Below are 230,686 nucleotides of genomic sequence, written 5' to 3' on the forward strand. Positions count from 1 at the left end.
GTTCCACAAACCGGTCGTGGGAACCTGTGACGTACATTTCATGGATCCGGAAGATGAGGTATACCGCCGGATCATCATGGCAGGAAAAGGATTTGGAGATGCCGATAAGCAGGCACCACTATACCTTCGTACAACGGAGGAAATGCTGGATGAATTTGCCTACCTTGGTTCGGAAAAAGCGTATGAAGTTGTGATCAGGAACACCAATCTGATCGCGGATATGATCGAGAAGATTTCTCCGGTCCGCCCGGATAAGTGTCCTCCGGTTATTGAGAATTCCGACCAGATGCTGCGAGATATCTGTTATAATAAAGCCCATTCTATGTACGGGGATCCCCTTCCGGAGATTGTACATGAACGACTGGAAAGAGAACTGAATTCCATCATTTCCAATGGATTTGCGGTTATGTATATCATTGCGCAGAAGCTGGTATGGAAATCCAACGAGGATGGTTACCTGGTAGGATCCCGTGGTTCGGTAGGATCTTCATTCGTTGCAACTATGGCAGGAATCACGGAGGTCAATCCTCTGGTTCCACATTACTATTGCAGCAATTGTCACTATAGTGATTTTGATTCGGAAGAAGTGAAAAAATATGTGGGTGGCTGTGGACACGATATGCCGGATAAGAACTGTCCGGTCTGTGGACAGAAGCTGGTCAAAGACGGATTTGATATTCCATTTGAGACTTTCCTTGGATTCAAGGGAAACAAAGAGCCGGATATCGACCTGAACTTCTCCGGAGATTACCAGAGTAAAGCGCATAAGTATACGGAGGTTATTTTCGGAAAAGGTCAGACCTTCCGTGCCGGAACCATTGCCGCACTTGCAGAAAAGACGGCTTATGGATATGTGAAGAACTATTATGAGGAGCGTGGTGACCGTAAGCGAAACTGCGAGATCGATCGTATCGTAGCTGGCTGTACCGGAATCCGCCGAAGTACCGGACAGCATCCGGGGGGAATCGTAGTTCTTCCGCATGGAGAGGACATTAACTCTTTCACTCCAATCCAGCATCCGGCAAATGATATGACGACCGATATTATCACCACTCATTTTGATTATCATTCCATCGACCACAACCTTTTGAAACTGGATATTCTCGGACACGATGATCCGACCATGATCAAAACGCTGGAAGAGCTGATCAATTCCGATGCGATGGACAATAAATACGATGGAGTGAATAATGTATTTAAAGCGACTGATATTCCATTGGATGATCCAGGTGTAATGGGACTTTTTGCAGGAACAGAGGTGCTCGGTATCACACCGGAGGACATTGACGGATGTCCGCTTGGTTGTCTGGGAGTTCCGGAGTTTGGTACAGATTTTGTTATCCAGATGGTAATTGATACCAAGCCAAAGACACTTTCGGACTTGATCCGTATTTCAGGTCTGTCTCATGGAACAGATGTGTGGCTGAACAATGCACAGACCCTGATTGAAGAAGGAAAGGCAACCATTTCCACGGCAATCTGTACCCGTGATGATATCATGACTTATCTGATCAACAAAGGTGTTGAAAGTGAAGAATCCTTCACAATCATGGAACGTGTGCGTAAAGGAACCGTTGCAAAAGGAAAATGTAAAGAGTGGTCACAGTTTAAAAAAGATATGCTGGAGCATGACGTGCCGGAATGGTATATCTGGTCCTGTGAGCGGATCAAATACATGTTCCCGAAAGCCCATGCTGCAGCTTATGTCATGATGGCATACCGGATTGCCTACTGCAAGATCAATTATCCGCTTGCCTATTATGCGGCATACTTCGGAATCCGTGCATCTGCATTCTCTTACGAACTGATGGGACAGGGAAAAGAAAAACTTCTCTACCATATGAAAGAATATAAAAGAAGAGCAGAACTCAATCAGCTCAGTAAAAAAGATCAGGATACCTTAAAAGATATGAAAAATGTACTGGAAATGTATGCCAGAGGATTTGATTTTTTACCGATCGATATCTACAAATCCAAAGCATCCAAGTTCCAGATCGTCGGCGACAAGCTCCTTCCACCGTTCAACACCATTGACGGCATGGGCGATAAAGCCGCCGAGGCCATGGAAATTGCCGCTAAAGACGGACCATACCTCTCTAAAGACGATTTCCGTCAGAGAACAAAAGTCAGCAAGACATTGGTTGACTTGATGGCAGATATGGGTTTGCTGGGCGACCTCCCGGAGACCAATCAGTTATCCCTGTTTGATTTTGCCTAAATAAAAAGTCAAAGTACTTAAAGATAAGTTATCATTCGATATAACTTAAAAAAGTGCTTTGGCTTTTTTGCATATAAGAGAAAAGTATAAATTTGCATTTGGTTAGGTTAAACAAAGCCTTTTGCTGCATTTTGCCAGTAACGTAGAAGCCAGAGTTCCGTTCCGACTATATCCATTTCCAATTCCGTTGAGTGCAATGGAGATGAAACACAAGTCGGAACTTTGGCACCACCGATTCCACACCCATAAAAATGCACAAAATCATCCTTATTTTTTTGGTAGTTATTTATGGCTGAAAATGATTGACTTTGACTGAAAAAGGCGATATATTAAAACTAAAGATGAATGAAAAAGAAAATAAATGATTGAAAATGACTGAAACATAAAATACAATTGAATAAATCAGTCATAACCAGTCGAAATGGAGGTGAGATAAGTGCTTGCAGAAGAAAGATTCAGTGAAATTCTGAAATTAGTGAATGAACACAAGACAATCACTGTTCAGGAACTGACCGAGCTTCTGGATATGTCAGAGTCAACGATACGAAGAGATCTGACAACACTTCATAAAAAAGGAAAGCTGATCAAGGTACATGGTGGTGCAACCGCAGTCAATATGGCGCAGTACACCAGAGATGAATCTGTTGCAGTCAGACAGGATCTGAACATTGATGAAAAGGTGCAGATCGGAAAGTATGCATCATCTCTGATTGAAAAAGATGATTTCGTCTATATCGATGCAGGAACAACCACTGATTTTCTGATTGATTTCCTGACAGAGCAGGACGCTGTGTATGTGACAAACGGAATCATGCATGCGAAGAAGCTGACACAGAAAGGATGTATAGTTTATCTGATCGGTGGGGAATTAAAAGAAGCAACGCTGGCACTGGTCGGAGAGGAAGCAATGAAAACCCTGGGAAGATACCATTTCACAAAAGGATTCTTCGGAACCAATGGGATTCATATAGAGAGTGGATGCACCACACCAGATATCCGGGAGGCTGCGATCAAAGAGATGGCGATCTTAAGAAGCGCAAAGGCTTACATCCTTGCAGATTCAACCAAATTCGGTCAGGTAGCACCGGTAACATTTTCAGAACTGGATGCAGTGGACATCATTACAACAAAGCTTAAGGATGCTACATTTAACAAATATAAAAATATTGTGGAGGTTGCAAAATAATGATTTACACAGTGACATTTAACCCGTCTTTGGACTATGTGGTACAGGCAGATCAGCTGATCCCGGGAGAGATCAACCGGACAACAAGCGAACATATCTATCCGGGAGGAAAAGGAAACAACGTATCTGTGATCCTTTCCAATCTGGGACTTAAGAGCAAAGCGCTTGGATTCAAGGCAGGATTTACCGGAGATGTACTGGAAAAGATGCTGGAAGAGTTCGGATGTGAGACAGATTTTATCCCGTTAAAAGAAGGTAATAGCCGAATCAATGTAAAGATCAATGCAGGAACTGAGACTGAGATCAACGGACAGGGACCGGTTATCACAGAAGAAGCAATCCAGGCATTATATGAAAAGCTGGATAAGCTGGAAGAAGGCGATGTACTGATCCTTGCAGGAAGTATTCCGAATACTCTGCCAGAAGATATTTATGAGAGAATCCTGGAGAGACTTTCCGGAAAAGAAATCCGTTTTGTAGTGGATGCAACCAAGGATCTTCTTTTAAAAGTTATGAAATATCATCCGTTCCTGATCAAACCGAACAACCATGAGTTAGGTGAGATGTTTAACGTAGAACTGAAGAGAAAAGAAGACATCATCATTCATGCGAAGAAATTACAGGCACTTGGAGCACAGCATGTACTGGTATCCATGGCAGGTGACGGAGCGATCCTTGTGACAAAGGATGGAAAAGTCTATGAAACCATGCCTCCGAAAGGAAAGGTTGTCAATTCTGTTGGCGCAGGTGATTCTATGGTGGCAGGATTTATTACCGGATATCTGAATACAAAAGATATGGAAAAAGCATTCCGTCTGGGTGTGGCGGCAGGAAGCGCTTCGGCATTCTGTTCGTGGCTCGCTACAAGAGATGAGATTGTTGCACTTCTTGGAGAACCGGCAGAAGTGTACCATATATAAAATCAAATGGGAGGAATGACAAGATGAAGATTACAGACTTACTCAAAAAGCAAAGTATTTGCCTCGATGGCAAGGCAGACTCCAAAGAGCAGGTCATCCGTGAAATGGTCGATCTGATGGCAGAAGGCGGGAACATCAATGACATTGACACCTATCGTGAAACCGTATTCAAACGAGAAGAAGAAGGAACTACAGGAATTGGTGAAGGCATTGCAATCCCGCATGGCAAGACTGAAGCGGTAAGCGCACCGGGACTTGCGGCCATGGTACTTCCGGAGGGTGTAGATTATGATTCTCTGGACGGAGAACCGGCATACCTTATTTTCCTGATCGCAGCACCGAATACAGAGGACAATGTACATCTGGAAGTACTCAGTCGTCTGTCCATGCTTCTGATGGATGAGGATTTCAGAAACAAGCTGCTTCATGCAAAGGATGTTGATGAATTTCTTGCTTATGTTGATGCAGCCGAGAAAGAAAAATTCCCGGAAGAAGCAGAAGAAAAAGCAGAAGCTCCGGCGGATGCATCTGCAAAACCGTATCAGATCCTCGCAGTTACCGCATGCCCGACCGGTATCGCCCATACTTACATGGCGGCGGAAGGTCTGGAAAAGAAAGCGAAAGAAATGGGAGTTACCATCAAGGTAGAAACAAACGGATCTGGTGGTGCCAAGAACGTACTGACACCGGAAGAAATCGCTGCCTGTGACTGTATCATCATTGCAGCCGACAAGGATGTCGCAATGGCAAGATTTGACGGCAAGCCGCTGATCAGTACAAAGGTATCTGACGGAATCAACAAAGCACAGGAGCTGATCGAACGTGCCTTGAGTGGAAATGCTCCAGTTTATCACAGCAAGGGTGGAGCAACAGAAGAGGGTGGTGCGTCATCTGACGGAGATACCATCGGACGCAAGATTTATAAGAGCCTGATGAATGGAGTATCCCATATGCTTCCGTTCGTAATCGGCGGTGGAATCCTGATCGCACTTTCTTTTCTGGTTGACGGTGCAAGTGCAGGTACAGCAGCATTTGGTAGTGGAACTCCACTTGCAAAATTCTTCAACACCGTTGGAAATACAGCGTTTGGGATGATGTTCCCGATCCTTGCCGGTTATATTGCAATGGCAATTGGTGACAGACCGGCATTGATGCCTGGTATTGTAGGCGGACTTCTTGCAAAAGCCGGAACTTCTGTATTCCTTGCAGAAGACGCATGGATTTCATCCGGATTCTTCGGTGCACTGATCGCCGGATTTGCAGCAGGGTACCTGATGATCGGATTGAAGAAATTGTTTGACAAGCTTCCGAAAACTCTGGAAGGGACAAAACCGGTTCTTCTGTATCCATTCTTTGGGATCCTGATCATGGCAGCATTTATGATCTTTATCGTAAACCCACCGGTTGGAGCATTTAACACCTGGCTGAATAATGTCCTTTCCGGAATGGGAGAATCCAGCAAGATGCTTCTGGGAGCGGTTCTTGCAGGTATGATGTCCATTGATTTTGGCGGACCGTTCAACAAAGCGGCATATGTATTTGGAACGGCATCCATCGCAAGTGGACAGTTTGATATTATGGCATCTGTTATGATCGGAGGTATGGTTCCACCGATCGCAATCGCACTTGCCACCACATTTTTTAAAAACCGTTTCACAAAGAGTGAACAGCAGACAAGTATCACAAACTACATCATGGGACTTTCTTTTATCACAGAAGGAGCCATTCCATTTGCAGCATCTGATCCGCTTCGAATCATTCCGCCATGTGTGGTTGGTTCTGCAATAGCAGGCGCATTATCCATGATGTTTGGATGCGGATCAAGAGCTCCGCATGGAGGAATTTTTGTCATCGGAATTATTGACAATCCATTGATGTTTTTGATAGCATTGGTTGTAGGAGCTGTCGTAGCAATGGCGGGAATTGTATTACTCAAAAAGCCATTGAAAGCAGAGTAGTAACTTATTAATTTTCTAAATATTTTTTAAAGAACAGGAGTGTTGAATCATGAAAGAATTTAAGTATGTAGTAACAGATGCACAGGGAATCCACGCAAGACCGGCAGGAATTCTGGTAAAAGCAATTGCGAAAAAAACTTCAGATATTAAGATCAAAAAAGCAGGAGATACACGTGAAGTCAATGCAAAGAGCATTATGGCAGTTATGAGTCTTGGCGTAAAAAAGGGAAATGAGGTTATCATTACAGCTGAAGGCGAAGACGAAGAAGAAGCAATCGCGGAAATCCAGAAAGTATTAGAGGAGAATCTGTAGGATTATGATTACACTAAGTGGTAAAAGTGTTTTTGGTGGCGTAGCCATCGGGAAGATTGCTTTCTATAAAAGACAGGAAAAGCAGGTAAGACGGTATCATGTAGAGGATACCAAAGCAGAGGCGGCACGTTTTGAGGATGCCCAGGAGACTGCGATCGCACAGCTCGGTGAGTTGTATGACAAGGCAATGGAAGATGTAGGAGAAGCTAATGCGGCAATTTTTGAAGTACATCAGATGATGCTGATGGATCTGGATTATGTGGATTCGATTAAGAATATTATTACCACCCAGGAAGTTAACGCAGAGTATGCTGTTGCGACGACAGGAGATAACTTCTCCCGGATGTTTGCATCTATGGATGATGCTTACATGCAGGGACGTGCGGCCGATGTAAAAGATGTATCGGACCGACTTCTCGGTATCCTTTCGGATGCCGGAGAAAGCGGTGTTGTGGCAGATGAACCGGTGATCGTGGCAGCAGATGATCTGGTACCGAGTGAGACTGTTCAGCTCGACAAGTCCAAAGTGCTTGCATTTGCAACCATGTACGGATCAGCAAATTCCCATACGGCAATCCTTGCAAGGACCATGAACATCCCGGCCGTTATTGGTCTGGGAGAAGGGCTTGCAAAAGAATATGACGGACATATGGCAGCCATCGACGGCTTTACCGGGACCATCTACATTGATCCAGATGAAGAAACCATGAAGGCTATGACCGAAAAGCGTGAAGAAGACCGCAGACAGAAAACACTTCTGGAAGAACTGAAGGGCAAAGAGAATGTCACCCTTTCCGGACAGAAGATCAATGTCTATGCGAATATCGGTAATCTTTCCGATGTGGGCGCCGTACTTAAAAATGATGCAGGAGGGATCGGACTTTTCCGAAGTGAGTTCCTGTATCTGGAAAGCGAAGATTTCCCGACTGAAGAACAGCAGTTCCAGGTATACAAACAGGTTGCAGAAAATATGGCAGGCAAAAAGGTCATTATCCGTACCCTGGATATCGGAGCAGACAAGCAGGTGGATTACTTTGGACTTGACAAAGAAGAGAACCCGGCACTGGGATACCGGGCAATCCGTATCTGCCTGACAAGACCGGAGATCTTCAAGACCCAGCTTCGTGCCCTGTACCGGGCATCTGCTTATGGACAGATCGCCATTATGTTCCCGATGATCATTTCGGTAAAAGAAGTGAAGCAGATCAAGGTGATCATTGAGGAGGTCAAAGAAGAGCTTCGTGAGGCACAGATCCCGTTCCGTGAGGATGTGGAACTGGGAATCATGATTGAGACACCGGCTGCCGTTATGATGAGCCGTGAGCTTGCAAAAGAAGTGGATTTCTTCAGTGTAGGGACCAATGATCTGACCCAGTACACGCTGGCAATCGACCGTCAGAACCAGAAGCTGGATGCCTTCTACGATCCGCACCACCCGGCAGTCCTTGCAATGATCCGCATGGCAGCCGAAAATGCCCACGCAGAAGGCAAATGGATCGGAATCTGCGGCGAACTCGGAGCAGACCTCGAACTGACCGAAGAATTCTTAAGCATGGGATTAGACGAATTATCCGTATCCCCTGCAATGGTACTTCCGCTCAGAAAGAAGATCAGAGAGAGCAAATAGTTGCGGTATACAGCTACTATGAACAGTAATAGCGAATAAGAGTTAGAAATCAGAGAGAAAGTAATGTGTTTACTTTCTCTCTTTTTTTTGCTAAAATATTCTCTGCTACAAGAAAATTGTACGAGGATATTTTAAGGAGTGAGAGGGAATATCCGAGACAGACAGCAGGAGGAAAACAATATGTTGGAAAAGGTGTTTAAGCTTAAAGAAAATCACACCGATGTCAAAACTGAGATTCTTGCAGGTATTACGACATTTATGACGATGGCGTATATCCTGGCGGTAAATCCAAGCATTCTTTCCGCAGCGGGTATGGATCAGGGGGCAGTCTTTACTGCAACAGCACTTGCATCACTGATCGGTACGCTGTGTATGGCAGCATTTGCAAATTATCCATTTGCACTTGCACCTGGTATGGGACTGAATGCTTACTTTGCTTATACTGTAGTAATTGGTATGGGCTACTCATGGCAGACTGCACTGACTGCAGTATTTGCAGAGGGTATTATTTTCATTATTCTTTCCCTGACGAATGTCAGAGAAGCGATCTTCAATGCGATCCCAGCTTGTCTTAAGACAGCAGTCAGCGTTGGTATAGGATTATTTATTGCATTTCTTGGACTTCAGAATGCCAATATCGTTGTCGGAGGATCTACTCTGGTACAGCTCTTCTCCGTAGATGCATATAATCAGGCAAATGGAGTGGAAGCAAGCTTCAATAACGTTGGAATTACTGTACTTCTTGCAATCATAGGTGTGCTGATCACAGCAATCATGGTGATTAAGAACATCAAAGGAAATATCCTTTGGGGTATCTTGATCACATGGATACTTGGAATCATCTGCCAGATAGCAGGTCTTTATGTACCGAATCCGGAGATCGGATTCTACAGTCTGCTTCCGGATTTCAGTTCCGGACTTGCAATTCCAAGCCTTGCACCGGTATTTGGAAAGCTTGATTTTAAGAATGTATTTTCACTGGAATTCGTTGTTGTAGTATTTGCATTCCTTTTCGTAGATCTTTTTGATACACTCGGAACTCTGATCGGTGTATCTACAAAGGCAGGCATGCTTGACAAAGACGGAAAGCTTCCGAGAATCAAAGGAGCACTGATGGCAGATGCGGTTGCAACTACAGTTGGAGCAGTACTTGGAACTTCTACAACAACAACATTCGTAGAGAGTGCTTCTGGTGTAACAGAAGGAGGACGTACAGGTTTAACATCCCTGACAACAGCGATCCTGTTTGGAATTTCCCTTTTCTTATCACCAATCTTTCTTGCAATTCCGTCCTTTGCGACAGCTCCGGCACTGATCATCGTCGGTTTCTATATGCTGAGCAATGTGGCAGGAATTAACTTCAGTGATTACAGCGAAGGAATTCCGTGCTTTATCTGTATCGCGGCAATGCCATTCTGCTACAGTATTTCAGAAGGTATTTCCATGGGAGTGATTTCTTATGTAGTAATCAACGTACTTACAGGAAAAGCAAAAGAAAAGAAGATCAGTGTACTGATGTATGTACTGGTGATACTGTTTATCCTGAAATATATTTTCTTATAAGATGAGGATTGCGGGAATTGTTTAGCAATGGAGCAATCTGATTACACCAGTGAGCGGCAAAATATATTTTTGACACTCACATCATAAGATAAAAAGAATATGGGGATATGTGAAAGCACAGGGACTGTCCGGTAACGGATAGGATTCTGTGCTTTTTGCGTGTCAGAATCGGTGCCGGGTGAGATACTTTGGATTGACTAGCACCCGTACAAATTGCTATAATGGAAAAAGACAAAACAGAGAATCACAGGGGAAAATATATGAATTTACTGACAATGGAACATGTATCCAAAGCCTATACGGATCGTGTGCTTCTGGATGATGTGGGATTTGGAATCAATAAAAATGAAAAAATCGGTGTGATCGGAGTCAACGGAATGGGTAAATCCACTTTGCTGAAAATCGTTGCCGGAATCGAAGAAAGTGATGCCGGAACGATCAGCATGGGGAATCAGGTGAAGATCTGCTATCTTCCGCAGACGCCGGTATTTGAAGCAGGAACAACAATTCTTCGCGCGGCAACAGAAGGAAATTATGATGAGCTGAACCGCTGGACGATCGAGGCAGAAGCAAAGTCTATGCTGAATCAGCTTGGATTTACCGATTATGATGAAAAGATTGAGCATATGTCCGGCGGACAGAAGAAAAGGGTTGCACTTGTCCGGGCACTTTTAACACCGGCAGACATTCTGGTCCTTGACGAACCGACGAACCATTTGGATAATGAGATGTCCGAATGGCTGGAAGAATATCTGATCCAGTTCCGGGGAGCGATCCTGATGGTTACGCATGACCGTTATTTCCTGGACCGTGTGGTAAATCGTATCGTGGAAGTTGATCATGGGAAATTATATAACTATCCAGGCAATTATTCCGAGTTTGTGCGTCTGAAAGCCGAGCGTCAGAACATGGAGCTTGCCACAGAACGTAAGAGAAAAAGCCTTTTGCGTACGGAGCTGGAATGGCTACACCGCGGCGCAAGGGCGAGAAGTACCAAACAGAAAGCGCATATTGACCGGATTCATGCTATGCAGGAAATGAAAGATATTCAGGAAGAAAAGCGAGTAATGCTGGATTCTGTGGCTTCCCGTATGGGGAATAAAACAATCGAACTTTCCGGAATCTGCAAATCTTATGGAGAAAAGAAGCTGATCGAAGATTTCTCTTATATTTTTCTGAAGAAAGACCGAATCGGAATTATTGGACATAATGGATGTGGAAAATCGACGCTGCTCAAGATTATCAATGGGATCATAAAACCGGATGTCGGAACTATTGAAATTGGACAGACAATCAAGATTGGCTATTTCTCGCAGGAGAATGAATATATGGATGAATCCGAGCGTGTCATTGATTATGTAAAAGAAGCAGGTGAGTACATTGCAACTTCTGACGGGAAGATTACCGCGTCCCAGATGCTGGAACGATTTCTTTTTGACGGGGCAATGCAGTGGTCGAGGATCGAAAAGTTATCCGGAGGCGAGAAACGGAGACTTTATCTACTACGTGTTTTGATGGAAGCACCAAATGTACTGATCTTGGATGAGCCAACCAATGATCTGGATATCCAGACGCTGACAATCCTGGAGGATTATCTGGATCATTTTGATGGTATTATTCTGATTGTATCCCATGACCGGTACTTCCTGGATCGTACGGTCAGTCGTATTTTTGCATTTAATGGAGGTGGGAAAATCCGCCAGTCGGAAGGTGGATACTCCGATTATCTAATCCGTGTGGAGCTTGAAAAACCGAAAGACGGACAGACAATTGCAGAAAATATGTCAGATGCAGCTTCTGCACAGACCGGTGAGTCTGACAGCAAAAAGACCTGGAAGCAGCGGGAGAAAAAGCTGAAATTTTCTTATAAAGAACAGCGGGAATACGAGACGATCGATGAGGATATCGCAAAGCTGGAAGAGAAGATCGAAAAGCTGGATCGGGAAATGGTTAAGAATGCCACCAATTCCGTGAAGTTGTCCGAACTTATGAAAGAGAAGGAAGAAATAGAGACAACACTGGAAGAAAAGATGGACAGATGGGTGTACTTGAATGATCTTGCTGAGCAGATAGAAAATCAGTAAAGTGATTGACAGATTTACAGATGATAAAGTATAGGTAGTGAGAATCATATCAATGTATTCGAAGGAGGAGAGGTATATGATGTGGAATAGAGCAGAACTTAAAATGAGAGGTAATATGGCATTTAAGAAGAATTATGTGTCAGCCGTTGTAGTTGCGCTTCTGATGGGAATCTTTGGCACAGTCTCTGGCGAATCCAGTGCAAGACGGGTAAGTGAGAATTCAGATATATATAGTGGAAATTTATTTAATGTGGGAATGATTACCGGATTGCTTGCAGGAATCGCAACGGTAGTAATACTGATTGTCCTTGTGGCAAAAGTATTTGTAGGTAATCTCCTGAAAATGGGTGGATACCGGTTCTTTATCCTGAACCAGACTGCACAGCCGGGAATCGGAACATTGCTTGACGGTTTCCGTTCCGGACATTATGTTAATATTGTTCTTACCATGTTTTTAAGAGATTTATTTACTGCACTTTGGAGTCTGCTTTTGGTGGTACCTGGAATCGTTAAGCATTATGAATATCTGATGGTACCATATATTATTGCTGAGAATCCGGCAATGGATTACAAAGAAGCATTCCAGATCAGTAAACAGATGATGGATGGAGAAAAAATGGAAGCATTTATCATGGATTTGTCATTCCTTGGATGGTATCTGCTGAGTGCGGTTACCTGTGGACTTCTTGCGATTTTTTATGTAAATCCGTATGTACAGGCATCCTTTGCGGAGATGTACACATTCAATAAGCAGAAGGCTTATCAGGAGGGATATATCCAGTAAGAGTTTCAGAAGGATAAATTTTAAAATGTAAGAATAGAGCGCAGACGCTGGCTTAAAATGAAGCGTCTGCGCTTTTATTTAGTGGGCGGCCTTCTCCGCAAAGGTAGTCGTAACTAGTTCTTCATAAGGAACACGCTCTTTCAGCTCACCGGAGTTTTCCAGAATATCCTGCAGCAGATTGAAGCTTTCTTCGTTGAAGATCAGATCCGATTTCCAGGTGTCTTGTTCGTAGTAACGGCTGACAATGGTTGTAATTGTAGCGAGATCGGTTTCCTTGAACTGTGGTGCAATGACTTTTGCAATCTCTTCCGGAGTATGGGACTGAACGAAATCCATTCCTTTTTGCAGGGCATTGGTGAATTTCTGGATGATGTTCGGATTAGCATTCAGATAACTTGTTTTGGCACTATAGGCGGTGTATGGGACATAGCCGGAATCAACGCCGAGAGAAGCAACGACATAACCGGAATTTTCCGCTTCAAGGGCAGTAGCGCTCGGTTCAAATTCGATGGTATAGTCTGCTTGCCCACCGGAAAATGCAGCAGCGGTTGAACCGAAATCAATACTCTGGTTGATAGAAAGATCCTTCTGTGGATTAATTCCGTTTTTTTTCAAAATGTATTCAAAGACCATTTCCGGCATGCCACCTTTTCTTCCGCCAAGAACGTCTTTTCCTTTCAGATCATCCCATGAAAAATCCGGCATTTCTTCACGTGCGACCAGAAAGTTTCCGGCGCGCTGCGTAAGCTGCGCGAAGTTTTTGATGACATCATTTGCACCCTCCTGGTAAGTATAAATCGAAGATTCACTTCCCATAAAGCCAATATCTGCCTCACCGGAGAGGACGGCGGTCATAACTTTATCCGCCCCAAAACCAGTAACAAGAGTCAAATTAATTCCTTCATCCGCAAAATACCCATTTTCAATCGCAACGTATTGCGGGGCATAGAAGATAGAATGGGCGACTTCGTTCAGTGTCACAGAGACAGAAGAAGAATTGGTGTCATGATTGGCTTGGGAAGTGACGGTTTCAGCTTTAGGATTCGTAGCATTATCATCGGCAGGTGCAGAGCTGCAGGCTGATAAAAGGCCGACAGTTATAGCAGAAACAAAAAGTAAGGATATAAAATTTTTTTTCATAAGTCCTCCTGGGTGGTATAACATTCTCATTTAAGATATGCAAAAAATGTGAAATTGGTGTTTTTATCTGATAGCTAATCGCTCTCCGCTGAAGATTTTGAAACTCCAGAACAACCTGCAACTAAAAATCCCTTATTTTATCATATAATTTATCCGAGTAATATGGCAGATAAATAATAGCAAAAGTATAAGCCATATGTTTCGCTTCGGTTAAGTCATTTGTCCTTTTTTCACCATAATATTTGCTCATAAGTGGCTGACTTCCATCACCTACGCTCTGCAATATCAGGTTGATGATCACCAGTGAAATATTAGGAGTCAGAGCAAGTCCGAAAGGAGCGAGTCCTGCCTTAAAAATTGATTTGTATAGAGAACCGAATTCACCAGCATTTGCACAAATTTCCAGTTTTTTTTTACCACAAAATGCACAAGAACCGAAAACGGTTTGTTGATTAATTTGTCCTAAGAGAGTAAACTGAAACATAAGACATTTGGGGTGTGTGTATCTGAGAAAAACTGAAAAAAGATAAAATAATGGAGGTGCGGTTATGGGATTCTGGATTTTTATGCTTATAATGGATTTACTGATTCCGTTTACAATGATCGGCTTCGGAAAAATGTTTTTGAAAAAAGCACCGGATCAGATCAATTATGTGTTTGGTTACAGAACATCAATGTCAATGAAGAATCAGGACACCTGGGTATTTGCACATCATTATTGCGGAAAGCTCTGGTATATCTGTGGACTTATTCTTTTGGTGGTATCTTTAATTGTGTTACTTCTGGTTATGGGAAAGTCTAATGATGCCATAGGAAATGTCGGGGGAATTCTGTGTGTATTTCAGATGATTCCACTGGTGGGTTCGATCATACCGACGGAGATTGCACTCAGGAAAAATTTTGATAAATATGGAAATAAAAGATAAATCAGGAGGATGCCATGAAAATAGCAGTATTTTTCCCAGGCATTGGTTATCATTGTGATAAGCCACTTTTGTACTATGCAAGAAAACTGGTTCAGGAATATGGATATGAAAAGACAGTCATGCAGGAGTATTCCTATAATGGCAAAAATATACGCGGCGATAAAAAGAAAATGCAAGAGGCATTTGAGTGCTTGTATGCGCAGGCAGAAAAGGAGCTTGAAGAAATCGCATTTGACGAGTACAGTGAAGTTTTATTTATTTCCAAAAGCGTAGGAACCATTATTGCATCCGCTTATGCTGAGAAATATAAGATAAAATGCTGCCAGATTTTGTATACCCCGCTTGAACAGACTTTTATGTTTGAACATGATGATGCAATTGCATTTATTGGAACTGCGGATCCGTGGAGCGATGTAAAAAAAGTAATTGCATGTTCAAAGAATCAGGCAGTTCCGATTTATGTGTATGAGGATGCCAATCATTCATTGGAAAAAGAAAATATTTTACAAAACATTGATATCCTGAAAAACGTAATGGAAAAGACACAGAAGTATTTGCGGTAGCTATTCCAGGAAAGCGAACCCATTTGCACTGGAGGTGTCGAATAAATCCCGTGCAATCCGGATAACGTCGTGTGCATAGGATGGAAGATATCCTCCATGACGGTGTGCCATTGGGAAGGGGAGTTAAATAGGAAAAGCCTATTTTTTACCAGAAAGATCAGAAAAAAACTGATAGAGTAAAAAAATCAGGTTGTGGAGGAGAAGATGAGATTAAGGAATATCCTGATTGTCGTAAAAGACATTGAAAAATCAAAGAAATTCTATCATGATCTGTTTGGTCTGGATATCATTCTGGACAATGATGGAAACGTTATTCTGACAGAAGGACTTGTTTTACAGGACGAAAAAGTCTGGAAGGATGTTACAGGAAAAGAAGTTGTCCCGGAGAATAATTCCTGTGAACTTTATTTTGAAGAGCGGAATATTGAAGCATTTACTGAAAAATTAGAAAAACTGTATCCGGAAACCAAATATGTCACCAGGCTGATGACGTACAGCTGGGGACAGAAAGTGATCCGTTTTTATGATCTGGACGGCAATCTGATTGAAGTCAGGACACCGATGCGGGGATAAAGAGAAAATAACATACATCAGGAGGACAACAAAATGGCAGCGGTACTTTTACGTGCAGCATCTCTGGCGTTTGTCATGGTTCTTGGAATTTTATTGAAAAAGACGGGAATCGTCGGCAATCCGGCAAGGGTACTCCGAAAGGTTGAAAAATAGAAAATTTACGAGGTGAGAGAAGATGGAGATAAAATCAGTTGCAGTTTTAGGTGCGGGAGCAGTAGGCTCTTATGTGATCTGGGGTCTTTCTGAAAAATCAGATATCCGGCTTGGAGTGATCGCTGAAGGAGAAAGAGCAGAACGTCTGAAAAAGAACGGATGTGCGATCAATGGCAAGACTTACCATCCGGAAGTGTGGACTCCAGATGAGGCACATGACGTGGATCTGATGGTGGTTGCTTTGAAATACGGTTCACTGGAAGGTGCTTTGGAGAGTATACAAAAAGCAACAGGCGAGCATACGGTGATCATGAGTCTGATGAACGGTGTTGACAGCGAAGAGATCATTGGCAGAACAGTGGGAATGGAGCATGTGTTACCGGCACTGATCAAAGTGGCTTCACATAAAGAGGAAGACGGTTATCATTTTGATCCACCGACCACACTTGGAATCATTTTCGGAGAACCGTCCGCGCCGTTCGACAGCGAGCGGGTGAAAGCAGTGGAAGAGTTATTTGCAGATACCGGGATTCATTTCCGCTCCACAGAGTATATTCAGGAAGAGATCTGGTGCAAGTTTTGCCTGAATGTGTGCAGCAATCTGCCGCAGGCGATTCTGGGAGCAGGCGTTGGATGTTACCGTGACAGCGTGCACATGAAAGCAATCAGTGACGGATTAAAAAGAGAGCTGGAAGCAGTCGCACAGGCAAAAGGAATTGATATGAGCAAGACCGAAAGCTCGTCCGGACGTGGAAGTGCGGTCCCACCGTCAGCCAGATATTCCACCTTGCAGGATCTGGATGCCGGATGCCACACGGAAATCGATATGTTCTCCGGCGAGCTTGTGCGGATGGGAAAAGAGCTCGGAATCCCGATGCCGTATAATGAATACACCTATCATATGATCAAGGCGCTGGAAGAGAAAAACGATGGTAAATTTGATTATACCGGGAAGGAAGAACTGACCTGGTCAAAGTAGAAAATATAGAGCGGGTATGTTATGCTGAAATCAGCATAAATTAAAATGTGCGATTTCGGGACGAGATGTAAGATCAGATTCTCGTAAAAAGAACAACATAAAATGAAGAAAAGAAAGAGAGAGAAAGCATGAACGAATTATATGAAGCAATTGAAAAGAAAATCAAATCATCCGGATATCCGAGACTGATTTCCGGAGAGGATGTATACGATGATATCTGTGATCAGATTGAAGGAAAGGAAAATGGAGAATATATTTTACTTTCCAAATTTGATGATGATGTCGTGTTTGAATATCATATCACGATTCAGGATGATGATTTTAATCTTGGAATCCTGACCATGAAGACACCGGAAGGCGTATTTGAAGTAGATTTTGATGAGGAATAGAAGATGAAGATTACCGTTTATCTTGGTGCAAATGAAGGAAATGTTTTCTGAACGTCTGGAATTTCTCCAGAATAATTTTTATTCTTATGGCGAATATGCCCTGGTTGGAACAAAGGGCTATTGCTATGAAGGAAAAGATACGATCGAACATTTTGAAAAGCTGCGCAGACGGGAAATCGAGCGCCTGCGGGTTTCTTTGGAGATGGCGAAAAAGGCAGGATACCAGAAATTTACCGGGATGATTTTTGTAGAAAATGAGACAAAGGATGTTCTATGCTTTTTCATGTTATAGTAGTAGTTACCAGCGTAAATATAAGGAACGGTTTCGGACAAAAAGAGCGAAACCGTTCCTTATTTGGTCGATAGAAGTCACTCACATTTCTCCGGATCAATTTTCGGCGGCCGATAATGATAGACTTCTTCGTAGGATTCCAGCTCTTCTCTGTTTGTGGGACCGACAGGGATCAGACCGGTGCAGTCCTGCGCAGATGCTGCATTAGACAGATAATCGTAGGAATCGATGATCTTCTGATTGGATTTTTTGCGGGATGAAATATCAGAATGTTTTTCTTTTTTCATGGGGACCTCCTTATCTGATATGGCACAGGCAGAAAAAAGTGAAAATCTTAAAAACTGCCGGCAGGATAAGATAAGTATGTGCTGATAGGTAGAAAATATGTATGAAAAAAACGGTTTCTGCCTCATTTGGGTTTGAAAATTATGTGAGATAGAAAGAAAGCCGTCTGTTAAACGCATCAGGGCAAAAAAATACTTGCATTCTGAGTTTAAGAAGACCATAATAGCAAAGGGATTTTTTTGAAATTATTTGAAATCAGGAATGAAGTAAGAGAGAAGCAGAGGAAAAAGGGAGTTAAAAGAAAATGGAACAAAAGCATATGTTCACAAATAAAATGATTGCAGATCTTCTGATACCGGTCGTTCTGGAACAGCTTCTGAACTCCATCATGGGAACAGCGGACACAATGATGGTAAGCAATGTGGGATCTGCGGCGATTTCAGCAGTATCGCTGGTGGATTCGATCAATGTGCTGGTGATCCAGGCGTTTTCTGCGCTGGCGGCAGGAGGTGCGATCGTCTGTGCACAGTATATCGGACAGAAGAATGTGAAGCGGGCAAATGAATCCGCAAGGCAGGTGCTGTTTATTATTACGGCAATTTCGGTTGTGATCAGCCTGATCTGTCTTGTTTTCCAAAAGCCGATGCTGCGTCTGATCTTTGGATCAGTGGAGGCGGAGGTCATGCGTGCGTCGGAAATTTATTTCTTCTATACGGCACTGTCCTTTCCGTTTATCGCAGCTTATGATTCGGCAGCATCGATTTTCAGGGCACAGGATAATACGAAAGGTCCGATGCTCATTTCCATGATATCCAATGTGATGAACATTGCAGGAAATGCAATGCTGATCTGGGGATTTCATATGGGTGTTGCAGGGGCAGCACTTGCAACTCTGATTTCACGTGTTTTCTGTGCAGTTGTAGTTCTGGCCCAGCTGCGTCAGGACAGGCAGCCGATCGTGGTGCGTGATTATCTGAAAATCCGTCCAGACTTCCGGATGATCCGGAGAATTCTAAGTATCGGTATCCCTTCAGGGGTAGAGAACAGTATGTTCCAGCTTGGAAAGCTTGCGATTCAGTCCTCCGTATCAACGCTCGGCACAGTGGCAATCGCGGCACAGGCAATGACGAGTATTCTGGAAAATCTGAATGGAATTGCAGCAATCGGAGTTGGCGTTGGGTTGATGACGATTGTTGGACAGTGTATTGGGGCTGGCAGAAAAGATGAAGCGGTTTACTATATCAAAAAGCTTTGTATGATTGCGGAAGTGATTCTGATCATCAGCTGTTTGAGTGTATTTGTACTGACAAAACCGATCACGATCCTTGGTGGTATGGAAAAAGAAAGTGCGGATATGTGTATCCATATGACGATGTGGATCACGATTGTAAAGCCATTGGTATGGATTATGGCATTTATCCCGGGCTATGGTATGCGCGCAGCCGGGGATGTGAAATTTTCAATGCTCACATCTTGCACGACGATGTGGCTGTGCCGTTTTTGCCTCAGCGTATTTATGATCCGGATAGTTGGTGTCGGAGCGATGGGCGTGTGGATCGGAATGTTTTCAGACTGGACACTCCGTGGGATTATTTTTTCGTGGAGATTCCACAGCAGAAAGTGGCTGAAGCATCAGGTGATTTAAAATTCTTACATAGATTTTACATGGCAGATCCTTTGGATTTTACATACCTTTGTTAAGATTCTGTTAAAGGTAAGGAATTTGGAAAGGAAGATGTAAAATGAGAAAGCTGTGGGATTTCTGGAAGAATAAAAAATATGGAAAAAAGAGTATGACAGGATGGTTTCTGCTGACGAATGCATTATTGTGTGGGGTTATAGGTGCAGCACTTTGGGGAGTTGTCAGTCTGGTGGCGTTAAAAGGAATATCCTGGCTGATCATATTTGCAGGCTATGCGATTGTTTTCCCGGGATTCCTCGGAGGTGTACTTTTTGCAATGAATGCGGAAACAACGATGGATGAATTAGAGATAAAATAAACAGACAGAGAAGCGGAAATATCAGAAATGGTATTTCCGCTTTTTTCGATACAAAATACAAATTTACAATTTTTACAGATTGTATAGAAAGAAAATACGGAAAAGACTGGTTATTATAGAGCTGATTTGGTAAAATAAAGACAATAATAAGAAGCAGGTGATGAAATATGGACAGTCAGAAGAAAGATCCGCTCTATAAGAGTTTTGGATACGCATTTGAAGGAATTGGTACCTGTATCAAAAAAGAGCGGAATATGAAGATTCACTGTGCGACAGCGGTGTTGGTAGTGATTGCCGGAGTGATATTGAAGATCTCATTGCTGGAATGGTGCATCTGCCTGACGCTTTTTGGGCTTATCATGGCGCTGGAGCTGGTCAATACCGCAGTAGAAGCGGTGGTCGATCTGGTGACGGAAGAGCGGAAGCCACTTGCAAAGATTGCAAAAGATACAGCAGCAGGTGCGGTTCTGATTGCAGCAATTATGGCAGCGATCGCCGGGATTATTATTTTTCTACCAAAGGGGCTTACATTCCTTGGACTTTAAAGCAGATTGAAATTGTGAAAGGAGATAGACGTTATGGGAAGCTTAGGAGATGGAGTTAAGAAAGTATTACTTGCAGGGATTGGTACAGCAGCAGTAACTGCAGAAAAGTCAAAAGAAGTTCTGGATAAGATGGCAGAACGTGGAGAAGCAGCTGTAGAACAGGGAAAAGTTCTGAATCAGGAACTTCGCCACAATATCAAGAAGACTGTAAAAGAAAATGTCAATGTTTCTGTTAAGACATCTTCACCGGAAGAACTGGACGAGCTGCTTGATAAGATGACACCGGAGCAGATTGAACAGCTCAAAGAAAGAATTTATGAGCGTGAAGCAGCAGTTTCTGAAGAAGAAACAGAAAAAGTAGAAGAAGCTGTAGAACAGGCAGGAGAGACGGCTGAAACTGTTGAAACAGAGACGGCAAAGGAAGCAGCAAAAGAAGTTGAAGCAATCGAATCTGGCAACGAGGACATGAATGAGTAACAAAAACCAGCCAAAAGAGTCAAATAAATATGGTTCCAGACTGCGGGAGATGACAGCAGTCCTCAGAAAACATGGGATTACCGGTGGACTTACCCCGGAAAAGCTCCGGCTGATCCTGGAGGATCTGGGGCCGACTTATATTAAGCTTGGTCAGATCATGTCACTGCATTCCGACATTCTTCCGAAAAGCTATTGTGAAGAACTGATGCGGCTTCATTCCGAGGTGACACCGATGCCATTTGAACAGGTAGCAGAAGTGATCCGCAAGTCCTACGGTTATGAGTGGAACGAAGTGTTCCAGAGCATTGATGTGCATCCACTGGGATCGGCATCGATCGCACAGGTCCACCGGGCGGTTCTGAAGACTGGGGAAGATGTTGTCGTCAAAGTTCAGAGGCAGGGGATCTATAAGGTAATGTCCAGAGATATCAGTCTGCTCCACAAAGCGGCAAAGCTGGTCCCGCCAGGTACGATCAAGGACATGGTGGATATTAACATGGTTCTGGACGAGCTCTGGACTGTCACCCAGCAGGAGATGAATTTTCTTCTGGAGGCAGCCAGTATGGAAGAATTTGCCCAGCGCAATCAGGATGTGGCTTTTGTTACAACGCCTCGGCTCTATCGCGAATATACGACCAACCATGTGCTGGTGATGGAATATATTGATGGATTTGCAATCAACGATAAAGAAAATCTGCTGGCAAATGGCTATGATCTGAATGAGATTGGAACAAAGCTTGTAGATAATTACATTCGCCAGGTTATGGAGGATGGTTTTTTTCATGCTGATCCGCATCCGGGCAATGTGCGTATCCGTGATGGAAAGATTGTCTGGATCGATATGGGAATGATGGGAAGACTTACCGAGCGTGACCGGGAACAGATCAGTAATGCAGTCAAAGGTGTGGCAGAGAATGACATCGGTCTGATCCAGGAAGCGGTGATGGCACTTGGCGAGTTCCGCGGAAAGCCGGATCAGAGCAAGCTGTATGAAGATATCAATAATCTGATGGCAAAATATGGAACGATTGATATAGGTGATATTGATATTGCGGAAGTTATGCAGGATCTGATGGAAGTGATGAAGGAAAATAAAATTTCCATGCCTCATGGACTTACTATGCTTGCAAGAGGACTCGCCAATATGGAAGGTGTGCTTGCCGAGATCAGTCCGCAGATCAACATGGTTGAGATTGCGGCGGCACGGATGAAGGAGAGCTTTCTGACGAAGGAACAGTGGAAAAAAGAGATAAAGAATGATGCAAAAAGACTGTATCGTTCTCTTCACAAGGCAATGGATATTCCTTCCCTTGCAGCAGACATCCTGCAGGGTCACATGAAAGGACAAACCAGAGTCAATCTGGATCTTCATACTTCGGATGAGCTTTCCGGGTTGCTAAGGAGGTTGGTGCGGAATATTGTAATGGGGCTGTGGGTGATGGCACTTCTGATCAGTTCCAGCATTATCTGTACAACCAATATGCAGCCAAGGTTGTGGGGGATTCCGGCAATCGGTGCGTTTGGATATCTGATGGCATTTGCTATTGTAATGTATGTTTTTATCAAACATATCTTTTCAAAAAAATAAATAAACAGGGGGAAAAGAGATGCGGAAGGAGTTTTATACAGGGCATCTTTTTGATGTATATCGTTATTTTGGAGCGCATAAAGAGGGTGAAAATTTTATTTTCCGTGTGTTTGCGCCATCGGCAAAAGGAGTGTGCGTATTTGGAGAGTTCAGTAACTGGACAGAGATCCCGATGTATCAGGAGGAACAGAGCGGTGTATATGTGTCAGAGCCGATTCCGGCGAAGACTGGTCAGCTGTATAAGTACTGCATTTACACAGCAAATGGCGGAAGGGTAGAGCACTGTGATCCATATGGCTTCCAGATGGAATTAAGACCAGGAGATTGCTCAATCTTAACGGATCTTTATAGTTATAAATTTAAGGATGAAAAATGGATGAAGAACCGGACAGTCGGATTTGACAGTCCGGTCAATATCTATGAGATCCATGCAGGATCCTGGAGAAAAAAAGGAGAAGGGAAGACCGACTGGTATACTTATATTGAGCTTGCAAAGCTTCTGATTCCTTATGTAAAAAAGAATCATTATACTCATATTGAGATGATGCCGCTTTCCGAGCATCCTTTTGACGGATCCTGGGGATATCAGAATACCGGATTTTTTGCGCCGACCGCACGTTATGGAACACCGGATGAGCTGAAAAAATTTGTGGATGAGTGTCACCAGGCAGGAATTGGTGTGATCATGGATTTTGTTCCGGTACATTTTGCAGTCGATTATTATGGACTGAAAGAATTTGACGGAACCTGTCTGTATGAATATCCAAATGCGGCAGTAGGTGAAAGCGAATGGGGAAGCTGTAATTTCATGCATTCCAGAGGGGAAGTACGATGTTTCTTACAGTCGGCAGCAAATTACTGGCTGAGTGAGTTCCATTTTGACGGAATCCGTATGGATGCAGTCAGCCGTCTGATCTACTGGCAGGGTGACGAGGCCAGGGGTGTTAACGGAACGACACTGGATTTTCTGAAGGTGATGAACCAGGGACTAAAGTCCCTTCATCCGACAGCCATGCTGATCGCAGAAGATTCCACCAATTTTCCAGGTGTTACCAAACCGGTTGACCAGGGAGGACTTGGTTTTGATTACAAGTGGGATCTTGGTTTCATGCACGATACACTGGAATATTTCCAGAGTGCACCAGAATACAGAAGCAGAGATTATCATAAGCTGACATTTTCGATGATGTATTATTATAATGAGCGTTTTTTGCTGGAATACTGTCATGACGAAGTGGTACATGGAAAGGCAACGATTCTCCAGAAGATGAACGGAGAATATGAGGATAAGTTCCCGCAGGCAAGAGCTATGTATCTGTATATGATGGCGCATCCTGGTAAGAAGCTGAATTTCATGGGAAATGAATTCGGTCAGCTTCGCGAGTGGGATGAAAGCCGCGAGCAGGACTGGGATATCCTAAAATATCCGCTCCATGATGCATTTCACCGTTATATGATCGAACTGAACCGTATCGGTCAGGAAAATGATGCATTCTGGCATGATTATGATCCGGAGAATTTCAAATGGCTGGACTGCCATCAGGAAGAACGCTGTATCTATGCGATCAAAAGAAAAGGAAAAAATAAGAACTTTATCGCGATATTCAACTTCTCAGACGAAGAACAGGAAGATTACGAACTGGATACCGAAGAAGAAGGAAAACTCAGTGTGATACTGGATACGGACTGGGACGAATATGGAGGAAATACAAAAAAGAAAAAGACATTGCCGGCAAAAGCAAAAAAAGGGACGCATGTGACGCTGGACTTGCCGCCGTTTTCGGGGATTTTGCTGATGAGTTAGGTGATGGGAAAGGGACGCCCGGGGCAGAACGATATTTCTGCTTTCGGGCGCGCTTTCGCTTCGCAAAAAACGCAGCGGTACTAAGTTCGGTGATACCGCAAGCGTTATCCCCTCACTAAGTGCCGGCGTTTTTTGAGGGCCCGCCAGCAGAATTATCGTTCTGCCCCGGGCTGTGCTATGACACCAGAACCGCATCGGCGAAGGGGGGAAGACAGCACCATACTAAGCGCACAAAAAACTAATACCAGGGGGGACGGCATCCGCTGCGCATCGCCTGGATGTGACGTCTGACGAGAAGTGATGGCAATGGATTTGCAGAAGTACTGGAGGTATATTGATAAGGTATAAAGTTTACGTTCCTGAGCAACCTATCCCACTGAAATTAAAATAGTATTTTCCCAGTGTGGCAGCGAAGCGCCTCTGCACAACTTGTACTGGAGCGACAAACGCAAGCACCCATGCATTCGGAATGAACCCCATCGGAAACGTCGGTACTTAGTGAGAGGATGTCGTCAGACATCATCGAACTTAGTATCCGCTACGTTTGCGGACTAAGCGCGAGCGGGGGTGAATCCGAATCCATGGGTGCGTAACTTTGTCAACCACCTACAACTTACAAACCTCCCTGTCGTAAGTCATCAGCCCGTTTATTTCATCTTCGATGTCGGAGAGTTGTGTATATACTGCTCCGCACAATCCCTGTTCTTTGAGGGGGTCGATTTCTTCAGATATAAGTTTATGATAGGCTGCCTGGAATTCTTCCTGTGAAGAGCAGATTTTATATCCGTATGTCTTGCCGGAGCAGGTATGTCCTTTGACCTGGCAGGTGTAGCCTCCGTATTCGGAAATGACGAAAGCGCGGTCAGATGGAGTTACGAACTGCTTTGCAAAGTAGTTATGTTCACTTTTGAAATCTCCCTGCCGTCTGTCAAACCATCCGCTGGCGGAATCGATGAGCCGGGTGTCATCCAGTTCGCGGAATAAGGCAGTGAGCTTTTTTGAATCAAACTGTCCCCAGCCTTCATTGAAGATTACCCAGGTGCTGATGCATGGGAATGCTTTTAGGGCAGTGACAGTTTCTTTGCATTCACGGATGAATTCTTCTCTGCCATGTACATTTTTCCTGCCGAAGAGAGGATGAATCCGGTCACTGGTGTGAAGCTTGAATTTTGGAAAGAGTGCAGGCAGCCAGGTCATGAACGGAGCATTGTAGGTGCCACCGTTTACCATGTCCTGCCAGACGATCATTCCAAGGCGGTCGCAATGATAATACCATCTTGCAGTCTCGACTTTTACATGTTTACGGATCATGTTGAAGCCGAGATTTTTCATGGTTTGGATATCATAGATCAGCGCTTCATCAGATGGCGCAGTGTAAAGCCCGTCCGGCCAGTATCCCTGATCCAGGACTCCATTCAGAAAAAGTGGTTCATGGTTCAGGCAGAAGCGGGGAAGTCCTTTTTTATCCGGTTCGATGGTAAAGGTACGCATTGCAAAATAGCCGGTGACTTTATCTTCGCCTGCCTGTATCTCAATTGTATAAAGATAAGGATCATCAGGATTCCAGGGATGCATATTGTTGACGTCACAGTAGCAGGAGTAACAGCAAAGAGAGTCAGACTGATTGGTGCAGATCCCTTTGGAAATCAGGCGACCGTCCATGTCTCTGACGTGACAGACAACCGCTTCGGCATCGCTGCATCCGGAAATCGGATGATTTAAAAGAAGGGATACGTGTACCGTCTCTTTTTCATATAAAGGGGTGAGTTCCAGTTTTTTGACATAGACAGCCGGAACCCATTCCATCCATACTGTCTGCCAGATTCCACTCTGGGCGGTGTAGAACATTCCGCCACGCTTTAATTTCTGTTTTCCAACACTGTGATAAGAAGTGTCGGAACGGTCTTCAATGTGTACAGTCAGAGTGTTGCAACCCACCTGCAGAGCATCTGTGATATCAGCAGAAAATGGAAGATATCCGCCGATATGTGAGACAACTACTTTTCCATTTACCAGAACTTTCGCATACTGATCGACTGCACCAAAATGCAAGATGCACCGGGATCCGTCGGAAGGAAGGCGCTTGACCGACAGCAGGCGCTCACAGAGCATTTTTTCGCGTGGCTTTAACTGGAAACCGGCACCGGAAAGAGGGGCTTCCGGAGAAAAAGGAACGAAAAGAGTTCCTTCTTTGGTTATGGTATTTTTTTCTGAAAGAACTGTGTAATTCCATTCTCCATTCAGGTTGATATATTGATCGCGGATCATTTGCGGACGTGGATATTCTTCCAGTATGTGCTGCGGATCAAGAGCTTTTCCCCAACGGGTAGTCAGTGTCTGATGGGAAGCTTTTCTGGGAAAGATCCGTACACTTGCAAGTGCTGCTAAAAGATTCATAAAAAAACCTCTTTCGTTAAATATTCTTATAGTCTATTGTACCATGTGACAACAAAAACACCGCACATTTTATAGAAATTTTAGAAATGAAAACAGTGGGGAAAAACGGATTGTAAAAAAGAAAGAATCAGTTTATCATAAGAATATAAGAAAAGATGAGCTGTGAGAACACAGACAAAGAGCAGGCAGGAGGAAATACCGATGAAAATAGTTTTAGATACACATGCACATACCATTGTCAGCGGACATGCATACAATACGATACGTGAGATGGCACAGATGGCGAAAGAGAAAGGACTGGAGGCATTTGCATTGACTGAACATGCACCGCAGATGCCGGGAACCTGTCATGAGTTCTATTTCCAGAATCTGCATATCGTACCGCGTGAAATGTACGGCGTGAGACTGTTCATGGGTGTGGAACTGAATATTATGAATGAAAAGGGAGAGGTTGACCTTCCGGAGAGCACACTTTGTCAGATGGATATTGCAATTGCAAGTATTCATGGACCTTGTTATAAAGGCGAGCGGACGGAAGAGGCAATCACGGCGGCATACCTTGCGGCAATGGAGAATCCGCTGATTCACATTATTGGACATCCGGATGACGGAAGATATCCGGTGGATTATGAACAGCTGGCCAAAAAAGCAAAAGAGACAGGAACCGTTCTGGAGGTAAATAACGGTTCGTTAAGACCTGGCGGATTCCGCGTGGATACCAGGAAAAATGATTTAAAAATGCTGGAATACTGTAAGAAATACGAAGTTCCGGTTACGATGGGAAGCGACGCACATATGGATGTAGATCTTGCAGATTACAGTTATGCGCTTCCGGTGATCGAGGAGAGTCATTTTCCGGAAGAACTGATCGTTAATACTTCTGCAGAGCTTCTGAAATCATGTATTCAGTATAAACGGAATATGTGGAAACAGAAAAAAGTGAATTGTTAATACGTCATTTACGTTAAAAAAGTCTGTATGAAAGATAGAGAAAAGACTTGATATCTAGTTTTTAATACTATATAATATCTATATTGAGGTGAAAAAGAATGACGATAAATACGGAAGATTTATTAAACAGTATCCTGGAAAGTGTCGGCAGAATTGATTATATTCATCCGGTAGATATTCCGAATATAGATTTATATATGGATCAGGTAACAACTTTTATGGAGGAACAGCTCAGTTCGACGAAGCGTTATGAGGATGATAAGATCCTGACGAAAACGATGATCAATAATTATGCGAAAAACAATCTGCTTCCGCCTCCGAATAAGAAAAAGTATTCCAAAGAGCACCTTCTGGTTTTAATTTTTGTCTATTATTTTAAGAACCTGCTCTCAATCAAAGATATTGAGATTTTGTTAAAGCCACTGACAGACAAATATTTTGCTGTGGATTCGGAATTTGACATGGAAAGTATCTATGAAGAAGTCTGTAAGATGGAAAAAAGCAGGATCGGAGAGTTGCAGGATAGTATTCGTAAGGCGTATGAGACTGCTGAGCATTCTTTTGTATGTGTGGATGATGAAGAAAGAGAACAGCTTCAGAAGTTTGCCTTTATCTGTAATCTCAGTTTTGATGTGTATGTGAAAAAGCAACTGATTGAAAAAATGGTGGACGAACTTCCAAAGCCGGATAAGAAAAAATAAAAGCGTTAGCTTTTTTAAGAAGAATAAAAAAAGGAACGGATTTCAGATTTTGAAATTCGTTCCTTTTTGCTATTATGTGTTTGGCAATAGCTGTTACTACCAACTCCTGCCGGTGTCTGTAAAATTAAGATTCGGATTCTTCAGCCCCTGCCTGAAGTCTCTCAAATACCATATCGTATCCATCATTACCATAATTAAGAGAGCGGTTTACGCGGCTGATTGTTGCTGTGGAAGCACCAGTCTTTTCTGCAATCTCCAGGTATGTTTTCTGATCACGTAGCATCTTAGCTACTTCAAAACGCTGTGAAAGCGATAAAAGCTCATTGATCGTGCAGACATCTTCAAAGAATGTGTAGCATTCTTCTCTGCTTTTCAGACTGAGAACGGCATCAAATAAAGAATCGACCGCTTCTGTTCTGATTTTTCTACTCATTATATTATCCCTCCATGACAAATAATCAATAAGAGTGTGACATAAACTGCCCCACTCATTCATACAATGACATATTAGCACATTAAAATTTTAAAGTCCAGATATTTTGCAAAATTTTACAGATAAGAAAAAAGGAGCTGGATTTTTCTATTTTTACGACGAAAAATAGGGACGAGAGATTCTTTGACACCCCACTTTTTTTATAATATAATGATGCAATAGAGCCTCGAGAGAGGAGAAGAAAGAGGAACAAAAATATGAGTATTTATGATACATTAAATGACAGACAGCAGGAGGCCGTTTTCTATACAGAGGGCCCGCTTCTGATCCTTGCCGGAGCAGGATCCGGTAAGACACGTGTCCTTACACACAGGATTGCCTGGTTGATCGATCAGATAGGTGTGAACCCATGGAATATCTTGGCGATCACATTTACGAACAAGGCAGCCGGGGAGATGCGTGAGAGAGTGGATCAGATTGTTGGATTCGGTTCGGAGAGTATCTGGGTGAGCACCTTCCATTCAATGTGTGTGCGGATCCTGCGCAGATATATTGACCGGCTTGGGTATGATACAAATTTTACGATTTATGATGCAGATGATCAGAAGACACTGATCAAGGATGTGTGTAAATATTTGCAGATTGATACGAAAATGTTTAAGGAACGGTCGCTTCTTAGTGCGATTTCTTCTGCAAAAGATGAGCTTGTCACACCGGAAGAGATGACACTTCGTGCGGAAGGGGATTGGGCGAAAAAGAAGATTGCACAGGTTTATACCGAGTATGAAAAGCAGCTGAAAGCTAACAATGCACTCGATTTTGACGATCTGCTTTTAAAGACAGTACAGCTTCTTCAGACACAGCCGGACGTGTTGGAGTATTATCAGGAAAGATTCCGTTATATCATGGTGGATGAGTATCAGGATACGAATACGGTACAGTTTAAGCTGGTAAGCCTTCTTGCCGGTAAGTATCAGAATCTGTGTGTAGTTGGTGATGACGACCAGTCGATCTACAAATTCAGGGGTGCGAATATCATGAATATCCTGAATTTTGAAAAAGAATATCCGAATGCGAAAGTGATCAAGCTGGAACAGAATTACCGTTCCACATCCACAATCCTGAACGCCGCAAATGAAGTGATCCGTCACAATACAGGACGAAAAGAGAAGTCGCTCTGGACCGAGAATGGTGAGGGTGAGAAGATTCAGTTCCGTCAGTTTGATTCTGCTTACGATGAGGCGGATTATATTGTCAGTGATATCAAAGACAAGGTGAACAGTGGAAAAAGAGAATATAAGGATTTCGCTATTTTATACAGAACCAATGCGCAGTCACGTATATTCGAGGAAAAGATGGTGGTATCCAATGTTCCGTATAAGATCGTTGGTGGAGTAAACTTCTATGCAAGACGCGAAATAAAGGATCTGCTGGCATATTTAAAAACAGTAGATAATGGAAAAGATGATCTGGCAGTACGGAGGATCATCAATGTACCGAAGAGGGGAATCGGACTGACAACCATCGGAAGGGTGCAGGATTATGCAACGGAACGGGAGATCAGTTTCTATGAAGCAATCCTGGCTGCAGGATCGGTTCCGGGAATCGGACGTGCGCTTGGCAAAATCGAATCCTTTGCAGCCCTGATTGAACATTTTAAAGCCGAAGGCGAACGCATGAGTGTAGCGGAATTGATGGATGAGATTATCGATGCAACTGGATATGTAGAAGAACTGCAGGCAGATTCTGATGAAGAAGCAGAAAGCCGTCTGGAAAATATTGAAGAGCTCCGGAATAAAATTGTTGCATACGAGGAGTCCTGTGAAGCAGAAGATGAAAAATCGACACTTTCCGGTTTTTTAGAGCAAGTGGCATTGGTTGCAGATATCGACAGTCTTGATGAGGAGACGGACTATGTGGTGCTGATGACTTTACATAGTGCGAAAGGCCTGGAATTTCCACACGTCTATCTCGCCGGCCTGGAAGATGGGATTTTCCCAAGCTATATGACGATCACGGCAGATGATCCGGCAGAGCTGGAAGAAGAGAGAAGACTCTGCTATGTGGGAATTACCCGTGCAAAGGAGAATCTGACGCTGACCTGTGCAAGACGACGGATGGTACACGGTGAGACACAGTATAATAAGATGTCCAGATTCTTAAAAGAGATTCCGCTGAGTCTGCTTTCTACCGGTGCCCTGTTTAAAAAAGAGCAGACAGAGGAGGAACCAAAGGTATCTGCTTACCGTCAGGCAAAGCAGGCATTTGCGACAAAAGCGTTCGCAGCGACAAAGCCTGCACAGCAGTTTACTGTGACCAAGGGAAAAGGTCCGGGATATGATGTGGGGGACAGAGTGCGTCATATTAAGTTTGGAGAAGGTCTGGTGACACAGATCACAGAAGGCGGACGAGACTACGAAGTGACTGTGGACTTTGATACGGCGGGCACGAAGAAGATGTTTGCCATGTTTGCAAAACTGCAGAAAATTGACTAAAATTGCACTATGTGCCTGAGAAACACATTCTTTTTCGGAAAATCTGTGCAATATGGTGGAAATTATGCATGGATTTGTGGTATACTAGCTATAAACAATGAGTGAGCCGAAACAGAGAGTGACGGCAGAAAGGGCGTGTATGGAGATGAACAGAATCGAAGAATTACTTGCAACAACGAAACTCAACGATATGATGCATAAGAAAGATGATGATCAGAAGACAACTGTTCTCTGGATTCTTGCAATTATCGGTGCGGTAGCAGCAGTTGCAGCAATTGCATATGCAGTATATTGTTTCTTTACTCCGGATTATCTGGAAGACTTTGAAGAAGATTTTGACGATGATTTCGACAATGATTTCTTCAGTGATGAAGATGAAGTACAGTAATATTAAGAAAGCAGCGAAGGCAGGAATTGTCAAAGATTCCTGCCTTTTCTATGTGAGGGTATATAGATAGATGAAAAAAGGACAGATATTAGAAGGATATATAGAAAGGGTAGATTTCCCGAATAAAGGATTTGCCGTGGTAGAGGACGAAGAAAAAAAAGTGATCGTGAAGAATACCGTTCCGGAACAAAAGGTGCGTTTCGCGGTGAATAAGATACGAAAAGGTCAGGCAGAGGGACGACTTCTGGAAATTCTGGAGCATTCACCGGAAGAATGTCAGCCGGCATGTCCGCATTTTGGAGTCTGTGGCGGATGCACTTATCAGAATCTGCCGTATGAAAAGCAGGTGGAGATGAAGGAAGCGCAGATCCATGCAATGATGGATGCGGCGGTTGATGGTGATTATATCTGGGAGGGTGTTAAAGAAAGCCCGGTCAGAGAGGCATATCGCAATAAAATGGAATTTTCTTTTGGAGACGAATATAAGGACGGACCTCTTGCACTTGGCATGCATAAAAGAGGCAGCTTTCACGATATTGTAAATGTTACAGAATGCAAGATTGTGGAAGAGGATTTCAGACGAATTATAAAGGCTGTTCTGGAGTTTGCGACAGATACAGGTCTTCCGTATTATCACAGAATGCGCCATACTGGATTTTTCCGTCATCTTCTTGTGAGAAAGGCAGTTCGCACCGGAGAAATTCTGATTGATCTGGTAACAACATCGGAGGCACAGCTAGATGAAGCCAGACTGGTGGAAAAGCTTACCGGTCTTTCTTATGATGGGAAGCTTGCCGGAATTCTTCATACAACCAACAACAGCCTTGCGGATGTGGTAAAAGATGAAGGAACCAAAATTTTATATGGACAGGATTATTTCTATGAGGAACTTCTGGGACTGAAGTTCAAGATCACACCATTTTCTTTCTTCCAGACTAATTCCCTTGGCGCGGAAGTGCTTTATGAGGCAGCAAGATCTTATATCGGTGAGACGAAAGATAAGGTAATCTTTGATCTCTACAGTGGAACCGGAACGATTGCACAGATCCTTGCACCAGTGGCAAAAAAAGTAGTAGGTGTGGAGATCGTTGAAGAGGCTGTAGAGGCTGCAAAAGAAAATGCTGCTTTAAATGGACTCGATAACTGTACCTTCTGGGCTGGAGATGTGTTGAAAGTAATCGATGATCTGGGTGAAGTACCGGATCTGATCGTATTGGATCCACCAAGAGACGGTGTGCATCCGAAAGCACTGGAAAAGATCATTGATTTTGGTGTGGAAAGAATGGTTTATATTGCCTGCAAGCCGACCAGCCTGGCAAGAGATCTGGAGCTTCTGCAGGGAAGAGGATATCAGGTAGAACGGATTGGGTGTGTGGATCTTTTTCCGAGCACTTATCATATAGAAACTTGTGTTTTATTGTCCAAACTAGGATAAAAGCTGGCTGATTGGTAAATGGTATTCGTAATATTGCAGAAGAGATTGTGTTAAAAGAATTGGTGTATATATAAAGCGTGGAAAGCTCCTTCTGGAGTTTTTGGCTGTTTATAAGATAAATTCTGTCGGAGATTTATTATAAAACATTACTTTACAAGAAGGATAAAAAAGCATATAATTCTTTTATAATATATTTAATAAAAGAGGGTAAGAAAACGGAAAATAAAGATAAAAAAAATATAACAAGAAAAAAAATAATTAATTATGTGCTAAACAATCATGTTACATCCAAGGCGGGAATCGCAAAAGAGTTAAACTTGAGTATGCCGACTGTGTTAGCAAATGTGAATGACTTGTTAGAAAAAAGGGTGTTGGAAGAAACTGGGGAATATGCCTCAACCGGTGGAAGGAAAGCAAAAAGTATAGGGATTAATAAGTCATACTGTCATGCAATGGGAATTTTGATTACAGCGAATCATATAGAAATGGTATTAGTAAATCTTGGAGATGAGATTATAAAAAAAGATCGCATCCGTTTAAAATTTACGGCTGAATTATCTTATTGTACAGAGGTGGCACAAAAGGTCAAAACTTTTCTTGAAGGCGAAGCAGCGAAGGACACGCTACTTGGGATTGGAGTGGCGATTCCAGGAATTATTGATCAGAAAGAACGGATTGTTTTAAAATCCCATGCTTTAGGTATAGAGAATTATAGTCTGCGCTTTTTAGAGCAGGCGCTGGAAATTCCAGTATATTTTGAAAACGATGCTAATGCTGCAATGCTTGCAGAAAAAAAACAAAAGTATCCAAATGCGATATATCTGTCTTTGAACCACACCTTAGGAGGTGCATTCTGCATAGATGGAAAGCTGTTTCGAGGGCAAAACCAGAAAGCAGGGGAGTTTGGTCACATGATACTCGTTCCCGGTGGAAGAAAGTGTTATTGTGGTAAATCAGGATGTGCAGATGCATATTGTGCTGCAAGTGTACTGACACAAGATAACAGGCAGTCACTGGATGCATTTATGGAAAAAATTGAAAGTGGTGATGAAAAAAATTTGCAGACATGGAATGAGTATCTGGATCATCTTGCTGTTTTGATATCAAATCTGCGGATGGCATATGATATGGATATCATACTAGGAGGTGATGTGGGAGGTGTATTGTCAGATTATATGATACCACTGGGAGAAAAAGTGATGGCATATAATGGCTTTGAGCATGATGTTTCATATTTGAAAAATTGTTCGTATAAGAAAGAAGCGTCGGCTGTTGGAGTCGCGAAATACTTTTTTACAAAACATATGGTAGAATTGTAAATTTTTTGAACGAAGATAAGCAGTACACCGCATTTGGTGCGTAGGGTAAGGGGATGTTTAGTCTGTTGGAGTTAAAAGCTCCCACTGACAGGTTGCAAAGCGAATCCGGATGTCCGCTTTATATGTGTGAAAAACGAGAAGTTGTGTAAAATTAAAAAAAGATATTATAGTAAAAAACGGAAAGAAAACAGTAACTACGGTTTTCTTTCCGTTTTTTTTTGCGTGTTAATTGTGAAAAATATACAAAAAATGTGTTTTGAAATTATGAAATATATAAAAATATGAAAAAACATATTGACAAATTGTGTTTACATTGTAATAATATAATTACTTTAATAAAACATTTTATAAAACATAAAACAAAACAACATGAAAGGGAGGAAACAATTATGTTACAGCAGGTAATGACAAATCCAGGAGAAATTATTTTCAGAGAGGTTCCGGTTCCGGAGGTAAAGGAAAATCAGGTGTTGGTAAAGATTATGAATATTGGTGTTTGTGGATCAGATATTCATGTTTATCATGGAAAACATCCGTTTACAAAATATCCGGTAACACAGGGACATGAGGTTTCCGGTGAGATTACAGAACTTGGAAAAAATGTCACAGAGTTTCATGTGGGACAGAAGGTGACGATAGAGCCTCAGGTATATTGTGGACATTGCTATCCATGTCGTCATGGAAAGTATAATCTCTGTGAGGAATTAAAAGTAATGGGATTTCAGACGACAGGAACAGCATCTGAGTATTTTGCAGTGGATGCATCTAAAGTAACACCGATTCCAGAAGATATGTCCTATGAAGAAGGAGCTATGATCGAACCTCTTGCCGTGGCAGTTCATGGTGTAAAACAGATGGGCGATGTGGCTGGCATGAATATTGCAGTCCTTGGCGCAGGACCGATCGGAAATCTCGTGGCACAGGCAGCAAAAGGAATGGGGGCAGCGAAAGTGATGATCACAGATATCAGTGATCTTAGACTGGCAAAGGCAAAAGAATGTGGAATTGATGTGTGTGTGAATACCAAAAATAAAGACTTCGGTGCGGCAATGCTCGAAGCATTTGGACCGGACAAGGCGGATGTGATCTACGACTGTGCCGGAAACAATATCACAATGGGACAGGCAATTAAATATGCAAGAAAAGGAAGCACGATTGTACTGGTGGCTGTTTTTGCAGGAATGGCAGAAGTAGATCTTGCAGTGGCAAATGACCACGAACTTGACATTAAGAGCACGATGATGTACCGCCATGATGATTACATAGATGGAATCAGACTGGTAAATGAGGGCAAAGTTCATTTGAAACCGCTCATCTCAAAGACATTTGCTTTTAAAGATTATCTGAAAGCATACCAGTATATTGATGATAACCGCGAGACAACGATGAAAGTAATTATCAACGTCAGTGAAAAGTAAGGAGTTCGTATGGAAAATAAATATGGAATTGTCGGAGTTGCCCATGTCGGGCTTCCGACAAACGATTTACAGAAAACAGTTGAGTTTTATAAGAGTCTTGGATTTGAAGTGATTATGCAGTCTTATAATGAAAAAGCAGGGGAAAAAGTGGCATTTTTACAGATAAAAAATTACTGTATAGAGACTTTTGAAAATGGGCAGGCGGCAATGTCAGACGGTGCATACCAACATGTTGCACTTGATGTGGAAGACATTGAAAGCATGTATCAGAAAATCTGCAATGAAAAATACACAATTATTACAGACGGAATCGAAGAACTACCATTTTGGGAAAATGGTGTGAAGTTTTTTATGATTAAAGGACCAAATGAGGAAAGAATAGAGTTCTGTCAGAAACTCTGATAAAAATAGGAGGAACATATGGGAAGCGAAAACAAAAATGGAAAAGTACCGCTGATCAGTAAGATTGCATATGGGTTTGGTGATGTTGGATGTAATTTCAGCTGGATGTTTGTCAGTAATTTTCTGATGATATTTTATACAGACGTGTTCGGAATCAGTATGGCGGCTGTGTCAGCACTTATGCTTTTTTCAAGATTCTGGGATGCAATCAATGATCCAATCGTCGGGGGACTTACGGATAAAACAAAATCGAGATGGGGACGGTACCGTCCATGGCTGTTAGTAGCGGCACCAATTACAGCGATTCTTCTTGTTATGACATTCTGGGCAAGACCCGACTGGCCGCAGAATGGAAAGATCATTTATATGGTAATTACATATTGTCTGCTGGTTTTGGGGTATACCTGTGTGAATATTCCATATGGAACCTTGTGTGGTGCTATGACACAGGATATTGATGAACGTGCAAAAATAAATACATCCCGTTCGGTTGCAGCGATGATTGCAATTGGTGTGTTAAATATTATCACAGTTCCACTGCTCAGCAAATTCGGCAGTCATAGTGCAAAGACAGGATATCTGACGGTTGCGGTCATATATGGATGTATTTTTACAGCCTGTCATTTCTTCTGCTTTGCGAAGACGAAAGAGGCAGTGATCACTCCGGAAAAAGAAAAAATTTCTGTAAAGGTTCAGTTGAAAGCAGTCATGCAGAATAGACCATATCTTCTTGCATTGGTAGGACAGATATTATTTGGATTTACATTATATGGTAGAAACGCAGATATTCTGTATTACTTTACATATGTGGAAGGGAATGCCTCCTACTACACAACTTATTCGATGTGCATCATTATTCCTTCTATCATCGGGGCAGCCTGTTTTCAACCATTATTCCGCAAGTTGAATAACAAAGGAAGAACAGCATCTCTCTTTGCTTTATTTACAGGAATTTCCATGTTGTCTATGTTTTTCTTCAATGCCAAAGAATCACCGGCTATTTTTTATGCATTATCTGGTCTCACACAGTTTTTTTTCTCTGGATTTAATACCGCAATCTATGCAATTATTCCAGACTGTGTGGAATATGGGGAGTGGAAAACCGGACTTAGAAATGATGGTTTTCAGTATGCATTTATTTCACTTGGAAATAAAATCGGAATGGCAGTTGGAACAGCACTTTTAGCAGGATTACTTGGAAAATATGGTTATATTGCAAATCAGACACAAAATGCAATTGTACTTTCAATTATGAAACATGCATTTACGACGATTCCAGGTGTACTGTGGATTGTGACTGCGGTTGTATTATTTTTCTACCGGTTAAATAAAAAGCGTTATAACGAGATTGTGGAGGAACTGAAAAATGGAAGAAAAAGTTGATATCGTGGCATTGGGTGAATTGTTGATTGATTTTACGGAAGCAGGACACAGTCAGGATGGGAGAAAATTGTTCGAACAGAATCCCGGCGGTGCTCCGGCAAATCTTCTAACTGTTGCAAGCCACTTTGGGTATCGCACATCTTTTATTGGAAAAGTTGGAAACGATATGCATGGTAAATTTTTAAAGAAGACATTGCAAAAGGAAGGAATCAATACAGATGCTATTGTTGAAGACTCGGGTTATTTTACAACGTTGGCATTTGTGGAAATCGGTGAAAATGGAGAACGGAATTTTTTTTTGCAAGAAAACCGGGTGCAGATACACAGTTAAAAAAAGAAGAACTGGATCAGACATTAATTTCAGGTTGTAGAATTTTTCATTTTGGATCATTATCGCTGACAGATGAACCGGCAGAAAGTACAACGATTGAAGCGGTAAAAATGGCAAAAGCAGCGGGTGCACTTATTTCCTATGATCCAAATTATCGCCCGTCTCTTTGGAAGAGCAAAGAGCATGCAGTGAAAAAAATGAGATCTGTCATAGAATTGGTAGATGTCATGAAGGTATCGGATGAAGAGAGTACTCTGTTGACAGAGGCGAAAAGTTATGAGCAGGCTGCAGATCAACTCCTTGCCATGGGACCAAAGCTGGTTGCCATTACATTGGGAGAACAGGGCGTTCTTATGGCAACAAAAAGCAGAAAAGAAATCATCAAAGCATTTCAGATACATGCGGTCGACACGACTGGGGCAGGTGATTCATTTTGGGGAGGCGTATTATGCAGTCTCCTTTCTATGAATAAGAATGTTGAAAAAATGGAATGGGAAGAAATCAAAAAGTGTGCTGTTTTGGGAAATGCAGTTGCTGGATTGTGTGTGCAAAAGAGAGGTGGAATCCCTGCGATTCCGACGAAAGAGGCAGTGTTTGAATTTATGTTCAAAAAGCTTATCAGATGTTTGTAGACAATCTGAAGAAAAGTGCAACAACAAGAGCGTGCATATTTGCAAGCTTTTTTGAAAACTGTCGTTTGGTAAAATCTATTCTATTTTTAAAAGCTTTGCGATAAAATATGTTCTGTGAATCATTCACAGTATTGTATTTTGAGGAGGCTTCATTCATGGTGAGTGAAGTCTCTTTTATTTTGCACTGTATAATGGAAAAAGTTTTGGTTGAACAGCAGTTGGAATAGTGAACGCATGCGTTCACATTTTATAACTAAGAAGTAATGGATTGGAAAGAAAATAATCAAGAACTTATTGTAGTATTATTAACCTTTGATACAGACGAAAAAGGTGGAGATGGTGAGGTCAATCCTAATGCTACATATACCAACTGGCAGTGGCATTTAGTGAAAACAAAAGATAAAAAGAATTGGGAAATAATCAGTTGGGGTTATTAATTGATTCCGGTTTGATGAATTCATGTGGCTTTTGAAATGGTAAAGTGATTTTATTTTACTTATTCCGGAGCGTGGTATATACTAATAGGTAGAGTAAGTAATGCACAGATGTGACAAAATTGTCTTTTTAAATATAGACAGCTTTGTCAGGGGAACGCTGTACGGTTAGGATACTGCATAAAAAGCAGGAAAGAATAACGAAAAACGGAGGAATTAAAATGAAATTTCAAAAGCTTGGCAACACGGACATCGATGTTTCTGTGGTTGCATTAGGTACTTGGGGGCTTGGCGGAGGAAGTGTCTGGACAGACGGAGATTCTACAGTTGAGGACGCGAAGCGCCTGCTTGATATTTGTCATGAACATGGCGTGAATTACATCGATACCGCACCGGTGTATGGCACAGGAGTAAGTGAGGAATTGCTTGGTAAGGCACTGAAAGGCAGAAGAAATGATTTTGTTTTGCAGACCAAATGCTCACTGAACTGGAGAAATGAGGGTGGTAATTTCCATTACGAACGAGACGGTTATACCGTTAACAATGACACCCGCGCATCAGCAGTGAAAAAGGACGTGGAAGACTCTCTGCGCAGAATGGGAACCGATTATCTGGATTCTGTTATCGTACATTATGTCTGCGGCAGCTTTCCGGTGGAAGAAACGGTTGGAGCTTTGGAAAATCTGGTTCGTGAAGGAAAAATCCGCACCTATGGACTTTCTAACAGTCAGCCGGCAGATCTGTCTGCATATCAGGAAGCCGGCGGAAACGTATCTGTTGTACAGGAATTTTTCAGTATTCTCTCTCCTTTCCATGGCAGAGATTATTTTGAACTGTGTAAAAAGTATAACACGGTATTTCAGACCTATGGTGTGCTGGAAGAAGGATTTTTAACATCTCCTGCCTTTATGGACCGTGAATTTGCAAAAACCGATATCCGATCCAGAATACCTTGGACAGATCCGGAGAAAAAAGAAGGACTTCGCAAGGCTTTTGAAATCTGGAAACCGCTTTGTGAGGAATATCATTGCAGTTTTGCAACGCTGGTAGAAGCCTGGGCACTATCTCAGTATGACCGAATGAGTCTTCTGGTTGGAATGCGAAAAGCTTCCAGTGTGGAAGATACTGTAAAGTGTCTGGATATTAAGTTGCGTGCCGAGGACATCAAATGTATGGAGGAAGCAGTAAAGACAATTCAGGTTGCGGTTTTGGACAAATAGAAAACTGAAAAGGTGGAAAGGATCGGGAGCGTGTATCCGATCCTTTCTTTATCCGAGAATAGATAGCATGAAAGGAAAATAAGTATGAAAGAACCTATGATGGCAGACAGCCATGAAATCACAGTTAGAAACTATAAGCAACCGATGCGAAATCGTCTGATCATGATGCTGATCTGCATTGGGATTGCTCTTATATCATTTTTTGTTGTTTCCAAATGGGCAACTTCTGTCGAATCGTACCGTTGGGTTATCAAAACACTGAATGGATTGCAGAAAAAAGCACTTGGGCTTTCCGGAACAGCAACCGCTCTTGCAACAGGTGCTGCAGCAATACCGGGAGAAGCCGCAACTCCGATCGCGAATAAGCTGGCAGATGTCGCAGGCTATATGGTGATCGTTTATGCAGTGATCATTGTTGAAAAATATTTACTGACTATCACCGGGTATATTGCATTTAAAATCTTATTTCCTATCGGATGCGTGCTTCTGGCAGCAGGCAACTTTTTGAAAAACGGATGGAAAGAATTTATTTACAGAATCGGAATCAAGAGTATCATTCTGGGTGTTCTTTTGTGGGGACTGGTTCCTACCAGTGCATGGGTGACGAATATGGTAAATGAAACCTATGCAAAGTCCTATGAAGCTGATTTTACACTGGAAGATACGGAAGAATTATTAGATGAGGGAGATACCTCTGCAAACGCAGACAAGAAGGATGAAGCACAAGAAACGAAAGATAAAAAGTTTTCTCTCAGTGAATTCCTTAATAATGCGAAGGATAAGGTTGATGATGCGATTGATGCGGTAGGTGAAGTCGCTACAGAAAAACTCTCTGCTTTTGAGGATGGATTAAACAGAATTATAGAGGGCGTGGCAGTGCTGCTTGTGACAACCTGTGCCATTCCGGTTCTGGTCATGTTATCATTTACCTGGATTCTGAAGGGAATAATGTGTTTAAAAATTCCATCTATTACTCTTCAGTCAGTGCCAAGGGTTTCTGAAAGGAAAAGAAAGAAAACGGAAGAGAATTAATTTTAAATTTTACCGAAGGAGAGGAATGAGATGACAAAAGATCTGACAACCGGGAAAATCATGCCGATTCTTGTGAATTTCACTGTGCCGCTTGTTTTGGGAAATCTGTTTCAGCTGACTTATAATGCGGTGGACAGCATCATCGTAGGGCATTTTGTGGGGAAAGAAGCGCTGGCGGCAGTTGGTATCTGTAATCCGATCAGTACGCTTATGATACTGTTTTTAAATGGATTATGTATGGGGGCAAGTATCCTCATGGGAATTCAGTATGGGGCAAAGGATTATAAGACTTTGCACAGGCAGATCAGTACAACCATGTTGTCGGGAGTAGTTTTTTCATTTTTTCTGACTTTACTTTGCGTGGTATTTGCTGTACCGATCCTGCATCTGCTGCAGGTAGATGCATCGATTATGGAGATGACGCGGCAGTATTTACGGATTATTTTTCTGGGACTAATGTTCACCTTTTTGTATAACTTTTTTTCCAGTACCTTAAGAGCTTTGGGAGACAGTGCATCGCCTTTGTATTTCCTAATTATCAGTGCAGTCCTGAATATATTCGGAGATCTGTTTTTTGTCATTGTACTAAAGGCAGGAAGCAATGGATGTGCCATTTCAACAGTGCTTAGTGAGGCACTGTGCTGCCTGTTCTGTATTATTTATATACAGAAAAAAGTACCGATTCTTCGTCTGGGTAAGAAATGGCTGGTATTCGACTCACGTTTGCTGAAGAAAACAATTGCTTACGGATGGGCATCCGCCATGCAGCAGGCCACCGTGCAAATGGGAAAAATTGCGATCCAGGCGCTGGTTAATACGATGGGAGTTTCCGTGGCTGCAGCTTTTGCGGTGGTCAATCGGATTGATGATTTTGCAATTACACCGGAACAGAATATTGCCCATGCCATGACGGCACTTATGGCGCAGAATAAGGGAGCCGGAAAAAATGACCGCATGCGGGAGGGATTTCGTTGTGGGATGATTCTGGAAATTGTTTATGGAGCAGCTGTTATGGTGATCTGCCAGGTATTTGCCGGAGAACTAATGGCACTTTTCGTAAAAGATGAGGAAGTAATAGGACATGGTGTCATTTATCTGCATCTGATTGCTGTGATGTATATTCTTCCGGCCGTTACGAATGCAATTCAAGGATTCTTCCGTGGAATCGGAGACCTGAAGGTGACACTGATGAGCAGTTTTACCAATATGGCAGTCCGAGTCATTGCAGCAGCACCTATGATTTTGTTGTGGAACTTTGGAATTGAAGCGTTGCCATATTCCTATCTGGCAGGCTGGGTTGCCATGCTTTTGGTAGAAACGCCTTTGATGATTCGGATTTATCGTAAAAAATAACAGGATTTAAAGAAAATATAAAATCGCTCAGGGAATGAGATTATACAGAATCCAGTTCTAATCTTTTTATAAAAGCCAGCGGTGTCATATGGTATTTTGCTTTGAATGCTCTGTAAAAATAAGAAAGATTATGAAAGCCAACAGATAAAGACACCTCTAATATGGAGGTGTTACCGTGTTCAAATAATTCTACCGCTTTTTCCAGTCTGATATTGTTAATATACTGAATGCAGGTCATATTCATGTGTTTTTTGAAAAAGCGCATAAAATGATACTCGCTGAAATAACATAGCTTTGCAAGTTCAGAAACCGACAGAGCTTCTGCATAATGCAGATCAATATGATCAAGTACAATTTTTAATTTGTCGGAAGAGTCTGATTCCGTGGAGAATCTTGTGCTACTGTACTGGAGCAGAAGAAAAAGTGTCTGCAGCAGATAAGATTTTATGGCGAGTTCATATCCAAACATTCGGGTATCGTAAAGGGAGGCAAGCTGTGCAAAAGACTTGCAAAGAGAATCATATGCAGGATGATCCGCGGTAATGAGACAGGGTAAAGATAATTCGTGGTTTACCAGGGGCGTAAGGTAGCGGGTAGAACAGATGTCTGCAGTATTTCCTCCCAAAAGCTTCATATGGAATACATAGGTTTCCGAACAGAAGTCCTGACTGCTTTTCAGGATAATGGAATGCAGCAGCAGGGGAGGAATAAACAGGATATCCCCGGTACTTGCCTCATATTCAACTAAATCGATCTGGTAGACACAGGAACCTTTTGTTATAAGAGTAAGCTCTGCTTCCTCGTGCCAGTGCATTGTTATGACAGGTGCTTCTTTTGTCAGCTTTGTAATATACTTCTGGATTGGAAAATAAACTTCTCCATGTTTGATATTTTCTTTTTGCTCCGGTATAAGTGAATGTGGCGTTTTCATTTTTTGCCCTCTCTATAATAGCAGTATTGTGTTATATAATGAAAAAATAATGCAAGATTTGTCAAGAATAAGATCTTATAATAGCAGTATAATACAGCTAAAGCAATAACGCAATGGCGAACAAATACTATGATTATATATGAAAGAGGTTAATAAAAATGGGAAAAAAGTGGTGGCATGACAAAGTAGCGTATCAGATTTACCCAAAGAGTTTTCTGGATACAAATGGAGATGGAATCGGAGATCTGAGAGGAATTATTTCTAAACTGGATTATCTGAAAAAATTAGGAATCGATATTATTTGGTTATCACCTATTTATAAATCACCATTTGTAGACCAGGGATATGATATTGCGGATTACTATGCAATTGCAGAAGAATTCGGAACAATGGAAGAATTTGATGAACTGCTGGCAGAAGCAAAAAAACGAGACATGCATATTATTATGGATCTGGTTATTAATCATTGCTCCGATAAACATGAGTGGTTTCAGAAAGCACTTGCTGATCCAGATGGAGCGTTTGCGGATTATTTTTATTTCCGCAAGGGAAAAAACGGCAATCCACCGAGCAATTACCGTTCCTATTTTGGAGGAAGCTGTTGGGAAAAGGTACCGGGAACGGACAAATATTATTTTCACATGTTTGCAAAGGAACAGCCGGATCTGAATTGGGAAAATCCGAAGTTACGGCAGGAACTGTACAAAATGATCAACTGGTGGCTGGAAAAGGGTCTCTCCGGTTTTCGAATCGATGCGATCATAAACATTAAGAAGGATCTGAACTTTCCTGATTTTGCACCGGATGGGAAAGATGGTCTGGCAAGCTGCTGGAAGATGGTTGAAAGTGTAGACGGAGTAGGGGAGCTGTTGGAAGATCTGAAAAAATCAACTTTTGAAAAGTATGATGCCTTTACAGTCGGAGAAGTATTTAACATGAAACCGGATGAATTACCGGAATTTATTGGAGAAACCGGTCATTTTTCAACGATATTTGATTTTAGCGCCCATACACTCACTGATGGAGAACATGGATGGTATGATGCTCCGAAGCTGGAATTTGCGAAATGGAGAGCTGCGATCATTCAGGCACAATTAGAAACACAGAAGTATGGCTTTAAGGCGAATATCATTGAAAATCACGATGAGCCAAGAGGGGCATCCAGATTTTTGCCATCTTATGCTCAGACACCGGACGGAATCAAGATGCTTGGTACCATAAGCCTTCTCCTCAGAGGAATTCCTTTCATTTACCAGGGGCAGGAAATCGGTATGAGAAATGCCAAATGGAACAGCATGGAGGAATTTGATGATATCAGTACAAAAGACCAGTATCATACTGCCCGTGAAGCGGGATTATCGGATCAGGAAGCCTTGGAAGTATGTAGCCGTATGAGCCGTGACAATGCAAGAACACCAATGCAATGGACGAGCGGGGAAAATGGCGGTTTTACAAAAGGAACTCCATGGTTAAAGGTAAATCCTTTATTTAAAGACGTGAATGTGGAAGCTCAGGAACAGGATCCGGATTCAGTTTTGAATTATTATCGCAAACTGGTTGCACTGCGTAAATCGGATGAACTGAAAGAAGTATTTACCTATGGAGAATTTCTTCCGGAATATGAAAATGTGGACGGAGTCATGGCATTTTACCGTAAAGATGAATCCAAGTGCATTCTTGTGGCTGCTAATTTCGGAAAGGATGCTGCAACAATCAAACTGAAGAGCGAAATCGAAAAAGTATGGTTATCGAACCGTATAGATGGAACGGTAGATTGTGAAAAGGATTCATTGAATTTACGGAGCTGTGAAGTGGTTGTTCTGGAGCTGGAAAACCACAAGTAACTAACTATATAACTCCCGGATCTCTTTTTGAATCAGACGTCTTTTGCGAAGCACTCTTACCTCTGCTGCAGTATCCTTGATGGCAGCATGTTCTTCGTAAGCAGATCCGAAAGGAGCATTTGATGTCGGATATTTGATTTTTGATTTGATTGCCGCTATCATTATCTCCTTTGGATGCTACACTCCGGTAACACTATTCAGTAAAACAAAACCAAAAGTCAGATTATTGATGATTCTGAAGACATGTGCGTATATGTGGATCATTGCTATGGGGCTTCAGCTTTTATTTTAGAAATATGATAAATCAGGGATTGACCTTGCTGGATTATATGCAGCAGATCAATCCCTGCTTCTATTTAACAAAACGGTATCCAATCCAGCCAGATTCTGCTATACTGTATAAGAAAATCAAATAGAAAGGGTGGAACGTATGATCACATTAAATGACTATTTATATTCAGGTGATACGATTTTTCGGATTTTAAGAAATTATACAGTGGATCTGAAGAAAGAAGCAAAGAAGAATCACAATGAAATAGATCTCATCCATTCCAATTTCCTGATCCAGTTCAGGGAACTGCTTGAACACAATGATTTCCTTACTGCACAGTCGCAGAAAATCAGGGATTTTTATAAATACATGGTACAGGAATATCCTCTGCTTGCTTTTACTTTTAAAGGAAGGATCAAGTCCCTGATCCGCGCAGAGGAAAAATTCAACGGGTATATTGTAGAATATATTTATGATTATTATGAAAAACATCATACCTATCCGCCGGTGCCTGACCTAAGGGAAAAACTGAGCTGCTTTCGGGATATTATCGCATACCGTCTGGTAATTTCTCTTCCAAAATGCCATATCAGGGATGACAAACTGCGAGAAGAAGAGGAAATCAAGTATTTATACAGGATCGCGAATGTTCTTCCGGGGTTTCTGGAGGAAAGAGGATTTACGGCAGAACCTGCAAAAGGGGTGCTTGAAAGTACATCTCCTTTTATGGATGAGGCGGTGAAACCTTATTATCGGGATTATATTTCCAATGGAAGCGGAGGCAGCTATCAATCACTCCACATCACGTTTTATGATAACTGTTCGAGAAGTTACATGGAAGTACAACTGCGGACAAAGAAGATGGATGATATAGCGGAGATTGGAGCGGCAAATCACCAGGCCTACGAGAAGGAACAGGAAAGAGTCAGGGCAAGAAGAGAAGCTATTCCGGAAGGAGAATGCATTTATTTTGATGAGGCATACGAAAGAGGAATGCGGCTTCTGGGGTTGGAACTGAAGGATCTGGAAGTCAATATGTTTGCTGCGGCAAATAATAGTCTCATCAATGACGGATGCGGATTATACAGGGGGAGACTGATCCTGCCGTATGAACATTTATCAAGATTCCAGACGGATCTGAATGATTAAAAGGATTATAATAAGAATGAATACATCAGATACAAAAAAAGCATATTACCATCTCCAGGTCAGAGAAGAGTTGTATCTGGATAATATGCCGGATCTCTTTTGAGAAAAGAATAAAAAAAGAAGAGAGGTAAAAAATGGAAGAAAAGAAAAAACAGACAGAACCGGAAGCCTGTAAAGTGGCAAAAAAATGCGGAGGATGCCAGTATCAAGGAGTGCCATATAAGGAGCAGCTGAAAAAGAAGCAGAAAATGGTGAACGCTCTGTTGTCAAAATACGGAAAAGTAGAACCGATCATCGGAATGGAGAATCCGTATTATTACAGAAATAAAGTACACGCCGTATTCGACAGAGACCGAAAGGGAAATATCGTATCCGGAACCTATGAAGCGAAGACACACTGGGTCGTTCCTGTTGAAAACTGTCTGATCGAAGACAAAAAGAGTCAGGAGATCATCCGGACGATCCGGGGACTTTTGAAATCTTTTAAGATCAAAACCTACGATGAAGATACAGGATATGGCTTGTTCCGTCATGTGCTGATCAGAAGAGGGTTTAAAAGCGGAGAGATTATGGTGGTTCTGGTGCTTGGATCACCAATCCTTCCATCGTCTAATAATTTCGTAAAAGCACTCAGAAAAGAGCATCCGGAGATTACAACGCTTGTCCTTAATATCAACGACAGAAAGACCAGTATGATCCTTGGGGAGAGAGAAAAAGTGTTATATGGGAAAGGATTTATCCGGGATGAACTCTGCGGGTGTACTTTCCGGATTTCACCAAAGTCCTTCTATCAAGTAAATCCGGTGCAGACGGAGATCCTTTATCAGAAAGCGATTGAATTTGCACATCTGACAGGGAAAGAAAGCGTGATCGATGCCTATTGCGGAATCGGAACGATCGGTCTGATCGCATCGGGACATGCAAAAGAAGTAGTCGGTGTGGAACTTAATAAGGATGCCGTGAAGGATGCAATATTAAATGCAAAAGAGAATCAGATCCGGAATGTGAGATTTTTCCAGGGAGATGCCGGGGAGTTTATGGAGGCGATGGCAGCAGAGGGAAATAGTATGGATGTGCTGTTTATGGATCCGCCGAGAGCCGGAAGTGATGAAAAATTTATGGCATCTGCAGTGAAGATGGGACCGGAGAAGATCGTGTACATTTCCTGCAATCCGGAGACACTGGCAAGAGATCTGAAGTATCTGACAAAAAAAGGATATCAGGTAAAAAAGATACAGCCGGTGGAAATGTTTGCGTTTACGGAGCACGTTGAGACGGTTGTTCTTTTGTCCCAACAAAAGCCGGATGACACGATAGAGATCGACTTAGACTTGGACGAGCTGGATGCTACCAGTGCCGAGTTGAAAGCAACCTATCAGGAAATCAAAGATTATGTGCTGAAAGAATTTGGCTTGAAGGTTTCAAGTTTATATATTTCTCAGGTAAAACGCAAATGTGGAATTGAAGTGGGGGAAAACTATAATCTTCCAAAATCAGAAAATGCAAGAGTTCCACAATGCCCGAAAGAGAAAGAAGATGCTATCAAGGCTGCCCTGAAATATTTTGCGATGATCTAAGGACATCGCTGATTTCAAGGAGGAATAGCACATGAAAAGCACATTTGAAAAAATGGGTGGAACCTACACACTTGGCGCAGACGGAATTTTCTATCCGAATCTTGTCAGTACAGATGAAGAACCGCATTATGGGAAATATGGAATGATGCGGAAAACGTATCTGAAAGAGCATCGTCCGGCAATGTATTCACTGTATATGCTGGAAGACAGACTGACAGAACATCTGAATACTGTGGACGATGAAGCACAGGAGAGAATGGATATTCTGGTGAGTCAGATGATGGAGAAGCAGGGCATTACGGAAGAATTGAAAGCTCGTGACCAGATGGAATGGGTTAGAGCGGTAAATAATGTCCGGAATTCTGCAGAAGAGATTGTGCGTCATGAAATAATTTATAAATAATAGCTGAGGGACTGTTGGACAGTCCCTTTGTTATTTCTTGGTAGCTAAAACTGGTGACAGGTGTTAATGACATAATTCGCGTTAAATACATATATTTTATTTGATTTTTATTGAAATTAGCTATGGTAAAGTTGAAAATCGTAAAAAAATACGAAAATATAAAATAACTATTGACAGATTGGATGGGGGAAGGTATAATCCAAGATGTAGAAAGGTATGGTGTAATTATGTTTGTTTCATTTTCAGTAGGAAATACAGGTCCATTCAAGGAGATAACTGGAATCACAACCCTTGCGGAGAATTTGAAAAAAGAGTTCTTAGAGGAAAATACATTTGAAGTCTCTGGACAGAACTATAATAAAATTTCATACATTTATGGAGCAAATGGTTCTGGAAAAACAAATTATTTGGCAGCACTTACGAAAATGCAGAAGATGATAATAATGTCTACTGTGTTGGGAGCTAATAATAATAAGCTATTAGAAGTTCCTGCAATTAAGAAAGAACTAGCAGCACCAATCGAAACTTTTAAGTTTGATATTGATTGTAAAAGTAAAGAGACGTATTTTGAGATTCAGGTGATTATCGAGGAAATTTTATACACTTATTCATTTGCAATTCAGGATGGAAAAATTCAAAAAGAGCTTTTGACCAAAAAGAAGAAACGGACAGAAGTACTTATTAAGAGGACTTCTCCAAAATATGAAGACATAGTACTTCGCTCCGGATTGTCTAGTTTCAAGAATATGGTATCTGTTGTTAGAGAAGACGCATTATGCTTGGCAATGGCGGCTATGTTAAACAATCCTTTAGCAAGTATGATTCTGAATGAAATAATGAATTATCGTGTGATAAATATGGCTTCGGTTGGAAATGCACCGGATTTTGATGAAGAAAATACTAATGAGGAAGCAATAGAAAGATATCTCAAGTATTTAAAAATAGCTGATCCCACATTGACAAATTTAAAGGTTGATTTGGAATCAAAAATGGATAAACATGTATTGAGTGAAGACGATTTAGAGAACAAAGAGCTGGTCATCAAAAACATACATGTAAGTGTTCAATCACTTCATGCTACTTACAAAGATCATAAACAAGTTGGGGAGATAGAACTTCCATTTTTGAAGTATGAATCAAATGGAACTATTCGAATGCTGAGAGTTTTACCTGCTATTTTTGAGGCATTAGATGCTGGAAGTACGTTATTTATTGATGAAATAGAGAATGGTTTACATCCTAATTTAGTAAAGCTTTTAGCTGGTTTGTTTAATTCTAATGAATCTAATCCGCATCATGCACAGTTAATATGTACAACACATGACACACTGCTACTCGATGGAGTACGGAGAGATCAGGTATGGTTTACAGATAAGAACCAGTATGGAGAAACAAGCATGTGCAGATTAAGCGATTATCCAAATGTGAGAAGCAATGATAATATTGCTGCGAAATACTTACAAGGAGTATTTGGAGCGATTCCCAATACTCAGAATTTGTAATAAAAAAAGAACCAAAGCGCCAACTTTGGTTCAGGTGGTAGATATCTACCAAATGTAGTAACCATGGACGAAATGACCATGGCGCAATATAAAATAATCCAAACCAATAATACCATGGTTACTACAAACTTTCAATAAAAATTTAATACAGGAGAGATAAAATATATGACGGAATTGTAGTAATATGGTAGCTATTGCGCCATTAAATTTATAAGTACTTTGGTCATTTCTCCTTTTCATATAGATATATTTTTTATATAAAATGGAGGAAATAATTTGATTATTAAAAAGAAAAGAATTAATAGTTTATCATGTTTGAACCATGTTGAAGAGGGAAAGAATCTGATGATGGTACTACGTGATGCAGCGAGATTTAAAGGGATATTAGTGAAACTGGGATTTTCGGAGGATTTAATTGAAGGCGAGAGAGTTTTACCATCCATGTTAAATCCGACGCTGAAGAGAAATGCAGAGCCTTTTTATATTAAGGATAAAACAAAACCGAAAGAACAGTATACACAAACTTTATGGTGGACGCGACATGAGTGGGCAGGCCGTGGAGAGACAAGAGAGGTGACGGATTTTGTTACCATTCCTCGTGAAAGATATGCAAGAATAAAATTCGAGCCATACAGTGTGGAATTGTTCTTGAAATATGATGAACAAGGCCAGTTGATGGTAATGACGGATTTCATTTCATATTGTCATGATAATGAAAAGTTGCTGATAAATACGATTAATATTTTTCTTACTAATTTTGAAGAGTGTGAAATATTAACTGAGAATTTTGAAAATGTGATGCCTACCCGAACTATAAAGCTGAATTGGGAAGTGTTACCAAGTGGAGATTATCCGTGGAAAAGGATGCAAGATGATTTACAAAAAATATCTGCTAAAAGTAGTAAGACTGCGAAAAAATTGCTAATTGATAAATGTGAGTTTATAAATTCTTTTCAGCCTGATTTTAGAGCATATGGGAAATCTGGATTTCATGGGTATGTGATTTTTGGATTCATGCATAGGAACAAATATGTTTTGGAAAGCGTTTATCCGAACAATGCCACATATGTTTTTGGAAAAAATTGGGAAGAACTTTCAAAACTTACTAAAGCCGAAATTTTAAAAGAGAATTTGCAAGATGTACGAATAATTCATAATAATAATTGGCAACAAGAAATACGTGATTTGTTGGAGGTAGCATAAATGGGAAAAAATCAACATGTAACGCCACATAAAGAAGGTGGCTGGCAAGTTAAGGGTGAGAACAATACAAGAGCAACAGTTAGAACTGATACACAGGCTAAAGCTATACAGAGAGCACGAGAAATAGCTAGGAACCAAGAATCTGAACTGTTTATTCATGGAAAAAATGGGAGAATTAGAGAAAGAGATTCATATGGAAATGATCCGTTTCCGCCGAGAGGATAAACTATAATAAGTAAACAAAGAGCTGAACAGATAGGACGAAAACTCCTATTTGTTCAGCTCTTGTGTTTATAAGAGGTCAAAGAAGAACCAAATTATAATTCCATATCATACGACCTTTTCTTAGTCCGAGCAGGCTGATTTCGCCGTATTTCCTGTTTCCTTTGATATTCAAGTTCCCATGCACGATGGGAGAAAACATCAGGATCCTCCACATTGAGATAATCCACCTCATTGGCTGCAATATCACGACGGTGATAATCGTAATATTTACCGAAAGTACCTTTGAGTTGTTCAATCAGCTTATCCCGAAAATCAGGACGTATCTTGATTCTGGTATCCAGCAATTCCGTGTATTGTTCTGGTTCAGGACGAAATTTTTCTTCCCGGAAAGCGGCGGCATCTTTTTCAAGCTGTTTTTTGAGCGAGATGTCCTGAGAATCCAGGATATCCAGATTTTTATTCATCTGGTCATATTTTTTGGATAGATTCGCCATATCTTTATCGGTAGAGCATTCTACCTGGAAGATTAGCTGCTCTTTCCTTGATTTCAGTTCTTCGATTTCTTCGGTAATAGTGGTAAGCTGCTGATTTAATTTTATATGCCGGATGGGATTCAAAATACTGGTTTTATCCTTTTGCACATTCAGTTCTTTCCGTTCCGTAACTTTAGCTTTGAGTTCCTTTTTAACTGTGTTGTATTTATTCAGTATTGGATTAAAATGATTCATCCAGTCATGGATCACTTCTTTTTGCATCTTATTATGAAGTAAATGATACTGTGTAAAAATCATATGATTGCGGATCGCTTCTAACGTTTCAGCTATTATTGGAATAGACTTTTCTACAGCTTCAGCCAGTTTTGCTACCTTTGCTTTTAATTCTCGGAGCATTTTGTTATCCGCACGAATCTGACGGTTGATTTCACAGCGGTCTGCTATCATGCCTTTCTTTTCCATATTCTGGGCAATGTAGCCTTCATGGATGGTTGGCTGTTCGGTGATTCCCTGATCTGCAAAGCTGCGGTGATTAATGGTAGCATTTATCTGATTACGTGCAAGCATTTTATTTACGGCATCTGCCCAGTTTGCCCGCCAGATGCAAAGTTGTTCATCACTGTTCCATTGTTCGGAAATAGGATTCTGTCTGCCATATCGGCTGCTCTTGGGGTGTTTATCATTCCGTTCATATCCTTTTTCCTGTGCAACAGAGGAAGTCAGATATTCTTTCTTTTTCCCAACTTTATAGCGATATTGCTTTTCCCATCCCTGTTTCTGAGCAGTTTTAAATTCAGAAGCAGTAAATCCTTTTTCTTCTCCATCTTTGATACAGAGATATTCTTTTTCGGTTTTATACTGCCATGTTCCATTTTCATTTAGTGGTCGGACAGTAAGAAGAATGTGTGCATGGGGATTGTGACCATCTGTATTGTGAATGGCAAAATCAGCACACATCCCCATATCTACAAAATTCTTTTTAATAAAATCTTGAAGAAGAGAAATATTGCTGTCTTTATCCAACTCAACGGGGAGTGCGACAACAAATTCTCTTGCAAGTCGGCTGTCTTTGGTCTTTTCGTTTTCTTCCACAGCATTCCAGAGTTGTTCCCGGTCATTCCATTCCAATGGAGCCATTGGAGGAAGCATCACCTCCTGATAGATCAGCCCCTGCTTTCTGGTATAGTCATGCTGGATGCCGTCATAATCATTGTACATGCGGCTACAGCTCATATAAGCAGAAGCAGCAACAGCAGATCGACCGGAACCACGGCTGACGACTTTGGCTTGCATATGATAAATTGCCATATCTGGCACCTCCTTTCGATGTTGCTTGCAACAGCGGATAAAGCCCTCGGCAGAGCGCACGAGCCCCGAAGGGGATACCACTGCCTGATTTATCAGGTGGTGAGTAAGTGCGCCCTTCGGGAGTAGAACTTGTGCGTTTACATTCCCCGTAGCCGGATCATCAGCTCCCGTTTCAGGGAATCTAAATCCATTTCTTTAATATGGGGAACAATACTTTCCAGAATTGCTCCTTCCTGGACTAACCTGTGTGTTCTGGCATCACGTTCTTTTTTGCGATTTCTTGCTTCGGCTTCTTCCTGGCGGTGTTTTGCCTGTAAAAGTGCTTTTTCTTCCGGTGTCATGATTTTTTTATCTGCCATATCTGGCACCTCCTTTTTATGCCCGTATCCGGGCAGTTTTGGTTTTAAAATCTTTTGGTTTGGTACTATGGTTTTAGATAACTGACAGTGACATATTTCCGGTAATAAATGAGGAAAGAAAGTAGTACCACTGTCAGTGAAAAGTAATCATTGTGTTATACTTTTTCGAGTCAATTCTGGTTCGGAGCATGATTGTTCAACAGGATTTTTTTTGCCTGTTTTAAATTAGCTGTTGCATTGTCCTGACGGATATTCCGGTTATTGATACGGACAGGAATACATCTCTCCAGAATACGGTCATAAATTCGTTTGTGTGCGATATCAGCGGCGTTATTCAGCTCTGATAAAGTGAGATTAGTCGTTATGATCAGGGGCTTTTTACTGCGGTAACGACTGTCTATCACATTGAATACCTGTTCCAGTGCAAAGTCAGAGTTCCGCTCAATTCCGAGATCATCAATAATCAGAAGACTGTAGCGGTTTAAGCTGTTGATGAACTGGTTTCTGTCTTCAAAATGCATTCCGGTAAGGGTATTCAGAATCCGGGAAAAGTTGGTCATCAGTACAGGAACGCCTTTTTCCAGAAGGGCATTGGCAATGCAGCCTGCAAAAAAAGATTTTCCAGTACCGACATCACCCCAGATGAGAAGTCCGGAAGCGTTTGCTTTCATCTCTTCCCAGTTGCTTACATAATTGTGTGCCAGTTTTATTTCCGGATTGATGCCGTTATCCCTGGCAAAAGTGTAGTCATAGAGTGCTTTGTCCTGTAAGCCGCTGGTTTTAAGATGCTCTATTTCCATTTGTTTTTCATGAAGTTTTCTCTGGGCTTCTTCCTGCTCAAAGATTTCCTGCTGGCATTTACAGCGGATGGAAGGAATAAGAACCTTTCCCTGTAATTTATGCCTGCATTGCCTTGGCGTATTGCATTTAGAACAGTAGATCAGGTGGTCTGTTTCGTTAAAATATTCATCAGACTGAAGCTCTCTGTTTGGGGTTATAGCTGTTGGTTTTTCTATAAATTTTGTCATAATGTTTCGTATTCCTCACTTTCGTAATTTCGTTGCCGGGAAGCAGGATGATCCTGTCTTGCCCAACTGATGATGGTAGCTGCGTGGTTCTGATATTGCTTTCCGGTAGAAGCCATATAACCGGATAAGCGTTCAATATAATCCTTCCAGTCAGGGATTGTCTGCCGGATATCTTCCAGCTCTTTCTCTGACAGAAAAACATTTTGAAATTTTCCATAGGGTGAGAGTGGCTCCTTACTCCCTCTTATTGCTAAATTGTTCTTTTTTATCTCTTTCTTATTACCAGACAGTTTTCTGTCTGTATCAGGGAAAGAATCTTGTCTGTCAATAGGACAGTTTTCTGTCTGTCTTAGGGAAAGAAATCTGTCTGTATAGTGGATGGTTTCTTTTGGGAGTTTTACATAAATCCGATTGGGCTGTCCGGGACCCTGCCGTTTTCGGAAGATAAGCTCCTGTTTTTCCAGTACTGCCAGAGCAGTTTTAACCGTCATCTGGCTTTTGTGGAGAACTTCTGCCAGTGCTTCAATCGTAAAGTAAATGAACACATGACCGTCTGTATCTGACCAGCCCTCATTTTTCTGGGAAAGCCTTGCCCGGTCGAGCAGGATAATATAAAGCATTTTGGCAGTTTCGTTTATTTCCATGTCCAGAAGGAAACGGGGAAACATCATATAAGATGGCAGGTTGGTGTCTGCTGTCAGAAAGTCAGTCATGTGTTCACCTCCAATCAAAAGGGTTTATTCTCCAAGAAAATCCCAGTCTACATCACTATCTGGCTGTGAATTTTCAGGTGCTGGAAAGGACGCCCTGATTTGGGGCTCCCTTTGCACCATGCCTGCAGTCAGTCCGGAAAGAAAAAGTGGCAATGACTGTTTCAGGCTGTATTCCACTGCATCTACAATTTGTTTCACAAAAAGTTCTTCCCGCTCTCTTGTTTCCAGATAAGGATCAGCCTGTGTGCGGTAGTAGCGGTCAAAATAATCTACCAGTGCAAGAGAGATTACCTGACTGTAAGATTTAAAATCCTGCCTGTCCATCGTCTGTAAATATTCCCAGGCTCTCCGCTGCTGTTCTTTGTCCAGATTAAAGCGTAGGTTTGTGTTGCGGATATTGTTCTGCATGGTTTATCCCCTCCTTTTATCGTATTGATTGATTCAGCAGGTTGTACCGGTGTGGTACTGCTTTGCTGTGAGATAAGCATACGAAAATCAGAGGAAAAAGACATTGAGGGGAAATTGAGTTGGAATTGAGAAAAAGATGCAATATTTTTTGAGTTGAAGTATAATATCAAGTGTTAAGCCAATAGAAATAAAAAACGTTATTGCTAACGTGTATATAAGAACAAAGGAGTGAATTACATGATGTATAATCCACAACTTGATACATTTATCTGCGTTGTAGAAGCTGGAAGTTTTAGTAAAGCGGCAGAAGAATTATATATAAGTGCACCTGCGGTTATTAAACAGATAAATTCTTTGGAAAACAGCTTAAATTTGCAATTATTTGAAAGAACACACAGAGGTCTTATTATTACGGAAGCTGGTAAATCGCTCTATCAGGATGCAAAATATCTGATTCAATATTCAAAAGAATCGTTGATACGGGCGCAGGAAGCAATGAATCATAATGAAGAAATCATTCGTGTTGGAATATCTCCGATGACGCCACCGGAAGTTTTTGTGGAACTTTGGCCTAAGATACAGAAAATATATCCGGCGATGAAGTTTAAATTGATTACATTTGAAAATACACCAGAGAATGCAAGAGAGATACTGGCTAATATGGGAAAGAATATTGATGTGATAGCTGGAATCTTTGATGAAACAATGCTTGAACTCAGAGGCTGTGATGGCACTGAGATTTCAAGAGAACCATTTTGTGTGGCGGTATCAATTCATCACAGGCTGGCAAAAAAAGAAAAAATTACACTTGATGATCTGGCTGGAGAAAATCTTATGCTCATGCGAAGAGGATGGAGTTATTATGGCGATATGCTAAGGGATGATATGATGAAAAATCATCCTGAAATCAATATTGTAGACTTTAATCTGTACAATGTAGAAGCATTTAACCGATGCGAAAACAATAATGAGGTATTACTGGCATTCAAGAGCTGGGAAAGTGTTCATCCACTGATCAGAATCATTCCAGTAGAGTGGGATTATACTATGCCGTTTGGAATTCTTCATTCGAAAAAACCGTCCATTAAGGTTAAGCGGCTGATAAATGCTATTAACAAGGTAAAATAAAAATTGAATACATGCGAGTAGAAACCTAAAGGTTAATACTGAATAACAAAACGAGACTTCTAATGGAGTCTCGTTTTGTTATACTTTAGCTGAAGTGAAAATGGAGGATACTATATGCAGATAAAGAGGATAGCTCTTGGAGGAATCATCATGACTGTTATCATGTTCACGCCAACCTATGCCTGTGTCGGAACAAGTGACGGAATTGCATCATACAGAAGTATGGAAAAATATATTTCCCAGATACAACAAAATGGCCCAAATACAAAAATAGAAGTATTTAAAGGCCTTTCTCATGGATTTGGATTGGGAGAGGGGACTGTAGCAGAAGGATGGATTGATCGTGCAATATCTTTCTGGGAAGACAATATGAATGCTTTAGATAAGAGGTAGGATATGAAAAATAAACGATTTACAGCAAAAATATTGATAGATATAGGAATGACGATATGTTTGCTTCTTCTTATGCCATATAGTCTGCTCAGCGAGACTGCACATGAGTGGATTGGTATGGCGATGCTTGTGCTTTTTATTTCACATCACATACTGAATCATAAATGGGTGACCTCTGTAAGGAAAGGAAAATATAATGCGTTCAGAGTGATACAGACAGTACTGGTTATCATCATGCTTATTCTTATAATGGGTTCCATGATAAGTGGAATATTATTGTCAAATCACATATTTAAATGGATAAAGATTTCCGGAACATATATGACAGCCAGACAGATACATATGTTTTGCGCATACTGGGGACTGGTGGTGATGTCATTACATCTCGGATTTCATTGGAATATAGCGGTAGCAATGGCAGGACGATTATGGGAACATCCATCCGTCATCAGAACATGGGCAGCAAGATCTGTCGCAACCACAATTGCAGGTTATGGTTTATATGCATTTTACAGGAGACAGATAGGAGATTATCTGATTATGAGGATGCATTTTGTATTTTATGATTATGAAAAGGGGATCTTTCCTTTTCTGCTGGATTATCTGGCAGTAATGATATTGATTGCATTTATTGGATATTATAGTGGAGTGTTTCTAAAGAAAACAGGTAAGAGAAAACGAAAAGGTTCATACTGAAAGAAGGTGGTGTATTTATGGAAAAGCGGAAATTAGTACTTACAATTATTGGAGTTGTTATTTTAGCAATGGTAATCATGGTATATATCTACTTTTCAAAACCTGGCAAGGATGAAAAGAAGAATCAACAAACAATAAACCAGGTACAGACCGTACAGCAGAAGACAAATGAGAAAAAAGAAAATACAGAAAAAAATACATCCGGAGATGAATTGGAAAATGTTACGCCGGGAAGCGAAGAATACCGGGGCTTCCTCCTGGATAATGTTCTTCATTCTCCAAATGAAGGGGACATTCATTACAATGTATATATTCCGGATGCATATGACGGGACAAAGGAATATGCACTATATGTAACATTACCCGGATATCAGGGATTATATTTTCAGGGCGTGGGAGAAAATATCCGGACAGAAGATTTTGGATTTGAAGCACAGAAGTATATTACCGATATGATTATTGTAGCTCCACAGTTAAATGACTGGGGACAGACATCAGCAGATCAGACAATTGAACTGACACAGTATTTTCTGACGCATTATATTATTAATCCATCGAAAGTATATATTAATGGTTATTCCGGAGGAGGAGAAACCCTGTCACTGGTATTGGCAAAGCAGCCGGAATTATATACAGCGGCACTTATGTGCAGCTCTCAGTGGGATGGTGCATATGAGCCGGTTGTGGAGATAAAAACGCCGGTATATTTTGTGATTGGCGAAAGCGACGAATACTATGGATCAGAACCTTTTAAAGAGGCATACCAGCAGATACATGAGCTTTACAAAGAACAGGGATTATCGGAATCAGAGATTGATAAACTGGTGGTACTGGATGTAAAAGATAAAGATTACTTTGAAGGAACACCGGTCACTTATCAGCATGGCGGTGGCTATCTGTTTTGTCGTGACAAAGAAATTATGGGATGGCTGTTCAATCAGTAAGAACCAGAATAAACCGAAAGGTTAAGACTGAAAAACTTATCGAAACTTCTCAAAGGAATCTATCAGTATTATAGTATGAATGTAAGATGAATGAAAGAAAACAAGGAGGATACGACAATGGAATATATTTCATTAAATAATGGTGTAAAAATGCCAATACTGGGATATGGCGTATATCAGGTAACAAAAGAGGAATGTGAAAGATGTGTGCTTGATGCTTTAAAAGTTGGATACCGGGCGATTGATACAGCACAGAGTTATTTTAATGAGGAAGAGGTTGGGAATGCAATCCAAAAGTCAGGCATTCCAAGAGAAGAAATCTTCCTTACAACAAAGGTGTGGGTTGAACATTATGGATATGAAGAAGCAAAGAAATCAGTTCTTGAATCCATGAAAAAGTTAAAGACAGATTATCTGGATCTGGTATTGCTTCACCAGCCATTTTCAGATGCTTACGGTGCTTACCATGCATTGGAAGATCTGTACGATGAGGGAAAAATCAGAGCAATCGGAATTTCCAACTTTTATGTAGACAGAATGGTTGATTTTGCATCCTTCAACCGCATTAAACCTATGGTAAATCAGGTGGAAACCCACATCTTCAATCAGCAGAAAGAGATGAAGGAATGGGCAGACAAATATGACATCCGGTTAGAAGCATGGGCACCATTCGGTGAGGGCAGAGGAGGCACCTTTGAGAATCCTATCATCGCAGAGATTGCAGAAAAATATCAGAAGACTCCGGCACAGGTTATGCTTCGCTGGCATATTCAGAGAGGGGTAGTGGTTATTCCGAAATCAACACACATTGAGAGAATGGAAGAAAACTTTAATGTTTTTGATTTCACACTTTCTGATGAAGATATGAAGACTATTGCAGAACTGGATAAGAAGACAAGCTCCTTCTTCTCGCATCAGGATCCGAATATGGTGGAATGGTTCGTGAAAATGGTTGAGGAAAGAAAAAAGAATAATGACAGTTCAAAAGAAAAAAAGAACTGGTAAGCATAAGAGGAAAAATCAATGAAAGTATTACTTGTCAATGGCAGTCCACACAAAAATGGCTGTACTTATACAGCTCTTTGTGAAGTATCCAGTGCATTAAATGAAAATGGCATAAGTACAGATATTTTTTGGATTGGAAACAAGCCGATTTCAGGATGTATTGCCTGCAGAAAATGTCAGGAAAAAAATAAATGCATCCTGGATGATATCGTGAATGAATTTCTGGAAATAGCAGGAGATTATGACGGATTCGTATTTGGAACTCCGGTACACTGGGGTGGTGCAGGCGGTGCAATCACATCCTTTATGGACAGAGTCTTTTATGCCGATTTAAACGGTGGCGGCGACAGATTCCGCCTGAAACCTGCCGCTGTGGTAATTTCAGCAAGAAGGGCCGGAACAACGGCCACATGGGATCAGGTAAATAAATATTTTGGTCTGATGCAGATGCCGATTATCACATCGAGATATTGGAATATGGTACATGGGACGAATCTGGATGAAGTAAAACAGGATCTCGAAGGAATGCAGGTTATGCAGATCCTTGGAAACAATATGGCATATTTCATTAACTGTAAAAATGTTGCGACAAAAATGGGAATTGAAATGCCAAAGGCACCGGATTTTGTATTTACCAATTTCATCCGATAGAAATTAGCGTGACAAACATTTTATACGACAGGAGGTGACCTTAGAATGAAAACAAAGAAAATAGCAGCAGTACTCTTAACATGCATCGTGGCAATCGGTTTGATGGCAGGATGTGGAGCAAGCAATACCAACCAGTCTGCTTCTAATAATGACAGCCAGTCTACAAGTACAAACCAGTCTGGGAATGAAGAAGCGGATACAAATTCCGAAAACACTACAGATACAACAGAAAATACATCAACAGGAAATGGAAAAACATTGGTTGTATATTATTCAGCTTCAGGAAATACAAAAGATGTTGCTGAAAAGATAGCAAAAATTACAGAGGCAGATCTGTTTGAAGTAGAGCCTGTGGAGCCATATACAGATGATGACCTTGACTGGACAGATGATGACAGCCGGGTGTCAAGAGAACATGATGATGAGAGCTTAAGAGATGTGGAACTGGTATCTACAACAGTTGATAACTGGGATTCATATGATACGGTATACATTGGCTATCCTAAAATGGAGTACAGTTTATAGTAGTGTATAGCGTGTACCAAGTTATAATTATGGGGTTGAAAATAACAGTATACACAGATAATGTGGAAAAATGTGTATGACGTTTATATAGAAAATAACATTGAAAAAGAAATTCAAGAATGGGTAAATTCATTAAATTTAAAATAGAATAATAATTACATGAGTGACAGAAGATAAGAATCTGAATTCCCTGTCACTTTTATATTATTTGATAAGAAAAAAGAACTGGTTTATATCCGATAAGAATATAGACTGGTTCTTATTTTTAATATGCTATTATATACACAGGGAGTCGGGGAATGTCGAACTATAGCAAGCCGGAAAAGAAAGCATTGATATCGGTATGAAAGAGTTTTGCAAGTGCAACTAATTCAGATGCCTTAATGTTCATGCGATTTGTTTCCAGTTTGGCATAGGTACTTTTGGTGATGGAGATACCCATAAGATTTAATTTTGCAACTACTTGGTCTTGAGTCATATTGTTTTTATATCGAATTGCTTGGATATTTTTACCAATATCCATATCTGGTCTAATCTTTTGCATAATGATGAACTCCCCTTATAAAATAAAAAGATTCGTAATACAGAAATATATATATTGATTCTAAAGAATTTAAATTTTATAATGTTTCGTAATAAGGAATTATTTTTAACAGGAAGAGGTAAAAGTATAATGGATGTGGAGATGGAAAAGAGAAAATTTTTAAATCTATGTGGCAAAAGAGATCGAGCATTATTGTCAGGTGAAAAAAGAATGACATTGGGGGATATGGAACGATTGACATATCTGACAGAATTTTTTGAACTGGAGAACTATGGAATCGCCTTATGGAAAGAATTTGGTGATGATGTAAAAGAGCCATTTGAAGCGATGATGAAAATGTTAGATGAGCCGGAGTGCATAGAAGATCGATGGCTTGATGACGAAGCAAAAGGGGAAAAGTGGTTGTTAGAATTTCAGGAACTGGCATTAACGGAAGAATACAGGGAATGGATTCGAAATTATATCGATAAAAAATATGAAGAAAGAGGATTACCATATCCGACAGGAGCAGACTTCGATTAAGAGGTCTGCTTTTTTCTGGTCTTTTGGGAGGTGATAAGAGGTGGAAGTAAGTATTTATGAACTCTTGGCGGCAGCAAGAGAATCGGCTAAATCTGATTATATAAAAGGGGACAGCATTTTGTGTGAGAAGAGATTTCATCCAGATACCCATTACATGGTAGAAATAGAACTGCTGAAAAATGATAACAAGCTGGGAAAAAAGGGCAATTATATACGGAAGTTTTTGACAGAACCGGAGTATCTTCCCATTTTACAAAAGCAGGAAAAACATCTCATAAAAATAAAAAGACAGGCAATTGTTCAAAAAGGAAACTTGCGATATATCCCTCCCCCGGACAGGCTGGACCGCCGCCGGGAGAGGGATCTTTTATAACCGGCTGGGAAGGAACAGTAGTGTTCCTCTGGCGATAGTGGTATAAAAAAACCAGATTTTCCGCAGGTTTTGGGACGCTGGAACATAGAAAAGTGTTCACGAATGGCACTTTTGCAACGATCCGTTGCAGCAGTGACAACATTTTTGACCTTACGTTAAACAGAAAAAATGAAAGGATGTGATTGCGATAATCATAGGAATTGATCATGGCTATTATGCCATTAAAACAAGACAAGTGTCTTTCCCAAGTGGAATTATTGGGTATGATTACGAGCCGTATACCATGCAGAATGTTCTGCAATATCAAGGAAAGTATTATGTCTGCGGTACGGGAAGACAGACGCTGGTAAAAAATAAAACGTCCAATGATAATTATTATCTGCTGACGTTGGCAGCCATTGCAGAAGAAATCAAGCATCGGAAAGCGGAACGAAAGACAGAGGTAATTCTGGCTGTTGGACTTCCGCTTTCAAGTTTTGGAAGAGAGAAACAGGGATTCAGGGAGTATCTGTTGCGGAAAGAGCAGCCAGTGCGATTTTTATATGAAAGTGAGTTATATGAGATAACAATAAAAGATGTGAAACTGTTCCCACAGGGATACTCTGCGCTTGCTCTGCATCCAGAGTATCTGAAGAATGAACCGTCTGTTCTGCTTGTTGATATTGGTGGCTGGACCGTTGACCTTATGAGGCTGGACAATGCTGTTCCGAATGCAGCAACGTGCAGAAGTCTGGAACTTGGAGTAATCCGATGTATTGATGAGACAGCAGAACAAGTGCGTAGAAATACCGGACTGTCTGTGACAGAAACTCAAATTGAGCGTGTGCTTCGGAGGGAATCTTGCAGTATGGCAGAGGAGGCCAGACGGATCATACAGGAAAACGGACGGAAATATATAGAAAGAATACTGTCTGCGGTGACAGAATCCGGGTTTGATCTCCGGGCAGTACCCACCGTATTTATGGGGGGGGGCTCCGCAATTTTAAAACGCCACGTGACCGCACAGGACGCGATTTGCCGCCCCGTTTTTATAGAGGACGTCCATGCCAACGCAACAGGGTATGAACGGATTGTAGAGCAGATGTGGACGAGATGACACGCCCGGTATATTCGTTCCGCCCGAACCTGAAAAATCCAGAACACCAGAGGGCATGGGAGAAATTTCAAAGTGTTCCAGAAGGGCAGAAAAGCCAGTATCTGGTTCAGGCAATTCTGGAAAAAGAGGATCGGAAATGGATGGAAGAAGTCATTCAAAAGACGATAAAAGAAAGTGTTCGGGAATTAGGAATATGTGGCACTACGGAACAATTGAAAACGAAACCATCATCGGAAGAAATACCAGATCAGATGATGGATTTTCTATCTCAAATGGAAAATTTGTAAAGGGGGTGAGGCCTATGATTGCACGATACATACATTGTTGGATCTGCTAGGGGTAAGGCAAGAAATGCATCGATATCTTTGGTGGGTATTGTGAATAGCTTTCCATGCGGCTTTGGAGTATGTTGTGTGTAGCAAAAGTGAAAGGAGAAAGGTTATGGCAGAGATGAAAAATATCTGCGGAAAGATCCCGATGGACTTACATGAGAAAGTAAGAGAAGAGATTGAACTCACAGAAAGCAGCACACAAAAATTTTTACAACAGGTCATTGAAGAACATTTCAACAGAGTGGAAGGAAAAGGAGAAATAAGCATGGGAGCAGTAAGAACAGTAGCAGTACAGGTATCAGAGGAATTATTCCAGAGATTAAAAGTAGTCATCGGAAAGAAACACATGAAACAGAAAGACTTCTTAATTCAGATTATAGAAGAAGCACTGGAAAAGGTAGAGGTCGAATGGCAAAGCAAAGAGCAGCCTGAAGAATCCGAACAGACAACTGGAGAATTGGGAACAGAAGAAACTCAACCGGAAGAAAGAACTGAGCCGGAAAGGGAAAGTGAACCAGAAGAGGAAGCCGAACCGGATGGAGAAAGTGAACCGAAAGAGGAAAACAAACCAGAAGGGGAAAGTGAACCGGAAGAGGAAACTGAACCAGAAGGAGAGACTGATCCGGAAGAATCCAAAGCAGAAGAACCAACAGAATGGTAACCAATTGATACAGAATAACGAAGGGCGGTATGAGAGATCATGCCGCCTGTTTTTATCAGCAAAAAGGAGGTTGATAGCCGCAACCATTCAATTTTTTGATCTCTTTAGCGGAATCGGGGGATTCCGTGAAGGCTTAAGACGGGCAGGAAACTTTGTCTGTGTCGGACATTGTGAGGTGGATACTTATGCGGATAAGAACTACCGATTGCTGTTTGATACGGAAGGGGAGTGGTATTGTAATGACGCAAGAACAATCGAACCAGAACGAATGCCAGATTTTGATTTACTCTGTGCAGGATTTCCTTGCCAGGCATTCTCTATCGCCGGAAAGCGAGAAGGATTTGCAGATGCAAGAGGAACTCTCTTTTTTGAAATTGCCCGGATTCTTGAAGCTAAAAGACCCTCGTATTTTATCCTTGAAAATGTTCCCGGTTTGTTATCGCATGACAAAGGCCGGACGTTTTGGACCATCCTCAGTACGCTTTCTGAACTGGGGTACCATGTCGAATGGAAAGTGCTTAACAGCAAGGATTTCGGAGTCCCCCAAGCAAGAAAACGGGTGTATATTGTCGGATATTTTGATTTCCGATGTGCCGGAAAAGTATTACCTGAACCAGAAACAAATGGAGCAGCTCTTGTTCAAGTCCGGGCAGGAAGTCAGGGGAAAAGAGTCTACAGTCCCAAAGGACTAAGCTGTACCCTGACATCACAGGCAGGTGGAATGGGCGGCAAGACAGGATTATATGATGTAGGTGTTCCAATCAAAGAGAATACAAAGCTCGGCTACAAACTTGCAAGAGAAGGGGACAGCATCGATCTGGGTTATGCGAATCTCAACAGCAGGAGAGGAAGAGTCGGACACCAGATCGCACATACCCTGACAACAGGTGCTCAACAGGGAACGCTGCACTTTGTCGATCTTTCACCTCCGCCGGTGGTAACGGAAGAATGCAGAAGCCTGAATACCAGACAATGCGGTGTCCACAAATACAAAGGAGAATGTTCTGGTGTATTAGCAGAGGATGGAGCAAGAGCAGTCTTAACACCAGCAAAAGAGAATGTTCGTCAGAACGGCAGACGTATGAAAGAACCCGAAGAACCGATGTTTACAATTACTGCAACCGATCGTCATGGCATCTTGTATCACGGCAGAATAAGAAGGTTAGTTCCGAGGGAATGTCTGCGACTGCAGGGTTATTACGACTGGCAGATTGATAAGATCATAGACAGCACTTCTGACGCACAGCTTTATAAACAGGCTGGAAACGGAGTAACTGTCAATGTTATCGAGGCAATTGGCAGATTGTTACAAAAGGCAGACTCCGAACTTAACACACAGAAAGTGTCTGAGAAAGGAATCCATTAGGCATGATCGGAATAAAAGACCAATACTTTGGCACAGAAATCGAAATGACAGGGATTACCAGACAACGTGCTGCAGAAGTTGTTGCTGAAATGTTTGGAACAGAAGCATATTATGACGGCACTACTTATGGAGTCTGGTCAGTGATAGATCTGGAAGGAAAAAAGTGGAAATTTATGTCTGATGGGAGCATTTATACACAACGGAAAGTATACGGTCGAATTGTAGACGCAGGTGGAGAATATTCAACAGAAATGGTATCACCGAAATTATCCTATGATGAAATGGGAAAGTTACAGGAAGTAGTACGATGTCTGCGACAGCATGGAGGTTTTGTAAATGAGTCCTGTGGTCAGCATGTTCATGTAGATGCATCGAATCATACACCGCAGAGTCTGAAAAATGCACTGACAATTATGTATGCAAAGGAAGATATCCTGTTCAAAGCACTGAAAGTGCAGGAGAGAAGAGCAAATAGTTATTGTCAGAGGGTGCGACCGGAGGTATTGGAGAAAATCCGAAAAATACCAAATAAATCAATCACAATGGACCGAGTAAGAAATGTCTGGTATGGAGGCAGGGATGGAAGTCATACCCATTATGATCATACCCGTTATTATGCTCTGAATCTTCATGCTGTGTTTTCCAAGGGAACTTTGGAATGGCGTTGTTTTGAAAGCACACTACATGCAGGAAAGGTGAGAGCAAATATTACACTGGCATTAGCCATTTCCGCACAGGCAATCAATCAGAGATCGACACAGATGAAAAAGACACTGATATCAGAAAACCCGGCATTTACATTTCGTACATTTTTATTGAGACTTGGGTTAATTGGAGACGAATATAAAAATGTTCGAAAACATCTGCTGGCAAATCTGGATGGTGATCTTGCGTGGAGATATGATAAAAGCACGTATGAGTGTCTGAAGAAAAATCAAAGGACAGAAGGAGTCAGATAGAGGTGAGAAAAAATGAAAGATAGATATTACTTCGCTTATGGCAGCAACATGAATCTGGAGCAGATGAAGTACAGGTGTCCGGCTGCGGAAGTTGTGGAAAACGTCCGGCTTGAAAATTATCGGCTGGCATTTCGGGGAAGGGCTCCGGGCAATGGGGTAGCAACGGTTCTGCCGGAAAAAGGAAGCTATGTCGAAGGAGTCTTATGGAAAATCACAGAAGCGTGTGAGAAGAGTCTGGATTTTTATGAAGGATTCCCAAGTTTTTATGGGAAAGAATCGATTCGGGTAAAAAATCAGGATGGTGTGGAGAAAGAAGTGTTTGTATATATGATGAACGCTCCGCACAAAGATGTTCCGGCAAAGCCATCGAAATTTTATCTGGATGGAATTCTGGAAGGATGTAAGGATAACCAGATTCCAACGGAGTCTGTCATGGAAGCGGTAAAACGTACCAGACAGGAAGTAAAAAAAGAAAAAAATCGATATGCAAGATAAAACGTACCGCAGAGGAAACATCTTCTGCGGTATTTTACTGAAAAAATCTATTTATAATAGGAAGGAAAAGCACATGAAGGTTAGAAAATTAAAGACCAGAATTGCTGCTTTTGGACTGGCTGTCCTGATGGGCATCAGTACCTTGAGCAGTGCGAATGCGTTTGCGGCCGAACAGACAGGCTCGGAACAGCAGACGGAAGTACAGGCATCTGAACAGGCGGTAACAAGCCAGAAAGATACATCAGTTACAGCAGATGATATCACAAAAGCAGTTTCAGATGATACATTTGCAGTGGAAACCAGTATGGAAGGAATCCATTATGATGCAGAAAAAGAAGATGTTACGCTTGTAAGTATCAAAGATGAGAATGGTGGAGAGTATCATTCAGACAAAGCAGGAACATATATTGCCACTTATATGGTCGTTCCAAAAGATAAGAGTGACAGCTATACCATCACCCGTAAAGTGACTCTGACGGATACCGAAGGACAGGCACATTCCGAAGAAAATGGTGGAGAGAAACAGAAGTCAGATACAGAATCTGAAGATGATTCGGATTCGCCTGTGCAGAACTACACAGATGTAGAAATTGAAACATCCGAAGAAGATGCATCTGCACAGGCAATCAAAGAACTGAAAGAGGACATCGAAGAGGGAAATGTGATGGTATTGTCTGCGGCTGAAAGAGCTACAAGCAGCGGTTCCACAGTTACATTGACAAAGGGGAGAACTATTTATTATCCAAGTTATATTGGAAATTATCTTACTTGCCTGTTTACAGTCAATGGAAAAATTGCATACTGCCTTCAGTCCCAGAAAGCATCCCCACCGAGTGGAAGTTATGTAGCACAGGTACTGGACAGCAATAAAAATCTGCAGAAAGTCCTTTATTATGGTTATGGCGGGGCAGGAGATCTGACAGGAAGTTATCTGTCTGGAAAAACGGAAGATGAAAAGTATGTGTATACACACATTGCAGCCAGCTATGCTTATGCAGGAGAAGCCGGATTTACAGGGTGTAATTATAATGACCTTGTAAATGCAGGGGTTATCGCATATATCAATTATCTGTTTGGACAGGAAGAACCGCCAAAAGGTGAACTGAGCCTTTCAAGCACAAAGCTGAATGCAGTACGGGATGGAAACATCCAGAAAACACCAAATATCACACTGTCTGGAGATCACAGAAACTATGTGACACTGAGTGTACCAGAAAATGTGACAGCACATAATCTTTCCAAAGGAACAAGTGTTACAAATGGAAAAATCCAGATTTATGGTGGAGATACATTCTATCTGTCCGCAGATTTATTACTGACAGGCAGTTATGCTTCCGGCAACTTATATGGTTCTGTCGGAAAGACATGGAGAACACTGGTGTTGACAACCGGAGATTCCAAGCAGGATATCGGTGTATTTGAAAGCGAAACAGCAGCGCCGGTAAGCTTCAGTGTACAGTGGCTGAATATGACACGCATTGAACTTATGAAGAAAGATGTCAATACACAGAATCCACTGTCAGGAGCAGTTTATGGTATTTATACTGATAAGAAGTGTGAAAATCTGCTGATGACAATGTCAGCAACCGGAACAGACGGAAAAGCAGTCAGCGATTATTTTGATTCTGCACTGAAAACAGTGTACGTGAAAGAGATCACTGCTCCGACAGGATACAAACTGAATACAGAAGTATATAAAGTGGCTGTTACTGCCGGAAAGACAATGACTGTAACAGCAACAGATGAGAGAGTCACCGGAAAGGTGAAAATCGCAAAGATCGATAAAGAAACACTTGCATTTAAAGCGCAGGGGGACAGTGTTCTTCGTGGTGCTGTGTATGGTCTGTATGCAAAAGAGGACATCGTGCATCCGGATGGCACAACAGGGGTTCTGTATAAACAGGACAGCCTGATTGCACAGGGAGTCATCGGAGATGACGGAACACTGGAATTTTCAGAATTATACCTTGGAGAAATGTATGTAAAAGAGATCACTCCACCGGAAGGATATACACTGGATACTACCAAATACGAGGTATCAGTAACTTATGAAGGTCAGGATGTTGCCGAAGTGACAAGAGACCTTACGGTAAAAGAGCAGGTAAAGAAACAGGCATTCCAGTTAATCAAAATCAGTGAAGATGGAGAGCAGACAGAAACAGACCTGGTTGCAGGAGCAGGATTTAAGGTATATCTGATCAGCGACCTGACACAGGTAAAAAATGGAAAACTGAAGCCAGCCAATGGAGAAAGCTATACAGCAAGCGATTTCAAAAATTATGACTTCAGCAAAGAGCAGGTTGCAGTTACTTACGAGAATGGAACAGCCGTACCAGTACCAGAACTGATCACTGATACAAAAGGATATGCAGTCAGCCCGGAACTGCCGTATGGAAGTTATGTTGTAGTGGAAAGTACTACCCCTGAGAATTTGAAAACCATTGATCCATTTGTTGTAAATGTGGAAAATGACAGCAGAGAGCCAATGCAGTGGAGAGTATTTGATGACCGCCCGTTTGAATTTTTGCTGAAAATTGTAAAGAAGGATGCACAGACTGGAAATACTGTTTTAAAGGCTGGTGCTTCTTATAAGATTTACGATGTGACAAATAAGAAATATGTGGAACAGGTTGTTCAGTATCCGAAGAAAGAAAAGATCAGTGTATTCGAAACAAACGAGGAAGGATATCTGATCACACCGCAGGAACTGAAGTGCTCTACCTACCGAATCGAAGAAGTGAAAGCACCGGAAGGATTTGTAAGACAGGGAAGCGAGGAGTCCCTGTATGATGGAACAACGATTATTTCACCATTAGAACAGACTACAAAAGGAACATATAAAGAAAATCCACAGAGTGGTATTGTAATTACAGTATCCTCAAACACTGCACATCAGATTGATCCAGATACAGGAGCTGCGATTGTAGAGGTAGAACAGAAAAACGATGAACAGGTAGGAAGCCTGCTCCTGACGAAAAAGGGAGAACAGCTTACCGAAGTAACCGGAGATTCTGTTCTGGCAAAAGTAAAAGCACTGGTTTCAAAAGTAAGAAATGCCGTATCTGGAAAAGAAGAAACAGGTATTTATAAAGGCTTTAAATATGAAGAAACCGGAGTAGAAGGCGCTGAATTCGAAATATATGCCAAAGATACCATCTATTCACCGGACGGAGCAAAGGACGAAGCAGGAAATCCAGTTGTCCGATATGAGAAAGATGACCTGGTAGCCAAACTGACTACAGATGAAAATGGAACAGCAGTTATCAACAATCTGCCACTGGGAACGTATTATCTGAAAGAAGTTGTAGCAGGAGAGAATTTTGTCCTAAATACAGAACAGAAAGAATTTACCCTGACAGCAGAGGATGATACACAGGCAGTTGTTTATGAAGGCGTTACCTATAAAAATGAAAGACAGAAAGTTTTCGTATCAGTAGAAAAGAAAGATTCTGTCACAGGCGAAAAGCTGGAAGGTGTTATTTTTGGACTGTATGCTGCAGAAGATATTCTTTCTAATCAGGGAGAGGTTCTCGTAGAGAAAGATACCTTGCTGGAAAAGAAAGCAACGGATGCAAAGGGAACACTTACTTTCGACAGTGATCTTCCACATGGAAAATACTATGTCAAAGAGGAAGTCAGAAAAGCTGGATATCTTCCAAATGAGGAAGTATGGAATGTAGATGCAACTTACGAAAATCAGAATCTTGCAAAGATTGAACTGAACAAAGAAGTTGAGAATCAGCCGACAGAAACACGCATTACAAAAACAGATGCAACTACCGGAAATGAGCTGGAAGGAGCCAAACTGCAGGTCATTGATAAAGACGGAAATGTTGTGGAAGAATGGGTAAGCAGTAAGGAAGAACATGTCATTTACGGACTGCCGGAAGGAAGTTATACCTTACATGAGGAACTGGCTCCTTATGAAGATGGCTATGTGTCTGCCAGCGATGTGATGTTTGAAGTCAAAGAAGATGGCAGTGTGACAAAGGTTGAGATGAAAGATGAATATTCCAAAGTGGAAATTTCAAAAACAGACCTTACAACCGGAAAAGAACTGGAAGGGGCAAAGCTTCAGATTATCCGCAAAGACGGAACTGTTCTGGAAGAGTGGATTACAGATGGAAAACCACATTCCGTTGAAAAACTCCCAGTCAATGAAGAACTTACTCTGCGTGAGATCACAGCACCGGATGGTTACGAGATTGCGGAAGATGTCACATTTACATTGAAAGATACAATGGAAGTCCAGAAAGTAGAAATGAAAGATGCCAGAACACCGGAGAAAACAACAGAAAAAACAAATGCACCAAAAACAGGTGATAACCAGAAAATATGGGCGTTTGTTCTGCTTGCACTGGCATCTGCTGGAACAGCTACAGGAGTGACTGTATACCGCAGAAAGAAGTCAAAAATGACAGACAACAAAAAAGAAACAGAAGAAAAATAAAATAAGAATTACAGGATAAACCAATCTGACAGGGCAGGAGATGTGCATAAAGCAGCTTCTGCCCTGTCTGTATATAAGGAGAAGAATGATGAGACGTTTTTATACAGCAGAATCAGTAACAGAAGGACACCCAGACAAAGTATGCGATCAGATAGCAGATGCAATCTTAGATGAATGTCTGCGTTACGATCCATCTTCGAGAGTGGCGTGTGAAGTCCTTGCTACAAGAGGAAATGTGTTTGTAGCAGGAGAAATCACCAGCGGATATGAACCACCAGTGTTTGATGTGATCCGAAAAGTTTTAGAAGAGTGTGGATATTGTACAGATGGGATAGAAATGGATACGTTTGTACACCAGCAGAGTCCAGATATTGCGAAAGCAGTGAGTGTGTCGAAAGAATTTCGGTATAATATCGGCGCAAAATTAAGAGATAGAAGCAGGGGAGCTGGAGATCAGGGTGTTATGGTCGGATATGCGTGTGATGATACTTCGCAGCTTATGCCAATGCCGACTGTTCTGGCACACCGGATCACACGTGAACTTTCGGCTTGCAGAAGAAGCGGATATATCAAAGATATCTTTTCGGATGGAAAAGCACAGGTAACCGTAGAATATGAAGATGGAAAGCCAGTGAGACTGGAAAGTGTTGTTGTTTCCTGCCAGCATGGTGCAGAAAAGAGCCTGAAGAAGTTAGATGCCGAAATCAGAGAGAAAGTGCTTCGCTCAGCACTCAGATTACTGCCGCCGGATGAGGATACGAAGATTCTGATCAATCCGTCAGGAAAATTTGTGTGTGGAGGGTTTGATGCAGATACCGGACTGACCGGAAGAAAGCTGATGGTGGATACTTATGGAAGTATGGTTCCGCATGGCGGCGGTGCATTTTCAGGAAAGGACTGTTCGAAAGTAGACCGTTCGGCAGCTTATATGGCAAGGTATATCGCAAAAAATATAGTAGCTGCTGAGTTTGCAAGCAAGTGTCAGGTGTCTCTGGCTTATGCAATCGGAGTAGCAGAGCCGGTTATGATTGAGGTGGATACCTTTGATACAGGGAAAGTGTGTGCGGATGATTGTCTGGCGGCAGCAATCCCACTGGTGTTTGGAGTGACACCTGTTCAGATCATGGAATCCCTTCGACTGAACCGTCCGATTTTCCGGCAGACGGCAGTTTTTGGTCATTTTGGAAGAAAGGAGTTTCCTTGGGAGCGGACGGATAAGGTACTGGATCTTCAGGATGCAATTCTGTAATGCCCTGGGTAACGGAAGAAGAGATTCAGGCAGCAAAAAATATGACTGCGTATGAGTATTTGCGGACGCATCAGGCACAGCGGTTGCAAAAGACAAGAACCAGAAATGAATGGCAGTTGACGGACCATGACAGTTTTAAAATCAATGAACTGTCCAGCAAATGGCATTGGAAATCCAGAGATATCGGTGGCGTGTCCGCACTGCGGTTCCTGATTGAAGTAGATGGAATGAAATTTACAGATGCCGTAAAACTGTTGTGCGAAGAGAGTCCGTCTTTTATTCCGACACAGGCTGTGGAAAGGGAAAAACTGCCATTTAAGTTGCCGGAGAGGTATTGTAATTGCAGACGAATCAGGGCTTATTTAAACCACAGAGGAATCAGCGATGAAGTGATCACATATTGTATTTCACATGAAATCCTTTATGAAAGTGTCCCGTACCATAACGCTGTTTTTGTTGGGAAAGATGAATCCAGAAAAGCAAGATATGCATTCCTGCGAGGAATCTATGAAAAAAACGGGAAGGGATTCAAGATGGAGCAGACCGGGAGTGAAAAAAAGTACAGCTTTTGCATTCCACCTGAAAGAGAAACAAAGCGAGTTGCCGTATATGAAGCGTGTATTGATGCATTGGCACACATGACACTGGAAGAGGGAAATAGGGATAAATATCGTCTTTCCCTTGGGGGAATCGCTGCTCCGAAAGAAAACGCACAGATACAGAGTGAACGTTTTAAAAAGCCGCCGGACGCACTGGAAGAATTTCTGAAGAATCATCCGGAAATCAAAGAAATTGAAATCTGTACCGATAATGACTTTGCAGGGAGATGGGCGAAAGAACAGATGAAAAAGCATTACGAGGGAACGTATCAGATTATTTGCAATCTGCCGGAAAAAGAAGGGGCAGATTATGCAGACCTTGCGAAAGAAAAAAAGCAGGCAAATAAATGCAGGGACAGACCATTAGAAAGAAGGTGATAGAGAATGGAAGAAAAAGGAACGATACACATACATCTGTTGACAGAGCTGATTGGAAATCTTTATTCAGAAGAATCCGAATGGGAAGAAGATTGGTCGGAGAGTGATGAATATGGAATGCCGTTAGATGGAACAGAACTTGCCGATTATGAAGAAGTCATCCGAGAAGAACTGAAACGCTATGGGGAAGATGATCTCATGCAGTATTTTGATGGAAGTGAGTCCATTCAGGGAAAGATACAAAGTGCAGTTGTTACGATAGAAAACAAAGACGGAATCCTGTACGGATGTACCAAACTGGAATTAAATGAACTTTTAAGTCAGGAAGAACTACAGGAATTCACTGAATACATTACAGGACAGTACAGTGACGGTTGGGGTGAAGGATTTGAGCAGAGGGATATCAAGGTAGATGGAGGAACGCTGAATGTGCATTTTTGGCATCCTGATATAGAACAGCCGAAAATGTATGAGAAGAAAACAGAGCAGATTCCGACAAAGCCTGAGAAACAACGTCCCAAGTTACAGCTCCTTGGACATAATGGGAATATTTTTTCCATTATGGGCGATGCCTCAACTATTTTGAAAAAGAATAAACAGACAGCAGAAGCAAAAGAAATGTGTAAAAGGGTATTGGAAAGTGGGGACTATTACAAAGCACTTTTGATTATCAGTGAATATGTGGAAACCGAGTTGAGTCCACCACCAAAAGAAAATAAAAAGACAAAGAAGAAAAATCAGCCGGAACGCTGAGAAAAGAAAGGATGATGCCTATGACAAATGGCCTGAGTTTGGAAGAACTTATGAAAGAGGGAACATACCCAGAGGAATATGCCGAAGGGGAAAACTGGAGAATATTACATGGAGATACATTAAAACTGGTCAAAGCATTCCAGCCGGGAATCTTTGATGCAGTCATTACCGATCCACCGTATGCGTCCGGTGGAACAAAGCAGAATGAAAGAAATCGTACTACAAACCAGAAATACAGCAGTATGAGTGCTGCAAATGCACTTCCGGATTTTGATGGGGACAATAAAGATCAGAGATCATGGACTCACTGGATGGCCGAGTGGCTTTACGATGTGCGGAAAGCCTGCAAGAAAGGAGCTCCGATCTGTCTGTTCATTGACTGGCGTCAGTATCCATCGATTACCGATGCATTGCAGTGGGCAGGATGGATTTGGCGAGGAACAGCGGTGTGGGATAAGGGAAACTCCCGTCCACAGAAAGGCCGTTTCCGCCAGCAGGCTGAATACATTGTGTGGGGCAGTAACGGACCGATGCCAATCAACCGTCCAGTATCTTGTCTGCCGGGCGTCTTCCGATATGGAAATCCGCAGAACCGGATTCATGTGACAGAGAAGCCGTTGCAGCTTATGAAAGATGTCATCCAGATTTGTGAACCGGGAGGTCTGATCCTGGACCCGTTTGCCGGAGCAGGAACAACTGTCCTTGCAGCGGTTATGACAGGTTATCGTGCAGTGGGAATTGAGGTAACAGATGCCTACTACAAACTGGGAAGTGACAGAGTGAGAATTGCATTAGAAGCAGAGCAGAAAGAGGATGAAAAGTAGCCGGGATGTCCAATTGGACATCTTGTTTTTTATAGAGAAAATGCATGGCATCCAACTGGATGCAGGAAGGAGATGGAGCGTATGGAACAGGCGCTGGCTTATGTGTGCTGTTCAGCAGAAGAAAGCCGGGTAAAAGTGCAGAAATATTGCAGAAAAATCTATGAACTTGGGTATGTACCAATCTGTCCGAGATTTGTATTCTCACCATTCTTGGAAGAATCCGATGCAGAAGATATGCAGGGATATGGAAGAATGTCCCATATTCTTTTGCGGAGATGCCGGATGGTAGTCGTATGTGGGAAAGAAGTGACAGGAACAATGAATACCGAAATCAGTATGGCAGACAGACTCCATATCATTTGTACGACACTTGATGGACTGGTACAGATCAAAGAATCGAAATAAATCAGAGGCGGGTATGCCGGGTGATACAGAAACTGGCGGTACTCGTTTTGCAAGCATAGCGTTTGGATATCCAAACGCACTTTGGGGAGAACCCCAATCCCCCGAATACAAAATGAACATGGAAAGGAAGGATAAGCTATGTTAAGAGACGGAGTCATGATTATGATCGCATTGATGTGTGGAGGTTGTTTCGGAGTCGTGGTGACCTGTTGCATGGTGACTGCGAAACGGTCGGATCAGGAGCTTGGCGATATGATGAAAGAGAAGGGACGGTGATGCAATGCGAAAACGAAACCATGTGATCCCGGTGCGGTTAAATGCAAGGGAACTCAGGGAATTGGAGGAACAGGTGGAAAAAAGCGGACTGAGTCGGGAAGAGTTTATGCGTTCGCTGATCTTAGGAGCACAGGTACACGCAAAACCCTGTGAGCATCACCCGGAACTGCTTAGGAAGATAGCGGGTCTGTGCAATAATGCGAACCAGCTTGCCCATGTTGCGAATGCTTCGGGAATGGCAAGTGAGCAGAGTGTGCAGGAAATGCTCCGGCTTACCAAAGAGACATGGCATTTGGTAAAGGAAGAGTGGTAATGACAGATGGCTTATACAAGTGTTATCCCCGTCCACCGCCTGGACCGTTCTATCGAATATGTGAAAGACAAAGAAAAAACCACACAGAAAGCAGACTCTCTGGAGGCTGCCATTGATTATGCCATGAACCGGACAAAGACGGAACAAGCGGTCTTCGAAGATACCATCGGATGCACCAATGAAAATGCGTATGAAGATATGCTGACAACGAAAAAGAGATTCCATAAGATGGGCGGTGTGGAAGGATACCATCTGGTACAGAGTTTTGCAGAAGGTGAGGTGACACCGGAACTGGCACATCTCATCGGGCAGGAACTGGCAGACCGGCTCTTAAAAGGACAGTTTGAAGTAGTCATAACAACACATCTTAATACCAGACACTATCATAATCATATTGTCTGGAATTCTGTAAGCATGGTGGACGGACATAAGTACCATAGTAATGCTAAGAGTTATTATACGGAGATCCGTAAGATTTCCGATGACCTGTGCAGAAAATATGGTCTGTCTATCATTGAATCCAATCAGAAAAAATCAATCCCTTATGTACAGTGGAAAGCAGAACAGGAAGGAAAACCGACATGGAGAATGGCGATCCGTTTGGATATCAGGGAATCGGTACAGGAAAGCTACTCCTGGTTACAATTCCTAAAAGAGATGGAAAAGCGGGGTTATACATGGAAACTGAACAGGAAATACATTTCTTTAAAAGCTCCGGGAATGGAGCGGTATATCCGTCTGCGTTCTCTCGGAAAAAACTATTCCGAAGAGGAAATACGTGGGCAGATACTACAGCCAAAGGTGAAACGAGTCTATCAAAAGGCAGTACAGATTCATCCCAAAAAGAAACTGACCGGGATTCAGGCACTGTATTATTCCTATTTATATCAAATGGGGGTACTGCCAAAAAGACCGAAAAGGAGTCCATACGCTGTCAGAGAGGATATCCGGAAACTGGACCGCAGGATTGAACAGATTGAATTTCTACTGAAACATGACATCATAACCAGAGAGCAGCTTGCCGCGTACCGAGAGCCATTGCAAAAGCAGATTGCGGAACTTATGAAAGAACGCAGAAGATTGTATCGGAATGGGGGCAGGGAGACTGGGGAAGAACGATTGTCCGAAATCAATGAGGAATTGAAGCGACTCCGTAAGGAAGTTCGTATGACCGTTCAGATTGAGAAACATTCCTTGGAAATCGAAGCGAGACTTCAGGAAGCGGAAGAACAGAGCCAGAATGAAAAACGTGTGGAAGATAAAGAAAGAATGCAGAAAAGTCAGGAGGTGAGATAAGTATGAATTACGGAGCAGAACCGGCAGATCAGGTGGTACGGTACAGTCTGGAAGGGATGGAGTATTCGCTGAAGATCACCGGGAATGTAGCAAAGCATGTGGCAGTCTTTATTGCTGCCGCCTTGAAGGACCAGAAAAAGACAAGAGGGAAAACAAGACTTACCAGAATGTTAAAGGAACAGCGCCCGATGAAATTTTTTACCGTTCCGGGTGACCGTTTAAAAGAATTTGCAAAAGAAGCCAAGGCGAGAGGTATCTTATATGTAGTCATCAAAGATAAGGTGAATCCGGACCAGACAGAGGTCATGGTATTTGCAGATGATGCAGCGAAGATGAATCGGGTATTAGACCGGATGAATCTGGATTTTGTAAAAGCAGAATCAGGCTCTATGGTTACGGAAGCAGTGGAAAAAGAGACTGCACCGGAAAAGGCAGAAAACCAGATGGAAAAAGAAACCGGGGAGAATGTACGGACAGAGACCGTTGTCCTGCCGGAAGGCAAGATAGAATTTGAACTGGACGATGCGGAAGAAATGTTCCAGATTGGGGATGAGGCTTTCCCGGAAGGAAATTTTACACAGGCGCAGGAGGGGGAAGAAAAGAATCCATCCGAACCTTTCTCGCGCAACAGAAATACTTCTTCCGATCGGGAAATTAGCTGGAAAGAAAAGAATGAAAAACCATCTGTGCGGAAAGAACTCGGAGATATCCGCAAGGAACAGGAAGAGAAACGTAAGAGGCCGGACAGACGGAAAAATGCCAGAGAGAGCCGGAAGAAACGTAAGAATATGAAAACGAAAGGCAGGTAATGTATATGGATTTAACAGATATGATTTCAGGGGGAACGGAAGAACAGCAGGTTCCTGAACAGAAATTGACGAAAGAAGAATATGCAGCCAAAAAACAGCAGGAAAGAGAAGAGGTATGGGCTGAAGTAGATTCACAGGCACAGGGAGTTTTTCAGGATGGAGAAAAACTGAAAGGCTTTCTGGACTTTATGGCAGAGTGTAATACCCAGAGAACACCGAATCTGCTTTTGATTTACGGACAGCATCCAGATTTTAAGGTGGTAAGGTCTTATGAACGCTGGAGAGAAGAACACCGTTCGGTCAAAGTCGGGGAACATGGCATTACTTATATGATTTCCACTGAATACGAAAAAGACGGAGAAATGCGGAGAGGGTATACGATTGGAAAAGGATTTGACATCAGTCAGATGTCTGGAAAGCCATTGGAAGAACGCCCTCAGCGAAGTCTGACAGAACTGATAGGAACTGTCTTAAAAGACCAGTCGGTACGTGTGCAGATTGAGGATGATCTGCCAGACAAAGTGCAGGCCCAGTACAATCCGAGATACCGTACCATTTATATCCGCAACGGAATGAGTGAAGTAACGACATTCCATGCACTGAACAGAGAACTGGCGTGTGCAGCACTGGACCAGCATACCGGAACCTACAGCCGACAGAAAGTCAGTGCACAGGCTTATTGTGCAGCCTATGTGATTGCGAAACGTTATGGTGTGGATGTTACCGGATTCAATCTGGAGTATATTGCACAGAGAAATGAATGTGGAAAGAAAGATCCACAGGAACTGAGAGACTTTTTAAATGATGTCCGTCAGGCTTCCTATAGTATCCGAAACCATATCGAACGGAATTTTGGTGCAAAGGAACAGGAGTATGTAACCGATGAGTTCGCAATCGGAGACCCTGTAAAAACACCGGAAACCAAGGATGAAAAAGCATCTGGAAAAGAGAAAAAAGCAAAGAACCAGCCGGAACGATAAAAGTGAAAAAGTTGGACGGTTGGAGTAGCTATTACGGAGGTCTTGTGATATGGTTGGTGTAACAAAAAAGGAGGTCAGCCAGATGACAAAATACTATTTGAAGATGGATAACATTATGAAAAATATGTTCGTGGTGGCACTGAATGATGAGCTACAGGCGCAGAGTGAGCAGGATGAATGTTTGGAAGAAACGAAAGCTCTTCTGAAAAAAGTAAGTGAATACGACCTCGCTCAGAAACGACTGCAGATTACAGCCGGGGAACAAAGGCAGATCCGTAAGGCACTGAACAGACTCAGAAGTAAATATCTTGCAGCCGGAAGATACAGTGATGGAATAGATAAAGTTATTATTCAGGTTGCAAAACCGAATACTAGCAGACACATGTTCTGGTAGAGAAAGGAGTGGTTGATTGGTCATTTATTCAAGAGAAAAAGTGGCAAGACTTAGAGAACAGTATCCGGCAGGAACAAGAATCTGTCTGAATTCGATGGATGGAGAAGCGGGTATGCCGCAGGGACTGGAAGGAACTGTGCAGTATGTGGATGATGCAGGCCAGCTTGGTGTTAAGTGGGACAACGGCAGAAGTCTCTCACTGATACCGGGAGTGGATTCCTTTCATAAGAAAGAAGGACAGGGACATCCAGAAGAAAAGCCACGCAAGAAAAGAGAATCTGACTTGCAGAGATAAGTACAAAAAAGCAGGACTGGGTTCTGTATCTTGTCTTTCTGCCATTTGTCTGGTGGGCGGCAGCGATTACCGCTTGTGCCATTACACCGGATAAGAATTTTATTCAAATCTTAGAAACGCTGAGCGAAAAACTCGAACAGCCGTTTTTTATCACGTATACACCGTATACGTTCAAATGTATTCTGATATTCACAGCAGCCTATTTCTTAGGCATTGGTATTTATGAATCCCAAAAAAGAAATTATAGAAGAGGCGTGGAACATGGTTCCGCAAAATGGGGCAACGTGTCCGAAATCTGCAGACGTTACTGCGAAAAGCAGTACACGAATAATCTGCTTCTGACACAGCATTTCCGCATGGGACTGGATGGATATAAGCATAAACGAAATTTAAATGTGCTGGTAGTCGGAGGTTCCGGGGCAGGAAAGAGCCGGACCTATGCGATTCCGAACATCATGCAGTGCAACTGCTCGATGGTGATCACAGATCCGAAAGCGGGTGCGAGACGTTCCAGTCTGAAAAGGACTGGCACATCTCAACTGAATCATTGTTTATTGTAATGAAATTAGTTCGAGTTGGAGAACTGAATGCGTGAATAGTCGAATGAAGGGGTAACGCCCTGAAAGGCTACTCTAATACTCCGGCTGGCATGGAAATGAGTAAACATTGAAATGTCAGAAGCCCGGTGAAGTCGGCAGAGAGATACCGTAACAATAGTAGTTGACGAAAGCTGTCTAGAGGTGGATGGTGTATCCTATATGCCGGGAGTCTATAAAATACCTATGGTTAGAATGGTGGATGTTAAATAATCCACTGACGAACCCTCGAATGTACGGGTCTATATCGGGACTAAGTAGAAATGCTTAGTAACACAACTAGTGTTGCTACTGCGGGTGAGTAAGACTTCTGCCTTTATGAAAATCCGTGCAATGTTACAGGCATTGATGTGGTAGCAGGCTCAGAGATGGGAACCTACGGGTATATATGAACAGATAACGCATTCGGAACGTCGTAAGCTGACAGCGTGGAGATTTTACTGTCTATGAAACGTATCGAACGGGAAAATCATCGTGAGATTAGCGATGATATAAGGGAGATAATGTCAGTGAAAGCGGTGGCATAGTACCGATGAAACCGTGATAACAAGCGGTGGAGGGATAGCCACTAGTCATACATTAGAGTAAATAAGTCACAAATGGTATGGGTTCGAGTAAGACTAAGAGATGTAATAACTCCCAGATAGGAGGTTACAGACCATACAAAAGAAAGCTAAGCTCCGGTACAACGAATATTACGATATGCAGAAAGCATTCGATGAGTTGTATCAGCAGAGCAAAAATGGTAACAACTTTTATAAGTTATTAGAAATTATCGGTTCAGAGCAGAATATTTGCCTGGCATACCGAAACCTAAAAACCAATAGCGGAAGTAAAACCGCTGGTACAGATGGTAAAACAATCGAGGATATCAAAGGTCTATCGGACAGGGAAGTAATTGAAACTGTCAGAAAACAATTAGCAGATTATCATCCGCAATCAGTCAGGAGGGTCTTTATTCCTAAGCCCGGAAGCGATAAAAAGCGTCCGTTAGGGATTCCATGTATCTGGGATAGACTGATACAACAGTGTATCTTACAGGTGTTAGAGCCGATTTGTGAACCTAAGTTTCATAATCACTCCTATGGATTCCGGCAAAATAGAGATGCCCACCATGCGGTCAGCAGAGTTGTAAGCATGGTAAATATGTATAAACATTATTATTGTGTGGATGTGGACATCAAGGGCTTCTTTGATAATGTAAACCACGGGAAGCTGCTAAAACAGATATGGACATTAGGTATACGAGATAAACGATTGCTATGTATCATTAGCAAAATATTAAAATCAGAAATTGAAGGAGAAGGAATACCGGACAAGGGTACACCGCAAGGTGGGCTGATTAGTCCGCTACTTTCGCTCATTGTGCTGAATGAACTTGATTGGTGGGTAAGTAGCCAGTGGGAGACTTTTACACCAAATGGAGTGAAGAAAGGCAACATGAAAGGAAGTAAGGGCTGGTTGAGTTATGCACGAAAATATACAAATCTAAAAGATGGGTATGTAGTGCGTTACGCTGATGATTTTAAAATTATGTGCAGAAATTATACGGATGCACAAAGATATTATCATGCGACAATAGACTTTTTAAAGTCAAGATTAAAACTCGACATTAGTCCGGAGAAGTCCAAAGTTGTTAATCTCCGAAAGAACTCTTCTGATTTTCTTGGATTCAAAATTAAAGTCCTGCCAAAAGGCAAGACCAGATATGGATACATTGCTAAAACTGATATGAGCGATAAAGCCATCAAAAAGGTTACTGCTGAATTAAAGGCAAAAGTGATTAATATAAGGAAACACACAACTGTTGGTAGAATCAATGCCTATAACATGGCAGTGATAGGGATACAGAATTATTACTGTATTGCTACCAACATATATAACAATCTAACGGATGTTAATTACGCTCTCTTACCAACCTTTAGAACCAGATTATCATGTATTGGAAGTACAATTCCGTTTGCGGAAACGCCCTATGAATTTCAACAGAAAACTGTAGGAATCAAGAAAGAAACCAAAATTATAACAGTAGGCAAAATGCCACTACTGCCACTTACAGGAGTCCATCACAAACATCCTATAAATTTCTCACAAGATATTACCAGCTATACAGCAAAAGGAAGAGAAAAGATTCATAAATCTGTCCAATGTGTAAAAACACAGGAATTACGAAATGTGATGAAGTATAGGAATCCTAATGAAAGCATTGAATTTAATGATAATAGTATTTCTGCATACCTCGTGCAACAGGGGAATTGCTATGTCATGGGAAATAGGCTGAATGTACATCAAATGAAATGTATAAGGAAAATTCCAGTAGGTGAAGGTGGTACAGATAAGCATACCAATATCGCATTTATTTCAGAGGAAATATGGCGAGCTGTTATGACAGAGGATATTTCAGAAACTATCAAAATAATGAAGAAATTCAATATGGACGATAAGCAAAGAAGGAGATTCAACCGATTGCGTGAAAATTATGGATTACTACCAATTAAGAAAAGATAACTTATAAATTTACTTGAGTATGATGGCACGCCGTATGATGCGAAAGCATCATGTACGGTGTAGAGCGGGGGAAAAGGTGGAGATTACTTCAAAGCCTTACCTATCGCTATAACTTCTGCGCAAAACAGGAGGTGTTCTGGAACGGAATGGATATGAAGTCCGGGTTTTTGATTTGATCAATCCGGAGACTTCCTGGTGTTATAATCCGTTTGCGTATGTCCGGGATGACAAGGATGTGCTGAAACTAATTAACAACCTGATCCGCAACACGACACCGAAAGGTGCACAAAGCTCGGACCCGTTCTGGGAAAAGTCAGAGACTGCACTTTTACAGGCACTTATGCTGTATTTACTGCATGAAGCTCCACCGGAAGAACAGAACTTCCCGATGATTATGGAAATGCTTGGAAGCGCACAGGTCAAAGAAGATGATGAGGATTACCAGTCACCATTGGACATTTTGTTTGAAAGACTGGAAATGCGGGACCCAGAGAGTATTGCGGTCAAGCAGTATGCCATTTATAAGCAGGCGGCCGGTGTAGTAAGTTTGAAGAGACTTCTTAATCAATCAAATTTAAAGAGTTGGAGCTCCAAAATGATTAAAAAGTCTCTTGAGGCTTATTTTTTTACCTTAAAGAACAAAATTGTATTTTGTAAAAAACAATTTCAAAACATGTCCGTATTTTGTTTCGTCAGTACAGAGATTGTGTAAGGAACTTTAAAAAGATGACACGAAATCAAAAAAGATGCAGTAAGGGGGCTGTAAAAAGACCTCTGAGCATTTCGTTTAGTGTAAGAATCTTTTTTACTTCTTACACGAACCTTGAAAACGAAACAGCCTGCCCGTAGTGATACCAGAACTGAATAGGCATTCAGCGTGTCTTTTTTGGTTAATACGTCCCGGAAACATCAGAACCCGGTACAGGAACGGATATGGGATGAGAACAGGCAATTAATAAACAAAGGAAGGAGGACATCTGACTATGACAGAGAAACAGGGATTCATGACAGCGTTGTATGAACGTCTTAGTCGTGATGATGAATTAAACGGGGAATCCAACAGTATTTCAAACCAGAAGAAACTGCTGGAACAATATGCAAAAGAACATGGATTTACCAATCTTGTTCATTTTACTGATGATGGTATCTCCGGTACAAGATTTGATCGCCCAGGCTTTCTTGCCATGATGAAAGAAGTAGAGTCGGGGAAAGTCGGAACGATTCTGATTAAAGATATGAGCCGAATGGGAAGAGATTATCTGAAAGTCGGACAATATATGGAATTGCTGCGACAGAAGAATGTCCGCCTGATTGCAGTCAACGAGAATGTAGACAGCTTCCGGGAGGACGATGATTTTACTCCATTCCGAAATATCATGAATGAATGGTATGCAAGGGATACCAGTAAAAAGATAAAATCCACTTTCAAGGCGAAAGGAAAATCCGGCAAGCATGTGGCAAGTACAACACCATATGGGTATCTGAAAGACAAGGATGACCCGAATGTATGGATTGTTGATGAAGAAGCAGCTGTAGTTGTACGGAGAATCTTTCACATGACAATGGATGGGTACGGACCATATCAGATTGCCAAGGCACTGAAAGAGGATAAGGTTGAGATACCAGCGGTTCATATGGCAAAGAAAGATGCCGGATTATGGAAAGGCAGAGTAGAAGAAATCAAAGATCCTTATGGCTGGGGCTCTTCTACTGTTGCAGGCATTCTGAAGAAAAGAGAGTATCTTGGTCATACAGTGAACTTCAAGACCAGAAAACATTTCAAGGATAAGAAAAGCCATTACGTATCTGAAGATAATTGGACGGTGTTTGAGAACACGCAGGAAGCCATTATAGATCAGGAAACTTTTGACAATGTACAGAGAATCCGAAGCAATGTGAGAAGATATCCAGATGGATGGGGAGAAGCCCACCCCTTGACAGGTCTGATGTATTGTGCAGACTGTGGTTCCAAAATGTATGTCCATCGAGTAAATAATGGCAAGCGAGTACCACAATATACTTGTTCTGCATATTCTAAAGTTCCGGTTGGAACACTCTGCCAGACACAGCACAGAATTAATGCTGATGTGGTTATGGAGCTGATTAAGGAACTTTTAAAGGCTGTTGCGGAGTATTCACAGTTGAATCGTGAAGAATTTTTGGAGACAGTAAAAAAGGCACAGACTTCACAGCAGTCCAGTGAGATCACAAGATTGAAAAGCAGATTGGCAGAGGCAAAAAAGCGTGTGCAGGAACTGGAAAAACTGATCTGCAGAATTTATGAGGACAATATTCTTGGCAAGCTGCCAGATGAACGCTATGCGATTCTTGATGGACAGTATTCTAAAGAACAGAAAGATTTGTCGGCAGAAATTGCAGATATGGAAGCTGAATTATCAGGCTATGAAGAAGGTCGCAGATCAGCGGAGAAGTTTATTGCTCTGGTTGATAAATACCAAAATTTTGAGGAATTGACCACTTACATGCTGAATGAATTTGTAGAAAAGATTGTGGTGCATGAGCGTGACCGGAAAGGAAGCGTTGAGACGACACAGGAAGTGGAAATCTATTTTAACTTCATCGGCAGATATTTACCGCCACATTTCGGTGAGGTGAAAATGACACCGGAAGAAATTGAAGAAATGGAAAAACGGGAAGCCAGAAAAGACAGGCTTCACCAGAATTACCTGAGAAGAAAAGCAAATGGAAAGCAGCAGGAATACTATGAACGGACAAAGGCAAAAAAGAAAGCCGAACTGGATGCAAAAAAAGAAGAGATCCGGCAGGAAGATATTGCAAAAGGTGTGTTCATTCCGCTATCACTGCTTCCCCCAGCAGAACCGAAGAAAGGAGTTGCATCAGCATGAGCAAATTAGAAAGAATCATTCACGATAACAGTAATGGTCTGGATTATATCCTTGTCGGGGAAATCTATCTGCCACTGATCGCAGTACCCGAAGAGAAAAGAGAGATTGGTTTTTATGGAAGTCTTCACAGAAACTATCTGAAAGATTACAAGAGTGGCTTGTATTCCTATCTGACATTGAGTGGTAAGCTCTGGACGTATCTCGCAGATCTGAATGAGCAGTGTTTGGAACGCAGGGATTTCCTCATGGAACAGATTATGGAGCAGGAAGGCATTACGGAAGAATTGAAAAGCAGAGATCAGATGGAATGGGTTCGCCGGGCAAACAATGCAAGAAGCCGGGTAGATGAAATTATTTTAAATGAACTGGTGTATGTGTAGGAGGGACTTATGAGATACTGGATTGAATATGCAGACGGAAGATGTTGTAATTTTGCAAACAGCAGAAAAGATTTACTGGACTGGCTGAAACTTTTGAAAGATGAAAAAATCGTTGATATCCGAAAGATTTACAAAAGCGGTGTGACAGATTCTGTGATAGACAGCTATCGTAGTTATCTGAAACAGTGAAAGGGGTGGACAGTCATGGTTGTTGTAAGAATTATTGTGAAAATCGTATTACTGCCAGTGCGTATATGCCTGACAATGATACAACTGGTGGTTATGTTCTTCACATGGCTGTCGGCAACGGTATTTCATATCCTGTCGGGGATCATCTGCATTACAGCAGTTTTAGGGTATGGATTCGGACAGGAGACAGGCACAGAAGCGGTCAGGATGCTTGTGGCAGGTTTTATACTTTATATCCTGCTGTGCTTTCTGGCTGGGCAGTGGTGTGGCTGGAAACAATCAAAATCAGATTGATGAAGTAGACCACTGGAGAAAGGAATAGGATTCTTAAATGAAGATTACAAAAGAGATTGAAGAATTTATCAACCTGACCATAACGGAGCATATGGGAAAAGAGTATGCAGACTGGAAACTGAGCCAGCCGTCTGTGACAGAACCAGATGAAGTTGAGGAAGAATATAAAAAAGTGATTGCCACACTTCCACAGAAACAGGAAGAGGCCATTACAAAATATTGCGACCAGATATTTAACAGTGGAGCAGAGACAGAAGAATTTTTCTACCGGTTGGGACTGAGGGACGGAATGAAACTTAGGAAGAATGTTAAAATGGTTCTGAAGCAATTATCAGAATGATACATACAGGAATTATCTGAAAAGTGAATGAGTAAAGGAAAGGGCATTAACCGTAAAAAGTTAGTGCCCTTTGTTTTACCCATTTTTATATTTTCACAAAATCCGATGCAGAGGATTTTTGAAAAACAGACGGAACGGAGATCCTGCTGAAGGGACAGCGGCAGGAGTTACGTTTTGTCTGCTGGGAGTACAGAGGGCTGGAAGTCCTTTGTGCCCAGATTGCAAAGAGCGGCAGCATCTTGCTGGGGTTAAGGGGCAAAGCCCTTAGCAGGTTAAGGGCGGCAGCCATTGCCCAGTGATATGGCGTTTCGCCATATGGTACTGGGTACTGTCTGTAACGGGGACAGAGACTTTTGGAAGCTTCGCTGCAATCCCCTCCGGGGAAACAACTTGAAAAAAGGAGAGATGTGAATTGAAAGGCACAAGGCATAACGGCAGATCTGGGAAAGACGGTGTTTACAATCCGCTTCACAATGACCGGAGATTTGACCCGGAACACAGTGAGCATATTGACAATGAACGTGTCCGTCAGAATATTTACTGGGACTGCTATCAGGGATATACCACAATGGCAGACCGGGGAAAAGAGGATAATTTTTCTTTTAACCAGATTGAGATGGCATACTATGTGGATCATTACAGCGATTATGTGATTAACCAGAATAAACGTCATGAGAAAGCAAGACACCCCGACAGATGTAAAGGGGTGGAAGATGTTCTGAAAAATAAAAAGACCTGTCCGGAAGAAAGTATCTATCAGCTTGGGACGATAGATGAACACGCTTCTGTGGAAACGCTGGTTTTGGTTTTTGATGAATTCAAGAAAGAGTTCGATGAGCGGTTTGGTTCTAATGTGCATATCATTGACTGGTCACTGCACATGGACGAAGCGACTCCGCATATTCATGAGCGTCATGTATTCGATGCTACGAACCGGTATGGGGAGATTGAACCGAAACAGGAAGCGGCACTGGAAGAACTTGGCTTTGAACTTCCGAATCCGGAAAAGAAAAGATCAAAGACAAATAACCGTAAGGTTGTTTTTGATTCTGCCTGCCGGACAATGTTCCTGGATATCTGTAAACGTCATGGACTGGAAATTGACGAAGAACCGTCCTATGGAGGAAGGCAGTATCTGGAGAAACAGGACTATATCCGAATGAAGCAGAAAGAAGAGATTGCGGTTCAGCAGGAAATGCTCAATCAGCAGAGGGATAAGGTCAATGCGAATCATCTGGAACTTGCAAGGCAGTCAAACCATGTCAGGGCAAATGAAAAGGTTATCCAGTCACAGAAAGAAAAAATAGAACAGCAGGAAAAAGAATTTAAAGAAAATTTCATTTCCAATTCTGACCGGATTCTAAGTCAGGGCGAGCTGATTGAAGAACAGAGAGAGGAACTGCAACAGCTTACCCTCCGTATTGAAGATGTGGAAACCTTGCTTGACGAAGTATCCAGTGAAGCCTATGACAAGGCTGTGGATAAAGTCGCAGAGGAAACAATGCGGGCTACCAGAAAAGATGACATTCGTCTTGCGGAAGATTCTAAGAGATGGATTCAGAGTCCGGAACGTAAGGCATCACGAAAAGAAAAGGAATATGCGATAAACAGGCTGGACGGTCTGATTAAAAAAATCGAATATGCGATGGAAAAAGCTGTTGTGAGGGTTGTCCGTCAGTTAAAACAGCCAGAGAAGAAAAAAGCCGTTGTAGAAGAAATCAAAAAAGAAGTGAAGCCGTCAATCAGAGAAAAACTTGCATTGAACGTAGCAAAGATTCAAAGAGAAGAGGCAGAGAGAAAACAACTGAATAAAGGAAGATCACATTCCAGTGATCTGGAACTATAAGGGCATTTTGTTGATTCCGTAAGGACAGGACAAAGTGCTTTTTTGTTTTTTGTGAAAACTTGCTTCCCAGATTTGGGAAGCAGATTTAAGAAAGAGAGGAAACGAATTGGGATTATTTGATGAAGTAAAACAGAATGTGACCGTCCGGCAGGCTGCGGAGAGGTATGGGTTAAAGCCCAACAGGAGCGGACTGATCCGCTGCATTTTCCATAATGACAAATCACCCAGCATGAAAGTTGACCGGAGATATTATTGTTTCGGGTGTGGCTGTACAGGAGATGCCATTGATTTTACGGCACAACTGTTTGACATTGGATTGAAAGATGCAGCCATGAAGCTGGCAGATGATTTTGGGATTCCTTATTCCGGCAGGGACAGGGGATCACCGCAGAACAGGAGAAGCGTTTCAGCAAAAAAGCCAGAGCCGACACCAGAAGAACTTTGGCAGAAAAAACATCTGAGATGCCTGAGAGCCTATCTGGATTATCTGAGCCTGCTTCTGGAATGGAAAGAACAGTATGCACCAAAAACACGGACAGAAGAATGGCATGAAAAGTTTATGACTGCTCTCAGGGAGTTGTCAGTTGTTGAGTATTATCTGGATATCCTGCTCTTTGGGGACAGGGCAGATAAGGAAGCACTTGTAAAAGAAAAATGGAAGGAGGTGGAGCGGATTGAGCAATGCGAAAGAGAAGATAAAGGAGATCGCCACAAAAGAACAGAAAGATGCCATGAAAGAAATGTTCCGGATGGTAGATAAAAGCAAAGTCGATGAAGTGAAACAGATGCTGGAATATACACAGAAAGGAACTGCGAAAGCAACGGTTGGAAATTATATGGTTGTGCTGAGAAATGATCCGCTTGTGCGTGAGAGTATGAAATACAACAAGCTGACAGGCAGGATTGATATTGTAAAAAAACTCTGGTGGAATGAGGAAGTCTGCAAGCTGGATGATGATGGCAGGACTTATTTCTACTATTTCTTTGAACGCTATTACAAACTCACAAGTGAAAAATGTATGGATAAGGCACTTCGCATAGAAGCCAACAGCCGGGCATACCACCCGATCTGTGAGTATCTGGAACAACTGGAGTGGGACGGGCAGGAGAGAATCCGTTATGTTCTGCAACGGTATATGGGGGCAGATGCTTCGGATTTTGTCTATGAGGTTGTGAAGCACTTCCTGATGGAAGCATTAAGCAGAATCTACCGCCCCGGTTGTAAAGCAGATGAAATGCTTTGTCTGGTAGGTCAGCAGGGAGCCGGAAAATCCACATTTTTCCGTTTTCTTGCATTGAACGATGACTGGTTTTCTGATGATCTGAAGCAGTTGAATGACAGTAAGATATACGAGCATCTCCGGGGACACTGGATTATGGAAATGTCGGAGATGATTGCTGCAATCAGTGCAAAGAGCAATGAGGAAATCAAGTCATTCCTGACCAGACAGAAAGACACTTACCGGAACCCTTATGATAAATATGAGGAAGACCGGAAGCGTCAGTGTATCTTTGCAGGTTCAACGAACACAAGGCAGTTCATTCCTTTTGACCGTACCGGGGCAAGACGGTTCCTGCCGATTGCTATAGACAGCAGTAAGGCAGAGAAGCATATCCTCGATGATGAAAAAGAAGCCAGATCCTATTTTGACCAGTTGTGGGCAGAAGTAATGGAAATCTACTGGTCAACGGAGAATAAGAGCAGCCTGTTGAAGTTCTCAAAGGAAATGGAGCAGGAGATCAGTGAATACCGAAAACAGTTCACACAGGAAGATACGATGGCAGGAATGATACAAGGCTGGCTGGACGCTTATAAAGGTAGTCATGTATGTTCCGTCCAGATCTGGAAAGAAGCCTTTGACCATTTTGACCGGGAGCCGAAAAAATTCGAGACAAATGAGATCTGTTCCATTATGGATACGCAGATCACTGGCTGGAAGAGAGCCGGAGTCCACAGATTTTCAAAGGAAGGATATGGCAGACAGAGAAGCTGGATCAGGGAAGGAGCAGAAGAAGAGGGTGGCAACGAACCGGATAAAGATGGATTTACAAAGCTGACGAAAGCAGAACAGTTGGAGCTGCCATTTGATCTGCCCGACAGAGAGAAAGGCTGATTTTGATGCCGAAAGGCTACTGATTACCCGGAAATTTACTGCTTGTTGACATTTTTGTTGACACCAAAATCCTTTGTATTTACCGGTGTTTCAGCTACTTTTTAACAGGTGTCAACAAGAACATTCAAAAAACTTTTCAATAGTATTTTGGAAAACAGAAATAACTACCCGAAAAAAGTTTCAAACCCTATGTTGACACTTGCGTTGTCAGCGTGCCGATAAACTCCCGGCAGGGACAGAAGCAAACCTCTCTCTGTCGGGCACAGGAAAGAAAGGAAATAGATGATTATGGAAAAAATGATGAATAAAAAAACAGAGGGAAACACATTTACAAAGAAAATCGGGCAGACAGTATATGTTGTCCGCTATCATTTCAATGAAGATGCAAAGGAAACCATGCAAGAAAAGATTAACCGGATGCTGGTTACAGAAGCAAGCCGAAAGGCAATGCAATAGATGGGGGCAGAGACAATTGGAATTGAGATATGTTTGAAAATGTGATATGATTTGAGCAACAAATTAGAAGTTATAAAGGAGAAACACTATGGGATTATTTGGTAAAAGCAAAAAAGAGCGAGAAAAAGAGTATATGAACAGATTAGATGTTCCATTATGTTTAAAAGAAGACTTTGAATTGATTATTGATGATGTATTTACAATTATGGGGGGTGGAACAGTTGTCACAGGAAACATATCAACAGGAATGTGTAGAGAAGGAGAAAATGCGTGTGTTTATAAAACAAATGGAGGTGTATTAGAGACTATAATTACTAACATCGATATACATACAAAAGAACGAAAATCAAATGGTTGTGGATATAAAACAGAACATGTTGGACTTGGGTTAAGAGGAGTTTCTAAGGAACAATTAGAAAAAGGAGATAGAGTGATTGTAAAGAATGCCAATATGTATGGAATGTAATTACAAATTCAAGTTTGCAGAATCAAGAAAACTGGAATTTGAGGTGATGAAACTATGACAGAAATACAAATTGCATGGTTAGAATTGATGACAGTTGGAGGTCTTGGTGTAATATTGGTTTTACTAGGAGTTACTTTCAATATCATTGTAAAAAGACAGAATCAATTGTGTACAAAGCAGACAGACGGTATTGTTAAACAATATGGGTTTCCGGGAAATGGAAGGGTGTATCCAATCGTGGAGTACTTTGTGAATGGAACTTGTTATAAAACAAAGAAAATATTTTGTGGAATTAAAACAACGCAAATATCTGGAGTACCCGTACCGGTGAAATCAGAAGTCTATGAAGATGAAAAAGGCTGGCTACATGTAAAAACTGGATCCATTGCAAATTTGCGTCAACTTGCAGAGCAGTTGTGGCCTATCAACAGTAAGATGACAGTTTATTATAATCCAAACAATCCTAAAAAGTGCTATGTTGATAGACCAATTTCAAAAAGTTTTACTTCCATGATGTTTATCATAATGGGAATAGTAACGATACTCTTGAGTGTATTGGTATTCTTTTTGATGCAGCTATAAATTACAAAAGATAATTGGTAATCAGACAAAATTCAAGTTTGTAGAATTATAAAGGAATAATATTATTTTAAATGAGCTGTTCGGATTAAATGCGTTGCCCTCTAACGGGTCAAGGATGAACCATGATACAATCAAACTTGAGTATGGTATTAAACATCAAAATATTCGTAATTTCCTTTTAGTTAAGAAACAAATATAGTAAGAGCAAAATATCGCTCTTTTTTCATTCAAAAATAAGTTATACTAGAAACAGAGGTGATATCCATGATTAACAATAAAGAGAAAAAAATGATTCAAAGATATTGTATATATCCAAAGATTGCAGTGGTTGCACTCATCTTTTCATTTGTACAATGTGCATTAATAGTACCATTAGAGATGATAGATGATTTAGTATTCCAAAACAAAGGTTTTCAGCCTACAGGGATGTTTACTGCATTAGGATTTGTCATTATATATGTTATTATATTCTGTTTCTGTGCACTTGCCCCTAAGTTTGGAATGAACGGTAAGAAATGGAAATCTCTTATAGGTAGATTAAATGTGAAACAGTCAGAAACAGATTATTCTAAAGAGGTATCTGCTGCTTTGGCGTCACAAGCTGTTGGTCGATTCCTTAAAGAAAGTGATAATGATACTGCAAAGAATATAGGAAGTGCTATGCAGGTGGCTGGTGCAGTAAGTACAGTCTCTACATCTATAGATATGTTATCTGAAGCAGGAAGTAATGCCGAGAACATGGCACATGCTTATAGAATCCCTATTCCTGATATAAAAAAACAACTCATTGCCTTTGCAGTTATCCCAATACTTATTGTAGTCGGTACTTATATACCTCAATATATAAAAGGAAAGCAGGCAATGGATCAAAGAATTGCAGCTTCTGCAAAACAAGTAGAAATAGTAAAAAAGGCATTAGAACCTGTATGTGTAAGAGTACATGCAGACAATCCAAATGAATCACGTAGTAGATCAAGTTATACTGTTATGGGATATTTAAGAGATTCAGGTGCTACTGATTGTTATGTTCATGTTCAAGTCAATAATAGTGGTACTATCATCAATATCTCATATGTAGAAGGTGTGGATATTAATAAGAGTTTAGAAGAGAATTTAATGCAGACAGAAAAAGATTTTGCGACATTACAAAAGTCTTTTGAGAATTTAAATGTATCCGTATCTAATCCTGAGATATTATCTTATCAGGCTATTCCACAACAATTTAAAGATGAATTTCTAAATGGGACATTTTATAAGAGTTTCCGTTTCTATGATCAGGATGCGCCTATCAGTTTGTCTTGTTCATTTGATACAGAGACAGAAGATCAGTTTGATGAATATACAAGACCTAAAATTCATTTCTTCTTAGGATCAAAATAGACACCTTATGAATAATAAATTTGATGAACAAAATGATACAGTCAAATTTCAGTTGTTAAACTTATTAATATTTTATCACAGGCACACCTGAAATTCTATTTAAATTCATTTGCTTTGAGGATGCAGAATGATTTAAATATCCCAACATAGGCATACTTCTTATTGGACACGGAATCTTTCTTGTAAGAAAATTGGCAGTTGTATATAATAGTTACAGACCACAGAAAAAGTGGAATAAGCAGAGGAAAATGGATGATTATGAATTACGAAGGTATTTTAGAGTTTAAAGGAACATGGAGAAGGTATCAGGCAAGGGTTTTGGAACACGCAGACAGGTACATGGCAGATGGAAAAATACATATTGTAGCGGCACCCGGATCCGGGAAAACGACATTGGGAATTGAACTGATCCGCAGGATGAACGGAAAAGCACTGATTTTGGCACCATCCATTACGATCCGGGAGCAGTGGATCGCAAGGATTGAGGAAGCTTTTTTATGTGAGGGCATACAGGGGGAAGATTATCTTTCACAGAATTTAAAACAGCCAAAGGCGATCACGGTTGCAACCTATCAGGCATTACACAGTGCCATGACAAGATTTCAGGGAATACAGGAAGATGCAGGTGAGGATAGTGGCACAGGCACAGACGAGTGCCCGGCGAAAACAGAGACAAAGGAAGTAGATTACAGCGGTTTTGATCTGGTTGGGACGATGAAAGAGGCTGGGATCGAAGTACTCTGTCTGGATGAATGCCACCACTTGCGAAGTGAATGGTGGAAAGCATTAGAAGAATTCAAAAAACAGGTGAATAACCTTAAAATCATCGCTTTGACAGCAACACCACCATATGATTCCACACCGGCTATGTGGACGCGGTACATGAATATGTGTGGAGAGATCGATGAAGAGATTACGATACCGGAGCTCGTAAAAGAGGGAAGCCTCTGTCCGCATCAGGATTATGTTTACTTCAACTATCCAACAAAAGAAGAAGAGAAGGAAGTCAGACGTTTTGAAGAACGCAGTAAAGCAATGACAGAAAAAATCATGCGGGATACTCAGTTCCTTACGTACGTAAGAAGCCATAAGGGGTTCAGTGGACAGCTCTCAGATGATCTGCTTCTGGATAATCCGGCATATCTGGCATCACTGTTGATTTATTTACAGAGCAAAAATATTGCAATTCCGTCCAGATTACAGAGGCTTTTGGGGGCAAAAAAATTACCGGACATGAATGTGCAATGGATGGAGCGTCTGTTACAGGGATTCTTGTATGATGATGTGGATTCATACCTGTGTGACAAGACATATCGTGAATTGCTAATTGCTGATTTAAAATCCGACGGTCTGATAGAAAAGAAAAAAGTCGTCATGACGAAAAGTGCGGCAGTGGAAAAAATGCTCACAAATTCCCTTGGAAAATGTAACAGCATCCGTGATATTGTGTTCCATGAATATGAGGCATCCGGTCAGGATTTGAGGCTGCTTGTTTTGACAGATTACATCCGGAAAGAATATGAAAAAGCAATTGGAAATACAGAATATGATGTTAACTCACTTGGAGTGCTTCCGTTTTTTGAGATGCTCCGTCGTGACAATGAAAAGAAAAACGAACAAATCCGTTTTGGGGTGCTTTGTGGAACGATTGTGATCATTCCGGCAGAGGCAAGAGAAGCATTAGAGCAGGCGATCGGAATGAGCGGAAAAGTTACATTCAGCAGGATCGGAAATCTTTCTGAAACAGATTATCTTAAAGTGACAGCGGTTGGAAATGCACATTTTCTCACAGGGGCGGTAACAGATATTTTCTCAAAAGGCTATATGCAGGTGCTGATCGGTACAAAATCGCTGTTAGGGGAAGGATGGGATTCTCCTTGTATCAATTCCCTGATCCTTGCAAGCTTTGTAGGCTCATTTATGTTAAGCAACCAGATGAGAGGGCGTGCCATCCGTGTGATGAAAGAACATCCGGAAAAAACAAGTAACATCTGGCATTTAGTCTGTTTAAGACCGTGGAACGAAGTGCTAAAGGCAGATGACAATCAGATCAGTGAAGATTACAGTATGCTGGAGCGAAGGATGGAACATTTTCTCGGTCTGCATTATACAGAAAATACGATTGAAAATGGAATGAAACGGTTGTCAGTTATTAAAACGCCATTTAATAAAACGAATATTGACAGGATTAACAGACAAATGCTGAAAATGTCGGGGCAGCGCGATACGTTAAAAGAACGTTGGAACAGTGCACTTGCAGTCTATGACAAAATGGATATTGTGGATGAGACAGAAGTAAAAGACAAATTTGTCACAAGTGTTGTTTTCTGGGATGCGATTCTTACAATGATCCTGTCAGGAATTCTGTGTCTGATCGGGGCAATTGGGGCAGGTATTGTTGCTGCAGCGTCCCAAAATGGTATCCTGGCCGGAACCTGTTACTTCTTCATTGCTGCCGGACTGGCTGGAATTATGATACGTTTCCCGAAAATTTTCATGTTGGGAAGTCCGCTAAAAAGATTAAAGGCATTTGGAAATGGAATCCGCAAAGCATTAGAGGAGCAACAGCTTCTGGAAGAAACACACTGTAAAGTTGAGACAGAATCAAACGGACCGGATAACCATATTATTTATCTGTCCGGTGGAAGCGGCAGGGATAAAGCGTTGTTCGCACAGTGTGTCAATGAATTTTTTGATGTGATCGACAACCAGCGTTACATACTTGTGAAAAAGAAGGGACACAAAGGACTGAATGGTTTCTATGCCATTCCAAATTGTTTTTCGAAAAAGAAGGAGGATGCGGAACGTTTTGCAAAATGCATGCATCCGTATATCGGAAATTATGACTGTGTGTATACAAGAAATGAAAAAGGAAGGGAACTTCTGTTAGAAGGCAGGGTGAAGGCACTTGCCAATCGGGAGGAGCGGTGCATTTCCCACAAAAAAGTAAAAGGGGCGTTAGAGTAGAAAACATATTGACAACGAAATATAAAAAATTTGTAGAATTCAAAATTTAATATGAAATGTGAGATAGAGCGTATGGAAATAAACTATACGTTCTATTTTTTTGCCTTTTTGAGAAAAATGATTAAAAAACTATTGACATTTTGTTACTGGAAAGACCGCAAAGTCTATTTTGATATCGGTTGGTGTCCGTCTGGCAGCGTTCAATCTGAAACAAATCGCCAACCTGACCTGTACGGACGAACTGGACTTATACAGTATTGGGGAGAAAAAAGTAGCACTGTTTTGCTGTATTCCGGATGCAGACACCAGCATGAATTATCTGGTCGGCATGATTTACAGTAATCTGTTTCAGACACTGTATTATGTGGCAGATCGGAAGTACGGAGGAAGGCTTCCGATTCCGGTACACTGCATTATGGATGAATGGCCAAACGTAGCCTTGCCGGATGATTTTGACAAGATTCTGGCAACCATGCGTTCCAGAGGGATTTCCTGCAGTATCATCATCCAGAACATTGCACAGATGAAAGCCTTATTTAAAGACTCGTATGAGAGTCTGATCGGCAACTGCGATGAATTTTTATATCTGGGTGGAAATGAAAAAGAAGGACATAAGTATGTCTCGGAATTATTGGGAAAAGAGACATTGGATACCAATACCTACGGACAGACAAAAGGGCGTAGCGGCAGCTATTCGGTGAATTATCAGCAGACAGGAAGGGAACTTTTAACACCGGATGAAATACGGCTTTTAGATAACCGCAAAGCGATTTTGTTTATTCGTGGGGAGCGTCCGATCATGGACGATAAATATGATTTAAAAAAGCATGTGAATTTCAGATACACAGAGGACGGTGGTGCATCGCCTTATGATTATGCGAAAACACCACTGGCTCACGACGACCTAAAGATTGACATTAACAGATTAGACGATTACGAACTGCTGTCTACCGAGGACATCCTTGGTGAATAGCAGTTTTTTGATGGATTGGAGTGATGTGTATTGAAGAAACTTCTCACAGGAGAAAAAAATAGAACAAAAAAGAATACAACTGAAAAAATGATAACCCCGATGCCGATGGGGAGAAAACAGAAAAAGTGGATGAGCCTTTATATGGCACTGGTACTGACCGTAACGGTTGGAGCAACGACCGCATTCGCAGCCGGAGATCCGTTGTCCGTTATCAATAACCTGTCTACCTTTATTTTTTCTCTGATTCGTGCGATCGGTTTGATTTTGCTTGGATTTGGTGTTGTGCAGGTTGGTCTGTCTTTAAAAAGCCATGATCCAAGCCAGAGGGCAAATGGATTTCTGACACTGGCCGGAGGGGTAATTATTACGTTCGCCAAAGAAATCCTCGATTTGATTATGGCGTAAGCCTCTTTGAAAAAATATATCAGGAAACAGCAGGAGTGCCGGAAGGTACTCCTGTATTCAAAAATATGTTTAAGGAGGTGAGAGTTTTTGAGTGATAACTGGATTGTACAGAATCTAAACTCAGCACTATCCACATGGAGTGAAAAGATGGCAGAACTGTGGACTCTGCTGACCGAAAATCCGGCAACTTTTAAGGGCGGCGGCATCTGGCGGATTATGGTAAATATTAATGATGCACTGACAGCCATTGCTTATGGATTACTGGTATTATTTTTCGCAGCCGGAATCATTAAAACGTGTGGCAGTTTTACAGATCTGAAAAAGCCGGAACATGTGCTAAAAGCATTTATCCGGTTTGCACTTGCTCAGGGAGCAATTACATACGGGATGGAACTTATGCAGGCACTGTTTTCCATTGTGCAGGGAATCGTGACAACCGTAATGAGTGGCTCCAGTATGGCAGGAAGCGTGACGGAACTGCCAACGGAGATTGTAGATAAGATTGAGAGCGTGGGAATGCTGGAATCCATTCCGTTGTGGATTGTTACACTGCTTGGCAGTCTGCTGATCACTGTATTGTCATTTGTAATGATCCTGACAGTGTATGGCAGAATGTTCAAAATCTATATGTATACGGCAATCGCCCCGATTCCGATTTCCTCATTTGCAGGAGAACCCACGCAGTCCATTGGAAAGAACTTTATCCGTTCTTATGTAGGCGTATGTCTGGAAGGGGCAATTATTGCACTGGCATGTATTATCTTTTCTGCTTATGCAGCAAGCCCTCCGGCTGTCGGAGATACGGAGTTGAGTGCAGTTACAATCGTGTGGAACTATGTCGGAGAACTGGTATTTAATTTACTGGTGCTGGTTGGAGCAATTAAGGCATCTGACCGTATTGTCAGAGAAATGATGGGACTTGGAGGTTAAAAATATGGATATAAAGAAAACATTAAGATATAACTGGGAATTTGGACGTGAGACAGTAGCAATACGAGTGAGCTCTTATCGGAACAATGGAAATTTATATGTAGGACTCTGCCATAAGGAAGGGAGAGAATGGGAAGATTTTGGAGATGTAACCATTAATCTGCCCTATCAGTTCTTAGAGCCAAATGAGGCTTTTATAACAGGAGATTTTACCAAGGATATGCTTCATTTTATCAAGGAACATAAACTAGGAAAAGTGTTGAATGAAACAGGAAGATCAGGATATGCAACCTATCAGAAGGTAGCGTTTGATCTAGCAAGACTTGCGGAATTTGATCCGGAAGGCGTTGCAGAACACTGTAGATTTGCCGGGATAGAAGTACCGAAAGAAAAACCACAGAAAACGAAGAAACAAAGCAGAGGAAAGGAGCGATAAGTTATGGAAGTCAAGATGAATAAAGAAATCCGGGACTATCAGGAATCCATGTTTATGGGACTGGACCTGAGACAATGTGTGTGTTCTGTTCTTGCGATTCTTACAGCAATCGGAATTTACTTTGGAATGCGTGAAATTACCGGACAGGAAATAACCGGATGGCTGTGTGTGCTTGGTGCTACTCCATTTGCTGCCTGTGGCTTTTTCAAATATCATGGTATGACAGCCGAACAGTTTTTATGGGCAGTGATCAAATCCGAATTGCTGTATCCGAAGAAACTGGTGTTTCAGTCGGAAGATATCCACTACTCCTGCATGCAGGAGACCATCTCGCTGGGAGAAAAGAATCAAAAGGATGGAGCGGAAATCATAAAAGAGCGGGAGCAAAGAGCAGAAGCAAAACAGAGAAAGAAACGCAAGGGAAGGAGTGATGCCTTTGATTAAAACCTTAAGTCAGGCACTTCGGATGGATAAGGAACGCTTCAAAGTTCCGAAATCAGTCCAACAGGCAATTCCCATCCAGCGAATCTGGCCGGATGGAATTTTTCAACAGGGAACGAAATTCTCAAAAACATATCGTTTTACAGATATCAACTATTATATTGCGAGTAAGGACAATAAGACAGAAATGTTTCTGGATTATTCCGAACTCTTAAATTCACTGGATTCCGGCATTTCTGCCAAAATTACCATCAATAACCGGAGAATCAATAAAGAAGAATTTGAAAAATCAATCCTGCTTCCAATGAAGGAAGATGGACTGGACCACTATCGGGAAGAATACAACGAAATGCTCCTGTCTAAGATTACAGGAACAAACAACAGCATCTATCAGGAACGGTATCTGACTGTCAGTGTACATAAAAGATCGATTGACGATGCAAGAACCTATTTTGCACGTATCGGAACAGACATCGTAACACATCTGGCAAAGTTATCGTCCACAGCAGAAGGACTGGACGCAGAGAGCCGGCTCCAGATTTTCAGGGACTTCTTCAAGGGAGATGTCCCACAGGCATTTCCGTTTGATCTGAAACAATTTGCCAAGAAGGGAACAAGTTTCAAGGACTGGATGTGTCCGGATTCTATGGAATTTGAACGTGACCATTTTAAAATCGGTGACAGGTACGGAAGAGTCCTGTATATGCAGGATTATGCAAGTTATGTTAAAGATGACATGATTTCAGAACTGTGTGACTTCAGCCGGAATCTGATATTGTCGATTGATATCCTGCCAGTCCCTACGGATGAAGCGGTAAGGGAAATCCAGAACCGACTGCTTGGTGTGGAAACCAACGTGACCAACTGGCAGAGAAGGCAGAACGCTAATAATAACTTCTCGGCAATCGTACCATACGATATGGAACTTCAGAGAAAAGAAACCAAGGAAATGCTCGATGATCTGACAACCAGAGACCAGCGTATGATGTTCGGAATTTTGACAATGGTACATCTGGCAGACAGTAAAAAACAGTTGGATTCCGATACGGAATTATTATTGTCGATAGCAAGAAAGCATCTGTGCCAGATGGCAACATTAAAGTGGCAGCAAGTGGACGGACTCAATACAGTGCTTCCTTACGGACTGCGAAAGATCAATGCCCTGCGTACATTGACAACGGAATCAACGGCTGTTTTAATCCCGTTCCATACACAGGAAATCCTGCAGCCGGGCGGTATCTATTATGGGCAGAATGCAGTCAGCAAGAACCTTCTGGTAGCCGACCGGAAGAAACTGATGAATGGAAACAGTTTCCGGTTGGGCGTCAGTGGATCAGGAAAGAGCTTTTCGGCAAAAGAAGAGATTGTGCATCTGGCATTGAGTACCGATGACGATATCCTGATTCTTGATCCGGAGTCCGAATTCACAAAATTAGTAGAGGCTCTGGGTGGACAGGTTGTAAAAGTATCTGCGACATCAGACAATCACCTGAATGCAATGGATATGGACGCAGCCTACGGCAATGAAAAGAATCCACTGATTGAAAAATCGGAGTTTATTCTGTCTGTATTTGAACAGTTGGTTGGAGCAGGAAACCTGTCAGCAAAAGAAAAGTCAATCCTGGACCGCTGTGCTGCAGATGTGTACCGGGATTATATCCGAAGTGGTTATACCGGAGAAGTTCCGACATTGAAAGATATGTACCGACAGTTGATGTTACAGCCGGAAGAAGAGGCAAGGGGACTTGCACTGTCATCCGAACTTTTTATCAATGGAAGCCTGAACACCTTTGCACAGCCGACCAATGTGAATAAGAAGAACAGGATCATGGATTATGATATCCGGGAACTGGGGGAACAGCTTATGCCACTGGGAATGCTGGTTACCTTAGACAGTATTTTCAACAGGGTAATTCAGAACTGGAAAGAAGGAAAAACGACATGGATATTTGCCGATGAGTTCTATCTGTTATTCCGCTATGAATACAGTGCAAATTTCTTCTACCGACTGTACAAGAGAATCAGAAAATACAATGGATTCGTGACAGGTTTAACCCAAAATGTTGAGGAACTTCTGAAATCGGACACTGCAAGACTGATGTTGGCAAACAGTGAGTTTTTGATTCTTTTGAATCAGGCAAGTACAGACAGGGAAGAATTGGCAGCTCTTTTGAATATTTCCGAAAACCAACTGTCCTATATTACAAATGTATCGGTTGGCAGTGGCCTAATCCGTTGCTCTGGGAATATCGTACCATTTGAGAATACGTTCCCAAAGAATACAGACCTTTATAAACTAATGACAACAAAACCGGGAGAATCATAATGAAGAAAAAAGAAGAAGTAACGATAACTTTTTATGCTGCAGAGTGCGGTGAGTTCCATGATTTAGGAGAATATACAAAATGCAGAACGCTGGAAGAGGCATATAAAAAGTACCAGAAATATTGTAGAACATCTGCCAATATGTGTCCGGCTATTGAGTTTTCTATTCATGATCCAGAATCAATTTATTCAGACATGGAATATCCATTACCGTTGTCATCAAAAGACAGGGGAGACTTGGAACTTGTGCCATATTACAACGAACATCCACTGGTAAATGAGGCAATCAGACAGGTGGAGCAGTTGCAGAAACAGCAGGAAAAAAAGAAACATCGGGATGTTGCCCGATGAGATAAGAGATACGGAAAGAGGGTGACCGGATGAAAGATATCAAGGAACGGGTAAGGGATAAGAATCCGAAGATTCGAAATCCGGCTGCCCGACTTCCGAAAGAACTGGTTCGCTCAGCGGTTCTGGAAGCAAAAGAAAAGCCAAGGGAACTACATGAAAAAAGCAGTGGGCAGTCAGAATCCCCAACACAGTATGGAACTGAAAAAATAGAATCCGTACAGTACAGAGCGGCGAGTGTGGCAGGAAAAAGTATAGGGAAAACCACATATCAAGGTGGAAAAAAACTTGCTGGAGTGACCTACAGGAAGATAAAGGAAAGAAAAAGCAGACAGGAAGAAGCGAAAGCTGCCGAAGAAGCAATGGAGCAGGGGGCAGAAAGCGGAAAGAAATTAATCAAGTTGAAACCGGAGCAGGCAGCACTTGCCAAGGAGAATGGTAAACGGCAGGTGAAAGCAGCACCGAGAGTGGTAAAAGTATCCGGTCTGTCTCAAGAAAAAATAAAGACACAGGCATCCATGCAGAAACAGCAGATGGAAAAAAGTCTTCAGGCGATGCAGAAAGCAAGAGCAGCCCAGATGGCAAGAAAGTCAGCACAGGCATCGGCAGAAAGTGGAAAAGCAGTCCTTCAGGTAACTGGAAAGGGTTCAAAGTTATCCGTACAGGGAATTACAGCAGCGATTCAAAAAGGGGTAGTAGCTCTTGAAAAAATGGGAAAATGGATTGCTGCCGGAGGTAGTGCATTTCTTCTGGTATTTATTCTGATTGTGGGAATCATTGCAGGAGCAGCTTTCAGCAGTAATTCGGAAAGCTCCGAATCCCTAAGTGAAGAAGTGCTTGCGTATACTTCTGTGATACAGCAGTATGCATCCCAATACGGCATTCCGGAATATGTGTCTGCGATACAGGCCATCATGATGCAGGAATCTGGAGGCAGGGGAACAGACCCGATGCAGTGTTCGGAAAGTCCATATAATACAAGATTCCCACACACTCCTGGTTCTATTACTGATCCGGATTATTCGATAGAGGTTGGAGTACAGACCTTTGCAGACTGTATCAGACAGGCAGGATGCAGCAGTCCACAGGATCTGGACAAGCTGAAACTTGCATGGCAGGGATATAACTATGGAAATGGCTACATAGGATGGGCATTGCAAAGAGGCGGTTATACAGAAGCCAATGCATTGCAGTTTTCACAGGAACAGGCAGCTTCGCATGGATGGAGCAGTTACGGAGATCCCCAATACGTTCCCCATGTGATGCGGTATTATTCCGGTGGCAGCCTGTTTGCTGGTTTGTTTGGTAATCAGCAGATTGTGTCGGTTGCAATGGGGCAGCTTGGAAACAGTGGCGGTCAGAAGTTCTGGAGCTGGTACGGATTTGACAGTCGGGTAGAATGGTGTGCCTGTTTTGTAAGCTGGTGTGCGGATCAGAGCGGTCTGATTGCAAGTGGGAATGTTCCTAAATTCTCATTGTGCAGTGATGGAGTGTCCTGGTTTCAGGGAAAGAATAAGTGGCAGAGTGGCGGAACAACTCCGACAGCTGGAATGATCATCTTTTTTGACTGGGATCATGATGGAACATCGGATCATGTAGGAATAGTAGAAAAGTGTGAAGGTGGAAGAGTTTACACGATTGAGGGAAATTCCAGTGATCAGGTACGGCAGAGAAATTATGCAGTAGATTACAGTTCTATAATGGGATATGGGGTGATAAATTGATGGTTTCTTTCATAATTTGTTAAGGATTTTATAAGGGAGTTAATGAATCCTTTGGAAAATAGTCACAAAATAGGCACAGTTGATTGATAAATTGTTATTGTAACTTTTAGTGATAGACATATAAAGAGTTAGAAATCTTTATAATTGACTTGAATTAGGAGGTAGTGAATATGAGTGATCAGAATGTAAAAGCAGCACAAAAATATTTAAATGCGATGTTTGGTGGACATAAGGATTGGGTAAAACTGGATGAAGATGGAAAGACCGGAACAGCCGTGATGCAGGGAATCATTCGTGCATTTCAGATTCAGAATGGAATCTCAACGATTACAGGAACGGTTGGACCACTTACTATTAATACCATGAAGAAGTTAGCCATTATTACAAAAATGGATCCGAATGATACTCCGCAGGTTAATGTATGCTTGATTCAGTGTGCTCTGTTTTGCAAAGGATATGCTGCTGGAGGAATTACTGGAATTTATTATACATCAGGAGTAAATGCAGTTAAAAAGATGCAGGAAAATGCAGGACTGGAAGTTACGGGCAAAATTGATTGGAAAGTTTGGTCTGGATTGTTATCCCTAAACTGGTTTACAAAGGTTTCTGGTGGGGATTCCAATATTGTTCTTATTCAACAGCAATTAAATAGTGACTGGTCAGATGTTATTGGTGTTGGACCTTGTGATGGAATTGCCTCAAGACAGACAATTTTGTCTTTAGTTGGTGCATTGCAGGCGGCTGAAGGAGTTACAACTGAATTAATTACAGATTTGAATTCAGTTAATTTTGGCGATGCAACAACAAATGCGTTTCCGGGTACATTACAGAACGGACAGAACTCGACGAAATATGTTCCATTTAATAAGATTGCTCAATACGGACTATATTTTAACGGATATAATCCGGGAAGATTCGATGGCGTGTTTGATTCGACTACAGAGTCAAAGGTGTCAGAATTTCAGGAGTTTTATGGTCTGACAGGAATTGGACTTGTAACAAAAGGAAAAGTAAATGTTTCTACTATGAAATCATTGCTTACGAGTAAAGGCGATACAAACAGGGCAGCAAAAGCGTGTGACTGTGCAACAGTATTAAATAAACAACAGGCATTAGATATAAAAAATGCAGGGTATACTCATGTAGGACGTTATCTGACAGGTTCTGTTGGAAAAGAACATACACCGAAATATTTGACATCAACAGAAGTGAAAAACATTGAAAATGCAGGATTATCGGTATTCCCGATATATCAGGATGGAGGATATGAATTAAACTATTTTAAGGATCCGTCCCAGGGAAGTGTTGATGCACAGACAGCAATTTTAGCAGCCGAGAGAATCGGTATACCAAGTGGAACGACTATATACTTTGCAGTGGATTTTGATTGTTATTCATATCAGATTGATACATTTATTATACCTTATTTTGAACAGATTCACATGATCTTTTTCAGTTCGACAAATGATAAAAATTATAAAGTCGGCATTTATGCACCAAGATATGTATGTACTAAAGTTTATGAAGCAGGATTGGCAAGTAAATCATTTGTGGCAGATATGTCAACTGGATTTAGCTGTAATTTGGGATATTCGATGCCGAAGAACTGGGCATTTGATCAATTTTGTGAGTTGAACTCATTTTCTTCATCACCTTCGTTCCCACTGGATAAAGATGCATATTCAGGGAGAGATACTGGATTTAAAAAGTTCGATGCCGTATCGACAAAAACAGATGAGGAAATAGCGCAAGAAAATCTTCGGGCAAAGGTAAAAATAGCACGAAATCAATATGTCTATAATGTAATGGAGCCGCTTGGTTATCTGAATAAAATTATGGATGTGGGTGTGGAGTATGATAAGGAAATTTCACTGGGAACAATGATGAGTCCTCAAGGAGCAATTGATATTTCTACTAAAATATCCACATCGCTTGAAAGTTCAACTGGTAAAATTTATAATATAAAAGTGGATATAGGAAATGATGGAGAATTGACACAAACTTGCAAAAATCAAATTATGGAGATTTCATCAAATTTATCAGATACAGGTATAGAGGGAGCAGATAACTTTGGAAATACGATAGAAAAAATTGCTTTATCGGTTAAATCTGGTAATATTGCTTTTGAAATAAATAATGTTTTTGCCAATAGTGTAGAGTTTTCCATTGTATTTAGTACATCAGATTTGCTGCCAGAAGAGGAAAAAGAGTGGACAATATCGGTTGCTTTGATTTTTACAATGACATTAAATTCTAATAGTGGTCTTGAATTTAATGTTGTAGAATTCACAAAAGAGCATAGTAATATACTGGCAGGAGCCGTAATATTAGTTCTTGCGGGTGCATTAGTTGTAAATGCAATTCCGTCAATTATTGCTTTATTTTCAGCTGGAGCAGGTACTGTTTTTGGTTTGTTGATTCAAGCGCTGTAAATTGTAAAAGAATAAAAGAGACAATGGCCAGAGGTTCGATTTTATAAAGAGGACCTCTGGCAAAAGGGGGATTAAGAAGAATGCATATTAAATCAATTGTGTCAGATGAGGATAGGGAAGAATTAGAAAGAATGCTTTCGCTTGGGTTTATAATTCCTAATCAATTATTTAAAACAAGACAGAAAAGTAGAATGATTATCTATATTTTTACACCTGTAGAATTTTTACTGTCGATTAATTGTTATCTGTCGGAAAGTTATTTGATGTTTGGAATAGGGATTGGAACTTGTGTGGCTTGTGTGGCTTGGATTATTTGGTATCAAATGATTGGTAAAAATTTTGAAAAAAATGTTCATGAATTTGTCTGGGGTAGATCAGGATATGAAACGGTGGATATCGATGAAAACGCAATTAAAATAGATGAAGATCAAATTTATGAATTTAAAAATATTGATAGAATGTTCTTATATAAAAACTTCTTTTTTTTCATAACAAATGAAAAGAAAATATTTATATTTAAAACGACAGATATGGAGTCGGATGAACTTATAAAAATTATTAAAACAACAGGGATTTTATTTGAAAAAAAAGAAAAACCATTTAATATTTATAAGTATTGTAAAAAAGGAAAAAGTTTTTAAAAATAAGCAGAGGATGGTGGATTTATCATCCTTTTAGAGAAGAGCATGTATTTTAAAGGGAATCTGGTTTTGCAGGTTCCCTTTTTGCCATCAAAAACGTTGATGTTTTATCAAATGACGCTAAAAATAAAAAGAATAATGCAGGGGGTGACATTATTAGTTATCGCTGTAATATTTGGATAAAATATAAATAAAACATAAAAAATATAAATAAATTATAAAATGGCGACAGTTTTTTCTTGTTCAAGTGTTTATTATATAGAGGACAAAATAAGACAGCAAAGGAAGTGGTGCTGTTGCATCGGAAAAATGACACAAAATTAGTGATGTCCATTCGGGAAAAGAATTGAAGGGGATTCTTTTCCCCATTTGTCGTGTTACGAAAGACTGAGGGTAAGAAAATATGCTAGAACTTGCAATCTGTGATGATGACATCATCCTATGTAATTGGTTAGAACAGAAGCTGCTCCATTATGGGAAAGCGAATGACTGTCAGATATCTATAGAAATATACTATTCTGCGGAGCAGCTTCTTAACAGGCTGGAAGAAGAATCCTACGATATGTTATTCCTTGATATTTGTCTGGAACATGAGAATGGAATTGATATCGGAACGGAGATACGAAAGAAAAATTATGGAAAAGAACTGCGGATTACCTATATTTCAACATATCAGGAATATGCTATGAAATTATTCCGTATTCATCCATTTGATTTTCTTGTAAAGCCAATCCGAGAGGAAGAACTTTTCCGGGTGATAGGTGAATTACGGGAACTGTTAAAAGAACGGAAGAAAATATTTGAATATACGGATACAAAAGGAATCCACAAGATTTCTTATGACAAGATCCTGTATTTTTATAGTCTGGGAAAAAGAGTACATATCGTGACATCGGAAAAAGAATATGAATATCGAGGAAAATTAAAGGATGTAGCGGATGTAACAGAAGAATATTTCTTACTGATTCACAAGTCCTATCTCATCAATATGGAACACGTGGAGCATTACGAATATGACAACGTGGTTATGAAAGACAAGACACGTCTCAGTATCAGTAAAGCAAATCGCAAGAAGGTCAGGGAAAGACTATTACAAACGGAGAAGAAAAGATTATGAATATCCATTTGATCACTTATCTGACAAGTAAATTATTCTGGATTTATACTGTGTTCCGTTACAATACCATCCTGTATCCAAAAAATGAGGATACACAAAAGCTATTTGCATATTTTTGTGCATATCTGCTTTCATGCTGGGGAAGCATGCAGTGGGGAACGATGTACGGAGATCTGATCTTTGAGCTGATAGCTCTGTTAATTATAACAGTGGCATATCAGGCAGACTGGCAACATCATGTCTGGAATACACTTATGGTATATATTATGGGAATTTTATGTGATGACCAGTGGTACAGATCCGAAAGGAAATCAGATCAGCTACGTTTATGATAAGAATTATCAGCAGGTCAAAGCAACCGATGCAAAAGGAAATACAATTACTTATAAGTATGACAGCATGGGACGTGTCATAGAAGAGAGTAATAAAGATTTTGGAACAAAGCTCTATGAATATGACAAAGCAGGAAATCTGAAAAAATATACCGATGGAAATGGAAATGCAACCGTATCCAAGTTTGATTCTCTTGGACAGGTGCTTCAGTCCAAAGATGCAGTTGGTAATATAACCAAATATGAATATGACGCATTAGGAAATGAAACCAAGATTACTTATGGAGATGGAAGCAGCCATTCCAAGGAATATGATAACTGCGGAAGACTCGCTAAAGAGACAGATGAATTAGGTGCAGTTACCACTTATACTTATGATGCGGCAGACAATCTGGTATCAAAATCAGATGACAGTGGAAGAACCTGGACTTATACCTACGATAATACAGGAAACCGCTTAAGTGAAACCAACCCAGAAGGTGGAACTACCACATATACTTATGATAAAGCAGGAAATCTGGTATCTTCTACCGATGAAGAGGGAAGAACAGATACTTATGCTTACGACAAGGCAGGAAATCTGACTACATCCAAAGATGCCCTTGGATATACCGTATCCATGAAGTATGACTTAAATGGAAATCTGGTATCCTCTACCGATGAAAATGGAAATACCAGTACCATGACTTACGATGGTAATGGAAACATGACATCGGTAAGCGATGCAAAGGGCAACATTACAGCAATGAAATATGATTCCACCGACAATCTGGAACAGACGGTGGATGCCCTGAAAGGAAAGACCACTTACGAATACGATTCACAGGGCAACAGCACAAAGATGACAGATGCCCTCGGCAATGCGTATAGTTATGTGTATGATAAAGAGGGAAATAACACATCCATAATACTGCCGACAGGGGACAAGGTGCTGATGGAGTACGATGCCATCGGACAGCTTGTAAAATGTACGGATGCACAGGGACTCGTAATTACCTATCAATATGACGGAGCAGGCAACCTGATCCATTCCTCCGACAATGGTGGAAACAGTATGGATTATACTTATGATGGTGCCGGAAATGTACTGACACAGACCGATGAACTTGGCAGGACAGCAACATACAAGTACGATCAGTACGGCAGACTCCTGAAACTTACTGAAGCAGACGGAAGTATCACATCTTATGAATATGATGTTATGGACCGCATTACAGCGGTAACGGATGCGGAAGGTCATAAAACAACCTTTACCTACGATAAAGTCGGCAACCAGTTATCCATGACAGAAGAAGAGGAAGCCACATATAAATACGCTTACGATAAGAAAGACCGGGTTATTTCTCAGACAAATCCACTGGGAGCATCCAGCACCTTTAAGTATGACGGAAATGATAATGTGACGGAATCTGTCGATGAAAACGGTACGGTTACCAAGTATGCTTACGATAAAAATGACAATCTCGTATCCCAGACAGACGGAAATGGAAATACGACAACCTACCAGTATGATGAACTGGACCGCAAGATCGGTGAGACTTCTCCGTTAAAAGAAACAAATGAATACCGTTATGATGCCATTGGAAATCTTACCAAATCAAAAGATCCGATGGGACTCATTACCGAATACAAATATGACAGCCTGAGTAACATGACGGAACAGATTTCTCCAAAGGGAGCAGTTACCAAATATGATTACGACAAGCATGGCAATGTCATTTCTGTAACGGATGCAAAGGGAAATGAGACACAGTACAGTGTTGACCTGAATGACAATGTCACAAAGATGACACAGGCGAATGGTGGAGAGTATACCTATAGTTATGATAAAGCCGGACGTCTGAAGAGTATGACCAGTCCACTGGGTTATACTAAAAATTTCTCTTATGATAAAGTGGACAACGTGGTAAAAGAAAGCGACAGCTTAAAGAGTACCACTACTTATACTTACGATAAGCTCCATAACATGAAGTCTTCTACCAATGCACTGGATGGAACAACCAGCTTTTCTTATGATAAGTATGGCAATCTGGTGAAGGAGACAGATCCGCTTGGACGGAGCAATACCTACAGTTATGACCTGGCAGGTCAGATGACTTCTGCAGCTGATCCGCTTGGTAAGATAACTGCTTACACTTACGACCCGGCAGGAAATATTACTGAGATCACCAAACCGGGTGGAAGAAAGACCAGCTATGGATATGATAAGAATTATAATGTTACATCTGTAACAGATCCGATGGGCTATGTTGCAAAGACAGTCTACGATAAAGACAACCGTGTAACAGAAGAGACCGATGCACTGGGGCAGAAGGAATCCTATACCTATGATAAGGACAGCAGGGTAACTTCTATTACAGACAAGCGTGGATTCACAACGGGATTTGATTACGATGCACATGGGAATATTCAGGTTGTTACAGATAAGACCGGATTAAAGAGCCATCTGGAATATGACAAGAATGACAACCTGACCAAAGTAACTGATGCCCTTGGCGGTGTAACAACTTATGGTTACGACAACATGGATAACCTGGTGACCTTCACCAATGCAGCAAATAAGACAACGAATTATACTTATGACTTAGAAGGCAACCTGACATCCATCAAAGATCCGGAAGGAAGAACGGAGAAATTCGACTATGATGAAAAAGGCAGACTGACCGGACATACACAGGCAAGCGGCAAGAAAACCACGTATGATTACGACAAACTGAATGACCTGTTGGAGAAATCTTATCAGGACGCAAAAGGCGAGACATCCGAAAAGGACGTGACCTACGCATATAACAGTGCCGGGGAACGGGTATCCATGAAGGATCAGACAGGCAAGAGCAGCTACGAATACGATGCACTTGGAAGAATCACCAAAGTGACAAGCGGTTCGAAAAAGGATGTCAGCTACGTTTATGATGACGCAGATAATCTGCAGGCAATCGTATACCCGGATGGGACAAAGATCAGCTATGAATACGACTTAAATGATAATCTGGTAAAACTGACAGACCGTAATAGAAAAGTAACCACTTACAAGCATGATGCACTGAACCGTGTGACAGAAGTTACTAGAAGTAATGGAACAAAGACGGAAGTATCTTACGATGCAGAAGATCATATCACAAAGATTGTGAATACCTGTGGTTCCTGCGGCAAAGTAATCAGTACTTATGAGGGATTATCGAACTGGTTTATATTGTGTTACAAAGTGTTGTAAAGCCCGGAATTACAGGCTTTTTTAAAATTGACTTACATATAAAGTGTTATATTTATTTATCCTGATTTGACCGAAATTTGCCCCGAGATTCTTTGTTTGGATTTGTTTGAAAATAGTTTGATAAAAATAAAATAGAATGAAATATTTGAAATAAACATAAAAAAATATAGACAAAATAGGGAATAAGATATAATATTAAAGTAAATATATAATCTAAGGAGGAAGGATATTTATGAGAAAAATTTTTAAACGATTTGCTTCACTTTTGACAATCTTTATATTGACTATTATGTCAATAGTTCCTGTCCATGCATCGGAGAATACTTCTGTTGTAAATGTTACGGATGATTTGGCGATACAGATGGCAGAACGTTTTGCAAAGGGAATAGGAGAAAATAGCAATATTGTTGCTAATAATCCGAGAAAATTTTATGATACAACAGGTCAAGCTATTGGATATATTGTAAATTACAATTTAGAAAACAAACCATATGGATATGTAGTTTTTGATACTACGTGTGAATCTTTGATATCAGAATACTCATTTGGTAATAATTCAGCAAATCCATATGAGGTGATTTATCAAAGTGAAGCAAATGTATTTAGTGAAAAAGCAAATACCTCTGAAATATATAAAATAGCTCCGTTTGAATATGGTATTGTTGATAATTTGGGAAAGATTAGAACGAATTATGGTGAAACATTAGAAAAAACAGTACTGTCCTTGAATGAGAGTAGGGGAAAAGACCCAGCTACTTGGGATGAGGTTTTGCTAGATATTGATGAAGTTTATGAAAACTACACGCTTGTTTCAACAAATCATCTTCAAGAATTTATTTCCTTTAATGAGCCGTATATAGAAAGTGTAACAGGACATTATGCATGTGCAGTTAGTGCATTATTAGCATGTGGTGCATATTATAATGCTGTTGATTATACAGATATTGCAGGTGATTATATGGATATTTGGGATTCAACAGGAACGACAGTTTCATCGGAGAGTGGAGGAATAACATATGGTTCAACAACTATTGGCAATATTGGACCTGGATTTGTGGACTTTTGTGCTGGAAAGAATGTTTCTGTAACACAAAATACTGACTATAGTCCCAATTATAATTTTTTCACTAATTGCATTGATAGAGGAGATATAGCAGTTGTCCATTGTGGTATAATTAGCAGTGATACTGGAGAACGTGCGGGGCATTCAATGGCAGCAGAGGGATATGCAACTTTGCGAGCATATAATTCTGGAAATACAGTACATACATTGATGGTATTTGATGGATGGGGGGATACAGTACGTTATTTGAATTTTGATTTTGATAGTTGGACAGACATATCGGGGACTACATTTAATGGATAAGAAACGATTGATTTTGTTAATCATACTTTTGCTTGCAATAGTATTAATTGTGCTTGGCGTAAAAGGAAATGTTTTTAAGGAGAATCGTCAAAATATGGAGTTGCGTTCTAGTGGAGATGATAATTCTCATTGGTTTCATTTGAGTGGGGTTGTTGTAGAGAAAACTTTTGATACACTTTTAATAGAACTAAATGAGAAGGAAGAAAGTAGTCTATTTTTTGATACGACAAAAGTTAGTTTAGATTGTACTAAGTGTAAAGGTGATCTAGAACAAGTATCAGAAGGAAATGTTATTAAATTTTATTTTTTTAAGTATAATATTGATGGTGAAACGGTAAAAATTGAAAGAATAGTAAGATAAAAGTATAAGTAAGAGTTCTGCTATCAGAACATTATTATTAGTGAGGTAAAGGAACAAGGCGAAGCCGAGACGCCGTAGGGCAGTCCTTTACGGAACGGACACAGCCAATACCATCATGATACATAAGAGGACTTGAAAGGTCACAAACCTTGCAAGTCCTCTTGTTTATCTTATGGGTTACTTCTGTCGGATTGCATTTTCCAATAGACCGCTTCTTTCGTGGCTTCTCGGAAAAAGCTATCCTGTCTGGTATATGACAGATGTTCATTCTGGATATAAGCGTCTGATTCGCAATCATATTCGTAAGGGATTACCTGTGCTGTTCCCTGTTTTTCATCAATTCCATAGATAATTACTTTGGAATCTCTCAATGCCAGTCCGAGTGTCAGAAAGCCGGAAGTGAAATAATTGTTGTTGTGTGGAGCGGTTATGCTTTTCAGTGCATGAAAGAAGTCTGCTACTTCCTCAGTCTGTCCATTCTCAAAAGCCGGAATGATATGTAAGGTGTTGTTTGCCTTATCTGCATATGCCCGGCAGACCAGAACGGAAGAATCCGCTTTTTGTATGATACCGTCAAAATAATCGCCGGAGTATGCAGTTGGCTGATAGAAAATGGCGGTTTCTTTTGTTGTAAGGTTATGATAAGTCAGAAAGCCGTTTACAAGCCGGACAATCTCGATATCATCCCCGTAGGTAAATCCGTTCTGCTCTAAAAGAGAATAGAAAGTTCTGGTAAATTCTTCCGGCAGTTCAATCCCCAGTTTTTCTGTGATAAGCATATCTACATATTCTTTAAATGAACCATACAGAAGTTCATTCAGCGTCATATTGCCCAACGTGGCAATCTGCTTCAAGCGTTTCTCATTGGGAAGATTCACACCCTTTTCCCAACTGTTTACAGAGCCTTTCGGGGCATTATCTATGATTTCCCCAAACTTCTGCATACTGTAACCGTATTTCTTGCGTATCTGTAAAATTCGTTTTCCTACTGCTTCTTTATTCACAAACATATGCACACCTCGTTTCTGTTTTCATCATAACACAAGATAAGGATAAATGTAAGGGTAAAATTATAATAAGTTATAAAAAGATATAGTTAAGCGTTTGAAATACAAAAATAAAAAGTAAGGGAAAAAGTAAAATAATTGTTGGCAAGAAGAAAAAACAGGTCTATGATGAGGTTAAGAGGTAAGGAGAAAAGTAATGAAATAAATATAGACGTGGATATGAAAAGGACTTGTCACACTTACCAGACACTCATTCACCATGATTTCAAAAAAGGAGAAATGTAGCATGCAGATTACATTGACAAAAGAACAGGTCAGAGAAGCGTTCGGGGAACTCCGTTACATGGGAGCAGACTACTGCTACAAGTATGATAAGGAAACCCGGAAGAAAACCGAGGAAGTGGAAGCATTGAAACTTCACCTCGGAAGCATGAAACTTGGAAACAGCGTAGATATCCGTCTGGAAGCAACAGAACTTCCAAAGGTAGAGCCTTACACAGTGGTAGAACTAGAAGAAGCGGTATATGCCCCTTATGTGCAGAGAGGAAACTTCCCGGTATTGGTGGACAGAATCTCCTGCAAGGGTATCCGTGTTGTTACCGGAAAAGGAAACGTGTAGAGACTGTTCCCGGAAATTCTCTGCGGACTGCTCCGTACAGCGTGAAAGGAGCAAAGGGAGTAGAGAAGTTCCGGGAACGTGGCGAAAGCCACGGCATACTACGAAAGGCAGGGATGATGATAACAGAGGTAATGAAAATTTCAGAACCCCCCTATACTAACAGGGGGGGTAACTCGTCAGAAAGAAGATTTGACAGCACTGATTGACTGGTGTCAGATTACTGTCAAAGGTGTAGACGTGTTCATAATCATAGAAGATATCTTGCGGATTCCACTGAGTTTTATGGAACTGCATGGTAAGGAAAAAGGAATTGCTGGACACGAACTGATAGCAAGATTTGACAATATCAAGATTCTGAAACCGACAGGAAATGCACAGTATGAGGGATTTCAGATTCTTATGAGTGGTTCGGGGTGCAGGAATTATGAAAATTTCCTTATGATGAATAAGGAAACATGGTTTGATTTTCTGGAAAGAGTTTGCAGATACCCGGTGAATTTTCCGAGGATAGACTTGGCAATCGACGATACAAAGCCTTATCTGTCTATCCCGGAATTGATTCGTCTGAAAAACGAGGGGCTGATATCTAGTCAGTTGCGTGATACAGCAGAGAATCGTTCTGATAGACTGAAAGAGGATGAAATAGAAGCGCAGGGAAAAACACTATATCTCGGCAGTAAACACAGTGATTTTCGGATTACATTCTATGAAAAGGGATATGAACAGGCAGAAAAGTTCGGAAAAGAACTCAACCCGGACTGGAACAGATATGAACTTCGATTCCGGCACAAAAAAGCGGTCAGATTAGTAGAAGAACTTCTGAAAGACAGGGATGTGGCACGGATTGCGTTGTCTGTATTAAACGAGAAAGTGCGGTTTTTACAGAAGCCGGAAAACAGCACGGTTACAAGAAAACGGCTTTATCCTACTTATCCCCCGTGGGAAGAAATCATGCAGGATGTAGGGAAGATAAAGTTGACCATGAATCCAGAGAAAAAGACACTGGAACGAACATGGCAGTGGCTGAACGTAGCAGTTTCGCCCTCTTTAAAGCTAATGGATAAAATCGGAAAACTGGATAACAGAGATTATATCCGCCAGCTAATAGAACGGGGGCAGATGAACGAAGAACAACAACGCATATATGAGGACTATAAAAAATCTTTCCTTTTGAGGGAAGAAGAAAGGAGAATCTTTGACAGAACATACACAGAAAACGATACAGACAAAGAAAGCCCTTACAGTGAATGAAGCGTCAGAGTATACGGGAATTGGAAGAAATAATCTGCGAAAGCTGATTACATGGCAGAAGATTCCGGTCATAAGGATTGGAAATAAGATTCTTATACGCTCTGAGGTTTTAGACCAGTTTTTGAAGAAAAACGAAGGGCATAATCTGAAAAATAAATATGAAGTAATTGCAGTATAAACACAAATAAGCATATAATACTGTCAGACCAGTTCTGATAGTCCTTGCACGGAAAGGAGCGTGCAGATTGGGCAAGGACTTAAAAGGAAATCCATTACCGCCGGGAATTATGCAGAGAAAAAGCGGAATTTACAGAGGGCGGTTTTATTACAAAGGAGAAACGTATACAAAAGATAATGCGGACTTAAAAAAGTTAGTTCAAGAAATGGAAGATTTACGCTATGAAGTCAAGCATGGGTTGAAAGGAAAGGGCGATAATATCACTCTGGATACATGGTTTGATATCTGGCTGAATACCCATAAGAAGCGGACTATCAAGGAGAGTACACAAGTACGTTATGATGATTTTTACAGACGTTACATAAAGAAGCAGATAGGAAAACAACGTGTGGCAGATTTTAATCCGATTATTTTGGAACGTCTGCTTCAGAATATGGCAGATGATGATTACAGCACAAAGACTATACGGGATGTGTATAATATTCTCAATGCTATGTTCAAATATGCAGTGCATAACAGGATTCTTACATTCAACCCATGTGCAGGAGTGGAAGTTCCCAAAACAAAGACAAAACAGATACGGGTACTGACTGTGAAAGAACAACGGGAAGTATTGGAACACGCAAAGGAGAGAATACACGAGAATCTCATACAGGTAGCACTCGGAACGGGAATGCGTGGCGGAGAACTGCTTGGGCTTACATGGGATGATGTAGATTTTCGGAAACGGGAAATTTCTGTAAATAAAACGTTGGTGTATATCAAAGATAAGGAAACAAAGAAGTATGTATTCAAGTACCAGACACCAAAGACAAAGAACAGTATACGGACGATTCCCATGCAGGACAGTGTGTATAAGGCTTTAAAACGTCAGTGGATTCAGTTGAAAGAAATGCAGTTGTCAGCTAGTGAATGGCAACCATTAGAGGGATTTGAAAATCTTGTGTTTGTTGGAAAGAACGGAAAACCGATTACAGAACACACCTTTCAAGTGACGTTAGACTGGATAGAAAAATCTATCAATAAGGAACGAAAAAAGCAGGCAGAGAAAAACAAGACAGTGTTTATACCGATTCCGCATTTTTATCCACATGCACTTCGTCATACTTTTGCAACGCGTTGTTTTGAAGCCGGGATTGACGCAAAGGTAGTACAAGGATTCCTCGGACATTATTCCATAGCAATCACACTGGATTTGTATACGCACGTCACAGATGATAAAGCAAAATCGGAAATGGATAAATTACAGAATTTGTATAAGGAAATCATATAATCAGAACAAGAATAAGAAAGAGAATAGAAAAGGTGCAACATTTCTTTAGAAAATTATTTGACCGAGATTTGACCGAAGCGGATTTTGCAACAAGTACAGAACAGCGAAAACCCGCTAACCACAAGGGCTAACGGGCTTCGTTGTTTTATAGTTATCTAAAGGAATGAGTACAAGTACAATGATCAGGGATATGTAGTTGGAGAAACAGCTACGGAACTGGAAGCTGGAACAAGAAAGACGCCAAGCTGGGAAGACTGGTACAACTGGGGCGATACACAGAAAGAGACAGACAAAGCAGACTGTGAGCATCAGGAAAAAGAGATCCAGACGACACGTACCTATGAATACGATGACAACTGGGAACTGACACGCTGTACAGAAAAAGCAGAGGGCGGTAAAAAGACAGTCCATAATTATACTTATGACAAGATTGGAAACCGGACCTCTTACGAGAAGATCGAGGATGGTGTCAGCAAAGCAAAATATAACTATAAGTACAACGATTCCAACCAGCTCATCAAACGCACCAATGCAAAGATCTGGGGCGATCCGGGAACAACCTACAGCTATGATAAAGATGGCAATCTGATCCAGGAATGTGATAAGACAAACAGTGCAGATCCGGTTACTTATGAATACACAGCAGAGAATCGTTTGGCAGTAGTAAAACAGGGTGGAACAGTCCTGATGGCAGCCATGTACGATGGAGATAACAACCGGGTATTCGAACTTGATAACACCTATAAATGGGAAGACTGCTATGGCGATGAAGTCCTGATCCCGGCGAACCAGCGTACCGAAGATGGAAACAGCCCGAAAGAGCAGCTTGCCTCTCTGGTAAAAGGCGGTTCCAATGCCAAAGGATACACACTGACAGAGTATATCAACGATATCAATCGCGAGAATACAGAAGTCCTTGCAGAGTATGGAGCAGACGAGAAAGTACGTCAGGCTTATACTTATGGAGAAAGTGGAATCGGAGAACGGGTAAGCGTTGATAAATCGGAAGAAAGCAGTTATTATTTATATGACGGAAGAAACAGCGTGACCGGAATCCTGACCGAAACAGCTAATCTGACGAACAGTTATCAGTATGATTCATACGGTAACCTTACATCAGGAACAGCAGACGGTGTCAATTACTACGGTTACAATGGGGAGTCCACAAATGTAAAAACAGGACTTCAGTATCTGCGGGCAAGATACTATAACGCAGAGAACGGAACCTTTACAACTGAAGATAGTGACCTTGGAACGACAGAAAATCCATTGACCAGAAACCGCTACGATTATACGACCAATAATCCGCTGAATTACAGTGATCCGACAGGACATTCATTGTGGAGCAGGATTAAGAGTACAGCTAAAAAAGCAGCGAAAGCAGTCAAGAGTGTCGGCAAGAAAATCGTTAATACTGCGAAAAAGGTAGTCAAAACAGTAGTAAATACAGCTAAGAAAGCAGCAAAAACTATTGTTAACACAGTGAAGGGGGTAGCAAAAACTGCCAAAAATGCAGCTAAACATGCAAAACAGACATATCAATCTGTGAAAAATCGTGTAACCAGTAGCAGTACATATCAAAAGATCACATCCAGAGGAAGTCAGTTTATTCGTTCTGTAAGCAATGGGGTACAGAAAATTGGAAAAACTTATACATCTTTCAAATCCTATGTTTCAGAAAGAACGGCAGAAATCCGCTCAGAAGTGGTACGACATATGTGTACGACAACAAATCGTATTACAGATAAGCTTGGAAAAGTAGACTGGAATGCGGTGAAAAAAGTAGCCATTGGTATAACTGCGGTTACAGTTTCTGGTCTTGTAGTTGCTGCAACAGGCGGTTTGGCTGCAGGAGCAGTTCTGGCAGCATTGCCAGCAATGGGTGGCTTAGGAACGGCGATGGTTTCAGGAGCAGTTATTGGAGCTATTGGTGGAGCTTCATATAGTGCAGTGAATTCAGGTTTGTCTGGAAATAGTCTGAAACAAGTAGCAAAAGATACGTTAGTCGGTGGTATTGCAGGAGCAGTGACAGGTGGCGTTATGGGTGGCCTTAGTTATGGGGCTGGGAAACTTTTGAATGTAGTAAGGAGTGCAGGAAGTACCCATAATGATGGGATTGATAAATCGTTTAAAAAATTAGTTGCAGAAGTAACCGAAACAAAATTGCCAGAAGGCACTTGGGAAAAACCACCATTAGAGCGAGGAGATATTATTGACAAAGCTATGGGAAATAACTTGGGACACAATTTCCCGACCATAGATAAAGTAGAAAATGGTGTTGTGACTAGTGTTAAAAGCCGAGACTTAGGTGCAAAGACTTATCAAAATGGTAATAAATTGGAAAAGGTAATTGTCAAGGACATTAATAAAGTTTCAGGATTTATAGGAGAAACATTTAATGGTAAATTTGTTAATGCGGAAGAAATAGTGGGTAGACAATTACAAGTAGTTGTTCCAAATGTAACATTAAGCGAAGCTCAGATAAATGCAGTTAATAATGCTACAAAACATGGTATTGATAAAGGTGTTAAACTCATTATTACAGTAGGAAAATAATAGCAAAGTAAATAGCTTAAGGGGAATATTTTATTCCCCTTAAGTAATAGAGAGGAGAAAACGGATATGATTTCTGTATATTATAATCAAAAATATGGTTTCTTAATTGTGCCTAATGCCATTGAAAGGTTTATGGGATGTTATATTTCTATCGAACCTACAATTGAAATTATGGCTGAAGAAACAATAGATAAGATAGGCTGTGCAATTAGAAAAGGAATAAAAATTGCAGAAAGTTCCCCAAAAGTAGACGAATCTCAATTAAACAATTTTTGGAAACAAACAAAATATAAAAGTTTTCCAACATTTTCCAAGAATTATCAAAGAATTGATTTGAAACAAAATGGAGATGAATTAGAAATTAGAAGATGGGAACGGAATAATAGAGGGGGATATTCGCGAAAAACGGAAGAAAAAGATTATATTAATTTTATAGAAATGTCGGATTATGAATTGGGCTTGTTTATAAAAAAAATGTTTGAACCATGTGAAATTAGAATTGATGAAACAGAAAGATTTGAAACATTAGAGGGGAAAATAATTAGTTATTCGATTCCAAATGAGCATTATAAAAATATTGGTGATGGTCATACAGATTCTTATATGACATATAGAAATGAAGATTATGATAAGTTGTATATTTCTTTTTTGATAGGTGATGGAACTGATTGTACAGATGAAGTAAGCATAAAAAATCATTACAAAAAAATATACAAGCAAATGTCGAATATTAAATTTGAAAGTAAATGTAATAAAAAATATGTACATTTTTTAACAGAAAATGGAGAAGTATTGCTGAGTTTTATTGATAATGGTTATGTGGAGTTTTTTATGTGCATTCCATATAATATTGAAAGAAAAGTTCAAAAGGAGTCAATAGAACAGTATTTAAAAATGTTATTTTCGATAAAAATTGAAGATAAATAAAGCGTGAAGGAGAGAATATGCAAAAGAAGAATTGTGTTTTGTGCATAAGTATAGGAATTATAGTATGTATATTGTTATCAGCTTGCTCCAGACAACCAGACTTTGATGCCAAATCCTACGTCCAAAGTTCTCTTGATGCACACTATCATGGAGAATATAAGGACTATGCGAATCTGTTAGAAATCTCGGAAAAAGATGCCAAGAAAGAAATCGAAGAGGATTTTAATGAGAGTATCCAACAGCAATTTGATGATTCCGATAACATTACGGATAAAGGAATTGCTGATTATGCGGAAAAACTGACAGAAGTAAAGAAACTGGCAAAATACAAAGTACAAGATGTGAAAGAAGAGGATGGAGTCTATACAGTAAGTGTACAAGTTGAACCATCCAATGTATTTCAGACATTGCAACAAAGCTCTACAGAGGTAAGCAATGAAAAAATAAAGCAGGGATTGGATGGAAATGATCCGGAAGTCTTTGCAGCTGTATTAACAGAAAGTGTCCAGAAGAGTCTTGAAAAGAACAGATATGGAAAAGCTGTTACTGTAAACGTATCCGTGGAAAAAGATAACTCAGGAAAATATGGTCTTTTGGATACAGAGATGAATAAGTTGGAAGCAGCGATGTTCCCAACAGAATAAGAATGAATGGAAAGCTATCAGAGGAAAAAAACTGGTAGCTTTCTTTTAAACTCCAAGACAAGAAAACTTGTTAAAAAAGCTATTGTAATAGTAGAAAAATTATAATAAATAATGGATGACAAGAGTCTTTTATTCATTATGAGAAAAAGAAGGAATCTCCTATGAACCAACAAGAAATATTCACGTAAGATGGAAAAAAGTGCTGTAATCGAAGAGGTTGCAGCATTTTTTTCTTCGACATTTTTCGAACATTATAACGTACCTATCCGGTCACCGCCATGCTCCGATTTGATTTCTATATCAAAAATCAGATCGGAGGAAAGATAAATGGCTTATAACAAGACAAGTGAAGAACGAAAGTGGAATTATTGGAAAGAACAGGAAGAAAAGAAATTGCGTGAACTGGGAATGGAAGAAGAGAAGATCCAAAAGCTGCGCCAGATGGACAGGGAAGACTTTCTGGAAGAGCGCAGATACCGGGAACATCTGGATGAAACGATGCAGGATATGGATTCCATAAAAGAAAAGGACAGCGAGCTGTTTGCAAGGGATGTAAAGGAGCTTCTGGATCACATAGGTGATAAGCGAATCTATGAACTATTGAAAGAAACGGAGCATCAGACACTGGAAATCCTCTTACTCAGTACATGGGGATATTCTGGAAGAGAAGTTGCTAAGATTATGGGAATGGCAGAACAGACGATTTATACCAAAAGAAACCGTTTGAGAAAAAAATTAAAAAATTTATCAAAAATTGAATAATTATGGCGTTTTTCGTCGGCTATTTAATAGGCAGGTAAATTTTGCCAGTGTACTTTGACAACCTCATACCAGCATTACAGGTACGTTCCCGTAAGTAGAAGCGTGGCAGGAAGACGCGAGGACAGATGAAAAGGGCATGGAAGAAATTAGACCAGAAAGTGAGAGGCAGAGTTCTTTTGTGGCGTTTTCGTTTCGAGCGAATCATCTTTAACTGAAACAGGACCGTGGCGGTCTTTTGCGAGGATCACTTACGAGGGGATAATGATACATAGGAACTGCCAGTGAGCAGAGGATGGACTTTGGGTTGTAATCAGCAAGACTTTTAGAAAATCCGTGAGCGGTGCAATGCCAAGCATCCGCCTGTAATGTTCCCGTAAGGCAATGGGGGAGTCGAGGACAAATACAACGCCAAAAATCAAAAGTATAAGAAATCAAGGAAGAATGTGTCGTTGATATCAGATACATACGGCTGTAGGGAGAAATCCTTTACAGCCGTATTGATGTGATATCAGCACGCATATCAGGTAACAAATTATGTATTACACAAGAGAATATCTCAATAGAGCGCATCGAGAAATTGATACTATTTTCCGAGTGCTGTTCCCGGAACATGGAATGGCAGTAAGGGAAGAACAGATTATGTTATGCCACAAAATGCTGGATAACCTGCTGGGAAGAAACATAGCACTGTGTGACGCGGGTGTCGGTATCGGCAAGACGTATGCCTATCTGGTGGCCTGTGTTCTGATGAGAAAATATTCCCTCCTTGCAGAAGGATGTTCCCCTTATGAGCAGCGTCCGGTCGTGATATCCACTTCCAGCATTGCACTCCAGAAAGCAATTCTTACAGAATATATCCCTTTTCTCTCCCGGATTCTTCAGGAGAACGGGACGATTCAGGCCCCTATTAAAGCTGTGATACGAAAAGGGAAAGAGCATTTTGTCTGCGATGAGAGGTTGGAGCACCGAATCGTTGCAATCGAAGAAAAAAACAAAAATGCGTTGCAGAAAGAAGCTCTGCTGTCGTTGAAAGAACATTATGATATGGACGAAGTGTCCAACTTAAGTGGGTTTGACAGAAGGATGGTGAGTGTACCGAAGTTCTGTTCGGGAGACTGCCCGAAAAGAGGCTCATGCAGGTATCAGCAGTATCTGGAGCGTTCCAGAGATCATGAAATGTTCATTCAGATCTGTAATCACAATTATCTGCTGGCTGATGGTTATCACAGGCTGCAGGATTACCGCCCGTTATTAAAAGACTACCGAGCATTGATTGTCGATGAAGCACATAAGCTGCCGGATGCGGCAAAGCAGATGTTTGGGAAGAGCCTCTGTTATGACGATATCCGAGAAATCTGCTTTTATCTTGGGAATGAGTACCAAGGCCCGGAGATAAGAAAACTGTCCGGGACGATCCGGATGGTGCTGGACATCATAGGAGAAAACCACAGAACCAGATATGGGATAAAAGAAGAATTCCACATGACAGAAGAGTGTGCAATGTATTTATATGAGGGGATACAGACCATGAATAAGATCATAGAAAAATTAGAAAAGAAGATTCCAAAGTGGATCAGAAACAAGCTGGAAGAAACCAAAAGTGTGCTGGAATGCTTTTTCCATCAGGATAAGAAGTATGTGCTGCATCTGAAGCAGGACCATGACCACCGGATTATATTGTGTGCATCCAGCAGACGGATTCCACAGTATCTGGACCAGATGTTATGGAGCAGAGGAATGGGAGCGATTCTGACAAGCGGAACTTTAAAAACCGGACAGGGATTTTCCCACATTCGGAAAATGACAGGATTACAGAGAGTGCGGAGAGTCCGGGAATATGTGGCAGACTCCCCGTTTGAATATCAGAAGAACTGTCTGTTATATCTGCCAAAGAATTTGAAGACATGCAGAAGAGAAAGTCAGGAAGAGGCAGAGATGATAGCAGGCCATATCCATTCACTGATCTGTTCGACTTACGGGCATACGCTAGTGCTGTTTACATCTTATCATTTGATGGGAAACGTTTACCAGATGTTAAGGGATGAAATTCCGTTCCCGATGATAGAGGTGTGGAGACATTCACCGGAAGAGATCACAAGATTTAAACAGATGGACAATGCTGTCCTTTTTGCAGCCGGCTCCTGTTGGGAAGGAGTAGACTTCCCTGGAGATATGGTATCTTCGCTGATTATAGTAAAACTGCCCTTTGCTGTTCCTGATCCCATCAGTGAAGCACAGAAGAAGGAATATGCCAGCCTGAAAGATTATATTCAGGCAGTGATTGTTCCAGACATGCAGAAAAAACTAAGACAGGGATTCGGACGTGCTCTCCGCACCGAGACAGATACTTGTGTCGTGTCCATTTTAGACGAGCGTGCAGGAGAAGGTGGCAGGTATCATGAGGAAGTAATGTGTGCGCTTCCGAGCTGCAAGATGGCAAAAGATATCAAGGATGTCCAGCACTTTATTCGAAACCGGAAAGGCGTGGAATACTACCTGTAACCGTTCGTGGTTCTGCTACAGAAAAAGCAGATTTTGCACGAAAAGTTTGGTGGTATTTCAAGGGCGTTTTCGGTGGGATTGTTGGTATTGATGAATAGCTATTTCGGCATGAAGTGGGTATACTGTGTATAGCGTTAGAGGAAAGGAGGCAGCTTATGATATACAAGGTGGAAACGATAAAAGATGGAACAGAAAAATATTTTTTCATCAGAAATCTGGAAACAATGAGTATTGAAGAACTGCCAAGTAAATATCTAATGCATAAGATTAAATGTAAACGTTCACCAAATACAGTGAAACGCACAGCATTTTCAATCTGCTATTATATGAAATATATGGCAGAGAAAGAAATGGAACTCACAGAAGTCTATCAGTTAGATTATGAAAAACAGACAGAACACTTTGTGGAATTTTTATACTGGCTTAAAGCCGGAAACCATACAGAGCAAACGGCTGGAGAAAAGAAGTGTCCGAATGAAGGAACCTGCAACGCATACTTAAAAGATGTGTTCAGGTTCTATTTATTTATAGAGGCAGAATATGAACAGTACGGAAGTCTCAAAACCTTATCGTATAACCAGATTATAGCGGTTAATCAGGTGGGAGTAAAAAAGGTACTGCGGAATCATTCTTTTAAAGCCTATCTGAAGGAAGAGGAACATCGTGGGAGAACAGCAAAAGAAAATCAGATTATTACAATTTTACAGGCCTGTACGAACCGAAGAGATCAGCTTCTGTTACTTATGTTAGCAGAAACCGGATACAGAATTGGGGAACTACTGGGAGTAAAATATGTCAAAGATATTGATTATAGGAATCACATGATAAGGGTATGCTTCCGGGAAGATAATGAAAATGAAGCGAGAGCCAAAAATGCGGAATACAGAAGTGCCAAGATAAGTAATGATACGTTTGAATTTCTCATGGATTATCTGGCAAAATATCGGAAAATCCTGCAACATCAGGATTACCTGTTTGTGAATATCATGGGTGAGAACATTGGAAAGCCATTAAGAGTGGACAGTGTATATGATATGTTGGACCGAATGGAAAAGAAAACCGGAGTTAAAATCACACCCCACATGTTACGTCACTATTTTGCAAATATGCGAAAGCAGGCAGGATGGGAACTGGAAATGATCAGTCAGGCATTGGGGCATAAACATTTGGATACGACTATAAAGTATCTGGACTGGCTGGATGATGAACTGATAGAAGCAAGTAATGAGTTTTATGCACAACACACTGCTATTTATGGGGCGGAACGTCTGCTGGAGTAGGGAGGTGTGAGAAATACCTATATATTTATTGCAACAGGCAGAACACATAACAGAATCTGAAGTAGATATTGAGAAGAAAAAGCAGGAACTATATTCAGAAATTGATGCACTTGGAATAAAAAGCGATTCAAGAATTAACAAATTGAAAAAGTTCTTGGCAGATAGAAAAATCTGGCATCTGGAAGAAATGGATTATCCTTTGCGAAATTCGTATGAACAATATTTAAGAGGACAGATACGATCACAAATTGTATCTTTCTATTTGAAAATATATGATACGGTAAAACAACAACATATCTATCAACAAATGCAGACGCTAAATGGAAAGCGGATATATGAATGGAAATATCAAAATAAAATTTATTTTCTGAAGTATTATCCGGAAAAGGAAATAGCTGAGACCTTTGAAACTTCTTATAAAACAAACCTATTGGTGTGGGATTTTACACAAAATTGTTCAGAAGTTTTAAAGAAACAAATTTTTTATACGTTGAGTCGTATCATTGCCAATACTTCAATGTCTAAGGCTTATAGAAATGTCAGGTTAAAATCCTTAAAACTTCTTTATGATTCTTGTGTTCAGTTAAATATTACGGATATTGGATTGCTGGAAATGGAACAAGTGGAAACTATTTTAAAGAATTTTCCCGAAACGAGTCAACGAAGTATTTTAGGTGAATGCAGAAGAGATGCGTTTATGCAGCAGGAACAGATCCAATGGGAAGCAAATGTATGGTATCTGGAACGATTACATCTTGGAAAACATCGGATAGACGAAAGTAAATCCTTAATTAGCATTTCTTTTATGGAAGTCAAGGAAATACAGAATCGAGAAATTTTACAGGCATACATGAAATATGAACTGGGAATTACTGGACAGGCAGTCAGCACGATTGTACGAAGATTTGTATGTATTAGAAATTTTATTGAACTGCTGGAACAAGAAAAGATACTGGCGATTCATGCAACTGTCGCAGAAGTAAAAAAGTATGCAGACGGCTTGCGAGAACGGGGAATACAGGCAAAGGGATTTAATGAAAGAATTTTCGGTATCGGTCATTTTTATAAATTCATGGAAGTTAAACAGTATATTACAAGAATGCCATTCCGAATTGAATATTTCCAACAAAAAGAAGTAATAGTACATCATGATCGTAGCGTTGAGGAAACAGTATATATGGAAATTTTGAAAAAATTATATCTTTTTCCAGAGCGATTACGATGTATGTTCCTACATCTGTGGTGTCTAGGATTACGGGCGAGTGAAGTGTGTACATTGAAAGGAAATGCTTATTATCAGCAGGGCGAGGATTATTGGATTCAGGTGTATCAGGTCAAAATGAAGAATTATAAAAGGATTCCAATCCCACAGGCACTTTATCAGATTATGAAAGTATACTTGAAAAAACATGAAATTCAGCCTGAAGAATTCATTTTTAAAAACAGCAGAGGTGGTGCTTGTCTATATGGTACATTCCGAACTCAGATGATAGAAGCGTGCCGGGAAAATAAGATTGCAAATGGAGAATATTTATTTCAATCACACGATTATCGACATACAGTAGCAACTATGTTTTATGACAGTCATGTATCACTGCAAAGTATCAGGGATTATCTTGGACATACTTATGAAGAGATGACAAGACAGTATATTGATTATATGCCGCAAAGGATTGCAAAAGCAAATGATGAGTTCTTTGAAATGCAAGGAAGTAGTTTAGCATCATGGCTAAAGAAAGAGGAAAAAGATGGAAAATGATATTATATACTTCAGCGATTTCCCCAATTTACAAGAAACAGGGACACGTAAGGATAATGGAAAATTTGATTTAACGTTGCTTCCAACGCAAGAATTAAAGGAAGAGTTTCGAGGTTATATTATGTATCGCTGCAAAAACGGAACGTTTAGAGCATTGATTCAGGATCGAACAGCTTATAATCATATTGCAAAGTTTTTGAACAGCAGAATAAATCGGAGAATCAAAAGCCTTGGAGATAGAAATCCAGAAAAATGGATATCACTTTTAAAAGGCTGGATGTTAGAACAGGGAATAACTATTGTAAAAGAAAAGAAGAGTGTGTATGGTACAGTAAGCTATGGCGAAGCAGTGACGATATTATATTTCAGAAACGTACTGAAATTTTTAGGGCCAGAAGATTTACGGGATGAGATAGAAAAAGATGTTTGGGAACTAAAAAATCTGGATATTAAAATCAGATCCAATCCAATTTATAATGTAAAAACACTGGATTTCAGAAAAATATATCAGCCAGATATCAGGGAAGAATGTAAGAAAGCTGTTTATATGAATCTGCAGTATGAAGCAATAGGAACTGTACAGGGAGAATTGACAATAATGAGGATATTCTCAGAATATCTCCAAAAAGAGTATTCCAAAATAAAAAGCTGCAGTGAAATAGACAGAGAAGTGTTGGAAGAATTTTTGATACATCTGTCAACAAAAGATACTTCCCATAGTGCGAATAGTTCTTATGTAATTTCATTAAGACGACAGTTAGAGACAATCGGAAAAATTTACAGCTATGAAAGATTGGAGCATTTATTTATTAATACGGATATTCCACCGGAAGTAAATGCAGAATTTAGAGTGTATTCTGATGATGAAATGAAACGACTGAATGCGGAAATTACACAGATGGATGTACAGATTGCAAGATGTCTTCTGATACATCAGATGCTTGGAACTAGGATATCAGATACCCTTACACTGAGACCAGATTGTCTGACGAGAGAAAATGGCCAAGATATGATTGAAATATATCAAGTTAAAACTAAAAGATATAAAAAACCGATCAGTAAAGAACTTGCAAAACTGTTACAGAGTTCTATTGAATATACACAGGAAAAGTTCGGTGATACAGAATACATATTTGTTAATGAAAAAGAACCTGACCGCCCGATGCAGTATATGGCTATAAAAACAAAAGTCATGTCCATGATACAGGAAAAGCAGTTGAAAGATGATCATGGCGAATTATTCGGGTTTGGAACGCACATGTTCCGGCACTACTATGGCGTCAAACTTACAGAAATGCATCTGGATGACTGGACGATAGCGAGACTATTGGGGCATAAAAGACTGAATAATGTACAGCATTACCGGAAAATGAGCAATCAAAGAATGGCAGACGAAACCAGAGAAGTAAGACAGAGGATGAGTGACATCATATATATGAGTCTGGCAAGATGGGGTGAAGAATATGAGCAAATACGACAAGATGATTGAGGAAAATCAGAGAAAAAGTAAAGAGAAAATTGAACTGGCATTGCAAGCAATACAAGATATGCTGGCAAATAAAGAACGTATCAGCGTTCCAAAGCTGATGAAGAAAACTGGATTGTCGAGAGGATTCTTTTATAAAAATCCAACCGTCCGGGATACATTGAACCAAGCAGTAGAGCAACAGGCCGGAATGATAGATCCAAGAAGAGAAATTCTGAACATGGCGATGGAAAAACAGATTGAACTGTTGAACCAGAAGGTGGCAGCTCTGAGCAGAGAAAATAAGGAACTGAAGAGAAAGAACGAAAAGTTACAGAAGGCATTACGGAAACAGGATTTGAATTTTATTAAGAACTTATAACATTGAAAATAATAAGATGGAAGAGATGTGTGCAGACACATCTTTTCATCGTTGAGGATAAAATATATAGAATGAGAATGGGATTGTTTTATGGTATACTAAAAGTGAAATGCTAACTTTGATATGAGGTATAAAACAATATGACAGAAATACAAATTAAAAATTTAATTAAAGAATATGAAAAAGAATATATTGAGTTTATGGAAATTGAGAAATTACCACAGTATAAGATAGATTTTTTTGAAATTAATGTTGAGGAAAGCGATGCAGCAGGATTCGCTTCAGCCGCCCAAGCTTACTATAATACGAAAACAGATGAACATATATTAAGGATATGCAAAAGTTCGGAAATACCAAGGTATATTGTGTTTCATGAATTTACGCATATTTTAGATACGGAAATGTATGCAAAGCAAGATTCTTGGAAATATATGGCTTTGTCTGGTTATACAGAATATCATGCAGCACAAGTTGAATTGATGATAATGTTAGGAGCAGATAGTATACAAACTCAAGATTTTTCATTTACAGTTGATGTTGAAATAGGTAATAGTACAGTTAGGAATTACCTAAACTCAAGACATCAATTAGTAGTGAATATGATGAATAGAACAGATTTTCCAAGAGATATTGAAGCATTAAAAACAACGGTAGGTGTGCTATATAATTATTTTGGAGTGCGTTCTATATGTAAAATGTATGCGAAAGATTATACTGAAGAAGTGGATAACACAATTATTATTCAGAAACTTTCAAAAGTATTATTTGAAGAGATAAATAGCTTTATGGTTGGATGGTTTAATGAAGCACAAGTAGAGCTGAGCTTTGTGTCATATATGAAAATAATGTGGCCTATGCTTCAAAGCTATTTTGGAAAAGAATGAAAGATAGTAACAGTAAACACAGTTTTGTATACAGTTAAACCCAGTAAAATCAACGCATGAGGGGAACTGGCTACATTTTACTATCCTATCTGGTGGGGAATTGCAGCATGGCCAGTAGATAACTTTGTAAAAGAGAATGACTTTACAGGAAAAACAGTCATCCCATTCTGTACAGCAGCGACTTCGGGAATCGGTGACAGCGGTAATCTTCTGGAAGAGATGACAGGAACAGGTGACTGGAAAGAAGGGGAACGATTCCATGGTGGAGCGTCTGAATCAGATATCAGTTCATGGATAGACAGTCTTGGATTATAAAAGAATATAAAAATATTTGGAGGAATCGTAATAAGTAAGACATAACCTTTAGGTTTAAACTGCCTAACAAAGAGAGACTTCTGTCCGGAGTCTCTTTTTCTTATACTTACAGTAAAGTTTGAAATATAGAAAAGGAAGATAAAGATGGAGATAAGAATTTTAGGAAGAGACTTAGAAGTATCAGAAATCGGATTTGGATGTATGGGAATGAGTCATGCATATGGAACTGTTTCAACACAGAAAGAAGCAGAAGAATTGATTGAAAAAGCGATCGATGAAGGCTGCACATTTTTTGATACGGCAGAGATATACGGAACAACAGAAGACCCTCATCACAATGAAAAACTGCTTGGGAAAGTGTTAAGGCCATATAGAAACAAAATTGTCCTTGCATCAAAGTGTGGGATACGTTTTGATGAAACTGCAACAACTGTAAATAAACCTTTGATTCCTGATGGACGACCGGAGACGATTAAAGCATCGATTGAGGGATCTTTAATGAGACTTAACACAGACCATCTTGATTTATATTATATTCATCGTATTGACATGACTGTACCGATTGAAGAGACGGCAGGAGCTATGAAGGAGTTAATGGAGCAGGGAAAAATCACACACTGGGGGTTATCAGAAGCCAGTGAAGAGATTATTCGACGTGCACATAAAGTATGCCCGGTTACAGCGATTCAGAACAGATATTCCATGATGTACAGGGATTATGAGAAATTATTCCCGGTGCTTGAAGAATTGAAAATAGGATTTGTTGCATTTTCGCCGCTTGCAAATGGATTACTGACAGCAGCATATCATTCCCATGGGGAATTTGAAAAGCCGGGAGATTATCGAAGCGCAATGCCACAGTTTACAGAAGAAGGATTAAAGGAAAATAATGAATTTATGTCCTGGATGAAAGTGATTGCAGAAGAAAAAAATGCCACGCCTGCACAGATTTCTCTTGCATGGATGCTTGCAAAGAAACCATATATCGTACCAATTCCGGGAACAAGAAAAGTAAATAGACTGGAAGAAAATATGGAATCAGCAGATATAAAGCTGACTCAGGATGAAGTAAAATCTATTGATGAGATGCTTGCCCATATGCCGATGTCGCAGGTGTTTGGAGGTTCAAAAATACAGAAGAAATAAAAGAGGTGAGCAATGAAAACAAGGAAAAAGATAACCATCGGGGTAATAGTGGCTTTCTTAGCGGTAGTCATGGTGGGTTATATCTATCTGTTTACAGGGGTTAAAATAAGTAAAGGAGAATAGAGATAATGAAGAAAATGTTAGTTGTATATTATTCCTGGTCAAATGGAAACACGAAAAGAATTGCAGAGCAGCTGACTAATGGGACAGGTGCAGATATTGCGAGAATCGAAACAACAGAGCCATACAGCGGCAGTCATGAAGATGTGGTTGAACAGGGAAAAAGAGAGGTAGAGGCAGGCTTTATGCCTCAGATCAATCCGATATCTGTAAATCTTGCTGATTATGATGTGATTGCTATCGGAACTCCAACGTGGTGGTATACGATGGCACCTGCAGTGCTTACATTTTTGACAACAAATGATTTTACAGGAAAGACAGTGATTCCATTTATGACAAATGGTGGATGGCCGGGGCATGTTATAAAAGATATGGAGGAAAATTGCAAAGGAGCTGCCTTTGCACATGAAATGCAGATTCAGTTTGATTCCAAAGGAAAAGATCATCTGGAAACTTCAGAAGAGGTGATTACAGAATGGATTGGGCAGATAAATACTGATATAAACAAATAACCATAAGGAGAGATAAAACAATGAGAAAAAATTTTGGAGCAAAGCCATTTTTATATCCACAGCCGGTTATGATTCTGGGAACCTATGATGAAAATGGAAAGGCAAATGCAATGAACGCTGCATGGGGTGGAATTGTAGGTGCAAATGAGATTATTGTAGATTTGTCTGCCCATAAGACAACAGACAATATTATAAAAAATAAGGCTTTTACAGTAGGGGTGGCAGATCTTGAACATCTGGTTGCCTGCGATTATGTGGGAATTGTTTCTGCAAATAAAGAAGCAGATAAGATGAAAAAAGCAGGCTTTACTACAACGAAAGGTGAATTTGTAAATGCACCAATCATCAATGAACTTCCATTGACTCTTGAGTGTGAACTTGTAAAAGTCATTGATGGCAGCAAGTATCTTGCGGAAATTAAAAATGTAAGTGCAGATGAGAAATATCTCGGTGATGACGGAGAAATTGATCTTAGTAAGTTTACACCAATTACATATGATCCGGTACATCACGGATATTACAGACTTGGAGAACGTGTGGGAAATGCTTTTACGGATGGAGCAAAGTTAAAATAAGGACAGGTGATTAAAGTGAAAAAAATTGTACAGACAGCAGGAAGAAACGCACTGAATGAATTTGCACCACAGTTTGCACATTTTAATGATGATGTTTTGTTTGGAGAAAACTGGAATAATCAGGATATTGATGTAAAGACAAGATGTATTATAACAGTCACAGCACTTATCGCTTCAGGAATGATTAATACATCTTTAGTACATCATTTTGAAAATGCAAAAGCTCATGGAGTGACTCAGAAAGAAATTGCAGCCGTGATTACCCATATAGCATTTTATGCAGGGTGGCCAAAAGGATGGGCGGCATTCAATCTTGCAAAAGATGTCTGGAGTATAGACGAAGGTGATCTTTCATATGAAGATGAAGCAATGAGAGCTCATGCTAAAAAGATGATATTCCCGATTGGAGAGCCAAATGATAAATTTGCACAATATTTTACAGGGAAAAGTTTTTTGGCTCCTGTGTCTACGTCACAGGTTGGAATTTTCAATGTGACTTTTGAACCTGGTTGCAGAAATAACTGGCATATTCATCATGCAAAAAGCGGAGGCGGACAGATTCTTATCTGCATTGCAGGACGTGGATACTATCAGGAAGAAGGAAAAGAAGCAGTAGAAATGAAACCCGGAGATTGTGTCAATATTCCGGCAGAAGTAAAACACTGGCATGGAGCAGCACCAGATGAATGGTTTTCACATCTGGCAATTGAAGTACCGGGAGAAAAAACATCATCCGAATGGTGTGAAATAGTAACGGATGAGATATATGGAAAACTGAAATAAGTACTTTCTCCCAAAAGTGGGAAAAAGAAATTTTACGGCGAACAATTATGTCCGCCGTAAAATTATGTCTGTTTTGTTAAAAAGTCTGATAGCTGTTGTCCAAGAAAGAAACCAACCAACCTGTGGATATAACTCCTGGATTTCCTGATATTTTGCTTCAATCATTTCTGGTTCATCAGTCCAGATCTTTTCATATATTTTGAAAGCTCTTTTAAAATGTGTTTTGGCTTGCGGAAGATTGGCAGTCATTAGATAAATGGTTCCAAGGGTTTCCTGTACTTTGGCATAATCCAGACAGTGATCGGAATGGTATTCCTTGATGATGCCGGATAATTTTTGCAATTCGGAGATTCCTCTTTCGGGTTCCTGCTGTTCTGTCAGGAACATTGCATAATTGGCAATCTGAGGTATGCTGTCATTTATATGAAGCAGGTTAAATTGGTCAAGCAGTGAGATACTTTTTTCCATGTGTTCTCTTGCAAGATCGGGATGACCGTTCATGCGGTAAAGTCCACCGAGATTGGCATGAAGGTTGGAAACAAGGCGAGCATTGTCAACAGTGATAGTTTCTATCTGGGCAAGTGCATCTTTTTCCAGTTTTATTGCTTTTTCAGGTTTAGTTTCAAGAGTTGCCTGAAAATCCAGTAATAATGCCCGGTCGGAGTCGGTGCCAATACTTTTTGTTTTTAATAGACATTTCAATTCCTGAATGATTCCATTCATACCTTTGTGGTAGTTATAGTTATCCATGTATGGAAATGCATTTTCCAGAAAAAGCAGATACTTTGGTATATCATCCTTTTCAATCAATTCTATGATATTTCCGATTGTTTGAAACAGTTTCTTGTAATAATCAACTTCCATTCCATGTATTAAACATATGTGCTGTAAAGAATCCAGTAATATGTGGCAGCGAGTTACAGATGGTTTTGTCTCTGAAAGGGTGATTTCCTGAATCATCGGATGAAGAGAGATAGTGCGACGTGTTGTTGTCTGAACGAAACCAGTCTCAATTAAATCGTTGATTTCATTTAGTGTGGGCAGTTCCAGCCATTTGGCAAATATACGGGCAGAAATACCGGTGGAAGGAAGAAAGCACATATTACACATGATATCCTGCTGTTCAAGAGATAAAGTGTATAAAGAAAACAGCGTATGGATATGACTGTAATAGGTGGCTTTGCTGCTTTGTCCATCTTTGATTATTTTAATTTTATCTTCGTTATGGAAAGATGCTTTTTCCACCTGAAGTCTTGTTAATAACTGGTCTGGAGTTGAGATTCCATTTTCCAGAAGTTTTGCTGCCAGTTCCACGGCAAAAGTATGAGAATGAACAGTTTCGATGATCTTTTCAACTGTTGCCCGGTACGTGTCTGCCTCTGAATAAAATACTGATGCCAGCTGGAAGAGAGCGTTCATATTCTCTATTTCTTTTAATGGCAGAGTACAGTATTCATCCAGTTTGCTTCTGGTTGTAAACAAAATCTGGCAGCGATATTTTAATACTACTGACAGAAAGCTGTCCTGTGTCGCAGTGACATTAAAATTATCTATGATAAGCAGAGTATCGGATTTCAGGGAACGAAGGAAACGGTTATGTCTTTGAAACCGTTCCTGTTCAGTGCTTTCCGGCAGATCGTCAATAAAATCCATGTCAGTAATATCCTGATGAAGATTGCCGGTATATTCTACATAAAGGATATTGGTGTATTGCTTTATGTACCGCTTTGCGTAGGCTTTGGCAAGTTCACTTTTTCCGATTCCGGCGATTCCGCAAAGAAAAACATGACGGTTTTCCTCAAGCATGGTATATAATTCTTCCAGTTCTTTATCTCTTCCGATAAAATGACGGCATGGTTTCGGAACCTCACTGTCCATAATATAATCCAGCACAATGGGGGATAAAGCGCCTCCGGCGAGCAGCTTCTGATTTTTGGTATTACGTTTGATGAATTGGCGTTCCATGCCAAAAGAAATCAGTTTTGCAAGAAACAGCAGTCTTGAACTGGCTGGTTTATATAAGGGAGTCAGATTTTTCTTTTTCGCATCTGAGATGCTGTCATCCTGAATGAATAAAGTGTAAATATCTTGTATAGCCATATTACAGTCAGACATCAGTGGAAGAAGATTCTGGTGGATGGTATGGGCTAATTTTTCCTGATTGGATGGCTTGGAATAGTAAGCGGATATTTTAGGACTGATTTTAGCCTGACCAGTCATCCAGCGGCAAACCAGACCGTTATCCATTGAAAAATCCTGATTTGCCGGATCATCCATAAAATCTTCAAATAATTCGTATAAAAAATCAGGCTGACTCATTTGATTACTTTCGCTGATATGATTTTTTAAGCAAGTGCTAATAGAAGAAAAATCGCATCGATTCAATAGAAATTCCCCTTTCGTAGTTAAGATTGAGTATATCTATCATAACACGAACATACATTCGATTCAAGGAAATACGGATATTTTTAAAGTGATTGTGTCAATTTACAATCAATTTCTATTCAATGTGGTTTTCAGGCAGGTTCTGTAAAATAAGCTCAGAACAAACAATAACGGGAGGAGCTTATGCAACAGAATATTGAATTTGAGCGGTGCATTGATTTTCTGGTACGGATGATTGATAAGTACGGCGAAGAAGTCCTCCGGGAGTTGGAGGAAGAAAAACAGAATAAGGAAGAAAAAGAAGCGGCAGTTTCCTGAAATACAAAATGTAAATCAGACTGTCGCTTTTTTGTGAAATTATTCGGTTGCGTTATCTTTTACTTCTGCAAGCATAATCTGCTCTAGTCGGTCAATATCTGGAAATACCACTTTTTTGCCTCTGGAATGAAGTTGACGAATTTTTTTCATACGTGTTGTTACTTCCCTGTGAATGGAATGCTTAACAGGAACCGGATTATTATTTCGAGTATGTATATGGTCAAGATAGTACTCTCTGATTGGAAACATATTCTGGAGAAGAAAAGCAGCTTCTTTTCCATCAAATTCACCTAAAACAATCGTTAGGCACTTTCCGTATTTAGCCACCTGTTTATCGTGTATTGCTTTAAACTTTTCTACACGAGAACTGAGTGGAACCATCCATAACAGAGAAGTTTTATTGTCACGCAGACAGTAAAAAGTAGGACGGTATGTACCGCCCTCTTTGTTCTGCATTAAGTTGGAATCCTGTACTTTTTCAAAGTATTCATCTTTAATATGGTAAACGTATCCTTCTTGATATATCATGTTTATCACCTATAAAATAAGCCCTGCCATGCGGCAGGGCCGAAATTTTCGAGCCGGACATTTATTAGACGCTTCCGGTGAGCGAACAATATTTTCGAGCCGATCACTTATAAGCCGCCAACGGTGGGCGAACAATATTTTCGATGACAGAAATCCTGTCTCTATCATTATTATATGGTTGTAACGAAAATATGTCAATAAAAAATAAAAAGAAGTATTGAAAATAGTTGGAACAAGTACTAAAATAAAGTTGGGACAACAAAACGGAGTTATATTGCGAGGAAGATTATGAAGAATAAAAAGATTAAATGCGATATATATACCAGAGTATCCACAACCATGCAGGTAGATGGATACAGTCTAGATGCTCAGAAAGAAAAACTCAAAAGATATGCGGAATTTCAGAACATGGAAATCGTAAATGAGTATTCCGATGAAGGTAAATCTGGAAAGAGCGTAGAGGGCAGACCGGAATTTCAGAGAATGTTGGATAATATTGAGAATGGCACAGATGAGGTGCAGTTTGTACTGGTGTTCAAGCTTTCCAGATTTGGTCGTAATGCGGCAGATGTTTTAAATTCTTTGCAGCGGATGCAGGATTTTGGAGTGAATCTGATCTGTGTTGAAGATGGAATTGACAGCTCAAAAGATAGTGGAAAGCTGATGATTTCTGTTCTGTCTGCGGTGGCAGAGATTGAACGAGAGAATATCCTTGTTCAGACAATGGAGGGACGTAAGCAGAAAGCCAGGGAAGGAAAATGGAACGGCGGATTTGCTCCATATGGCTATGAATTGGTAAATGGAGAATTGCAGATTGCAGAGGATGAAGCGGAAATTATTCGTCTGATCTATGATAAATTTATTCATACCAATATGGGAATCTCTGCGATTGCTGCATGGCTGAACCAGCATGGATATAAAAAGAAAAAACGACAGAATAATACACTGGACGCATTTGCCGCATCATTTATAAAAGGCGTTCTGGATAATCCGGTATACTGTGGAAAGCTGGCTTATGGACGAAGGAAAAACGAGAAAGTTTCTGGTACAAGAAATGAATATCGCATTGTAAAGCAGGAAAATTATATGCTGCACGATGGTATCCATGAAGGGATTATTTCGGAAACAGACTGGGAGCTGGCTCATCAAAAACGGGAAAAAACAGGTGTGAAATATGAAAAGACACATAGCCTCGATCATGAGCATATTTTATCCGGAATATTGAGATGTCCGTTATGTGGAAGCGGTATGTATGGAAACGTGAACCGAAAGAAAAAGAAAGACGGAACCTTATATAAGGATTATTTCTATTATGCCTGCAAACATCGTCGCCTGGTAGATGGTCATAAATGTGGATATCGTAAACAATGGAGCGAGGAGAAGATTAACAATGCAGTGGAAGAAGTTATTCGGAAGCTGGTGAAGAATCCGAAATTTGAAGAAGCAATTCTGAATAAAATCGGTTCAAGAATAGATACAGAAGAAATAGAAAAAGAGATTGAAAGACTGGAAAAACAGCACAGGCAACTGACCGGAGCAAAAGCAAGACTTGGACAGCAGATGGATAGTTTGGATATCATGGATAAATTTTATGAAAAGAAATATCAGGATATGGAGACACGCTTATATCGTCTATATGATGAAATTGAAGGCGTGGAGAACAGTATAGAAGAAGTTAAGAATCGCCTGCTGAATATCCGGCAACAGAAAATATCAGAAGAAAACGTCTATCAATTTCTTTTATATTTTGATAAACTATATGATAAGTTCACCGACCTGGAGAAGAAAGAATTTCTTAACAGCTTTGTGGAACAGGTGGACATTTACGAGCAGGAGCAGCCAGATGGCAGATTCCTGAAGCACATAAAGTTCCGTTTTCCAGTGTATTTTGGAGACAGGGAGACACAGGAACTTTGTTGGGACAATGAAAGTACCGTTGAAACAGTTTGTCTCCTTTCAAAGAAATGCCCAGTTTAAGCGGGGTTGAAGGCACTATTTTAATAAAAATATCCACAAAATAGTGCGGAAAAATATGTGCGTGTGATGAAAAATTGAAAATGATTTAACACCAGAAAGCCTTTTGGCGTACTTGTTCCAGTGGTACGCCAGAAGGTTATTTTTGTTAGGCCAAGGGCCTGTTTTCATTGTGGAGTTTTTCGTTGATCCGAAAAACGGAACTTTGAAAAAAACCACATTTGTGTTGTTGCAAGTAGCTTCATTTAGTTGCATATATTAAGTAAATGAAGTGATGAGTTGCGCCTTTTGAATATTTGTTGCAAAAACACACCTTTTCGTTGTGAAAAATGCAACGATGTATATAATGAGAGTATGTGATAAAGCCAATAATCAAATTACATACATACCTGTGAAAGGGGCGTTACTTATGGCAAATGATAATCAGATAGCTTTCCTTTGTTCGAGATTGAAGGAGCTTCGTGAAAAGAATGGCTGTACCATGGATGACATGGCAAAGAAGATTGATGTATTAGAGGGCTTGAAACCAGGAACTGGTATGAACAAGTCGTCTATTTCTCGTGTTGAAGGTGGAAAAACTGCAGAAAAAACGCTATTGGAAATGGCAAGAAAATATTGTAAGGTTTTTGGAATGTCAGAATCACAGACTGAACAATTTTTGAGAGGGGAGAAGGTTGCAGTTCCAGATACTTCAGCGTTACTTAAGAATTCACAGTTAATTGATGAACTGAACAAGGAATATAGCAAGGTAGTTATTCCAAAGGTAGTTGTTGATGAATTAGATAATATAAAGAATAAGAATTCAGGTTCTCTTGGGAGAAAGGCTTGGGAAGTTATTCGTGGTATTAGCTATGGTTCTCGTACAATTCTTATGGAATATAATGGCGATGCTGATGAAGATAACGAAGATTGCAAAATAATATATATTGCACAGGAGGCTTCTGATACATATCACTGCAAAGTAGATATCATAACAGAGGACATCGATTATTCAGCATATCTTAAAGGGCATGAATCCGTTTCAGCATTACATCTTAGAGAATATATGGCTACTAAGCAGGATCTTATCAATATGACTAAATTGGCTAGAATTGACGCTTATTACGCAGATTCATATGAGGAATGCGAAGAACCGACAGCAGACGAAGTTAATGCATATCTTCAGGATGGAAATACCCTTATTATTTCTGCTGTAAGAAATAATAGGGCCACAATTGAGCAAAGAAAAGAAAAAATCAAATGGCTCATTCAGCTTGGTGCAGATGTGAATAAGCGTGATTGCAGTCGTAGATATTTCCCTGCTCTATCGCATGCAGTGCAGATGAAGGATTATGAGATGTTTATGTTTTTGCTTTTAGAGTGTAAGGCAAATCCTAATGTTGGAAGTAGAAATCCTTTTGATGCCGGAAAAGTACGCCAGAAGAATGAGGGCAATATGCCATTAATGATTGCTGCCTGGGAGGGAAAGAAGGATTTTGTAATTGCTTTATGTGAGGATGAAAGAACCAGTATTAACCAGCAGGACGCTAATGGATTTACTGCGCTCATGAAGGCCTGCATGAATGGTCACTTTGAAAATAATAAGGAAAAGCATACTTGGGATATTCGAAAGATACTCATTGATGCAGGAGCTGATCAGAAGATCGTTGACATTGATGGTAAAACAGCTGCTGATTGGGTTAGTGAGTATCATGAATCTGGTCCTACAAGAAAGCAGTTTAATAGAGGTAACAATACGAATAGTCAGAAGAGGGGGAATAGAAGATGGTAACACGAGCTTGTATATCGATAAATAATCGATGCAATCTCAATTGTACTTATTGCCATTTTCATGAGAAGAAGGATTACATTCAAGAGGACAATATGGATGTAATTACTATCCTTGATATTATTGCTTCACATATTGAAGACAACGATATTGATTTGTTTAAGTTAGGGTTCGTGGGTAATGGAGAACCAATGTTAGATTATGAGAAACTTAAGCAGTATATCGCTCATATTGGAGATTATTTGAAATCTGGAAGAATTGCTGCATACACCATTACAAACGGTCTTTTAGTTGATCGTGAGAAGTTAGAATTCTTCAAAGAATACAATGTAAATGTTGGCTTTTCAGTAGATGGAATCTCTGCTATTCACGACAAGTATAGATGTGGAACTCATGAGCGAGTGATGGCAAATATAGCTTTATACAAAGAAGTGAATGGAAAGTATCCTTCTATGAATTGTACTGTTGGAAAAGAGATCATTGATAATCCGGAAGCGACCATAGGGTTCTTTGAACAATTTGGTAATAGGATCACGTTTTCTAGGATGATTGGAAAACAGGGGATATCGTTACCTGATTTTAATGCGTTCTTGAATAAGGCGATGGAACGATTGAATGTTAGAACTGGTGGCTACGACTGTACCATGTATGGTGGTATGTGTGGTGCAGGAATGGATAATATTTTTTACGCAAATGGAAAGATATTCATATGTGGTAATTGTATCGATTTACCTTTTTCAATGCCTTACGACACACCTCTAAATGAGGTCAGTTTTGACGTTATCGATTTTGACAGAAGCTGTTGTTTCAAGGAGGTGTTTACTGGTTGAAGATAGCATTATATGGAATGCCTTGTGCAGGCAAAAGTACATTGATGGATAGAATCACTGATGCAAAGGTTATTAATGGCAGCCAGGAGTTGAGACGTATTTGCGGTGGTTCCTTTTTGGAACTATCAGAAGAAGAGAAACATCAAGTTAGAATTAAATACACAGAATATATTAATGGTTTGAATGATGAAGTAATTGTTTCAGATGGACACTATTCATTTATGGAAACTGTTGCATTTACTGAGGCTGACGGAGAGTTGTACGATATCTTTATTTATCTGTATTGTTCTCCGGAAAATCTTAAGGAAAGATATGCTTTGTCAGAGAAAAATGGTAAGTTTGCTGGCGAGTCCATTGAGTCGTTAAGACAATGGCAGGAATTTGAAATAAATAATCTTAGAGAGGAATGTCATAGGCGAAATAAGGACTTTTACGTTGTAAGTGATAATGAAGAAGAACAGAATAAGTTTTTTGATTTCTTATCTTTACTTCGAGAAGGTTTCAGCTCCTACGATTTAGCGACAGATATCTGTAATCAAATAATGGAGCAGTTCAACAAGCAGGATATCTTGTATATGGTTGACGGAGATAAAACCATTATTATTCAAGATTCATATAGGTTCTGTTGTAATGGCAAGACAAAGATCTTCGATGGAGATTTTTATACTGGCTATCAATCATTTCTTTTTGAAAAGGAATTACAAACCGCGTCTATTGACAAATCTAAAATTGCAGAGATAACAATTAATAATGAAGTGTATGACATAGTTGCATCGAATAATTATGTTGTACTTTCTTCTGGAATAAAAGATTTGTGGAGCGATATTGCTAATGCTAAGAATCTTGGAACTATATTTGCTAGTCCATACATAAGTGCAGATGTTAAGTATTATGTCGTAAAGCAATTGCGAGAACATGGATACACTATTTTTGCCTATGGAGATAGCAAGATTGATTTATATATGTTACGCGAGGCTGATAAAGGATTTCTGTATATTGGTAAGCGAATAAGCAGATCATTGAAGAATGAAAGCTTATCAGGCTTGGTGCCGATTTACGATCATTCTTTGGTGATATTGGCTGATGAGGACGAAGAAGTACAAGCTGATATTGCTATCTGCAAATCGAATTCAGGAATAAGTGGAAGTAGGCTGGCAGCAGCACATGTGCGTTTAGGAGAAAAAATAGGAAGGCACATTGCTACCGTATTCCCAGAGAAAAATACATCAATCTTAGTTTTGGAACGAGGTGGCAGGTTTTTTGGTGACGGAGTATATATGGGAGCAGGCGGCATTTTTTATTCGATGAACCCGAAGCAAGATGATGCTCCTGTGATTAATACAGAGAGAGTAGTTATTGTTGATAGTGTGATTAATACTGGAAAATCAATAATGAGGATTATTGATGAGTTAAAGAATCATAATCCAGGCATTGACGTTATTATCGCTGCAAATGTTATTCAGAATGAAGCTGTCGAGTTGTTTAAGGATTATCTTGTGTTTGCAACAAGGCTTTCGAAGAATTCATTTGTAGGAGTTAATCAATCAAAGCAAACTGGCAAAACAGGACCGGATACTGCAGATAGACTTTTTAATTTAATAAAAAAACGATATTGAAATGATTTTGTTGCAACAAGATTATGATAAGTTGCAATTTAATATGAAAATATTGATAGAAATAGGCTGTTTTTGGGCTGGAATAAGCTCTGAACAGTCTATTTTTATGTTTTTTGTTGCAAATTGCTTTGAAAAGTTGCAAATCCAGGTGCTTTATCATTGTTTGTTGCGGATAAGTATATTCTGTTGCATATATTGCTGTAAAAATATCGGTGTAACAAATAATCGGCGTACTCTCGGTAAGAGAGGTTACTGAACTGGTTTGTACGCTAAATGGTAACGGTTTGACTGCGATTATATGAAAATCTCCAAAAAGGTGTTAAATACTGAGTTTGCGGGTAGTTCGCAATCTGTTAACTATGGTCTTGTACCGGGAACACGTATCAACGAGATGCGTTATATGTGTGACTTTGGACCGACACAGTTTGAAGAAGTAAGACGTGCAATCGCTTATATCGTAGACCGTGATGAAATCAACAAACAGTTAACAGGCGGATACCGTGATAATGGAGTAGATCTTGCGAGACTGAAAACACAAGAAATGCGTTTCCTACGTAAAGATATGCAGATGATCTTCCAGGATCCATACTCATCACTGAATCCGCGTATGACAGTTGGACAGATCATCGGAGAAGGCCTTCTTGCACATGGCATTTTTAAGAAAAATGATGAAAAAATGCAGGCATATGTCATGGAAGTCATGGAAAAATGTGGACTTGCACCATATATGATCCATCGTTATCCACATCAGTTCTCCGGCGGACAGAGACAGAGAATCGGTATTGCGCGTGCTCTTGCGTTAAAGCCAAGATTCGTAGTCTGCGATGAGGCGGTTTCCGCACTTGACGTTTCCATTCAGTCGCAGATCGTCAACCTTCTGAAAGATCTCGGAAGCGAAGACAATCTTGCATACTTATTTATTTCACATGGTTTGAGTGTTGTAAAATATATCAGTGACCGAATTGGTGTTATGTACCTTGGAAACATCGTAGAGCTTGCAGAGTCACAGGAAATGTTTGATCACCCTACACATCCATATACAGAAGCGCTGTTATCAGCAATTCCGACGACAGACGTAGATTCTAACAGAGAGATGATCCCGCTTGAAGGAGATATCCCAAGTCCGGTTCATCCGCCGAAAGGATGTAAGTTCCATACAAGATGTAAATACTGTACAGAAATCTGTAAGCATATTACACCGGAACTTGTGGAAATGAGACCGGGACATTTTGTAGCCTGTCATAATCCACTCGGAGTAGAAAAGGATTCATAAAATCAGAAAGGAATTAGCATGAGCTTTTTTGGAGGATACAGCAAACGAGGAAGACAGTTGGAAGAACAGGATAAAAAGTTCCTGGAATTTAAAAAGCAGATGAGTGACCAGAACATTGTTTTTGAAAAGGGAGATTATCTGGCAATGGTTCTGGGGGCATTCTGGGCACTCTGGCCGGCTCTGGCCATTACACTGGCAGTAATTGTGGGGATCAGCCTGTTCTTTTTATAAAAAAAACTGCAAAAATCTGAAAGGAAAAATGAATGGATTATACCAGGAAGGCATCAATACAAAGAAAAACTCTTTGGCAGCAAATCGCTGATGTATTAAGAGAAGACATCATTCAGGGAAAGATCAAACCGGGGGAACGAATTGTAGAAGAAGATATTGCGGAGAAGTTTCATGTAAGCCGGGGACCGGTCAGAGAAGCCCTGCGTCATATCGGGGAGGAAGGATTTGTTGTTTATGAGTCTCATAAAGGCAGTACAGTAAAGACGATTTCCTATGAAGAAATGCAGGAAAAATATCTTGTCCGCTCTACCCTGGAAGTTCTGGCAATCAGGATCATTGCCGGAAAACTTCCGGAAGAAATCGAACGGGAAATGGATGAGTGTCTGGACCAGATGGAAGAAGCTGCGAAAGAAAAAGATGTGTACCACATTATGTGTTATGATGAACAGTTTCATTCATGCATTGTTCGAGCAGCAAAGTGCGAAACCTTATATAAAATATGGGCAATGCTCCGGGAAAGCAATTTGTGCGGATATTATACAATGGGTGTTGAATCCATCATCCCCTTTGATGTACTTCGCTACAATCATGAGATCCTTTTAAAAGGAATAAAAGAATTGCCTGTTGAAAAGACAGCAAAATTGATTGAGGAGCATTATATGATCGTTCCGGAAGTTCTGCATGAAAAACAGTGTAAGAAATCCGAATAGAACGAAGGATAATGTGATTTCAGTTGTTTTAGATCAGGTGACTAAAAAGACCACCTGACAGCGGCGTTCTACTTCAAAGCTTCGTCACAAAACAGTCTGTGTAAATACTTGCAATTACAAGAAAAAACGAATACAATATAGAAAAAGAGGCAGGTATCAAGCGGAAATGAGACAGATGGAATTTAAAATGGAGCGTCCGGGACTGGTTGAACCCGGACAGATTGTTGATGTGACAGAGGGCGTTGTAGCTGCGTATTTTTATTATACGATTGAGCCGGCTGTGGCAATGAGCGCCAATTATCGTTCATGGCAGAGACTTAAGTCAGGACAGGGAAAGGTGATTGACGTAAAGCAGACACCGCAGGGGTATTATGTGGTGTGTGAATTTGATGAAGAGGATGTGGAATAAAGAGAAGGAAAAATCCACTGGAAAGAATTCAATATAAAAAGATCAGAGAATGATAAAAAATGTGGTTATCAGACTCTGATCTTTTTATATTGTCATGTGTATGGAAGGAAACTACCGGTGGCAGACTCTGCTGATGCTGAATGATGGAAAAAACTGCTATATAATCCTGAACCAGGAACATAAACAGAGAAAATCTACAGTCCAAGAAGAGCAGGAAGTTCCCTGATTGCGCCAATCTGTCTTGGTGGATCCGGAATATCACCAAATCCATACGAAGCATAAATAAAAGGAACGTCTGCTTTCTGGCAGGCATCAAAATCACCTGAAGTATCTCCGACATAAACCACATCCTGCAGATGATTGCGCTCCATCAGAAGACGGATGGATTCATTTTTTGGAACCTGTGTCTGACCAAAGCATAAAAAATCTTTGATATATTTTCCGAGTCCCATCGTTTTTAGAAAAACTTCGATATATCCACACTGGCAGTTGCTGACGATATAAAGGTCGGTTTTCTGAGAAAGGCTTTCCAGTGTCCGCGCAACATCCGGGTAAAGAACACCGTGATCGGTTTCAAGCAGCCGATTTTCATAGTTAAAGCAAAGATAGCCGATCCGGTCACGTTCTTCTTTTGGGCAGGAAGGAAAGAGTGCAAGCGTGATCTCATCCATTGTTTTTCCAAAAAGTGACTTAAGCCAATCTGCTGTAAGTGAGAGGGAAAAATCTGTATTCTCCTCTATCGCCTGATTCCAGGATCTGGCAACTGCTTCGGTTGAGTCCCAGAGTGTGCCGTCTACGTCAAATATAATACCATCCATGATTCAATCTCCTGTATCTGAAAAATTATTTAACAGATTAAGGATAGCACAAGGTGGATATCCGGGCAATGATCTGTAAAATATTTTATCGAAAAGTTACAGGTGATGTCGAAAAAATGCGAATTAGTAAGAAAGAAGAAAAGAAGTGTAAGATAGTAGAAACAGAAAAAACAAAAGAAATAAGTGGGGGAAAGAAATGGCTGAGGGGAAAATCAGGATCAAAGATATTGCAAAAATAGCCGGAGTGAGTGCAACAACTGTATCGAATGTGATCCATGGAAGAACGGAAAAAGTATCAAGAAAGACAAGAAAAAGGATAGAGGAGATCCTGGATGAACAGAAATATGCTCCAAGCATGGGAGCACGTATCCTTTCCGGAAAATCTTCCGGGATGATTGCTGTAGTTGTTGGAAAAAAGCAGGAATGGGAGCAGGAGAGTGAAAAATTAGAAGAAATACTGCGTGAGATCGAGAAGAGTCTGGATGAGAGGGAATACTATATGCTGCTGCATTTTGTAAAAACAGCAGAAGAATTTGTACGATATGCGGCGGTATGGAAACTGGATGGGGTTATCTGTATCTGGCTCAATGAAGAGGAGTGTACAAGAATCCGGCAGATGTGTGCAGTTCCGGTGGCTGCGATATACAGAACAGACCGGATTTACGGAAAAGCCGGTGAGGAAGTCGCAAGGTTTCTGTTTAAAAGAGAGAAACAGAGAATCTGGTTTCTGGATGGAACGGAAGAGTACGGAAAAGTGGTATGGCAGGGAATGCAGAAAATATTTTCAAAAAAAGGCTGCTGTCTTGAAGAAGAACAATATCTGGAAATTCCAAAAGACAGGGATCTGCGGAGAATGTTCTATAAAATCCGGCTGGCAGGGCTTGCTTTATCCGCAGATATGCTCGTATTTGCATCTGCCGTACAGGGAGCAGAGGCTGTCGGTTATCTGCATGATCTGGAAATCAAGGTGCCGGAGGAAATTGAAGTGATGGCAGTCGGAAAAGAAGAAACAGCACTCATTTGCCGCCCGCAGCTGACAACAGTCGAATTTGACAAAAAACGATTTCTCCGGCAGGCAATTGAAGAATTATATGTCCAGATGATAAAAGGATATATTTTGACAAAATCCGGAAAAATCAGTGTGAAAACGATAATTAGAGGTTCCTGTAATTGATAAAATCGAATTAAAGTGATAAAATTTTAGAAAGCTACTTGACAAAGGTGGTGTCAATTGCTACAATAAAAAAACAGAACGCACTCTGTTTTGTAAAGTAAAGGAGTATGTTATGAGAAAACAAGCTTATTCAATTTTGGTTTATAACAATCCGGGACTATTAAGCCGTATGGCAGGATTGTTCAGCAGACGGGGGTACAATATTGAAAGTATTACCGCAGGTACAACTGCAGATCCGAGATTTACAAGGATCACGATCGTAGCAAGTGGAGATGAACAGATTCTTTCACAGATCGAGAAGCAGGTTCGCAAGATGGAAGATGTGATCGAGATTAAGCCGTTAAATGACAGCAATTCAGTATGCAGAGAACTGGTTATGATCAAGGTTCGTGCAAATGCATCTGAAAGAGCAGAACTTATTTCACTGGCAGATATTTTCCGTGCGAAGATCGTTGATGTTGAAAAAGACTGTCTGATGATTGAACTGACGGGAACCGAATCAAAGCTGAAAGCGTTTATGGAGCTTCTGGACGGATATGAGATCCTGGAGCTGGCAAGAACCGGTATTACCGGACTGAAGCGCGGAAGCGATGATGTGATCATGTTTGATTAAAGCAGAGAGACGTTTTGAAAAGAGCGACGAGCTCGAAAGTGGCACCTTCAGGGATGCAGAAGTAGTTACATAAGAAAGCTAGGGGCATGGAGCCTTTAACTCTATAGAATTCAATAAGTCATAGGAGGAAATAAAAAATGGCAGCAAGAATTTTTTATCAGGAAGACTGTAATTTATCAGTATTAGAAGGACAGACAATCGCTATCATCGGATATGGTAGCCAGGGACATGCACATGCACTGAACCTGAAAGATTCAGGATGCAATGTCATTATCGGTCTCTACGAAGGAAGCAAATCATGGGCAAAAGCAGAAGCTCAGGGATTTGAAGTATATACAGCAGCAGAAGCTGCAAAGAAAGCTGATATCATCATGATCCTTATCAACGATGAACTTCAGGCTGATATGTATAAGAAAGACATCGAACCAAACCTTGAGGAAGGTAACATGCTGATGTTCGCACACGGATTCAACATCCACTTCGGATGCATCACACCTCCGGCATACGTAGATGTAACAATGATCGCTCCAAAAGCACCAGGACATACAGTAAGAAGCGAATATCAGGCAGGAAAAGGAACACCATGTCTGATCGCAGTAGAACAGGATTACACAGGAAAAGCTTGGGACAGAGCACTTGCTTACGGTCTTGCAATCGGTGGAGCAAGAGCAGGACTTCTTGAAACAACATATAGAGTAGAGACAGAAACAGACCTCTTCGGAGAACAGGCTGTACTTTGCGGTGGTGTATGCGCCCTTATGCAGACAGGTTTCGAAACACTTTGCGAAGCAGGATACGATCCAAGAAACGCATACTTCGAATGTATCCATGAAATGAAACTCATCGTAGACCTGATCTACCAGAGCGGATTCGCCGGAATGAGATACTCAATCTCCAACACAGCAGAATACGGTGATTACATCACAGGACCAAAGATCATCACAGAAGATACAAAGAAAGCAATGAAGAAGATCCTCTCAGACATCCAGGACGGAACATTCGCAAAAGAATTCCTTCTCGACATGTCACCGGCAGGACGTCAGGTACACTTCAAAGCAATGAGAAAGAAAGCCGCAGAACATCCATCAGAAGTAGTAGGAGAAGAAATCAGAAAACTCTACAGCTGGAATGGTGAAGATAAACTGATCAATAACTAAGCGATAGGTAACAAGCCGGTCAGCTAAGCGGAAATAGAAGGAGTCCCGGAAAAACATGCTCGCATGCTTTTCCGGGACTCCTTCTATTTCTGCTTAGTTAGTTGGCGCCGCCAACGGTCGAACAAGCTCTGCTTGTGAGACTCTGACCGGCTTGTATGTAAATCATTCGACCCACAAACTCACAACCACACCCAGCGGAATCGCGCTATGCGCCAATTCCGCGTCCCCCCAAAACAAAAGTCCCGTCCTTCCACAACCACCCCCAGCCAAATCGCGCTATGCGCCAGTTTGGAGTCTCCTCAAAACAAAAGTCCCGTCCTTCCACAACCACCCCCAGCCAAATCGCGCTATGCGCCAATTCCGCGTCCCCGCAAAACAAAAGTCCCGTCCTTCCACAAACACATCCCAGCCAAACCGCGCTATGCGCCAGTTTGGCGTCCCCTCTAAACACCCATCCCGTCTCATTCCTCCACCATACTCCCCACAATATACAATATTGCACAACCCATCCCTCTGTGCTATACTAAAACCAGTCAAAACCACCAAAACAACTTAAAGGAGGAACTAGAAATGGATGAAAGACTGGAAGACCTTCGCTCCGCTAAAAACCCAAAGGCGCGAATTAAAATTTTAAAAGGACACTTTGCAACAAGTCATTCCCACATCAACACTTACATCGACATGTCAACGGTCAAATCCCGTCACAACAACGCCCGTGAAACTGCAAAAGTTCTTGCAGCAGCTTACCTTTCTAACACAACGGTAGATACCATCGTTTGCATGGAAGAGACAGAAGTGATCGGAACCTTCCTTGCCGAGCAGCTTGCCGATGAGAACCAGTACTCACTCAGCAAAGGAAACAACATTTCCATTATTACCCCGGAGATGTATCAGGACGGACAGATCCTGTTCCGTGACAACAAACAGAGAATGGTTGAGAACAAACAGGTTCTGATCCTTGCAGCGTCCATCACAACCGGTAAATCTGTCAAACAAGCAATCGAGTCTGTTCTCTACTACGGTGGAAGAGTCTGCGGAATCAGCGCAATTTTCAGTTCAGTCAACAAGATTGCAGGAATGGAAGTCAATACGATCTTCACAAGCAGTGATCTTCCGCATTACAGAGCATATTCTCCGGAAGATTGCCCGAAGTGCAGAGAAGGACAGCGGATCGAAGCTATCGTGAACAGCTACGGTTATTCTAAATTATAAGAGAAAATCAGAAGACAAAAAAAGTCTGTACCGAATACAAGCAGCATTTCAGTACAGACTCTTTTTTGAAAGATTTATGAAAACAAAAAAGACAGCCACTGACGGGATGGCTGCCTTTTTATCATTCATTATTTATCTCGAAACCGGAATTAAGCAATTTCGTTAACAGCTTTTGTTAAACGAGAGATTTTTCTTGCACAAGTATTTTTGTGGTAAACACCCTTGCTTCCTGCTTTGTTGATTACAGAGATTGCTTCTTTTAATGCAGCCTTTGCAGCTTCAACGTCTTTCTTTTCAACAGCAGTTTCAACTTTCTTTACATAAGTTTTCACTTTAGATTTGATTGCTTTATTTCTAGCTGTCTTTGTCTCAGTTACTAAAATTCTCTTTTTTGCGGATTTAATATTAGCCATTTCCGACACCTCCAAATTATCATTTCATAAATTATATAATCATAATATTGAATTCGACGAAAAGTGACACGGAACATCCGTCGAACACACTTATTTATTTTAGGCGAAGAAAGATTGCTTGTCAATACATAATTCCAATTTTTTGCGAAAAACTAAGTGAATAAAACAGAAAATACAGAAATGGGAGAGGACTATGGTTGAAAAGTATAATATCAGGACGGATCTGGCGCTGGAAGAGAAGGAACGGTTTGAATCTGATCATGTTGAGGTCCAGGGTGTGATCTTGACGGAAGAGTATGATGAGGAAAATGAGATCCGCATCACGACCGTGAGGATTGAGACCGAAAACGGAGCAAAAGTGATGGGGAAACCGGTTGGCAGCTATATCACGATCGAGGCACCGGAAATGGCAGTTCCCGATGAAGGATATCATGAGGAGATTTCACAGCAGCTCCGGAAATTCATTGGAGAACTGCTTCCTAAAAGAAAGATGGAAAAGATCCTGGTGGTCGGTCTTGGCAACCGCCAGGTGACACCGGATGCACTTGGTCCTTATGTGGTAGACAACCTGCATATCACAAGGCATATCATTGAGGAGTACGGAAAGTATGCAACAGGGGAAGATGAGGTCTGGTCGGTCAGCGCGATCGTGCCGGGGGTTATGGGGCAGACCGGAATGGAGACTGTGGAGGTGATCCGGGGGGTGGTGGCAGAGACAAAACCGGATATCCTTCTGGTGATCGATGCGTTGGCAGCGAGAAATTCAAAAAGGCTGAACCGGACGATCCAGATTGCGGATACGGGAATCAATCCGGGATCCGGGGTGGGAAATCACCGAAATGCAATTACGGAAAAGACAGTCGGGATCCCGGTGATTGCAATCGGTGTGCCGACTGTAGTGGATGCGGCAACCATTGTAGGCGATACGATGGATAATCTGCTTAGTGCAGTGGAAGTATCTGAATCTTTAAAAGGCATGGCAAGTGTGATCAAAGGATACAGTCCGGCAGAAAAATATGAGCTGATCAAAGAACTGATCGCGCCACATTTAAATGGAATGTTTGTAACACCAAAAGATATTGATGAGACCGTCAGGCGAATCAGTTATACGATTTCGGAGGCACTGAATATGCTTTTTGCAGCTTCAGCGACATAATCAGGCAGTGAGCTGCATATATTATGTCAATATGACACAAAAGGTCCGGGGCAGGATCCAGTCTAGAAAGATATGGTTTTGCTACAGTGATCTTCAGAAACTGGCAGGGAGGCGCGCAGATGAAAAAAGAACAGAGAATTTGTGTGCTTCTTGCCATTATGATTTTGGGAATCTGGGGACTGGAAGCAAAAAGCAGCGGTTCACTGATCCCGAAGTCCTGGAAGATCAGAATGATCCAGAGCGTTCAGGAGAATGCGGAGCGGCTTTATATGCCGGGAGTTACATATACGGAAAAAAAACAAGGGGAAATCCGGGTGACGGAGGCTGTTGTCCACATGGCATCTGCCCTGATTCCTCTTGGCAATTATGTGACTGAACGGGAGGCGGCAGAGCTTCTGACAGAAGATGAGGCTACCTATGCGATTCTTGCAAAAAAGCAGGCAGAAGAAGAAAATTCGGTGGATGAAAATGGACAGCTTATCGGGAAAGATAAAAGTGAAGAGACAAGGCAGGCGTCCGTACCGACGATGGATCTTTCGATGGAGCGGCTAAATGATTTTGAATATCTTGTGAGCAATTTTTATACGGTGGACAGCGTGACTTATATCAATCCTTCGGAGTTGAACGCTTCGGAGCTGCTTGGAAAGGATTTGAGGATCGATCTGAGTACGGGCGGTTCGAAAATCCTGATCTATCACACCCATTCCCAGGAGACATTTGCAGATTCGGACAATGATCCGTCCACCTCAATTGTAGGGATCGGGCGTTATCTGACGGAGATTTTAAATAACAAATACAAGATTCCGACCATGCATCATGAGGGTGTATATGATCTGATCAATGGGAAACTGGACCGGAGCGAGGCCTATGAATTTGCCAAACCTGAGGTGGAACAGATCCTTGCGGAAAATCCGAGTATCGAAGTGGTGATCGATCTGCATAGAGACGGCGTGGCGGATACTACGCATCTGGTGACAGAGATAAATGGGAAACCGACGGCACAGATCATGTTTTTTAACGGACTTAGCCGGACGCGGGTAAACGGAGACCTTGCCGGAATGGCCAATCCATATTTGCAGGATAATCTTGCATTTTCCCTGCAGATGAAGATTGCGGCAGAAACAAAATATCCGGGATTTGCAAGGAGAAACTATCTTCGCGGCTATAAATACAATATGGATCTGATGCCGCGGATGCTTCTTATTGAGGCGGGCGCGCAGACCAACACGGTAGAGGAAATGCGAAATGCTATGGAGGTGCTGGCAGACCTTTTAAATAGTGTGCTGACCGGACGATAGAGGGAGTATTCTTATGACAGAATGGAAACTACAGAAGTTTAATGATATAAAATATGTTATAATGGCAGGGAAGGTCAATTTGGCTTGACAAGAGGATTGAAATTGAGATAGAATTTTTCTTACTGAATTGAAGAAACAGATCAGGGAATCCGGGAAATTGTAAGGAGGCTGCTGCCGCAGGATTTTACCTGGATATTTTAGGATAGATCATAAGAGGAGAGAAAGAAAATGGCAAAAAAGACTACATATGACGCGGAGAGTATTACCATTCTGGAAGGACTTGAAGCCGTCCGGAAAAGACCGGGAATGTATATTGGAAGCGTCAGTACCAAGGGGCTTAACCACCTGGTGTACGAAATTGTAGATAATGCGGTAGATGAGCATCTGGCAGGATTTTGTTCACAGATAGAGGTGACACTGGAAAAGGACGGTTCTGCAACGGTAACAGATAATGGACGCGGTGTGCCGGTAGGTATGCATGCAAAAGGAGTATCGGCGGCCAGAATCGTATATACCACCCTACATGCGGGAGGTAAGTTCGATGATTCGGCATACAAGACAAGTGGCGGTCTGCACGGAGTAGGTTCTTCGGTTGTTAATGCACTATCTACTTATATGGATGTAAAGATCAGTCGTGACGGTGCGGTCCACCACGACCGTTATGAGAGAGGAATTCCGGTGGTAGAATTGGAGGATGGGCTTCTTCCGGTGATCGGAAAGACCAAAAAGACCGGAACCTGTGTCAATTTTCTTCCGGATCCGACAATTTTCGAGAAGACGAGATTTAAAGAGGAAGAGATCAAGAGCCGACTGCATGAGACAGCCTACCTGAATCCGGAACTGACGATTATATTTACAGATAAAAGAAAGACACAGGAAGAGAGGATCGAGTATCATGAACCGGATGGGATCATTGGATTTATCAAGGATCTGAATTCCAAAAAAGAAGTGATCCACTATCCGGTTTACTATAAAGGAGAAGCAGAAGGTATCGAAGTGGAAGTTGCATTCCAGTATGTGAATGAATTTCATGAAAATGTATTAGGTTTCTGCAACAATATTTATAATGCGGAAGGGGGAACTCATCTGACCGGGTTCAAGACGACATTTACGACGATCATGAACCAGTATGCCCGTGAAATTGGTGTGTTAAAGGATAAGGATGCCAACTTTACCGGTGCGGATGTACGGAACGGAATGACGGCGATCGTATCGATCAAGCACCCGGATCCGAGATTTGAGGGACAGACCAAGACAAAGCTGGACAACCAGGATGCGGCAAAAGCGACCGGAAAGGTGACCAGTGATGAGATCCCGCGTTTCTTTGACCGGAATCTGGAGACACTGAAAAAGGTTCTTTCCTGTGCGGAAAAAGCAGCAAAGATCCGTAAGACCGAGGAAAAGGCAAAGACGAATCTTCTGACCAGGCAGAAATATTCTTTTGACAGTAACGGTAAGCTTGCCAACTGTGAGAGCAGGGATGCATCCAAATGTGAAATCTTCATCGTTGAGGGAGATTCTGCGGGAGGAAGCGCAAAGACTGCCCGCGACAGAATGTATCAGGCAATCCTGCCGATCCGTGGAAAGATCCTGAACGTGGAAAAAGCAAGCATCGATAAGGTTCTGGCAAATGCCGAGATCAAGACCATGATCAATGCATTCGGATGTGGATTTTCAGAGGGATACGGTAATGACTTTGATATCACAAAGCTGCGGTATGACAAGATTATCATCATGGCGGATGCGGATGTGGATGGAGCGCATATTTCCACACTGTTGCTGACCTTATTCTACCGGTTTATGCCGGAACTGATATACGAAGGTCATGTCTACGTGGCAATGCCGCCGCTTTATAAGGCAATGCCGAAAAAGGGAGAAGAAGAGTACCTTTACGATGATAAGGCACTGGAGAGATATAGAAAGACACATTCCGACTTTACCCTGCAGCGATACAAAGGTCTGGGTGAAATGGATGCAGAGCAGCTCTGGGAGACAACCCTCAACCCGGAAACTCGAATGATGAAACGGATCGAGATCGAGGATGCACGTATGGCATCCGGTGTAACAGAGATGTTGATGGGAACAGAAGTTCCGCCGCGCCGCGCATTTATTTATGAAAATGCGACAGAGGCAGAACTGGATATTTAAAAACAGATCGGAAAGGCATGGATTTTCAAAAGGGGAAAGTCTGTGCATCAGAAAACATAAACTAGAAGAGGTAAGAGAAAATGGAAGAGTCACAGATCATCCGGACGGAATATTCGGAGCTGATGAAAAAATCATATATTGACTATGCCATGAGTGTTATCATTTCCAGAGCCCTCCCGGATGTCAGGGATGGTTTGAAACCGGTACAGAGAAGAACACTCTATGACATGTATGAGCTGGGAATCCGTTATGACAGACCATACCGTAAATGCGCGCGTATTGTCGGGGATACCATGGGTAAATATCATCCACATGGAGACAGCTCGATCTATGAAGCGTTGGTTGTTATGGCACAGGAATTCAAAAAAGGAATGATCCTGGTAGATGGTCATGGAAACTTCGGCTCCATTGAAGGAGACGGGGCTGCAGCCATGCGTTATACTGAAGCAAGACTGGCGAAAATCACACAGGAGGCATATCTTGCCGATCTGGACAAAGATATCATTGATTTTGTACCGAATTTTGATGAGACAGAAAAAGAGCCGGCAGTTCTTCCGGTAAGAATTCCGAACCTTCTGCTGAACGGTGCGGAAGGAATCGCAGTTGGTATGGCAACCAGTATTCCGACACATAACCTGGGTGAGATTGTGGATGCGGTTAAGGCATACATGAAGAACAATGACATCACGACAAAACAGCTGATGAAGTACATCAAAGGACCGGATTTCCCGACAGGCGGGATTGTCGTCAATAAAGATGATCTGGCAGAAATTTATGAGACTGGAACCGGAAAGATCAAGATTCGTGGAAAAGTAGATGTGGAAGAGATAAAAGGCGGACGGAAGAAGATCGTCATTTCCGAAATCCCGTACACCATGATCGGAGCCGGAATCGGTAAATTTCTGAACGATGTCTGCAATCTGGTGGAGACAAAGAAGACCAGTGACATCGTAGACATTTCCAATCAGTCTTCCAAGGAAGGAATCCGTATTGTAATTGAAGTGAAGCGTGATGCAGATGTGGACAATCTGATCAACATGCTTTATAAAAAGACCAGACTGGAGGATACCTTTGGTGTCAATATGCTTGCGGTAGCCGATGGCAGACCGGAAGTACTGGGACTCAAACGTATCATCGAACATCATGTAGATTTCCAGTTTGAACTTGCAACCAGAAAATACAAGACGCTGCTGAAAAAAGAGCAGGATAAAAAAGAAATCCAGGAGGGTCTGATCAAGGCGTGTGACGTGATCGACCTGATCATTGAGATCTTGCGTGGAAGCTCGTCCATCAGGGATGCAAAAGAATGTCTGACAACAGGTGCGACAGAGAAGATCAAGTTTAAGTCGAAAAGATCTGAGAAGATGGCATCCATGCTCCGGTTTACCGACCGGCAGGCACAGGCAATTCTGGAGATGCGTCTGTACAAGCTGATCGGTCTGGAAATCGAGGCGCTGATGAAGGAGCATGAGACAACGCTTGCAAATATTGCAAAATATGAGGATATTCTGAATAATTATGATTCTATGGCGCAGGTGATCATTGATGATCTGGATGCGCTGAAAAAAGAATATGCCGTGAAGCGTAAAACGAAGATCGAGAATGCAGAAGAAGCTGTGTTTGAGGAAAATAAAGTACAGGAGCAGGAGGTTGTCCTTCTGATGGACCGCTTTGGTTATGCAAAGACGGTGGATGGATCCGTCTATGAACGTAACCGGGAAGCGGCAGATAAGGAGAATAAGTATATTCTGCGCTGTATGAATACCGGCAAGTTGTGTCTTTTTACATCGGATGGTAAGATGCATCAGATCAAAGTGATGGATCTCCCTTATGGAAAATTCAGGGACAAAGGATTTCCAATCGACAATGTAAGTAATTTTGACAGTACAAAAGAAGAAATCGTATATCTGTGTGATGACAGAGAACTCTTTTTCTCAAAATTCCTGTTTGTCACGAAGCAGGGAATGATCAAAAAGGTGGCAGGAAGTGAATTCCAGGTAACTAAGCGGACAATTGCGGCAACGAAACTGCAGGATGAAGATGCACTGGTAAGTATCCGGCCGATCCGGGATGTGCAGGATGTAGTTCTGATGACGGAGAATGGATTTGTGCTCCGTTTCCCGGCGGAAGAAGTTTCGGAGAAGAAAAAGGGTGCAGTTGGTGTGCGCGGTATGAAATTACAGAAAAATGACAGTGTGGAAGAGGTATATCTGTTTGAAGAAGGAACGGAGAGCAAGGTGATCTTCCATGAAAAAGAAGTGACACTGAACCGTTTGAAACGGGCGAAAAGAGATGGAACAGGAACACGAATGAGAAAGTAGGTCGGTCATATGGCAACGGTAGGAATTGATCTTGGAACAACAAACAGTCTGGTAAGCGTGTGGCAGGATGATAAATGCACGTTGATTCCAAATAATCTGGGAGAATATTTAACACCGTCGGTAGTAGGAATTGATGAGAACGGTGAGATGCTGGTAGGGAGAACGGCGAAAGAGCGTCTGATCTCCCATCCGGAAAGTACAGTGGCAAGTTTCAAGCGTTTTATGGGGACAGAGAAGACATTTATGCTTGGAAACAGGCGGTTTACAGCGGCAGATCTGTCGTCCATGGTCCTGCGGCAGCTGAAAGAAGATGCGGAAAAATACCTGGGTGAGCCGGTTGAAGAGGCAGTCATCAGTGTCCCGGCGTATTTTAATGATTTTCAGAGAAATGCGACGAAGATGGCAGGAGAGCTTGCCGGACTTACTGTGGAGCGTCTGGTCAATGAGCCGTCGGCGGCAGCACTTGCCTATCGCTTTGGAAAGACTAAGGAGGATCAGACCTTTCTGGTGTTTGATTTTGGCGGAGGAACTCTGGATATCTCGATCGTAGATGCATTTGACAGTGTGATCGAGATTGTGGCAGTTGCCGGAGACAATCATCTCGGTGGGGATGATGTGAACCGTGCAATTGCGGAAAAATTCCTAAGTGTCAATCGGATTGATGAAGGAAAGATCACTAATGAAGAAAGAGCCAGCCTGATCCGGGAGAGTGAGAAGCTGAAACGTACACTGACTGATGCGCCGGAGGGCGAGATGGAGGTTGTGATCGGCGGACAGATTTACCAGATGAAACTGGATGCGAAAGGACTTCTGGAGGTGTCTGCAAAGCTGCTGGAAGGAATCGGGATTCCGCTGAAACGGGCGATGAACGACAGTGGTTATGGATGGGAGGATATTGACGAGATCATTATGATCGGTGGATCCGGTAAGATGAAGATCGTGCAGAATTATCTGCAGTTTTTGAGTGGTAAAAGACCGCGGTGTGAGATCGATCCGGATGTTGCGGTTGCGGTCGGCGCCGGAATGTATGCCGGAATCAAGGAGCGGCAGCAGGCAGTGCGGGATGTACTTCTTACAGACATCTGTCCGTTTACACTTGGAACCGAGATCATTCACGGAGATACCAAGGGACCGGCGATCATGTCTCCGATCATTGAGCGAAATTCGGTTCTTCCGATCAGCCGGGTGGAGCGATACTGGACGGTACATCAGTTCCAGGAATACTGTGATATCACGATTTTACAGGGCGAGCACCGCTATGCAGACCAGAATCTGGAGCTCGGGCGGATCCGTGTGCCGGTGCCGCTGGCAAGAAGAGAGGATCAGAGGGAAGCGGTGGATGTCCGATTTACCTATGACATTAACGGAATTCTGGAAGTGGATGTGACCGTGGTGAGCACCAAGGAGCATTTCAGTAAGGTGATCGTCAACAAAAATATCCATCTGACACCAGAGCAGATTGAGGAAAGAAGAAAAGAGCTGCAGAAGATTAAGATCCACCCAAGAGAGCAGGAAAAGAACCGGCTTCTGATGGAGAGAGGAGACCGTCTTTACGAAGAAAACACCGGAGAAATCCGAAAATATCTGGACAAGATCCTGGCAGATTTTTCAGTTGCATTAAATGCACAGGATCTGCGGACGATCGAGAAGGCGTATATAAGGACAAGTGAGCTTCTGGATATTGTGGAGAATACACCGAAGAGATCGGTGCCGGTCAAGATAGAAGCTTATCTGTATGATGAGTGGAGGAGGCAGCAGTGATGAACTGTTTTACGGTACTTGGGATTGAACCAACAACGGAAAAGAAAACGATAAAGCGGGCGTATGCGGCGAAGTCCCGGGAGTTCCACCCGGAAGAACACCCGGAGGAATTCCAGAGGATCCACGATGCCTATGAAGAGGCGCTTGCGTGGGCGGAGCGCAATGCGGGAAGAGGGGAAGAGCCACAGATGCCGGAAGAGCCGCGGCGGATGGAGATGGGAGCAGCGGAGCAGGAAAAAGTAGCGGAATCTGAAACATGGAATTATGCAGAGCCGGAGAGAAACCCGGAAGAGGCTTACATGGAAAATCCTCAGAAAGAAGATGTACAGTCAGAAGAATCTTCTGCGCAGTATGAAGAACTTCCTGTGCATTCTGACGAAGATTCTGAGGAAAGTTTCCGGGAAGAAGAGGCAGGAGAGCCACCTGTACAGTTAGAGGAAGATTTCCAGACATGGGACGGTGACTGGACCCGTCAGTTCCAGAATATGGCGGATGCTTCTGAGCGACAAGGCGCGGATGACCGTGAGGTCCGGAAAATCATGGAGCAGTGCATCAGTCTGTATTTGAATGAAAAGGAACGGAATAAGCTGTATCATTGGAAGGATATTCTGGAGGAACCGGCGTATAGAGAATATTTCCGAACAAAAACCTTTGTGGAATCCTGGTATCATTTTCTGGACACCCACCGGATGTTTGATGCGGCGATCTGGCAGTATTTTCAGTGGATCGATGGAAAATTATTTTCAGCTCTTGAAGCAGATGTGATGCCGTTTGCCTATCCGACACAAGAAGAAATCGAAAGAATGCCGCGGCAGGAGACACCGGAACAGACGCAGGAGAGGCGAACACCGGAGCCTGGTCCGGCACTTCCAAAGGTGAAAAAGGAGAAATCCAAAGCGGTGAAGGTACTCTTATATCTTGCGGCGCTTGCGGGAACCGGGATCGGCGGAATGATCCTTGGAATTATAGCAGGTACGATATTAGGGTAAGGAGGACGGAAGATGAAAAAGAAAAAATCCGGAAAAAGAATTTTTGCAATCGTTCTTCTTGTTGTGATTGGAATTGGCGGTTTTTACTTTGGATATGATATCGGAAGAATGGATCACGATGAGGAAAGGATTCGGGCAGAGCTGAAAAAGACGACTGCTGATTCAGAAATATCTATCCGCTCGGTTGCAAAGGGTGGTACTGGAAAAACGGAGATCGAAATCCTGACAGAATGTCTGGAGGATGCGAAGGACAGCCTGGAGAATCTGGAAAAATATAATGAACAGCTGCAGGCACTCGATGGAAAGACACCGGATACAGAAACCGTTGTTTTGATACAGGATCTGGATGATAAGAACGAAAAAGCATATGAAGTACTGAAAGATCTTACGGAAGACCCGGCGGGATACATCGCAGAAAAAGCGGCGGCGCGTGGCGAAGGTGATGAAGTCTGGGCAGATGACTGGGCAGCAGATATCCAGGTTGTAAAATGGCTGAAGGAGAACGACGGAAAGCGTCTTTACAAAGAGAATCAGGCATATATTTTAAAAATCCTTGCATTTCAGGAAAAGTAGTGCTATACTGTATGCAGTTACATAAGAAATCTGGCAGAAGAGTGGACGAAAGTTCACTCTTCTTTTTGCCAGTCATACAACCAAAATCGGACAGATTTTTGGAGCCTGATTAAGAAAGGAAGTTGCAGATTGTCAAAAAAAGAAGTATATGAACAGAAAACAGAAGAGATTCTGAACCCAATCGTGGAAAAGCATGGATTTGATCTCTGGGATGTAGAATATGTAAAAGAGGGCGGAAACTGGTACCTGCGTGCTTATATTGATAAGCCGGGAGGAATTATGGTCGATGACTGTGAGGTTGTAAGCCGGGAACTTTCAGACATTCTGGATGAGAAGGATTTTATCGATGAAGCGTATATTCTGGAAGTGAGTTCGCCGGGACTTGGCAGACCGCTGAAGAAAGAAAAAGACTTTGCAAGAAGCCTGGGAGAAGAAGTAGAGGTTCGTACTTACCGGGCAATCGACAGACAGAAAGAGTTTATTGGAATCTTAAAAGATTATGATAAAGATACAGTTACCATTGAATATGAAGACGGCGAAACGATGACATTTGATAAAGCAGACATCGCACTGATCCGTCTGGCGTTCGATTTCTAGTGACAGGAGGAAGAAGGAAATGAATACCGAATTATTAGAAGCACTTACAATTCTTGAAGAGGAAAAAGATATCAGCAGAGATACTCTGATGGATGCCATTGAGAATTCACTGATCAATGCATGTAAGAATCATTTCGGAAAAGCAGACAATATCAAAGTAATTATGGATAAGGAGACATGCGATTACACTCTGATCCAGGAGAAGACCGTTGTAGAAGAAGTAGAGGACAAAGTAGAACAGATCAGTCTTGCAGATGCGAAGATGATCGATCCTTCTTATGAGATCGGTGACATCGTACAGATCCCGGTTGAGTCCAAATCTTTCGGACGTATCGCGACACAGAATGCAAAGAACCTGATTCTTCAGAAGATCCGCGAAGAAGAAAGAAAAGTTGTATATGATCAGTACTTTGAAAAAGAAAAAGATATCGTGACAGGTGTGGTTCAGAGATATATTGGCAAGAATGTCAGTGTAAACCTTGGAAAAGCAGATGCGATCCTTACTGAGAATGAGCAGGTAAAAGGTGAGAAATTCGAGCCGACAGAGCGTATCAAACTTTACGTTGTAGAGGTGAAGAACACGACAAAAGGACCAAAGATCCTTGTATCAAGAACACATCCGGAACTGGTTAAGCGTCTTTTTGAGGCGGAAGTAACCGAGGTGCGTGATGGTATTGTAGAGATCAAGAGCATTGCAAGAGAAGCAGGTTCCCGTACCAAGATCGCAGTATGGTCTAACGACCCGGATGTAGATCCGGTTGGAGCATGCGTTGGTATGAACGGTGCCAGAGTCGGAGCCGTTGTAAATGAACTCCGCGGTGAAAAGATTGATATCATCAACTGGAGTGATAACCCGGCAATCCTGATCGAGAATGCACTCAGCCCGGCGAAGGTTATTTCTGTAATGGCTGATCCGGATGAGAGAACAGCAAGTGTAATTGTACCGGATTACCAGCTTTCACTTGCAATCGGTAAAGAAGGTCAGAATGCACGTCTTGCAGCAAGACTGACCGGATATAAGATCGATATCAAGAACGAAACACAGGCGATCGAGTCTGGCGAACTTCCGGCAGATTATATGAATATGGCTGAGAATTATGAAGATGATTATCAGGAGGAAGAGTATTCAGACAAAGAATATTCTGCTGATGAAGAATCAGAGGAAGAAGTAGCAGATGATCTTGATCTGTATGAAGAATAGACAGAGGTGATTATTTGAGTACGACCAAAAAGATCCCGATGCGTAAATGCGTGGGATGTCAGGAAATGAAGAATAAAAAAGAAATGCTGCGTGTTCTGAAAACAGCAGAAGGCGAATTCATTTTGGACGCAACCGGACGTAAGAACGGGCGCGGGGCATATCTGTGCTTTTCCGGAAAATGTTTGCAGGAAGCAATAAAGAATAAAGGATTGGAACGTTCTTTCAAACAGGCGATACCAAAAGAGATATACGAAAATCTGGAAAAGGAGCTGGAGCAGCTTGAACATAAATAGAGCATTATCGATGATCAGTCTGGCGACCAAAGCCGGCAAGACAAAGAGCGGGGAATTCATGACAGAAAAAGAAGTCAAAGAAGGACGCGCGCATCTGGTGATTGTGGCAGACGACGCATCGGACAATACAAAAAAGAAATTTCAGAACATGTGTGATTTTTATAAAGTGCCAATATACTTTTTTGAAGATAAAGATACCCTGGGCCATGCGATGGGAAAAGAGTTCCGCGCTTCGCTTGCAGTAACAGATGCAGGGTTTGCAAAAGGAATCAGAAAACATCTGGATATGGAAGAAGGATAATAGGAACTGTATACAGGAGGTAGATTTATGGCAAAATTAAGAGTATATGAACTGGCAGAACAGATGAATAAGACAAACAAAGAAATACTCTCTATATTAAAAGATAAAGGAATTGAGGTGGCAAGTCATATGAGTACACTTTCAGATGAACAGATTGATGCAGTAAAAAGTGAAAAAACTTCTGAAGATACCCCGAAGAAGAAAAATATCGTTCAGGTTTTCAGACCGCAGAACTCACAGGGCGGCGGAAGAGGCCGTAATGGTCAGGGACGCCAGCAGGGCAGTCGAAACGGACAGCGCTCGCAAGGCAATGGAAATGGTCAGGGACGCCCACAGGGCAATGGAAACAGACAGGAACGCCCACAGAATGGTAACAGCCAGGGACGCCCGCAGGGAAATGGCCAGGGACGTCCGCAGAACGGAAACAGACAGGAACGCCCGCAGGGTAATGGAAATGGCCAGGGACGTCCGCAGAACGGAAACAGACAGGATCGTCCGCAGGGAGAAAACCGTGATAACAGACAGCGCAGAAATCCAAACGGACCAAGAAACAGTCAGGATCAGAGACAGGGACGCCCGGGTGATGGAAGAAGAGATGGCGGATTCCAGAACCGCGGAGACAGAAGAGATAATCGAGATAACCGTGATAACAGAGACGGAAGAGAGATGCGTGATGGCGGACGCCGTGACGACAGAAGAAAATCCAGCCCGTCTATTCCGGCACCTGCAATCGCAGAACAGAAACCAAGCCGCAACAAACCAAAAGATGCGCACAAGAAGAAAGAATATAACAGAAATGAAGAGAACGAAGACAGACTGCAGAAAGGCAAAAAGGGCAAAAACAATAACGCTCAGCCGAAAATGGTAAAACCACAGCCGAAGAAAGAGGTTGTGGAGGAGCAGATCAAGCAGATCACAATTCCGGAAGTACTTACAATCCAGGAACTTGCAGATGCAATGAAGATCCAGCCATCTGTAATCGTTAAGAAACTATTCATGCAGGGCAAGATTGTAACAGTCAACCAGGAAATTGATTACGAGACAGCTGAAGAAATCGCTCTGGAATTCGATGTGCTCTGTGAAAAAGAAGAAGTAGTCGATGTGATCGAAGAACTTCTGAAAGAAGACGAAGAAGACGAAAAGAAAATGAAGAAACGTCCGCCGGTAGTCTGCGTTATGGGACACGTTGACCACGGTAAAACCTCTCTTCTTGACAAGATCCGTGATACCCATGTCATCGCAGGAGAAGCAGGTGGAATCACACAGCATATCGGTGCTTCAGTTGTGGAAATCAACGGTGAGAAAATCACCTTCCTCGATACACCGGGACATGAAGCATTTACCGCAATGCGTATGCGTGGTGCAAATTCTACCGATATTGCAATTCTGGTTGTTGCAGCAGATGACGGTGTCATGCCGCAGACTGTAGAAGCGATCAACCATGCAAAGGCAGCAGGGATCGAGATCGTAGTTGCGATCAACAAGATCGACAAGCCAAGTGCCAATATCGACCGTGTAAAACAGGAACTGACCGAATATGAACTGATTCCGGAAGACTGGGGCGGAAGCACCATCTGTGTACCGGTATCTGCTCATACAGGAGAAGGAATCAAAGAGCTTCTGGAAATGGTTCTTCTTACCGCAGAAGTGATGGAACTGAAAGCAAATCCGAACCGCCGCGCAAGAGGTCTTGTAATTGAGGCTGAGCTTGACAAAGGAAAAGGACCGGTTGCAACCGTTCTTGTACAGAAGGGTACACTCCGTGTCGGAGATCCGATCGCAGCAGGTTCTGCATATGGTAAAGTACGTGCCATGATGGATGACCAGGGACGCCGTGTAAAAGAAGCAGGTCCTTCTATGCCGGTTGAGATCCTCGGTCTTAATGATGTGCCGAATGCAGGTGAAGTATTTGTTGGCTGCAAGAATGATAAAGATGCAAGAAGCTTTGCAGAGACATTCATCAGTCAGAACAAGATCAAGAAACTGGAAGAAACCAAGTCCAAGATGTCTCTGGATGATCTGTTCAACCAGATCCAGGAAGGCAACTTAAAAGAACTTGGAATCGTTGTAAAAGCAGACGTACAGGGATCTGTAGAAGCGATCAAGCAGAGCCTTGTCAAACTTTCCAATGAAGAAGTCGTTGTCAAGATCATCCATGGTGGTGTTGGTGCGATCAATGAATCTGACGTTACGCTTGCAGCAGCATCCAATGCGATCATTATCGGATTCAATGTACGTCCGGACGCAACTGCAAAGGAAACGGCAGAACGTGAAGGCGTTGATGTGAGACTGTACCGTGTCATCTACAATGCGATCGAAGACGTTGAAGCAGCCATGAAGGGTATGCTTGAGCCTGTATTTGAAGAAAAGGTACTTGGCCATGCCGAAGTACGTCAGACATTCAAGGCTTCCGGAGTCGGAACAATTGCAGGATCTTATGTCCTTGACGGTACATTTGAACGTGACTGCCAGGCAAGAATCGTTCGTGACGGCGTTGTGATCTATGATGGAAAGCTTGCTTCATTAAAGCGTTTCAAAGATGATGTGAAGGAAGTTAAAGCCGGATATGAATGTGGTTTTGTATTTGAACGTTTCAACGATGTCAAAGAAGGAGACCAGGTAGAAGCATTCAAGATGGTGGAAGTTCCTAGATAAAGAAGGGTAGAAAATGAGAAAAAACAGCATTAAGAATACAAGAGTAAACGCAGAGGTACAGCGTGAACTGAGTACTATTCTGCGTGGAGGGATCAAGGATCCGCGTGTTGCACCGATGACTTCGGTTGTAGCGGTAGAGGTTGCTCCGGATCTTAAAACCTGCAAAGCATATATCAGTGTCCTGGGCGATGAAAAAGCCCAGGCTGATACCCTGAAGGGATTACAGAGCGCAGAAGGCTATATCCGCCGTGAACTTGCTCATACACTGAATATGCGTAACACACCGGAGATCAAGTTCGTACTGGATCAGTCCATTGAATATGGTGTCCGGATGTCAAAGAAAATTGATGATGTAACAAGAGATTTACGGGAAGAGGATGATTAGTATGTTATTAGATGCAATTTCTAAAGCCGGGACGATCGCACTTGGCGGACATGTCCGCCCGGATGGGGACTGTGCAGGTTCCTGTATGGGATTGTATAACTATGTCAGAGAGAATTTTCCTGAAAAAGAGATCGATGTTTATCTGGAAGAGCTTCCGAATACACTGAAGTTCATGAAAAATACAGATAAGATCCGGCATGAAGTGACGGAAGAAAAAACCTATGATCTGTTTATCGCACTGGATTGCGGGGATATGGGAAGACTTGGATTTTCGGCAGTCCTTTTCAAAAAAGCGGCAGTAAGATTCTGTGTAGATCATCATGTGAGCAACCAGAGTTTTGCAGACCAAAACTATATCATGCCAGATGCAAGCTCGACAAGTGAGCTGATCTACGATCTGCTGGATTATGGGAAGATGTCTGTGGAGACTGCCGAGTGCCTTTACACAGGAATGGTGCATGATACCGGTGTGTTCCGTTATTCCTGTACCCATCCGTCGACCATGCGCGCAGCAGCAGCACTGATGGAAAAAGGGATCGATTTTACAAAAATAATTACAGAGACTTTTGATGAAAAGACCTATGCACAGAACCAGATTCTGGGGCGTGCATTGTTGGAAAGCTTTCTTTTTATGGACGGAAGATGTATTGTGTCTTACGTTACAAAAGAAGAGATGGATTTCTACCAGGTAAAAGCGAAACATCTGGATGGAATCGTAAGCCAGCTGAAACTCACAAAAGGTATCGATGTTGCAATTTTTATGTATGAGCTTGAACATGGAACTTTTAAGGTAAGTCTGCGATCCAGTGAAAAGATAGATGTAAGTGTAGTTGCAAGCTATTTTGGCGGCGGCGGACACGCAAGGGCAGCCGGATTCACCATGACTGCCACACCACATGATATCATCAACAATCTGGCAAGAAGACTGGAACTTCAGTTTAACAGTGGGAGCGAAGCGGAATGATACATGGCGTACTGAATGTATATAAAGAAAAAGGCTATACGTCCCATGATGTGGTCGCAAAGCTGCGTGGAATCGTGAAGCAGAAAAAGATCGGGCATACCGGAACCCTTGATCCGGATGCCGAAGGAGTACTTCCGGTCTGCTTTGGGAAAGCAACAAAGCTTTGTGACCTGCTGACAGATAAAGATAAAACCTATCAGGCGGTTCTTCTTCTCGGTCAGGTGACGGATACACAGGATACTTCCGGTCAGGTTCTGGAAAAACATAGCACAGAAGATCTGACCAATGAAAAAGTGGAAAATGTGATCCGCAGCTTTGAGGGAGAATACGATCAGATTCCGCCGATGTATTCGGCACTCAAAGTTAACGGGAAAAAGCTTTATGAGCTTGCCAGAGAGGGCAAAGAAGTAGAGCGGAAAGCACGAAGAATCACGATTCATGAGATCCGGATCCTGGAGATCAATCTTCCGGAGGTAAAACTGGAAGTGACCTGTTCAAAGGGAACGTATATCCGTACACTGTGTCATGATATCGGTCAGAAGCTTGGCTGTGGCGGATGCATGAAAGAGCTTTTGAGAACACGTGTAGAGCGGTTTGGACTTGAAGACAGTATCCGGCTCGGTGAAATTGCACAGCTTCAGAAAGAAGGGATTCTGGAGGAGAAGATCATCGCGATAGATGAAATGTTTCCAACGTATGCACAGGTCGTACTGCCACCAAAAACGGCCGCGGCAGTACGGAACGGGAATAGTTTCAGAAAAAGAGATATTTCACAGGAAACAGCATTAAAGGAGTATGAGAACGATGAGAGAGTCCGCGTGTACGATGAATCGTATCAGTTTATTGCGATTTACTGTTACTGTAGGAAAGACGATCTCTTCAAGATTGTAAAAATGTTTTTTGATGGAAATGAAAAAAAGTAATTAAAGAGGAAAGAACATGGACTATATCAGAGGGCTGGAAGCCTATCAGGATTCCAGAGAGGCAGCAATCACACTCGGCAAATTTGATGGAGTTCACAGAGGACATCAGAAGCTGATCAAAAAAGTATGTCAGCTGAAGGCGAAAAAAGGCGTTCGTTCTGTTGTGTTTGCATTTGATATGAATCCGCTTTATGAAAAGCTTGGAAAATCAAGAGAAGGGATCATGTCCAATGAGGAGCGCAGATGTCTTCTGGACAAGAAAGTAGATGTACTGCTGGAATGCCCGTTTTCCGAAGATGTTACAAGTATGTCGGCAGAGGATTTCATCCGGAAGATCCTGATTGAGAAAATTCATGCCCGGTATATTGTGATCGGAACGGATTTCCACTTTGGGCATGACAAGCGTGGTGATGCAAAAATGCTTGCAGAATATGCCGATGTGTATGGATATGAACTTTTTGTGATTGAAAAAGAGATGTACGGAAAACGGGAGATCAGCAGCAGCTATGTCAGGGAAGAGCTTCGGAAGGGAAATATGGAAGCTGTGAATGATATGCTGGGGTATGCATATACTGTACGGGGAAAAGTAGAGCATGGCAGGCAGCTGGGCAGAAAACTGGGATTTCCGACACTTAATGTACATCCGTCAAGGGATAAACTTCTTCCACCGAACGGAGTTTATCTGGATAGTGTGAGGATTGATGGAATCTGGTACAACGGAATCGGTAATGTCGGGTTTAAGCCAACGGTATCCGATGAGAACCGGATGCTGATCGAGAGCAATCTGCTGGATTACAGTGGTGATGCCTACGGAAAAGAGGTAGAGATCCAGCTTTATCATTTTAAGAGACCGGAGCAGAAGTTTGAATCGATAGAAATGATGAAGGCTCAGATCGATCAGGATATTGCTTACGCAAAAGAATTTTTCCGTTATCATCATAAGAAATAACAGAGCCGGTGAAAAAGCTCCGGAAATGCGGTTATTTACAGGCAGCCTGTGAACAGGAATATGAAAACCTGCCAGATGCGGGAAAGATAAAATCCTTCTTGACAGGATTCGGGGCATATGGTACACTAGGCAAGTATGAAAAACCGATGTTCGGCAGATGGAATCTCCAACCACTGCTTAATATCAGGCAATTAACAGTATATTTAGGAGGTAGTGACAAATGATCACAAAAGAAATGAAAGAACAGATTATCAAAGAATACGGAAGAACAGAAGGAGATACAGGATCTCCGGAAGTACAGGTAGCTCTTCTTACAGCAAGAATCAATGATCTTACAGATCACTTCAAAGCTAATCCGAAGGATCACCACTCAAGAAGAGGACTTCTTAAGATGGTTGGACAGAGAAGAGGACTTCTTGCATACCTTAAGAAGAATGACATTGAAAGATATCGTTCACTGATCGAAAGATTAGGTTTAAGAAAGTAAGACGTATTTTACAGGGAGCGAAAGGCATCAGCTGGATGTCTTCGCTCCCTGTTTGTTTACGCAAACAATGAGCCGAACCGGTACAACATGCATCATCCATGCCAATCAGCATAGTGATTGACATGGGAGTGACCAATAACCGTGTTTTGCCACATTTTAAAGTTAGTTATATAGAATCTTGCAAGAGATGTAAGGATATGATATAATACAAAAGATTGTGGGTAGAGATTGCGTCCGAGACCACTGAAAAGTATATTTTGAGAAGTGTATTTTTCAGTAGTTTCGGAGATTTTACCCGTCAGATAAACAGATAAAAAAGGAGAACATTTATGTACAAAAAGTTTGAAATGGAACTTGCAGGCCGTACACTCCGCGTAGATGTTGGAAGAGTTGCCAAACAGGCGAACGGCGCAGTACTTATGCATTATGGTGATACAGTTGTGCTTTCAACAGCAACTGCATCCGACAAACCAAGAGAAGGAATTGACTTCTTCCCGCTCAGCGTTGAATACAATGAGAAGCTTTATGCAGTAGGAAAGATCCCGGGAGGATTTAACAAGAGAGAAGGAAAGGCATCAGAAAATGCTGTTCTTACCTGCCGTGTGATCGACCGTCCGATGAGACCGCTTTTCCCGAAGGATTACAGAAATGATGTAACTTTGGAGAACCTGGTTCTCTCTGTTGAACAGGACTGCTCACCGGAGCTTACTGCTATGCTTGGATCAGCGATTGCAACTGCTATTTCTGATATCCCGTTCGATGGTCCGACAGCTTCTACCCAGGTAGGACTTGTTGACGGAGAACTGGTATTCAATCCAACTGCAGAGCAGAAAGAAAAGTCTGACCTTGCACTGACTGTTGCATCTACAAGAGAAAAGGTAATCATGATTGAAGCCGGAGCAAATGAAGTGCCGGAAGCTAAGATGCTCGAAGCCATCTTCGCGGCGCATGAAGTGAATCAGAAAGTCATCGCATTCATCGACCAGATCGTTGCAGAATGTGGAAAACCAAAACATGATTATGTAAGCTTTGCAGTACCGGAAGAACTCTTTGAAGCGATTCAGAAGATCGTAACACCGGAAGAGATGGAAGTTGCAGTATTCACAGATGACAAGCAGACAAGAGAAGAAAATATCCGTAAGATCACAGAAAAGCTGGAAGAAGCTTTTGCTGATAACGAAGAATGGCTTGCCAAACTTGGTGAAGCTGTATATCAGTACCAGAAGAAGGTTGTCCGCAAGATGATCCTCAAAGACCACAAGCGTCCGGACGGTCGTGCAATCGAAGAAATCCGTCCACTTGCCGCAGAAATTGACCTGATTCCGAGAGTACATGGTTCTGCTATGTTTACACGTGGACAGACACAGATCTGTACCATCACCACACTGGCTCCGCTTTCAGAAGCACAGAAGGTAGACGGACTGGATGAATCTGAGACATCTAAGAGATATATGCATCACTATAACTTCCCGTCATACTCTGTAGGTGAGACAAGACCTTCCAGAGGACCGGGACGTCGTGAGATCGGACATGGAGCCCTTGCTGAGAGAGCACTGGTACCGGTACTTCCGTCAGAGGAAGAATTCCCGTATGCGATCCGTACCGTATCTGAGACATTTGAATCTAACGGTTCTACTTCTCAGGCAAGTGTATGTGCATCTTCTATGTCACTTATGGCAGCCGGTGTACCAATCAAATCTGCAGTTGCAGGTATCTCATGTGGTCTTGTAACAGGTGCTACTGACGATGATTATCTGGTACTTACAGATATCCAGGGACTGGAAGATTTCTTCGGAGATATGGACTTCAAGGTAGCAGGTACACATAAAGGTATCACAGCGATCCAGATGGATATTAAGATCCACGGACTGACAAGACCGATCATCGAAGAAGCAATTGCACGTACAAGAAAAGCAAGAGTTTACATTCTGGATGAAGTTATGGCTAAGACAATCGCTGAGCCAAGAGCACAGGTTGGCAAGTATGCACCGAAGATCATTCAGATGAATATTGATCCGGCTAAGATCGGTGAAGTTGTAGGTCAGAGAGGAAAGACCATCAACGCAATCATCGAAAAGACAGGCGTTAAGATTGATATCACAGATGAAGGAAGCGTATCTATCTGTGGCGTAGATGCAGACAGCATGGAACAGGCAAGAAAGATGATCGCTACCATCGTAACAGACTTCGAGGCAGGAATGGTTCTTGAAGGTGATGTTGTAAGCATCAAAGAATTCGGCGCATTCATCGAATTTGCACCGGGCAAAGAAGGAATGGTACACATTTCCAAAATCGCTAAGCAGAGAATCGACCATGTAGAAGATGTTCTTTCTATCGGAGATCACGTCAAAGTGGTTTGCCTTGGAAAAGACAAGATGGGACGTTTGAGCTTCAGCATCAAAGATGTTGCAGAATAAAGTTTTATAAAATCAGAAGGACTTTACCAGTATCGGTAGAGTCCTTTTTTAGTTCTATTTTTCTCCTGCCTTCCATATACATTTTTTAAAGAGAGGTGGACAAGATGAGAAGAGAAAAGAAAGATCAAATTCTGGCGGTGCTTCCGGAGAAAATCCGAGGGATCCTGTTGAATCATGGACTGGATTTTGAGAAGATCCAGGAGATCCGGCTTCGGGAAGAGCAGCCGCTTGCAGTGAAAAAAGAGGGAAAGGAAGAACTTTTTACCCATCGGGTGACAAAAGAAGAACTGCGTGAAACGATGGAATATGTATCCAATTATTCCCTGTATGCCTATGAAAATGAACTGCGCCAGGGGTTTCTGACGATTGAAGGAGGGCATCGGGTCGGAATTTCCGGGAAAATTATTTCGGAAAAGGAACAGATCCGGAATTTTCAGTATATTACATCGATCAATATCCGAATCTGCCATGAGATTACAGGTTGTGCGAATAAGCTGTTTCCTGTGATCCTTGAAAAAGGAAGACTTTGCCATACCATGATCATTTCCCCACCAGGTGGAGGAAAGACTACACTTTTGCGGGATCTGGTGCGGCAGATTTCGGATGGGAACCGCTGGGTGGAAGGAAGAAATGTGGGTGTGGTGGATGAACGTTCAGAGATTGGAGGATGCTACCGTGGCGTACCACAGAACCAGCTTGGGATGCGGACAGATATTTTGGACAACTGCCCGAAAGCAGAAGGAATGATGATGCTGGTGCGGTCCATGGCGCCGGAGGTGATCGCGGCAGATGAGATCGGGACAGCGAAGGATGTAGAGGCGATCGAGTACGCCATGCACTGTGGGGCAACCATGCTGACGACGGTGCATGGTTCCGGTATGGATGAGATCCGTGAAAAGCCACTGGTCAGCAATCTGGTAAAGGAAAGATGCTTTGCCAGATATGTTGTGATGAAATCCGGGAAACATGTAGGAGAAATTGAAGGGATTTATAACGAACGGGGAGAAAAACTGTGTATCTGAAAATGGTCGGATGCCTGGGAATTGTGGCGGCGACATCCGGCTATGGATACAGCAGGGGAATGGAATATCAAAGGCAGATCACGGATACCGGAGAGCTGCAAAGAGTGATAAGGCAGCTTGCGGGAGAAATGGAGTATACTTATGCACCACTCGCCCAGGTATGCGCTTCTGTTTCCCGAAGATGCAGTCAGAACTACAGGATCTGGTTGGAACATCTGGCAAAAGAATTGGAGATGCCGTCAAGAAGTCTTGCAATAATCTGGGAGAGGTGCTGCGAAAGTGATCTTGAATGTCTGCTCCTTGGCAGGGAGGAAAGGGTACGTCTGCATGAGCTTGGGATGCAGCTTGGCAGCCTGGATAAGAAGCAGGAAACGCAGATTTTCTTGCAGTATGCAGAATTTCTGGAAGAAAAAAGAGGCGGTCTTTTAAAAGAAATTCAGGAAAAACGGAGGCTTTGCAATCTGCTGGGTGTTACAGCAGGGCTTTTCCTGACAATTTTGATTCTGTAAATAGGAGCGAAACATGAGTGTAAATCTGATATTTAAAATTGCGGCAGTCGGGATTCTGGTTTCTGTCCTGGGACAGGTGCTGAAACACAGCGGAAGAGAAGAACAGGCATTTCTCACAAGCCTTGCAGGACTGCTCCTGGTTTTATTCTGGATCCTTCCTTATATTTCAGATCTGTTTGACGATATCAGACGGCTCTTTGCTCTGTAAAGGAGGGAAAAGATGAGTATCCTTAAGGCAGCCTGCATCGGGATTGCAGGAACTTTCCTGGCATTACAATTTCAAAATACCAGAAAAGAGTATGGGATCTATCTGGGGATTGCGGTCAGCATTTTCCTTTTTCTCGGAATGAGCCGGAATCTGTCGGTGATCCGGGAAACTTTGGAATTGGTTGGCAGCTTTGTAAAGATCGATGCGGTATATCTGACGGCAATGCTGAAAATCCTGGGTGTGACCTATCTGGCGGAATTTGCGGCAGCAATCTGCAAGGATGCCGGTTATCAGACGATCGCCGGGCAGATCGAGGTCTTTGCAAGGCTCAGTATACTTGCAATAGGAATGCCGATATTAAAAGCACTGCTTCTTGCAATCCGCGAACTTGGACAGTAAAAGGGAAGAAAAATGAAACATTATTTTCAGAAATATGGCATAGCATGCATGATCGGACTTGTAATCTTCGTACTGATACTGCCGGTACAGGTATTTGCGGCAGGGGAAGATTCCTCTTCGGAAAACAACCGGACAGAAGATAATATGACAGAAACGGATCTGGAAAAAACACAGGAGGAAACAGAGCAGAAAATCTGGGAGCTGACAGAGGTAAAGGATCTGGATACGGCAATCCGAAAACTGTTCCCGGAAGAAAAACTGCATTTTCAGGATCTTGTTGAGTCTGTGATCCGGCAGGATGAGAACCTGTCTGCCGGACAGATCAGAAACTTTGTGACGGATCAGTTTTTCTATGTGCTGAAGGTCAATAAACCGGTGCTCGCATCTATCATTTTTCTGGTGCTGATCGCAGCGGTTTTTTCCAACTTTTCGGAAGTGTTTCAGAACTGCCAGATCTCACAGACCGCCTTTTTTCTGGTATACCTGTCTGTGATTACAGTCGGCATACGGAATTTTCAGGCAGCAGCCGTAGAGGTACAGCATGGACTCGAAAATCTGATCCTCTTTATGCGAGTACTCTGTCCTGTCTACTTTGTCTGTATGGCAGTCGCAGTGGGAAGTATTTCTGCGATCGCATTTTATAATCTGGCGCTTTTCCTGATTTTTCTTGTGGAACTTGTGATTTTGAAATGGATCGTTCCGTTGATCCAGATCGCACTTCTGATGGAAATCTTGAACAATCTGACGGAGGAGGAATTTCTTTCTAAGGCAGCGGAACTTTTGCGACTTGTAATCGGATGGAGTCTGAAAAGTCTGCTTGCCCTGGTGACGGGGATCGGGTTTATCGAGCGGATAATCAGTCCGGCGGCAGATCAGGTGAAAAGGAGTGTCTGGACAAAGGGCGTGGGAATGATTCCAGGAATCGGTGATGTAGTCAGCGGGACAAGCGAAGTCGTGCTTGGAAGTGCGGTCCTTTTAAAAAATGGAGTTGGAATTGCAGGGGCACTGCTTGTAACGGGAGTTGTGATGATCCCGGTCATCAATATGGGAATTCTGACGCTTCTTTACAAAGGAACGGCGGCACTTATCCAGCCGGTGTCTGATAAACGGATCGTGGAGGCCATCAGTTTTACCGGGGAAGGTTATCATATGCTGCTAAAGACGGTGCTTGCGACGGCGGTCCTGTTTCTGGTGACACTTGCAGTTGCGGCATCGGCAGCTTCGTAGGAGGGATAAAATGATACAGCTGGTTTACAGGTGGATGCAGAATCTCGCCGTTTATATGCTTCTTGTAACCGCATTTTTGCAGGCACTTCCAGAGAATAGCTACCGGAAATATGTCCGTTTTTTCTGCGGACTTCTTCTGACAGTTCTGCTTGCCCAGCCGGTTCTGGACCTTATGGGGGAAGCCGGACAGGTAACGGAGCTGTATCGGACGGCGGAGTATGAGCAGATGATAAAAGAGATGGAGTATGCGGCGGATTTGCTCGAAAAGGGCGGTGAATGAAGATGTTTGAAATTCGTAAAATAAAAAAAGACAAGTGGCTGATCATATTGCTTGTCGGACTGCTTCTGGTTGTGATCGCGATGCCTGTTTCCGATATAAAATCAGACCAGACACAGGATGAACAGCAGGTGCAGAAGGCGGAAAATGCATCGGGGGATACTTATACAGATGCACTGGAAACACGGCTGGAAAATGCACTTGCAAAAGTAGAAGGAGTTGGAAATGTAAAGGTGATGATCACTCTGGCTTCTTCCTCGGAAAAGGTAGTGGAAAAGGACCAGGAGATGACAAGTGAGGTGCAGGAAGGGGAGAGCGGAGGAAAAAATACCAGTTCTTCAGAGACGGCAGTTTATGCAAACGGAAATGGAGAAGAAACGCCATATGTGAAACAGGAATTAAGTCCCCGGATAGAAGGTGTTCTCGTAATTGCAGATGGCGGAGATAATGCCATCGTGATTGAAAATATCACAGAGGCTGTGCAGGCATTATTCGGAGTAGACACGCATAAGATAAAAGTAATGAAGCATAACTAAAAAAGAATCTTATAGGAGGAAGGCTAGTGAAAAAAGTATTTAAGAAAAATCAGATTGTGATTGCGGTTCTTGCGGTGATGATCGCTGCGGCAGGATATCTGAACTATTCCGGAAAAATTTTTGGCTCGAAAAACAAAACAGCAGAGACGGGAAGCGAGATGGCAAATAAGGAACTTCTGGATATTTCGGATCAGGACACAGGAAGTGACAGCTCCCTCCAGACAGCGGATAACGATCAGGTGGACGGAAATCCGGGAGAGGCGGTGCTGACAAATGGATCGGTCAGTGCGCTTGTAGCACAGGCAAAAGTGAACCGGGAGCAGGTGCGGGCAAAAAACAAAGAAACCCTGCAGGCGATCATTGATAATGCAGATATCGCAGAAGACCAGAAAGCAGATGCAGTTGCGCAGATGGTGGAGATGACACAGCGCGCCGAACAGGAGGTTGCAATTGAGACTCTGCTTGCCAGCAAAGGCTTTCAGGATGCGGTGGTAAGTCTTACCGAAGAATCCGCAGATGTGGTCGTTGATGTGGCGGATCTGTCGGATGCAAAACGGGCACAGATCGAGGATATTGTCACACGCAAAGCAGAGGTAAATGCTGCAAATGTGGTGATCACACCGATCCATGAAAGTACAAATACGAGTGAATCAGGGGATTGATATTATAGCAAAAATACCATATAATAAGAGTTTGAGTGACATTGAGAAAATAGTAGGAGTAGAATAACATGGCAGATTTTACGAATGAGATAAAGAAAAGAAGAACATTTGCGATCATTTCCCATCCGGATGCAGGTAAGACTACCCTGACAGAGAAGTTTCTGTTATATGGTGGGGCAATCAATCAGGCAGGTTCTGTAAAAGGAAAGGCAACAGCGAAACATGCGGTTTCAGACTGGATGGAGATTGAAAAAGAAAGAGGTATTTCGGTAACATCTTCTGTCCTGCAGTTCCAGTATGACGGTTATTGCATCAATATTCTGGATACACCGGGACATCAGGATTTCTCGGAAGATACTTATCGTACTCTTATGGCGGCCGATTCGGCGGTTATGGTGATCGATGGATCAAAAGGTGTGGAGGCACAGACAAGAAAGTTGTTCAAAGTCTGCGTCATGCGTCATATTCCGATTTTTACATTTATCAATAAAATGGACCGTGAAGCGATGGATACCTTTGAATTACTGGATGATATTGAAAAGGAACTGGGGATCGCTACCTGTCCGATCAACTGGCCGATCGGTTCCGGAAAAGAATTCCGCGGCGTATTTGACCGGAACAGCAGAGAACTGGAGATTTTCTCAGATACCAAGAAAGGAACCTCGATCGGGGAAGTTGAGAAGGTTTCCATCGACAGTGAGGAAGCAAAGAGCATCGTAAGTGAAGCACAGTTCGCACAGCTGGAAGAAGAGATTGAGCTTCTGGACGGAGCGAGTGCGGAATTTGACCAGGAGATGGTCAGCAAAGGAGAACTCTCTCCGGTATTTTTCGGATCAGCTCTGACCAACTTCGGTGTGGAGACCTTTCTTCAGCATTTCCTTAAAATGACGACTTCGCCGCTTCCGAGAATGTCCGACAAAGGATTGATCGATCCGATGAAAGAAGAAGATTTCTCCGCATTTGTGTTTAAGATCCAGGCAAATATGAATAAGGCACACCGGGACAGAATCGCATTTATGCGTATCTGTTCCGGTGAGTTCAAGGCAGGCATGGATGTCTTCCATATCCAGGGAGGCAGGAAAGTCCGTCTGTCACAGCCACAGCAGATGATGGCGAGTGAACGCCACATGATCGATACTGCTTATGGTGGAGACATCATCGGTGTATTTGATCCTGGTATCTTCTCCATTGGGGATACACTGACCAATTCAGCGGAAAAATTTGCATACGAAGGAATTCCGACTTTCGCACCGGAACATTTTGCCAGAGTACGCCAGGTGGATACGATGAAGAGAAAGCAGTTCATCAAGGGAATCAACGAGATCGCGCAGGAAGGCGCGATCCAGATTTTCCAGGAATTCAACACCGGTATGGAAGAGATCATCGTCGGTGTAGTCGGTGTCCTGCAGTTTGATGTATTAAAATACCGTCTGGAAAATGAATATAACGTGGAGATCCGTCTGGAACCACTTCCATATGAACATATCCGCTGGATCGAGAATGAAGAAATCAATATGGACAAGCTGGTCGGCACATCCGATATGAAGAAGATCAAGGACCTGAAAGACAGACCGCTTCTTCTGTTTGTCAACAGCTGGAGCATCCGTATGGTGCTGGAACGAAACGAAGGACTGAAACTTTCCGAATTCGGACGTTCCTAAAAAACTTTCCAATAAGGATCTTTTATGTTACAATGAACGCATAGCGACGAGCGCAGGACTGGGTGGAAAATGATCGGCTGCTTGCAGACGGATCATTTTCAAGCCAGGACTATGTGAGTGCAACGAACATCGAGGAACCGAAAGGTTCCGAGATGAGCGCGAGGAGCGTAAAAAAAACGCAGTACTGGGTGGAAAATGATCGGCTGCTTGCAGGCGAATCATTTTCAAACCAGGACTATGTGAGTGCAACGAACATCGAGGAACCGAAAGGTTCCGAGATGAGCGCGAGGAGCGTAAAAAGAGCGCAGTGCAGGGTGGGAAATGATCGGCTGCATGCAGACGAATCATTTTCAAGCCAGGACTATGTGAGTGCAACGAACATCGAGGAAGCGAAAGGTTCCGAGATGAGCGCGAGGAGCGGAAGAACCGCAGACAGGAGGACTTATAATGAGTAAAGAAGAGAGAAATACCTATAAGATAGAATCAGATGAGAACCTCGGAGAAGTACAGATTGCTGATGAAGTAGTTGCAATTATCGCAGGACTTGCAGCAATGGAGGTAGAGGGGGTATCTTCCATGGCAGGAAATGCAACCAGAGAACTGATCGCAAAGCTTGGAATGAAGAGCCTTTCCAAAGGAGTAAAGGTAGACGTGCTGGAAGGTATCGTTACCGTATCCCTTGCCCTGAACCTCAAATATGGTAGCAGTATCAAAGATACTACTTTAAAGGTACAGGAAAAAGTAAAGGCAGCAATCGAGAATATGACAGGTCTTACCGTTGCAGACGTAAACATTCGTGTTGCAGGTGTGGACATGCCGGAAGAAGAATAATTGGAGAGAGAACATGCGAAGAAGTAAAGTCAGAGAACATATATTTAAAATGCTCTTCAGCATCGGATTTGATGCGGCTGATGCAGACGAACAGATCGAACTGTATCTGGAACAGGTAGAAGAAGCAAGTGAGGAAGAACGCGGATATATGCGCAAAAAGGTCAAAGATATCGCAGCACACGAAGAAGAAATCGATGCGATGATCAATGAACATACAACCGGTTGGAAAACCGGACGTATGAATAAAGTGGATCTTTCTGTTCTTCGTCTTGCCGTATATGAGATGAAGTGGGATGACGAAGTGCCGGTCAAAGTAGCGATCAATGAAGCAGTTGAGCTGGCAAAGAATTTTTCGGGAGATGAGGGACCGGCATTTGTCAACGGTGTACTCGGAAAGCTTGCATAAGAATCAGAAATCATGCGAAATGTATATACTGTAAAACAGGTCAATGCGTACATTAAGAATATGTTTACGCAAGACTTTATGTTGAATCGAATTTATATCAAAGGGGAAGTGTCAAACTGTAAGTACCATACTTCAGGACATCTGTACTTTTCACTGAAAGATGAGTCCGGAACGATTGCCTGTGTTATGTTTGCCGGGCAGCGCAGCGGGCTTTCTTTTCGTATGCAGGAAGGGCAGCAGATAATTGTGCTTGGAAGCGTCAGCGTCTATGAAAGAGATGGCAGATATCAGGTTTATGCAAAGGAGATCGTACTGGATGGTGCGGGACTTCTTTATGAAAAATTTATAAAGCTCAAAAAAGAGCTGGAAGAAATGGGAATGTTTGCGCCGGAATATAAAAAGCCGATTCCGAAATATGTGCGGACAGTTGGTGTTGTAACGGCACCAACTGGAGCGGCAGTGCGCGATATTATCAACATTACCAGGCGGAGAAATCCATATGTGCAGATTCTTCTGTATCCGGCACTGGTACAGGGGGATGGCGCGTCTGAAAGTGTGGTACGGGGAATCCGTGCACTGGAGGAAGCAAAGGTTGATGTGATGATCGTTGGCAGAGGCGGGGGGGCTATTGAAGATCTGTGGGCATTTAACGAGGAAAATGTAGCGCGCGCAGTTTTTGAATGCAGTGTACCGGTTATTTCGGCAGTAGGACATGAGACGGACACGACGATCATAGATTATGTAGCGGATCTTCGTGCACCGACGCCTTCTGCTGCGGCAGAGCTTGCAATCTGTAATTACCGGGAACTTCTGGAAACGATCCGGACAGAACGGGAAAGGATGCACCGAAGTATGAGGAGAAAGCTGGAGATTGCATCACTTCATACAGCGCGGTATGCAGAAAAATTCCGTTACTTAAGTCCGTCAGGGAAACTTAAGTCCATGCGCCAGCAGCTTGCAGACTATGAGGAGCAGATCCCAAAAGCCATGCATCAGCGGTTGGAACAGGAACAGGAGAGGACTCGGAAAGTGCAGGAGATGCTGCCGCTTCTGATGGAGCGGAATCTGCGGGAAAGCCGTCAGCAGCTTGCAATCCGGATCGAACGGATGAAGGGACTTTCTCCGCTTGCCAAGCTGAACCAGGGCTTTTCCTATGTACAGGGATCGGAAGGGACCGTAAAGAAAGTAGCGGATGTAAAAAAAGGAGACTGGCTTCGGATTTATGTGACAGACGGGCAGATCGAGGCACAGGTAACAGATACCAAGAAGGAGTAGGAAAATGGCAGATAAGAAAAACGAGATTGCAGAAGAAATGCCGGAAGAATCTCTGGAAGAGCTTTTTGCAAAGCTGGATCAGGTGGCAAAAGAGCTGGAATCGGGAGATACTTCGCTGGAAGAGTCCTTCGGACTGTATCAGAAGGGTATGGAAATGCTGAAGCTTTGTAATGAGAAGATTGATACAGTAGAGAAAAAAGTGCAGGTGCTGGAAGAGAATGGAGAAATACATGACTTTTAAAGAAGAAATGAAAGAAAGAACAGAAGTGATTGAAAAGCTTCTTGTAAAATATCTGCCGAAAGCAGAAGGTTACCAGAGCCAGATCATGGAGGCGATGGAGTACAGTGTGATGGCAGGCGGAAAGAGACTCCGCCCAATGCTGATGCAGGAGACATACCGCCTTTTCGGAGGAGAAGGAAAAGAAATCGAGCCGTTTATGGCAGCAATGGAGATGATCCATACTTATTCCTTGGTGCACGATGATCTGCCGGCAATGGACAATGACGAGTACCGTAGAGGAAGAAAGACAACGCATATCGTATACGGGGAAGCAATGGGAATTCTTGCCGGGGATGCACTTCTGAACTATGCGTTTGAGACGGCGGTAAAGGCATTTGAAATCGCACCTGAAAAGAGTCTTCTGATTGGAAAAGCTTTAAAAATCCTTGCAGAAAAAGCCGGTATTTACGGGATGATAGGCGGTCAGGTCGTGGATGTGGCTTCCTGCGGTGTGGGACTTGATGAAGGCATGCTGAACTTTATCTATGAACTGAAAACCGGAGCGCTGATCGAAAGTTCGATGATGATCGGGGCACTTCTTGCAGGTGCAGAGGATGCAGAGCTTGAGAAAGTGCAGAAGATCGCATCGGATGTGGGGATTGCTTTCCAGATCCAGGATGACATCCTGGATGTGACAAGTACTACAGAAGAGCTTGGCAAACCGGTCCACAGCGATGAAAAGAATGAAAAAACAACCTATGTTACATTAAAAGGTCTGGAAAAAGCAACCAGAGATGTGGAAGTTATTTCACAGGAAGCACTGGAACTGCTTTCCGGGCTGGACAGAGAAAATACGTATCTGACACAGCTGATACGGGAACTGATACACAGGAAAAAATAAGCGGGGTGGATGAAGTGTATCTGGAGCAGATTCACGAAGCGAATGATATCAAAAAATTAAATGAACGGGAACTGGCAGGGCTTGCAGAAGAAATCCGTACCTTTCTTGTTGAGAAGATCAGCAAGACAGGAGGGCATCTTGCATCCAATCTGGGTGTGGTAGAGCTTACCATGGCAATGCATCTCAGTTTTCAGCTTCCGGAGGATAAGATGATCTGGGATGTAGGGCATCAGTCTTATACGCATAAGATTCTGACCGGAAGGAAAGAAGGATTTGATGGTTTGAGAAAATACGGCGGTATGAGTGGTTTCCCGAAGAGGAAAGAAAGTGACTGTGATGCCTTTGATACCGGTCATAGCTCCACTTCGATTTCGGCCGGACTTGGATATGCCAGAGGGAGGGATATCCTGGGACAGGATTATTCCGTGATCTCTGTTATCGGTGATGGATCACTGACCGGAGGAATGGCTTATGAAGCACTGAATAATGCTGCGGAGATGAAGACGAATTTCATCATCGTACTCAACGATAACCATATGTCTATTTCCAAAAATGTCGGTGGAATGTCCAGTTATCTCGGGGAGCTGCGCACTGCCCAGGCCTATACCGACCTGAAGGATACCGTGGAAAATGTACTTGGCAGTATTCCGTTTGGCGGTGAAAAGATGGTGCGGCATATTAAGCGCACCAAGAGCAGCATCAAGCAGCTTTTGGTTCCGGGAATGTTCTTTGAAGATATGGGAATCAAGTATTTAGGACCGGTGGACGGGCATGACCTGAAGGCGCTGTGCCGTGCGTTTACCGAGGCAAAAAGGGTAAAAGGACCGGTGCTTGTCCATGCCCTGACGAAAAAGGGGAAAGGGTATCTGCCGGCAGAAGAAAACCCTTCCCGTTTCCATGGAACAGGTCCGTTTGATATCCAGACAGGAGAGCCGATTTCCAAAAGTGGAAAGGATTCCTGTACAGATGTGTTTTCCAAGGTTATGCTGGATCTGGCAAAAAAAGATGACAGACTGGTAGCAATCACGGCGGCAATGGAAGACGGTACCGGCCTGGCAGCATTTCACAGATACTATCCGGACCGCTTTTTTGATGTGGGGATCGCAGAGGGACATGGCGTGACCTTTGCGGCAGGACTTGCTGCGGCAGGACTGCATCCGGTATTTGCTGTATATTCTTCGTTTTTACAGAGAGGATTTGACCAGATGATCCATGATGTCTGTCTGCAGAAGCTTCCGGTCGTATTTGCTGTGGACAGGGCAGGACTTGTGGGAAGCGATGGGGAGACTCATCAGGGGATCTTTGATCTTTCTTATCTGTCAATGATTCCGAATATGACCGTCCTTTCTCCGAAAAATAAATGGGAACTGGCGGATATGGTGCGGTTTGCGGTGAGACTTGGAGCACCGGCAGCAGTGCGCTATCCAAGAGGCAGCGCATTTGACGGATTCCGTGAATACAGAGCACCGATCGAGTATGGAAAGAGTGAACCGGTCTATGAAGAAGAGGATATTGCGATCATCAGTGTCGGACATATGTTTGAGCAGGCAGTTCAGGTTCGGAAGCGTTTGAAAGAGATTGGATATAACTGTACCCTGATCAATGCCCGGTTTGTAAAGCCGGTGGATGAGGAGATGCTCCGGAAACTGACGGTGGAACACCGGCTGATCGTGACACTGGAAGAGAATATCCGCAGAGGCGGATTCGGAGAATTTGTGACTGCTTATCTGGCAGGTCTTGAGACAGACGCAGAGGTTCTGAATCTGGCACTGCCGGATGACTATATCGAACACGGAAGTGTAGACCTACTTCGCAGTGAGGTGATGCTGGATATTGAATCCTGCGTGGCCAGGATTATCACTGCATATATAGCAGAAGAGAGCAGGAGGGATTGATAGAGAATGAAAGAACGGTTGGATGTATTACTTGTAAAGAGAAATCTGGCATCCTCCAGAGAAAAGGCAAAAGCGATCATCATGTCCGGCAATGTATTCGTGGACGGGCAGAGAGAGGATAAAGCGGGAACTTCCTTTTCGGAAGAGGTTCAGATCGAAGTCCGTGGACATGCACTTCCGTATGTCAGCCGCGGAGGACTTAAGCTGGAAAAGGCGATGAAAAATTTTGATGTATCCATGGAAGGAAAGGTATGTACCGATGTGGGATCTTCGACAGGAGGATTTACAGACTGCATGCTGCAAAATGGAGCAGTCAAGGTGTTTGCCATCGATGTGGGACATGGTCAGCTGGACTGGAAATTACGTCAGGATGAAAGAGTGGTCTGCATGGAAAAGACCAACATCCGTTATGTACAGCCGGAAGATCTGGGAGAACCGATTGATTTTTCATCGATTGATGTTTCTTTTATTTCGCTGACGAAGGTACTTCTCCCAATCCGCAATTACCTGAAAGAGAACGGAGAGATCGTTGCGTTGATCAAGCCACAGTTTGAAGCCGGACGTGAGAAGGTTGGGAAAAAAGGTGTGGTAAGGGAAAAGAGTACCCATATCGAGGTCATCAAAAAAGTAACCGATTATGCAGTATCGATCGGCTTTGAAGTAGCAGCACTTGAATTTTCACCGATCAAAGGACCGGAAGGGAATATCGAGTATCTGGTACATCTGAAAAAAAGGCCGGAGGAAGAGGCAAGGATTGTGGAGAGCGTAGACATTCGGGGGACTGTCGATGCTGCTTTTGACACACTTGCAAAAAAGGATCCGGCTGAGGAGAAGAAATAAAAAGACATGGAAAAGTTTTACATTATCACGAATGATATGAAGGATGCAAATCGGAAGATCACCGTGAAAATCAAAAAATGCATTGAATCCTACGGGAAGAAATGTTATCTGGAAGAGCAGCCGGAAGAAGGAAATTTTTCAAAGATCAAGATTCCAAAGGATATTGATTGTGTGTTGACGGTAGGCGGAGACGGAACCTTTATCCAGGCATCCAGACGTCTGTTCGGGCGGGATCTTCCGATGCTTGGAATCAATATGGGCACCCTTGGCTATCTGACCGAGGTAGAGGTGCAGAATGTAGAAGAGGCTGTAAAACAGCTCGTAGAGGGCAATTATACGATTGAAGAGAGAATGATGCTGTATGGATCCGCTGCATACCGCAATGTAAGGGATGTGGCACTCAATGATATTGTCATGACAAGATCCGGCAGCATGAAGATTGTTCATTTTAATCTCTATGTTAACGGAGAGTTTCTGAACTCCTATGATGCGGACGGATTGATCGTGTCCACACCAACGGGTTCTACTGCGTACAATCTGTCTGCAGGAGGACCGATCGTGGAGCCGACAGCGTCATTGATCGTTGTGACACCGATCTGCTCGCATGCACTCAATTCCCGCAGTATCGTTTTCGCGGACAAAGATGAGATCGTGATCGAGATTGGTGCAAAACGGGAAAATCAGATCGAGGAAGCAGTGATTGCATATGATGGTGCGGATGAAGTCACGCTTCATACCGGTGACCGGATCCGGATCAAAAAGGCATGGGAGACAGCGAAAATCGTAAAACTCAGCAAAGTGAGCTTTCTGGAAACATTACGTGAAAAGATGAAAGGAAACTAGAAGATGAAAGTAAACCGACATGCCAAAATTGTAGAATTGATCAACAAATATCAGATTGAGACACAGGATGAGCTTGCCGAGTATCTGAATGAAGCGGGATTTAAAGTGACGCAGGCAACGGTATCCAGAGACATCCGCGACTTAAAGCTCACCAAGGTTCCGGCAGAAAACGGCAGGCAGAAATATGCGGTACTCCAGAGTGCACAGAACGGAATGACTGAAAAATATGTGCGCATTTTGCGGGATGGATTCAGCTCTATGGATATGGCTCAGAACATTCTGGTACTGAAAACGGTATCCGGTATGGCGATGGCGGTGGCTGCGGCACTGGATGCGATGAACTGGAATGAGATCGTTGGCTGTATTGCCGGGGATGATACGATCATGTGCGCTGTGCGGACCGTGGATGATACGATTCTACTGATGGAAAAGATCAAGAAACTACTGGAACAATAGACAGGAGAAGGAATGTTACAAAATTTGCATGTAAAAAATCTGGCGCTGATCGATGAGGCGGAAGTGGATTTCTCTGGTGGACTCAATATCCTGACCGGGGAAACCGGTGCCGGAAAATCAATTATCCTGGGGAGTGTCAGTCTTGCCCTGGGCGGAAGATATTCAGCAGATATGCTTCGTAAGGGAGCCGATAAGGGACTTGTAGAACTGACCTTTTATGTGGAAAATCCGGAAACGGTACGGAAGCTGGAAGAGATGGATCTTTCGCCGGACGGAGGGCAGATCATTATCACCAGACGGTTTAACGGAAACCGAAGTGTGAGCCGGATCAATGGAGAGACTGTGACACTGGGGCGGCTAAAGGAAGCAGCCCAGGTTCTGATCGATATTCACGGACAGCATGAGCATCAGTCACTGTTATATAAAAAAAATCATCTGGCAATTCTGGATGCATTTGCAAAAGAAGCCGGAGAATGGAAGAAAAAAGTGGCGGATTCATACAGGGAATACCGCCGGCTGGAAAAAGAACTTAAGGAAGCCGATAAAGACGAGGCTGAGAGAGCCAAAGAGATTTCTTTTCTTGAATTTGAGATTGATGAGATTGAAAATGCAGGAATCACTGCGGCAGAATGCCAGTCGGTAGAAGAAGATTACCGGCGGATGATGCAGGGGAAAAGAATCGCAGAGAATCTGGAAGAGGCGTATCTGTATACAGCAGGAGAAGGCGGTATAAGTGCGGCAGAAGCGATCGGACGGGCAGTACGTGCGGCAGCTGTGGCGGCAGAACATGATGACAAATCGGGAGAACTGTATGAACAGCTGGTCGAAGTGGAGAATCTGATCGGGGATTCCGGGCGCGAGCTTCGCTGTTATCTGGACAGTCTTTCCTTTGAACCGGAACAGTTCTATGAGACGGAGAGCCGGCTGAACCAGATCAATCATCTGAAGGTCAAATACGGAGATTCGGCAGAGGCAATCCTGCAGCATAAGGCGGATGACGAGGAGCGCCTCCTGATTTTAAAAAATTATGATGAATATTTAAATGAATTAAAGGGAAAACTGAAAAAATCAGAGGAACGTCTGCAAAAAGAATGCGAGGGTCTGTCGAAGATCCGTAAAAAAGAGGCAAAGCTTTTGCAGGCAAAGATCGCAGAAGGACTTCAGGATCTGAATTTCCTGGATGTCTGCTTTGAAATTCGGTTTTCAAAAACCTCCGGGTACACAGTAGAAGGAACGGATGAGGTGGAATTTATGATCTCCATGAATCCGGGTGAACCGACAAGACCGCTTGCAACTGTGGCATCCGGCGGTGAACTTTCCCGCATCATGCTTGCAATCAAGGCAGTCATGGCGGATAAAGATGAGATCGAGACACTGATCTTTGATGAAATCGATGTGGGGATCAGCGGTCGTACCGCACAGAAGGTTTCCGAGAAGATGTGCCTGATCGGCAGGAAACATCAGGTGATCTGCATTACGCATCTGGCACAGATTGCTGCAATGGCAGATACTCATTACCTGATTGAAAAACGGGTGGAAGATCAGATGACAAAGACCAAGATCCGGCAGCTTGACAGGGAAGAATCTGTGCAGGAGCTGGGAAGGATCCTTGGAGGCGCAAAGATTACGGATGCGGTGCTGGAAAACGCTCGGGAGATGAAAATTCTGGCATCGGGTTTGAAAAAATAAGATTGAGCACATACTAGAGGCAGGAGAAAAAATCCTGCCTTATTTTTTGCGGAATTTTAGGGAGGAAAAAGGGGTGTGTAATGTCGGTTAGAAGTTATCGGAAAATGTTAAGTGTGTTATTAGCGGTAATTGTGGTTATAGGAGGCGGCTATTGCTACAGGGAATGGCGGGCCAAGAAAGCGGAGAGGGAGGCTTCGGTCAGTGAACTTTCGGGAAACCTTCTGATTCCGGGAGGGATGCCGGTTGGGATCTATATGGAGACGGATGGCGTGATGGTGCTGGGGACGCAGGAAATTAAGGGAAAAGATGGGATCGGTGTGAATCCGGCGAAGCATCTGGTGAAGGAGGGAGATTATATTGTCGGAGTTGATTCTGACAGTATTTATAATAAATCTGAGCTTATCGAACGGGTTAAAAAATTATCGAATAAGTCCGTCATCTTACACATTCGTCGAAAAAAAGTGTATATTGATGTACAACTTCATCCGACAAAAGATGAAGGCGGGGCATATAAACTTGGAATCTGGGTGCGTGATAACGCGCAGGGACTCGGCACAATCACTTTTCTGAATGCGGATAGTGAATACGGTGCGTTGGGACATGGAATACATGATGTAGATACCGGCAAACTGATCGAAATGTCAACGGGAAGATTATATGATACCAGCATTCAGAATATTAAAAAAGGTGAGAACGGAAATCCCGGAGGGATGGAAGGGATCATTGTCTACAATCATTACAATATTTTAGGTTCGATTACTACAAACACAGAGACAGGGATTTATGGGAAATTAGACAGGATTGAGAGAATATTTGACAGCAAAGAAGCTTATCCGGCTGTGGCAAAGGAAGAAATTCAGGTTGGAAAGGCGTATATCCGCTGTGCAGTAAGCGGAAAGACAGAAGATTATACAGTCAGAATCACAAAAGTTGACCTGGATGCCAGGGAGGTGAACAAGGGGATTGAAATTCAGGTTACTGACAAACGGTTACTTAAACTGACCGGTGGGATTGTGCAGGGAATGAGTGGAAGCCCCATCATGCAGAATGGAAAGATTATAGGTGCAGTGACACATGTTTTCGTACAGGATGCGACAAAAGGATACGGAATATTTATCGAAAACATGCTGGAAAATCTGAAAAAAGATTGAAATATGCGAACCTTGTCAGATTTCTGCGACACCATTTGCTTGTATTCGCAGAATACAGAAGGTTATAATAGGTTACATTCCAGTGCAAATTGTCACTTTAAGGAGGGGAAAGGCTTTATGGAAAAACTGAATGTAGCGATTGCTGACGATAACGAAAGAATGTTGAATTTACTAGGAGAAATTGTAGAAAGTGATAAAGATCTCAAACTGGTGGGAAAAGCCAGGAACGGAGAAGATATTTATCACATTATAAGAGATAAACAGCCTGACGTTGTACTTCTTGACCTGATTATGCCGAAAATGGATGGAATCAGTGTGATGGAAATGATAGGCGCAGATAAAACAGTAAAGAAACAGCCGAATTTTATTATTGTAACTGCGATTGGACAGGAGAGGATCACGGAAGATGCCTTCGAAAAAGGAGCAGCCTACTACATCCTGAAACCATTTCGCAATGAAACAATCCTTCAGCGGATCAAAAGCTCCGGACATGCGGAAAAGAGTGTAGCGCCTTACACAGATTATACCGTATATGCGGAACCTTCTGAGGAGGACCTGGAAACACAGGTGACAGAACTGCTCCATGAAATCGGAATCCCGGCACATATAAAAGGGTATCATTATTTGAGGGATTCCATTCTAATGGCGGTTGACGATATGGAAGTTTTAAATGCGATCACAAAGATCCTGTATCCGACAGTCGCGAAAAAGAACCAGACCACATCGAGCCGTGTTGAACGGGCGATCCGCCATGCGATCGAGGTTGCATGGAGCAGGGGAAAGCTGGATACCTTAGAAGCTCTTTTCGGTTACACAGTAAGTAACGGGAAAGGAAAACCGACCAATTCTGAATTTATTGCTCTGGTCGCAGACACGATCAGACTGAAATCAAAGCGCAGATAATTCTTTTCAAACGAGTGAAATTGCGGTATAATTATAAATAAGCCGTGAGAGTAAGGAGGGTGTTAAATGAAAAAAGTATTATTTGTGTCATCTGAATCAGTTCCGTTTATCAAAACAGGAGGATTAGCCGATGTAGTGGGATCACTACCAAAATATTTTGATAAGAACAAATACGATGTACGTGTTATGCTTCCAAAGTATATGTGCATGAAAGACGAATGGAAAGATAAACTTTCTTACAGACTTCATTTCTATATGGATCTGAACTGGAGACAGCAGTATGTAGGGCTTCTTGAACTTCAATACGAAGGAATCACTTTTTATTTCATAGACAATGAATATTATTTTAATGGTTCGAAGCCATATGGTGATATTGCATACGATATTGAGAAGTTTGCATTCTTTTCAAAAGCAGCCTTAAGTGCACTGCCACTTCTGGATTTCAGACCGGATATCATTCACTGTCATGACTGGCAGACCGGGCTTGTTCCGATTTATCTGGATAATTTCCGCTATAACAATGAGTTTTTCCGTGGAATCAAGACTGTGATCACTATACATAACCTCAAATTCCAGGGTATCTGGGATAAGAAGACGGTTATGGATATCACCGGACTTCCGGCATACTATTTCTCACCGGATAAGCTGGAAGCATATGACAATGCCAACTATCTGAAAGGCGGAATTGTCTACGCTGACCGTGTGACAACGGTAAGCAGCAGTTACGCGGAAGAGATCAAGACACCGTTTTACGGGGAGAAGCTGGAAGGACTGATGCAGGCAAGAGCAAACTGCCTGTCAGGAATTGTCAATGGTATTGATTATGATGATTTTAATCCGGCAACAGATACCAACATTGCAAGAACTTACTCTGTCGAAAACTTCCGCAAGGAGAAAGTGAAAAATAAAATGGCGCTGCAGGAAGAACTCGGACTGGAGAGAGATCCGCACCGTATGATGATCGGTATCGTATCCAGACTGACCGACCAGAAGGGCTTTGACCTGATCGACTGTGTGATGGATGAACTTTGCCAGGATGCGGTTCAGATCGTCGTACTCGGTACCGGAGATGAGAGATACGAGAACATGTTCCGTCATTTCGCATGGAAGTATCCGGATAAGGTATCTGCACAGATCTATTATTCAGAGCCGATGTCTCACAAGATCTATGCATCCTGTGATGCATTCCTGATGCCGTCATTATTTGAACCATGTGGACTGAGCCAGCTGATGAGTCTGAGATATGGTACGGTGCCGATCGTAAGAGAGACAGGCGGACTCAAAGATACTGTAGAAGCTTACAACGAATACGAGAAGACCGGAACCGGATTCAGCTTCACCAATTACAATGCGCATGAGATGCTTGCAACTGTAAGATATGCAGAACAGATTTACTATGACAAGAAGCGTGACTGGAACAAGATCGTAGAGCGTGGTATGGAAAAAGACTTCTCATGGAAGAATTCAGCCAAGCTTTACGAAGAACTTTACGAAAATATGTAAAATGCATTCTGGTAATTTACCGGAAAATATGGTATCATGAAATGAAAAAATTTACAGAGGAGAAACATTCATTATGAGGATTATAGACAAAATTAAAGCAGACGGAGTACATATTTCCTTTGAAGTGTTTCCACCGAAGACGGATGCGGGCTTTGAATCCGTGTTAAAAGCAACGGATGGGATCGCAGAACTTACCCCGTCATTTATTAGTGTTACCTATGGAGCCGGTGGTGGAACCAGTAAGAATACGGTTAAGATTGCAAGTCATATCAAGAATGACCTGAAGATTCCGGCACTTGCACATCTGACCTGTGTATCCTCAACCAAGGAAGAGGTACATAAGGTTATCGGACAGCTTCAGAAAGAAGGGATTGAGAATATCCTTGCACTCAGAGGAGATATCCCGCAGGATGGACAGTTTCCGCTTCCGGGACAGTATTCTCATGCCTGTGAACTGATCGAAGACATCAAAAAAATGGGAGACTTCTGCATCGGAGCTGCATGCTATCCGGAAGGACATGTAGAGATGGAACACAAGAAAGATGATATCCGTTATCTCAAAGAAAAGGTAGATTGTGGAGTGGATTTTATTACCACACAGATGTTTTTCAATAATGATATTTTCTATAATTTCCTGTATCGTATCCGTGAACAGGGAATCATGATACCGGTGCTTCCGGGAATCATGCCGATCACAACGAAAAAGCAGCTCGCAAGAAGCTGTGCCCTTTCAGGAACTGCTGTTCCGCAGAGATTCCGTGCGATCGTAGATTATTTTGGAGATGATCCGGCAGCGATGAAGCAGGCGGGAATTGCATATGCGACCGACCAGATCATTGACCTGATCGCAAATGGAGTCCGCAATATCCACGTATATTCGATGAATAAACCGGAAGTAGCTGCTGCAATCATGCAGAACCTTTCAGAAATCGTAAAATAAAGGAACATAAGAAAGATGACAGATGCCAGAACGAAAGAAGCAATTCGTTATCTGGGATATGGAAGACATGCGGTAGATGAACAGACGCTTGCGCTGATCGATGTTTCCTTCGGGGAGCTCGATCAGACTACGCAGGCAAAATCCGTCTATCGCATTTTTGACTGTAAAGTTACAGGAGAAGACCAGGTGACGATCGGAAAAATGAATATTAAAAGCAGAAGTCTCGGAAAGAATCTCAGAGGTTGCAAAGGGGCAGTTGTATTTGGCGCAACACTCGGTACCAGTGTCGATATACTGATGAAACGTTATTCACTGACAGATATGGCGAAATCTGTCGTATTGCAGGCATGCGCAGCTGCATATCTGGAGGAGTACTGTGACGATCTGCAGCTTTCGATCGGAGAAGAGTTAAAAGCACAGAATGAATGGCTCAGACCGAGATTCAGTCCGGGATACGGTGATTTTGATATCCATCATCAGGACGATATCTTACGGATGCTGGATACGGCAAAGAAGATCGGACTTACCATGACAGACAGCTATATGCTCACACCGACAAAATCGGTGACTGCAATCATTGGGATCAGTGATACGCAGGAAAAATGCCACATCAAAGGCTGCGAAGCGTGTGAGAAGAAGGACTGCATTTACAGAAGAAATTAAGGAGCGTAGGGTATGAATATCAGAGAACGTTTGGGAAAAGAACTTTTATTTTTAGATGGAGGAATGGGAACTCTTCTGCAGGCAGAAGGACTTGCACCGGGAGAACTTCCGGAGACCTGGAACATCGAACATCCGGAAAAGGTGGAAGCGATTCACCGCAGATATTACGAAGCAGGAAGTGATGTGGTTCTTGCAAATACCTTTGGCGCTAATGTCTGCAAATTTCATGATGACAGATATACGGTTGAAGAAGTGATCCGTGCAGGGATTGCAAATGCAAAAAGAGCAGGGAAACAGATTGGAAAAGAGACTTATGTGGCACTGGATATGGGACCGACCGGAAAGCTATTAAAACCAATGGGAGATCTGGATTTTGATGATGCTTATGAAGCATTTGCAGAAGCCGTCCGCTATGGAGAAAAGTACGGTGCAGACCTGATCCATATCGAGACCATGAGTGACACCTATGAAGTAAAGGCAGCCATTCTTGCAGCAAAAGAAAATTCTTCTCTTCCGGTATTTGTAACCATGATCTTTGATGAAAGAGGAAAGCTTCTGACAGGTGGGGATGTCCCTTCTGTTGTGGCAATGCTGGAAGGACTCCGCGTAGATGCACTGGGGCTGAACTGTGGACTTGGGCCGAAACAGATGCTTCCAATCCTGAACGATTTAAGAAGATATACCTCCCTTCCGATCATTGTGAAGCCAAATGCCGGACTTCCGAAGCAGAAGAACGGGGAAACGTATTACGATGTAGAGCCGGATGAGTTTGCCCGGATCATGCAGGAGGTTGTAAAAGGAGGAGCCTGTGTGATCGGCGGATGCTGCGGAACGACACCGGAGCATATTAAAAAGCTGGTAGAAGAATGCAAAGATCTTCCGCTGCGCAAGATCGAGAAAAAGCATGATACGATCGTATCTTCTTATGGACAGGCTGTGATCCTGGATGATATGCCGCGTATCATCGGAGAAAGAATCAACCCGACCGGAAAGAAAAAATTCAAAGAAGCACTGAAAAATGAAGATATGGACTACATTCTGAAAGAAGCGATCACGCAGCAGGATAAGGGCGCGCACATTCTGGATGTCAATGTAGGACTTCCGGATATTGACGAAGTTGCCATGATGGAAAAAGTTGTAAAAGAACTGCAGAGCGTGACCAGTCTTCCACTTCAGATTGACACGGTAGATGGAAAGGCTATGGAACGTGCAATGCGTATCTACAATGGAAAGCCGATGATCAACTCTGTAAACGGAAAGCAGGTTTCTATGGACGAAGTTTTTCCTCTGATCCGGAAATATGGCGGTGTGGTTGTCGGACTGACCATTGATGAAGAGGGGATTCCGAAGGATGCAGAAGGTCGTGTGCGTGTTGCAGGTAAGATCATCAACGAAGCAGCCAAATACGGAATCGACAAGAAAGATATCGTGATTGATGTGCTGACCATGACCATCAGTTCGGAAAAGGACGGGGCAAAGGTTACCCTGGAAGCATTGAAGAGAGTACGGGAAGAATTCGGGGTCAGAACCGTTCTTGGAGTATCGAATATTTCTTTTGGACTTCCAAGGCGTCCGATCGTCAACAGCTATTTTTATGCGATGGCAATGCAGAACGGACTGACGGCAGGAATCATCAATCCATCCTCAGAAGATATGATGAAAGCTTATCGTTCTTATAATGCACTGATGGGCTTTGATGAAAATTGTACGAATTATATCAGTACTTATGCGGGAACCACAGAGACGGTGACAGTCCAGGCATCGCAGGCAGCTGCAGCAGCCGGAAATGCACCAAAAGCTGCAGGTGTTGAGATGACACTCAAATATGCGATCGAGAGAGGGCTGAAAGAAGAGACGCATCATATCACCCGTGACCTGATCGGTACGAGGGAACCGCTGGATATCATCCAGGAGGAACTGATCCCGGCACTCAATGTAGTCGGTGAAGGTTTTGAAAAGGGAACCGTCTTCCTTCCGCAGCTTCTGATGAGTGCGGATGCTGCGAAGATTGCCTTTGCGGTTATCAAGGATGTGCTTGCTTCATCCGGACAGGAAGAAGAAAAGAAGGAGAAGATCATCCTTGCTACCGTAAAAGGTGATATCCATGATATCGGAAAGAATATAGTGAAAGTTCTTCTTGAAAATTATGGTTTTGATGTGATCGATCTCGGAAAGGATGTGCCGCCGGAGGCAATCGTAGAAAAAGCAGTTGAGGAGAATGTCACTTTGGTAGGCTTAAGTGCGCTGATGACCACAACTGTAGTCAGCATGGAAGAGACGATCAAACTCTTAAGAGAGAAAAAACCGGACTGCAAAGTCATGGTAGGCGGGGCTGTTCTGAACCAGGATTACGCGGATATGATCGGGGCAGATTTCTATGGAAAAGATGCCATGCAGTCCGTACACTATGCGCAGAAATTTTTTGGCATGGTGTAGTAGGAACTGCAAGGCAGATACAAAAGGTCGAAATTGTATGTGAAAATGCTAAAAAAGTTTGGAAAATTTTTTTGTATATGCTATAATATGCATAAATCAAGGAGAAAAGAAAATGATAGCATGGGAGGCATGACAAGATGGCATTTTTTTCAACACTGATCTCTACGGTATTGAAGATGCTCTTTATCGGAGTGTTTGCAGTCGGAGGGGTTTTTGCAGGCAAGAAGCTTCGTGAAAGAAAAGACGCAAAGAATTCAGAGACTAAGTAGAATGGAAAAAAGAAGGAATCGCAGAAAATGCGGTTCCTTTTTAAATTCCATTATATTGACAAGCCATCAAAATCTCTTTATAATTAGAATTTAGCTGATAGAAGCGAGGAGGATAAAGATGAAAGCTTACGGAGTTAACGAACTTAGACGCATGTTTCTTGACTTTTTTGAGAGCAAAGGTCATTTAAAAATGAAAAGCTTTTCGCTGGTGCCGCACAATGATAACAGCCTTCTGCTGATCAACTCAGGAATGGCACCGCTGAAACCATATTTTACAGGACAGGAGATCCCGCCGAGACGCCGTGTGACAACCTGTCAGAAATGTATCCGTACAGGAGATATCGAGAACGTAGGAAAGACTGCACGTCACGGTACTTTCTTTGAAATGCTTGGTAACTTCTCATTCGGTGATTACTTTAAGACAGAAGCGATCCACTGGTCATGGGAATTCCTGACAGAAGTGGTTGGACTGGATCCGGATCGTCTGTACCCGTCCGTATATGAAGACGATGATGAGGCATGGAAGATCTGGAACGAAGAGATTGGTATTGCACCGGAGAGGATTTTCCGTTTCGGAAAAGAAGACAACTTCTGGGAGCATGGATCAGGTCCGTGCGGTCCGTGTTCAGAGATTTACTATGACCGTGGAGAAAAATACGGATGCGGTAAACCGGGATGTACAGTAGGCTGCGAATGTGACCGTTATATGGAGATCTGGAACAACGTATTTTCACAGTTCGACAATGATGGACATGGAAACTACAGCGAACTGAAGCAGAAGAATATTGATACCGGTATGGGACTTGAGAGACTTGCATGTATCGTACAGGATGTAGACTCTATGTTCGATATTGATACTTTAAAAGCACTGCGTGACCAGGTATGTGAGATCGCAGGAGTATCTTATGGAGATAATGAAAGCACAGACGTATCTCTGCGTGTAATCACAGACCATGTGCGTTCTGTATCTTTCATGATCTCTGATGGTATTATGCCGTCTAATGAAGGAAGAGGATATGTTCTTCGCCGTCTTCTCCGCCGTGCATGCCGTCACGGAAGACTTCTGAACATTGCACCGGGATTCCTTACAGATCTTGCTGCAACTGTGATCGAAGGCTCTAAAGACGGATATCCGGAGCTGGAAGAAAAGAAAGACTTTATCATGAATGTCATCCGCAAGGAAGAAGAGCAGTTTGAGAAGACCATCGACCAGGGGCTTGTCATTCTGAATGAGATGAAAGAAAAGATGGCAGAAGAAGGAACAAAGACTCTGTCCGGAGAAGATGCGTTCAAATTATATGATACCTATGGATTCCCGATCGATCTTACCAAAGAGATCCTGGAAGAAGAAGGTATAGATATTGATGAAGAGGGATTTAAAGCCGCAATGGAAGTTCAGCGCCAGACTGCAAGAAAAGCACGTAAGGCAACGAACTACATGGGAGCAGATGCAACCGTATACGAATCCATCGATCCGTCTGTAACTTCTAAGTTTGTCGGATACGAGCATCTGGAATATGAATCGAAGATTACGGTACTTACCACAGAAGATGAGATCGTAGACGCTCTTTCTGACGGTGAGAGAGGAACCATCTTTGTAGATGAGACTCCGTTCTACGCAACAAGCGGTGGACAGGAAGCCGACCACGGTGTGATCAAATGTGGTGACGGTGAATTTGTTGTGGAAGATGTGAAGAAGATGCTTGGTGGCAAGATCGGTCATATCGGTTATATGGCAAAGGGTATGATGAAGGTTGGAGATCAGGTTACTCTGACCGTTGATTCGCAGAGACGTGTGCTTTGTGCAAGAAACCACAGTGCGACCCATCTGCTTCAGAAAGCACTCCGTACCGTACTTGGTACACATGTAGAACAGTCCGGATCTTATGTAGACGACAAGAGACTTCGTTTCGATTTCTCTCATTTCTCGGCAATGACACCGGAAGAACTGCAGAAAGTAGAAGATATGGTAAATGAAAGCATTTCCAGATCTCTGCCGGTTGTCATTAAGAACATGCCGATCGAAGAAGCAAGAAAGACCGGAGCACAGGCTCTGTTCGGTGAGAAATACGGCGACATCGTCCGTGTTGTAAATATGGGAGATTACTCTATTGAGTTCTGCGGTGGTACACATGTTGCCAATACAAGCGAGATCGGAGCATTCAAGATCCTGTCTGAAAGTGGTGTGGCAGCAGGGGTACGCCGTATCGAAGCACTTACATCCAAAGGACTGATGGATTATTATGGAGAACTGGAACAGTTGCTTCATGAAGCAGCCAAGCTCCTGAAAGCAACTCCGGATACTGTGTCTGAGAAGATTGCACACCTTCAGGCTGAGAACAAAGAACTTCACAGTGAAGTAGAAAGCCTGAAGAGCAAGCTCGCAAAAGATGCCATGGGTGATGTGATGGATCAGGTAGAAGAAGTAGCCGGCGTAAAAGTGATTGCTGTCAGCGTAGAAGATATGGACATGAACGGACTGCGTGACCTTGGAGACCAGCTCAAGGAGAAGATCGGAGAAGGCGTGGCCGTGATCGCATCCAGCGCGAACGGCAAGGTAAGCCTGATGGCTACAGCAACAGATGAAGCAATGAAGAAGGGTGCTCACGCAGGCAACCTGATCAAGGCAATCGCTTCCTGTGTAGGTGGTGGCGGCGGTGGACGTCCGAACATGGCACAGGCTGGCGGAAAGAACCCGGCTGGAATCCCGGATGCCCTTGCAAAAGTCAAAGAGGTACTGGCAGAACAGATAAAATAATGCCGGAAAATGACAGATTTATGCATATTTTTCCTATTTTTCAAAAAATTCTTGACTGAGATGAAAAATATGATATAATCTAATGTAGTGCAATAAATATACCCGAACAGTCGTATGATGCACAATACCAGGCTGGAGGGGAGGTTAGGTGTGAGACTATGTCAAATGTAATCGTTAAAGAAAACGAAACGTTAGATAGTGCTTTACGCAGATTCAAAAGAAACTGTGCCAAAGCAGGAATTCAGCAGGAGATTCGCAAAAGAGAACATTACGAAAAACCAAGCGTTAGACGTAAAAAGAAATCTGAAGCTGCTAGAAAACGTAAATATAACTAATATGTGCAGAACAATAATGGAGGGTTTATGATTCATAAACCCTCCATTTTTACAGGAAAATTTTATGTGGTGGAATAGGATAATATTTGGAATAGATGGATATGAGGTTGTGATGTGGTTTCTGACTTACAGCATGATGGGATGGCTGGTGGAATCCATCTATATGTCATTTTGTAATCATAAGATTACGAACAGGGGATTTGCAAAAGGTCCGTTTTGCCCGATCTACGGGTTTGGTGCTCTTACGGTGTTTTTTGTATTACGTCCGTATAGCGACAATAGTATACTGCTGTTTTTCCTGGGATCGTTTCTTGCAACGACGTTGGAATTTCTGACGGCACTTGTGATGAAGCGCATTTTCGGTGAGATCTGGTGGGATTACCATGAGAAGCCATTTAACTACAGGGGGATCATCTGTCTGGAGAGTTCGATCGCATGGGGATTCTATACGTTGTTCCTTTTTATGTTCCTGCAGAACATAGTTGCAGCGTTTGTTGCCATGATACCGGTTCGTGCAGGGCGTGTAATTGGCAATCTGATCCTGATTGGATACATTATGGATTTTTCCGCGACAATTTATCGCCAGAAGAAAGAAAATCTTCAGGAAAGCATGGATGAGGAACAAATACAGCAGATTGAACAAGCAAAAGACAAAATGAAAGATAAATTTTTGACATAATTGTTGTTGACAAAACTATAGACTGTGGTCTATACTGTGTCTTGTAAACGACAAGAACGTCATGTACAGTTAGTACATGGCGTCTTTTTGTTTGGCGGTAAATTCCGAAGGGATTTCTTGCTAAACAAAAGGCACATTCTTTTACACATTTTTATTCGAAGTCCGGAACGAATAGCATGAAGTAGTATATGATCAAAAGAAGGAAAGCGAGGAGATTCTTATGAAACTCAAAGACACAGGACTCACAGCAGAAGAATTAAAGGACATTGTAAAAAAATATATGGTAGAAACCTATGCAAGATATGATTTTATCGCAGAACGTGCAGAAGGTATGTATCTCTACGATGAAAAAGGGGTAGCTTACCTCGACTTTTATGGTGGAGTTGCCGTAAATACACCAGGTAACAGAAATCCGAAGGTTGTCGCAGCAGTAAAAGACCAGCTTGATGACATCATGCATACATTCAATTACCCATACACAATTCCACAGGCACTTCTCGCAAAGAAGATCTGTGACACGATCGGAATGGATAAGATTTTCTTCCAGAACTCAGGAACAGAAGCCAACGAATGTATGATCAAGATGGCAAGAAAATACGGCGTTGAAAAATATGGTCCGGAACATTACCATATCGTAACAGCAATCAATGGTTTCCACGGAAGAACATACGGAGCACTTTCCGCAACAGGACAGCCGGATAACGCATGCCAGCTTGGATTCAAACCGATGCTTCCGGGATTCTCCTACGCAGAATATAACAACCTTGAAGATTTCAAGTCAAAAGTAACAGATAACACGATCGCGATCATGATCGAGCCGGTACAGGGCGAAGGTGGTGTACATCCGGCAACACAGGAATTTATCGAAGGACTTCGTAAACTCTGTGATGAAAGAGGTATGCTTCTCCTTCTCGATGAAGTACAGACCGGATGGGGACGTACAGGATCTCCAATGGCATTCATGGGATATGGTGTAAAACCTGACTGTGTAACGATGGCAAAAGCTATGGGAGGCGGAATGCCGATCGGTGCATGCTGCGCAAGTGAAGAAGTAGCTGCAGTATTTACATCAGGAACACATGGCTCTACATACGGTGGACATCCACTTGCATGTGCCGCATCTCTTGCTTCCATTTCTGAAATCCTCGACAGAGATTTAAGTGGAAATGCAAAAGTAATGGGTGAATACATGAAAGAAAAACTTGCAGATCTTCCACATGTAAAAGAAGCAAGAGGAAAAGGACTTCTGGTAGGATGCGAATACGATATTCCGATCGCTCTTGAAGTAAAATGGGCATGCTTCAGAAGAAGACTTCTGATCACAGCGATCGGCGACAGCGTAAACCGTATGATCCCGCCACTGATCCTTGCAAAAGAACACGTAGATCAGGCAATCGAGATCATGAGAGATGCAATCAACGAAGCTGCTGCAAAATATGAGGCAGATCAGAAGACTGCATAGTATAGACATTCCTCCGACTTATTGATATAATTGTATAAAAAATAGAGTACCGGCACAGAAATTCCCCAGTTTCTGTGCCGGTTTTTGAGGTGAAAAATATGTTAGAAAGAATGCAGCTTTTTCCGCTGAATTTTTATAAAAAAGCGAAATTTAACGGAAGTATGGGAAAAATGAACTATCGCCTGGCGAAAGAAGAAAAAAAGACCGATGAGGAAAATTCAGAAACGATTCTTGTCGGAAGTATCTGGGAAGGACCGTTTATTTATGATAAGATTCCACAGGAAAAGATCACAAAGAGAGAATTCCCATTTGCAGAAGAAGGAATCTGTCAGGCAATGGACTGGTTCAATGAGGAAGGCGAAAAAATGAACCGGGAAGTGTAAAGAAAGGTTCTATTTTCCTGTTAGAAGGCTTATTTATATAGTATCGATGGATGGAAAAAAGGAGTCTTATGATGCGCAAATTTCTGGCAGGTCTGCTTGGCATGGTTCTGTGCGTGCAGACCGTATATGAGATCCCGGTCCGGGCGGCAGATGTTTTCGAGCCGGGAGAAAGACCGAAAGCTATGCAGGATGTGATCCGGCAGGAGGATCCGGAGCAGACGAACAGAGACAATTCGGGCAATCTGACCGGTTTGGAACTATCTGCTGAGTCCGCAGTTATTATGGAAGCTTCCGGAGGTCAGGTTCTCTTAGAAAAAAATGCGGATGAGAAAAAGCCCCCGGCGAGTGTGACAAAGGTTATGACGCTGCTTCTGATCTTTGATGCACTGGCAGACGGAACGATCACGCCGGATACCGAAGTCACAACTTCTGAGTACGCTGCATCGATGGGCGGATCCCAGGTATTTCTGGAAGCTGGTGAGAAGCAGACTGTGGATACAATGATCAAGTGCATTGCTGTGGCAAGTGCCAATGATGCCTGCGTGGCGATGGCAGAAAAGATTGCCGGGAGTGAACCGGCTTTTGTGGAAAAGATGAATCAGAGATCGGCAGGACTAGGAATGACGAATACCCATTTTGTCAACTGTAATGGACTGGACACGGAAGGGCATCTGACGACAGCGAGAGACATTGCACTGATGTCACGGGAACTGATCACGAAGTATCCACAGATCGAGGACTACTCAACGATCTGGATGGAAAATATTACCCACACTACGGCAAAGGGCAGCAGTGAATTCGGACTGAGTAATACCAACAAACTGATCCGGCAGTATGAATACGCAACCGGACTGAAGACCGGATCCACAAGCGGTGCGAAGTTCTGCCTGTCTGCAACGGCAAGAAAAGACGGGGTCAATATGATTGCGGTTGTGATGGCAGAGCCGGATTCTAAGACACGGATAAAGGATGCCATTGCCATGTTAAACTATGGCTTTGGGAAATGCAGTATTTACCAGGATGAAAAGGCACTGGAAAAAATTGTGTATGCCGAAGTGAAACATGGAATGCAGGAGAAGGCAAAGGGAGAGACGCTGGAGGGTTTCCGGTATGTGGATACTAGTGGATCAGATCTGTCTGCCGTGGAAAAAGAGGTACAGATACAGAAACAGACTGCCCCGGTAAAAAAAGGCGACCAGATCGGAGAAGTCATTTACCGGCTGAATGAGAAAACCATCGGAAGCGTTCCGGTTTATGCGACAGAAGGTGTCGGGGAGTTGACATTTGGGGGCGCATTCCTTAAAATTCTGGAAGAAATGATGGTATAACGAAAGAGGGAAGAGATGAAGACAACAGGGATTATCGTATTGATACTGGTGATTTTTGCAGCAGCAGTTCTTGCAGAAGTATGGCGGGAGCTGCACTGCTTCAAGATTACAAGATACCGGATCAGAACCAGTAAAATAAAGGGAGATGCCGGAAAAGTACGGATTGCTTTCTTAAGTGATCTGCATAATCATGTCTATGGAAAAGAGAATGAGGAGCTGCTTTTGGCGATCAGGGAAGCAAAGCCGGATCTGATTCTGGCAGGCGGCGATATGCTGGTCGGGAAAGCCGGAAGAGACTGGACACCGGCAGCGGATTTGATGAAAAAACTTCCACAGATCGCACCGGTTTGGTGCTGTAATGGCAATCATGAGCAGAGAATGCATGAGCAGCCGGAGATTTACGGCAAAGAATATGGATATTATGAGAATGAACTGAAAAAGGCAGGGATTCATGTCCTGGTGAATGGATCAGAAGAGATCCCGGTAAACGGGATGAAGCTGCGCTTATATGGGATGGAGCTTCCATTTGGATGCTATAAAAAAGGATGGAAGGTGTGTCCGCTTACGACTGGCGAGATGGAAGAACGGATTGGCAGTGCAGAGACGGACGCATACTGCATTTTAATGGCACATCATCCGCTTTACGCAGAAACCTACTGGAAGTGGGGAGCAGACCTGGTGCTGTCCGGACATTTACATGGCGGGATTGCCAGACTTCCACTGCTTGGCGGTGTGATCAGTCCGCAGTTCTGTCTGTTTCCACGCTACAGCGGGGATTGTTATGAAAAAGACGGGAAATATATTGTGGTCAGCAAAGGGCTCGGAACCCACACGATCAATTTCCGCTTCTGGAATCCGGCAGAGTTAGTCGTACTTGATATCATCCCGGCTTTCCTGTATAATAAATAAGGTTATCGACAATTTGACTGGAAAGGATATCTATGGGAAAAGGAATACCGGTAAAGCTGCAGGTTTTTGAGGGACCTCTGGATCTGCTCTTACATTTGATCGATAAAAATAAAATAGACATCTACGATATTCCGATCGTAGAGATCACCAACCAGTATATGGAATATATCCAGGCGATGGACAGAGCAGACCTGAATGTCATGAGTGAGTTTCTGGTCATGGCGGCGACACTTCTGGACATCAAATGCAAGATGCTTCTTCCAAAGGAAGTCAATGAAGAGGGCGAGGAAGAAGATCCGCGTCAGGAACTGGTAGAGCAGCTTTTGCAGTACAAGATGTACAAATACATGTCTTATGAACTGCGTGACCGCCAGGTGGACGGAGAAAAGCTGTTCTATAAGGGAGCGACTATTCCGGATGAAGTAAAGAAATACGAAGAACCGGTAGATCTGGATACGCTTCTTGACGGGCTGACCCTGACGAAGCTGAATGATATTTTTCAGGATCTCCTGAAAAGACAGGCAGATAAGACGGATCCGATCCGAAGTAAGTTCGGCAAGATCGAGAAAGAAGAGGTTACGCTTCCGGAGAAACTGGAATATGTTTATGAGTATGCAAAGGTACATCACAGATTCAGTTTCCGGGATCTCCTGAAAAAGCAGGCATCCAAGGTACAGATCATTGTCACCTTCCTGGCGGTGCTGGAGCTGATGAAGACAGGAGAGATACAGGTATATCAAGAACATACGTTTGATGATATCATCATTACATCGGACGAGGGACTGCGGCAAGGAGTATAGAAGAAAATGAGAACAAAACAGTTGGAGAGTATCATAGAGGCAATCCTGTTCACTATGGGAGATTCGGTCGAGGTGAGTAAGATCGCATCCGCGATCGAGCAGGATGTGCCGACGACGGAGAAACTTATCCATAATATGATGGACAAGTATCAGAAAGAGGAGCGTGGCATCCGGATCATCGAACTGGATCATGCATATCAGCTCTGTAGCAAACCGGAGATGTATGAGTATCTGATCCGGATCGCAAAGCAGCCGAAAAAGTATGTTCTGACAGATGTCATGCTGGAGACGCTTTCAATCATTGCTTACCGTCAGCCGATCACCAAGCTGGAGATTGAGAAGATTCGCGGAGTCAAATCGGATCATGCGGTAAACAAGCTGATCGAGTACAATCTGGTCTGCGAGCTTGGGCGCCTTGATGCACCGGGACGTCCGCTGCTTTTTGGAACAACCGAAGAATTTCTGCGCAGATTCAGTGTGCAGTCTTTAGATGATCTCCCGGGCATTGAACCGGAGAAGCTGGAGACATTCAAAGAAGAAGCGGAAGATGAGGCACAGATCCGGCTGAATATTTAAAATGGAATCCATAGTATAAACGCCTGTCCCTGTTCATAAAATGGAACAGAAAAGAGCAGGAGGGAGACCGGGGCGCATGAAAAAGAAAGAAAAGAAGAGGAATGGAATACCGGCACGGACCAGAAGAGGGATTCTGGCAGCGTGCATGGTATTCTTTTTTAGTTTGCAGATTTTTCAAGGAAAGATGCTATGGAGAGAATCCACAGGAGAAAGTCCGGGTAAGGCCTTATCCGGGAAAGTGCCTGCGGAAGAAAATGAACGGACACAGATAATGGAGACTACGCAGCAAAAGGAACCGGTCTCGGATGCGCAGACTGCACAGGAAAAAGAAACCTGTGAGCAGGAAAGGGAGCAGCTTCTTACCCAGCTCTATGCCCGTTCCGCTGCGCTGGTGGATGCGGACAGCGGCAGGGTTCTGCTCGGAAAAGAAGAGCATGTAATGCGCCCGATGGCAAGTACAACGAAGATCATGACCTGCATTCTTGCGCTGGAAAAGGGAAATCCGAAGGACCTGGTGACAGCCTCTGCAAATGCGGTCGCACAGCCGAAGGTTCATCTGGGAATGCACGAAGGGGAAGCGTTTTATCTGGGGGATCTTCTATATTCCCTGATGCTGGAATCCCATAATGATTCTGCAGTGGCGATCGCGGAACACCTTGCAGGATCCGTTCCGCAATTTGCCGGGTGGATGAATGAAAAGGCGGAAGAGATCGGATGCACTGAGGCACATTTTGTTACGCCAAACGGATTGGATGGAGAGGACGTGGGCGGTGTACACAGCATTTCAGCTGCAGATCTGGCAAAAATCATGAGCTACTGTGTCCTGCGTTCTCCCAAAGCTGCAGAATTTCTTGCGATCACGCAAATGCCGGTATACAGCTTTTCTGATGCTGAGGGAAAGGGGAATTTTAGCTGCAGCAACCACAATGCATTTCTTCAGATGATGGATGGCGCGATTTCCGGGAAAACAGGGTTTACCGGGGATGCCGGATACTGCTATGTAGGGGCTTTACAGAGTGAGGGCCGCACATTTGTAGTGGCACTGCTTGCCTGTGGCTGGCCAAATAACAAGAATTATAAATGGACAGATACCAGAAAACTGATGGAGTACGGAATGGCACACTATCGTTATGCTGAGGTGTGGAAAATACCGGAGCTTTCGAAAATACCCGTGGAAAACGGTATTTCCCAAAATGGTTTGTTTGGAAAAGCAGCAGTGGAAGTGGAAATCAAAGGAAAAGAAAGTCCGGGTAAGATTCTGGTCGGAGATGATGATGTGGCAGAAGAAAAGACAGAAGTACCGGAAAAACTGGATGCGCCGGTGAAAAGCGGAACACCGGTCGGACAGATCACGTATCTCTTAAATGGGGAGAAATGGGAGAGCTGCCAGGCTGTTGTAAAAGAAACAGTCAGACGGAGAACATTTACCTGGATAGCCATGAAAATGTGTGAAATGTTTTACCAATTTAATTTTTAAAACACGAGAAGAATAAAATAGATCAAGAAAATTGCTTAAATTCATCAATGGACTTTCGCGATAAGATATGTTAGCATTAGCTAGACAACAAAATAAGACAAGAAAGTTGACGGATATTTGTGAAAAGTCAGGAATTAGGAAAATTGTGTGATTTTTATGAAAAATTTCTTGTTTTTTCATATGAACAGAAGAAAAAGCAGATGCCGCCCTTTCCAATTAAATAAAAGGAGAGAAACAAAATGGAAAATTGTAAAAAATACGAGAGACAATATTTTATGCCTCCGAAATTTGAATATGATTGGGTGAAAAAAGATTATGTAGACGCACCGCCAATCTGGTGCAGCGTTGACCTGCGTGATGGAAACCAGGCACTGATCGAGCCGATGAGTCTGGATGAAAAGCTGGAATTCTTCCAGTTATTGGTTGATGTGGGATTCAAAGAGATCGAAGTCGGATTCCCGGCAGCATCTGAGACAGAGTACCAGTTCATGCGTACCCTGATCGAGAAAGACATGATCCCGGATGACGTGACTGTCCAGGTACTGACACAGGCAAGAGAGCACATCATCAAACGTACCTTCGAAGCCGTACAGGGAGCACCACATGCTGTGATCCACGTGTACAACTCAACCTCTGTTGCACAGAGAGAACAGGTTTTCAAAAAAGACAAAGAACAGGTAAAACAAATCGCCATCGACGGAGCAAAGCTGTTAAAACAGCTTGCTGATCAGACAGAAGGAAACTTTACTTTCGAGTACAGTCCGGAAAGCTTTTCAGGAACAGAGGTGGACTATGCAGTGGATGTCTGCAATGCAGTACTGGATGTATGGCAGCCGACAAAAGATAAAAAAGTAATCATCAACATTCCGACAACCGTAGAAAACGCAATGCCGCATGTATTTGCAGGACAGGTAGAATATGTAGATAAGAATCTGAAATACCGTGATGGCGTGGTACTCAGCCTTCACCCACACAACGACCGTGGATGCGGCGTGGCAACTGCTGAAATGGGTATTCTTGCAGGTGCAGACCGTATCGAAGGAACCTTATTTGGAAATGGAGAACGTACCGGTAACGTGGATATCGTGACACTGGCACTCAATATGTTCTCGCAGGGTGTAGATCCGGGACTGGATTTCACTGACATTCCAAAGATCCGTGAAATCTACGAACGCCTGACCAGAATGCATGTCTATGAAAGACAGCCATATGCAGGAGATCTGGTATTTACCGCATTCTCCGGCTCCCATCAGGATGCCATCGCAAAAGGTATGGCATGGCGTGAAGCGGAAGAAAGAGATCACTGGACCGTACCGTATCTGCCGATCGATCCGAAGGACATCGGAAGAACTTACGATAAAGATGTTATCCGTATCAACAGCCAGTCAGGAAAAGGCGGTGTAAGCTACATTCTGAAACAGAACTTTGGCATCAGCGTTCCGAAAGAAATGCGTGAAGAAGTCGGCTACATGGTAAAAGATGTATCCGATAAAGCACACAAGGAGCTGACTCCGGACTGGGTATACCACATTTTTGAAGATCATTATGTAAATTACAAAGGAATCTTCTCTATCGATGAATGCCACTTCAAACAGGAAGATGGTATTATAGCAGATGCAACCATTTCCCATGCAAATGGAAAACGTGTGGTAACAGCAGGCGGTAACGGACGTCTCGACGCAGTCAGCAATGCGATCAAACAGTACTTTGGTATCAGCTATGAACTGAGCTTCTACGAAGAACATTCCCTGACACGAGGTTCTTCTTCCAAGGCATGTGCTTATGTAGGTGTCATCTGCAATGGAAAGACCTACTGGGGAGTCGGAATTGATGCCGATATCATCAAAGCTTCTATTGAGGCATTGACAGTTGCTGTCAATAAGATCGATGAACTGAAGAATGTGAATGAATGTAAAGATGAAAGAATGGTAGAGATCATGAACTATATCCAGGCAAATTATCTGGATGTATCTTTAGATGATCTGGCAGAAAAATTCTTCCTGTCCAAACCGTATCTTTCTAAATATATCAAAGAAAAATCCGGAATGACTTTCGGGGATATTGTCAAAAAAGTCAGAATGAAAAAGGCACGTGCCCTGTTAAAGAGCAGCAGCATGACCGTTGAAAATATTGCACTGACCGTTGGATATCAGAATGTAGAGCATTTCAACAGACTTTTCAAGAAGGCGTACAATATCACACCGGTACAGTTCCGCAACCAGAAATAAATAATACATAAAAATGACGAAAAAAGGGCGCAAAAAACGGGGAAAAGACGTTTTTTGCGTTCTTTTTTGTCAATGTTTATGAATGTGAACAAAATTTCATATTTACAGACGAAAATATTGACAAAGTGAACAAAAAAAGTAAGATACTTGTATGTTCAAAATAAAAAACAAAAGTTAAAAATTATGAAACAAGGAGGAGTGAAGACATCTGAGGATGGGGAAAAATTAACGATTGTTTTTTGTTGAATGAATTGAATACAAAAGGTTATTTTGGAGGGAAAAATAATGAACGAACATGATGAGGCGTTAAGAAAACAAACCGCCTTTTTAGGACAGCCAAAGGGTGTGGGAACCCTGAGCTTTATGCAGCTTTGTAACTCTTTTGCAAACTATGCGATGAGTGCGGTACTGATTTACTACTTATACGCAAATGCACCGGAAGGACTTGGATTCAGCAAGGCAAATGCAGCACAGCTGATCTCTTTATATTCAACAGTTGTCGTACTGACAGGTATTGTCGGAAGCTTTGTCTGCGACCGTATCTTAGGATGCCGGAAGTCTTTATTTATAGCAAGATCACTTTCATTTATTGGATATGTATGCCTTGCATTACCACTTGGCGTTCCTGGCTATGGAATCGCTATGGGATGTCTGGCAATCGGACCGATGTTCGGTGGCAGATGTCTGGATGCTCTTCTTGGAAAATTCTATGATGAATCCGATGGAAGACGTGACAGCGCTTACACGATTTCTTACGTAATTTCCAACATTGGTGCAGCAGCTCCGGTACTTTCCGGTGCAATCGCAGCAGCACTCGGATACCATGTAGCATTCGCGGCATGTGCAGTCCTTGCATTCCTGGGTATCGTTGTATATGCAGTTACATACAAACCGTTCTTCGGTAATATCGGTATTGAACCGGATGATCCGCTTCCGGATGATAAGAAACGTTCTTTCATCACAAAGATGATCATTGTACTTGTTATCTGCGCAGTTGTTCTTGCAACGCTTTTTGCAACAGGAACATTAAGTATTTCTGTATTCTCAAATGTAATCAGTACTGTATCGATCATTATCCCGATCGTATACCTGGTAGTTATTTACAAAAGTAAAAAGACAGAGCCACATGAGAAGAAGAAAATCCTCTGCCTGGTTCCGCCGTTCATCTGTAACGCAGTTACCCTGCTGATCTGGACACAGACAATTTCAATCCTTGCAATCTTCTATGAAGAAAAGGTTAACCGTGTACTGTTCGGAATTGAAGTGCCTGCAGCATCTATGCAGACAATCCCAGCAGTATTTGCAGTTATCATCGGAAGTATTCTGACAGCAGTATGGACAAAACTCGGAAAGAAACAGCCATACGGAACCACAAAGATGGGTATCGGAACAATCTTCTGGGGACTTGGCGCTTTAATCATTGCACTCCTCTATGTAATCTATCCTGGAAATGCAAAAGTCAGTGCATGGTGGATCGTATTATTCTATGCAATCCTGATGCTTGGTGAAGGATTTACCTGCCCGATCGGTTACTCAATCACGGCTGTTGCAGCACCGAAGGCATTCATGACACAGATGATGACAATCTGGTCAATGTCACAGTCTACAGGAGCTGCTCTTAACACGCTGCTCACAAACTTCTACAAAGAAGGAAGCGAAATTCCGTTCTTCGTAGCAATTGGTTTGGGTGTATGTGCAGTCGGTGCGGTTGTAGCAATCTTCAGTAAAAAGCTTGCAGTCGGAATGGGACTGGACAAGAACGCAGAAGCATAAAAGATTAGAAAATAAGTTTATGTTTCAGGAGGATGAAAAATAAATGTCAGAGAATTGTAATTATGCACTGGTCGAAAAAGTCATTCTGATCGATGACAGAAGAATTGAGATTTATTGGGGCGAACAGATGCGCCGTGCTGATAATGAAAACGATTATCTGGTAAAATACAAAGGGGAAGTACAGGAACTGGTACACTGGACCAGTGATATGACATGGGATTATGGTACGGTATACCAGAAAGAATCCATGCGTACCACACTTTCCCTGGTTCATCCGGTTGATCCGGAATGTGCAGGAGAGGTTACCGTACAGGTTGTCGGAAAGCTGACTGATGTAAAAGACAGACCGGCAGACAATGAAAAGGTCTACCAGACCGTGTATCAGCCATATTATGTAGTCCGCAAAAAAGGAACCTCCGGCATTGTAGTAAAAGCCGGAGAAAAAACAACACCGGCTGTAGTGGATAAAGCACTTGCAATTATTGATATGATGCTTGAAAAGATCCCGGAAGTAGCAGAAGAGCTCGTCCGCAGAGGCGCAGAGGTATCTGTGTTCGGACTGCTTGAGAATGCATATGATGTCCCGGAACACAGAATGGGATATCTGCTTGCAACCCGCCATGTGGCAGGTTACGGCGGTGAGATGACGAATCCGGCATCCTCTATTTCAGAGGCAAATGTAATCCGTCTCAGAACCGGAAGATATGCAACCAGTTATCCAAATGAGATGATCCTTGTGCATGAATTCGGACATGCGATCCATCTGGTTGGAATGAATGGTCTGAAAGACCAGACGCTTGCAGACATGATCCGGAAAGCATATCAGCATGCCAGCGACAATGGTTTGTGGCCGGACACTTATGCGATCAGCAATTACGAAGAGTATTTTGCAACTTTAAGTACTGTCTGGTTCAATGTCATGCAGGAAGGTGTTGACGGACGATGGGATGGTATCCGCGGACCGGTCAACACAAGAGAGGAATTGAAGGTCTATGATCCGGAAGGATATGAGCTGATGAAGCACATTTATCCGGAGAAGACACTTCCGGAACCTTGGCATTATAATGTAAACATCTATGATATTGATGGAAAACCATACAAATCATATGATGAAAATATGAAATTCAACTGGGATTTCATTCAGTAGGAGATGGAACAATGAATACACGCATACAGAAAATTGTAGATGCTGTAAAGAAAAATGGTCATGACGGAATTGTGATCAGCAAAGGCAGCGACATTAAGTATCTGACCGGCTTTACCGGAGAATATGGAGTTGCAGTCCTGCTTCTGACAGAAAAGAAAAACTATTTTGTAACCGACGGACGGTTTGAATTCCAAGCCGCACAGGAAACAGAAGGATTTGAAGTTGTTGTCTACGGTGAAGGACTGAATTACTTCAGCCAGACCGGTAAATTGGCGGCAGAAGCAGGGGTAAAACAGTGTGCAATCTGTGGAGCAGATCTTACGTTTGATGATTATCAGGATCTGGTAAGTCAGGCGCCTGATACCAAATTCGTTTCCGAAGGGTCTTATGTAGAACCTTTACGTGCAATCAAGACACCGGAAGAAATCGAGACGATCGAACAGGCATGCCGGATTTCAGAGAGATCTTTCTATGCACTGCTTGATGTGATCAAACCGGGCGTTACAGAGATCGATATTGCAAATGAACTGGAATATCAGTTCAGAAGCCGTGGCGGCTCCGGATTCTGCTTCGAGACGATCGTAGCATCTGGTCCGGATAACGGAGCAAACTGTCATGCGACAGCATCCGATAGAAAAATCCAGCTTGGTGATTTTGTGACGATTGATTTCGGAACTTATTATCACGGATACTGCTCGGATATTACCCGTACTGTTGCAGTAGGGAAAGCCAAAAATCCGGAGCTTTACAAGATGTTTGACGTAGTCAGAAAAGCAAAGGATGCTGGTCAGAACAGCCTGAAACCGGGAATGGTTATGGGCGAGCTCAGAGATATCATCGTGAAGGTAGTAGAAGATGCAGGCTATCATATTCCACATGGTCCGGGACACAACTTCGGACTGGATATTCATGAACAGCCGTATATCTGTACCGGCAGTAAAGTGACCCTTCAGCCGGGAATGGTTCATACGATCGAACCTGGAATTTACATTCCGGGAATCGGTGGCGTCCGTCAGGAAGATGATTTCCTGATCACAGAAGATGGATACCGCAGAATTACAAATATTACAGATGCTCTGATCACACTGTAATAAAAATGTTGTCATCCTAAAAAAGTATAAAGAATTGAGGAAATCCTTATCTGGTGGTTTGCCGGATAAGGGTTTTCTTTTTTTTGCGGGGACGGTCTGCGAGGGGGAGGTAGTGGGGCAGATTTAGAAAAATATAGGGGTGAAGTCCATTGTGCAAAACATTGCGATGAGCCTCTGAAAGCGAAAATTGTGTCAGCAGAGGCCTCCACAATTTTTGAGTCTCATCTCCATTGCACAATAAGTGCCTTCACCCCTATATTTTTTTAAATCTGCCGCTGTAATCTTTGGACGCAGACCTGGAAATCGCAAAAATTTAATATTGATTGTTAAACGATGTTGTGAGTAAAATGAAAAGTGCAAGTGTATCCGTATAAAGTTTTGGACGTAAAACGGATTAAAAAATGCAAAATATTTAACAGATTCTATGGAAAACGGTTGCGCCATTTAGGAAAAACAAGTATAATACACTTCAAAATGGTTGCACTTTAAAATATTAAAGAATGAATGCGACGGGAGAGAGGCAGCATGAAAGGGCTGCGTGTATTTGAAAAATAAAGGAATAAAAGAGGGACCAAGGGATGATTATCAGTACGAAATATCTGATTACAGGAGATGGAAAGACCGTTCTTACGGATAAGGCAGTCTATATTGGAGAGGACGGCAAGATCGGAAAAATCGCACCAAAAGAAGAGCTGCTGAAAGAATTTCCGCAGGAGGAAGTTAAGGAATATGGTGATGCGACACTTCTTCCGGGACTTATGGATATGCATGCGCATCTTGCATACGGCTATTCCCAGCCGGACAGCTTTAATTATGGGGCACAGCTGATCATGTTATATGCGTTGCAGCATGCGCAGTCTGCATTTGAAAGAGGGATCACCACGGTGCGGGATATGTCTTCAGCACATGGTGTATGCAAGAATCTGAAACTGGCAGAAAAGAAGGGATTTATCGTGATCCCGAGAATCGTGCATACGGATACCGGAATCTGCATGACGGGCGGACATGCCTGGGATGAAGTCGAGGAAGCGGACGGTCCGTGGGCAATCCGTAAAGAAATCCGTAAGCAGGTTCGCGATGGTGCGGAATGGGTGAAGATCCTGACCACCAACCGCGAATCGTATCCGGAGCTTACCCAGGAAGAACTGGATGCGGCGGTGGATGAGTGCCACAGAAGAGGAATCAAGTGTGGCGTGCATGCCGGAACCAATCCGGGGATCCAGATGTGCATTGATGCCGGATTTGACACGATCGAACATGGAACCTTTATGACGCTGGATCATGCAAAGCAGATGGCAGAAAAAGGTATTGCCTGGACACCGACTATCATGGCATATACTTATCTCTATGAACTGTGCAAGGAAAATATCGAGAAGAATGGCGATGCACCGGTCAGTGATCCGGTCATGCAAAAAGAGATGGCAAATTATGAATTCTTTGAACCGGCATACAAAGCGTACCGGGATCATTTTAAAGAATTTTATGATACGGGTGTGACGGTTCTTGCCGGCACCGATATGGTGATGTATCGTTCTCCGCTCTTACCGCTTCCGAGAGAACTGCAATATATGGTGGAATACGGAATTACACCGGTGCAGGCAGTACAGGTGGCAACTTCCAATCCGGCAAAGGTTCTGGGTGTGGAAAAAGAACGCGGACTTGTTGCCGAAGGACTGGATGCAGATCTTCTGGTAGTTGGCGGTGACTTAAGCAAGGATATCACCAGATTAAAAGATGTAAAATTTGTTACACTTGGCGGAAAAAGAGTCTTTGAAGACGGCATCCGTTATGTCGGAACAGGGAATATGTTTATGTAAAAAAAAGGCTTCTGCGTTGCAGAGGCTTTTTTACACGTGAAAATTACTTGTCGAAAATTTAACAAAATAAGAGAAAACTTATCAAAAACAGTTGCGTATTGCATAAAAAGCAAGTATAATATACACGGCAGAAAATTTGATTTAATTATTAAATTTATAAAAATGGAGGGCTAGATTTATGAGCAACACAACATCATCAAACCCGGCGAGCTTAAGAATTGCCAATTTGCTCGATGAGGGAAGCTTTGTTGAAATCGGTGGACAGGTAACTGCAAGAGCAACAGATTTCAACATGCAGGAGAAAAAAGCTCCGACAGATGGCGTCATCACAGGTTACGGTGTAATCGATGGAAACCTGGTATATGTATACAGCCAGGACGCATCTGTACTGAACGGAACCATCGGTGAGATGCACGCAAAGAAGATTGCGAACATTTATGATATGGCAATGAAGATGGGCGCACCGGTGATCGGTCTGATTGACTGCGCAGGACTTCGTCTTCAGGAAGCAACTGACGCACTGAACGCATTCGGAAGCTTCTATTACAAACAGGCTATGGCTTCTGGCGTAATTCCACAGATCACAGCAGTATTCGGCAATTGCGGTGGTGGACTGGCAGCGGCAGCAGCACTTTCTGATTTTACATTTATGGCAGAGAACGGAAAATTATTCGTAAACTCTCCGAACACCATTCCGGGCAACACCGCGGACAAATGCGATACAGCAAGCGCAAAATTCCAGAGTGAAGAATCCGGAATCGTTGACGGCGTAGGAAGCGAAGAAGAAATTCTTGGCGAGATCCGCTCACTCGTAGCAATTCTTCCGGCTAACAACGAAGACAATGATGCATATGATGAATGCACAGATGATCTGAACAGAGTATGTGCAGATCTTGAGAATGCAGCAGAAGATGCAGCACTTGCTCTTTCTATGATCTCTGACAATGGTGTATTCATTGAGACAAAGAAAGCTTATGCAAAAGATATGGTAACAGGATTCATCCGCCTGAACGGAATGACAGTAGGTGCTGTTGCCAACCGCTCAAAGGTATACGATGAAGAAGGCAATACAGCAGAAGAATTCGACGGCACACTCTCAGCAATGGGATGCAAGAAAGCAGCAGCTTTCGTTAAATTCTGTGATGCATTCGGAATTCCGGTACTCACACTTACAAATGTAAAGGGACTCAAGGCAACTGCATGCTCAGAAAAGAACCTTGCAAGAGAGATGGCAGCTCTCACTTATGCATTTGCAGATGCAACTGTACCAAAAGTCAATGTGATCACAGGTAAAGCATTCGGAAGTGCATATGTGACAATGAACAGCAAAGCAATCGGAGCAGACATGGTATACGCATGGCCGGAAGCTGAGATTGGAATGATGGCAGCAGACATGGCAGCGAAGATCATGTACACAGATGCAGATGCAGATACATTAAAAGCAAAGACAGAAGAATACAAAGCACTTCAGTCAAGCCCGCTTTCCGCAGCTGGAAGAGGATATGTAGATACCATCATCGAACCGGCAGATACCAGAAAATATGTGATCGGTGCATTTGAGATGTTATTTACAAAAAGGGAAGAAAGACCATCCAAAAAACACGGAACAATTTAGCGAGGTGAAGCAAAGTGAAGAAAAAGATTAGTTTAGTAGTCGCAGTTCTGGTACTTGTGCTCGGCCTTGCAGGCTGCGGGAATGCCAAGACCGTCAGCTATGACAAAGATACACTGATCCAGTCTTGTGATGCTGTTTTTGATATCATTGAGAGCGGATCCATCACAAGCGACCAGATCACAGAGATGTCAGACTGGAATCAGGGATATCTGATGGCACAGTTTGAAAACCAGACCGGTGTGCAGATGGAAGCAGACACTTTTGCAACTGCACTGGAAGGATGGAAAGCATCCCTGGAAGAATGCGGCGATTATGAAAGCCATAAAGACTATGAATTCGAGGCATCTTCTACAGGTGTTACGGTAACTGCACCGGCAACATTTTCTGACAGAAGTGCAGACCTGGAATTCGTATTCGATGAGAATATGACTCTGGAATCATTTACAGTCAATGCTCATTACGGCATGAGCGAAATCCTTGAAAAAGCGGGACTTAACACATTACTTGGTATGGGAACTGTATTCGTAATGCTTATTTTCATGAGCTTTATCATTTCCCTGATCAAATACGTTCCTGCATTACTTAACGGTACATCCAAGAAGAAAAAAGAAGAAGCTCCGAAGGCAGCACCGGCTCCGGCAGTGGCAGCAGCTGTAGAAGAAGCAGAAGAAATGGATGATACCGAACTTGTTGCAGTTATCGCAGCAGCGATCGCAGCAGCAGAAGGAACTACTACAGACGGATTTGTAGTACGTTCTATCAAGAGAAGAAAATCAAACAAATGGAATGCATAGTGCGAATAGAATCAGGAGGATTTAAAGATGAAAAACTATACAATCACAGTTAACGGCAACGTATATGATGTTACAGTAGAAGAAAACGGAAACGGAGCAGCTGCAGCACCAGTAGCAGCACCAAAGGCAGCTCCGAAAGCAGCACCGAAGGCAGCTCCAAAAGCAGCAGCCGGAGCTGGAAGCATCAAGGTAGAAGCAGGTGCAGCCGGAAAAGTATTTAAGATCGAAGCAAGCGTAGGACAGAAAGTATCCCGCGGTGATGCAGTTCTTATCGTAGAAGCAATGAAGATGGAAATTCCTGTTGTAGCTCCGGAAGACGGAACAGTTGCAAGTATCGATGTAGCAGTAGGTGATGCAGTAGAAGCAGGACAGACACTGGCTACATTGAACTAAGGAGCAACATCCTTTTGAAAAACAGGAGGTTATAACATGGAATATATCACTAACACACTGGGAAACCTCGTGCAGCAGACTGCGTTCCTCAACCTGACTTGGGGTAACTACATTATGATCGCAGTTGCATGTTTTTTCCTTTATCTTGCAATCAAGCATGGGTTTGAACCGCTTCTGCTTGTACCGATTGCATTTGGTATGCTCCTGGTAAATATTTACCCGGATATCATGCTTCATGCAGAAGATTCGGCTAACGGAACGGGCGGACTTTTGTATTACTTCTTCCAGCTGGATGAGTGGTCTATTCTCCCGTCACTTATTTTCATGGGTGTCGGTGCGATGACTGACTTCGGACCGCTCATTGCCAACCCGGCGAGCTTCCTCCTCGGTGCGGCAGCACAGTTTGGTATTTTCGCAGCTTATCTTGGCGCGATGGCTCTTGGTTTCTCTGATAAGGCAGCAGCTGCTATCTCCATCATCGGTGGAGCAGACGGACCGACATCCATCTTCCTTGCAGGTAAGCTCCAGCAGACGGCTCTGATGGGACCGATCGCCGTGGCGGCGTACTCGTACATGTCACTGGTTCCGATCATCCAGCCGCCGATCATGAAGCTTCTCACAACAGAGAAGGAAAGAAAGATTAAAATGGGACAGCTTCGTCCGGTTACACAGCTTGAGAAAATTCTGTTCCCGATCATCGTAACCATCGTTGTATGTATGATTCTTCCGACAACAGCTCCTCTGGTAGGTATGCTGATGCTTGGTAACCTGTTCAAAGAATCCGGTGTTGTAAGACAGCTGACAGAGACCGCATCCAACGCAATGATGTACATCGTAGTTATCCTGCTTGGTACATCTGTAGGTGCTACTACAAGTGCAGAGGCATTCTTAAATGTCAGCACACTTAAGATCGTACTACTTGGTCTGATCGCATTCGCATTCGGTACCGCAGCAGGTGTCCTGTTTGGAAAACTGATGTGCGTAGCCACACATGGCAAGGTAAATCCGCTGATTGGTTCAGCCGGAGTATCTGCCGTACCTATGGCAGCCCGTGTATCTCAGAAAGTAGGAGCGGAAGCAGATCCGACCAACTTCCTTCTGATGCATGCAATGGGACCGAACGTAGCCGGAGTTATCGGAACAGCCGTAGCAGCCGGAACATTTATGGCTATTTTCGGAGTAATGTAGCAACGGGAAGCGATTTGCTTGCTTGCAAGGGCAAATCGCGGTTGCTATCGAAATGTCAGACTGTGCCATCAGGCACAGAAGAAAACCGTCAAGTTTCCTTAGCGCTGCGAGCAGCGCGTATCTGACAGTGAGATAACAATTCTGGAGCTTAATAAACCTTATAATAATTGGAGGAAGATATAATGGCAGCAATTGAAAAGAAACCGATTAAGATTACGGAAACAGTTCTGCGTGATGCGCATCAGTCCCTGATCGCAACAAGACTTACCACAGAACAGATGCTTCCGATCGTAGATAAAATGGACAAAGTCGGATATCATTCCGTAGAGTGTTGGGGCGGAGCTACATTTGATGCATCCCTTCGTTTCCTGCATGAAGATCCATGGTCAAGACTTCGTAAATTCCGTGACGGATTCAAGAACACTAAACTTCAGATGCTCTTCCGTGGACAGAATATCCTTGGATACCGTCCATACGCAGATGATGTAGTAGAATACTTCGTTAAAAAATCTGTTGCAAACGGAATCGATATCATTCGTATTTTTGACTGTCTGAATGACCTTAGAAACCTTCAGACAGCAGTAAAAGCAGCTAACGCTGAGAAAGCAGAAGCACAGATCGCGCTTTCTTACACACTTGGAGATGCTTACACCTTGGATTACTGGGTAGACATCGCAAAGAGAATCGAAGATATGGGTGCAAACTCTATCTGTATCAAAGATATGGCAGGTCTTCTTCTTCCGTACAAGGCAACTGAACTTGTCGGAGCATTAAAAGAAGCTGTTGATATCCCGATCCAGCTGCATACACATTACACATCAGGTGTTGCTTCAATGACATACTTAAAAGCAGTTGAAGCCGGTGTAGACGTGATCGATACCGCTATTTCACCGTTCGCACTTGGAACTTCTCAGCCGGCAACAGAAGTTATGGTTGAGACATTCAAGGGAACACCTTATGATACAGGATTTGACCAGAGTCTTCTGGCTGAGATCGCTGATTACTTCCGTCCGATCCGTGACGAAGCACTTGACAGCGGACTTCTCAATCCGAAGAACCTTGGTGTTAACATCAAGACTCTTCTGTACCAGGTACCGGGTGGAATGCTTTCCAACCTTACTTCCCAGCTCAAAGAGCAGGGAGCAGAAGACAAGTTCTACGACGTACTTGAAGAAGTACCGAGAGTTCGTAAAGACCTTGGTGAACCACCGCTGGTTACTCCGTCATCACAGATCGTTGGTACACAGGCAGTATTCAATGTCCTGATGGGCGAACGCTACAAGATGGCAACAAAAGAGACGAAAGACATCCTGAGCGGAAAATACGGTGCAACTGTTAAACCGTTCAACCCGGATGTTGTTAAGAAAGTACTCGGAGACAATCCGGAAGTCATCACATGCCGTCCGGCAGATCTGATCCCGGATGAACTTGGAACTCTTGAAAAAGAGATGGAACAGTACAAAGAGCAGGATGAAGACGTACTCAGCTACGCACTCTTCCCGCAGGTAGCTACAGACTTCTTCAAATACCGCGAGGCACAGGAGAAGAAAGTAGATGCTACAATTGCAAAAGACGGAAGTTATCCGGTATAATAACGACGAACTGACGAAAGCTGTTACAGACAGTATTTTGTGAGCAAAACGTAACCTCAGGAGCCATAAAATTCGAGTTGAATTTTATGGCTCTTTTGCTTATAATAAAAAGGGTTGTGACCTTATTTATAATAGAAGTAAATGATTTTATAAAAAGGCACATTTCTTATTTGGAGGCAAATTGTGAGCACAAAAAATGAGTTACTGATTAGAATTGATGAGAGATATCCGAAGTTCAGCAAAGGACAGAAGCGGCTTGCGGATTACATCAAAGAAAATTATGATAAAGCAGCCTTCCTGACGGCTGCAAAGATGGGAGAGGCAGTCGGTGTCAGCGAATCAACGGTTGTCCGTTTCGCAACACAGCTTGGATATAAAGGCTATCCCGAATTCCAGAAAGCACTGGGTGAACTGGTGCGTACCAAGCTGAATTCTATCCAGCGTATGGAAGTGACCTACGGACGGATCGACCGGAGCGAGATCCTGGCGACGGTTCTGCAGTCTGATATCGAGAAGATCAAGCAGACATTGGAATCTGTGGACAATCATGCATTTGAGCTGGCGGTGGATACGATCCTTGCGGCAAAAAAGGTTTATGTGATCGGAATCCGAAGCTGTGCACCGCTGGCAAAATTCCTGACTTTCTATCTGAATCTGATCTGTGAAGATGTGGTAGAGGTCGATACCAACAGTTCCAGCGAGATTTTTGAGCAGCTGATCCGGATCGGGGAAGAAGACGTGATCATCGGGATCAGTTTTCCGCGATATTCCATGCGTACTTTAAAAGCACTGGAATTTGCCAGCAACCGGAAAGCAAAGGTAATAACCTTGACCGACAGTGTGAATTCACCGATGAATCTCTATTCCTCCTGCAATCTGATCGCCAAGAGTGATATGGCATCTATCGTAGATTCCCTGGTTGCACCGCTCAGTGTGATCAATGCACTGGTGGTTGCACTCTGCATGAAGAAGCAGGATGATGTCATCGAGACGCTGGAGACACTGGAGGACATCTGGGACGAATATCAGGTTTATTCCAGAGATGAGCTGGAGCCTGTAGAAGATGAGGTAAGGATCAAATGAGTAAAGTACTGATCGTAGGGGGCGGAGCTGCCGGTATGTTCGCATCGATCTTTGCGGCGAAAAATGGCAATGAAGTCCACGTATTTGAGAAAAATGAAAAACTTGGAAAGAAGCTTTTCATCACGGGAAAAGGCAGATGCAATGTCACCAATGCCTGTGACGTGGATGAGCTTTTCCAGAATATGGTATCCAATGAGAAATTCATGTACAGCAGTTTTTACGGATTTACCAACCAGGATGTGATGGATTTCTTTGAAAATGCAGGACTGCGTCTGAAGACAGAGCGTGGCAACCGTGTATTTCCGCAGTCGGATCATTCTTCGGATGTTATCCGCACACTGGAGCTGGAAATGAAGCGAAATGGAGTACACATCCATCTTTATTCCAATGTAGAAAAAGTTGTGGCAGAGGATGGAAGATTTTCCTATCTTGTCATGGCAGATGGAAGCAAAGAAGAAGGGGATGCCTGCATTATTGCAACCGGTGGTGTCAGCTATCAGACAACAGGTTCCACCGGAGATGGCTATCGCTTTGCAGAAGCGATGGGACACAAGATCACCGAACCTGCACCTTCCCTGGTTCCGATGAATGTCAGAGAAGAGTACATTCCGGCACTGATGGGGCTTTCCCTCCGGAATGTCCAGGCAACGGTCTATGACGGAAAGAAAGAGCTGTACAGTGATTTCGGAGAAATGTTATTCACCCACTTTGGAGTAAGCGGACCACTGATCATCAGTGCGAGTGCCTATGTAGGTAAAATCCTGCAGAAAAAGCATGAGTTAAAGCTGGTCATCGACCTGAAGCCGGCACTTTCCGAAGAGCAGCTGGATGCGAGAGTGCTGCGGGAATTTGATGCAAACCATAATAAACAGTTTAAAAATGCAGTTACCGGACTGTTTCCGGCAAAATTACTTCCGGTCATGATTCACTTAAGCGGCATTGATCCGGAGAAGAAGGTCAATGTGATCACAAAAGAAGAGCGGATGAATTTCGTCCATCTGATCAAGCATTTTACTGTGACATTGACCGGACTTCGAGATTTCAAAGAGGCAATTATTACACGGGGCGGCGTAAAAGTCAAAGAAGTCAATCCGTCTACGATGGAGTCAAAGCTGGTACAGGGACTGTATTTTGCAGGGGAAGTGCTGGATTTGGATGCACTGACCGGTGGATTCAATCTGCAGATCGCGTGGTCGACTGCATATGCGGCAGGAAGTAATATCTGGTAGTTTTTGGATTATAGATATCGCACAGCAATCCAGAGATGGCGTAAACAGGAAAATGTGAGTGAAACAGGGAGGATATAAAATGGGATATAATATCGCAATTGACGGACCGGCAGGTGCCGGAAAGAGCACGATCGCAAAACTGGTTGCAAAGGAACTGGGATTCATCTATGTAGATACCGGGGCAATGTACCGCGGACTTGCCGTACATTTTCTGAAAAAAGGGATCGTACCGGGAGAAGTAGAGAAGATCGAGGCGGCATGCGAGGATGCAAAGGTAGAGCTTGGTTATGAAAATGGTGTGCAGCAAGTCTATTTGAATGGAGAAAACATCACTTCACAGCTTCGTGAGGAAGCGGTTGGAAATATGGCATCCGTAAGCTCGGCAGTACCGGCAGTCCGTGCAAAGCTTCTGGATCTGCAGAGGAATCTTGCAAAAGAAAAAGATGTCGTTATGGACGGAAGAGATATCGGAACCAATGTACTTCCGAATGCGGACGTTAAAGTGTATCTGACTGCAAGTGTAGAATGCCGCGCAATGCGCCGGTTCAAAGAACTGGAAGGAAAAGGAGAAGCCTGTGATTTTGAACAGATCAGGCAGGATATCCAGGAAAGAGACGAGCGCGATATGACAAGAGAGATCGCACCGCTTAAGCAGGCTGAAGATGCAACGCTGATCGACAGCTCTGAGATGGGAATTGACGATGTGGTGAAGGCAATTATTGCACTGACAAAGTAGAAAATCTGTCAGAAATCAGATTGCAGCAGCAAAAAAGGTGATTGTTGTATGGAAAGGGTAAAAATCTATAATTGAAAATACAATAATTGATAAATAATTAAAAAGTCATTAGTTTTTAGAAAAAAGTACATAAAACTAATGGCTTTTTTGTGCGGAAAGTCGATAAAATGTCGAAAAAGAGAATTGTACATGGAGATTGCTTTACCTTTTATACGAAATATGTTATAAATGTTAGAGAAGAAAAATTACGAAAGTAATGTTTAAGAGGGTTGGGTTCACTTATGTACAGAAAGAAAACTTCCAGTTGGTTAAAACACTGGGATTTTATTTTGTTAGATTTAATATTGTTGGAATTATCTTATTTACTTGCTCACTGGTTATATCATGGGACTGCATATTACAGAGAAGCACCGCTTTACCGGAATGTGTTTTTTGCGATAGCGGCGATTGATCTGGTTGTGGGACTGATGATGGGAAGTTACAAGGGCATCTTAAGAAGAGGGTACTGGTTGGAGACTAAGGCAGTCGCAAAGCACGCAATCATCGTGACCGTGTGTGTGATTGCTTATTTGTTTGCAATGAAAGAGTCGAGCAATTACTCACGAGTTGTTATATTTGCATTCCCAATCATATCGATCTGCGTATTATATATAGGAAGGATTTTGTTGAAAAAATGGCTTTCCAAGCACAGAGGCCCTGCATCAGGGAAAAGAGCGATCCTTCTGATCGGTGGAAAAAAGAATTATAGAGAAATTGTGGAGGCATTTACCAGCAATCCCTACAGTGAGTTTCATGTAATGGGAATTGGAATTATTGATGCAAAAGAAAATGAAATTCCAAATTATCATGGATTCCCGGTATTTTGTGGAGAGAGTGCGATTGAAGATTTTGCACAGTTGAACTGGGTGGATGAAGCACTTTTCAGCATTCCGACAGAGCTTGCGCTTCCGGATAAAATGATCAAAAATTTCGGTATCATGGGAATTACCATACATATCAAGCTGGCAAGAGTTGCGGATGATTCTTCCAATCAGATTGTGGAAAAGCTGGAAGGATATACGGTGCTTTCGACCAGCATCAATATGGTAAGCGCCGGTCAGCTGATCTTCAAAAGGACGATGGATATCTGCGGAGGACTGGTTGGAATGCTACTGACAGGTATCATTTTTATATTTGTAGCACCAATCATTTATATTAAGTCACCGGGACCGATCTTCTTCAAACAGGTGCGAATCGGAAAAAATGGCAAAAAATTCAACATTTATAAATTCCGAAGCATGTATATGGATGCAGAAGAGCGGAAGAAAGAGCTGATGGCGCAGAACGATATCAAAGATGGTATGATGTTCAAGATGGATAATGATCCACGTATCATCAAGGGAATCGGAAATTTTATCCGTGATTACTCTCTGGATGAATTCCCACAGTTCTGGAATGTACTCATAGGTGACATGAGCCTTGTAGGAACCAGACCGCCAACAGTGGACGAGTGGGAGAAATACGAGATGCATCACCGCTCCAGACTGGCATTCAAGCCGGGACTTACCGGTATGTGGCAAGTCAGCGGAAGAAGTAATATCACAGACTTTGAAGAAGTTGTAAGACTGGATACTGAGTATATTAAAAAGTGGAGTCCGGGGTTGGATATTATGATTCTGTTTAAGACCGTGGCTGTTGTGCTGGGGAAGGTTGGATCGAAGTAGGATTGTTGTAAAAGGTCAATAAAAAGCATACGAAATGCTGAAAAGGCTACTTTTTTTAAGTATGTAGAGTGCAGAAATGTCTACTCAACAAAAGTACATAGATATAAAGGAGTAGAGGGGACAATATTGGTTGGAGAACATTATGAAAGATAAATTTGCAGTGTCCATGTTCGGACAAAAAAGACTGTCCCGTGAGGGCGGGATAGAGATTGTTGTAAAAGAACTGTGCACCAGAATGGCACGAGATGGATGTCAGGTTACCTGTTACAACAGATCTGGTCATCATGTGAGTGGTGCAGAGTATGACAATAAAATTGAATATGATGGAATCCGACAGAAATTTGTTCCAACTATTGAAGGAAAAGGTCTTGCAGCGGTGAGTTCCTCTTTCTTTGCTGCTCTGTACAGTGCTTTTGGAAAATATGATGTGGTACATATCCATGCAGAAGGTCCAGCTTTTTTTTCATGGATTCCAAAGATGTTTGGAAAGAGGGTTGTGGTTACCATTCATGGTATAGACTGGCAACGGGAAAAATGGAAGTCAGGATTTGGCTCTAAATTCATCCGTCAGGGTGAAAAGAATGCTGTAAAATATGCAGATGAAATCATTGTTCTGAGTAAAGGTGTTCAGGATTATTTCAGAGATACCTATGGCAGGGAGACACATTTCGTTCCGAATGGAGTGAACAGACCAGAAACCCGAGAAGCTGGTTTAATAACAGAAAAATTTGGACTGACGAAAGATTCCTACATATTATTTCTTGGTCGACTGGTACCGGAAAAAGGTATCCGGTATTTGGTTGAAGCGTTCAAGGATGTCAAAACAGATAAAAAGCTGGTCATCGCAGGCGGTTCCAGTGATACAGATTCCTTTATGAAGGAATTGAAAGAACTGGCGAAGGGTGACGATCGGATTCTCTTTACCGGATTTGTGCAGGGAGCGATGCTGGATGAATTATACAGCAACGCTTACATCTATACGCTGCCGTCTGATCTGGAAGGAATGCCATTAAGTCTTCTGGAAGCCATGAGTTATGGAAATGCTTGTCTGGTATCTGATATACCGGAATGTACCGAGGTGGTAGAAGATAAAGCAATCATATTCCGAAAATCCAATATCAAGGACCTGACAGAAAAACTGCAGGACGCATGCGATGATATTCGGAAGGTAGGAAAGTTAAAAGAACAGGCAGCCGACTTTATCTGTGCAAAATACAACTGGGATGAAGTAGTGGATAAAACACTTGCATTGTATGGGGAGAAGAGCCGATGAGAGTATTAATAATAAATAAATTTTTATATCCGAATGGCGGATCGGAGACGTACATATTTAAGCTGGGTGAGGCACTGGAGCAGCACGGACACGAGGTTCAGTACTTTGGTATGGAACACGAAGGCCGCTGTGTGGGCAACCGTGTCAATGCTTATACATCTGATATGGACTTCCACGGCGGCAGCAAACTGAGCAAGCTGACTTACCCGATCAAAACTATTTACAGTAAGGAAGCAAGAGTACAACTGAGAAAAGTTCTGGACGACTTCAAGCCGGATGTCTGTCACCTGAACAATTTTAACTACCAGCTGACACCTTCCATCATTCTGGAAATCGTGAAGTGGCGCAAGGAGACCGGAAGGGATTGCAAGATCATCTTCACGGCACATGACTATCAGCTTGTCTGCCCGAACCACATGCTGAACGATCCGAACACCCACCAGAACTGTGAGAAGTGCCTCGGTGGTCATTTCGTGAACTGCATGAAAGGCAAGTGCATTCACGGTTCCACGGCGAAATCTGCCATCGGCATGATGGAGGCTGAATTCTGGAAGTGGAAGGGCACCTATAAGTACATTGACACCATGATCTGCTGCTCGGAGTTCATGAAGAGCAAGATGGACAGCAACCCGCTGTTTGCGACGAAGACCGAGGCAATGCACAACTTCATCGATAAGGTGGAATGGAAGGAAACGGAAAAGAAGGACTACGTCCTTTACTTCGGCCGCTTCTCGGAGGAGAAGGGTATCGGCACGCTCATCAAGGTCTGTAAAGAACTGCCGGATGTGCAGTTCATCTTCGCCGGTATTGGCCCGCTGGAAGAGACAGTAAATGGTATTAAGAACATCAAGAACGTTGGCTTCCAGAAAGGCGAGGTACTGGAGAAGCTGATCCGTGAGGCACGGTTCTCCATTTACCCTTCTGAGTGGTATGAGAACTGCCCGTTCTCTGTGATGGAATCCCAGATGTATGGTACGCCGGTGCTGGGAGCGAACATCGGAGGTATCCCGGAGCTGATTCAGGTTGGCAAGACCGGCGAGCTGTTTGAAAGCGGTAACGGGAAAGATTTGAAGAGAAAGATAGAGAAGCTCTGGGGTGATAAGAAGCTGTGTGCGGAGTACAGTGCGAACTGCAAGGACATCAGCTTCGATACCATTGATGAGTATTACGAGAAAATTATGAAAGTTTATAGATAAAAAGAGAGATAGAGGTATTAGAAAAATGGCTAACAATAACGAAAAGAAACTGAATGGTACGGTTATCGTCACTTACCGCTGCAATGCTCGTTGCTCCATGTGCAACCGTTATAAGGCACCTTCCAAGCCGGAAGAAGAAATCAGCATTGAAACCATCAAGAAGCTGCCGAAGATGTACTTTACCAACATCACTGGTGGTGAGCCGTTCATCCGTACCGACCTGAAGGATATCGTGCGTGAACTGTACAAGAAGTCTGACCGTATCGTTATTTCCACGAACGGTTTCTTCACAGATCGTATCGTTGATTTGTGTAAGGAGTTCCCTCAGATCGGTATTCGTATCTCTATCGAGGGTCTGGAGCAGACAAACAATGAGATTCGTGGCCTGCAGAACGGCTACCAGCGTGGTTACGGCACACTGAAGAAGCTGCGTGAAATGGGCATGAAGGATGTCGGTTTTGGTATGACCGTTCAGGACAAGAATGCTCCTGACCTGGTTCCGCTGTACAAGATTTCCAACGAGATGGGCATGGAGTTTGCAACCGCTTCCCTGCATAACAGCTTCTATTTCGTTGAGGCCAAGAACATCATCCACGACCGTCCGATGGTCGCAAAGAACTTTGAAAATCTGGTCAACGAACTGCTCTGTAGCAACAGCCCGAAGAAGTGGTTCCGTGCATACTTTAATCACGGTCTGATCAACTACATCTACGGCCAGAAGCGTCTGCTGCCTTGCGACATGAGTTTCGATACCTTCTTCATCGA

Annotated in this window: 221 protein-coding genes and 3 pseudogenes (2 of these 224 only partly in view); 206 read left to right on the forward strand and 18 right to left on the reverse strand. The window is 42.3% G+C overall.

Going from position 1 to position 230,686, the window contains the following annotated elements; genetic code table 11:
• The 9 genes from AB5213_RS01965 to AB5213_RS02005 all read left to right on the forward strand — a co-directional run.
• A protein-coding gene (locus AB5213_RS01965; RefSeq protein ID WP_055156877.1) for a PolC-type DNA polymerase III crosses the window boundary here: on the forward strand, nt 1-2,218 show its 3' end. Its footprint begins 2,390 nt before the window's first position; only the last 2,218 of its 4,608 coding nucleotides appear in the window; the start codon falls outside the window, past its left edge; it ends in the stop codon at nt 2,216-2,218.
• A 436-nt stretch (nt 2,219-2,654) separates the two neighbouring features.
• A complete protein-coding gene (locus tag AB5213_RS01970) occupies nt 2,655-3,404 on the forward strand; it encodes a DeoR/GlpR family DNA-binding transcription regulator (protein WP_008369518.1) in 750 nt (249 codons plus the stop codon).
• Nucleotides 3,404-4,324, forward strand: coding sequence for a 1-phosphofructokinase (gene pfkB / locus AB5213_RS01975; RefSeq protein ID WP_195368460.1), 921 nt, complete (start codon nt 3,404-3,406; stop codon nt 4,322-4,324). The genes AB5213_RS01970 and pfkB overlap by 1 nt, the downstream gene beginning before the upstream one ends.
• A gap of 23 nt (nt 4,325-4,347) precedes the next feature.
• Entirely contained in the window at nt 4,348-6,282 is a 1,935-nt protein-coding gene (locus AB5213_RS01980; protein WP_195368459.1) for a fructose-specific PTS transporter subunit EIIC, read from the forward strand.
• 49 nt (nt 6,283-6,331) lie between these two features.
• A complete protein-coding gene (locus AB5213_RS01985; RefSeq protein ID WP_055262380.1) occupies nt 6,332-6,595 on the forward strand; it encodes an HPr family phosphocarrier protein in 264 nt (87 codons plus the stop codon).
• Nucleotides 6,596-6,599: 4 nt separating this feature from the next.
• On the forward strand, nt 6,600-8,222 hold the full coding sequence (gene ptsP, locus AB5213_RS01990) for a phosphoenolpyruvate--protein phosphotransferase (RefSeq protein WP_368276264.1): 1,623 nt from the start codon (nt 6,600-6,602) through the stop codon (nt 8,220-8,222).
• A 180-nt stretch (nt 8,223-8,402) separates the two neighbouring features.
• Nucleotides 8,403-9,785 carry an NCS2 family permease gene (locus AB5213_RS01995; RefSeq protein ID WP_055157740.1) on the forward strand — a complete coding sequence of 461 codons (1,383 nt, stop codon included), beginning with the start codon at nt 8,403-8,405 and terminating at the stop codon, nt 9,783-9,785.
• 260 nt (nt 9,786-10,045) lie between these two features.
• Nucleotides 10,046-11,869: an ABC-F family ATP-binding cassette domain-containing protein gene (locus tag AB5213_RS02000; protein ID WP_215634056.1), complete on the forward strand. Its 1,824-nt coding sequence runs from the start codon at nt 10,046-10,048 to the stop codon at nt 11,867-11,869.
• A 76-nt stretch (nt 11,870-11,945) separates the two neighbouring features.
• Nucleotides 11,946-12,653: a DUF975 family protein gene (locus AB5213_RS02005; protein WP_330622209.1), complete on the forward strand. Its 708-nt coding sequence runs from the start codon at nt 11,946-11,948 to the stop codon at nt 12,651-12,653.
• Between the two features lie 78 nt (nt 12,654-12,731).
• Here AB5213_RS02005 and AB5213_RS02010 read toward each other — a convergent pair whose 3' ends face one another.
• Both AB5213_RS02010 and AB5213_RS02015 read right to left on the reverse strand, forming a co-directional pair.
• The gene (locus AB5213_RS02010; protein WP_349096631.1) at nt 12,732-13,793 is read right to left on the reverse strand and encodes an ABC transporter substrate-binding protein; all 1,062 of its coding nucleotides are present in this window, start codon (nt 13,791-13,793) and stop codon (nt 12,732-12,734) included.
• A gap of 121 nt (nt 13,794-13,914) precedes the next feature.
• Nucleotides 13,915-14,277 carry a hypothetical protein gene (locus AB5213_RS02015; protein WP_252198925.1) on the reverse strand — a complete coding sequence of 121 codons (363 nt, stop codon included), beginning with the start codon at nt 14,275-14,277 and terminating at the stop codon, nt 13,915-13,917.
• 64 nt (nt 14,278-14,341) lie between these two features.
• On the opposite strand from AB5213_RS02015, the gene AB5213_RS02020 reads away from it, so the two are divergent.
• From AB5213_RS02020 to AB5213_RS02045, 6 genes are all read left to right on the forward strand, one after another.
• Nucleotides 14,342-14,719: an SdpI family protein gene (locus tag AB5213_RS02020; RefSeq protein ID WP_215634732.1), complete on the forward strand. Its 378-nt coding sequence runs from the start codon at nt 14,342-14,344 to the stop codon at nt 14,717-14,719.
• 14 nt (nt 14,720-14,733) lie between these two features.
• On the forward strand, nt 14,734-15,282 hold the full coding sequence (locus tag AB5213_RS02025; protein ID WP_195412968.1) for an alpha/beta family hydrolase: 549 nt from the start codon (nt 14,734-14,736) through the stop codon (nt 15,280-15,282).
• 204 nt (nt 15,283-15,486) lie between these two features.
• On the forward strand, nt 15,487-15,855 hold the full coding sequence (locus AB5213_RS02030; protein WP_055262281.1) for a VOC family protein: 369 nt from the start codon (nt 15,487-15,489) through the stop codon (nt 15,853-15,855).
• Nucleotides 15,856-16,030: 175 nt separating this feature from the next.
• Nucleotides 16,031-16,987: a 2-dehydropantoate 2-reductase gene (locus AB5213_RS02035; RefSeq protein ID WP_349096632.1), complete on the forward strand. Its 957-nt coding sequence runs from the start codon at nt 16,031-16,033 to the stop codon at nt 16,985-16,987.
• 128 nt (nt 16,988-17,115) lie between these two features.
• Nucleotides 17,116-17,376 carry a hypothetical protein gene (locus AB5213_RS02040; RefSeq protein ID WP_008369481.1) on the forward strand — a complete coding sequence of 87 codons (261 nt, stop codon included), beginning with the start codon at nt 17,116-17,118 and terminating at the stop codon, nt 17,374-17,376.
• 31 nt (nt 17,377-17,407) lie between these two features.
• Nucleotides 17,408-17,668, forward strand: a complete 261-nt coding sequence (locus tag AB5213_RS02045; protein WP_368276266.1) for a hypothetical protein — start codon at nt 17,408-17,410, stop codon at nt 17,666-17,668.
• 77 nt (nt 17,669-17,745) lie between these two features.
• Here AB5213_RS02045 and AB5213_RS02050 read toward each other — a convergent pair whose 3' ends face one another.
• Nucleotides 17,746-17,955, reverse strand: a complete 210-nt coding sequence (locus tag AB5213_RS02050; RefSeq protein WP_368276267.1) for a hypothetical protein — start codon at nt 17,953-17,955, stop codon at nt 17,746-17,748.
• A 302-nt stretch (nt 17,956-18,257) separates the two neighbouring features.
• On the opposite strand from AB5213_RS02050, the gene AB5213_RS02055 reads away from it, so the two are divergent.
• The 6 genes from AB5213_RS02055 (at nt 18,258) to glgB (ending at nt 24,367) form a co-directional block, all read left to right on the forward strand.
• Nucleotides 18,258-19,598, forward strand: a complete 1,341-nt coding sequence (locus AB5213_RS02055; protein ID WP_008369476.1) for an MATE family efflux transporter — start codon at nt 18,258-18,260, stop codon at nt 19,596-19,598.
• 97 nt (nt 19,599-19,695) lie between these two features.
• Nucleotides 19,696-19,953 carry a hypothetical protein gene (locus AB5213_RS02060; RefSeq protein WP_055249282.1) on the forward strand — a complete coding sequence of 86 codons (258 nt, stop codon included), beginning with the start codon at nt 19,696-19,698 and terminating at the stop codon, nt 19,951-19,953.
• A 167-nt stretch (nt 19,954-20,120) separates the two neighbouring features.
• Nucleotides 20,121-20,498, forward strand: coding sequence for a diacylglycerol kinase family protein (locus AB5213_RS02065; RefSeq protein WP_368276268.1), 378 nt, complete (start codon nt 20,121-20,123; stop codon nt 20,496-20,498).
• 33 nt (nt 20,499-20,531) lie between these two features.
• Nucleotides 20,532-20,975: a phasin family protein gene (locus tag AB5213_RS02070; protein ID WP_008369470.1), complete on the forward strand. Its 444-nt coding sequence runs from the start codon at nt 20,532-20,534 to the stop codon at nt 20,973-20,975.
• Complete coding sequence (locus AB5213_RS02075) at nt 20,968-22,563, forward strand: AarF/UbiB family protein (protein WP_349096638.1); 1,596 nt, start codon at nt 20,968-20,970, stop codon at nt 22,561-22,563. The genes AB5213_RS02070 and AB5213_RS02075 overlap by 8 nt, the downstream gene beginning before the upstream one ends.
• Nucleotides 22,564-22,582: 19 nt before the next feature.
• A complete protein-coding gene (gene glgB, locus AB5213_RS02080) occupies nt 22,583-24,367 on the forward strand; it encodes a 1,4-alpha-glucan branching protein GlgB (protein ID WP_195510297.1) in 1,785 nt (594 codons plus the stop codon).
• A gap of 606 nt (nt 24,368-24,973) precedes the next feature.
• On the opposite strand, the gene AB5213_RS02085 is transcribed toward glgB, so the two are convergent.
• On the reverse strand, nt 24,974-26,764 hold the full coding sequence (locus AB5213_RS02085; protein ID WP_349096640.1) for a glycoside hydrolase family 2 TIM barrel-domain containing protein: 1,791 nt from the start codon (nt 26,762-26,764) through the stop codon (nt 24,974-24,976).
• A 201-nt stretch (nt 26,765-26,965) separates the two neighbouring features.
• Between AB5213_RS02085 and AB5213_RS02090 the strand changes: the two genes are divergently transcribed.
• Nucleotides 26,966-27,715, forward strand: coding sequence for a phosphatase (locus AB5213_RS02090; RefSeq protein WP_008369460.1), 750 nt, complete (start codon nt 26,966-26,968; stop codon nt 27,713-27,715).
• A 98-nt stretch (nt 27,716-27,813) separates the two neighbouring features.
• Nucleotides 27,814-28,416, forward strand: a complete 603-nt coding sequence (locus AB5213_RS02095) for a DUF1836 domain-containing protein (RefSeq protein WP_055157639.1) — start codon at nt 27,814-27,816, stop codon at nt 28,414-28,416.
• A 124-nt stretch (nt 28,417-28,540) separates the two neighbouring features.
• On the opposite strand, the gene AB5213_RS02100 is transcribed toward AB5213_RS02095, so the two are convergent.
• Nucleotides 28,541-28,849 (reverse strand): YerC/YecD family TrpR-related protein, encoded by a 309-nt coding sequence (locus AB5213_RS02100; RefSeq protein WP_022220320.1) that lies wholly within the window; start codon nt 28,847-28,849, stop codon nt 28,541-28,543.
• A 257-nt stretch (nt 28,850-29,106) separates the two neighbouring features.
• Here AB5213_RS02100 and pcrA point away from each other — a divergent pair, with 257 nt between their 5' ends.
• From pcrA to AB5213_RS02160, 12 genes and pseudogenes are all read left to right on the forward strand, one after another.
• A complete protein-coding gene (gene pcrA / locus AB5213_RS02105) occupies nt 29,107-31,344 on the forward strand; it encodes a DNA helicase PcrA (protein ID WP_055157637.1) in 2,238 nt (745 codons plus the stop codon).
• 145 nt (nt 31,345-31,489) lie between these two features.
• Nucleotides 31,490-31,732: a hypothetical protein gene (locus tag AB5213_RS02110; protein WP_044998722.1), complete on the forward strand. Its 243-nt coding sequence runs from the start codon at nt 31,490-31,492 to the stop codon at nt 31,730-31,732.
• Between the two features lie 70 nt (nt 31,733-31,802).
• Nucleotides 31,803-33,167, forward strand: coding sequence for a 23S rRNA (uracil(1939)-C(5))-methyltransferase RlmD (gene rlmD / locus AB5213_RS02115; RefSeq protein WP_349096641.1), 1,365 nt, complete (start codon nt 31,803-31,805; stop codon nt 33,165-33,167).
• Nucleotides 33,168-33,490: 323 nt separating this feature from the next.
• A complete protein-coding gene (locus tag AB5213_RS02120) occupies nt 33,491-34,486 on the forward strand; it encodes an ROK family protein (protein ID WP_349096642.1) in 996 nt (331 codons plus the stop codon).
• A 389-nt stretch (nt 34,487-34,875) separates the two neighbouring features.
• Nucleotides 34,876-35,904, forward strand: a complete 1,029-nt coding sequence (locus AB5213_RS02125; RefSeq protein WP_044998589.1) for a zinc-binding dehydrogenase — start codon at nt 34,876-34,878, stop codon at nt 35,902-35,904.
• Nucleotides 35,905-35,913: 9 nt separating this feature from the next.
• Nucleotides 35,914-36,306, forward strand: coding sequence for a VOC family protein (locus tag AB5213_RS02130; protein WP_008369413.1), 393 nt, complete (start codon nt 35,914-35,916; stop codon nt 36,304-36,306).
• An 18-nt stretch (nt 36,307-36,324) separates the two neighbouring features.
• Nucleotides 36,325-37,689 carry an MFS transporter gene (locus AB5213_RS02135; RefSeq protein ID WP_055155810.1) on the forward strand — a complete coding sequence of 455 codons (1,365 nt, stop codon included), beginning with the start codon at nt 36,325-36,327 and terminating at the stop codon, nt 37,687-37,689.
• Nucleotides 37,673-38,652: pseudogene (locus AB5213_RS02140) on the forward strand (carbohydrate kinase family protein). Before AB5213_RS02135 ends, AB5213_RS02140 begins: the two are co-directional and overlap by 17 nt.
• A gap of 263 nt (nt 38,653-38,915) precedes the next feature.
• Entirely contained in the window at nt 38,916-39,089 is a 174-nt protein-coding gene (locus AB5213_RS02145; RefSeq protein ID WP_172676448.1) for a hypothetical protein, read from the forward strand.
• Between the two features lie 218 nt (nt 39,090-39,307).
• Complete coding sequence (locus AB5213_RS02150) at nt 39,308-40,306, forward strand: aldo/keto reductase (RefSeq protein WP_368276269.1); 999 nt, start codon at nt 39,308-39,310, stop codon at nt 40,304-40,306.
• 84 nt (nt 40,307-40,390) lie between these two features.
• Nucleotides 40,391-41,338, forward strand: a complete 948-nt coding sequence (locus AB5213_RS02155; protein WP_368276270.1) for a hypothetical protein — start codon at nt 40,391-40,393, stop codon at nt 41,336-41,338.
• A 30-nt stretch (nt 41,339-41,368) separates the two neighbouring features.
• Complete coding sequence (locus tag AB5213_RS02160; RefSeq protein ID WP_055155814.1) at nt 41,369-42,691, forward strand: MATE family efflux transporter; 1,323 nt, start codon at nt 41,369-41,371, stop codon at nt 42,689-42,691.
• Between the two features lie 40 nt (nt 42,692-42,731).
• Here AB5213_RS02160 and AB5213_RS02165 read toward each other — a convergent pair whose 3' ends face one another.
• Nucleotides 42,732-43,622: an AraC family transcriptional regulator gene (locus AB5213_RS02165; RefSeq protein WP_055260736.1), complete on the reverse strand. Its 891-nt coding sequence runs from the start codon at nt 43,620-43,622 to the stop codon at nt 42,732-42,734.
• Between the two features lie 158 nt (nt 43,623-43,780).
• Here AB5213_RS02165 and AB5213_RS02170 point away from each other — a divergent pair, with 158 nt between their 5' ends.
• Entirely contained in the window at nt 43,781-45,466 is a 1,686-nt protein-coding gene (locus tag AB5213_RS02170; RefSeq protein WP_055260738.1) for an alpha-glucosidase, read from the forward strand.
• On the opposite strand, the gene AB5213_RS02175 is transcribed toward AB5213_RS02170, so the two are convergent.
• Complete coding sequence (locus tag AB5213_RS02175) at nt 45,467-45,628, reverse strand: hypothetical protein (protein WP_195370804.1); 162 nt, start codon at nt 45,626-45,628, stop codon at nt 45,467-45,469.
• A gap of 268 nt (nt 45,629-45,896) precedes the next feature.
• Here AB5213_RS02175 and AB5213_RS02180 point away from each other — a divergent pair, with 268 nt between their 5' ends.
• The 6 genes from AB5213_RS02180 to AB5213_RS02205 all read left to right on the forward strand — a co-directional run bounded on the left by AB5213_RS02180 (nt 45,897) and on the right by AB5213_RS02205 (nt 51,796).
• Nucleotides 45,897-46,886, forward strand: coding sequence for a guanosine polyphosphate pyrophosphohydrolase (locus AB5213_RS02180; protein WP_055155816.1), 990 nt, complete (start codon nt 45,897-45,899; stop codon nt 46,884-46,886).
• Between the two features lie 134 nt (nt 46,887-47,020).
• Nucleotides 47,021-48,463, forward strand: a complete 1,443-nt coding sequence (rlmD, locus tag AB5213_RS02185; RefSeq protein WP_368276271.1) for a 23S rRNA (uracil(1939)-C(5))-methyltransferase RlmD — start codon at nt 47,021-47,023, stop codon at nt 48,461-48,463.
• Nucleotides 48,464-48,494: 31 nt separating this feature from the next.
• Nucleotides 48,495-48,866: a TnpV protein gene (locus AB5213_RS02190; RefSeq protein WP_368276272.1), complete on the forward strand. Its 372-nt coding sequence runs from the start codon at nt 48,495-48,497 to the stop codon at nt 48,864-48,866.
• A 170-nt stretch (nt 48,867-49,036) separates the two neighbouring features.
• Nucleotides 49,037-50,368 (forward strand): ATP/GTP-binding protein, encoded by a 1,332-nt coding sequence (locus AB5213_RS02195; RefSeq protein WP_148486446.1) that lies wholly within the window; start codon nt 49,037-49,039, stop codon nt 50,366-50,368.
• A 276-nt stretch (nt 50,369-50,644) separates the two neighbouring features.
• Complete coding sequence (locus AB5213_RS02200; protein WP_195587164.1) at nt 50,645-51,571, forward strand: hypothetical protein; 927 nt, start codon at nt 50,645-50,647, stop codon at nt 51,569-51,571.
• Nucleotides 51,572-51,796: a DUF2188 domain-containing protein gene (locus AB5213_RS02205; RefSeq protein ID WP_005348480.1), complete on the forward strand. Its 225-nt coding sequence runs from the start codon at nt 51,572-51,574 to the stop codon at nt 51,794-51,796. It abuts the gene before it with no gap.
• A gap of 92 nt (nt 51,797-51,888) precedes the next feature.
• Here AB5213_RS02205 and mobQ read toward each other — a convergent pair whose 3' ends face one another.
• From mobQ to AB5213_RS02230, 5 genes are all read right to left on the reverse strand, one after another.
• Nucleotides 51,889-53,598, reverse strand: a complete 1,710-nt coding sequence (gene mobQ / locus AB5213_RS02210; RefSeq protein ID WP_195587165.1) for a MobQ family relaxase — start codon at nt 53,596-53,598, stop codon at nt 51,889-51,891.
• Between the two features lie 137 nt (nt 53,599-53,735).
• Nucleotides 53,736-53,957 carry a DUF3847 domain-containing protein gene (locus AB5213_RS02215; RefSeq protein ID WP_054338036.1) on the reverse strand — a complete coding sequence of 74 codons (222 nt, stop codon included), beginning with the start codon at nt 53,955-53,957 and terminating at the stop codon, nt 53,736-53,738.
• 170 nt (nt 53,958-54,127) lie between these two features.
• On the reverse strand, nt 54,128-54,985 hold the full coding sequence (locus AB5213_RS02220) for an ATP-binding protein (protein ID WP_368276273.1): 858 nt from the start codon (nt 54,983-54,985) through the stop codon (nt 54,128-54,130).
• On the reverse strand, nt 54,982-55,698 hold the full coding sequence (locus tag AB5213_RS02225) for a replication initiator protein A (RefSeq protein ID WP_015528529.1): 717 nt from the start codon (nt 55,696-55,698) through the stop codon (nt 54,982-54,984). The genes AB5213_RS02220 and AB5213_RS02225 overlap by 4 nt, the downstream gene beginning before the upstream one ends.
• A 24-nt stretch (nt 55,699-55,722) precedes the next feature.
• Complete coding sequence (locus AB5213_RS02230; protein WP_118413357.1) at nt 55,723-56,106, reverse strand: adenylate cyclase; 384 nt, start codon at nt 56,104-56,106, stop codon at nt 55,723-55,725.
• Between the two features lie 237 nt (nt 56,107-56,343).
• On the opposite strand from AB5213_RS02230, the gene AB5213_RS02235 reads away from it, so the two are divergent.
• From AB5213_RS02235 to AB5213_RS02265, 7 genes are all read left to right on the forward strand, one after another.
• Nucleotides 56,344-57,234 carry a LysR family transcriptional regulator gene (locus AB5213_RS02235; RefSeq protein ID WP_195587166.1) on the forward strand — a complete coding sequence of 297 codons (891 nt, stop codon included), beginning with the start codon at nt 56,344-56,346 and terminating at the stop codon, nt 57,232-57,234.
• A 114-nt stretch (nt 57,235-57,348) separates the two neighbouring features.
• Nucleotides 57,349-57,627 carry a hypothetical protein gene (locus tag AB5213_RS02240; RefSeq protein WP_195587167.1) on the forward strand — a complete coding sequence of 93 codons (279 nt, stop codon included), beginning with the start codon at nt 57,349-57,351 and terminating at the stop codon, nt 57,625-57,627.
• A 3-nt stretch (nt 57,628-57,630) separates the two neighbouring features.
• Nucleotides 57,631-58,323, forward strand: coding sequence for a DUF4405 domain-containing protein (locus AB5213_RS02245; RefSeq protein ID WP_015521528.1), 693 nt, complete (start codon nt 57,631-57,633; stop codon nt 58,321-58,323).
• 17 nt (nt 58,324-58,340) lie between these two features.
• Nucleotides 58,341-59,267, forward strand: coding sequence for a prolyl oligopeptidase family serine peptidase (locus AB5213_RS02250; RefSeq protein ID WP_195635011.1), 927 nt, complete (start codon nt 58,341-58,343; stop codon nt 59,265-59,267).
• A 117-nt stretch (nt 59,268-59,384) separates the two neighbouring features.
• On the forward strand, nt 59,385-60,272 hold the full coding sequence (locus AB5213_RS02255) for an aldo/keto reductase (RefSeq protein WP_368276274.1): 888 nt from the start codon (nt 59,385-59,387) through the stop codon (nt 60,270-60,272).
• Nucleotides 60,273-60,290: 18 nt separating this feature from the next.
• Nucleotides 60,291-60,923, forward strand: coding sequence for a flavodoxin family protein (locus AB5213_RS02260; RefSeq protein WP_005362293.1), 633 nt, complete (start codon nt 60,291-60,293; stop codon nt 60,921-60,923).
• Nucleotides 60,924-60,968: 45 nt separating this feature from the next.
• Nucleotides 60,969-61,448 carry a flavodoxin gene (locus AB5213_RS02265; RefSeq protein ID WP_368276275.1) on the forward strand — a complete coding sequence of 160 codons (480 nt, stop codon included), beginning with the start codon at nt 60,969-60,971 and terminating at the stop codon, nt 61,446-61,448.
• 307 nt (nt 61,449-61,755) lie between these two features.
• On the opposite strand, the gene AB5213_RS02270 is transcribed toward AB5213_RS02265, so the two are convergent.
• Complete coding sequence (locus tag AB5213_RS02270; RefSeq protein ID WP_005341369.1) at nt 61,756-61,992, reverse strand: helix-turn-helix domain-containing protein; 237 nt, start codon at nt 61,990-61,992, stop codon at nt 61,756-61,758.
• Nucleotides 61,993-62,217: 225 nt separating this feature from the next.
• Here AB5213_RS02270 and AB5213_RS02275 point away from each other — a divergent pair, with 225 nt between their 5' ends.
• The 52 genes and pseudogenes from AB5213_RS02275 (at nt 62,218) to AB5213_RS02530 (ending at nt 114,847) form a co-directional block, all read left to right on the forward strand.
• Nucleotides 62,218-62,514 (forward strand): hypothetical protein, encoded by a 297-nt coding sequence (locus AB5213_RS02275; protein WP_227084812.1) that lies wholly within the window; start codon nt 62,218-62,220, stop codon nt 62,512-62,514.
• Nucleotides 62,515-62,554: 40 nt separating this feature from the next.
• Nucleotides 62,555-62,887 carry a DUF5720 family protein gene (locus tag AB5213_RS02280; protein WP_005341391.1) on the forward strand — a complete coding sequence of 111 codons (333 nt, stop codon included), beginning with the start codon at nt 62,555-62,557 and terminating at the stop codon, nt 62,885-62,887.
• Between the two features lie 187 nt (nt 62,888-63,074).
• Entirely contained in the window at nt 63,075-63,983 is a 909-nt protein-coding gene (locus tag AB5213_RS02285) for a ParM/StbA family protein (RefSeq protein ID WP_044912250.1), read from the forward strand.
• Entirely contained in the window at nt 63,980-64,270 is a 291-nt protein-coding gene (locus AB5213_RS02290; protein WP_006426993.1) for a hypothetical protein, read from the forward strand. Before AB5213_RS02285 ends, AB5213_RS02290 begins: the two co-directional genes overlap by 4 nt.
• A gap of 154 nt (nt 64,271-64,424) precedes the next feature.
• Nucleotides 64,425-64,976, forward strand: coding sequence for a hypothetical protein (locus tag AB5213_RS02295; RefSeq protein WP_007884604.1), 552 nt, complete (start codon nt 64,425-64,427; stop codon nt 64,974-64,976).
• A 70-nt stretch (nt 64,977-65,046) separates the two neighbouring features.
• Complete coding sequence (dcm, locus tag AB5213_RS02300; protein WP_368276326.1) at nt 65,047-66,342, forward strand: DNA (cytosine-5-)-methyltransferase; 1,296 nt, start codon at nt 65,047-65,049, stop codon at nt 66,340-66,342.
• 2 nt (nt 66,343-66,344) lie between these two features.
• Complete coding sequence (locus AB5213_RS02305; protein ID WP_006426990.1) at nt 66,345-67,301, forward strand: amidoligase family protein; 957 nt, start codon at nt 66,345-66,347, stop codon at nt 67,299-67,301.
• Nucleotides 67,302-67,313: 12 nt separating this feature from the next.
• The gene (locus AB5213_RS02310; RefSeq protein ID WP_006426989.1) at nt 67,314-67,796 is read left to right on the forward strand and encodes a gamma-glutamylcyclotransferase family protein; all 483 of its coding nucleotides are present in this window, start codon (nt 67,314-67,316) and stop codon (nt 67,794-67,796) included.
• A gap of 73 nt (nt 67,797-67,869) precedes the next feature.
• Entirely contained in the window at nt 67,870-72,246 is a 4,377-nt protein-coding gene (locus AB5213_RS02315) for a SpaA isopeptide-forming pilin-related protein (protein ID WP_055247154.1), read from the forward strand.
• An 88-nt stretch (nt 72,247-72,334) separates the two neighbouring features.
• Nucleotides 72,335-73,495 carry a methionine adenosyltransferase gene (gene metK / locus AB5213_RS02320; protein WP_368276276.1) on the forward strand — a complete coding sequence of 387 codons (1,161 nt, stop codon included), beginning with the start codon at nt 72,335-72,337 and terminating at the stop codon, nt 73,493-73,495.
• A complete protein-coding gene (locus AB5213_RS02325) occupies nt 73,495-74,472 on the forward strand; it encodes a DUF3991 and TOPRIM domain-containing protein (RefSeq protein ID WP_004614519.1) in 978 nt (325 codons plus the stop codon). The genes metK and AB5213_RS02325 overlap by 1 nt, the downstream gene beginning before the upstream one ends.
• A gap of 6 nt (nt 74,473-74,478) precedes the next feature.
• Complete coding sequence (locus AB5213_RS02330) at nt 74,479-75,225, forward strand: hypothetical protein (protein WP_368276277.1); 747 nt, start codon at nt 74,479-74,481, stop codon at nt 75,223-75,225.
• 11 nt (nt 75,226-75,236) lie between these two features.
• Nucleotides 75,237-76,049 (forward strand): site-specific DNA-methyltransferase, encoded by an 813-nt coding sequence (locus AB5213_RS02335; RefSeq protein WP_006426983.1) that lies wholly within the window; start codon nt 75,237-75,239, stop codon nt 76,047-76,049.
• 81 nt (nt 76,050-76,130) lie between these two features.
• The gene (locus AB5213_RS02340) at nt 76,131-76,454 is read left to right on the forward strand and encodes a hypothetical protein (RefSeq protein WP_015513330.1); all 324 of its coding nucleotides are present in this window, start codon (nt 76,131-76,133) and stop codon (nt 76,452-76,454) included.
• A 138-nt stretch (nt 76,455-76,592) separates the two neighbouring features.
• Nucleotides 76,593-76,730 (forward strand): hypothetical protein, encoded by a 138-nt coding sequence (locus AB5213_RS02345; RefSeq protein ID WP_346997023.1) that lies wholly within the window; start codon nt 76,593-76,595, stop codon nt 76,728-76,730.
• A 4-nt stretch (nt 76,731-76,734) separates the two neighbouring features.
• A complete protein-coding gene (gene mobC, locus AB5213_RS02350; protein ID WP_024852688.1) occupies nt 76,735-77,043 on the forward strand; it encodes a plasmid mobilization relaxosome protein MobC in 309 nt (102 codons plus the stop codon).
• A gap of 6 nt (nt 77,044-77,049) precedes the next feature.
• Nucleotides 77,050-78,339 (forward strand): relaxase/mobilization nuclease domain-containing protein, encoded by a 1,290-nt coding sequence (locus AB5213_RS02355; protein WP_007884624.1) that lies wholly within the window; start codon nt 77,050-77,052, stop codon nt 78,337-78,339.
• Nucleotides 78,340-78,341: 2 nt separating this feature from the next.
• Nucleotides 78,342-79,148, forward strand: a complete 807-nt coding sequence (locus tag AB5213_RS02360; RefSeq protein WP_007884625.1) for a PcfB family protein — start codon at nt 78,342-78,344, stop codon at nt 79,146-79,148.
• A 5-nt stretch (nt 79,149-79,153) separates the two neighbouring features.
• On the forward strand, nt 79,154-80,128 hold the full coding sequence (locus tag AB5213_RS02365) for an ArdC family protein (protein WP_044927355.1): 975 nt from the start codon (nt 79,154-79,156) through the stop codon (nt 80,126-80,128).
• Nucleotides 80,129-80,210: 82 nt separating this feature from the next.
• Nucleotides 80,211-80,522 (forward strand): hypothetical protein, encoded by a 312-nt coding sequence (locus AB5213_RS02370; protein WP_044927369.1) that lies wholly within the window; start codon nt 80,211-80,213, stop codon nt 80,520-80,522.
• A 16-nt stretch (nt 80,523-80,538) separates the two neighbouring features.
• Nucleotides 80,539-80,817, forward strand: coding sequence for a DUF4314 domain-containing protein (locus AB5213_RS02375; protein ID WP_024852684.1), 279 nt, complete (start codon nt 80,539-80,541; stop codon nt 80,815-80,817).
• A 254-nt stretch (nt 80,818-81,071) separates the two neighbouring features.
• Complete coding sequence (locus tag AB5213_RS02380; protein ID WP_330379476.1) at nt 81,072-81,377, forward strand: type IV secretory system conjugative DNA transfer family protein; 306 nt, start codon at nt 81,072-81,074, stop codon at nt 81,375-81,377.
• 696 nt (nt 81,378-82,073) lie between these two features.
• Nucleotides 82,074-83,921: a group II intron reverse transcriptase/maturase gene (gene ltrA / locus AB5213_RS02385; RefSeq protein WP_038269351.1), complete on the forward strand. Its 1,848-nt coding sequence runs from the start codon at nt 82,074-82,076 to the stop codon at nt 83,919-83,921.
• 115 nt (nt 83,922-84,036) lie between these two features.
• Complete coding sequence (locus tag AB5213_RS02390) at nt 84,037-84,633, forward strand: type IV secretory system conjugative DNA transfer family protein (protein ID WP_368276327.1); 597 nt, start codon at nt 84,037-84,039, stop codon at nt 84,631-84,633.
• Between the two features lie 271 nt (nt 84,634-84,904).
• Entirely contained in the window at nt 84,905-86,788 is a 1,884-nt protein-coding gene (locus tag AB5213_RS02395; protein WP_021738891.1) for a recombinase family protein, read from the forward strand.
• Nucleotides 86,785-87,168: a TnpV protein gene (locus AB5213_RS02400; protein WP_021738890.1), complete on the forward strand. Its 384-nt coding sequence runs from the start codon at nt 86,785-86,787 to the stop codon at nt 87,166-87,168. The genes AB5213_RS02395 and AB5213_RS02400 overlap by 4 nt, the downstream gene beginning before the upstream one ends.
• 9 nt (nt 87,169-87,177) lie before the next feature.
• On the forward strand, nt 87,178-87,357 hold the full coding sequence (locus AB5213_RS02405) for a hypothetical protein (RefSeq protein ID WP_021738889.1): 180 nt from the start codon (nt 87,178-87,180) through the stop codon (nt 87,355-87,357).
• Nucleotides 87,358-87,372: 15 nt separating this feature from the next.
• The gene (locus tag AB5213_RS02410; protein ID WP_044963260.1) at nt 87,373-87,651 is read left to right on the forward strand and encodes a hypothetical protein; all 279 of its coding nucleotides are present in this window, start codon (nt 87,373-87,375) and stop codon (nt 87,649-87,651) included.
• A 37-nt stretch (nt 87,652-87,688) separates the two neighbouring features.
• The gene (locus AB5213_RS02415; RefSeq protein WP_021738887.1) at nt 87,689-87,991 is read left to right on the forward strand and encodes a hypothetical protein; all 303 of its coding nucleotides are present in this window, start codon (nt 87,689-87,691) and stop codon (nt 87,989-87,991) included.
• Nucleotides 87,992-88,403: 412 nt separating this feature from the next.
• Nucleotides 88,404-89,837 carry a hypothetical protein gene (locus AB5213_RS02420; protein ID WP_021738885.1) on the forward strand — a complete coding sequence of 478 codons (1,434 nt, stop codon included), beginning with the start codon at nt 88,404-88,406 and terminating at the stop codon, nt 89,835-89,837.
• A 106-nt stretch (nt 89,838-89,943) separates the two neighbouring features.
• Entirely contained in the window at nt 89,944-90,597 is a 654-nt protein-coding gene (locus AB5213_RS02425; protein ID WP_021738884.1) for a CHC2 zinc finger domain-containing protein, read from the forward strand.
• On the forward strand, nt 90,578-91,951 hold the full coding sequence (locus AB5213_RS02430; RefSeq protein WP_044963267.1) for a virulence-associated E family protein: 1,374 nt from the start codon (nt 90,578-90,580) through the stop codon (nt 91,949-91,951). Before AB5213_RS02425 ends, AB5213_RS02430 begins: the two co-directional genes overlap by 20 nt.
• Nucleotides 91,952-92,239: 288 nt before the next feature.
• Nucleotides 92,240-92,407 (forward strand): transposon-encoded TnpW family protein, encoded by a 168-nt coding sequence (locus tag AB5213_RS02435; RefSeq protein WP_081695227.1) that lies wholly within the window; start codon nt 92,240-92,242, stop codon nt 92,405-92,407.
• Between the two features lie 88 nt (nt 92,408-92,495).
• Nucleotides 92,496-92,873 (forward strand): translation elongation factor Tu domain protein, encoded by a 378-nt coding sequence (locus AB5213_RS02440; RefSeq protein WP_021738881.1) that lies wholly within the window; start codon nt 92,496-92,498, stop codon nt 92,871-92,873.
• 54 nt (nt 92,874-92,927) lie between these two features.
• Nucleotides 92,928-93,455, forward strand: a complete 528-nt coding sequence (locus tag AB5213_RS02445; RefSeq protein WP_021738880.1) for a hypothetical protein — start codon at nt 92,928-92,930, stop codon at nt 93,453-93,455.
• Nucleotides 93,456-93,719: 264 nt separating this feature from the next.
• Complete coding sequence (locus AB5213_RS02450; RefSeq protein ID WP_021738879.1) at nt 93,720-94,835, forward strand: hypothetical protein; 1,116 nt, start codon at nt 93,720-93,722, stop codon at nt 94,833-94,835.
• 258 nt (nt 94,836-95,093) lie between these two features.
• On the forward strand, nt 95,094-97,802 hold the full coding sequence (locus AB5213_RS02455; RefSeq protein WP_044963264.1) for a DEAD/DEAH box helicase family protein: 2,709 nt from the start codon (nt 95,094-95,096) through the stop codon (nt 97,800-97,802).
• A gap of 124 nt (nt 97,803-97,926) precedes the next feature.
• A pseudogene (locus AB5213_RS02460) lies at nt 97,927-98,673 on the forward strand (VirD4-like conjugal transfer protein, CD1115 family); the annotation flags it as partial.
• 189 nt (nt 98,674-98,862) lie between these two features.
• Nucleotides 98,863-99,180 carry a glutamyl-tRNA amidotransferase gene (locus AB5213_RS02465; RefSeq protein ID WP_044927371.1) on the forward strand — a complete coding sequence of 106 codons (318 nt, stop codon included), beginning with the start codon at nt 98,863-98,865 and terminating at the stop codon, nt 99,178-99,180.
• 87 nt (nt 99,181-99,267) lie between these two features.
• Nucleotides 99,268-100,110 carry a hypothetical protein gene (locus AB5213_RS02470; RefSeq protein ID WP_172590441.1) on the forward strand — a complete coding sequence of 281 codons (843 nt, stop codon included), beginning with the start codon at nt 99,268-99,270 and terminating at the stop codon, nt 100,108-100,110.
• 4 nt (nt 100,111-100,114) lie between these two features.
• Entirely contained in the window at nt 100,115-100,546 is a 432-nt protein-coding gene (locus AB5213_RS02475; protein ID WP_007884639.1) for a DUF4313 domain-containing protein, read from the forward strand.
• Nucleotides 100,547-100,549: 3 nt separating this feature from the next.
• Nucleotides 100,550-100,990 carry a PrgI family protein gene (locus AB5213_RS02480; RefSeq protein ID WP_007884640.1) on the forward strand — a complete coding sequence of 147 codons (441 nt, stop codon included), beginning with the start codon at nt 100,550-100,552 and terminating at the stop codon, nt 100,988-100,990.
• Nucleotides 100,977-103,313, forward strand: coding sequence for a VirB4-like conjugal transfer ATPase, CD1110 family (locus AB5213_RS02485; RefSeq protein WP_007884641.1), 2,337 nt, complete (start codon nt 100,977-100,979; stop codon nt 103,311-103,313). The genes AB5213_RS02480 and AB5213_RS02485 overlap by 14 nt, the downstream gene beginning before the upstream one ends.
• Nucleotides 103,313-103,663 carry a hypothetical protein gene (locus AB5213_RS02490; protein WP_006426970.1) on the forward strand — a complete coding sequence of 117 codons (351 nt, stop codon included), beginning with the start codon at nt 103,313-103,315 and terminating at the stop codon, nt 103,661-103,663. Before AB5213_RS02485 ends, AB5213_RS02490 begins: the two co-directional genes overlap by 1 nt.
• Before the next feature lie 29 nt (nt 103,664-103,692).
• Entirely contained in the window at nt 103,693-105,384 is a 1,692-nt protein-coding gene (locus AB5213_RS02495; protein ID WP_006426969.1) for a lysozyme family protein, read from the forward strand.
• Between the two features lie 170 nt (nt 105,385-105,554).
• On the forward strand, nt 105,555-107,816 hold the full coding sequence (locus AB5213_RS02500; RefSeq protein WP_007884642.1) for a glycoside hydrolase domain-containing protein: 2,262 nt from the start codon (nt 105,555-105,557) through the stop codon (nt 107,814-107,816).
• 80 nt (nt 107,817-107,896) lie between these two features.
• Nucleotides 107,897-108,457 (forward strand): hypothetical protein, encoded by a 561-nt coding sequence (locus AB5213_RS02505; protein WP_006426967.1) that lies wholly within the window; start codon nt 107,897-107,899, stop codon nt 108,455-108,457.
• Nucleotides 108,458-108,860: 403 nt separating this feature from the next.
• Nucleotides 108,861-109,574, forward strand: a complete 714-nt coding sequence (locus AB5213_RS02510; protein ID WP_015513340.1) for a LytTR family DNA-binding domain-containing protein — start codon at nt 108,861-108,863, stop codon at nt 109,572-109,574.
• The gene (locus AB5213_RS02515) at nt 109,571-109,906 is read left to right on the forward strand and encodes a hypothetical protein (protein WP_055158805.1); all 336 of its coding nucleotides are present in this window, start codon (nt 109,571-109,573) and stop codon (nt 109,904-109,906) included. The genes AB5213_RS02510 and AB5213_RS02515 overlap by 4 nt, the downstream gene beginning before the upstream one ends.
• On the forward strand, nt 109,857-113,120 hold the full coding sequence (locus AB5213_RS02520; protein WP_368276278.1) for a hypothetical protein: 3,264 nt from the start codon (nt 109,857-109,859) through the stop codon (nt 113,118-113,120). The genes AB5213_RS02515 and AB5213_RS02520 overlap by 50 nt, the downstream gene beginning before the upstream one ends.
• A gap of 232 nt (nt 113,121-113,352) precedes the next feature.
• The gene (locus AB5213_RS02525; RefSeq protein WP_004844113.1) at nt 113,353-114,486 is read left to right on the forward strand and encodes a hypothetical protein; all 1,134 of its coding nucleotides are present in this window, start codon (nt 113,353-113,355) and stop codon (nt 114,484-114,486) included.
• Nucleotides 114,479-114,847: a hypothetical protein gene (locus AB5213_RS02530; RefSeq protein WP_004844112.1), complete on the forward strand. Its 369-nt coding sequence runs from the start codon at nt 114,479-114,481 to the stop codon at nt 114,845-114,847. Before AB5213_RS02525 ends, AB5213_RS02530 begins: the two co-directional genes overlap by 8 nt.
• Before the next feature lie 170 nt (nt 114,848-115,017).
• Here AB5213_RS02530 and AB5213_RS02535 read toward each other — a convergent pair whose 3' ends face one another.
• Entirely contained in the window at nt 115,018-115,857 is an 840-nt protein-coding gene (locus tag AB5213_RS02535; RefSeq protein ID WP_004844111.1) for a helix-turn-helix domain-containing protein, read from the reverse strand.
• A gap of 283 nt (nt 115,858-116,140) precedes the next feature.
• Here AB5213_RS02535 and AB5213_RS02540 point away from each other — a divergent pair, with 283 nt between their 5' ends.
• The 19 genes and pseudogenes from AB5213_RS02540 (at nt 116,141) to AB5213_RS02630 (ending at nt 135,787) form a co-directional block, all read left to right on the forward strand.
• Nucleotides 116,141-116,473, forward strand: coding sequence for a hypothetical protein (locus AB5213_RS02540; RefSeq protein WP_009244196.1), 333 nt, complete (start codon nt 116,141-116,143; stop codon nt 116,471-116,473).
• A gap of 113 nt (nt 116,474-116,586) precedes the next feature.
• Nucleotides 116,587-117,724, forward strand: a pseudogene (locus tag AB5213_RS02545) (replication initiation factor domain-containing protein).
• Nucleotides 117,717-117,902, forward strand: coding sequence for a helix-turn-helix domain-containing protein (locus AB5213_RS02550; RefSeq protein WP_004844108.1), 186 nt, complete (start codon nt 117,717-117,719; stop codon nt 117,900-117,902). Before AB5213_RS02545 ends, AB5213_RS02550 begins: the two are co-directional and overlap by 8 nt.
• Before the next feature lie 67 nt (nt 117,903-117,969).
• On the forward strand, nt 117,970-119,175 hold the full coding sequence (locus AB5213_RS02555; protein ID WP_009244191.1) for a tyrosine-type recombinase/integrase: 1,206 nt from the start codon (nt 117,970-117,972) through the stop codon (nt 119,173-119,175).
• A gap of 654 nt (nt 119,176-119,829) precedes the next feature.
• Nucleotides 119,830-121,731, forward strand: a complete 1,902-nt coding sequence (locus AB5213_RS02560) for an RHS repeat-associated core domain-containing protein (protein WP_346997018.1) — start codon at nt 119,830-119,832, stop codon at nt 121,729-121,731.
• A gap of 66 nt (nt 121,732-121,797) precedes the next feature.
• On the forward strand, nt 121,798-122,658 hold the full coding sequence (locus AB5213_RS02565) for a contact-dependent growth inhibition system immunity protein (RefSeq protein WP_007884653.1): 861 nt from the start codon (nt 121,798-121,800) through the stop codon (nt 122,656-122,658).
• A gap of 38 nt (nt 122,659-122,696) precedes the next feature.
• Nucleotides 122,697-123,302 carry a hypothetical protein gene (locus AB5213_RS02570; RefSeq protein WP_233543707.1) on the forward strand — a complete coding sequence of 202 codons (606 nt, stop codon included), beginning with the start codon at nt 122,697-122,699 and terminating at the stop codon, nt 123,300-123,302.
• 327 nt (nt 123,303-123,629) lie between these two features.
• Nucleotides 123,630-124,064 (forward strand): hypothetical protein, encoded by a 435-nt coding sequence (locus tag AB5213_RS02575; RefSeq protein ID WP_007886453.1) that lies wholly within the window; start codon nt 123,630-123,632, stop codon nt 124,062-124,064.
• 534 nt (nt 124,065-124,598) lie between these two features.
• A complete protein-coding gene (locus tag AB5213_RS02580) occupies nt 124,599-126,566 on the forward strand; it encodes an ATP-dependent DNA helicase (RefSeq protein ID WP_007886452.1) in 1,968 nt (655 codons plus the stop codon).
• Nucleotides 126,567-126,721: 155 nt separating this feature from the next.
• The gene (locus AB5213_RS02585) at nt 126,722-127,846 is read left to right on the forward strand and encodes a tyrosine-type recombinase/integrase (RefSeq protein ID WP_006426957.1); all 1,125 of its coding nucleotides are present in this window, start codon (nt 126,722-126,724) and stop codon (nt 127,844-127,846) included.
• Between the two features lie 28 nt (nt 127,847-127,874).
• Nucleotides 127,875-129,605, forward strand: coding sequence for a tyrosine-type recombinase/integrase (locus AB5213_RS02590; RefSeq protein WP_007886448.1), 1,731 nt, complete (start codon nt 127,875-127,877; stop codon nt 129,603-129,605).
• On the forward strand, nt 129,595-131,094 hold the full coding sequence (locus AB5213_RS02595; RefSeq protein ID WP_006426955.1) for a tyrosine-type recombinase/integrase: 1,500 nt from the start codon (nt 129,595-129,597) through the stop codon (nt 131,092-131,094). The genes AB5213_RS02590 and AB5213_RS02595 overlap by 11 nt, the downstream gene beginning before the upstream one ends.
• Nucleotides 131,069-131,452, forward strand: coding sequence for a DUF6262 family protein (locus tag AB5213_RS02600; protein WP_015513361.1), 384 nt, complete (start codon nt 131,069-131,071; stop codon nt 131,450-131,452). Before AB5213_RS02595 ends, AB5213_RS02600 begins: the two co-directional genes overlap by 26 nt.
• A gap of 140 nt (nt 131,453-131,592) precedes the next feature.
• A complete protein-coding gene (locus tag AB5213_RS02605) occupies nt 131,593-132,336 on the forward strand; it encodes a hypothetical protein (protein ID WP_006426953.1) in 744 nt (247 codons plus the stop codon).
• Between the two features lie 87 nt (nt 132,337-132,423).
• On the forward strand, nt 132,424-132,651 hold the full coding sequence (locus tag AB5213_RS02610) for a flavodoxin (RefSeq protein WP_080543125.1): 228 nt from the start codon (nt 132,424-132,426) through the stop codon (nt 132,649-132,651).
• A 144-nt stretch (nt 132,652-132,795) separates the two neighbouring features.
• The gene (locus tag AB5213_RS02615; protein WP_015528537.1) at nt 132,796-133,797 is read left to right on the forward strand and encodes an aldo/keto reductase; all 1,002 of its coding nucleotides are present in this window, start codon (nt 132,796-132,798) and stop codon (nt 133,795-133,797) included.
• Between the two features lie 128 nt (nt 133,798-133,925).
• On the forward strand, nt 133,926-134,429 hold the full coding sequence (locus AB5213_RS02620; RefSeq protein WP_021650495.1) for a flavodoxin: 504 nt from the start codon (nt 133,926-133,928) through the stop codon (nt 134,427-134,429).
• Nucleotides 134,430-134,449: 20 nt separating this feature from the next.
• Complete coding sequence (locus AB5213_RS02625; RefSeq protein WP_044922392.1) at nt 134,450-135,004, forward strand: flavin reductase family protein; 555 nt, start codon at nt 134,450-134,452, stop codon at nt 135,002-135,004.
• 15 nt (nt 135,005-135,019) lie between these two features.
• Entirely contained in the window at nt 135,020-135,787 is a 768-nt protein-coding gene (locus tag AB5213_RS02630; RefSeq protein WP_072521411.1) for a carboxymuconolactone decarboxylase family protein, read from the forward strand.
• A 45-nt stretch (nt 135,788-135,832) separates the two neighbouring features.
• On the opposite strand, the gene AB5213_RS02635 is transcribed toward AB5213_RS02630, so the two are convergent.
• Nucleotides 135,833-138,106, reverse strand: coding sequence for a tetratricopeptide repeat protein (locus tag AB5213_RS02635; RefSeq protein ID WP_368276279.1), 2,274 nt, complete (start codon nt 138,104-138,106; stop codon nt 135,833-135,835).
• A 249-nt stretch (nt 138,107-138,355) separates the two neighbouring features.
• On the opposite strand from AB5213_RS02635, the gene AB5213_RS02640 reads away from it, so the two are divergent.
• A complete protein-coding gene (locus AB5213_RS02640; protein ID WP_004844681.1) occupies nt 138,356-138,490 on the forward strand; it encodes a hypothetical protein in 135 nt (44 codons plus the stop codon).
• 39 nt (nt 138,491-138,529) lie between these two features.
• Here the strand turns inward: AB5213_RS02640 and AB5213_RS02645 are convergent, their stop codons facing one another.
• Nucleotides 138,530-139,018 (reverse strand): type III toxin-antitoxin system CptIN family toxin, encoded by a 489-nt coding sequence (locus AB5213_RS02645; RefSeq protein ID WP_015528542.1) that lies wholly within the window; start codon nt 139,016-139,018, stop codon nt 138,530-138,532.
• Nucleotides 139,019-139,306: 288 nt separating this feature from the next.
• Between AB5213_RS02645 and AB5213_RS02650 the strand changes: the two genes are divergently transcribed.
• The 8 genes from AB5213_RS02650 to AB5213_RS02685 all read left to right on the forward strand — a co-directional run bounded on the left by AB5213_RS02650 (nt 139,307) and on the right by AB5213_RS02685 (nt 147,829).
• Complete coding sequence (locus AB5213_RS02650) at nt 139,307-140,995, forward strand: recombinase family protein (RefSeq protein ID WP_368276280.1); 1,689 nt, start codon at nt 139,307-139,309, stop codon at nt 140,993-140,995.
• Nucleotides 140,996-141,401: 406 nt separating this feature from the next.
• Nucleotides 141,402-142,763 (forward strand): ankyrin repeat domain-containing protein, encoded by a 1,362-nt coding sequence (locus tag AB5213_RS02655; protein WP_368276281.1) that lies wholly within the window; start codon nt 141,402-141,404, stop codon nt 142,761-142,763.
• Nucleotides 142,757-143,590, forward strand: coding sequence for a radical SAM protein (locus tag AB5213_RS02660; RefSeq protein ID WP_044998588.1), 834 nt, complete (start codon nt 142,757-142,759; stop codon nt 143,588-143,590). The genes AB5213_RS02655 and AB5213_RS02660 overlap by 7 nt, the downstream gene beginning before the upstream one ends.
• Entirely contained in the window at nt 143,587-145,206 is a 1,620-nt protein-coding gene (locus tag AB5213_RS02665) for an AAA family ATPase (RefSeq protein WP_368276282.1), read from the forward strand. Before AB5213_RS02660 ends, AB5213_RS02665 begins: the two co-directional genes overlap by 4 nt.
• Before the next feature lie 298 nt (nt 145,207-145,504).
• Nucleotides 145,505-146,479, forward strand: coding sequence for an oligopeptide/dipeptide ABC transporter ATP-binding protein (locus tag AB5213_RS02670; RefSeq protein ID WP_368276283.1), 975 nt, complete (start codon nt 145,505-145,507; stop codon nt 146,477-146,479).
• An 18-nt stretch (nt 146,480-146,497) separates the two neighbouring features.
• The gene (locus tag AB5213_RS02675) at nt 146,498-146,710 is read left to right on the forward strand and encodes a hypothetical protein (protein ID WP_008369357.1); all 213 of its coding nucleotides are present in this window, start codon (nt 146,498-146,500) and stop codon (nt 146,708-146,710) included.
• A 32-nt stretch (nt 146,711-146,742) separates the two neighbouring features.
• Complete coding sequence (locus tag AB5213_RS02680) at nt 146,743-147,420, forward strand: GntR family transcriptional regulator (protein WP_173685171.1); 678 nt, start codon at nt 146,743-146,745, stop codon at nt 147,418-147,420.
• Nucleotides 147,421-147,586: 166 nt separating this feature from the next.
• The gene (locus tag AB5213_RS02685) at nt 147,587-147,829 is read left to right on the forward strand and encodes a hypothetical protein (protein WP_008369354.1); all 243 of its coding nucleotides are present in this window, start codon (nt 147,587-147,589) and stop codon (nt 147,827-147,829) included.
• Nucleotides 147,830-148,023: 194 nt separating this feature from the next.
• On the opposite strand, the gene AB5213_RS02690 is transcribed toward AB5213_RS02685, so the two are convergent.
• Complete coding sequence (locus AB5213_RS02690; RefSeq protein ID WP_270205945.1) at nt 148,024-148,647, reverse strand: HAD family hydrolase; 624 nt, start codon at nt 148,645-148,647, stop codon at nt 148,024-148,026.
• A 53-nt stretch (nt 148,648-148,700) separates the two neighbouring features.
• Between AB5213_RS02690 and AB5213_RS02695 the strand changes: the two genes are divergently transcribed.
• From AB5213_RS02695 to AB5213_RS02715, 5 genes are all read left to right on the forward strand, one after another.
• Nucleotides 148,701-148,886 (forward strand): hypothetical protein, encoded by a 186-nt coding sequence (locus AB5213_RS02695; RefSeq protein ID WP_147339256.1) that lies wholly within the window; start codon nt 148,701-148,703, stop codon nt 148,884-148,886.
• Entirely contained in the window at nt 148,844-149,821 is a 978-nt protein-coding gene (locus tag AB5213_RS02700; RefSeq protein ID WP_368276284.1) for a LacI family DNA-binding transcriptional regulator, read from the forward strand. Before AB5213_RS02695 ends, AB5213_RS02700 begins: the two co-directional genes overlap by 43 nt.
• Nucleotides 149,822-149,933: 112 nt before the next feature.
• Entirely contained in the window at nt 149,934-150,434 is a 501-nt protein-coding gene (gene ilvN, locus AB5213_RS02705; protein WP_008369341.1) for an acetolactate synthase small subunit, read from the forward strand.
• 137 nt (nt 150,435-150,571) lie between these two features.
• Entirely contained in the window at nt 150,572-151,591 is a 1,020-nt protein-coding gene (gene ilvC / locus AB5213_RS02710; protein ID WP_008369340.1) for a ketol-acid reductoisomerase, read from the forward strand.
• A gap of 570 nt (nt 151,592-152,161) precedes the next feature.
• On the forward strand, nt 152,162-152,803 hold the full coding sequence (locus AB5213_RS02715) for an orotate phosphoribosyltransferase (protein ID WP_008369334.1): 642 nt from the start codon (nt 152,162-152,164) through the stop codon (nt 152,801-152,803).
• Between the two features lie 149 nt (nt 152,804-152,952).
• Here the strand turns inward: AB5213_RS02715 and rpsT are convergent, their stop codons facing one another.
• Complete coding sequence (rpsT, locus tag AB5213_RS02720) at nt 152,953-153,216, reverse strand: 30S ribosomal protein S20 (RefSeq protein WP_173688486.1); 264 nt, start codon at nt 153,214-153,216, stop codon at nt 152,953-152,955.
• Between the two features lie 193 nt (nt 153,217-153,409).
• Here rpsT and gpr point away from each other — a divergent pair, with 193 nt between their 5' ends.
• From gpr to AB5213_RS03080, 72 genes are all read left to right on the forward strand, one after another.
• On the forward strand, nt 153,410-154,372 hold the full coding sequence (gpr, locus tag AB5213_RS02725; RefSeq protein ID WP_117823782.1) for a GPR endopeptidase: 963 nt from the start codon (nt 153,410-153,412) through the stop codon (nt 154,370-154,372).
• Nucleotides 154,373-154,491: 119 nt separating this feature from the next.
• Nucleotides 154,492-155,670 (forward strand): stage II sporulation protein P, encoded by a 1,179-nt coding sequence (locus tag AB5213_RS02730; RefSeq protein WP_022220262.1) that lies wholly within the window; start codon nt 154,492-154,494, stop codon nt 155,668-155,670.
• 228 nt (nt 155,671-155,898) lie between these two features.
• On the forward strand, nt 155,899-157,818 hold the full coding sequence (locus AB5213_RS02735) for a type IIA DNA topoisomerase subunit B (RefSeq protein WP_368276285.1): 1,920 nt from the start codon (nt 155,899-155,901) through the stop codon (nt 157,816-157,818).
• Between the two features lie 80 nt (nt 157,819-157,898).
• Nucleotides 157,899-160,139 (forward strand): DNA topoisomerase (ATP-hydrolyzing) subunit A, encoded by a 2,241-nt coding sequence (locus tag AB5213_RS02740; protein WP_008369323.1) that lies wholly within the window; start codon nt 157,899-157,901, stop codon nt 160,137-160,139.
• 9 nt (nt 160,140-160,148) lie between these two features.
• Nucleotides 160,149-161,900, forward strand: a complete 1,752-nt coding sequence (locus AB5213_RS02745) for an Hsp70 family protein (protein WP_368276286.1) — start codon at nt 160,149-160,151, stop codon at nt 161,898-161,900.
• Entirely contained in the window at nt 161,900-162,889 is a 990-nt protein-coding gene (locus AB5213_RS02750; RefSeq protein WP_368276287.1) for a DnaJ domain-containing protein, read from the forward strand. The genes AB5213_RS02745 and AB5213_RS02750 overlap by 1 nt, the downstream gene beginning before the upstream one ends.
• Before the next feature lie 12 nt (nt 162,890-162,901).
• Nucleotides 162,902-163,462 (forward strand): hypothetical protein, encoded by a 561-nt coding sequence (locus tag AB5213_RS02755; protein WP_368276288.1) that lies wholly within the window; start codon nt 162,902-162,904, stop codon nt 163,460-163,462.
• A gap of 129 nt (nt 163,463-163,591) precedes the next feature.
• Nucleotides 163,592-164,059, forward strand: coding sequence for a ribosome maturation factor RimP (gene rimP / locus AB5213_RS02760; protein ID WP_008369315.1), 468 nt, complete (start codon nt 163,592-163,594; stop codon nt 164,057-164,059).
• A gap of 19 nt (nt 164,060-164,078) precedes the next feature.
• Nucleotides 164,079-165,260 carry a transcription termination factor NusA gene (nusA, locus tag AB5213_RS02765; RefSeq protein WP_195412942.1) on the forward strand — a complete coding sequence of 394 codons (1,182 nt, stop codon included), beginning with the start codon at nt 164,079-164,081 and terminating at the stop codon, nt 165,258-165,260.
• 14 nt (nt 165,261-165,274) lie between these two features.
• The gene (locus AB5213_RS02770) at nt 165,275-165,553 is read left to right on the forward strand and encodes an RNase P modulator RnpM (protein ID WP_117556499.1); all 279 of its coding nucleotides are present in this window, start codon (nt 165,275-165,277) and stop codon (nt 165,551-165,553) included.
• Nucleotides 165,540-165,854: a ribosomal L7Ae/L30e/S12e/Gadd45 family protein gene (locus AB5213_RS02775; RefSeq protein ID WP_243034348.1), complete on the forward strand. Its 315-nt coding sequence runs from the start codon at nt 165,540-165,542 to the stop codon at nt 165,852-165,854. Before AB5213_RS02770 ends, AB5213_RS02775 begins: the two co-directional genes overlap by 14 nt.
• A gap of 27 nt (nt 165,855-165,881) precedes the next feature.
• Entirely contained in the window at nt 165,882-168,509 is a 2,628-nt protein-coding gene (gene infB, locus AB5213_RS02780; RefSeq protein ID WP_215633710.1) for a translation initiation factor IF-2, read from the forward strand.
• Between the two features lie 13 nt (nt 168,510-168,522).
• A complete protein-coding gene (gene rbfA, locus AB5213_RS02785; RefSeq protein WP_008369305.1) occupies nt 168,523-168,894 on the forward strand; it encodes a 30S ribosome-binding factor RbfA in 372 nt (123 codons plus the stop codon).
• 1 nt (nt 168,895) lies between these two features.
• Nucleotides 168,896-169,858 carry a bifunctional oligoribonuclease/PAP phosphatase NrnA gene (locus tag AB5213_RS02790; protein WP_211133456.1) on the forward strand — a complete coding sequence of 321 codons (963 nt, stop codon included), beginning with the start codon at nt 168,896-168,898 and terminating at the stop codon, nt 169,856-169,858.
• Complete coding sequence (gene truB, locus AB5213_RS02795) at nt 169,855-170,781, forward strand: tRNA pseudouridine(55) synthase TruB (RefSeq protein WP_055260760.1); 927 nt, start codon at nt 169,855-169,857, stop codon at nt 170,779-170,781. Before AB5213_RS02790 ends, truB begins: the two co-directional genes overlap by 4 nt.
• A 16-nt stretch (nt 170,782-170,797) precedes the next feature.
• Nucleotides 170,798-171,730, forward strand: coding sequence for a bifunctional riboflavin kinase/FAD synthetase (locus AB5213_RS02800; RefSeq protein ID WP_055247055.1), 933 nt, complete (start codon nt 170,798-170,800; stop codon nt 171,728-171,730).
• 220 nt (nt 171,731-171,950) lie between these two features.
• Nucleotides 171,951-172,217, forward strand: a complete 267-nt coding sequence (rpsO, locus tag AB5213_RS02805) for a 30S ribosomal protein S15 (RefSeq protein WP_008369295.1) — start codon at nt 171,951-171,953, stop codon at nt 172,215-172,217.
• Between the two features lie 329 nt (nt 172,218-172,546).
• Nucleotides 172,547-174,634, forward strand: coding sequence for a polyribonucleotide nucleotidyltransferase (locus AB5213_RS02810; protein WP_008369294.1), 2,088 nt, complete (start codon nt 172,547-172,549; stop codon nt 174,632-174,634).
• 104 nt (nt 174,635-174,738) lie between these two features.
• The gene (gene spoIIIAA / locus AB5213_RS02815) at nt 174,739-175,656 is read left to right on the forward strand and encodes a stage III sporulation protein AA (protein ID WP_008369292.1); all 918 of its coding nucleotides are present in this window, start codon (nt 174,739-174,741) and stop codon (nt 175,654-175,656) included.
• Nucleotides 175,647-176,165 carry a stage III sporulation protein AB gene (locus AB5213_RS02820; RefSeq protein WP_022220255.1) on the forward strand — a complete coding sequence of 173 codons (519 nt, stop codon included), beginning with the start codon at nt 175,647-175,649 and terminating at the stop codon, nt 176,163-176,165. The genes spoIIIAA and AB5213_RS02820 overlap by 10 nt, the downstream gene beginning before the upstream one ends.
• Nucleotides 176,166-176,178: 13 nt before the next feature.
• Nucleotides 176,179-176,373, forward strand: a complete 195-nt coding sequence (gene spoIIIAC / locus AB5213_RS02825; protein ID WP_008369289.1) for a stage III sporulation protein AC — start codon at nt 176,179-176,181, stop codon at nt 176,371-176,373.
• A 12-nt stretch (nt 176,374-176,385) separates the two neighbouring features.
• Nucleotides 176,386-176,772: a SpoIIIAC/SpoIIIAD family protein gene (locus AB5213_RS02830; protein WP_008369287.1), complete on the forward strand. Its 387-nt coding sequence runs from the start codon at nt 176,386-176,388 to the stop codon at nt 176,770-176,772.
• A 12-nt stretch (nt 176,773-176,784) separates the two neighbouring features.
• Nucleotides 176,785-177,999: a stage III sporulation protein AE gene (locus AB5213_RS02835; RefSeq protein WP_055155879.1), complete on the forward strand. Its 1,215-nt coding sequence runs from the start codon at nt 176,785-176,787 to the stop codon at nt 177,997-177,999.
• A 10-nt stretch (nt 178,000-178,009) separates the two neighbouring features.
• Nucleotides 178,010-178,279 carry a stage III sporulation protein AF gene (locus AB5213_RS02840; RefSeq protein WP_055155880.1) on the forward strand — a complete coding sequence of 90 codons (270 nt, stop codon included), beginning with the start codon at nt 178,010-178,012 and terminating at the stop codon, nt 178,277-178,279.
• A complete protein-coding gene (locus AB5213_RS02845; RefSeq protein ID WP_215633709.1) occupies nt 178,276-178,812 on the forward strand; it encodes a stage III sporulation protein AG in 537 nt (178 codons plus the stop codon). Before AB5213_RS02840 ends, AB5213_RS02845 begins: the two co-directional genes overlap by 4 nt.
• 26 nt (nt 178,813-178,838) lie before the next feature.
• The gene (locus AB5213_RS02850; RefSeq protein ID WP_117823789.1) at nt 178,839-179,474 is read left to right on the forward strand and encodes a SpoIIIAH-like family protein; all 636 of its coding nucleotides are present in this window, start codon (nt 178,839-178,841) and stop codon (nt 179,472-179,474) included.
• A 68-nt stretch (nt 179,475-179,542) separates the two neighbouring features.
• Nucleotides 179,543-181,135, forward strand: coding sequence for a peptide chain release factor 3 (locus AB5213_RS02855; protein ID WP_008369278.1), 1,593 nt, complete (start codon nt 179,543-179,545; stop codon nt 181,133-181,135).
• Nucleotides 181,136-181,197: 62 nt separating this feature from the next.
• Complete coding sequence (locus AB5213_RS02860) at nt 181,198-181,590, forward strand: hypothetical protein (protein ID WP_349096254.1); 393 nt, start codon at nt 181,198-181,200, stop codon at nt 181,588-181,590.
• The gene (locus AB5213_RS02865) at nt 181,583-181,966 is read left to right on the forward strand and encodes an Asp23/Gls24 family envelope stress response protein (protein ID WP_008369274.1); all 384 of its coding nucleotides are present in this window, start codon (nt 181,583-181,585) and stop codon (nt 181,964-181,966) included. The genes AB5213_RS02860 and AB5213_RS02865 overlap by 8 nt, the downstream gene beginning before the upstream one ends.
• Before the next feature lie 13 nt (nt 181,967-181,979).
• Nucleotides 181,980-182,372 (forward strand): transcription antitermination factor NusB, encoded by a 393-nt coding sequence (gene nusB, locus AB5213_RS02870; RefSeq protein ID WP_008369272.1) that lies wholly within the window; start codon nt 181,980-181,982, stop codon nt 182,370-182,372.
• A gap of 9 nt (nt 182,373-182,381) precedes the next feature.
• Nucleotides 182,382-183,647: an exodeoxyribonuclease VII large subunit gene (gene xseA, locus AB5213_RS02875; RefSeq protein ID WP_368276328.1), complete on the forward strand. Its 1,266-nt coding sequence runs from the start codon at nt 182,382-182,384 to the stop codon at nt 183,645-183,647.
• A gap of 4 nt (nt 183,648-183,651) precedes the next feature.
• Entirely contained in the window at nt 183,652-183,888 is a 237-nt protein-coding gene (xseB, locus tag AB5213_RS02880) for an exodeoxyribonuclease VII small subunit (RefSeq protein WP_008369268.1), read from the forward strand.
• Nucleotides 183,878-184,768, forward strand: coding sequence for a polyprenyl synthetase family protein (locus AB5213_RS02885; RefSeq protein WP_215633706.1), 891 nt, complete (start codon nt 183,878-183,880; stop codon nt 184,766-184,768). Before xseB ends, AB5213_RS02885 begins: the two co-directional genes overlap by 11 nt.
• Before the next feature lie 14 nt (nt 184,769-184,782).
• Nucleotides 184,783-186,663, forward strand: coding sequence for a 1-deoxy-D-xylulose-5-phosphate synthase (dxs, locus tag AB5213_RS02890; protein ID WP_215633737.1), 1,881 nt, complete (start codon nt 184,783-184,785; stop codon nt 186,661-186,663).
• 6 nt (nt 186,664-186,669) lie between these two features.
• Nucleotides 186,670-187,503 (forward strand): TlyA family RNA methyltransferase, encoded by an 834-nt coding sequence (locus AB5213_RS02895; protein WP_215633705.1) that lies wholly within the window; start codon nt 186,670-186,672, stop codon nt 187,501-187,503.
• 6 nt (nt 187,504-187,509) lie between these two features.
• Nucleotides 187,510-188,346 carry an NAD(+)/NADH kinase gene (locus AB5213_RS02900; protein WP_055260777.1) on the forward strand — a complete coding sequence of 279 codons (837 nt, stop codon included), beginning with the start codon at nt 187,510-187,512 and terminating at the stop codon, nt 188,344-188,346.
• Nucleotides 188,347-188,349: 3 nt separating this feature from the next.
• Nucleotides 188,350-188,802 carry an arginine repressor gene (argR, locus tag AB5213_RS02905; RefSeq protein WP_008369259.1) on the forward strand — a complete coding sequence of 151 codons (453 nt, stop codon included), beginning with the start codon at nt 188,350-188,352 and terminating at the stop codon, nt 188,800-188,802.
• A gap of 12 nt (nt 188,803-188,814) precedes the next feature.
• Entirely contained in the window at nt 188,815-190,491 is a 1,677-nt protein-coding gene (gene recN, locus AB5213_RS02910; protein WP_177999779.1) for a DNA repair protein RecN, read from the forward strand.
• Nucleotides 190,492-190,571: 80 nt separating this feature from the next.
• A complete protein-coding gene (gene spoIVB, locus AB5213_RS02915) occupies nt 190,572-191,642 on the forward strand; it encodes a SpoIVB peptidase (RefSeq protein ID WP_195479247.1) in 1,071 nt (356 codons plus the stop codon).
• Nucleotides 191,643-191,759: 117 nt separating this feature from the next.
• Nucleotides 191,760-192,545 (forward strand): sporulation transcription factor Spo0A, encoded by a 786-nt coding sequence (spo0A, locus tag AB5213_RS02920; protein ID WP_022220247.1) that lies wholly within the window; start codon nt 191,760-191,762, stop codon nt 192,543-192,545.
• A gap of 66 nt (nt 192,546-192,611) precedes the next feature.
• Complete coding sequence (gene glgA / locus AB5213_RS02925) at nt 192,612-194,048, forward strand: glycogen synthase GlgA (protein WP_055247077.1); 1,437 nt, start codon at nt 192,612-192,614, stop codon at nt 194,046-194,048.
• 73 nt (nt 194,049-194,121) lie between these two features.
• Complete coding sequence (metF, locus tag AB5213_RS02930; protein ID WP_008369248.1) at nt 194,122-194,988, forward strand: methylenetetrahydrofolate reductase [NAD(P)H]; 867 nt, start codon at nt 194,122-194,124, stop codon at nt 194,986-194,988.
• 15 nt (nt 194,989-195,003) lie between these two features.
• Complete coding sequence (locus AB5213_RS02935; protein ID WP_195479249.1) at nt 195,004-195,651, forward strand: vitamin B12 dependent-methionine synthase activation domain-containing protein; 648 nt, start codon at nt 195,004-195,006, stop codon at nt 195,649-195,651.
• A gap of 12 nt (nt 195,652-195,663) precedes the next feature.
• Entirely contained in the window at nt 195,664-198,087 is a 2,424-nt protein-coding gene (locus AB5213_RS02940) for a homocysteine S-methyltransferase family protein (protein ID WP_368276289.1), read from the forward strand.
• 137 nt (nt 198,088-198,224) lie between these two features.
• Nucleotides 198,225-198,356 carry a vanadium nitrogenase gene (locus AB5213_RS02945; RefSeq protein WP_195249974.1) on the forward strand — a complete coding sequence of 44 codons (132 nt, stop codon included), beginning with the start codon at nt 198,225-198,227 and terminating at the stop codon, nt 198,354-198,356.
• Nucleotides 198,357-198,474: 118 nt separating this feature from the next.
• Nucleotides 198,475-201,114 (forward strand): alanine--tRNA ligase, encoded by a 2,640-nt coding sequence (gene alaS, locus AB5213_RS02950; protein ID WP_368276290.1) that lies wholly within the window; start codon nt 198,475-198,477, stop codon nt 201,112-201,114.
• 158 nt (nt 201,115-201,272) lie between these two features.
• Complete coding sequence (gene rpsU, locus AB5213_RS02955; RefSeq protein ID WP_004054229.1) at nt 201,273-201,449, forward strand: 30S ribosomal protein S21; 177 nt, start codon at nt 201,273-201,275, stop codon at nt 201,447-201,449.
• A gap of 64 nt (nt 201,450-201,513) precedes the next feature.
• On the forward strand, nt 201,514-202,128 hold the full coding sequence (locus tag AB5213_RS02960) for a putative ABC transporter permease (protein WP_055247085.1): 615 nt from the start codon (nt 201,514-201,516) through the stop codon (nt 202,126-202,128).
• Nucleotides 202,129-202,348: 220 nt separating this feature from the next.
• The gene (locus AB5213_RS02965; protein ID WP_368276291.1) at nt 202,349-203,590 is read left to right on the forward strand and encodes an aspartate aminotransferase family protein; all 1,242 of its coding nucleotides are present in this window, start codon (nt 202,349-202,351) and stop codon (nt 203,588-203,590) included.
• A 98-nt stretch (nt 203,591-203,688) separates the two neighbouring features.
• A complete protein-coding gene (locus AB5213_RS02970) occupies nt 203,689-203,973 on the forward strand; it encodes a hypothetical protein (RefSeq protein ID WP_022219906.1) in 285 nt (94 codons plus the stop codon).
• A 71-nt stretch (nt 203,974-204,044) separates the two neighbouring features.
• Nucleotides 204,045-205,301 (forward strand): D-alanyl-D-alanine carboxypeptidase family protein, encoded by a 1,257-nt coding sequence (locus tag AB5213_RS02975; RefSeq protein WP_368276329.1) that lies wholly within the window; start codon nt 204,045-204,047, stop codon nt 205,299-205,301.
• A gap of 15 nt (nt 205,302-205,316) precedes the next feature.
• A complete protein-coding gene (locus tag AB5213_RS02980) occupies nt 205,317-206,210 on the forward strand; it encodes a metallophosphoesterase (RefSeq protein ID WP_368276292.1) in 894 nt (297 codons plus the stop codon).
• 32 nt (nt 206,211-206,242) lie between these two features.
• The gene (locus tag AB5213_RS02985; RefSeq protein ID WP_368276293.1) at nt 206,243-207,010 is read left to right on the forward strand and encodes a ScpA family protein; all 768 of its coding nucleotides are present in this window, start codon (nt 206,243-206,245) and stop codon (nt 207,008-207,010) included.
• A 6-nt stretch (nt 207,011-207,016) separates the two neighbouring features.
• Nucleotides 207,017-207,586 (forward strand): SMC-Scp complex subunit ScpB, encoded by a 570-nt coding sequence (gene scpB / locus AB5213_RS02990; protein ID WP_055155895.1) that lies wholly within the window; start codon nt 207,017-207,019, stop codon nt 207,584-207,586.
• A 76-nt stretch (nt 207,587-207,662) separates the two neighbouring features.
• Entirely contained in the window at nt 207,663-209,063 is a 1,401-nt protein-coding gene (locus AB5213_RS02995; protein ID WP_368276294.1) for a D-alanyl-D-alanine carboxypeptidase family protein, read from the forward strand.
• Nucleotides 209,064-209,302: 239 nt separating this feature from the next.
• Nucleotides 209,303-211,291 carry a 2-isopropylmalate synthase gene (locus AB5213_RS03000; RefSeq protein ID WP_008369222.1) on the forward strand — a complete coding sequence of 663 codons (1,989 nt, stop codon included), beginning with the start codon at nt 209,303-209,305 and terminating at the stop codon, nt 211,289-211,291.
• A 285-nt stretch (nt 211,292-211,576) separates the two neighbouring features.
• A complete protein-coding gene (locus AB5213_RS03005; RefSeq protein ID WP_368276295.1) occupies nt 211,577-213,064 on the forward strand; it encodes a peptide MFS transporter in 1,488 nt (495 codons plus the stop codon).
• Nucleotides 213,065-213,107: 43 nt separating this feature from the next.
• Entirely contained in the window at nt 213,108-214,211 is a 1,104-nt protein-coding gene (locus AB5213_RS03010) for a hypothetical protein (RefSeq protein WP_368276296.1), read from the forward strand.
• An 11-nt stretch (nt 214,212-214,222) separates the two neighbouring features.
• Nucleotides 214,223-215,302: a Xaa-Pro peptidase family protein gene (locus tag AB5213_RS03015; RefSeq protein WP_055247096.1), complete on the forward strand. Its 1,080-nt coding sequence runs from the start codon at nt 214,223-214,225 to the stop codon at nt 215,300-215,302.
• A gap of 578 nt (nt 215,303-215,880) precedes the next feature.
• A complete protein-coding gene (locus AB5213_RS03020) occupies nt 215,881-217,119 on the forward strand; it encodes an amidohydrolase family protein (protein ID WP_368276297.1) in 1,239 nt (412 codons plus the stop codon).
• A 178-nt stretch (nt 217,120-217,297) separates the two neighbouring features.
• A complete protein-coding gene (locus tag AB5213_RS03025; RefSeq protein WP_022219913.1) occupies nt 217,298-218,734 on the forward strand; it encodes an acyl-CoA carboxylase subunit beta in 1,437 nt (478 codons plus the stop codon).
• A 14-nt stretch (nt 218,735-218,748) separates the two neighbouring features.
• A complete protein-coding gene (locus tag AB5213_RS03030) occupies nt 218,749-219,528 on the forward strand; it encodes an OadG family transporter subunit (protein WP_195255094.1) in 780 nt (259 codons plus the stop codon).
• Nucleotides 219,529-219,555: 27 nt separating this feature from the next.
• Nucleotides 219,556-219,921, forward strand: coding sequence for a biotin/lipoyl-containing protein (locus AB5213_RS03035; RefSeq protein ID WP_008369209.1), 366 nt, complete (start codon nt 219,556-219,558; stop codon nt 219,919-219,921).
• Nucleotides 219,922-219,957: 36 nt separating this feature from the next.
• A complete protein-coding gene (locus tag AB5213_RS03040; protein WP_008369207.1) occupies nt 219,958-221,109 on the forward strand; it encodes a sodium ion-translocating decarboxylase subunit beta in 1,152 nt (383 codons plus the stop codon).
• Between the two features lie 182 nt (nt 221,110-221,291).
• Nucleotides 221,292-222,701, forward strand: coding sequence for an oxaloacetate decarboxylase subunit alpha (locus tag AB5213_RS03045; RefSeq protein ID WP_173692045.1), 1,410 nt, complete (start codon nt 221,292-221,294; stop codon nt 222,699-222,701).
• A 183-nt stretch (nt 222,702-222,884) separates the two neighbouring features.
• The gene (locus AB5213_RS03050; RefSeq protein ID WP_008369203.1) at nt 222,885-223,784 is read left to right on the forward strand and encodes a MurR/RpiR family transcriptional regulator; all 900 of its coding nucleotides are present in this window, start codon (nt 222,885-222,887) and stop codon (nt 223,782-223,784) included.
• Nucleotides 223,781-225,013 carry an NAD(P)/FAD-dependent oxidoreductase gene (locus tag AB5213_RS03055; protein WP_008369201.1) on the forward strand — a complete coding sequence of 411 codons (1,233 nt, stop codon included), beginning with the start codon at nt 223,781-223,783 and terminating at the stop codon, nt 225,011-225,013. The genes AB5213_RS03050 and AB5213_RS03055 overlap by 4 nt, the downstream gene beginning before the upstream one ends.
• A gap of 79 nt (nt 225,014-225,092) precedes the next feature.
• Entirely contained in the window at nt 225,093-225,749 is a 657-nt protein-coding gene (cmk, locus tag AB5213_RS03060; RefSeq protein WP_055247106.1) for a (d)CMP kinase, read from the forward strand.
• 281 nt (nt 225,750-226,030) lie between these two features.
• Nucleotides 226,031-227,452 carry a sugar transferase gene (locus AB5213_RS03065; protein ID WP_055296749.1) on the forward strand — a complete coding sequence of 474 codons (1,422 nt, stop codon included), beginning with the start codon at nt 226,031-226,033 and terminating at the stop codon, nt 227,450-227,452.
• A gap of 142 nt (nt 227,453-227,594) precedes the next feature.
• On the forward strand, nt 227,595-228,725 hold the full coding sequence (locus tag AB5213_RS03070; RefSeq protein ID WP_368276298.1) for a glycosyltransferase family 4 protein: 1,131 nt from the start codon (nt 227,595-227,597) through the stop codon (nt 228,723-228,725).
• Complete coding sequence (locus tag AB5213_RS03075) at nt 228,722-229,921, forward strand: glycosyltransferase (protein WP_368276299.1); 1,200 nt, start codon at nt 228,722-228,724, stop codon at nt 229,919-229,921. Before AB5213_RS03070 ends, AB5213_RS03075 begins: the two co-directional genes overlap by 4 nt.
• Nucleotides 229,922-229,946: 25 nt before the next feature.
• Nucleotides 229,947-230,686, forward strand: partial view of a radical SAM/SPASM domain-containing protein gene (locus AB5213_RS03080; RefSeq protein ID WP_368276300.1) — the 5' portion only. It continues 451 nt past the right edge of the window; the window shows 740 of its 1,191 coding nt (coding positions 1-740); its start codon is at nt 229,947-229,949; the stop codon falls past the right edge of the window.

Origin of the sequence: Coprococcus sp. RTP21204st1_G4_RTP21204_210225 (assembly GCF_040915385.1) — a bacterium.
Taxonomy (GTDB): Bacteria; Bacillota; Clostridia; order Lachnospirales; family Lachnospiraceae; genus Allocoprococcus; species Allocoprococcus comes.

What these genes read in the sequence shown, in the direction of transcription:
- pfkB (WP_195368460.1), top strand. Translation starts at nt 3,404, where the DNA reads ATGATTTACACAGTGACATTTAACCCGTCTTTGGACTATGTGGTACAG.
- AB5213_RS01980 (WP_195368459.1), top strand. Translation starts at nt 4,348, where the DNA reads ATGAAGATTACAGACTTACTCAAAAAGCAAAGTATTTGCCTCGATGGC.
- AB5213_RS01985 (WP_055262380.1), top strand. Translation starts at nt 6,332, where the DNA reads ATGAAAGAATTTAAGTATGTAGTAACAGATGCACAGGGAATCCACGCA.
- ptsP (WP_368276264.1), top strand. Translation starts at nt 6,600, where the DNA reads ATGATTACACTAAGTGGTAAAAGTGTTTTTGGTGGCGTAGCCATCGGG.
- AB5213_RS01995 (WP_055157740.1), top strand. Translation starts at nt 8,403, where the DNA reads ATGTTGGAAAAGGTGTTTAAGCTTAAAGAAAATCACACCGATGTCAAA.
- AB5213_RS02000 (WP_215634056.1), top strand. Translation starts at nt 10,046, where the DNA reads ATGAATTTACTGACAATGGAACATGTATCCAAAGCCTATACGGATCGT.
- AB5213_RS02005 (WP_330622209.1), top strand. Translation starts at nt 11,946, where the DNA reads ATGATGTGGAATAGAGCAGAACTTAAAATGAGAGGTAATATGGCATTT.
- AB5213_RS02010 (WP_349096631.1), bottom strand. Translation starts at nt 13,793, where the DNA reads ATGAAAAAAAATTTTATATCCTTACTTTTTGTTTCTGCTATAACTGTC.
- AB5213_RS02015 (WP_252198925.1), bottom strand. Translation starts at nt 14,277, where the DNA reads ATGTTTCAGTTTACTCTCTTAGGACAAATTAATCAACAAACCGTTTTC.
- AB5213_RS02020 (WP_215634732.1), top strand. Translation starts at nt 14,342, where the DNA reads ATGGGATTCTGGATTTTTATGCTTATAATGGATTTACTGATTCCGTTT.
- AB5213_RS02025 (WP_195412968.1), top strand. Translation starts at nt 14,734, where the DNA reads ATGAAAATAGCAGTATTTTTCCCAGGCATTGGTTATCATTGTGATAAG.
- AB5213_RS02030 (WP_055262281.1), top strand. Translation starts at nt 15,487, where the DNA reads ATGAGATTAAGGAATATCCTGATTGTCGTAAAAGACATTGAAAAATCA.
- AB5213_RS02035 (WP_349096632.1), top strand. Translation starts at nt 16,031, where the DNA reads ATGGAGATAAAATCAGTTGCAGTTTTAGGTGCGGGAGCAGTAGGCTCT.
- AB5213_RS02040 (WP_008369481.1), top strand. Translation starts at nt 17,116, where the DNA reads ATGAACGAATTATATGAAGCAATTGAAAAGAAAATCAAATCATCCGGA.
- AB5213_RS02045 (WP_368276266.1), top strand. Translation starts at nt 17,408, where the DNA reads ATGAAGGAAATGTTTTCTGAACGTCTGGAATTTCTCCAGAATAATTTT.
- AB5213_RS02050 (WP_368276267.1), bottom strand. Translation starts at nt 17,955, where the DNA reads ATGAAAAAAGAAAAACATTCTGATATTTCATCCCGCAAAAAATCCAAT.
- AB5213_RS02055 (WP_008369476.1), top strand. Translation starts at nt 18,258, where the DNA reads ATGGAACAAAAGCATATGTTCACAAATAAAATGATTGCAGATCTTCTG.
- AB5213_RS02060 (WP_055249282.1), top strand. Translation starts at nt 19,696, where the DNA reads ATGAGAAAGCTGTGGGATTTCTGGAAGAATAAAAAATATGGAAAAAAG.
- AB5213_RS02065 (WP_368276268.1), top strand. Translation starts at nt 20,121, where the DNA reads ATGGACAGTCAGAAGAAAGATCCGCTCTATAAGAGTTTTGGATACGCA.
- AB5213_RS02070 (WP_008369470.1), top strand. Translation starts at nt 20,532, where the DNA reads ATGGGAAGCTTAGGAGATGGAGTTAAGAAAGTATTACTTGCAGGGATT.
- AB5213_RS02075 (WP_349096638.1), top strand. Translation starts at nt 20,968, where the DNA reads ATGAGTAACAAAAACCAGCCAAAAGAGTCAAATAAATATGGTTCCAGA.
- glgB (WP_195510297.1), top strand. Translation starts at nt 22,583, where the DNA reads ATGCGGAAGGAGTTTTATACAGGGCATCTTTTTGATGTATATCGTTAT.
- AB5213_RS02085 (WP_349096640.1), bottom strand. Translation starts at nt 26,764, where the DNA reads ATGAATCTTTTAGCAGCACTTGCAAGTGTACGGATCTTTCCCAGAAAA.
- AB5213_RS02090 (WP_008369460.1), top strand. Translation starts at nt 26,966, where the DNA reads ATGAAAATAGTTTTAGATACACATGCACATACCATTGTCAGCGGACAT.
- AB5213_RS02095 (WP_055157639.1), top strand. Translation starts at nt 27,814, where the DNA reads ATGACGATAAATACGGAAGATTTATTAAACAGTATCCTGGAAAGTGTC.
- AB5213_RS02100 (WP_022220320.1), bottom strand. Translation starts at nt 28,849, where the DNA reads ATGAGTAGAAAAATCAGAACAGAAGCGGTCGATTCTTTATTTGATGCC.
- pcrA (WP_055157637.1), top strand. Translation starts at nt 29,107, where the DNA reads ATGAGTATTTATGATACATTAAATGACAGACAGCAGGAGGCCGTTTTC.
- AB5213_RS02110 (WP_044998722.1), top strand. Translation starts at nt 31,490, where the DNA reads ATGAACAGAATCGAAGAATTACTTGCAACAACGAAACTCAACGATATG.
- rlmD (WP_349096641.1), top strand. Translation starts at nt 31,803, where the DNA reads ATGAAAAAAGGACAGATATTAGAAGGATATATAGAAAGGGTAGATTTC.
- AB5213_RS02120 (WP_349096642.1), top strand. Translation starts at nt 33,491, where the DNA reads ATGCCGACTGTGTTAGCAAATGTGAATGACTTGTTAGAAAAAAGGGTG.
- AB5213_RS02125 (WP_044998589.1), top strand. Translation starts at nt 34,876, where the DNA reads ATGTTACAGCAGGTAATGACAAATCCAGGAGAAATTATTTTCAGAGAG.
- AB5213_RS02130 (WP_008369413.1), top strand. Translation starts at nt 35,914, where the DNA reads ATGGAAAATAAATATGGAATTGTCGGAGTTGCCCATGTCGGGCTTCCG.
- AB5213_RS02135 (WP_055155810.1), top strand. Translation starts at nt 36,325, where the DNA reads ATGGGAAGCGAAAACAAAAATGGAAAAGTACCGCTGATCAGTAAGATT.
- AB5213_RS02145 (WP_172676448.1), top strand. Translation starts at nt 38,916, where the DNA reads ATGGATTGGAAAGAAAATAATCAAGAACTTATTGTAGTATTATTAACC.
- AB5213_RS02150 (WP_368276269.1), top strand. Translation starts at nt 39,308, where the DNA reads ATGAAATTTCAAAAGCTTGGCAACACGGACATCGATGTTTCTGTGGTT.
- AB5213_RS02155 (WP_368276270.1), top strand. Translation starts at nt 40,391, where the DNA reads ATGAAAGAACCTATGATGGCAGACAGCCATGAAATCACAGTTAGAAAC.
- AB5213_RS02160 (WP_055155814.1), top strand. Translation starts at nt 41,369, where the DNA reads ATGACAAAAGATCTGACAACCGGGAAAATCATGCCGATTCTTGTGAAT.
- AB5213_RS02165 (WP_055260736.1), bottom strand. Translation starts at nt 43,622, where the DNA reads ATGAAAACGCCACATTCACTTATACCGGAGCAAAAAGAAAATATCAAA.
- AB5213_RS02170 (WP_055260738.1), top strand. Translation starts at nt 43,781, where the DNA reads ATGGGAAAAAAGTGGTGGCATGACAAAGTAGCGTATCAGATTTACCCA.
- AB5213_RS02175 (WP_195370804.1), bottom strand. Translation starts at nt 45,628, where the DNA reads ATGATAGCGGCAATCAAATCAAAAATCAAATATCCGACATCAAATGCT.
- AB5213_RS02180 (WP_055155816.1), top strand. Translation starts at nt 45,897, where the DNA reads ATGATCACATTAAATGACTATTTATATTCAGGTGATACGATTTTTCGG.
- rlmD (WP_368276271.1), top strand. Translation starts at nt 47,021, where the DNA reads ATGGAAGAAAAGAAAAAACAGACAGAACCGGAAGCCTGTAAAGTGGCA.
- AB5213_RS02190 (WP_368276272.1), top strand. Translation starts at nt 48,495, where the DNA reads ATGAAAAGCACATTTGAAAAAATGGGTGGAACCTACACACTTGGCGCA.
- AB5213_RS02205 (WP_005348480.1), top strand. Translation starts at nt 51,572, where the DNA reads ATGGGAAAAAATCAACATGTAACGCCACATAAAGAAGGTGGCTGGCAA.
- mobQ (WP_195587165.1), bottom strand. Translation starts at nt 53,598, where the DNA reads ATGGCAATTTATCATATGCAAGCCAAAGTCGTCAGCCGTGGTTCCGGT.
- AB5213_RS02215 (WP_054338036.1), bottom strand. Translation starts at nt 53,957, where the DNA reads ATGGCAGATAAAAAAATCATGACACCGGAAGAAAAAGCACTTTTACAG.
- AB5213_RS02220 (WP_368276273.1), bottom strand. Translation starts at nt 54,985, where the DNA reads ATGACAAAATTTATAGAAAAACCAACAGCTATAACCCCAAACAGAGAG.
- AB5213_RS02225 (WP_015528529.1), bottom strand. Translation starts at nt 55,698, where the DNA reads ATGACTGACTTTCTGACAGCAGACACCAACCTGCCATCTTATATGATG.
- AB5213_RS02230 (WP_118413357.1), bottom strand. Translation starts at nt 56,106, where the DNA reads ATGCAGAACAATATCCGCAACACAAACCTACGCTTTAATCTGGACAAA.
- AB5213_RS02235 (WP_195587166.1), top strand. Translation starts at nt 56,344, where the DNA reads ATGATGTATAATCCACAACTTGATACATTTATCTGCGTTGTAGAAGCT.
- AB5213_RS02240 (WP_195587167.1), top strand. Translation starts at nt 57,349, where the DNA reads ATGCAGATAAAGAGGATAGCTCTTGGAGGAATCATCATGACTGTTATC.
- AB5213_RS02245 (WP_015521528.1), top strand. Translation starts at nt 57,631, where the DNA reads ATGAAAAATAAACGATTTACAGCAAAAATATTGATAGATATAGGAATG.
- AB5213_RS02250 (WP_195635011.1), top strand. Translation starts at nt 58,341, where the DNA reads ATGGAAAAGCGGAAATTAGTACTTACAATTATTGGAGTTGTTATTTTA.
- AB5213_RS02255 (WP_368276274.1), top strand. Translation starts at nt 59,385, where the DNA reads ATGGAATATATTTCATTAAATAATGGTGTAAAAATGCCAATACTGGGA.
- AB5213_RS02260 (WP_005362293.1), top strand. Translation starts at nt 60,291, where the DNA reads ATGAAAGTATTACTTGTCAATGGCAGTCCACACAAAAATGGCTGTACT.
- AB5213_RS02265 (WP_368276275.1), top strand. Translation starts at nt 60,969, where the DNA reads ATGAAAACAAAGAAAATAGCAGCAGTACTCTTAACATGCATCGTGGCA.
- AB5213_RS02270 (WP_005341369.1), bottom strand. Translation starts at nt 61,992, where the DNA reads ATGCAAAAGATTAGACCAGATATGGATATTGGTAAAAATATCCAAGCA.
- AB5213_RS02275 (WP_227084812.1), top strand. Translation starts at nt 62,218, where the DNA reads ATGGAACGATTGACATATCTGACAGAATTTTTTGAACTGGAGAACTAT.
- AB5213_RS02290 (WP_006426993.1), top strand. Translation starts at nt 63,980, where the DNA reads ATGACACGCCCGGTATATTCGTTCCGCCCGAACCTGAAAAATCCAGAA.
- AB5213_RS02295 (WP_007884604.1), top strand. Translation starts at nt 64,425, where the DNA reads ATGGCAGAGATGAAAAATATCTGCGGAAAGATCCCGATGGACTTACAT.
- AB5213_RS02305 (WP_006426990.1), top strand. Translation starts at nt 66,345, where the DNA reads ATGATCGGAATAAAAGACCAATACTTTGGCACAGAAATCGAAATGACA.
- AB5213_RS02310 (WP_006426989.1), top strand. Translation starts at nt 67,314, where the DNA reads ATGAAAGATAGATATTACTTCGCTTATGGCAGCAACATGAATCTGGAG.
- AB5213_RS02315 (WP_055247154.1), top strand. Translation starts at nt 67,870, where the DNA reads ATGAAGGTTAGAAAATTAAAGACCAGAATTGCTGCTTTTGGACTGGCT.
- metK (WP_368276276.1), top strand. Translation starts at nt 72,335, where the DNA reads ATGAGACGTTTTTATACAGCAGAATCAGTAACAGAAGGACACCCAGAC.
- AB5213_RS02325 (WP_004614519.1), top strand. Translation starts at nt 73,495, where the DNA reads ATGCCCTGGGTAACGGAAGAAGAGATTCAGGCAGCAAAAAATATGACT.
- AB5213_RS02330 (WP_368276277.1), top strand. Translation starts at nt 74,479, where the DNA reads ATGGAAGAAAAAGGAACGATACACATACATCTGTTGACAGAGCTGATT.
- AB5213_RS02335 (WP_006426983.1), top strand. Translation starts at nt 75,237, where the DNA reads ATGATGCCTATGACAAATGGCCTGAGTTTGGAAGAACTTATGAAAGAG.
- AB5213_RS02340 (WP_015513330.1), top strand. Translation starts at nt 76,131, where the DNA reads ATGGAACAGGCGCTGGCTTATGTGTGCTGTTCAGCAGAAGAAAGCCGG.
- AB5213_RS02345 (WP_346997023.1), top strand. Translation starts at nt 76,593, where the DNA reads ATGTTAAGAGACGGAGTCATGATTATGATCGCATTGATGTGTGGAGGT.
- mobC (WP_024852688.1), top strand. Translation starts at nt 76,735, where the DNA reads ATGCGAAAACGAAACCATGTGATCCCGGTGCGGTTAAATGCAAGGGAA.
- AB5213_RS02355 (WP_007884624.1), top strand. Translation starts at nt 77,050, where the DNA reads ATGGCTTATACAAGTGTTATCCCCGTCCACCGCCTGGACCGTTCTATC.
- AB5213_RS02360 (WP_007884625.1), top strand. Translation starts at nt 78,342, where the DNA reads ATGAATTACGGAGCAGAACCGGCAGATCAGGTGGTACGGTACAGTCTG.
- AB5213_RS02365 (WP_044927355.1), top strand. Translation starts at nt 79,154, where the DNA reads ATGGATTTAACAGATATGATTTCAGGGGGAACGGAAGAACAGCAGGTT.
- AB5213_RS02370 (WP_044927369.1), top strand. Translation starts at nt 80,211, where the DNA reads ATGACAAAATACTATTTGAAGATGGATAACATTATGAAAAATATGTTC.
- AB5213_RS02395 (WP_021738891.1), top strand. Translation starts at nt 84,905, where the DNA reads ATGACAGAGAAACAGGGATTCATGACAGCGTTGTATGAACGTCTTAGT.
- AB5213_RS02400 (WP_021738890.1), top strand. Translation starts at nt 86,785, where the DNA reads ATGAGCAAATTAGAAAGAATCATTCACGATAACAGTAATGGTCTGGAT.
- AB5213_RS02405 (WP_021738889.1), top strand. Translation starts at nt 87,178, where the DNA reads ATGAGATACTGGATTGAATATGCAGACGGAAGATGTTGTAATTTTGCA.
- AB5213_RS02410 (WP_044963260.1), top strand. Translation starts at nt 87,373, where the DNA reads ATGGTTGTTGTAAGAATTATTGTGAAAATCGTATTACTGCCAGTGCGT.
- AB5213_RS02415 (WP_021738887.1), top strand. Translation starts at nt 87,689, where the DNA reads ATGAAGATTACAAAAGAGATTGAAGAATTTATCAACCTGACCATAACG.
- AB5213_RS02430 (WP_044963267.1), top strand. Translation starts at nt 90,578, where the DNA reads ATGTTCCGGATGGTAGATAAAAGCAAAGTCGATGAAGTGAAACAGATG.
- AB5213_RS02435 (WP_081695227.1), top strand. Translation starts at nt 92,240, where the DNA reads ATGGAAAAAATGATGAATAAAAAAACAGAGGGAAACACATTTACAAAG.
- AB5213_RS02440 (WP_021738881.1), top strand. Translation starts at nt 92,496, where the DNA reads ATGGGATTATTTGGTAAAAGCAAAAAAGAGCGAGAAAAAGAGTATATG.
- AB5213_RS02445 (WP_021738880.1), top strand. Translation starts at nt 92,928, where the DNA reads ATGACAGAAATACAAATTGCATGGTTAGAATTGATGACAGTTGGAGGT.
- AB5213_RS02450 (WP_021738879.1), top strand. Translation starts at nt 93,720, where the DNA reads ATGATTAACAATAAAGAGAAAAAAATGATTCAAAGATATTGTATATAT.
- AB5213_RS02455 (WP_044963264.1), top strand. Translation starts at nt 95,094, where the DNA reads ATGAATTACGAAGGTATTTTAGAGTTTAAAGGAACATGGAGAAGGTAT.
- AB5213_RS02465 (WP_044927371.1), top strand. Translation starts at nt 98,863, where the DNA reads ATGATAACCCCGATGCCGATGGGGAGAAAACAGAAAAAGTGGATGAGC.
- AB5213_RS02475 (WP_007884639.1), top strand. Translation starts at nt 100,115, where the DNA reads ATGGATATAAAGAAAACATTAAGATATAACTGGGAATTTGGACGTGAG.
- AB5213_RS02480 (WP_007884640.1), top strand. Translation starts at nt 100,550, where the DNA reads ATGGAAGTCAAGATGAATAAAGAAATCCGGGACTATCAGGAATCCATG.
- AB5213_RS02485 (WP_007884641.1), top strand. Translation starts at nt 100,977, where the DNA reads ATGCCTTTGATTAAAACCTTAAGTCAGGCACTTCGGATGGATAAGGAA.
- AB5213_RS02490 (WP_006426970.1), top strand. Translation starts at nt 103,313, where the DNA reads ATGAAGAAAAAAGAAGAAGTAACGATAACTTTTTATGCTGCAGAGTGC.
- AB5213_RS02495 (WP_006426969.1), top strand. Translation starts at nt 103,693, where the DNA reads ATGAAAGATATCAAGGAACGGGTAAGGGATAAGAATCCGAAGATTCGA.
- AB5213_RS02500 (WP_007884642.1), top strand. Translation starts at nt 105,555, where the DNA reads ATGAGTGATCAGAATGTAAAAGCAGCACAAAAATATTTAAATGCGATG.
- AB5213_RS02505 (WP_006426967.1), top strand. Translation starts at nt 107,897, where the DNA reads ATGCATATTAAATCAATTGTGTCAGATGAGGATAGGGAAGAATTAGAA.
- AB5213_RS02510 (WP_015513340.1), top strand. Translation starts at nt 108,861, where the DNA reads ATGCTAGAACTTGCAATCTGTGATGATGACATCATCCTATGTAATTGG.
- AB5213_RS02515 (WP_055158805.1), top strand. Translation starts at nt 109,571, where the DNA reads ATGAATATCCATTTGATCACTTATCTGACAAGTAAATTATTCTGGATT.
- AB5213_RS02520 (WP_368276278.1), top strand. Translation starts at nt 109,857, where the DNA reads ATGACCAGTGGTACAGATCCGAAAGGAAATCAGATCAGCTACGTTTAT.
- AB5213_RS02525 (WP_004844113.1), top strand. Translation starts at nt 113,353, where the DNA reads ATGAGAAAAATTTTTAAACGATTTGCTTCACTTTTGACAATCTTTATA.
- AB5213_RS02530 (WP_004844112.1), top strand. Translation starts at nt 114,479, where the DNA reads ATGGATAAGAAACGATTGATTTTGTTAATCATACTTTTGCTTGCAATA.
- AB5213_RS02535 (WP_004844111.1), bottom strand. Translation starts at nt 115,857, where the DNA reads ATGTTTGTGAATAAAGAAGCAGTAGGAAAACGAATTTTACAGATACGC.
- AB5213_RS02540 (WP_009244196.1), top strand. Translation starts at nt 116,141, where the DNA reads ATGCAGATTACATTGACAAAAGAACAGGTCAGAGAAGCGTTCGGGGAA.
- AB5213_RS02565 (WP_007884653.1), top strand. Translation starts at nt 121,798, where the DNA reads ATGATTTCTGTATATTATAATCAAAAATATGGTTTCTTAATTGTGCCT.
- AB5213_RS02575 (WP_007886453.1), top strand. Translation starts at nt 123,630, where the DNA reads ATGGCTTATAACAAGACAAGTGAAGAACGAAAGTGGAATTATTGGAAA.
- AB5213_RS02580 (WP_007886452.1), top strand. Translation starts at nt 124,599, where the DNA reads ATGTATTACACAAGAGAATATCTCAATAGAGCGCATCGAGAAATTGAT.
- AB5213_RS02585 (WP_006426957.1), top strand. Translation starts at nt 126,722, where the DNA reads ATGATATACAAGGTGGAAACGATAAAAGATGGAACAGAAAAATATTTT.
- AB5213_RS02595 (WP_006426955.1), top strand. Translation starts at nt 129,595, where the DNA reads ATGGAAAATGATATTATATACTTCAGCGATTTCCCCAATTTACAAGAA.
- AB5213_RS02600 (WP_015513361.1), top strand. Translation starts at nt 131,069, where the DNA reads ATGAGCAAATACGACAAGATGATTGAGGAAAATCAGAGAAAAAGTAAA.
- AB5213_RS02605 (WP_006426953.1), top strand. Translation starts at nt 131,593, where the DNA reads ATGACAGAAATACAAATTAAAAATTTAATTAAAGAATATGAAAAAGAA.
- AB5213_RS02615 (WP_015528537.1), top strand. Translation starts at nt 132,796, where the DNA reads ATGGAGATAAGAATTTTAGGAAGAGACTTAGAAGTATCAGAAATCGGA.
- AB5213_RS02620 (WP_021650495.1), top strand. Translation starts at nt 133,926, where the DNA reads ATGAAGAAAATGTTAGTTGTATATTATTCCTGGTCAAATGGAAACACG.
- AB5213_RS02625 (WP_044922392.1), top strand. Translation starts at nt 134,450, where the DNA reads ATGAGAAAAAATTTTGGAGCAAAGCCATTTTTATATCCACAGCCGGTT.
- AB5213_RS02635 (WP_368276279.1), bottom strand. Translation starts at nt 138,106, where the DNA reads ATGAGTCAGCCTGATTTTTTATACGAATTATTTGAAGATTTTATGGAT.
- AB5213_RS02640 (WP_004844681.1), top strand. Translation starts at nt 138,356, where the DNA reads ATGCAACAGAATATTGAATTTGAGCGGTGCATTGATTTTCTGGTACGG.
- AB5213_RS02645 (WP_015528542.1), bottom strand. Translation starts at nt 139,018, where the DNA reads ATGATATATCAAGAAGGATACGTTTACCATATTAAAGATGAATACTTT.
- AB5213_RS02650 (WP_368276280.1), top strand. Translation starts at nt 139,307, where the DNA reads ATGAAGAATAAAAAGATTAAATGCGATATATATACCAGAGTATCCACA.
- AB5213_RS02655 (WP_368276281.1), top strand. Translation starts at nt 141,402, where the DNA reads ATGGCAAATGATAATCAGATAGCTTTCCTTTGTTCGAGATTGAAGGAG.
- AB5213_RS02660 (WP_044998588.1), top strand. Translation starts at nt 142,757, where the DNA reads ATGGTAACACGAGCTTGTATATCGATAAATAATCGATGCAATCTCAAT.
- AB5213_RS02670 (WP_368276283.1), top strand. Translation starts at nt 145,505, where the DNA reads ATGAAAATCTCCAAAAAGGTGTTAAATACTGAGTTTGCGGGTAGTTCG.
- AB5213_RS02675 (WP_008369357.1), top strand. Translation starts at nt 146,498, where the DNA reads ATGAGCTTTTTTGGAGGATACAGCAAACGAGGAAGACAGTTGGAAGAA.
- AB5213_RS02680 (WP_173685171.1), top strand. Translation starts at nt 146,743, where the DNA reads ATGGATTATACCAGGAAGGCATCAATACAAAGAAAAACTCTTTGGCAG.
- AB5213_RS02685 (WP_008369354.1), top strand. Translation starts at nt 147,587, where the DNA reads ATGAGACAGATGGAATTTAAAATGGAGCGTCCGGGACTGGTTGAACCC.
- AB5213_RS02690 (WP_270205945.1), bottom strand. Translation starts at nt 148,647, where the DNA reads ATGGATGGTATTATATTTGACGTAGACGGCACACTCTGGGACTCAACC.
- AB5213_RS02700 (WP_368276284.1), top strand. Translation starts at nt 148,844, where the DNA reads ATGGCTGAGGGGAAAATCAGGATCAAAGATATTGCAAAAATAGCCGGA.
- ilvN (WP_008369341.1), top strand. Translation starts at nt 149,934, where the DNA reads ATGAGAAAACAAGCTTATTCAATTTTGGTTTATAACAATCCGGGACTA.
- ilvC (WP_008369340.1), top strand. Translation starts at nt 150,572, where the DNA reads ATGGCAGCAAGAATTTTTTATCAGGAAGACTGTAATTTATCAGTATTA.
- AB5213_RS02715 (WP_008369334.1), top strand. Translation starts at nt 152,162, where the DNA reads ATGGATGAAAGACTGGAAGACCTTCGCTCCGCTAAAAACCCAAAGGCG.
- rpsT (WP_173688486.1), bottom strand. Translation starts at nt 153,216, where the DNA reads ATGGCTAATATTAAATCCGCAAAAAAGAGAATTTTAGTAACTGAGACA.
- gpr (WP_117823782.1), top strand. Translation starts at nt 153,410, where the DNA reads ATGGTTGAAAAGTATAATATCAGGACGGATCTGGCGCTGGAAGAGAAG.
- AB5213_RS02730 (WP_022220262.1), top strand. Translation starts at nt 154,492, where the DNA reads ATGAAAAAAGAACAGAGAATTTGTGTGCTTCTTGCCATTATGATTTTG.
- AB5213_RS02735 (WP_368276285.1), top strand. Translation starts at nt 155,899, where the DNA reads ATGGCAAAAAAGACTACATATGACGCGGAGAGTATTACCATTCTGGAA.
- AB5213_RS02740 (WP_008369323.1), top strand. Translation starts at nt 157,899, where the DNA reads ATGGAAGAGTCACAGATCATCCGGACGGAATATTCGGAGCTGATGAAA.
- AB5213_RS02745 (WP_368276286.1), top strand. Translation starts at nt 160,149, where the DNA reads ATGGCAACGGTAGGAATTGATCTTGGAACAACAAACAGTCTGGTAAGC.
- AB5213_RS02750 (WP_368276287.1), top strand. Translation starts at nt 161,900, where the DNA reads ATGAACTGTTTTACGGTACTTGGGATTGAACCAACAACGGAAAAGAAA.
- AB5213_RS02755 (WP_368276288.1), top strand. Translation starts at nt 162,902, where the DNA reads ATGAAAAAGAAAAAATCCGGAAAAAGAATTTTTGCAATCGTTCTTCTT.
- nusA (WP_195412942.1), top strand. Translation starts at nt 164,079, where the DNA reads ATGAATACCGAATTATTAGAAGCACTTACAATTCTTGAAGAGGAAAAA.
- infB (WP_215633710.1), top strand. Translation starts at nt 165,882, where the DNA reads ATGGCAAAATTAAGAGTATATGAACTGGCAGAACAGATGAATAAGACA.
- rbfA (WP_008369305.1), top strand. Translation starts at nt 168,523, where the DNA reads ATGAGAAAAAACAGCATTAAGAATACAAGAGTAAACGCAGAGGTACAG.
- AB5213_RS02790 (WP_211133456.1), top strand. Translation starts at nt 168,896, where the DNA reads ATGTTATTAGATGCAATTTCTAAAGCCGGGACGATCGCACTTGGCGGA.
- truB (WP_055260760.1), top strand. Translation starts at nt 169,855, where the DNA reads ATGATACATGGCGTACTGAATGTATATAAAGAAAAAGGCTATACGTCC.
- AB5213_RS02800 (WP_055247055.1), top strand. Translation starts at nt 170,798, where the DNA reads ATGGACTATATCAGAGGGCTGGAAGCCTATCAGGATTCCAGAGAGGCA.
- rpsO (WP_008369295.1), top strand. Translation starts at nt 171,951, where the DNA reads ATGATCACAAAAGAAATGAAAGAACAGATTATCAAAGAATACGGAAGA.
- AB5213_RS02810 (WP_008369294.1), top strand. Translation starts at nt 172,547, where the DNA reads ATGTACAAAAAGTTTGAAATGGAACTTGCAGGCCGTACACTCCGCGTA.
- spoIIIAA (WP_008369292.1), top strand. Translation starts at nt 174,739, where the DNA reads ATGAGAAGAGAAAAGAAAGATCAAATTCTGGCGGTGCTTCCGGAGAAA.
- spoIIIAC (WP_008369289.1), top strand. Translation starts at nt 176,179, where the DNA reads ATGAGTGTAAATCTGATATTTAAAATTGCGGCAGTCGGGATTCTGGTT.
- AB5213_RS02830 (WP_008369287.1), top strand. Translation starts at nt 176,386, where the DNA reads ATGAGTATCCTTAAGGCAGCCTGCATCGGGATTGCAGGAACTTTCCTG.
- AB5213_RS02835 (WP_055155879.1), top strand. Translation starts at nt 176,785, where the DNA reads ATGAAACATTATTTTCAGAAATATGGCATAGCATGCATGATCGGACTT.
- AB5213_RS02840 (WP_055155880.1), top strand. Translation starts at nt 178,010, where the DNA reads ATGATACAGCTGGTTTACAGGTGGATGCAGAATCTCGCCGTTTATATG.
- AB5213_RS02845 (WP_215633709.1), top strand. Translation starts at nt 178,276, where the DNA reads ATGAAGATGTTTGAAATTCGTAAAATAAAAAAAGACAAGTGGCTGATC.
- AB5213_RS02855 (WP_008369278.1), top strand. Translation starts at nt 179,543, where the DNA reads ATGGCAGATTTTACGAATGAGATAAAGAAAAGAAGAACATTTGCGATC.
- AB5213_RS02865 (WP_008369274.1), top strand. Translation starts at nt 181,583, where the DNA reads ATGAGTAAAGAAGAGAGAAATACCTATAAGATAGAATCAGATGAGAAC.
- nusB (WP_008369272.1), top strand. Translation starts at nt 181,980, where the DNA reads ATGCGAAGAAGTAAAGTCAGAGAACATATATTTAAAATGCTCTTCAGC.
- xseB (WP_008369268.1), top strand. Translation starts at nt 183,652, where the DNA reads ATGGCAGATAAGAAAAACGAGATTGCAGAAGAAATGCCGGAAGAATCT.
- AB5213_RS02885 (WP_215633706.1), top strand. Translation starts at nt 183,878, where the DNA reads ATGACTTTTAAAGAAGAAATGAAAGAAAGAACAGAAGTGATTGAAAAG.
- AB5213_RS02895 (WP_215633705.1), top strand. Translation starts at nt 186,670, where the DNA reads ATGAAAGAACGGTTGGATGTATTACTTGTAAAGAGAAATCTGGCATCC.
- AB5213_RS02900 (WP_055260777.1), top strand. Translation starts at nt 187,510, where the DNA reads ATGGAAAAGTTTTACATTATCACGAATGATATGAAGGATGCAAATCGG.
- argR (WP_008369259.1), top strand. Translation starts at nt 188,350, where the DNA reads ATGAAAGTAAACCGACATGCCAAAATTGTAGAATTGATCAACAAATAT.
- recN (WP_177999779.1), top strand. Translation starts at nt 188,815, where the DNA reads ATGTTACAAAATTTGCATGTAAAAAATCTGGCGCTGATCGATGAGGCG.
- spoIVB (WP_195479247.1), top strand. Translation starts at nt 190,572, where the DNA reads ATGTCGGTTAGAAGTTATCGGAAAATGTTAAGTGTGTTATTAGCGGTA.
- spo0A (WP_022220247.1), top strand. Translation starts at nt 191,760, where the DNA reads ATGGAAAAACTGAATGTAGCGATTGCTGACGATAACGAAAGAATGTTG.
- glgA (WP_055247077.1), top strand. Translation starts at nt 192,612, where the DNA reads ATGAAAAAAGTATTATTTGTGTCATCTGAATCAGTTCCGTTTATCAAA.
- metF (WP_008369248.1), top strand. Translation starts at nt 194,122, where the DNA reads ATGAGGATTATAGACAAAATTAAAGCAGACGGAGTACATATTTCCTTT.
- AB5213_RS02935 (WP_195479249.1), top strand. Translation starts at nt 195,004, where the DNA reads ATGACAGATGCCAGAACGAAAGAAGCAATTCGTTATCTGGGATATGGA.
- AB5213_RS02940 (WP_368276289.1), top strand. Translation starts at nt 195,664, where the DNA reads ATGAATATCAGAGAACGTTTGGGAAAAGAACTTTTATTTTTAGATGGA.
- AB5213_RS02945 (WP_195249974.1), top strand. Translation starts at nt 198,225, where the DNA reads ATGGCATTTTTTTCAACACTGATCTCTACGGTATTGAAGATGCTCTTT.
- alaS (WP_368276290.1), top strand. Translation starts at nt 198,475, where the DNA reads ATGAAAGCTTACGGAGTTAACGAACTTAGACGCATGTTTCTTGACTTT.
- rpsU (WP_004054229.1), top strand. Translation starts at nt 201,273, where the DNA reads ATGTCAAATGTAATCGTTAAAGAAAACGAAACGTTAGATAGTGCTTTA.
- AB5213_RS02960 (WP_055247085.1), top strand. Translation starts at nt 201,514, where the DNA reads ATGTGGTGGAATAGGATAATATTTGGAATAGATGGATATGAGGTTGTG.
- AB5213_RS02965 (WP_368276291.1), top strand. Translation starts at nt 202,349, where the DNA reads ATGAAACTCAAAGACACAGGACTCACAGCAGAAGAATTAAAGGACATT.
- AB5213_RS02970 (WP_022219906.1), top strand. Translation starts at nt 203,689, where the DNA reads ATGTTAGAAAGAATGCAGCTTTTTCCGCTGAATTTTTATAAAAAAGCG.
- AB5213_RS02975 (WP_368276329.1), top strand. Translation starts at nt 204,045, where the DNA reads ATGCGCAAATTTCTGGCAGGTCTGCTTGGCATGGTTCTGTGCGTGCAG.
- AB5213_RS02980 (WP_368276292.1), top strand. Translation starts at nt 205,317, where the DNA reads ATGAAGACAACAGGGATTATCGTATTGATACTGGTGATTTTTGCAGCA.
- AB5213_RS02985 (WP_368276293.1), top strand. Translation starts at nt 206,243, where the DNA reads ATGGGAAAAGGAATACCGGTAAAGCTGCAGGTTTTTGAGGGACCTCTG.
- scpB (WP_055155895.1), top strand. Translation starts at nt 207,017, where the DNA reads ATGAGAACAAAACAGTTGGAGAGTATCATAGAGGCAATCCTGTTCACT.
- AB5213_RS02995 (WP_368276294.1), top strand. Translation starts at nt 207,663, where the DNA reads ATGAAAAAGAAAGAAAAGAAGAGGAATGGAATACCGGCACGGACCAGA.
- AB5213_RS03000 (WP_008369222.1), top strand. Translation starts at nt 209,303, where the DNA reads ATGGAAAATTGTAAAAAATACGAGAGACAATATTTTATGCCTCCGAAA.
- AB5213_RS03005 (WP_368276295.1), top strand. Translation starts at nt 211,577, where the DNA reads ATGAACGAACATGATGAGGCGTTAAGAAAACAAACCGCCTTTTTAGGA.
- AB5213_RS03010 (WP_368276296.1), top strand. Translation starts at nt 213,108, where the DNA reads ATGTCAGAGAATTGTAATTATGCACTGGTCGAAAAAGTCATTCTGATC.
- AB5213_RS03015 (WP_055247096.1), top strand. Translation starts at nt 214,223, where the DNA reads ATGAATACACGCATACAGAAAATTGTAGATGCTGTAAAGAAAAATGGT.
- AB5213_RS03020 (WP_368276297.1), top strand. Translation starts at nt 215,881, where the DNA reads ATGATTATCAGTACGAAATATCTGATTACAGGAGATGGAAAGACCGTT.
- AB5213_RS03025 (WP_022219913.1), top strand. Translation starts at nt 217,298, where the DNA reads ATGAGCAACACAACATCATCAAACCCGGCGAGCTTAAGAATTGCCAAT.
- AB5213_RS03035 (WP_008369209.1), top strand. Translation starts at nt 219,556, where the DNA reads ATGAAAAACTATACAATCACAGTTAACGGCAACGTATATGATGTTACA.
- AB5213_RS03040 (WP_008369207.1), top strand. Translation starts at nt 219,958, where the DNA reads ATGGAATATATCACTAACACACTGGGAAACCTCGTGCAGCAGACTGCG.
- AB5213_RS03045 (WP_173692045.1), top strand. Translation starts at nt 221,292, where the DNA reads ATGGCAGCAATTGAAAAGAAACCGATTAAGATTACGGAAACAGTTCTG.
- AB5213_RS03055 (WP_008369201.1), top strand. Translation starts at nt 223,781, where the DNA reads ATGAGTAAAGTACTGATCGTAGGGGGCGGAGCTGCCGGTATGTTCGCA.
- cmk (WP_055247106.1), top strand. Translation starts at nt 225,093, where the DNA reads ATGGGATATAATATCGCAATTGACGGACCGGCAGGTGCCGGAAAGAGC.
- AB5213_RS03065 (WP_055296749.1), top strand. Translation starts at nt 226,031, where the DNA reads ATGTACAGAAAGAAAACTTCCAGTTGGTTAAAACACTGGGATTTTATT.
- AB5213_RS03070 (WP_368276298.1), top strand. Translation starts at nt 227,595, where the DNA reads ATGAAAGATAAATTTGCAGTGTCCATGTTCGGACAAAAAAGACTGTCC.
- AB5213_RS03075 (WP_368276299.1), top strand. Translation starts at nt 228,722, where the DNA reads ATGAGAGTATTAATAATAAATAAATTTTTATATCCGAATGGCGGATCG.